Here is a 230,686-nt window from a genome sequence, read left to right on the forward strand (position 1 = left end):
TTTCCACATGAATTTTCGGGAGGGCAAAGACAAAGAATAGGAATTGCAAGAGCCCTGGCAGTGGAGCCCGACTTCATAGTCTGTGATGAGCCTATTTCTTCCCTCGATGTTTCGATTCAAGCTCAAATAATAAATTTGTTGATAAGGCTTCAAAAAGAATTTAAAATGACCTATTTATTTATTGCCCATGATTTATCTATAGTAAAATATATTTCCGATAAGGTCGGCGTTATGTATTCGGGAAAACTTGTGGAATTCGCAAAAAGTGCCGACCTATATAAAAATCCGCTTCATCCTTATTCTCAAGCCTTAATTTCTGCAATCCCAAGTACCGATATAGATTCTCCTATGTCGGCACGGCGTATTCATATCCACGGAGAAATAAGCAGTGCAATCAATCCCCCTCAAGGCTGCCGTTTTTACAAACGCTGCCCAAAGGCTTTTGAAAAGTGTAAATCGATTCCGCCGGAATTAATCGAAACGGAAGAAGGGCATTTTACTGCCTGCCATTTAATCAATCCTCTATTATAAAACCTAAATTAGTTACAACCCTACGCAAACCGAAATTTGAAATTGAAGGAACTTCAACAAAAAAGTTACTTTCTTTTTTTATTATTAAAGAGCTGGAACCTCCTCCGTCTAAATGTATAGCATCTTGGGCACCGAGTTTTTTCATAAAAAAATGAGCTTGATCATAAGTTATACCCCTGCTCTTTTTTTTATTTTCACCTTCTGCAAAAAAAAGATATAAAGTTTTTCCTCCATCTGCAAGACCAACACAGGTTCTTGAATTTTCTTTTTTACTGATATTTGTTATTATAGGCTTTCCGTCTTTTAAGATTATTCTGTTCCCGCTTACGGCATATTCAATATCAGCTTTAATGTCTTCCGTATTTTGGGACTCTATTATAAAGGCAGAATTATCATCTAAAAAGCATAGCGCCCCATATTTAGGAAAAGGCTTAGATAAATTTATTTTTTTATCGATATGAATTCCAAGCGGCTCTCCTCTTAAAGAAAATGAAAAAGATATTACATTAAAAAATGTGGCATTCAAGGCTATTACAGTATTATGCCTTCGAGCGAAACTTAAAGTTGTTTCTCTTTTTACCATACCTTTGCTGTTAAAGAGTGCAGGTTCCGTTACAACTATTTTTAATTTAGGATTAGTCAGATCTATTTTTACGGCATGTACAATGAGAGGATAGTCTTCATATTTAATATGTGAAAGAAAAATTCCTTCAGTCAACTTTTCCCAAACAAAATTTTTTTCCGAATTTTCTATAAAAGAAAATTCAGGACTGTTTTTGGGGTAAAAAGTTTGACAAGAACAAAATAAAAAAATAATAAAAATAAAATACATTAAAAATTTATTGCATTTAGAATTTGAATACATAAATATCTCCGGTAAACATCATTCTACAATTAAACTTTATAATATTCAACTCCTTTTTAAGATTGATTTTATTATTTTATTTTGATATAATAAAAAAATGAATAACGGTAATAGAATAAAACTTGTAAGAATTGCCTCCTTAATTTCTCTTATAGGAAACATAATAATATGTATCGCAAAACTTGTAATAGGAATTTATGCAAACAGTCTTTCAGTAATCGGCGACGGAATTGACTCTGCTACAGATGTTGCCATTTCTATTATGACCCTTGCAGTAAGTTTTATAATAGGAAGACCTTCGGATAAGGAACACCCATGGGGCCATCAGCGGGCAGAAACTATGGCTTCTTTAATTTTAGCCTTTATAATTATGATAGCCGGATTTCAGTTATGTATCACGGCAGGGGGAAAACTCATAAATGTTTATAAAGGAACCGTAACTATTCTGATGCCTCATATACTTGCAGTTATCGTTACGGTATCTTCAATTGCAGTAAAACTTCTTTTAGCCCTAAACCAGTATATTATAGGAAAAAAAACCGGCAGCATGATGATTCAAGCCAATGCAAAAAATATGACAAATGACGTAATCCTTTCTGCTTCGGTTTTAGCAGGTCTTGCAATTTCCCGCTTTTTTAAAGCTCCTATTTTCGATGCTGTTACAGCCCTCCTCGTAAGTCTTTGGATTATGAAATCGGGTATAGACCTTTTTATGGAACTGAATGTTGAATTAATGGACGGAAATACAAACGATATTTTATATAAACAATTATTTGAGGCTGTAAATTCCGTTGAAGGGGCTCATAATCCTCACCGCGCAAGAATAAGAAGGATGGCAAATCTTTTAGATATAGATTTGGATATTGAGGTCGATGCCGAAATGAGTATCTGCGAAGGCCACAGCATTGCGGAAAAGGTAACTTCAGCAATTAAAGAAAAAATAGAAAATGTTTATGATGTAATGGTACATATTGAACCATATGGGATTCATAACCATGAAGAGGAAGGCTTCGGTTTATCCGAAAAAGATATAAACAACTAATTAAGTTTTGCTTTCTCTTTTTTCCAAAGATCAATAAATTCCAGCATATATTGCTGAATATCGCCGAACCATTCTTTTTGAAATTTACAAGCTTCAACTCCCAAATACCGATAGTGCCAGCTCTCCCATTTATAGCCTGTAATATGCTCCATATCTTTAGGATAGGATAGGGACCAGCCGTATTTCCACGCATTTTTAAACATCCATTTTCCTTCAGCAGTATCGGCATAAGAATCATCAATACTGCCTAAATCGATTACGGTACCCAGTTGATGCTGACTTGCTCCGGGCGGTGCAGAAAAAAACTGAACATCTTTTTTACCATACACATTTACATATTTTGAAAAAAGATTTGCCTGATAGATATAAGAACGATAGCCCGAACTTATCATTATTTCTATCCCTTCTTTTTTTGCAGCTTCTGCTAATTTTTGCAAGGGACGCTCCGCAATTTTTGCAAGATAGATATCGTAGCGCTCTAAAAGATACTTTCTATCTTTTACATCATAAAGCAATATAATATTTTTAGGTTCATAGGACTTATCAAGAAAATTAAGCTTATCTACCAAAATCAATTCATCTTCTTTTTCATTTTTCAAAACAACATTTAAGTCCTTAAAAAAAATCTCACGATTATTGTTTATTTTATTAAAAATTTGCTTAGGAAATCTTTTTGAAATATACGTATATACTTTTTTATATATATCTTCATCAGAGATTTTATCATTTGGATAAATAGAAACCATAAATGCAAAAAAGAGAAACAGAGAAAAAATCTTCTTTGGAGTAAAATACATATTTTAAAACAAATTAAAACTTTTTATATCTCATCAATGGAATGGATAATATTAAACACATCGGAAAAACCTGTTGAATCCAGAGCCATTTTGACATCCTTAGCCGGATTCAATATATACATCTTGTGTCCGTTATCCTCACTATCGTTATGAGCAGACATAAGCACTCCAATTCCCGACGACGACAATGATGTTACCTTTGATAGATCCAAAATTGTATCATGATCTTTAATTGCCGAATATACTTTTTTTTCAAAATCACCGGATGTATATAAATTAACAGAGCCTTCTATAGACAATAATAAGCATCCGGATACTTCCGATTCATTAATAATTAAATTCTCCATAAAACTTCCTTATATATGTTTAAATGTCATAATAGTAATATCATCTTCAATTTCATAAGCAATATAATCCAAGAATGTTTTATATATTGCATTAGAAATCTCTTTAGCAGACTTAGTTCTATTTACTGCAATTAAACGGCTTACTCTATCATTTCCGAATTTATCGCCTTTTAAGTTCTTGGAATCCAACAAACCGTCAGTCGTAAATACTATAATATCATTACGGTTCATTGTGATTTTTCGGACCTTTAAAAAGGGGCGTATATTTTTTACGAAACCTAATACCCTTCCCTCTCCCTGTATTTCGATAACATTTTTATAAGAATCAATATACATGGACATGAGGGGAATACCGCAGTTAAGATAATATATTGTTGTGGTTTTAAAATCTATAATACCGAAAAGCCCTGCAAGGAACGTTCCCTTTGGCAAATTTTCCTTTATAAACGTATTTATTTTTATTACAAGCTCTTTAAAATCAGGTGTTTCTGAAAGGTATGTGTGAAGAACAGACTTCAAAATAACCATTGACATACTTGCACTCAAGCCTTTACCGGAAACGTCTCCTATCAAAAATAAATACCTATCTTCAGACAATCTAATAAAGTCGGTAAAATCGCCTCCCAATTGATGAGCCGAAAAAGCGACCGAATCCACATCAATAACTTTTTTTTCGACAATATCTATGTTTTTTTGAATTGAACCGATAATTTGATCGGACATTTCTATTTCTCTATCAAGAATAAGAACTATATCCTGTTTTGCAATATTTCTTAAATAGTAAACAACTAAAAAGAAGTAAGAATAAAGACTACTTAAAACATCAAAATCATATGTAGTATAAGCCTCTTTTCTTTTTTTAGAAGAAATGGAAATAACACCTATCAATTTTTGCCCCTCACGTACACAAATCAATATTTCTGCATACATCCGGTTCATAAAGCCTATCAATTCACTTCTTACATCGGAAAAAACGGGGTTTGTCAAAACTTGAGATCTCATTATAACCTGAATATTTTCATTCAATAAAAAGTTAAAAATAGGTTGAGCGGCATCAAAAGTAGAAGTTACATTCAGCGTCGAATAAACAGGTTCCAATATTTCATTTTCACCGGCAATCAAAATATTGATAGAGTCGGCATTTAGCTGATCCAATAAAATATTAGAAAAATCTTCCATAACTTTTTCACGGCCTTTCGTATAGTCAACTTGTTGCAATTTTTCTTCTATGGCCTTCGCATATTCGGAAGTATCACCCAAAAGCCATTTAAATCTTTGAGAAACGAAATTCCTAATAGCAAGGAAAATAAGAGCTCCTACGATCAACAAAACAACCTGAAGATAAAAATTACGGACATAGGTAAGAACCCATGAAGCCCAATAACCTGTTACTGCGGCAAACACTAAGATAAAAACCAAAAACCTCAATAAGGCAAGGAACAGCTGTTTTCTATCATATACCATTGAGGTTGAAAATCCGAATGAAGCAAAGAAGAGCAAAAGCAGATATCCAAAAGGTGTTATAGCTATTGCCCATGAAAAAATAGTAGAAAGATAATATACAAAGCTCCAAATAATTACGCTAAAAAGAAGGGCCAGAAAATAAATTATCATCTGCTGCCTGTAAATTATACTTTCTTCCTTAAAAACTTTATATATAGAAATCAACATCGCCAAAACAGGTACAACCAAAAGGACTATCCTTTCAAAAATATCTGAGGCAGGATTTCCCGCTATCATAACCGATGTGAATTTAAAACCTGATAGAGGATTCCAAAAGAAACCTTTTACAAAGAAAATTACAAATGCTGCAATCCCTAAATGTAAAATACCATTAAACACTGTAAAAGAAACATTCTTCTTACGCTCAAAATAAGGCATTTTAACAGTAAACTGCAAGGTAAAAAATGAAATCGAAACCATCCCTATCATGAAAATTTTAGATATAATAAAAACCACACCGGAAAAATTAAAATATAATGCTAATATTAAGGTCAAAAAAAGCAAGGTCGTTATTACCGTCATTCCGGCAACCATAAAAAGGCTTCTTGCATAAGGCTCTTCTTTAAAAATAAGACTTATAGCCAATATTGTTAAAACAACAAGAAAAAAGAATTCAAAAACAATCAGCCCCATACCTTACCCCTTAACCTTAGCACACATTATAGTAATGTCGTCTCTCATGGGCTGATTACCTGCATGAGCATAAGCCATACCGGCAACTTTTTGCACTATATCATCTGCACTATATTGAACAAAGGATTTTATAGATTCCATGTACATATCGGTCTCAGCTAATTCAACACCTTCATTATTCATAGCCTCGGGAACACCGTCAGTCATCATCAAAATAACATCACCTCGATAAAGAGGTCTTTCATGAACTTCTATTTTATCGAAGTCAATAATACCTACAATACTGCAAGTAGATTCAAGAACCTTTACCTTGTAGCCGTCCGGAGATTCAGTAAGAATCATCGGATCTTCCATCGAGGCATTAACATATTTTATAGTCATTTTTTCGGTATCAACTAAACCTAAAAATAAAACCGTATACTTATCCAAAAGGCCCATTCTTTTTATGGCGCTGTCTACCGCCAAAACAAGAGCAGGAAGGTCTTCTTTATTTTTTGCTATTTTGATTGTATTTACAACAATACCCATAACCAATGCAGCCGAAAGGCCCTTACCGGAGACATCCCCTACAACTAGGAGGGTTTTATGCTCATCGATTTTTATGGCATCGTAATAGTCTCCTGATACGTTTACAAGAGGTTTAAAATAAGCAGCCAACTCAAGCATAGGCATCTCAGGGAGCTTTTGAGGTAAGAAGGCTTTTTGTGTGTTGGCAACCATGTTCCATTCTTGGCTTAATTCCGAAAAGTATAAAAGCTGTTCAAGAGTAGTAACCCTGTTTTGATAACTCAAAAATTCCGAAAACAGTGTATTAAAAATCTCAGGTTCCACCTCGTTAAAATATCCGCAAATAATAAAAAATTGTATTTTTTCTAAGATTACAGCAGCAATACGGGCATCTTTAAGTTTGCATCCCTGCATATCTGCATTAAAAAAATAAACTCCGGGCTTGTATTCTACTGTAATTTCATGCAGAGAAGAAAAAGTTTCAGGAGAGGAAATAAATCTTGAAGAACTATTATATAATACAATATTTTCTATGGTATCTACAAGCATTACCGAACAGTCACCCGAATACTCAAGCTCATTCTGTACGGTATCTATTAAATTTTCTATAGTGTAACAAAACCGAATTTTTTTCAAAAATTCCGCAAAAACCTTAGTTTTAGGCTTATCATACGCCCTACTTTCTATTTTCTTATAAAAGCTGCGTATAAGCGAATCCGCAAAGATTGCAACAATAACAAAAACCAAGGATCCTATGATAAAACGGTGAATCTGTGTTATCTCAGGAATTATTTCCAATCGGCTCAAAGCCAGAGTCATATCATTAGCCGAATAAAATTTACCTAAAAACAAAAATCTCGGGCTGACAAATATCAAGAAGAGAGCAAAAACACTCCCCATCCCAACACTTATTAGAATATTTGAAAGTAATTTACGTAATTTTATCATTATGATTTTCTCCAGCTTAAAGGGTATTATATCATAAAATAAAATAAAAATAAAGTGTAAAGTAAAAATTTTTAAGGTAAATCTTTTAAAGGGATAAGATTAGGATTTTCATTTTCACCTTCAATCGCTGAAATTTCTTGCAAAAGTTTTTTGGAATTTGATGACAATTTTGAAGGAATTTGCACTTGAATTTGAATATAAAGATCGCCCTTTCGGCCTATTCCCGTAGGAACACCTTCGCCTCGAATCCTTAAAAGTTTTCCGTTTTGTGTTCCGGCCGGAATTTTTAGTCTCAATGTTTTTTCATCGAGAGATTTGATGTTTATTTCCCCGCCCAAGGCTGCCTGAGTCATTGATATGGGAACAGCACAGTAGAGGTCTATTCCATTACGTTCAAAATAAGGATGAGCTTGAACAAAGATAAATACAAAGAGGTCGCCGTAGTCTCCGCCGGCCTGACCGGCATTTCCTTGACTGGGAATCGTAATCCGTTTTCCGTTTTCGACACCGGCAGGAATGGTAACGATTATGCGCTGTTTCTTACGTTCTAAGCCGTTTCCTCCGCATTTTTTACATGGTTTTTCGATTATGGAGCCTTCGCCGCCGCAGGTAGGACATGGTCTCGATATGGAAAAGAAACCGGTACTTTGGCGCACCTGTCCCGTACCCTTACAATCAGGACACATCCTTTTTGAGCTTCCGCTTTCGCTGCCTGTTCCATGACATTCGGAGCATTTTTCATTGCGGGTATAACTGAGTTCGGCTTTTTTACCGTAAACGGCATCAACAAAAGAAATTTGAAGATCATAGCGCAGGTTAGAACCGCGAACAGGACCTGCATGGCGGCCGCCGAAACCTGACGAGCGGGAAGAAAACCCTCCTCCGAATAGATTTTCAAAAATATCCGAAAAGCTTCCGCCGAAAATGTCTTCAAAACCTTGGAAGGCGGAAGGATCATAGCCTCCGCCGCCCGACATTCCGTCTACACCTGCATGGCCGAATTGGTCATACATGCTGCGCTTTTTTTCGTCGATAAGAATTTCATAAGCTTCGGTTGCTTCTTTAAATTTTTCTTCAGCAGCCTTATCCCCTTGGTTTTTATCGGGATGATATTTGATTGCTAATTTTCGATATGCTTTTTTGATGTCATCGTTTGAGGCTTTTTTATCTACGCCCAAAACCTCATAATAGTCTCTTTTAGATGCCGGCACTAAAAACTCCCAGTGTAAAAATTTTGGAACCTCTAAAAACATCAGTTTCTAGAGGTTCCTGTTTATTAAGTCTTAAAATTTATTTATCATTATCATCATTTACGACTTCATAGTCAACATCATCGGCTGTGCCGGTTTTGGGACCTGAAGTACCGTAATCGGTTCCCGCTTGAGCACCCTGAGAGCTGCCTGCATTAGGATCGGCTCCTGCTTGAGCGCCCTGCTGCTTGTACATTTCTTCTGCAATCTTGTAGGCAGCCTGCTGGAGGTTTTCGGTCTTTGCCTTAATGTCAGCCGTATTATCGGAATTAAGAGCCTGTCTTAAATCGGCTATTGCAGCTTCAATTTTTTGCTTATCGGCAGCACCGATCTTATCTCCCATTTCTTTGAGAGTTTTTTCGGTTTGATAAATAAGAGAATCGGCATTATTTTTTGCTTCAACCTTTTCTTTTTCGAGCTTATCGTTTTCGGCATTGGCTTCAGCTTCTTTTACCATTCTGTCGATTTCGCTCTCGCTTAAGCCGCTCGAGCTTTCGATTCGGATATGCTGTTCTTTTCCGGTTCCGAGGTCTTTTGCCGAAACGTGAACAATACCGTTGGCGTCAATATCGAAGGTAACTTCAATCTGCGGAACTCCGCGCGGTGCGGGAGGAATACCTACGAGGTCAAAATTGCCGAGGGTTCTGTTTTGGCTGGCCATACCGCGTTCTCCCTGCAATACATGGATAGAAACGGCAGTCTGTCCGTCGGCGGCTGTCGAGAAGACCTGACTCTTCCTTGTCGGAATCGTAGTATTTCGGTTGATAAGGGGTGTAAATACGCCTCCCATCGTTTCGATACCCAAAGAAAGAGGAGTAACGTCCAAAAGAAGAACATCTTTAACATCTCCGCCCAAGATACCGCCCTGAATAGCGGCACCCATTGCTACGGCTTCATCGGGGTTTACGCTCTTAGAACCTTCTTTACCGAAAATTTCTTTTATAATCTGCAAAACTTTAGGCATTCGCGTCGAACCGCCGACCAAAAGAATATCATCGATTTTATCGGGAGTTATACCCGCATCTTTTAAGGCTTTTCGGCAAGGCTCCTTTGTTCTTTCAAAGAGGTCTTCCGTCATTTGCTCAAACTTTGCCCTGGATAAGCTCTTTTGTAAGTGCTTAGGCCCGTTTGCATCGGCTGTAATAAAGGGTAAGTTTACCTCCGTATTTGCAACCGAAGAAAGTTCAATCTTTGCCTTTTCAGCGGCTTCGCGTAAACGCTGTAAGGCCATTCTGTCTTTAGATAGGTCAATGCCCGTATCTTTTTTAAACTCGTCAACAAGCCAGTTTACTATTCTGTTATCAAAATCATCACCGCCGAGGTGGGTATCTCCGTTTGTGGATTTTACTTCAAAAACGCCGTCACCCAATTCAAGAATAGAAATATCGAAGGTTCCTCCTCCAAGGTCGTATACGGCGATTGTTTTTTCTTTTTTAGAATCCTTGTTAAAACCGAAGGCCAAGGAAGCGGCTGTCGGCTCGTTTATGATTCGCTTTACTTCCAAGCCGGCAATCTTTCCGGCATCCTTTGTTGCCTGTCTTTGCGCATCATTAAAATAAGCAGGAACTGTTATAACGGCCTCGGTTACACTTTCGCCCAGATAGTCCTCGGCTGTTTTTTTCATTTTTTGCAGAATAAAGGCGGAAATTTCCTGTGTGGAATAAAGTTTTCCGTCAATGTCGATTCGTACATCTTCTCCCTGAGGTACGATTTTGTAGGGAACGCGTTTTAATTCGTCTGTGAGCTCGCTATATCGATGCCCGATAAAGCGCTTTACCGAATAAACGGTTCTTTCAGGGTTGGTAATCATTTGGTTTTTTGCAGGCTGGCCTACAACCCTTTCATCTTTTGAGGTAAAGCCTACAATGGACGGAGTCGTTCTTCCGCCTTCAGAGTTCGGTATAACAACGGGCTCACCGCCTTCCATTACCGATACGCAAGAGTTTGTTGTTCCTAAGTCAATTCCAATAATCTTTCCCATTTTCAATATCTCCTATAAACCTAATTTTCGTTTTTTTTATCGGCGGCTTCGCTTTCTTCCGCCTTTTTTTCATCCTGCTTTTCGGCAGGCATTAGTACCATTACCTTCGAGTGACGAATCACTCTTTCTTTTAGCTTGTAGCCTTTTTGAAGTTCTTCCCCTACAACAGCCTCTTTTACATCGGGAGACTGAATCATTGAAACGGCTTCGTGAAGATTGGGGTCGAAGGCTTCTCCCTTTGCAGGATAATAGCTAAGCCCGTACTTTGAGCTCAACATAGAAACCATCTGGTTCTTTATCATCACAACGCCTTCTACAAAGGCATTGTTTGAGGCCTCTCCGCCTTGAGTTTTGCCGGCATCAATAGCTCTGTCAAAATCATCAAGCACCTGCACAAGATCCAAAAGCAGATTGCCGTTTGCATAGTCTATTGCTTCCTGCTTTTCCCTAATCATGCGTTTGCGGTAATTTTCAAAATCCGCAGCCTTTCGTAAATACTGATCCTGCCAGTCCCTGCAAATAGTTTCAAGCTCTTCTATCCGCTTTTCAGGACTTAACACATCATCATTTTTTTCAGGTTTTTCTTCACACTTGCCGCCGGTAGAACTGTTTTGCTCTGCTTTGTCTTCTTGAGGGTTTTCTTTTGAAGTTTTGCAACCGCATCCGGCTCCTTGTTCATCTTTCACAGCAGACTCATCTTTAGGCTGAAGGTCTTTTTCAAGGTCTTCCTTTTCCGCCTGTTTTTTGTCGGCCTGCTTTTCATGATTTTTGCTCATTTGAACTCCAACTATCCTATATCTTATAAGAAGATACTAATAGAAAAAAAAATGGTCAAGAGTTTTTGAAAAATCGTGGTAGAAAATTTACAAAATATTGCGGTATTGGAGGTTACCATATATAAAAAACGCCGGTTATTCCCGCATAAGAATAACCGGCATTAAAAAGTACACGGATGTACATTTTTAAGCGGATCTATGGCCGGCAAGCCAAGCGGATGCCAAGATAGTAGAGCCTGTAGATAGGCCTGAAGCTGAACTGAAAGACTACATCGCAGTAGTCCACGAAGCTGTCCCAGCCGCCGCCGCGATAAACACGGTTAGAGCCTGACGCGGCACCTGTATAGTCCGCTCCCGACGAAGCCGGCAAAGTACCATACCAATCCCAGCACCATTCAAATACATTCCCACTCATGTCATATAAGCCGTAGCCGTTAGGAGACCTTTTCTTTACCTCATGGGTTTTAGATCCGCTGTTTGAACGGTACCAAGCATAGTTTTTAAGTTCAGCCTCGGTATTTGTTCCTGCCCATTTATAATCCTTTCCTCCCTTAGCTGCCCATTCCCATTCCGCCTCCGTTGGAAGTCTAAAACCGCTTTTATTCATATCAAGCTCAGCCCCATTCCAATCTGAATTATTAGTAGTAGGAATTTGATCAAAGCTAAGATTTGCAAAATCAACGGGAGTTCCTCCAACCTTTACCGTATAGCAGGGGTCAAGCCCCAGTTTTATACTGAGTTTATTACAAAAAGCTATTGCATGATACCAGTTTACCCTTTCTACAGGCCGCTTTCCCTGTGTTTCGCCTACAGCAGGTTCTTTGCCGGAGCTTCCATCAAACCAGCTCGGGTTATTGCCCATCACCTCCTGCCACAGCTCCTGCGTTACCTCTGTCTCCCCTATAAGATAGGCACTTAAACTTATGGTATGAGGCTTATTGTAACCGTAATCATTATGTCCCAAGGGCGCATCCTTTACAGCGGCTATACCTTTCATAGTAAATCCGACTGCACCTACAGTATAAGTCTTATCAATGGGAGCAGCCTCTTGGCGTGAAACTACAATATCTTTAGTCCATGCCTCGTATTTACCCTCCACGGCAGCTATTGATAAGTTTACTGTGTTTTCGCCTACATTAAGAGTACCGTTAGTTATACTTACCGGTATTGTTTCGCCCGTTACCAATCCGTAATCAAAACTGGCAGATACATCACCGGCCGTAACCTCAGTCTTACTGTTATCGACAATTATTCGGCCCGATATTGCATTCTTACCAAAGATTGTAAGTGATTTAAGAATCAGAGGATGAGTTTTTTTCTTAAAAGTAACTTTTACCGTTGTATTTGCTGTAATTTTTACCTTTACACTTATGCTTCCATCTTCGCCGCCTGAAACTACTTGTCCGCCAGAAACCTCCCACTTGTCAACTTCATGGGTCGAAAGATTTGCTGGAGCTGCAGTAAATGTAATCTCGCTATCCTTTAAGGCCTTACCGTCTTGCAAGGCAGGATTTGCTGTAAGGCTTCCGCCTTCATGCACAAGACTTACAGTGTAGTAGACAGGCTTTTCTTTAAAAGTAACCTTTACCGTAGTATTTGCTGTAATCTTTACCTTTACGCTTGTATCTCCAGGGTTACCGCCTGAAATCTTTGTTCCGCCTGTAATCTCCCACTTATCAACTTCATGGGTCGAAGTATTTGCAGGGCTTGCTGTAAAGGTAATCTCGCTGTCCTTTAAGGCTTTGCCGTCTTGGATTGCTGGATTCGCTGTAAGGGTACCGCCTTCATGTACAAGACTTACAGTGTAGTAGACAGGCTTAGACTCTTCCTTTACTTTTTGCGGACAACCTGTAAATAAGAGGCCCGCAACAAACAACAATGCAGTAATTGATACTGCCCGATTTAAGACCTTAGTCTTAAGTTTAAAATTAGTTTTTTTCATAGCTAATTTTCTCCTTTAAATAATAAATTCTATTTTGCATTTTATAGTTGCTATAATAAAAAATATTATAACAGCTGCAAAAATAATGCCGTAAAATAATAAAAGAGTTTTTGAAAAAGTCGAACATATCCAACTATTTTTACCGCTGTTAAATACAGAAGCATTCATATCAAAATCTGTATTATCCTCTTTTCTTACTTTATTGTATAAAGCCCTATACATTCTTTCTTGACTGAGGAAAAATCCGTCCAAGGCCCAAAGTCCGATAATTAGAATAAATACAGGAAAAAAATACAAAAACCTTATTTCTTGTTTCGACAACAAGGTTATACCTGCTGTAGCAATGGCAATAGCCCATCCTTTTATCATAAATGAACACTTTGCCATACGAGTTATAACTCCCTGTATAAACTCCAAATGTTTTTCTTTAGCATTGCTCATGGGTTTTTAATAAAACCTCCTCTTTTATTTTTAACTATATCCAGTAATTTATCTAAAGCTTTTGTACCTTTAATATTTTTTCCTTTGCAAGTATCAAGCCATGTCTCTAAATCATTAAAAGTAAAATTTCGAAAATTAGAAAAATCCGTATCAAAAAACACTTGAACGCTTTCATTATATTTTTCTGTACTGTGTATAATATTACTAATGGATATTTCACTGTATATCCATGGAGACAAAGTTTGATGGTTATTGTTTATAGTAGAATTTTTACTTTTTATAAAAAACAAGGCTTTACACCTGTTAATCATTTTAAATAAAGCAACATTTAAAATAGCAGAACTTTTAATAATATTATCAGTCCAACAACTATTATCTCCTTTATCTGTCAGCAAGGATGCTAATAAATGATAATGTTCCCAAACATCAGCGTCAATAAAACATTCTAGATCAAATGTTGTTTCTATCAAATTTTTTAATGCACGAGCAATCTCTAAATCATTGTGAGAGTGTGATATAAAAATATCAGCTCTAATTTCTGGAAACCATTCTTTCTCTATATCTGCTGAACTTATTTGGAAATTTTCACCATCACCTTTTAATATTTTATTGAATTTAGCTATTAATCTGCTCATATCTTCATTCACTTTATTAGGTTCTTTGGGATCTGTATTTTTTAAAAATTTTACTAATGATAATGACTTATCCGTCATTATATCTAATAAAAATTTTTCTTTCATTCTAAACCATTCCTTTCCCTCACTTAGAGGGTTATAATTTTTGAGTTTTAAACTCAACTATAAATCCACACTTATCCCAAAGGATAAGAACTCCCGTCTTTTCAATTTATCTTGTATGTTAATCGTTCATTTCCAAATCATAGCTGTTTCCCTCCTTTTAAATGGGATAAATTTATACAAAAAACCGCAGAACCGAATAAATTCAGCCCTGCGGTTTTTAGATTGAGAAAAATAAGTATTAGCAGTTTTAATTAGAGATATTTTACTTAATAGAAAAATTGGGGGGGGGGGGGGGGGGTAAACTTAGGCTAACATTTTTCGGCATAACACCGGCACACAAAAAATTGCAATGAGAAAAATTGAATTTTAAGCCTAGATAATATTCCGCAATCATACCTACTATTATATTGCAAAATATAAAAAAATCAAGTCTTTTTGGACTTTTTTAACGGTATAGATACAAAGTGTGCAAAGGAATTTTTAAGAATCTTAATAACGCCGGTTATTCCAACATAAGAATAACCGGCATTAAAAAGTTCAAGGTTGCTTTTTGCCTGACCCATTTTGCGAATCCGGCTTTTCTAAGTAGGTCGAAACCAGACCTTAGCGTCTTTTGTGCATATTATCCCCTACAGAGATCGAATCCATCTTTAGGGTAAGCGTTTGTCCGCCGGCCGTTATTTTATAAGTTTCACCTACTTTTAAACCTTTTGAACTTACAACAATAGACTGAAAATCTTTGTCCTGATTCGTCTTTAATATAACAGCACCTGAACTATCGCTTACTATTACTTCGCCTTTTACGGTCTTTGAAAAATTTGCGATAAAGGAAGCTTGAGTCGATTTATCGGAAAAACCTTGTACCATACCTCGGCTTCCCGATGCGATAAATTCGCCGCCGCTTATTAAGGCCGTTAAATCATAATCAAGGGCTGCATCACCATCCGATACGGGGCCCAATATATTTACCTTTCCGCCTGACACATATACCGAGCCGTTTGAGTCAATCCCATCGGCTTGAGAATTTATGGTTATCTCTCCTCCCGTAATATTAACATAAGTACTTGCAGCAGATTCCGATAAAACGGGCGGGCCTTTTTTTTCGGTTTTCTTTGAAGAATTATCAGTCAAAGCAGTTCCCGACAATTTTGCCTCAATCTCTTCTTTGTCGCTGTATGAAGCATTCAGTCCGTCATCGGATGAAACCACCATAATTTTTCCGCCGTTTATATTGATTGTAAGAGCCTCCATGCCTTCATCGGCTTTTGCAATATTGATATAGCCTCCGTCGATTGTGATATCATTTATTGCATCGAGGGCTTCACTTGCAGCGTTGATGGTAAATTCTCCGTTTTTAATATAAATATTTCCCGATTCTGCATTTTCTTCGTTTTCACTATGAATGCCATCCTTACCGGCTGTCAAAGTAAATTTTCCGTCTGCAATGCTTACATTGTCGCATCCTTTAAGAGCATGTTTTGATGCGGAAACGGTGAAAGAGCCGCCTGTTACACGTAAATCTTTTTTTGAAACAATTCCGCTTCCATACTTGCTTTCAATATTCAGCTCTCCCGTTCCGTTTAGGGTCAAATCCGTTTGCGAAAAAATTGCGGCATTTGTTTTACCGGCATCCGAATCGGCGAATTTTCCGCTTACATTAAGCTTATTTTTACTTCCCTTTGCAAGGGTAATAAGAATTTTTCCGGCTTTTTTTGCATATATTACCGGCATAGAAGAATTCAAAACATCCGCATTATCAAGGATGAGGTGTACTTCATCATTATCGGGGGCATCGATAATGAACTGCCCATCCTCTAATGATCCTGAGATGATGTATTGTCCTCCCGCATTTATTGTTACCGTATTTCCGTTTACGGTCAAACCTTTAGCCGAGATACCCGATAATGCCGACAAGTTTACACGTACAACCTTAGAAGATCCGTATTCCGTTTTAAAATCTTTGTCCGAAAACAGTTTTGAAGTATCCCTCGGGACCGGAGTCTTTAGGTTCACCTCCATCCGCCCAATCGGAAATCTATCTTCCGATCGGCAGTTTAAAAGACTTAATGCCAAAAAAACCGAACATACCGTTTTTACCAATTTTTTGTTAATTTTCATGTTTCTAACCTCCGAAAATTTATTTTTCAACTTACAATTCACTTTTCAACTTACGTTGACTAGAGTTTAATTATACATAAACGCACTACAATCTCCTTTCAGGTATAACAACCGGATAGCCCGCAGCGTTAAAGATTTTAGCTTCAATATTGTAAATGCTCAAAATATTTTGAGGATTCAGTACCTCTTCGGGACTGCCTTGTGCAAAAATTTTACCTTCTTTCATCGCAAAAAGGTAGTTGCCGTAACGGGCTGCTTGATTTAAGTCGTGAAGAACTAAGACTACCGTAACACCCGTTTCCTTGTTTAGGCGGTTTACAAGCTCTAAGAATTCTATTTGATGAGCCAGATCCAAATAGGTGGTCGGCTCATCAAACAAAAGGATGTCCGGCTCTTGGGCAAGGGCCATAGCGATCCAAGCTCTTTGTCGTTCGCCGCCGGACAGTGTTTCCAAGGTTTTGTCCCGCAAGGCAAATGTATTTGTAAGCTTCATAACTTCTTCTATTATCTTTTTATCGGAAGCTTCAAAGCCCTCAAACCATTTTTTATGGGGATAACGGCCGAAGTAAACCAATTCTTCGATGCTCATATCGTCCAGAGTTTTATTTTGCTGTAATAGTATAGAAACTTTTTGGGCGAGTTTTTTGGAATCCATTTTTGAGATGTCTTTTTCTTCGATAAAGATTTTGCCGGAAACGGGTTTTATAATTCCTGCGATGCTTTTTAAAATGGTGGACTTTCCCGAAGCGTTGGGCCCGATTATCGAAACCACTTGCCCTTTTTTTACCCTTAGGTTTAAATTTTGAACAACAGGTTTGTCGCCGTAGGAAAGGCTTAAATCCTCTATCCTAAGCATGTCCATATTTTAAAACCTCTTTTTTAAATTCTTCAAATTCGTTAATGCCCTCTTCTTTTCCTCGCCCGAGAATTAAGGCTTTTATATTTAGAGCTTCACAGGCGGCGAGTTTTTCCCTTGTGCCTCCGGCATCCCCGCTGTCCTTCATCACAATATAGGAGGCTCCGTATTCTTTAAACATAGCTTCATTTAAATTTTGAGAAAAGGGGCCTGTCATGGCAATTATGTCCTGAGTTGCAACTCCTGCATTTTTACATTTTTCGATACTGTCCGCCGTAGGTAAAATTCTATATACAAAGCGGTTTGAGGAGCGGAAGGCTTCAAAGTCCGAAACGGTTTTGGAACCTGTCGTAAAAAAAACCGTAGAAGATTTTAATTCTTTTAAAAATGAGCAAAGGCCTTCCATATCCGCAAAAGTGTAAAAGCTATTTTGCTCTAAGTCCGTTGAAGATTGCGAAGTTCCGCGGGTAAAGCGTAAATATTTTATGTTCAAGTTTTGTGCGGTTTTTTTTGCGTTTTGAGAAACTATTAGGGCATAAGGATGGCTTAAATCGGCAATGAGGCTTATTTTTTCTTCAATACAAAATTGTTCCATTTGAAGAGCATCCATTCTGCCGATTTTAAGTTTATGATTTTTAAAAAAGTCCCGGCTTTCTTCCGTTGCAACGCTCATTATATAGGGCTCATTTTTTGCTTTTAAAAAATCTGCAAGGCTTCCGGCTTCGGTGGTTCCGCCTATAATCCAGATCATTTAATCTTATATCCTCGCGGAGTAATTATTTTTCCGTTTTTAATGTAGGTGTTGCTGTTGCCTATTATTATTAGGCTGAACATGTCGATTTCATCGTAATTTATTTTTTGAAGCTCGGTAACGGTAATTTTTTCGTTATTACGGCAGGCATTTTTTACTATGCCTACAGGTGTTTCGGGAGCCCTGAATTTTAAGATTATATTTACGGCTTCTTCGATATAATCGGAACGAGTTTTGGATTTTGGATTGTAGAGGGCAATTACAAAGTCGCCCTCCGCCGCTAAGCCGACTCTTTTTTTTATAACCTCGTAATCGGTGAGCCTGTCGGAAAGGCTGATAAGAGCCGTATCGTGCATTAAGGGAGCACCCAGCCTTGAAGCTGCAGCAAAGGCGGCGGAAATACCCGAAATTATTTCGACATTTAAATCGGGAGCAAGCTCCAAGATGGGGCCTGCCATTCCGTAAAGGCCGGCATCTCCGGTGCTTATAATGCTTACAGTTTTTCCTTCTTTTACCTTTGAAACTGCATACTTACATCTTTCAATTTCGCCGGTCATTCCCGTTTGAAAAATCTCTTTGCCTTCGATAAAGGGTTTTATATATTCAATGTAGCCTGAATAGCCTACGATTATTTCGGATTGCTTTAAGGCCTCGGCCGCCTGAGCCGACATATATTCCGCCCCGCCGGGGCCTATACCTACAACAAATAGTTTACTCAATTTTATTTCCTCGCTTGTAACTCATTTTATAAAAGAGTTTCGGTTTTCCAGTCTTTTATGGTACGTTCTTTTTCATCAAAGGATGAACCTATTAGCACAATCTTTTTACCGCTTGATTTAAAAGGAGCTGTATAGCCTTTTTCTTTTATCTGTGCTACCGCATCTGCCGAGCTTCCGTTTCCGTCAAGTTTAAATTCGAAGATATAAACCGTATCTTTTGTATGAACAAGACAGTCAGCTCTTCCGGTTGCACAGTGTATCTCTGTTTCAACAAATTGCCCCATCAGCTTAAAAATCAAATAAACGGCAGTCTGATAGTTTTGCTCTCTAAGCTTTAACTTTTCTTTGGGAAGATTATCGTAAGGAATACCGGCAATTATGGACTTCATTCTTTCCATAAAGCCGTCCACATTTCCTGCCTTTACATCTTCAACAAAACGCCAAACGGAAGAAGCTGTTTGATCTGTACGCAAAGATGTGTAACCCGGCAAAAGGTTTTTAAGAAAACCGTAACGGACTTCATCATTAGGAAAGCCTAATCTGTAAAGGGCCGCTTCTCTTATATATTCTTTAATTGTTAAATATCCTGCTTGAAATAAAATCGGAAGAGGATTTTTTGTGTCGGCTCGGTAATCGGCTAGACCGGCTTCATCAAGCTCAACATTTCCGTCTAGGTCGGGAATATTATAGTGAACATCTTTTAGGTAGTTTACCAAGAAGGTCGGAGTGCCCGTAGCAAACCAATAGCTGCCGGCATTGTTTGCCGAAAAAACATTTAAAACACTGAATGGGTTATAGACGCTTTCTCCTACACCGGCAAACAAGTAGCCGTCATATCGTTTCTTTAAAAGTTCTACACAAGATTCATAGTTTATCTTTTCTTTTTCTGCTAAAGCCTCAATTTCTGGCTTAAAAGTAAAGTGCAGTTCTTTTTCGGTAATACCGCAAATTGAAGAGAAAGATTCGTGTAGACTTATATCCTGCAAATTATTTAAATCGCTAAAAATACTTATCTTACTGAATTTTGTTACGCCCGTTAAAAACGAAAAGCGGATATATTGGTCGCAAGTTTTTAGAACCGAATAAAAAGATTTAAGAGTGCTGCGGAATTCTTCGTTTAGGGTTTCATTTACATACATTGTCTGTAAGAGGGGTTTATCATACTCGTCTACAAGGATAACTACCTGTTTGCCGGTCTTTTCATAAGCAGCCTTTATCAAATTTTGAAAGCGGTCGGGCAGGTCAAGTCCCGTACTTTCATATATTTTTTCATATTCCTGCAAAAAGGAATTTAGTCTATTTAAAAGACCTTCCTTTGTATCGTAAATGCCTGTGTTAAAATCCAAATAAAGGACAGGGTATTCAGTCCAAGGCTCCGAGCCTTCCGACCCGGCCCTTTCTTCTTCCGCCTTTTCAATATATAGGCCTTTAAAAAGGTCTCTCTTTCCCAAAAAATAGGCTGCAAGTGTAGAAAGGAAAAGGCTTTTTCCAAAACGGCGCGGACGGCTTAAAAAATAGGGGGACGAGGTTAAAATCAGTCTAAAAAGATGCTCCGTTTTATCAACATAAAGATATTTATCTGTTCTAAGTTTTTCAAAACTTTGAATGCCGATAGGCAGCTTTCTGTAAAGATTCATTATGAGCCTCCTTAGCCTTTGTTTTTTATAATTATATAACAAAAACCCCTTATGTACAAGCCGAGATAAAATTGCTATCTTGAAAGTATGCTATTTTGAATGTATAATATACAAGAGGGTAATTTATGGAATATGAAGGTAGAATTTGCAGGCCTCCTATGGAGCGTTCTTCTTTTATGCTTCCCGTAATAGTAGGCTGCTCATATAATAAGTGTAAGTTTTGTAATTTATTCCGCAACATAAAATATAGAGACTTATCTCTTTCAGAAATCGAAGAGGAGCTTATACGCGTAAAAAATTTAAACGGGAACCTTTCAAAAATTTTTTTAGGAGACGGAAGTGCCTTCAATTTAAAAACGGAACATCTTTTAAAAATATTGAATTTAATCCATAAGTATTTTCCCGATTGTAATTGCATAAACATGGATGCGACAATCACAGGCATTTTACAAAAAACCGATACCGAGTTGGAAACCCTATATACACAGGGCATTAGAACTCTTTATATAGGAGTAGAAAGCGGCTTGGACGATGTTCTTTTATTTATGAATAAGGATCACACAAGGGCTGAGGCCGAAAGGGCCGTATCTAAAATACAAAAGCACGGCTATTCTTTCGGAGCCCACATTATGACGGGTATCGCCGGAAAAGGCAGAAGCATTGAAAATGCAGAAGCAACGGCAGAATTTTTAAACAAGACAAAACCAATCCGCGTCATAAATTTTTCAATGTTTCTCCACAAAGAAGTTCCGCTTTATAAAGATATAAAGGCGGGAAAATATGAGGCTGCCAGCGAGATGGAAAACCTTAAAGAAGAAAAAAGATTGATCGAGCTTTTAGGTAATGAGGATAAGCCTATTTTTTATGACGGCTTCCACGATTATCTGGAGTTTAGGGTAAGAGGAACTCTTCCAAAAGACAGGGAGAAGATGCTTAAAAGTATTCAAAACAAAATCGAAAACTATAAACCTATACAAAACGATTATGCTTTTGTAAACGGAGAATGTACTCCTTCCCTCGAAAAAGCTGACGGCTCAGGCAAAATCTGGAAAACTGCCTAGACGGAACTTTTAACAAAGCTCCTAATTTCCCAATCCTTAATCCGTAACGGAGCGGAGCCATTTACCCGACCTGATACGCCAAAGCCCCAGAAGAGCCTTAAAAGGTTCTTCGCTAAAAAGGCAAATATAAATTCCCCATGCCGGAATAGAGGTGTAAACCGACAAAGAATATGCCAGAGGAATGGAAACACACCACATAACTGCCGTGTCGCAGATTATACCGAAACGGGTATCGCCTCCTGCCCTTATTATGCCCACAAGCATACACATGTTAAACGCTTTTAAGGGATAACAGCAGGCTAAAATTATAAAAAGCTTCATAACGGTCTGCAAAACAACTGTTTCTACATTGAAAAAAATAGGAGTCAAGTACGAAATAGGAATTAGCATAGCACCGACAAAAACGGCAACAAAGGGCACAAAGATTGAAACCTTTGCCGCATAAGTTTTTGCCTCATCGTAATTTCTCTCTCCGATTTTTTTTCCTATTAAGACGCTGACTCCGTTTCCGAAGCCTATAAAAATAACCCATGTCAGCATCGAAACCGTGTTTGTAATATTGTAGGCGGCATAGGCAAAGGTGCCGATTCCTGCAAATATCTTATGATGAAAGGTAATACCTAAAGACCACAAAGATTCGTTTATTAAAACCGGCATAACTATCGCAAAGTATTGTCTTATAAATTTAAAATCAAAGTCAAAATGATTTTTGAGTTTTCCGAGTATGGGATATTTCTTTTTCTTTGTTACGGAAAAAAGAATGATAAGCTCGGCGACTCTGGAAGCCACTGTTGCAATAGCTGCCCCCTTAACTCCGAGTGCGGGGAAGCCCAACAAACCGAAAATCAAAATAGCATTCAGTATAAGGTTTACAAAAAGTGAAACGAGCGTTGCACCAACCGCTACCCTTACCTTTTCTATAGAACGGAGGGTAATCATAAAAATAAAGTTTACCGCAAAGGGCAAAAAGCAAAATGCCGAAACGCTGAGGTAGTCTACCCCCTTTTCGATTACGGCCGCATCTTTTGAATAGAGGGATAAAATTTCTTTCGGAAAAATAGTGCAGGCCAGTGTAAAGAGGGTACTGAAAAAAACGGCAACGATGAGAGAAACGGAAAAGGTTTTTTGTAAACCCTTAAAATCTTTTTTGCCCCAAAATTGAGCGGTAAAGACCATGCCGCCCGACCCTATGCCGTACAAAATCAAGTTCAATAAAAAAAACAACTGATTGCCAAGTCCCACAGCTGCAAGTTCAATAGTGCCTAAACGGCCTATCATTATTGTGTCTAAAATATTTACAAAGGAGCTTATAAAATTTTGCAATATTATAGGCACGGCAATTATAAATAAGTTTTTTAAAAAAGATTTATCCGAAAATACCGATTTTAAATTTACAACCGGTTTTGAATTTACAGTCATGAGTTTCCAAGCTCCTCCCTATTAAAAATCTAAAATTTCATTTCGATGCTTTATTCCTAAAAGAGATAAATTCTTTTCAAGGCTGATACTTTTATCATAATTATCTTTTAGATCAATCAAAAATCTGTTCATCGAAAAGTGCTGATAAAGATAAATTGGCGGTTCTTTTTTATCCGCATATAAATTCTTCATCTCATTTGCATAGGCATAAAATAAGCCGCCTGGCTTAAGCTCGCTGTAGCCCACAAGCCAAATTGGGCAGCCCAGTTTTTTTTGAAGCTCAGCCGTTTTTTGGGCCGTAAAGATTTGAGACTCTTCATAGAATTTTTTAAAAGAACCGTCCGCATCTTTTTTTAAAATATAATCCAGCTGCTTTGTCTTTGCCGTATGAATGGGCGTTTTGTTTAGGATGATAACATTTTTTCTAAAATCGATTCCGAACGAGGGATTTTTTTTAAAGAAGTTATCCGCAATCTTTCCTGCAAGGCCCACAAGATATTTTTGATTTTTATGCAGCTGCTCATTTTTCCCCGGATTATCGCCTATAACGATGAGCTTAATTTCATCATTTTGGTTAATCGAATCCCAAGAGTGATTATACACAATCGGAGTTTCTACAGGATATGGAGGCGTTTTACCCGCTAAAGCCGCTTCTTCTTGAAGCACGGTCAAGCCTTCCTTAAAAAATGAAGCATTCTCTTTTTTAAAAGATTGTGCGGCACAGTTTTCTAAAGAAGGTTCCTTATATTTATATCCTAAAATATCAAGGTAATGCATACATTCGTTTTTATACTCGCTTTTAAATTTACAAAAAGCATTCCATTTATCTTTTTCCATCGGCAGGATATTCTATCAGATTATCTATATTTTTGAAAAGAGCCGTCTTATTCTTTATTCTTCCGCAACCGAAACGGTTACGCCCTCGTGTTTAAACTTATCTAAAATTATTTTGCCGCCGAGCAGGAAGGCGGAAGGGGCTGAAACATTATAAACTCCGACTGTCTTTTTTACAAACTCGGACTTTTCAAAATCGTCTTCTATTTTTTCTATTTGACTTTTAGAAAAAAAGACGGAACTTATTTTTAATTCTTTTGCAAATTCAAGCAAGCCTTTTTCGTTTTGTTTTAAGTCTATCGAAGCTATCGCTTTAACGGCTATTAAATCCTTGTTTATTGAATCGAGGGCTTTTTTTACAGCCTCGGCAACGGTTTCTTTATCTACTCCTTTTTTTAAGCCTATCCCTAAATTTAAATTTTTAGGCACCAAGTGCACGATGGGCAAAGGCCGGCTTAAAGCCGATACGGTTTCTCTTTTTTTATTTGAAACGATGATAAGACCTTCGAGTTTTTTTTCTTCGGTTAAAGCCTTTAAATGAGAATTAAAATCTTTTTCGTGTAAAATAAAAAGATGAGGATAATTTATCGGCGGAGCCTTATCTTCGGAATCAACAACCCCGACGCAAGCGTCGGGGTATGTTGTTCTCATAAGGTGGTTGCAGTCGGCTTTAATACCCTTTGTTACAACGCAGGGCGTCGGGGTATTAAACCCTCCGCACGAATAAAAGCCTATAGCTTTTCCGTCTACCATGAGGGAGGTAATTACCTTTGCATCTTCCATAGATAAAATAGCATAATTGTTTTTTTGAGCAAACAAGTCGACGGCTTCTATGTTTCGGCCGTCGGAAGCCGTTGTAATTACACTCACTGCCCCAAGAGCCTTTGCAATTCTTTCGGTGAGAGCATTGGCTCCTCCTAAATGTCCCGACAAAAGCGAAATTACAAAACGCCCCAAATCATCGATTACAAGAACCGCAGGGTCTTGGGTTTTATCCTTTATGTAATCCTTTATCATGCGGACGGCAATACCGGTAGAAGAAATAAAAATAAGGGCATCCCGATTTTTAAAATCATCGGGAATAAGGGAGCGGATTCCTCCGGCTGTTTTTGCATTATAAAAATGCTCGATTATAAAATCATCTTCCAAGCCTGATAATTTCTCGCCCAATAAATTTCCTTTTTCGGTAAAGGAATAAACTGCTATCTTTTTCATTTTTCCGCTTTTCTAAATTCGTGAGAAAATTCGGGATTGTAAAGCTGAGACCTTTTATAATCACCCGCAATAAAATTCCCTACCAAGATTTGGGCGGTTTTGTTTATACCGGCCTTCTTCACTTTTTGAGCAATATCGCCGAGGGTGCCTATTATTATTTCTTGATCTTCCCAAGTTGCCTTGTAAATTACCGCAGCAGGAGTAGCTTCATCCTTATAGCCTTTAAGAAGTTCTGCAACTACATTTTCTATATTTTGCACCGACAAAAAAATCGCCATCGAGGCTTTGTGTTCGGCAAGAGCCGCCAGCTTTTCCTCCTGAGGAACAGGGGTGCGGCCTTCCATGCGGGTTAAGATAATTGTCTGGCTTACATCGGGAAGGGTGAACTCTTTTTTGATTGCCGCCGCCGCCGCCGTACAAGAGCTCACGCCCGGGATAACCTCATAGTCGATCCTGAGTTTATCAAGCTCATCCATCTGTTCCCTGACAGCCCCATAGATTGAAGGGTCGCCGGTGTGAAGCCTCACAATCTGCGCATTGCGGTTTTCCTCCATAATCTTGATAACTTCTTCAAGAGTCATTGAAGCCGAATTATAAGTTTTACAGTTGGGCTTTGCAAACGTGAGATGCTCCGCTGAAACCAAAGAGCCTGCATAAATAATTATATCGGCTTTTTCAATCAGCTTACGCCCTTTTATCGTAATTAAATCCGGATCCCCCGGACCTGCCCCTACAAAATAAACCATACTATTCCTTTTTTGTTTTTATAAGAATTATTCTACTATTCTTTAAAGGGCTGTGTCAAGGTTATGTAATTTTTTATAAGAGAATTTCTAAAACTCGATTTTTAGAGGGCATCAACAGCACCTTCTACCCATTTCTTTAATCTGTATGCCGAATCTATAGCATATTTTGTATCATTATCGTCTACATAAACCTCTTGCGGATATCGGCTTCTAACACTATAAGGATTGAGAATTGCACATATTTTCAAAATATCAATCGGAACATCGATGCTGTTTTTTATCAATTTCGCCAGTACAAGTAAATCATGTGTCTTTTGAATTTCTTCATTTAGCCCTATAAGCAAACCTTTTAAAAATTTTTCTGAAGCTTGCTGACAATGATAACAGATAATAGTTAAAGGCCTGGGATGCATATTTTCATATAGATGTTTTGCACAAGCAAAATCCATGTTTGCAAAATCAAACCATTCTTTGACTGCTTCATCATTCATAAATAACAACTCCATCCTGTGCAACAACTCTTTCAAGTGTGGGCATTTTACTTCTTTTTTCAAATACCGCAGCAGTATTAACAACAATATCAACAGGCTTTGTATCCATATCTATCAGAGATAAATAGGCTTTCTGCGCCGAATGTAATACATTCTTAGTATCATCAGGCATTATAAGATAAAAATCGTAATCACTGTCTTCAGTAAAAGAGTCTTTAGCATATGATCCGAATAATATTATTTTTTGAGGTTTAACAGCTTCTAAAAATCTATCTCGAATTTCAAAGATTTCCTTATTTATCATAATACTTCCCCATTTAGATGATTCTAACATAATATTATAAAATTTTCAATTCATTTTCTTCTAATACCTAAAAAAACGTTAAGCTTAAAAACCCCTTACATAAATATTAAAAATCATGTATAATGAAGCATTATGGGAAAAACATTTGTTTTTGTAAACCAAAAGGGCGGGGTCGGGAAGACGACTTCCGTAATTAATTTGGGTGCTTACATTGCACTGGCAGGAAAAAAGACTCTTCTAATAGATTTTGACCCTCAAGGGAATATGTCTTCCGGCGTCGGCATTCAAAAAAAGAGGCCGACCATTTATGATGCCCTTGCCCAAAAGACCTCAATAAAAAATACCATCTACCCTACTACGGTAAAAAATTTATCGGCAATCCCTGCTTCAATAGATCTTTCAGGTGCAACTGTAGAGCTTGTAGAAGAAGCCGACAGGGAATTCTATCTTAAAAATATTATCGAAAGCATAAAAAACGAGTACGACTATATTTTAATCGACTGTCCTCCGTCTTTGGGTATCTTAACTTTAAACGGGCTCACGGCAGCCGATCAAGTGTACATACCGCTCCAATGCGAATATTTTGCCCTTGAAGGCTTAACCCTCCTTTTGCAGACAGTTCAAAGGGTACAGCAAAGTCTCAATCCTTCCCTTGAAATAGGCGGAATATTTTTTACCATGTTTGATTCAAGAACCAATCTTGCTCAAGAGGTTGTACAGCAGGTATCATCATATTTTAAAGACAAGGTTTTTTCGACTATTATTCCGCGGAATGTAAGATTATCCGAAGCCCCCTCACATGGAATTCCGATTTGCAATTATGATGCAAAATGTACGGGAGCAAGGAGTTACGAAAAACTTGCAGATGAGGTACTGAACCGTGGCTAAAAAATCGGCATTAGGAAGGGGCCTCAATGCCCTCTTGGAAGAACAACCGGCAAATCATGTAATTCAGGAATCGCTTAATATTTCCGAAGACTCAATTATCAATATTGACCCTAAACTGCTGCAACCGAATCCGTATCAGCCTCGAAAAACCTTTGATGAAGAAAAAATAAACGAGCTTGCAGAATCAATAAAAGAACACGGAATAATTCAGCCGATTGTGGCCGAAAAACATGAGGACAAGGGTTATTTTATAATAGCCGGAGAAAGGCGCACAAGAGCCGCCATCAGCTTAGGTTTGGAAACGGTTCCGGTAATCCTACGCAGCTTTGAAGAAAAAAAGAAACTGGAAGTAGCTCTTATCGAAAACATTCAGAGGGAAGACCTAAACGCAATCGATGAGGCCCTTGCCTACCAAGAAATTATGGAACTGGCAGCCATAAACCAAGAAGAACTTGCAAAGAGGGTCGGCAAAAGCAGGTCGGCAATTACAAACAGTTTAAGAATATTAAAGCTGCCGGAAGAAATGAAAGATGCTTTGCGGGTAAATAAAATAACGGCTGGTCATGCACGTTCTCTACTATCCATAGTAAATCCTGCCGATCAAAAAATTCTTTTTTCGAGAATTTTAGAATCGGAACTATCGGTACGCGAAGCCGAGTCAATGGCAGCCGATCTTAATTCTGGAATCGGACGCATAACAAAAAAACAAAAAAAAGAAACGCAATCGCTTTCTACCGATGATTTTGAATTAAGAGATATTGAACAGCAGTTTATAAACTCATTAGGGACAAAGGTTCAAATAAAGGGAAACTTAAAAAAAGGAGTTGTCGAAATATCATACTTTTCAAAAGATGATTTGGACATGCTATATAAAAAAATAAACTCGTAAAACCGAGGAACTTGGAGGATGATATGGCAAAAAAAGCAAGCGAAACAAAAACTACAAAAAAGGCTAAGACCCCGGCAAAAACCGCTGCAAAGAAAACGGCAAAGGCTCCGGCTAAAAAAACTATTTCCGCCTATAAACAATCGGCAGCCGAAAAAAAACTAGTTACCGAATTAGCGGAACTCACAAAGCAAATGGATGCTGAAGGCCTCTTGTTTTTAATAGAACAGGCTCGTGTTCACTTATATAATATGCAGGTGGAAGCTCTTGAAGAAGACCTGCAGGAAATACAAGAAAAAAGAGCAAAAACCGGCAGCGTAAAAAAAACGCAGCCTAAAAAAGATTTTAGGATTGAAAGAGCAAGCGACGGTTCCGTTTACCACATAATAAGCGGCGGAAAATGGAAGCTGATAAATGCGGATGAACTCTTCAGTATTTTAAAAATCGTAAATGCAAAACTGGATGAGAATGAAATAAGACTCAACCTTATTCACTGGTTCTTCAAAGAGAGAGGAGATTTTGTAGGCGATTTAGGACTTGCCGACACCCACGATCCCCGCTGGCTGGAACTTATAAAACTTTTAAAAACAAATTTTAAGATAAAGATATAATGAGCTCTCAATTTAAAGACCTAAAAAAAACTCTTGACAAGCTGGTAGTAAAATACGAAAAGCCGGCCTTTATACCTGCCGATCCTATAAGTATTCCGCACCGTTTTTCTAAAAAAGAGGATATAGAAATTGCAGGCTTTTTTGTTTCTATTTTTGCATGGGGAAATAGAACCGCCATCTTAAAAAGTGCGGATAAACTGATGGCTCTCTTACAAAATCAGCCTCACGCATTTTTAACTCAAAGCACATCGGCTCAACTAAAAATAATAAACACTTTTTATCACCGCACCCTAAACGGAGGAGACAGCCTCGCCATAGCAAAGGCTATAAGACGCATTTATTTATCGGGCTCAAATTTTGAAGAATTATTTAAATCTAAAAATCAAGATGAGCCTTTGATAAGCAGGATGAGCCGATTTAGAAAAGAATTTATCAAAAACATGGATCCGCATAATACAAAGCATATAGCCGATATGGAAGGCGGTTCTGCAGCAAAAAGACTGAACATGTTTTTACGCTGGATGGTAAGGTCTAAGGATAAGGGGGTCGATTTCGGTTTATGGAAAAGCGTTAAACCGTCTGAGCTCTATCTCCCTTTGGATGTTCACTGTGCCCGAAGAGGAAGAGCTCTAGGCCTTTTAACCCGCAAACAAAATGACCGCAAAGCCGTAGAAGAAATAACGGAACGCCTTAAAGAATTTTGTCCCGAAGATCCTACAAAATACGACTTTGCTCTTTTTGCCCCCGAAGTCGAAAAAGCCTTAACAGAAAGAAATTACCTCCACAGGAATTCGGGATAGTAGCCTTCTTTTACCTTATTTTCAAGCTCTTTTTTTACAATTTCTCTGTCATCGGGATAGGTCATTCCGAACCATCTTTCGGTGGTAGTATAAACCTTAACCTTACCTAAGCCCTTTTTCATCATTGCTCCTACACCTTCAGGCAAAAGACATTCGGCTTTTTCGCTTTCTGCATATTTATGGATAAAGTCTTTAAAATACTCATTCATAAAATCGAAAATTTTAGGAGAGAAGCCGAATAGGTTCATCGAGACGGTTTCCTTACCTGAAAATTCAACTTCCTTTCCCTCATGCTCGGAAACAATCTTTTCGACTGAACCTTCTTTTTTGTACGCAATATCCTTATGCTCGGTTATTCCGATAAGGTAACCGTTTCCTACTTGGCAGACCCCCCTTGAAACGGAACCGGAGCGGCTCAAGGTTTTATCCAAGATATAACCGACCATAGCGTGTTCCGTAGAATCATTTGACAGGGTTGAAAGATGGGTTGCTATCGTTTTATAAGCCGAGCGGCCGTAGTAGTCATCGGCATTTATAACCGCAAAAGGCTCATTTATCTTTAACTCCGCAGACAAAATAGCATGAGCAGTTCCCCAAGGTTTTTTCCGATTAACGGCCCTTTTTATTTGCTCATCGGTTAAAAACCCGTCCATAGATTGGAATACATAATCGGCATTGCAATTCCGTGCAATCCTATTAAAAAAGCGCTCTCTAAAATCGTTTTCAATATCTTCCCTAATTATAAAGACAACCTTTCCAAAGCCGTTATTCATCGCGTCATAAACGGCATAGTCTAATAAGGTTTCATCATGCCTTCCGACAGCAGCTATTTGTTTTACTCCTCCATATCGGCTGCCCATCCCGGCAGCTAGAACTAAAAGAGTTGGTTTCATAAATACACCTCCCATAAAAACTTTTTACAGCAAATATAAATTTGCGAAAAAAGTTAGGTTAAAATCCAACCTGTCCCATAATATCATATAATTAAAATAAATAAAAGATATTTCCAAATTTTCCCCAACAGTTGACATTACTATCAAAAAAATACTAAAATGCTTCTCATAAAATTATAAAGCGAGAAAACTATGGCTATTATAATAAAAACAACGGGGAAGGCTATCCCCAAAAAAATAATGCACAACAGCGATTTTCCCGCTTCTTTAGATACTTCGGATGAATGGATCAGAAGCCACACAGGGATAGGAAGCCGCTATATAGCTTCCCAAGAAGATACAAGTGCATCCCTCGGTGCCGAGGCCTGTAAGCAGGTCTTGGCAAATGAAAATCTAAATCCTCAGGATATAGACTTAATTATCTGTGCTACCGCCACGGCAGAATACCAAGGCTTTCCGTCGAATGCCTGTCTTATCCAAAAAGAACTGGGTGCAAAAAATGCGGCATGTTTTGACCTGTCGGCAGCGTGTTCAGGCTTTTTATACGCAATAGATACGGCAGCAGCCCTCATGGAAAGGCACGGCCGTCGTTATGCCCTTGTCTGCGGCACCGAAGTTTTAAGCAAAATAATCGATTGGCAAGACCGTTCTACCTGCGTACTATTTGGAGACGGAGCCGGGGCAGCCCTCCTTGAAAACACCTTTGATAATTCAAAGAGAGGCATAGGCTCGGTAATTTTAGGTTCTGACGGAACAGGCTATGAAGCTCTTTATATGGGAGATTATCTAAAAATGAACGGAAGAACCGTCTACAATTTTGCAGTCGGCGTTATAACCGAAACCGTAAAAAGTCTTCTTCAAAAAGAAAACATCAATATGGAAGATGTAGACTTAGTTGTATGCCACCAAGCCAACAAGCGTATTTTAGAAGCCGCCGCAAAAAGGCTTAACACCGATATGAGCAAATTCGCATGTAATATGGAAAACTATGGAAACACTTCGGCCGCCTCCATTCCGATAACCCTCGATGATTTGAGGCTTCAAGGAAAATTGACTGAAGGAACAACAATAATTACGGCAGGCTTTGGGGCCGGGCTCACTTGGGGCGGTGCCGTAATAAGGTTCTAGAATAAATATGGTAAAGAGAGGATTATGATGAACAGTATATTTTTATTTTCGGGGCAGGGAGCCCAATTTAAGGGAATGGCTCAAGATATTGTTGACGAATACGGAGCCGCAAAGGACCTAATAAAAAAAATCGGCGATATAACCGGAGAGGATATTGATGCCCTTTTACGGAACACCGAAAACGAAGAGCTTTCAAGAAGCGATAAGAGCCAGTTGGCTATAATTGCGGTTGAGACGGCTATTCTTGCCGTTTTAAAAGAAAAAGGAATCAGCCCTAAGGCTATTGCAGGTTTCAGTCTGGGCGAGTTTTCAGCTCTCTATGCTTCCGGTATTTTAAGCTTTGAAGATATGATTCGCATCGTACAAAAACGAGGGGCTATTATGCAGGCAGCCTGCGATAAGATTGCAGCAAAGGCAACAGAGGGCTCCGGTGCCCTAGGCATGTCGGCTATTTTAAAACTTGAGCCCGAAAAAGTTCTGGAGCTATTAAAGCCCTATTCCGACCCCAAAAGCGGCATAGTATTTGCTGCCAATATGAATAGTCCCGTTCAAACCGTTATTTCGGGAACGGCGGAGGGCTTAAGCCTTGCAGAAGACTTGTGCAAGGAAGCCGGAGCAAAAAGATGCGTCCGCCTTGCGGTTGCGGGCCCCTTCCACTCACCCCTAATGGAAGAAGCGGCAAAAGAATTTGAAGAAGTCTTAAAAAGTTTTGACTTTAAAGCCCCTCAAATCCCTGTATTTTCAAACGTTACGGGCAAGCAAGTAAAATCGGGAGAAGAAGCAAAAGCAAACGCAGTCCTTCACCTTACCCATCCCGTCCTATGGACGAGCGAAGAAAGGGAAATCGCTTCTTTAAGCGGAAGCTTAAAACCCTGCCGTCTCTTAGAAGTAGGCCCGGGAAACACCCTGTGCAATCTTTGGAGAGACAGCGGTTTTGCATCGGATGAACTCGCATGTTCACCGACAGGAACTTTGGAACAGCTAAATAAGATTATATAATAGGAAAGGTACAAGTATGATGTTATTAAAAGGAAAAAAGGCATTGGTAACAGGCTCTTCGAGAGGAATCGGAAAAGAGGTTGTTAGAAGATTCATTGAAGAGGGAGCCGAAGTTTGGGGCTTATGTACAAAACCTTCTGCAAGCAAGGCGGAAATGGAGGCTTTTGCAAAAGGAAAAGGAAGCGTATTTCATGAAATATACGCTGACTGCGGCAATGCGGAAGGCCTTACCGAAACAGTAAAAAAAGCCCTCGAAGAATCGGGCGGCTTTGATGTACTTGTAAATAACGCAGGTATTACAAGAGACGGCCTTTCATTTAGGATGAAGCTTTCCGACTGGGAAGACGTTTTACGCGTAAACTTAACAGGCGTTTTTGTCGCCTCGCAAATTGTTTCTTCCGATATGATTAGAAAAAGAGCCGGCTCGATTATCAATATGACAAGTATCGTAGGCCTTCACGGTCAAGGCGGACAGGTCAACTATTCCGCAAGCAAGGCTGGCCTTATAGGTTTTACAAAGAGCCTTGCAAAAGAAACGGCAGGAAGAGGAGTACGCGTAAACGCCATCGCCCCCGGCTATATCGAAACCGATATGACAGCCGCCGTAAACGAAGAAATGCGGAAGGCATGGATCGAGGGCATTCCCTTAAAAAGAGCAGGACTGCCCCTAGACATAGCAAACGCCGCAGTCTTTTTGGCTTCGGACTTATCGCTTTATATAACCGCCCAAGTCCTAGGAGTCGACGGCGGACTGGGAGCATAGGCTGTTCCAGCCATAGAGCATAGTATACACCGGACAAAGTATATAAATTTCTATGCAGAAAGACTAAAATATGCTATAATACACTAAGTTAAAAAGTCGGAGGTGTTTTGTGAAATATCTCTTTTCCGGGCATGTTTTTAAGCGTATGGCCGAGCGTGTTTTTTCACCTGATACGATAAAAAATATTATAAAAAATGGTGTTATAATAAAAGAATATCCGGATGATACTCCATATCCAAGCCGACTTATTCTTGGATATGATGGTAATAGACCAATTCATGTTGTTTCGGCTTATGATCAAAATGATGATATAGAATATATTATCACGGTTTATGAACCTAATACACAGTTATGGACTTCTGATTTCACAAAGAGGAGGGATTGATATGAAATGTCCAATTTGCAAGTTTGGAGAAATGAAAGAAGGCACTACACAAGTTGTACTTACCCGCGGCAATGCAACGGTTATTTTCCGCAGTGTTCCGGCAAAAATTTGTGATGACTGTGGAGAATATTACCTTGATGAACAGACAGCTCAAGATATTTATAATCGTGCAGATAACTGTTTTACATCAGGACAGGAAGTTGCAATTATGGAATATAAGCAGTTAATTTCTGCATAGTGTTGCTCGACTTTGATAACAGTATATGATGCAGCCAAATTCTGAAATTAAAAGGGAAAGATTCTAGAGAAACTATAAACAGCTCGGCAGAAACTCCGCCTCGCTGTTATCTTAGAGTTTTGTGCAAAGCATAAAACATCATAATTATTGGAGGTATGATATGATTGTAAAACCTATGGTTAGGAACAATATTTGTCTAAACGCTCATCCGCAAGGATGTAAAAAAGGCGTTGAGGATCAAATAGAGTACACAAAAAAGAGAATTACCGCTGAGGTAAAAGCCGGAGCAAAAGCCCCTAAAAACGTGCTGGTTCTCGGCTGCTCGAACGGTTACGGACTTGCAAGCCGAATAACGGCAGCATTCGGCTATGGGGCCGCCACTATCGGCGTTTCCTTTGAAAAGGCCGGAAGCGAAACAAAGTACGGCACACCCGGCTGGTACAACAACCTGGCCTTTGACGAGGCTGCCAAAAGGGAAGGCCTTTATTCCGTAACTATAGATGGAGACGCCTTTTCCGATGAAATCAAGGCACAAGTAATCGAAGAAGCCAAAAAGCAAGGAATTAAATTCGATCTTATAGTTTACAGCTTGGCAAGCCCTGTAAGAACCGATCCCGACACAGGCATAATGCACAAATCCGTCTTAAAACCCTTCGGCAAAACCTTTACGGGTAAGACGGTCGATCCCTTTACGGGAGAACTAAAAGAAATTTCCGCCGAACCTGCAAACGATGAAGAAGCTGCTGCTACAGTTAAGGTTATGGGAGGAGAAGACTGGGAACGCTGGATAAACCGGCTTTCAAAGGAAGGTCTTTTAGAAGAAGGCTGCATTACCCTAGCCTATTCCTATATCGGCCCGGAAGCTACACAGGCACTCTACCGAAAGGGCACCATAGGAAAGGCGAAAGAACACCTTGAAGCAACAGCCCACCGCCTAAACAAAGAAAACCCGTCAATACGGGCCTTTGTTTCGGTAAACAAGGGCTTGGTAACAAGGGCAAGTGCGGTAATCCCCGTAATTCCCCTATATCTCGCTTCCTTGTTTAAGGTTATGAAAGAAAAAGGAAACCACGAAGGCTGTATCGAGCAAATTACCCGCCTTTATGCAGAGAGACTCTACCGTAAAGACGGCACAATTCCCGTCGATGAAGAAAACAGAATCCGTATCGACGACTGGGAGCTTGAAGAAGACGTTCAAAAGGCAGTTTCAGCTTTAATGGAAAAAGTAACCGGCGAAAATGCCGAAAGCCTAACCGACCTTGCCGGCTACCGCCACGACTTTTTAGCCTCAAACGGCTTTGATGTCGAAGGCATCAACTACGATGCCGAAGTAGAAAGGTTCGACAGGATTTAATTGAGGTAATGGCAAAAAAAGCTAAAACGGATATTCGATCTTCGGCGGCGGAATATTTGACTTTTGTTGCAGCGGGCGGCAAAAGCGCTGAAAGTATCGAAATACGGTATGAAGATGAAAATATTTGGCTGACTCAAAAAATGATGGCTGTTTTGTATGATACATCGGTGTCAACGATTAACGAGCATATCAAAAATATTTTTGCAGACTATGAATTACAGGAAGAAGCAACTATTCGGAATTTCCGAATAGTTCAAACTGAAGGCGATAGAAGTATAACCCGTTCGATAAAACACTACGGATTGCAAATGATTATTGCCGTAGGCTTTAAAGTTAATTCTGAGCGGGCGGTGCAATTTAGAAAGTGGGTCAACCGTATTACAAAAGAGTACACAATCAAAGGCTGGGTCATGGATTCGGAGCGGCTGAAAAAAGGCTCTTTTCTTACGGACAAATATTTTGAAGAACAGCTGGAGCGGGTTAGAGAAATCAGGGCAAGCGAACGCAAGTTCTATCAAAAGATTACCGACCTGTATGCAACCGCTTTAGACTACGATAAAACAGCCGCTGCTACTAAAAGGTTTTATGCAACGGTACAAAACAAAATGCATTTTGCCATCCACGGACATACGGCTGCGGAGCTTATTTATGAGCGTGCCGACAGTACGCAACCGCACATGGGACTGACTACATGGCAGGATGCTCCCGAAGGCAAAATTAAAAAATCCGATGTTATTATTGCAAAAAACTATTTAAGCGAGACAGAACTTTCGCAGTTAAACCGGATGGTAACTTCATATCTCGACTTTGCAGAAAATATGGCGTTACGGAAGATTCCGCTTACCATGCAAGATTGGGAAACACGGCTTACCGGTTTTATCGAAATGTTCGAATACGGACTTTTAAAAGATGCAGGAAAGGTATCTGCAGAAATTGCAAAACTTCATGCCGAATCCGAATTTGAAAAATACCGCATCATTCAGGATAAGACCTTTGTTTCCGATTTTGACAAATACTTAGCGGAATTGGAAAATACCATTAGCGGATAATTATAAAATATGGAAGATTATAATAAAGAGTTTAAAATCGATATTCCTAAAAAGCAAAGTGCACTTAAAGCTGAAATCATCTCTTTTTTAAATAGCACCAGTGGCGAAATTTATTTAGGAGTTGATGACAGCGGAACTATACATTATGATCTTATAAACGAAAAAAAGAAAGTATGGGAAGAAATACTTTCAAATTGGATTGTAAACGCTTTTAATCCCGATGTAACAAACTTAATATATATCTATCCAAACGAAACTCCCTTTAGAATCAAAATTTTTAAGGGAAAAGAAAGACCTTATTTTTATAAAGACGGAGAAGGCTTTAATACAAAAGGTGTATATGTCAGAGTCGGCAGTACAAAAAGACTTGCAAGCTTTGATGAAATCCAAAGAATGATACGGCAGCATAATCAGCATGATTACGAGCGTTTGTTATGCCATCGGGATGATTTAACCTTTAATTATGTAGAAAATAGATTTAAAGAAAAAGGAGTTCTCTTTGACAAATATGCTCTATCTCTCATCGATAAAGATGATAAATACAACAATGCCGCATTGTTATTGAGCGACCAAAATCCCACTATCAGTAAATTTGCAGTTTTTCAAGGTACTACGGTAAATGTCTTTTTAGATAAAAAAGAATTTACAGGTTCCATCTTAAAACAATTAGATGACATTCTCTATTTTGCCAATTTATCAAACCGAAAAAAAATCACCATTACCGGAAAACCTGAACGGGATGAATATTTAGATATTCCTGAAAGAGCTCTCAGAGAAGCTATCGTAAATTGTTATTGTCATAGAGATTGGACCTTAAGCGGAGATATAAAAATAGAATTTTACGACGATAGGGTTCAAATTTTTTCTCCCGGCAGCTTGCCTGACGGATTGACATTGGAAAACATAAAAATGGGCATGGTTGCAAAAAGAAATAAAATTATCGTAGATACTCTGGATAAGGCAGATGTCATCGAAAATTATGCTTCCGGAGTACGCAGAATATTTGAAGATTATGCACATTTTAAAAAACAACCCGAATATTATATTTCCGATAACGGGGTAATAGTTACCTTATTCAATCGAAATTATGATATCCAAAATGACGGTCAAAATGACGGTCAAAATGACGGTCAAAATGACGGTCAAAATGACGGTCAAAAAATAAGCACAAAAGATAGACTGGAAAAGATAATAAAATATATAGAAAGCGATAGTGCTATAACAGCAGATAGGCTTAAAGACCTTTTAAATGTATCTAAACGGACTATAGAGAGGGATATTGAAAAACTAAGAAAAGATAACAAGATTGAATATGTCGGCAGTGCCAAGGACGGCCGGTGGATTGTAAAAACAAAGAATTAGACATTTATATATGGGGGATTTTAATAACACTTATGAAAAAATTTTTAATGATAACGATTACAGTATGTTTATTAGCAGGCGGTGTAAATGCCTTTGCCTATGGAATCAATAGCTTTACGGTTTATGATGCACAAGATAATATTGTACACAAGATAACCGCCAAGAGCGAAGTCAATGCGTTATATCTGCTTTTTCAAGAATCTTTGCAGATAGCAGCTGACGAAGCTTTGTTTACGGAATTACCTAAAGACGCACAAGTGTTATACCGTTATGTTCTTTCATATAATTACGGTGATGATGAGCAGTATTTCAGTTTTATAGTATATAAAAATTATCCTCTTTGCCGGATTCCCCAATTACAGGAAAAGGAGGATATCCCAAAAGAATTAACATGGAAACTTTTTAAATACGCATACGAAATCGCCGGCAAGCCTGCTGAGGTGAAAAAACAGCTTTCTTATTCTGCGAAAAATTCTTATATCCGCATATATGATGATAAGGGCTCTCTTTTACTATTTATTGCAGGGGAAAAAATTCTGGATATGTTCGACACATTGTTTGGAAAAGATATCGCCGAAATCGAAATCGAAGAAAGAAATTTGAAAAGCCTTTTTACCGCCGAAAGCATTCATGATGGCCGAGAAGTCATTGTGCATTATTCATTTATGGATGATGACAAAATTATGAAGCTGTATCTTTACAAAGACACAAAAGAAATGAATATAACAACCGATACCGGAGTTCTAAAAGTAAACCTTTCAGAAGAAGCGTATAGAATTTTAAGCAGCCCTAAAAGCTTTCAAAAAGAATTCGAAAAAAGAAGATGATAAAAAATGAAGTTTATGGATAGTTGGTAATGAATAATGTAATTATACAATACCAATTAAAGGACTGAACATTTATGAAAAAATTTTTAACGGTATTATTTTTAACAGGATTGTTGACAGCGGGTATCACAGCAGCGGAAAATCCTGCAAAAACCGCAGGTGCAGGAAGAGCAATACTCGGTATAAACGACAACCAAAAAAGGATAGTCGTGACGGCGGTAACGGCTGACGGTTCCGCAATACAGATTGAAGGTTGTACGGTTACGAAATTACCGAGCGGCGAAAAAACGGTGCTCACGGCAACGGGACCAAAGGTTATCCTTAAAGGCGCTATTACCGAGCTGGATTGCCGCAGTAATCAGCTTAGCACACTCGATGTTTGCAACTTAACTGTATTACAAGAACTGGACTGCGCCTTTAATCGGCTTACCTCACTCAATGTACATAGCTTAACTGCATTACACAAGCTGGACTGTGGAGGCAACCGGCTTACAGAGCTTAACGTACAGGGGTTAACAGCTTTACAAAAATTATTCTGCGATGACAATCTGCTTACCTCGCTTGATGTCAGCGGTGTAACCGCTTTGCAAAGCTTGAGCTGCGGAGAGAATCTACTGACCTCGCTCGACGTATCGGGTTTAACCGGTTTACGGGAACTGTACTGCAACCGCAATCATCTGTCTTCGCTTGATGTACAGAGTTTAACCGCTTTGCAGGATTTGTTCTGCAACGCCAATAAACTTACTTCGCTTAACGTACAAGACCTAAAAGTGTTACAGAGACTGCACTGTAACAGCAACCGGCTTACTTTACTCAATGTTCGGGATTTAAGTGCTTTACAGGAACTGGACTGCGTAGGTAATGAACTTACCTCGCTTGATGTACATGGCGTAACCGCCTTATGGGAACTGGAATGCAGCAAAAACATGCTTACTTTGCTCGATGTACAAGGATTACCGGCTTTAAAGATACTGAGCTGTACTGTCAATGAGCTTACCTCACTCAAAGTACGGGACTTACCGGCCTTGGAAAAACTGGACTGTTCCGTAAATCAACTTACCTCAATCGATATACTAGAGTTAACCGCTTTAAAGGAACTGGACTGTTCCACAAATCAACTTACCTCACTAGACGTACGGAACTTAGCAGCTTTGGAGGAATTGGATTGCAGGGACAATAAACTTACCTCGCTTGATGTGCGGGGATTGAATACATTACAGAAATTGTACTGTTCCGAAAATGAACTCACCTCACTCGAAATACAGGGCTTAAAGACTTTGCAGAAACTGAACTGTTACAAAAACAAGCTTACCTCACTCAATGTACAGGGGCTGACCGCTTTACAGTGGCTGAATTGCGGGTATAATGAACTTACAACACTTAACCTAAAAGGCTTACACGCATTGCGTGACCTGGAGTGCTTTAAGAATAATCTTCCTGAACTCGATGTACAGGACATAAACACCTTACAAAGACTGAACTGTTATCATAATAAACTTTCTACTCTTGAACTATCAACATTACATGGTTTACAGGAACTGTGCTGCTATGATAACCTTTTTAACGAAAAAAACCTTATCCGGATACTAACCGCCCTGCCCGATAGGAAACAAAAAAAAGAAGGCAGAGCTTTGATATATGGTAAAAAAAATGATCCAAGGGAAGGAACTATAACGGATTTTTCTTCTTCCGCCGAATTAAAAGCTGCTTTTGAAGCTGCAAAAGCAAAAAACTGGAGATTCTATAAACGGGATACAGTTGGAAATGAGGAAGAGGTTTAAGATGCTTAAAAATGGATTTTTATAAGGGATAGACACTCTGCCTGTATAAATGATAAAATGTCGGCCTTTACGGTTAAATAAATAAAACTTTAAGGAGATTTTATGAAAGAAGATTTTATTTTGAAAGTGATAGAAAAGTTTGAAAAAGGCGATACTGTGGTTTTGCAGATAAAGCAGGACGACTGTGAGCTTATCTTAAAAAAAGAAGGAGCCTTTCCTAAAAAGGAAGCTGTCATTCAGTCAGGTGCGTGCGGAGGAGTGCAGACCGCCTATACTATGCCATATCCGGCGATACCGGCAGGATTTCAATCCGGCCTTTCGGCGGGCATCCAGACAGCTCCGGCAGGAACAACCGGACAAGCGGCAGCGCCTCAGGCAGCAAGTCCTGCTGCAGAATCTCCTGCTCAAGCATCACCCGCAGCTTCATCGGCTCAAAACCTACTTGAAGTAAAAAGCCCCATTGTAGGAACCTTTTACAGGGCACCGTCTCCCGATTCTCCGCCCTATGTTGAAAAAGGCAGCTCGGTAAAAAAAGGACAGCCCCTTTGTGTGCTTGAGGCTATGAAGATGATGAATACCCTCGAATGTGAATATGACGGAGTTATAGAGGAAATCTTAGTTTCAAACGGAGACCTTGTAGAATTCGATCAGGTCTTGTTTAAGATAAAGGCTAAGTAGGAAGGTTCCTATGATTAAAAAAATACTTATCGCCAACAGAGGCGAGATAGCCGTGAGGGTTATCCGCTCCTGCCGCGAAATGGGAATAAAAACCGTCGCCGTTTACTCTACGGCTGACAAGGACTGCCTCCATGTGCTTTTAGCTGATGAGGCAGTCTGCATAGGCCCGCCCCCTTCGGCTAAAAGCTATCTTAACAAAGAAGCTCTTATCACGGCAGCCCTTTGCACTTCCTGTGAGGCAGTGCATCCGGGGGTAGGCTTTTTATCGGAAAATGCAGGTTTTGCCCGCGAGGTAGAAAATGCAGGGCTCTTTTGGATAGGGCCAAAACCCGACACAATCGAAATGCTCGGCGATAAGGTCCGTGCCCGCGAAACAGCCGTAAAAAGCGGACTTCCCGTAACCCCCGGCTCGGACGGAGCTATAAAAGAATTGGACGAAGCCAAAAAAACTGCCGAAAAATGCGGCTATCCCGTCATCATCAAGGCAGCCTCAGGCGGCGGCGGAAAGGGAATGCGCATCGTCTATAAAGAATCGGAATTAGCCGAAAACCTAAAAATTGTTTCCGCCGAAGCCGAAGCCAATTTTGCCGACGGCACCGTTTATATCGAAAAATATCTGGTAGACCCGCGCCATGTAGAGCTTCAAATTCTAGGCAATGGTAAAGGAGCCGTTTCCGTTTTGGGTGAAAGGGATTGCTCGGTTCAAAAAAATCATCAAAAGTTGATAGAAGAAAGTCCCTCTCCGGCCGTAAGCGAGGAAATGCGGGAAGCCATGTGTAAGGGGGCTGTCAGCCTTTTTTCTTCCCTTAAATACCGCGGGGCGGGAACAATCGAGTTCCTCGTATCAGGCAATAATTTCTACTTTATGGAAGTAAACGCCCGAATTCAGGTAGAGCATCCCGTTTCGGAGATGATTACCGGCACCGATATAATTGCAGAACAAATCCGTGTTTGTACAGGGGAAAACATGAAGTTTGCCCAAGGGATTTTGCCTACTAAAGGCTGGGCTATCGAGGCTAGAATAAACGCCCGCTCTCCCGGACTTATAAAAAATTTAAGGGTTCCCGGAGGAAACGGAGTGCGTTTTGACAGCTTTTTATATCAAGGCTATTCGGTAGTTCCGTTTTATGACTCGATGACGGCTAAACTCATCGTTCACGGGGCTGACAGGGCCAATGCCATTCAAAAGCTGCTTTGCGCTCTAGATGAGCTTAAAATTGAAGGCATTACCTGCAATATCGAAGAGCAAAAGATTATACTTAACTCAAAAAAGTTCAAATCGGGTGTTTTCGGTACGGGGCTCTATGAAGAGCTTTTTGGAAATAAGTAAGGAGAGTTGATAAACAGTTCGGCAGAAATTCAGCCTCACTGTTTATCTGACGAGTTTTGTGCTTTGCACAAAACATCGCATTATTGATTGCCGTTTCTCACAGGTGTTGCGAAACGGCGTAAAAAGTCAAATCGAAAATTGATATTTTCTCATTGACTTCTTATAGGAGACTTAAATGGATTGTCCTAGTTGTAAAGTATCATACGATGAAGAGGTTTTTACAGATAACCTGATGGTTTGTCCTCATTGCAATTGCCATTTACGCATAGAACCGAGGCAGAGGATTACCTATCTGACCGATGAAAATTCGTTTCAAGAGCTGTATCCGAACCTCAAAACATGTAACCCCATCGAAATGGAAGGTTATGAAGAAAAGATTTCGGCTGCCGAAGAAAAAGCGTCCTTAAACGAAGCCGTTATTACAGGTTCTTGTAAGATTAAAGGAAGAGATGCCCTCTTAGCCCTCATGTCCTTTCACTTTATGGGAGGTTCTATGGGCTCCGTTGTAGGCGAAAAGATTTCGCGGCTTATGCTAAAGGGAGCAACCGAAAGGATACCTGTAATTATCTATGCGACTTCAGGCGGAGCACGAATGCAGGAAGGGCTTTTTTCGCTGATGCAGATGGCCAAAACTTCGAGTGCGGCCGCCGAGTTGGATGAAAAAGGAGTTCCTCTTTTTATAATGCTTTGCGACCCGACCACGGGAGGTGTTACTGCAAGTTTTGCAATGCTAGGCGATATAACAGCTGCGGAACCGGGAGCCCTTATAGGCTTTGCAGGCCCCAGAGTTATCGAAGGCACTATCCGCCAGCAGCTGCCCGAAGGATTTCAGCGGGCGGAATTTCAGTTGGAAAAGGGCTTTGTGGACTGTATAGTGCCGCGCCAAGAGCAAAGGCAGTTTTTTGCCCGCATGATTGACGCTCACAGCCTCGGCCTTAAAGAAGCCCCTAAAAAGAAAAAGGCCTAAAGTTTTTATAGGAGAAATCTATGAGCAATAAGGATCAAACGAATCTATTAAATAACCTAAAGGATATAGCCCAAAAAGCGGGGCTTGATATAAGCGAGGAGCTTGCAAAAATAAACGCAAAACTTGAAAGCTCAACAGCTCTTTCCAAAACATGGGAAAGGGTAGAACTCGCCCGCCACAGCGACAGGCCCAGAACCTTGGACTACATCAACTTGATTTTCGATAATTTTACCGAGCTTCACGGCGATAGATTTTTCGGCGATGACCCTGCCATGATAGGCGGAATAGGCTTTATCGACGGAATGCCGGTTACGGTAATAGGTACCCAAAAGGGAAGAAACTTACGCGAAACCATCGACAGGAACGGAGGTATGGCAAACCCTGAAGGCTACCGCAAAGCCATGCGCCTTGCAAAACAGGCCGAAAAATTTAAACGGCCGATTATTACCTTTATCGACACTCAAGGGGCCTACCCCGGCCTTGGTGCTGAAGAAAGAGGAATCGGAGAAGCCATCGCCTTTAACTTGAGGGAATTCAGCCGCCTAAAAACGCCCATAATCTGCATAATCATAGGCGAAGGAGGCTCCGGCGGAGCCCTCGGCATAGGAGTCGGAGACAAAATTTACATGCTTGAAAACGCCATCTTCTCGGTTATATCCCCGGAAGGATGCGCTTCAATTCTATTGAGGGATTCAAGCAGGGCAAAAGATGCAGCCGCCATGCTTAAAATTACCAGCCAAGAAGTTCTTGATCTAAAGGTAATTAACGGCATCATCCCCGAACCCGAAAAAGGAGCTCACACCGATCCCAAAAAAACAGCCGATGCTATAAAGGAGCAAATCCTAAAGGATTTAGCCGACCTTACAAAACGCGACCCCGCCGTCTTGGTAAAATACCGAAGCAAAAAGATAAGAAGCATAGGAAAGTATTCGGAATAAACCCTATAGTTCATTTTTTTAATTTTATTAAAAAACCCGTATCGGAATCTTAGTTTCCAATACGGGTTTTATTGCAAGTAAGCCTGTTTACTTGTTAATATAAATTACTTAGCCGCATTTTCAATCATTTCAATGTTTTCATCATTTGAAATAATCTCAAGAGCCTTCATAATGTCGTTATAAAGAATACGGTCTTCGGTAACCTTGGAGATATGCTTTCGAATAAGCTTCATCATCTCTCCTGTTCCCTTGCCGTATTTTTTGATGCCGCGTAAATCGCAGGCTTGAGCAGCCGTAAGCCACTCAATAGCAAGAACATGGCGTACGTTTTTAACGATTTCGGTTATTTTTCGGGCAGCGGTTGTTCCCATACTTACGTGGTCCTCTTTGTTTCCTGATGAGGTAATGGAGTCAACGCTTGCAGGATGAGCCAATACCTTGTTTTCCGAAACAAGGGAAGCTGCCGTATATTGAGGAATCATAAAGCCTGAATTTACTCCGCCGTTTTCTATTAAGAAGGCAGGAAGGCCTCCGTTTAACTGCGGGTTTACAAGGCGTTCGATTCGGCGCTCGCTTATGTTTGCAAGCTCGCTGACGGCAATCCCCAAGAAGTCCATAGTAATCGCAATGGGCTGACCGTGGAAGTTTCCGCCTGAAATAACATCATGATTATCAGGGAAGACGAGCGGATTATCGGTTACGGCATTGATTTCTATCTCTAAAACCTTGCGCACATAGGCAATAGCATCGGCACTTGCTCCGTGAACTTGCGGAACGCACCTGAGCGTATAGGGGTCTTGAACGTCATTTTCTCTTGTATTGATAGATGAACTGCCCTTTAACATTTTGAGGATAAAGGCTGCCGTATCAATTTGACCCTTGTGCGGGCGGGATTTATGGATTCTGGGGTCGAGGGCTGCGGTAATTCCCCTAAAGGCTTCGAATACTAAGGAAGCGCCCATGTTTGCAGCCTTGAGAAGCTGTTCTGCATCGTGCAGGGCTAAGGCTCCGATACCGGACATTACGGGTGTACCGTTAATTATACCGAGTCCGTCTTTTCCCGAAAGGACAACAGGCTTTAAACCGGCTTTTGCAAGAGCTGCCTTTCCTTCCATCAGCTTGCCTTCATAATAGGCCTTTCCCTCTCCTATCATTACGAGAGCAATATGAGCGAGGTTTGCCAAGTCACCGCTTGCACCTAAGGACCCTTTTTCGGGTACATAGGGCGTTACTCCCTTGTTTAACATATCTACAAGAATATCCGGAACAGCCGGAGTTACTCCCGAAAAACCGCTCGCATGAGTGTTAAGCCTTAAAAGCATTATGGCCCTAACTATGTCTTCGGGAAAGGGATTGCCGACACCGCAGGCATGGCTCAATATTAAGTTCCTCTGCAGAGCACCGTTTTGATCCTTGGTAATGGTTACGGTGGATAATTCTCCAAAGCCGGTCGAAATGCCGTAAGTAGGTTTACCGCTTTTTACGATGTCATCTACAATTTTCTTTGAATCCTTGATTCTTTTTTTTGCATCTGCGGACAGCTTTACTTCAGCTCCGTGGCGGGCAACAGCTACAACGTCTTCTATCGTCAAACTGCTGCCGGTTACTGTTACAGGTTTTACCTTCATTTTTTGCTCCTTATATTTTTATTTTGAATAAGCTATTTCATAAGTGTAAATTCTGCAATTACAGGATGATGATCCGAAACTTCAAAATTTAAACCGGCAGTTTTTACTCCGATAATTTCAACATTGGGAGAGCATATAAACCCATCTATTATTGTCGTGTAATTTTCTCCTTTAACGTAGGGCTTTTCCAAAAGTCGGACTGTAGGCGTAGAGCTATCAAAGCCCCACTTCCATTCCTTGCCTATAAAATCTGCAGGTAAATATTCTATCCATTCAAGAAATTCATCAGATGTAGTATAAGGGATAAAACGATTTTTTTCTACACCCGGAAAAAGAGAGTTCCAATCCCCTCCGGCAATTACCCAATGTCCTTCATTATACAATTTTAAGGCAAGGTTTTGTAAAAATTCCATTTCCTGTTTTCTTAATACACCGTCTGCATCGTAAGCCGAAAGATGCAGATTGATTATATAGAGATTCTTATTCGGAACATCGGTTTTAATTTCAGAAACCAGAAGACAGCGCTTTAAGTTGACGGTTTTTAAGGGCCATGAAAAAGTTCCGGAAAGCTGAAGCCTCTCCGCTTTTTGTATTCCATATTTACTTAAAGTAAAAACACCGCTTTTTACTCTTCCCAAGGGATTTAAAACGGGAGCCGGCACAATGACGGCATCATAGTTTGCTGCAAAAACGGAATCATAATCGGCAAAAAAATCGGATAAGGTTTTTTTTTGGTTTACATAAAAGCTGCGTCTTGATTTTACATCGATTTCTTGTAAAAGATTAAAACCGCAATCTTCTTTTTTAAGTAAAGCTTTTACTTTTTCGAGGTTATCTAATACAGCCTCCTTGCTTCGGGCTGTTACGTTTTTTCCGCCGTCATAGAAAAAATCGTTTTGAGCATCAAGGCCGCAATAGCCTATGTTCCAGTTTAAGACCTTTAAAACCTCATCAGTCTGTAAAATCATTTTTTTTGCATTTACATTTATATCGGCTTTTTCGACAGCCTTAGGACGGTATTCTGCTATGGTAACAAAAAGAAAAAAAGCGGCTGTTAAAAGAAGTAAAATCGCTAAGACCGTCAAAGGAAGAAAAAGAAACAATCTTCGTGCTCTCATTTTGAGTTCCACCTTATATTAGAATTATTCTCCGCATAAAAGATTATACCGCAAAAAACCAAATTGTTCAATTACGGAAGTTAAACATTCAAAAACCTTTTCCCAAAGCAAAGCGGAACTTAAAAAATAAAATTTTTTTAAGAATAAAAACCTTGAACTATTGAGAAATATTGTGTATAATATGGGGATGACTATTTATACGGATTTACTACACTTGTTGCGGATGTTTTCTTTACGTAGAAACAATGCTCAAGTGACCTTACAACCTTTTCAAGATTATCTCCACCGCTACGCACGGCATTTTTTACAGCAAAAACAGGATTTGGCTGTTCTTCTTGAAATTTCTCTCGAAACTCTTTTAAGTGAACTAAAAAAAATACAAGATGAAGGGGATATCGAAATAACAACGGATAAGTCCAATACAACCATTATATTTGTTCCATATTTCCATGTAGACAATATATCCAGACAATATGCACATCTCGAGCAGCACCCCGACATTCCTTTTCCTCTTTTATCCGATCTACCTAGGAATTTTCCGGGAAAACTCTTAAAAACAATAAGCGTTTCAGATGATCTGGCTGAGTTAAACCCCGAATCAAGGGAAAATTCTTTTTTATATGCCTTAAACTACAATGGAGACATCCCTGCCCTCGTTTTCCCCGGCTCTTACACAACCGAAAAACTCTTAAATTTAGCCTTAGGTAAGATTAAACTTTTTCTATCAAAAGATGAAAGCAGGGATTATATGCAAAAAAGGCTCATGGTGGCTAATCCCGGTAAGGAATTTACGGTTAAAACATTTATCACAAAAATTATGGCACATAGTGTTAACAGCTTTCAAAATGTTAAAGAATCCGGCGATAACTATATATTATGGGGACAGTTATGCGCCTTCATAAAACAGGAATTTGCCAAAAAGAATGAAAAGCTGCCTGATGAGATAGCTTTATTACAGGCGGCCGGAATCTTGGAATATTTAAATAACTATTACAGAAATAAGGCTCAAAAAGACGTCCAAACGGACACTGCTTTAAAAAACCTCCTTCTAGCTTTTCAGAAGGCGCCTTATTATTTTACAATGAAGCAGATAACACAATTTACCGATTCCAGAGGGGTCCCACTGCTTGGGCAATACTCTGAGGAAACCTTACAGAATTTTATGAAGGAAAAAGCCAGCTCCTCGGAAAAGTATATAATTCCGGATATTCTTACCTTTACAAATTCTTCAAATGATAGATTCTATTTGCTTACCGAAAAGGTTGTTCCTCTTTTGATATCCCTCATTAATGAAGCAAGAAAACCGGTTAGAGAGCTATGTATAAGAAAATGGCATGAGATGTTAATGAATTTTGAGCAAGATGACTCAATGAAAAATGATACGGCTTTTAACGAATTATTAAAAGAAATAACCGCTCATTCGGCACCGAATCTATACGGACTTTTAAATGCTCCGTTTATTTTATCAATCATCGCAGATCCCCGCTTAAATGAAATTCAAGCCATGGAAATAAACAGAATTTTTCCGGCAGGTAAGCCTGCAGCATATAGCGAAATTTTAATGCTGAACCGGCATGAAATTTTAAGCGATACAAAAATACTTCTTCCATTCTGGTATACGATTCCTATAATTTCTACAATAATTGCATTTTTTAAACGAAAGAAAAAGACACCTCAGCCTGTACAGCCCGAAAAAAAAGAGACTCCTTATAAAAAGCCGAAGCTAAAATTAAAGGATGCTGCAGAAAAAATAAGCGCCGAATTTATTCCTCAAGGAATGACAATTGATCAGGCTCTAGAAAAAAACTTGGATGAGTGGAATCAAACTTTGGGGCATCCTGCAAGAGAGAATCTGACAGAGGACGTAAATGCATTAATCAGAGATTATTTAAGGGGCATAAATAGAACGCTTTCCTTTTCCAGCTTTACTGCCGACAGGGTCAGAAGTCTGGCTAAAACTCTGCTGGAGTCTTCCAGCCTTTTAAAAATAAAGGAGAGAAAGGCTTTACAGAACTATGCAGAACTTTACATCGTAAAATTGGTATCGCAGTATTCTTAATTTATGTTGAGTCTTATAACTACAACCAACACGATTTTTTTAAGCATCCTCCTTCAAGCATTTCCTTTTATGCTTTTGGGGATAGTTATATCTTCAATACTGCATGTTTTTATTTCGGGTAATTTTATCGTTAAAGTTTTTCCGAGCAGACACGGCCTTGGATTTTTAACTGCCATATTCGGCGGACTTGTTTTTCCGGTATGTGAATGTGCTTCGGTTCCCGTTCTTTCCGGGCTTGTAAAAAAAGGAGTTATCATGCCTATTGCGGTAACCTTTATGCTTGCAGCTCCTATTTTAAATCCTATTTCAATAATGGCTACCCTATATGCATTCCCTGAATCTCCGATGATTGCGGTATATAGGATAATCTTAGGTATAGTAACGGCCGCCTCAATAGGGATATTGCTTTTGTTCTATCCTAAAAACGAATATTTGAAGGAAGACATAGAGAACGATAATCATTGTTCTTGCGGTTGCAACTGCGAGGACTCCTGCAGCGCATCTCATGGTTCCGGACAAAGATCCTTTATTGAAAATATAAAGGAAATGTTCTTGCACAGCGGAACGGAATTTTTTAATGTCGGTCCTTATTTTATATTGGGAGCCTTATTTACTTCCATAATAAGAGCCGGAGTACCAAGTAATTTTTTTATGCAATTTAATGAATCCCATTCTTTGAGCGGAATCTTAATTATGATGTTTTTTGCCTTTATTTTTTCTGCATGTTCAACATCGGATGCCTTTATTGCCCGAAGCTTTTATGGAACTTTTTCACTCTTTTCAATTATGGGCTTTCTCGTATACGGCCCCATGATGGATATAAAAAATATCTTCATGCTTTTATCTATTTTTAAAAAACGGTTTGTAATAGAATTGACCATAATCATAACTATTATGAATATCATTTTTATAAGTGCAATGAGTTTTCTAATCAAGATATGAAAAAAATATTTTTAAGTGTTTTTATTGAAAAAATTATACGCTCCTTATTGTTATTGATAGGGTCTTTTATTTTTATCTATGCAGTAGTCTCACAAAAAGCGCTGCTATATGTTCATATCCGGCACATCGGTATAATTATTTTTTCGGCTATTGTATTTTTTATAATAGGGATTCTTACAATGAGGGATGCCTTTTATTTTCCATATCACACACATTCAAAAAGAAAAAACCCCTTGTACTTAATAATTTTTTTACTGCCAATTTTGTTTGCGCTCCTTATTCCCTACAAAGCTTTAACTTCGGACTCTCTTGCATTTAACGGAGATATTTTTTTATTTCAAAAGCAAAAAGAAGAGGCCGGTTATAATTTCAATTTTAGACCGAGCAGACTTTTAGAATTGGAAGACGGCTTTGTGGTTATGGATGATGAAACCTTCGGACGCTGGCTGCCTGAACTTTATCTGAATTTGGACTCATGGGTAAATAAGAAGATAAAAATCGAAGGCAGTGTTTGGAAAAATCCTGAAGTTTTAAGTGAAAACGAATTCGCTATAGGAAGAATGTTGATGGTTTGCTGTGCAGCCGATATGCAGCCGGCAGGTCTTATAGCTCAATGGTTTAAGGCCAATGAGCTAAAAGAGGACGATTGGGTACGCGTTACAGGAACAATTTCAAAAATAGAATATGAAGGCAGTTTCGAACCTCTAATCATAGTCGATAATATAGAATTTATTCCGCGTCCTGCCTTAGAATATGTCTATCCTTTTTAAAGAATTTTCCGATAATTGTTTTATTTAAATCCCTTTAGACCAGTCCGTTTCTTTATCCATTTTTATTAAAACGGATTTTGTAATTTCTGCAATAGATTCTTTTGCATTAGCCTTTCTATTTTTAAAAATACATTTATGGGCAAGAACATAGGGAGCGATTATTTCAATATCCGTATCTTCAACCCAGTTTCGCCCATTAGAAAGAGCCATAGTTTTTGCGAGATGCAAAAACTGCAAAGAAGCCCTAGGAGAAGCTCCCAATTCAATGTCGGAATGTTCTCTTGTTTTATTGCAAATATCTATTATAGCTTTTTGTAAGGCCTTGTGACAGTAAACTCTTTCTTGCTCGTCACGGGATGTAATTATATTGCCTGTAGTGATGACTGGATAAAGTTTTGAAAGTGTCGACACACCTGGGTTACCGTCAAGGATTTCAAGAGCAGACTCATCATCCGGATAACCTATAGAAATAGAGACCATAAACCTATCAAGCTGAGCCGGAGGCAATGGATAAGTTCCTAATGTTTCTACAGGGTTTTGAGTGGCAGCCGTAAAAAAAGTCTCGGGCAATTTGTAAGTTTGTTTTCCGACAGTAACCTGTTTTTCTTCCATAACCTCAAGAAGTGCGGCCTGAACTTTGGGGGGAGTTCTATTTAATTCGTCAGCCAAAAAAATGTCGCAAAAAACGGGACCCTTTATAAATTCAAAACTTTGAGTTTGTGCATTAAAAACATCAACGCCGGTAATATCATAGGGAAGTAAGTCCGGGGTACATTGAATCCTTTTAAACTCGGCAGGATCGCCGTAGTCTTTTTTTATTAATTTAGCTAGGGCTTTTACCATTGTTGTTTTTCCGACTCCGGGAACATCATCTATAAGAACATTACCTCCGGTCAAAAACGCCGCAACAAAAAGGCGAATAACCTCATCCTTTCCTTTTATTACTAAACCGATATTTCTTATAAGCTCATCTATTATATTTTTCGTATTCATATCAAACAGTATAACCGAAAATATAATTTTGTCTATATCAAAAGCCTTATAACTTGAAAGTAAAAATATCCTTTACAAAAATATTAACGGAATTTTTAAATCCGTTTTTATCTAACTTTTCAATCGGAAAATTCTTGCTGTAAAGAGTATATCCGTTTTTATCGGCTAATTTAAAAGTAAGACTTTTATTGGAATATGTCAGCTGAAGAGAAAATTTAGAATTATCGTCTTCTATAAAACGGGATGATAGTATTAATTTTTTCATTTTCTTTGCACTGATTTTTATATTTTCAATTTTGTCTATTTCTACGGTTATTTTTACAGGTAACTTTATATCATATTCCAAAAAGACGGCAGGATTTAAATCAAAAAGAGATTCCAAGTAAAGATAATAGAGCTGTGAAGAATGTTTTTTTGCAATTTTACTTCCTTGGGCATACAAGTCCGCAAGACTATGTTTTTCCCATTCCAAATCCATTTTTGAAATACCTTCATTGAGTAGTTTTAAATCGGCCTCCAGAATTGCCCGGTCGGCAAGATAGGCACCGGCACTTTGCGGAATAAACATAGTTTCTATAGATTCGGCTTTTTTAAGATATTTTAAAGCCTTTTTCCCTTTTCCTTTAAAGGCATTATAATAGTAAGTGTTTGTATAAAGATTATTTGTATTGCCGCTTAAATCTCCTGTACTGTTTTTCTTATATTCCTTTGCAACTTTTAAAGAGTATAATCTAAAAACAGCATCATAATATGTATATTTTAATTTATAATTTATTTTATTGCTGAAATTTTTTATCCAACCTAAAAAGCCTGATTTTAGTTCGGTTTTTTCAAAATTATATTTTCGTATGTATAATGATTTTTTAATTTTATACAGATTGGTTTTAAATTCGTTTACACTCAAACCGTAATTTGAAATCCATGCTTCACTGGTGTTTTGAAGCTGATTTAAAATATACTGTTCGGCCTTTTCAATATGACCCGTTTTTAAATATAAACTTATAATGTTTAAGGCTGAAAGAGGAGTATCATCATCAGCGGATGCTGAAAGATATGCAGATAGGGCCTGTGAAAAATTATTTCTTCTTTCTTCAAGTTCGCCCAATATCATATAACTCGAACTACGTTCTTTCATATTTAAAGCAGCTCTTGCATCCTCTATTGCATTATCAAATCGATAAAATTGACTCTCTAAAATAGACCTATTATAATAATAAACGGAACCCGAATATGTTCTATTAACTTGTTCAGCGCCCTTTATTGCCTTTGTATAAAACTCTTTCGATCTCTCATAATCAAACATTTCATTGTACAATGTGCCCAAAGAATTATAAACCGATAAGTCCTCGCCATAACGCTTTATATTATCCAATAAAAAGCGTATCCCTTCCTCAGGCCTATGACATTTAAAACATAGCCAGCCGTAATTTGAAGCCGCAAAGCGGTCATAAGGGATAAGACGTAAATAATTTTTAATATACATCAAGGCTTCTTCATATTTATTTAAGGAGGATGCACAACCGGAAATATAAAATAAGATACTGCTGTTTTCAGGATTAATTTCCAAACCCTTCTTTAATATTTTATATGCAGGTTTATATAATTCCTTATTATGATAAATTTCTCCCAATTTTAAAAATAAACTGTCATTTTGAGGATATTTTTTTATTCCATCCTGTAAAAGAGACAAGGCCAACTCCCAATTTTCAGCTTCCACTGCCTTTTCGGCCTCAACAACAATAGTTTCCGCACTTTCTGCAAATACAAAACACGATATAAGGCAAAAAGCCAGCAAGACAATAATCTTTTTTGTTTTGTTTTTTAAAAGATTTTTGGCAACCTCTGCATCATCTATTGTACATTCCGGTGCAAATTTTGCTTTTTGAATTAGAGTATTCATTTCTATTTTCTCTTCAGTGCTCCGTTTTCTTTTTTTAAATAACTTACCGGCTGTAAGCACAATTCTTCTGTTATTCTTAGAAAATTTTAATATAAGATGAGGCCGAGCCTTGTAAATTACAAATATTATAATCAAAAGAATAATTATAATAAATCTGAAAAAAGATATGTTATCTTTAAAAAATTGTTTTATATAAGTACCTATGTTTAAAACATCATCTTCCCTTTCGGTAATTTCCGTAATTTTTATTTCACTGCGTTTTTCAAGAATCTCACTTAAAAGAGAATTAAATTCCTCTCCTCCCGCATTCATACCAAAATTAATATTTTCTCCTTCCGCAAGCTGAGAAGTCGTAGGATCGAAACTAACCCAGCCTATGTACGGAAAAAAAACTTCAACCCATGCGTGAGCCATGTTTGCCCGAACCGGATAATAATTCATAACTTCAGATTCGGGCTGAACAAAAAATCCTACCGCCACTCGGGACGGAATTCCTATACTTCTAAGCATAAGAGCATAAGAAAAAGCAAAATAAGTACAGTATCCTTTTTTTGTTTCAGTCAAAAAATATTTTAATTGATTACCATCAGGAGCTTTCCCGGGTTTTAGAGAATACCGAAAATCCCCATCCGTAAAATAAAATTGAAGAGCTAAAATTTTATCCAAATAATCGGGAATATCGCCGGTTATATCCTCAGCTGTTTGATGCACAAGTTTAAAACTTTCATCATCAATTTTAGTATAAAAATCCAAATCTACTTTCGACATTCCCTCATCTTCATCTCCTGATGGAAATGCCTCGCCGTAAAGATCCGATGCAAAATCAAATATTGCATCGCTGAAAACCTTATATCCTCCGTTAAATTTTGAACTATCCCAAATCTCATAAGGAATTACCTGTGTCGGATAATCCATAGCTATGAAGGACGACGGTGATAGATTTACAAAAAAATACTCTTGTGCAACTTTTTCACGCATAGAAAAGGCTCTATGCAAAATATCTTTTCGACCCTTAGGCAGAGAAATAATTTGAGCTTTTTCGGATGGAGCTTTTTTTTCATAAAACCCTTTTGCAGAATCCCAGCCTGAAAGATACATCCTCCTCAACATATTGTGAGAAAAATCATTATCAAAATGAGCAACCAAAATAAGGTCATCGCTCATTTTAATTTCACTTTGCAATTTTAAATAATCGGAAAAATCAAATCTAAAAAGAGTAGGCTGCAATAAACCTCCATGATTAACCGATGAGGATTCATTGTAGGTTTTTAATACAAAGGTCATTATAAAAGTAAAGAACAATAAAAAAAACAAAAAAAATGTAAAAACCTTTTTTTCAAAATTAAAAGATAAAAAAAGACGGATTATTTCGACTGCAGAAAAGCTAAGCGAAAATAAAACCGCATATATCGGGTATTCAAAAACGGACATCGAAAAATTTCCTTGAGTCCAAAAAAGAAGAGCAAAAATACTAAAAAAAACTATAGGTTCATAACGACGGTACTTTTCATTTTTATAAAAATTAATAGTAGAAGTAGAAATAAAAACAGTTTGTAATATCAAAAAAGGGAAAATAACACCCAGCCTTAAATATAGGATATCGAAAGGTTCGGCTGAAATAATTTTAAATAAAAATAAAAGCAAAAACAAAAAAATAATCAAACTTAAGCATATCAAAATAATAGATGCCGATAGTTTTATCTGTTTTTTTTGGAACTGATAACACAAAAATATTACAATAATAGCCCAGACAGGAAGAATAAAATGGGGTAAAATTTCAAACAAGTATAATGAAGGAATAATACTTAGCATTAGCAATGAGAGTATACGTAAAAGAAAATTAAGCTTATATCGAGTAAGCATAAAATCCTCCAGTCTTCAATTCGTGTTTTAGAATCTCAATTTTTTCGTTCATTTCTTTTGACAAGCGGTTATATTTTTTTTGAGACGAAGTATAAAACAAAAAAGAATGTAAAATATTTTTAGGTTCGGTAATTATACTTTCCGGTCCGGTATAAAAAACACATTCTTTTTTATGATCTGAAAAGATTCCAAAAAGTTTATCTAAAATTTTCTTGCTTGATTGTACGGGCATAAAAAAATAGAGCAAGCAAGTTTTTTTGTTTTCCCCATCAATAAAAAAATTCCTCTTTAATTTAGGTTCAGCCTCGCTTGATTTTTTTTGAACCCTAATTTGCGGAATGGAAAAAAATCTTTTTATCGATTCTTCCACATCTCTATCATCCGAGTAAACGCTCCCCGTTTCATAAGAGTTTTTTTCGTTATCATAAAAACGAATATTAAAACTTATTCCTTTTTGATGTAAATAAAAAGCTATCGACGTACTCAAATTAATAAACTCATCGAATTTCTTTTTATAAAATTCAATATCGTTATTTACAATCGGACTTTCAACATATATTGTAAAAAAACTTCTTGGAGGAGGAACAAAATCTCCCTGTTTTATACTAAGTTCCTGAGTGTGAGCATACAGCTTCCAATTAAGTTTTCTTATATCATCACCAGGAAAATAAGGGCGGGAATCATAAAGTTCATCAGTCCGTCTCAAGTTTATAGTATGAGCTGATGTTTCATTTAAAATTTCGGGAATCGCAAAGCTTTTTATTTCTGTCAACATCGGATAAATAAAAAGTTGAGGTATGGATTTTTCTTTTTTTAACAATCGAAATGAAAAAAATCCTGCAAGATCGGAAATTTCGATATACTCTTTTTCCAAAAAAAATCTACCTCTTTCTTCTTTTGGCAGAGGAAAATGGGCCGCAAACCTTTTAAGTTTAATATTAAATTTTAAACTTCTGCTTTTTTTATTTTTTAAATCCGATAAAAACTCAAAACCGTAAAATACAATAACCCCCGGTAAAATAATCGAAAAAAGTTTTTTCCCTTTTCGGACTCTTGAGGGTAGAATGGAAATATTTTCATTTTTTAATTCTACCAATAAATCCGTTTTCTTCCATAACAAGACGGAAAGACTAATAAAAATTAAGGAAAGCACAACATAAAGGCATAAGCAAACGCCGCAAACAATTGCAAACAATTCGCCTCGAATAGCGGCTCCCGTCAACAAGAGAATTGAAAATATAATATAAATAGTTCCGGAAACCGTAAACTTAAAAACCTTCATCAACGGCATATTATCATTTTTAAAAGAAAAAATCAATAAAAAAAGCCAGGCAGCATCCTACTTTCCCACTTGATCAGCAGTATCATCGGCGTAAGAGAGCTTGACTTCCGTGTTCGGGATGGGAACGGGTATTACCTCTCCACTATGGCCACCTGGCAATAATAAACAAATTAAGGACTTAAAACTTAAAATAAGTTTTAAGTGTACTAAAAAAGAGAACGAAGAAGAAAAGTTAATTTTTTTTATTTACCAGAAAAAAGAAACAATAATATGGTCAAGCCTCACGACTTATTAGTATTGGTCGGCTGAACACATTACTGTGCTTAGACCTCCAACCTATCAACCTTGTAGTGTGCAAGGAGTCTTTAGGAGGGTTAAACCCTCAGGGATACGTAGTCTTGAGGCGGGCTTCCCACTTAGATGCCTTCAGCGGTTATCCCTTCCGAACTTAGCTACCCGGCAATTACCCTTGGCAGGATAACCGGTACACCAGAGGTTCGTCCATTTCGGTCCTCTCGTACTAAAAACAGCTCCTCTCACGTATCCAACGCCCATAGCAGATAGGGACCGAACTGTCTCGCGACGTTCTGAACCCAGCTCACGTACCGCTTTAATTGGCGAACAGCCAAACCCTTGGGACCTGCTTCAGCCCCAGGATGCGATGAGCCGACATCGAGGTGCCAAACATTCCCGTCGATGTGAACTCTTGGGGAATATCAGCCTGTTATCCCCGGAGTACCTTTTATCCGTTAAGTGACGGCGCTTCCACTCGCTACCGCCAGATCATTAAGACCTACTTTCGTATCTGCTCGAGCTGTCACTCTCGCAGTTAAGCCTCCTTGTGCCTTTACACTCGCTGCGCCGATTTCCAACCGGCGTGAGGAGACCTTCGCGCACCTCCGTTACTCTTTAGGAGGCGACCGCCCCAGTCAAACCGCCTGCCTATCACTGTCCCGCTTCCGGTTTCACGGACAGCGGTTAGAAACCTGATTTATCAAGGGTGGTATTTCACTTTTCGGCTCCACCCAACCTAACGGTCAAGCTTCATAGCCTCCCACCTATTCTACACATGATAAACCAAGTCCCAATAATAAGTTGCGGTGAAGGTTCACGGGGTCTTTCCGTCTAACTATGGGTAACCGGCTTCTTTACCGGTATATAAATTTCACCGAGTCTCGCGTTGAGACAGTGCCCAGAATCGTTACACCATTCGTGCGGGTCGGAACTTACCCGACAAGGAATTTCGCTACCTTAGGACCGTTATAGTTACGGCCGCCGTTTACCGGGGCTTCAATTCAAAGCTTCACATTGCTGTTAACCTCTCCTCTTAACCTTCCGGCACCGGGCAGGTGTCACCACCTATACGTCCCATTGCTGGTTCGCAGATGGCTGTGTTTTTGATAAACAGTCGCCTGGGCCTGCTTTCTGCCACCCCCTCATCTTTAAAAAAAAGGAGGTCACACTTTTTCCGAAGTTACGTGTGCATTTTGCCGAATTCCTTAACGCGAGTTCTCTCGAGCGCCTTAGATTTCTCATCCCATCTACCTGTGTCGGTTTACGGTACGGTCTTTTATAACCTAACCTTAGACAGTATTTCCCGGCACCTTGATTACGCCCGCTTCGCTCCACCGTAGTTTCACTCGCTGTCGCAGCTTACCTTGGACGACGGATTTACCTATCATCCTTTATAACGGCTCGCTTACTTTGACCGGCATCCGTTAGCCGGCCGGGTTTCACCTCATGCGTCCTGCCATCGAAATTATAAAAGGTATCGGAATATGAACCGATTTCCCATCGACTACGACCTTCGTCCTCGCCTTAGGGGCCGACTTACCCTGGGGAGATTACCTTTACCCAGGAAACCTTAGATTTTCGGCGGGGAGGGATCTCACCTCCCTTTTCGTTACTTATACCTGCATTCTCTCTTCCATCTCCTCCAGAATCCCTCGCGGGTATTCCTTCATCAGTTAATGGAATGCTCCCCTACCGCCTTATGCTCAAAAATGCATAAGACCCGTAGCTTCGGTATACTGCTTAGCCCCGTTACATTATCTGCGCATGGACACTCGACCAGTGAGCTGTTACGCACTCTTTAAAGGAATTGCTGCTTCTAAGCCAACCTCCTGGCTGTCTTTGTATCCACACTTCATTTCACACTCAAGCAGTATTTGGGGACCTTAGCTGACGGTCTGGGCTGTTTCCCTTTTGACTACGAACCTTAGCGCACGCAGTCTCACTCCCATACGTTGATTATCGGCATTCAGAGTTTAACTGGGTTTGGTAGGCTTTGACGCCCCCTAGTCCAACTAGTGCTTTACCTCCGATAATTTTGTATGAGGCTGTCCCTAAAGGCATTTCGGGGAGAACCAGCTATTTCCGGGTTTGATTAGCCTTTCACTCCTAGTCACAAGTCATCCATACCTTTTTTAACAGATTATAGTTCGGTCCTCCACAAGGTTTTACCCTTGCTTCAACCTGCTCATGACTAGATCACTCCGGCTTCGGGTCTACGACATGCAACTATTCGCCCTATTAAGACTCGGTTTCCCTTAGGCTCCGGAACTTCTATTCCTTAACCTCGCTGCATATCGTAACTCGCAGGCTCATTCTACAAAAGGCACGCTACCACCCTTAAAAGGGCTGTAACATCTTGTTGGTTTACGGTTTCAGGTTCTATTTCACTCCCCTTACTGGGGTTCTTTTCACCTTTCCCTCACGGTACTTGTTCACTATCGGTAGCTAAGTAGTATTTAGCCTTGGATCGTGGTCGACCCGGCTTCCGACAGGGTTTCTCGTGCCCCGCCGTACTCAGGTACTGCATCAACAAGTCCGATTTATTTCGCTTACGGGGGTTTCACCCTCTGCGCCAGGCTTTCCCAAAACCTTTCTGCTATAAATCGAATTTGTAACTTGTCGGTCCTACGCCGATGCAGCCCTTCAACTCCCTTTAAAGGGTTTAGGCTCCTCCAATTTCGCTCGCCGCTACTTTCGGAATCTCTTTTGATTTCTTTTCCTTGAGTTACTTAGATGGTTCAGTTCACTCAGTATCGCTTTACCTCTCTATTTTATTCAAGAGCGTAATGTCAGTATCACTACTAACGGGTTACCCCATTCGGCTATTTCCGTATCACAGGATGTGTGCTCCTACACGGAACTTTTCGCAGCTTACCACGGCCTTCTTCGCCTCTTAGCTCCATAGGCATTCGCCATAAACCTATTCTCGCTTGACCATATTATTGTCCCTTCTTTCTTTACACTTTTCGCTTAAAAAAGAAGTTTTGTATTTTTAGTTTTCTTTTACACTGGTATGTTTCAAACATTCCAGCGTCTTCATTCCCTTCCCTAGTTATGTCAAATATCTGTTCGCCTTTTCTTAGCGATTGGGCGAATAAAAACCTTGTCGTTAAACAAGGTTTTATGGAGATAAGGGGATTCGAACCCCTGACCTACGGCTTGCAAAGCCGCCGCTCTAGCCAGCTGAGCTATATCCCCTCAGTTGTTTTATAAAAAAAAGAGTTTCAGGAAAGAACGAAAAGGAAGTATCAATTTGTCTTGTGTACTTCAAGACTAATATACATTGTATATTTTTATAGAAGGTTAAAAAACCTTCTATACTACCCTTTCTCTTAGAAAGGAGGTGATCCAGCCGCACCTTCCGGTACGGCTACCTTGTTACGACTTCACCCTCCTTACCAAACGTACCTTCGGCACCGTCCTCCCTTACGGGTTAGACTAGCGACTTCGGGTACCCTCGACTCGGATGGTGTGACGGGCGGTGTGTACAAGGCCCAGGAACGTATTCACCGCACCGTGCTGATGTGCGATTACTAGCGATTCCAACTTCATGAAGTCGAGTTTCAGACTTCAATCCGGACTACGATTGCTTTTTTGCGTTTTGCTTGACCTCGCGGTGTCGCTTCGATTTGTAGCAACCATTGTAGCACGTGTGTAGCCCTGGACGTAAGGGCCATGATGACTTGACGTCATCCCCACCTTCCTCCGATTTGTCATCGGCAGTTCCGCCAGAGTCCTCAGCTTTACCTGTTAGTAACTGGCAGTAGGGGTTGCGCTCGTTGCGGGACTTAACCCAACACCTCACGGCACGAGCTGACGACAGCCATGCAGCACCTGTCAAGAGCCGTATTGCTACGCTGCCATATCTCTATGTCATTGCTCTTGATGTCAAACCCAGGTAAGGTTTCTCGCGTATCATCGAATTAAACCACATGCTCCACCGCTTGTGTGGGCCCCCGTCAATTCCTTTGAGTTTCACCCTTGCGGGCATACTTCCCAGGCGGTACACTTAATGCGTTTGCGTCGGCACCGAAGCTCTTGCCCCGACACCTAGTGTACATCGTTTACTGTGCGGACTACCAGGGTATCTAATCCTGTTTGCTCCCCGCACCTTCGTATATCAGCGTCAATCATCGGCCAGAAACCCGCCTTCGCCACCGGTGTTCTTCCAAATATCTACAGATTCCACCCCTACACTTGGAATTCCGGTTTCCCCTCCGTGATTCAAGTCAAGCAGTACCCAATGCAGTTTACGAGTTGAGCTCGTAGATTTCACACCAGGCTTACCTAACCGCCTACATACCCTTTACGCCCAATAATTCCGAACAACGCTCGCCCCTTACGTGTTACCGCGGCTGCTGGCACGTAATTAGCCGGGGCTTATTCGCATGACTACCGTCATCAAAGAAGCATTCCCTCTTCTTCTTATTCTTCATCTGCAAAAGAATTTTACAACCTTTCGGCCTTCTTCATTCACACGGCGTCGCTCCGTCAGACTTTCGTCCATTGCGGAAGATTCTTAGCTGCTGCCTCCCGTAGGAGTTTGGGCCGTATCTCAGTCCCAATGTGTCCGTTCACCCTCTCAGGCCGGATACCCATCGTTGCCTTGGTGGGCCTTTACCTCACCAACCAGCTAATGGGACGCGGGCCCATCCTGAAGCGGAGCCGTAGCTCCTTTCCTCATTTACCTTTATGTAAATGAGCACATTCGGTATTATCTAATATTTCTACTAGCTATCCCCATCTTCAGGGCAGGTCACCCACGCGTTACTCACCAGTCCGCCACTCTAGGGGAGAGCAAGCTCTCCCTTACCGTTCGACTTGCATGCTTAAGACGCGCCGCCAGCGTTCGTTCTGAGCCAGGATCAAACTCTCCATCATTATTATTTCAAGCCGCCCTTAAAGAGCGGTTGATTTCTAATTTTAGTTTGTCCCTTACTTATTATTGTTAAGGAATTTGGTAAAGGCTAATCAGCTTAACCCTTACCGGTTTTTGATACTTTCCTTACCAAAAGCTTTACGCTTTGGCTATTTTTGTTCTTTCCCTTCCCTCTTAATTTCAAATATCATCCGCTAAAAACTCGTAAAAGTTATGTAGCGAGCAAAAAGGAGTATACAGTATTTTCTCACTTTTTGTCAAGAGCTTTTTAAAAGTTTTTTTATTTTTTTTAACCTTTTTTGCAGCTTTTAAACTGCCAAACTTAAGAAGTCTTGCCTTCATTGAAAATGCAAGACTTGCAAAACTTTTCCGGTATTTTCTTCGCTTTTCTAGGCACACCGTCTTAGCCGACGGTGAGTGTGAATATACCCCTTTCTCAAACTTTTGTCAAGTACTTTTGGTAAGGTTTTTGCAAGTTTTCTGCCGATAAACTCTCCATTTTCCCGACCTTTTTTTGGTGTATTGCTTACCTTCCTTTGCCCTACTTAACATCCTTTTGTATTTATGATATTATGCCATTTACTTATGGAAAAGAACAATAATAAAATATCAAAAGAAGTCTTCTCGACTCTTTTGTATCTTTCCCGCCTTTCTTTAGGTGAACAGGAAGAAGCCCGCTTATCGGGACAGGTAAATAACTTGGTCGGTTATTTTGAAATCTTGGATAAATTTGCGGACAGCAGTTTGGATTCTTCGATGTATGCCAAACACAGCGAAACGGACTTACGCTCCTCCGAAGTAAAAGAAGGCCTTGCTCAAAGCGACCTTAAAAAAATGACTTCGGAATATATGGATAATTATTTTAGAGTTCCAAAAGTTTTGGGCTCAGGAGCCTAAGGAGATAAAATTTCATGATAACTGATTTGACATTTACACAGCTGCGCGACAAATTAAAAAATAAAGAACTTTCTTCCCTTCAAATTCTTAAAGCATTTAAGGATGAGTATGAAAAAGATTTAAAGCATCCCCTCCCATTGAACGGGTTTGTAGAATTTTTTGAAGATGCAGAAGAACATGCAAAAAAGGCGGATGAGCTTATAGCTCAAGGCGTTTCCTTTGATGAAAAACCTCTTTTGGGCTTGCCCATCGCAGTAAAAGACAACATCTCAATGGCAGGAAAGCTTTGTACCTGCTGCAGCCGCTCATTACAAGGCTACTATGCTCCATACAATGCAACGGTAATAGACCGCTTATTGGAAGCGGGAGCCGTTTTAATGGGAAGAATAAATATGGATGAACTCGCTATGGGTTCTTCAACCGAATTTTCATGCTACGGACCGTCAAGGAATCCCGTTGACAGGGAAAGAACTCCGGGCGGAAGCTCAGGAGGTTCGGCAGCCGTAGTTGCAGGAAATCAGGCTCCCTTTTCTTTAGGAACTGAAACGGGAGGCTCGGTTCGTCTTCCGGCTTCTTATTGCGGAATTTACGGCCTTAAACCGACATATGGTCTTTTTAGCAGATACGGGGTAGTCGCCTTCAGCTCTTCCCTCGACCAAGTAGGCCTTTTCGGAAAAGAAGCCGCCGACATAGCTCTCGGTCTCGCCGTTATGGCAGGAAAGGACGAAAAGGATGAAACTTCGGAAGAAGCCGATTTTTCTTCATTATTAAAACTATCTGCCTACTCAAAAGAAGAAATAGCCTCATTAAAGATTGCAATCCCCAAGGAATTCTTAAATACCCAAGGCTTAGATCCGGAAGTAAAACAGGTCTTTGACGAACTCTGCGCTTGGCTTACCAAAAACGGAGCAAAACTTGAAGAAGTTTCCATACCTGTTTTAGAGGCTTCCATTCCGACATATTATACACTTGCAATCTCGGAAGCAGCAAGCAATCTTTCCCGCATAGACGGAATAAGATTCGGGCTCCGCAAAGATGCAGGCAAGGGAAACGATGAGCTTTATATTCAAACAAGAAGCGAAGGCTTCGGCCCCGAAGTTAAAAGACGAATTATAACCGGCAACTATGTTCTTTCAAAAGAATTTTCAGGAGATTGTTATGAAAAAAGCTTGAATGTAAGAGCAAAAATAGCTCAGGGAGTAAATGAGGTTTTACAAAAATACGACTTTATAATCTGCCCTACGGCTCCGGCCCCGGCCTTTAAGCTTAACGAAAAAGTAGACGATCCTATCGCCATGTACCTTTCGGACCTTTTTACAACCTTTGTAAACCTTGCCCGTATTCCGTCCCTTTCGGTTCCGGCAGGAAAAACAAAGGCAGGTCTTCCGGTAGGCATTCAGTTTTGCGGAAAGAAATTTTCTGAAGACCGTATCTTAAAACTTGCAAAGGCCTGGGAGGAAGATCATGCTTAAACACGGCAATTTAGAATACGAAATAATTATAGGCTGCGAAATACACTGCCAGCTTTTAACGAAGACAAAGGCTTTTTGTTCTTGCGAAAACCGTTACGGCGGAATTCCAAACACGAGGGTCTGCCCCTGCTGTCTCGGTCTCCCCGGAGCGCTTCCCAGAGTAAGCAAGGAATATGTAGAATTCGGAATTAAGGCCGGACACGCCCTCGGCTGCAGGATAAATAATTTTTCCAAATTCGACAGAAAGCATTATTTTTATCCCGACCTTGTAAAGGGTTATCAGATAACTCAATTTTATACACCTCTATGCGAAGAAGGTGAAGTCGAGGTGAACCTTGCTTCTCAAAATGAAGAGCCGAAATTCAAAAAGATAAGAATTGAGAGAATCCATTTGGAAGAAGATGTAGGCAAAAGCCTTCACATAGAAGGCTCGCACAGTTATATTGACTTTAACCGCTCAGGCGTTCCTCTAATAGAAATTGTTTCAAAGCCGGATATGTCTACGCCCGATGAGGCTGCGAAATATATGCAGACAATCAGAGAGATTTTAAAATTTATCGGCGTTACCGACGGAAACATGGAAGAAGGAGCCCTGCGCTGCGATGCAAATGTCAATCTAAAAATCATCGACAACGGTGTAGAATTTAGAACTCCTATTTCCGAAATAAAAAATATGAACTCCTTTAAGGCTGTAAAGGATGCCTGCACCTATGAGGTTTCCCGTCAACTGGAAGAATACAACAGCAAGGACCGTATCGCTTTTAAGACGGGCTTTAAACGCACCATGGGCTGGGACGAACCTTCGGGGCAGACCGTAGTACAGCGTACAAAAACAATAGCGGAAGATTACCGCTTTATGCCCGAACCGGATTTAAGAGCCTTGGAGTTGAGCGATAAGTTTATCAAAGAGGTAAGTGATTCGGTCGGAGAATTACCGGAAGCAAAACGGCTCCGTTTTAAAAAAGAATACCACTTGTCGGAATTCGATGTTCAAACCCTGACCTCTGAAAGAGAGCTGGCGGAATGGTTTGAAGAGGCGGCAAAAAAATCTTCTTCTCCCAAAAAATGTGCCAACTGGATATTGGCGGAAGTTCTGGCTGTTTTAAACGAAACAAACTCTTCTCTTTCGGATTTAAAATTCGGACCTGAAGCTATAGCCGAGCTTGTAAATGTTATTGAAGAAGGAAAGATAACAAGCAAGCAGGCCAAAGATGTTTTTGCCGAGATGTTAGCTTGCGGTAAAAAGCCTTCTGCCATAATAGCCGAAAAAGGTATGGAACAGGTAAGCGATTCTTCCTTTATCGAAAAAATTGTAGAAGAAGTTTTTGCCGAAAACGCCGAAGCCGTTCAAGATTGGAAAAACGGAAAAACCAATGTTGCAGGCTGGCTTATGGGACAGGTTATGAAAAAATCAGGCGGCAAGGCCAACCCAAAACAAGCGGCTGACCTTGTGAATAAAAGACTGACACAGTAAACTTACAGCCATTTTTTTATTATTTCGGTAAAATCGGAAATCATTAAATTGAAATCATAATTCGGTGTTTTCTTTTTTTGTTTTTCTGAAATGGTTTTAAGAGCAAGTAAAAAATACTCTGCCAGTTTTTCTTTTTGCTGATGATGTGTTAATAAGCTGAATTCTTTTTCAAAATGAATGACTACCTCTATCTTGCCCGTATCTGCTTTAAAAGGCCCGTATTGAAATCGGGGACGCAAGTAATATCCGTTTTCGGAAATTTCTTCTTTTGTGTATAATTTCTGTAATTCTTTTGCGGCTTCTTGACTTGATAATTTGCGTCCCGATTCATCGATGACATAGTTTGTTTTACAATGAGCATTATCATAATAGCTGAAAGCACATTTCAATAAAATACAATTTACAGCTTTGCCGTATTTTTCGGGACGCATCTTTTTATTTAATTCGTCCTGAAGTTTTTCCTCAATACTTTCTATAACCGGTTTGGAATTTTCATAACAGTTGGATATTGTACGCACAATCCAAACAGGATTTTTAGGAATCCAATTGCGTTGACTTTCAATTTTTATGTCTTCTATATTTTCGGTTACGGGGTAATCCCAACACATCGGTTGCTTCTGGTCTTTGCAGTCGGGAGCGGGATAATAGGAGGTTCTGCCCTGCTCCATTGTAAAGCCCGTTTTTCTTTTTGACCATATTGCCTCGACAAAACGGAGCTCTCCGAATCTGTTGCAAAAAAAGGTACGGGGATTACCATTAAAAAACACACCTCTTGACGCTTCCAAAGGTTCATGATTTCCCCAACCGATTACGGCAAGACATTCGCAAAGCCGCACCGCCTTGTTCCACTCCGATACGCTTTTATAATCCGCATATTTTAAAAATTCCGCAAAAAGTTTTTCACGCAGTTTTTCAATGAAGTTTTGAGAATGTAAAAAATTTTCCAGTTCCGATAAGTCGTTAATTGCATAAATTTCATTCATATCCGTTTTCCGTCTAATTTCCAATATTTAATTCTTGTATCGCCGCCGCATTTTTTGCAGCGAGAATTTTTAGATGCCGAAAAACCGATTCCGCTTTGTTCCGCAAGTTTTATAATCCGCTCTCTTTCTTCAACCAAGTTCGGAATATCCGGTATGAGGCAAGCGGAAATCAATTCTTCCGTTTTGTTTTGTAAAACAGCCTCTTTTACCATTTTAGGTAAAAGAAGTGAAGCCAAATATGAATCCGTTTCTCTTTTGTGTATTTGTGAAAAACCGCAAGACTCACACTGAATGCCGGTTATGATTTTCCGTGTCCGGCTTTCTGCGAATATTTTTTCAATATTGATTTTTTTTCCTGCTTTTATTATATTTGCAATTCCGTAAGAAAGGCATTTAAGATATTCCATCAACTCATTTGCCCATGGTTCAGCCTCGTCGTTTATAGTATGATTATTTACCTTGCAAATCCAAATATCATTTATACTGCCCATTCCTCCGTAAGCCCCAAGATGATGCTCAACGCTGCCTGTGCTTAAGTATTCTTCAATATCGGTTTCAATCCATTTTCGCCAAGTACAGGACGTTTCGGTAAACAATTGTTTTAAAGCTTGCAATGCATAAATATAGTATCTATCATTTTCCAGCTTATAATCTTTTTTATTCGGTAAGCTTGACATTGTTCTTCTTTACTAACACTCCTTTTAAATCTTGGCTTTGGAAGTACCACCGCTTTTGTATACGCCAAAGTTCTTCCAAAGACGAGATGCCCATTTGTTTAACAGCAATCCCAATACAGCCATACCTTATCGAAGTTTCTGTTTTTTAAATCGTCTTTATTGATAAAAAAATGAGCTGTGCCGGTATCCCCGAACATAATCTTATCATCGCTATCGATTTGCAAAAGCGAAACATCATTTTTATGTTCTTGCCCGTAATCGCGCGGATCGGTCTGCGTAAAATATGAATAACCTCCTATCTTGTGTCCAGTGCCGTAAAATAAATCATCAAATGCTTCTTTTTGTGCAGGTTCAAGCGTATCATAAAGATCCCACGGGCTTTTTCCGTTGAACATACAGCTGCACCGGAAATCTTCGGTACCGCCGTATTCTTCCGTTTCTTTAAACTGCAAACGGTGCTCGCACCATATCGGGCAGTCTTCGTACAAATCTTCAGTTAAGAACGGAAAATCAGTTTGAGAGGGCGCGTCCGTATGCTCGTGGAAAAGTATTTTTATTTCTTCGCAATCGTACCACCCATCTGCCGAAACGAAAAACTGCAAAATACCTTTTTCCGGATAATCGGGTATATGCGGAATTTCCGAAAAATTTAATTGCGCCCATAAAATAAGCGGCTTGCCATCCTTGTCTTTCGGATAGTCCGTACCGACAGGCAAATAAGGGGTTCCCAAAAACTTGGAACTTTTTATATCCGTTGTTTCACCGTCGTTTAGGGCTGTCGCAAGAATTTCGACAGAGCGCTGCCTGTATTTTTGTAAAGCGGTTTCGTATTCTTTCAGAAAATCGGGAATTTGTTTCATGATTATACTCCTTATAGTTAATTTATCCGATTTTTCCCTCTCGTAACTGTAACGATAGAGGAGATTATTTCTTTCCTAATACATCTGTTAATTTTAACTTCCAATCTGTGTCCCATTTATTTTCGATTGCTTTTGAGTAATTCTTTATATGATAGTAATCATCAACGTTTTTATGGTAAAGAAAGCAATTATCAACACTACTAATTATCCATTTCAAAATCTCAATTTCCTTGACATTTAATTTATTGAATAAGACATAATTGATAAGTTCCTTTATTTTATCAGTATCAAAATATTGCTCTTCAAACAATTTATAACAAAAAGTATCTTCTACATCATCATCTTTATTTTTTATAATCAGACTATTGTACTCGATACCCTGTTCCATTTTTTGCTTTTTTAGTCTTTTTTTCATTTAAACTACCATTAAGATTTATTACCGCTTTTGATTTATTATTACTATCACCCCATACAATGTTGGGTTTTCTCCCGTCAATCCTATCGGGTCTTGTGATATATAAGAACCTGTACTCAGGTCATAATACCTAAACCTATTGTATACTAAATCCGTTTCATTGTCAAAGTATTGTCTTTGATAGTGGCGCCCGCTTATTATTTTAATATCTTCCCCGAAAAATCTATTTCAAATCCTTGACCGCAGGAATATGCTTTTATGGTAGTATCGGGATGCTCAAGGTCTTTTATGTAGTAATATTTACAAGGAACGATTTCTTTCCCTTCCGCAGACAAAACGCCCCATTTATTGTTGTAACGCATAAAGATAAGGTCATAGAACAAGAATCTTTTTACGGCTTCGTACTTACACGGCGCTACGAGGTTTCCTTGATCGTCCATAATGCCCCATTTGCCGTTTTCGCTTACTTCAGCTAACCCGCCCCGAAAATCTTCGGCTTTCTCATAACGGGGCAGACTTAATATCTTCCCTTTGTTGTCTATATAGCCCGTAAGCCCGTTGAGCACCACCGTATAAACCTTTTCTTTATCTTTTAAAGAATGAACGGCATCGTATTCCAGAGGCACTATTATTTCGTTTTCCCCGCTTACAACCCCTGTTTTGCTCTCTCTTTTTGCTATGTATTGATTATTTCGGCAACATGTTAAGCGATCGTATATTATAGGCACGGTGAGTTTACCTTCTTTATTAACGGCACCCCATTTATTATCTTTTTTAACTTCAGTGTAGTCCATAACAGGATAGCTGCTAAAAAACGCATTGGCATCATCATATATAAACGGTACTATCGTTTTATTATCCTTATCAACAAAGCCCCATCTGCCCTTGCTTTCTACCGCATACAAACGCGTAGGAAAATGCAATGATGAGTGAGGCCGCTTTATGCTGTCATACACAAAGGGGATAACCGTTTTTCCTTTATAGTTGAGAGCTCCCCATTTGCCGTTTTCTTTTGCCCATATAATCTTGTCAGGATAGGTAAAATAATCCATCTCATCATATTGTAACGGAGTAATCGATGTGTTTTTTTCATCAACCAATCCGTATTTATTTCCATCTTTACTGACAATAAAGATTCCCTGCAAATAGCGATAGTATACTTCTTTATAATTATGTTTCCATGTAAGATGCTCCGTCATATCAGGAGGAGTTGCACTCATAAAAGAAAAGTCCTGATACCATGGCCCCTCACTATCTTGTACAAAAATATTAAAATCTTCCGGTTCTTGTGCCGTCATACCCATACCTAATAAAAGTATTAATAATAAAATAATCCGTTTTAGATTATCTTTTATCTTCCGCTCTTTAATTGCTTCCATTCATCATACCGTTTGTTTATGCCTCTCTTTTAGCGACGCTTTTTTTATTTTTATTTAAACACACCATAGACAAAAATTCCGCCGACAACAGCAAAGAAAACGCCGCCTACAAAACCTATTATGCGGGCAACAGGACGGCCCAAATAACGGCTTATCTGTCCCATTCCCCATTTACTTTGATAGTGTGCGTCCGGCGCATACAGCCAATCCCAATCTCGCACGGCGCCTATAATGAGGCAAACTCCGAAAATAAAAATAACAACTGCTATTATTTTTTTGAAAATAGCAGGATTATTTTTTATCCATTGCTCAATACGCTCGTCCATAGTTTGTCTCCTCCTGTCCCATTTTTTTAAAGATTATTGAATAATTTCTAAACCATGTAAATATGCAAATTTGATTAAACTTGCACCGTAAAAGTCCTCAAAATGGAAATCGATGTTTTCTTTTGGAATTTCTTTTAATGAGTTATAAAACGAAATATATTTTTTCTTTAACTTATCTTCTTTGATGACTTTATTAAAATATCTTTCAGCCGGCTCTTTACCGCCAAAATAGTAGATATAGTAGAGCAAAGCATACCCTTTTAATGAGCCGTTTAAAATTCTTTCAATATTTTTATTTGTATCTTCAAAGTCTGCAAATAAAGGCATAATGTGTTTATGTAATAATCCCGTAATTTGCGTTACGGTATCTTTATAGCTTGCACCGGCCAACTGCCACCAAGCGCCCGCTTTTCTTCCGGCTAAAGAACTAAGCTCTCCGCCGTAAATAATTCCCTCACTGGTTATGCCTGCTTTTTTCATAGCCTTTGAATAAATGTTGATATGCGGGATAAACTCAACACTAGATTCACAGTTGTATCTATTGGCTTGAAAATATATTTCAAAAATAATGTCTTTGTTATTTGCAATTTTTCGTAAAGTCTTTCCTTTACCTAGCACTTTAAAGTCAGGGAAATTGCGTGCTATTTCTTGCCACGCTTTTTCGCAAAGTTCTCTTGGTTTCATAACTTCCTCCTAAAAACTCATTTCCAAAATTCTAATATTTCAAAATCTTCACATTTTAATAAATGGAAACCAAAACATTTTGACCTGCTTGGGCTGCTTCGTTATAAAAATCTTTAAGTCCGGCAAATGCACATTTAAGTTCATCTATAACTTCTTCTTTTTCATCTTCATAACCCCAGATATTCGGATACAGTTTATTTTCCTTACATTTTTGCATACTGAAGTTTTCCAAAAGAGAATCAATATCGGTTTCATTTAATTTTTTCACGATTAATGGTATGGTTTCCTTTTTTGTATATCCGATAAAATCTTCGCATCCTTCGAAAGAATCTACTCCGACAATTGCTTCACTAAGCGGGTTACCCTCTATCGGCTCTCCTGCTGAAACACCGGTAAGTACAAAATGTAAAACGTCCCACATTTTATCCATGTCGAATAAAATACAGTCTTCGGCTTCTTGCAGTTCTTCCGTAAAATCCGCAATGTCTTTTTCGGTCATAAGTTTTTTTAAGTCCCTATCACTTATGAGTTGATAGTTCGCAATCATTCCCATATCAAATTCTCCTTAGCTGTTATCCAAATTATCATTCTTGTGAATACTCTTGTCTTTTGTACTCCATTATTAAGATAATGTCAATCGAGACTACACGCCAATCCGAATGGGGCTATTTCTATATTACTATCAAATACATACCCATACAGAGTAGGATTACCACCCGCCAATATTCCGCCAAAGGCGGAGAACAGAAAGCAAAAAAACGCCTCGATTGAAGCGTTTGTGAATTATATAATTTCACCCATTTCTAAGAATATCACATTTTCATAATTTTGATTTTTACAAAACTCTTTTACTCGTTCTGTACACAATAAAAAACCAGAGTTTGTAAGGGTAAAGAAGTCAAAGTCGCCGATTACATTGGAACTGAAAAATAATCCTTTGCCTTGCTCTCTTGAAATAATGACATCGCCTCTTAAATCTGCAACTCCTATTATTTCTTCTATCCCCCGTTCACTCCTTATTATCGTACTTTGAGGAAGACAGTCGAAACTTATCGGACTAAAAAAAGCGGTTAAGGGAATAGCTTCCTTGGGTAGCCATTTTAAACGTTTGATGTTTTTTGCGTTTAACTCTTTATCTGTTTTATTGTATCTCAATTCCACACTTTTCAGCTCTTTGAAATTTTCTTTTAGCAATTTAAAAATCGAGTTCTTACAGACATTTATCGCATAGCAAAAAACAAAATCACCAATTTTATCTCCACCGCTACACCAATCGTCCCACCAAACATCCAAAACATCAACTTCTTTAATGTTTTGTTTATTACTTGGTCGAAGAATGGCAAAACTATCTTTTCCCGCATAGCTCGTTATATTATATATTTTCATTTTTTACACTTCGGTTTATATTTATCTATTCCATTGTGTGATGTAAATGTGTAGCAGATAATCCAAAAATATCAAACCACGTATTGGTATCTTTGACGTAGGCATAAAAATTACTTTCCCCACTTAACAATCTTATCGGGTCTTGACTTATGTATGCTCCTGTACTTGGGGCATAGTACCTAACCTATTGTATACTAATTCCGTCTCGGTATCAAGATATTGCCCTTGATATAGAAACGATATGAAAATCTCGTCAACTTTTCTTTTTCAATGATTGTGATACAGAGTCTATTATTTCTTTTATTCTTTGAGATGAAAGTATTCCAATACCTCTTTTCTCTATTTCTTCTAATTCTTCGATAATTGCTTTAAAAGAGTGAAGTATTTGATTCAGCTTGTTAATATCCCCAAAAATTTCAATGTAGACATAAGTTTTAGCAATTATTCTTATTTCGAAATCTATCCAATCTTCATCATTGTCTCTGCCCAAAGGCTCGCTTGCTTTTAAAAAATCGCCATAATTACTTATATCAGCCCTTAAAATCCAGCCAGGATTATCTAACATACCAATAGAAATACCCTGCTCGTGTTCCCAGTCGCCGTCAATTTGAGTTTTTGTCCAGTCTTGTAACCAATCTACTATACTGCGCATATCCTATCCTTTACAACTATTTCTATTTTTAAATCGTTCATTATTTGGAAATTCATCATCAGTAGGTTCTCAAACATCCCCATTTTTTAAATTTACGTGAAGAGTAGGGATTTTTTTTCCTTACCTAATTTATTATAGGTAGTTTACCCTGTTCCATCAACTCCACACCATCGAAACGCTTGTAATTATATACTAATTCTATTTCGGTATCAAGATATTGCCCTTAACAACACTAGTAAAATCTGAAAATTGAGATACATTTTTAAGAAATAAATCCTCATAGTGAACTTTCGTATTTTTGATGCGTATAAATCCAAAACCTGTATCATCATGAGGATAAGCAATAAATCCTAATTCATCAAACACAAAAAAACAATGTCCGTCAATTCCTTCATCCATCATCATTAATAAAGAGAACATAGATATAATATCATAATCCGTAGTTAGAAATTTTTTGAATCCTGAAGATAAACAATTATCATTATCGTAAATAGAAGCGCTAATTGTTTCTATATATCCAAAATCAATTAAATATTTTTCTATGTATTTTATGTAATTGTTTATGTTGCTGTTATTTAGATTATATTCTTTTATTTTGAAAATATTAGAAACTATGATTATATTATTTGTATGTTTTCTAAAAAAATGCATAAAATAATCGACTATTTTATTTGCGCGAAAAATAGTAAAAGGCTTATTTCTTTTGCAATATCCTTTCCAGCCTTTACTGTCGGTATAAGAATTCAAATTTACCCATTCTTGAATATTAAAATTTGAGTTATCCATTATCGTGTTCATCTATCTACTTTTATCCCATCAGTTTTTGATAATACTTCTCCAATTGTTTTATATTCCGTGCTCTTTTTAAAGAATCGGCATCATTTTTATCCGTATAGGTCAGCCATTTATTATATAAGTCATATAAAATTTTCTGTCCGGTTTCGGTTAAATCGAGATTCGTATATAAGAGTTTTATAATTCGGCCTTCTCTGTCTACAGGATTTTCCTTTATCAGCTTTTTTTCATAGGCAAAATTAAGAAATGTAAGATTTTCTTCATATAGTGTATAAATGGTTTCGGGATAGCCTCTATAACTTTGAAATATAAATCCTATATCAATGACAACTTCTTTTAGAAAATATAATTCATGATAGACATAATGTATGATTTTTTCAAGGTTCTCCTTATCTTCAAGATTTGTAACTTCAATAAATTGATAATACTTCCAATTAAATAAATTTACCGGTTTAAAACAAGGCAATATATTTTCAGTTTTTTCAAAAGTTGGTGCATAAAGGACATAAAACTTTTCCTGATACAGCACTCCGATTCGTTTCCCTGACACAAGTACAATATACTCTTCAAAAATGGCTTCCAGTGAAAAATTATTTATTCCCTTGCATTGTTTTTCCATATACTGAGCAAATTTTTTAGCGGTCATTTATTTCCTCTCTCCTAATCCGAACATAAGTAATATCCGGTTTTACTTTATCAAATTATACATGATTTTACGGTATTTTTCTATATAGTAAAAATATAAAAACAACTACTCTAATATATAGAAAAAACAGCTTTAAAATGATATAATATAAACAATATTTAATTGGTGAAGGGCTTTTACATGGCAAAAGAAACAAATACTTTAAAAAAATTTTTAGACAGCGAAATCTATTCGGAGCTGATTCGGCTTACGGACCCGGCAAGTATTGAAGAAAAAATCAAGGATATTGAAATTTCCCGATTACATGATAGATTAAAACAACGTCAATTTCTATTGGAAGGTTTTACTTGTAAATTATCTACCGAAGAAGAACTGGCCGAATGGTATTTGCATCTAATCAAAGAAAATAAAAGCGATATTGTTCTTTGGACAAAAGAATTTTGGAAGTACAGTAATGATACGCCGGATGAATATCCTGACGGCGAATTTGCTCCGGAAGAAGAACTTGATGAAGATGAAAAATCAAAACTTATTTCAGTCGGCAAATATACAAAGTCATGTTTAGCCATGTATATGCTGGAATTCGATATATTAAAAAATCATCCTGAAATTTTAGCAGATTATTATAAAAGACTGCGTATTCCGGATGCGGTCAAATATGCAAGAGAAATGAAAAAACTCTTTTCCCGAATATTCGGGGAAAGTTAAGCTTTTTTCAAGATTTGCTAATCCTTGCAAAAAGTTTTTATGGGAGGTATTAAATGGCACGATACGAACTTGGTGCAATTTACGAAATAGATGCAGGCGAAAAATCCTATTATGCCCGCCTTTTAAATTGCGATTTATACGGAGTATTCGCCCCCCTTTCCGGTGAAATATCAGAAGAAGCATTTGAGGATACACCGTACCGCCTGTATATTTCTACCGGCAGCTATGCAGTAAAACGAGGCTTTTGGAAAAAGCTTTTTCCTTCGCCCGATAAAACGGATATTGAACGCTGGAGCCGTCCTCTGCATTTAGTTGTATTTACACCTTGGGATATTGAGGGTGCACTCAACCGCCGAACTTCATTTGACAAATACGGCCATACTGAAATAGTTGATGAAAAAACATATATTCGATGCCTTAAACAGGGCTTTATTTCAATCATTCAACCTATGTACGAAAAAGTCCCGCAGTTCCTCAATAATTATTACGATGATTGGCCCGCAAGTGAAATTTACAGCGACGTTCTAACAGGAATCGGCACGTCAGAACATCAACAAAAACAAATGAGCAATTTAAAGAAAATAGGATTTGATGTTTCGAAATATTAAAATAGGAGAAATAAAATGCTTACACTGAAAGAATTGATTAAAAATCAAAAAAATTTTAATGAAAGCTTCTTTGCAGAAGTGTCGGATAAACTATGGAAAATCGGAGAAATAGAAGAAATTAAAAATCAAACCGATGAGGATTTATTTCTTTTTCATATCGCCGTTAACATCATAGGAAACTGGAAGGGGGATGGTTGGTGGGAATTTATCTGTAATTATCCGCAGCTTATCCGGTATGTCCCCGACACATTGGCAGCATTAAAATTATCCGATATGAAAACGGCCTTTGAAAACGTGATAAAATGTTTCCCTGAAAATACGGTTTTTGAATATTCCAGCACCTATGTAGATACGGTCAATTTTCTTCAAAATGTCAGATTCAAAATAAGCGATACATATTTAAATTCGATTCCCGCAGATAAGAGAAAAGAAATGTCCGAGGCTTTGCATAAAAGCATTGATGACCTTGAATCCTTGACGGATAAACGCTGGGCTTATGATGCAAAAGATGAAGGTTGGTCGGATGTAATTGATTTTATCGAAGAAAAGAAATAACGGAGGAGATGATAATGCACTATATCGGAGAATTAACAACAGACGGTTACGGAATGGCTATTATTCCTATTGATTTGCTTACGGGATATCTTGCTTCAAAAAAATGCAGGGCGAAGAAGCTTTTAAGTTATCTGCAAAAGAACTTCGATCTTTTTCTGGAGATTGTAGAAAAAGGCAAGCTTGTCCCATTTTATCGAATCAATTCTTTTGAATATCATATATTCGCCTCTATAAATGAAGAAGCTGTCATACCTAAAGGATTTAAAGAAGTATGCAGATTTGAAAAATTTTATCTTGAAGTGGGGGATTTAAATAAGATATGTTTTTCCTGCTTCGATGATTTGGACTATGATTTTGAAAATATTAAAAAAAATATTACAGAGCACACGGAATATATTAAAACCGGTCCGAAAGAAATTATGGAGCCGTATAATTACCGTTTAGGTTTTGATATACCCAAAGGAAAATATGAATTCGACCTCATAGGCTTGGAAAAAATCGAGAAAACTGAAAGAGAAAGCAAAAACTACGGCTATGCCTTTGTGTTCAAAAAGAATGAAAATGCAGTAAATAATAATGTGACAAAATGTGATAATGAAGACGATACTTATAAATTTAATGTACCGAGGGAGGAAAATATATGAATCAATTTCAGTTTAAAAGAGAGGTAATACTATGAAAGAAAAAAAATCAAATGTAGATGACAAGATTCTCAAACAGGATATGAGTCAAACTGCCGACCGTCCGGGTATGGTTTTTATGATTCATCTACTTATGGAAGAAAAATGTGAAATGCCCGAAAAAGAGCATATACATAAAATTATGTGTGAACATTTAGGCGAAACGGATTGCTTTTGTTATGACGGTAATATGGCAGGTTTTGCTCCTAAAAAATATTCCGCGCACTATGAAAAAGAAAAACTAAATGTGCCTCCGCAGCTCATTATTATGAACTGTTCTGAAATTGAAAAACCGATTATGGATAATGTTTCAGCAACACAATTATGGAATTGCCCGAACGGCGGCGAAATTCTGGAAACTTGTAAATATCAAGTAATGGCAACGGATATGTTGGCCGCCGGTTTAAATTATAAAGAAAGAGCGGAAATGCTGGTAAATTATGTTGAAGCATTAGTAAACATATATCCGGCTTGCAAGGCAGTAGTTTTTGAAACATCTAAAAAAATGCTGACCAGAGAAGATATTCTAAACTGTACTTTGCCCAAAGAAATGCGCTTCCTCCATTATGCAGTCAACATCCGTTTTTTTAATATTCAAGGGACAAACGATATGCTGGTCGATTCGCTCGGTATGAGTACCTTATTTCTGCCTGATGTTCAATATCATTTTCACGGCTTGAACCCGAATGACGTTGTAAACCACGCATATAATGTTTTATCCTACATTTATGATAATAATAATCCGATAGAAGACGGAAATACAATAGCGGGTCTTACGGACGGCAATATGGATTCAGATATCAAATGGAAGGTGCAATACGAAGATTCTCTCATACAGCCGATAAGAGAAGTCATAGACATTAATATGGGCGAATACGCTTCGGGAAACAGATAAACAAGGATTTAATTATGATAACGATCGGAAACATCGGAAGATTTGAATCTATACCGCAAATTTTAAACGATGTACTAAATGAAAATATTTCTGCATTGGAAGAACATCTATTAAACGGGTGGAAGCTTAATAAAGCAATCAAAGTTGGCAAATACACCGAGCTCTCTCCTTTGGATTTTGCATTGATAATGGAAAAGTTTCAATCTATAAAATGGCTGACGGAAAAAGGAGCAAACCTTAATGCAAAGGAGCATCCAAGTTTTCTTCTAGCAGTGAGATATTGTAATGAAGAGGTAATAAGGTTTCTTGTTTCCCATGGTGCAAAGATAGATGTAGTAAACAATGTAGGTTCGGAAGCATTTTTAGAAGCATACTATGGCAAACGCTTTGACAATTTTTCGATTATACAAGAACTTGGACATACCGCAGCTAAATACGGCGGACAGCTCTTGCGTCACGCGGTTTCTGACCGTAATTATAAAATTCTGGAATTTCTAATTGAACACGGAGCAGATATTAATTACAATAAGTCCGACATGGTATATTCCAATCAACCGACTCCGTTGTGTGTAGCAGCAAGATATGTTGATTTGGAAATGTGTAAATTTTTAGTGAAGCATGGAGCGGATGTTACGATTGCCGAAAAAGACGGAATGCGTCCATATAGCATAGCCTTGGAAAAAGGCGATGAGGAAATGGCAGAATATTTTAAATCATTAGAGCCTTCCGAGTTTCATCAAACACAAAATAAATTGGATGAATTAAAACCGTATAAATTGCCAAAGAAAATAATTGAATTTTTAACCGGTGAAAACCTACACTTCGATTTAGCGGATTCCGACTTTGGATATATTGACTTCTTCAAACTGATTGATACTATTCCGTTTAAATTCGGCCGACAAAAATTATTAAGACTTTCCCGCTCTCTCGGAGATTACAGTCATATTTATATTGTATGGAATCCGAAAACAAAAAAGATTGCAAGCTATGATATGGAGCATGAAGAGCTCATCGATTTGGCAGCCTTTGATGATTTTATAGAAAATATGACAAAGTATATGAACCGGATTTTTGAATAATGACCGATAATGAGATTGATAAAAATATATCTGAAAAGGAGAATATAAGGAGACTATGGACAAAAGAATAATTGATAGAATCACTAAACTGGGCGGCAAATCGGCCTTTGAAAGCGAGAACTTGCTACGAAATATGGAAAGCATTAGCCTATCTAAGAGTTATCTTATGCAGGACTTTAGCGATTACTTAGAAGATGATTTACTCGATAGAATAAAGGCAGAAGGGATATTACCTGAATCGGAAATCCCATATCCAAGGGTACAATACAAAACTGAGAAATTTACTCCTTTCACAAAAGGAACAGCCGACTATGATGAATACTCCGGGTTTATACATAAAGAATATGTAAGCTCAGTCATTCCTTGTAATGATTTAGAGTTTTTAATTATTGGCGAATCCAACTCTTATCCCAATTATTACTTTATATGTCTAAGCGATAAAGATATTAGCAATCCCAAAGTATACACTACAGATCACGAAGTATTCTTTAGAGAGATTGAAGAATTGGGGCGTTTCTCTGATTTTCTTGATTTATTCGTATCTGAAGATGAGTATAAAGTAGAAATCAACAAGCTGAGAGAATAGAAAGGCTATAAGAACAATTATGTGCAAACATTGAGATGATATAGATATAGCTTAAAAAACTAGCACAAAATTAAATAATACGGTATAATAATTTACAGGATTGCTGTATGAATGAAAAACAATTTTCTACCCCTTACGGAGTAATTCATTATTGGAAAAATTCTTTTGATACCGGAAAAAAAACACTTGTATTTTTACCGGGATTAACTGCAACGCATATTCTATTTGATAAGCAAATTGACTTTTTTCAAGATAAATACAATGTATTAATTTGGGATGCGTCGGGACATGGAAATTCAAAACCATTTGAATTGAAATTCTCAATGGAAGATAAAGCTCGATATCTGCACGGTATTTTGGAAACGGAGAATATAATTAAACCAATATTGATTGGGCAGTCGATGGGAGGCTATGTATCTCAGATGTTTATGGAATTATATCCCGGAGAGACAAGAGGTTTTATTTCCATTGATTCATGCAGTCTTAAGCGAGAAACAGTTACATGGTTTGATATCGGGATAATGCGGCATGTAGAGCCGATTTATCGTATGTACAAATGGGATAAGTTAATAAAAGCCGGAACCAATGGTTGTGCAGAAAGCGAGTACGGCCGAGCTCTTATGAAGGAAATGATGATGACCTTCGATAAAGATTGGTATTGTAAAGTCGCGGGGCATGGCTTCAAGATTTTAGCAGATGCTTTAAATTCAAAACGCAGATATGATATAGATTGCCCTGCAATTCTTCTTTGCGGAACTAAAGACAAGGCAGGTTCTGCTAAACGATATGATAAGAAGTGGGCAAAATTGACCGGCTTACCTCTTATATGGATAGAAGGGGCCGGACATAATTCAAATACGGATAAACCGGAAGAAGTTAATCAAATTATAGAAAATTTTGTTGACGGTTTGCAATAGACTAGAATAATTTAAGTCAAGCAAATTAAACTTATTGAGGTACAAATGGCATCAAGTAAAGAATATTTGGATTTTATTTTGGATCAGTTATCCGAATTGGAAGACATAAGCTATAGAGCGATGATGGGAGAATATATTTTATACTACAAAGGTAAGATTGTCGGCGGTATTTATGATGACAGATTACTTGTTAAACCTGTAAAATCGGCGATAGCCTATATGCCGAATGCCGGCTATGAGCTGCCGTATGACGGTGCAAAAGAAATGCTCTTAGTTGATGATGTAGACAGCAAAGATTTTTTAACAGGTTTATTCAAAGCTATGTTTGATGAACTGCCTGCCCCAAAACCTAAAAGGAGACGATAGATTGGGGAGATTAATTTTTATTTTGCTGCTTTCCGTTTCAGGACTTATTTTTTTAGCGGTTATCTTCGGAATGTATATTTATATGAAACGAACCGTATCGGGCGGAAAATCACTGATGGAAGAACCTGTAAACAAACAGACAGATACTACAAAAATGAGGTTCAGCGAGTTTTTGGTATATGCATCTGTCATACTTGGGGCTGTATTATTTGCCTTACAGGTGATAAAAAAGGGAGGCTCAGGATTTTCTAATTTGGCAACAGCTATCCTCCTGCCTCCGGTTATGGCCCTTTTTAATGCACGAAAGCGTACCGGAAGAAGTATTTTTATATTTATGGCTGTCGCAATATTTTCACTTTATATGTTTTTGGTATATATCATAATCAGCGTTCCGGTAAGGGCTCCGGTTTTTACGATTAACAACACAAAGATTAAGATGGCTCATACAACTGTTGCCAATATAGTTGCAGACGGATTCGACATATATGTAAAACAGGATAATCCTTCCGGCAGAGATTATAAAAAACTACTTTCTTGTGGTGTTTTTAAAAAATATCCTGTCGATGGAAGTATTCTCGTTGAAAAGGGATTCCGAAGAAATAATACTGCTATACCTTATGCTAATTATCTTCTTGTAAAAAACGGCTTTGTAATTGGGAGCATCGGTCTTTACGGTCATAAAAAGAATGATACGGTATTGGAGGACTGTAAAATCATTCATTTAAAACTTGATGAATACTGCATTTCCGATGCAAGAGCAAATTCAATTCGTTATTGTCTTGATGATGTTGAGCTGCTCGTTCCATTGCAACAAGAAACATTGCAAAAAACATTCGATAAAAAACTGTGGTTAGTACCGCCAAGAAATACGAGAGACATAACTCAGCTGCACTACGGCATTAAATGGTCAACCGGAAGCGATCATCTCTTTTGGAATGAATACTTTGCTTATATTCATTTTAATGAAAACAATGATATGACCGGATTTGAGATTTCAACCGAAATAGCACGTGATTGGAATGAATGAAAAGTGTGAAGGACTACTCTTCATTATAATGAAGGATGTACATCCGGCATAGATTATGATCTTTGTCTGCCGGTTTATATAAGACAGTTTATATGCCTTTTGAATTGATAGTGAAATAATTTAATATTTTTTACTACTGTCGTAATCGCAAGAGCCGTCGGCATGGCGGGGCCAGGTGATTTTAGATTCATCGTATTTTCCCGTTTTTAAGAATTTTTCAAATTCCCTTTTTGTTTGTTCATCAGTTCGTATAAAAGTTTGTATAAGTGTTTTATTATCGGGTAAATAAAACGAAAAATAATCACCGTCAACTTTTAGATAAAAAATAAAATTTTCACCCTCATTCGGTAATTCATTATTTCTAATTCCGGTTTTCTGATTATGATCAGAATAATAATAGTGCCCAACTATTAATTTATATGTATCGTTATTTTTTTGTATATTAGTAATTTCTCCATCAAAAATTGTAAAATAATTATTAAAAGAAAATTGAATATTTGTTATATATGTATTATTCTGATAGAAAGTACAACATTCTTTCCAATCTCTATAGTCATCATCATTTTTTTCTTTTTCAACAGTTGTACTATAACAATCGTATATTATATTTATATTTCTCTTTTTTAATCCTTGAAAATAATCATCTATAAAATAAACATTTCCGGGTTTCGTTAGTATATCCGCATCAAAAATATCATCTGTTATTTCAGGAATTAAATCATTAGCTCTAATCTTTAATCCTTCATATTCATTTATCAATTCCGCATAATAATCATATTCATTTTTTCCATTATTAAGATATTCAAATAAATATTGTGATATTTGTATTTTTTTATTTTTTTCTATCGTTTCGATAATACTAAAACTATGATCATAAATATTAGTACTTTTTGATGTCTTTACTATTTGTTGCGAAAAACACTCCAGAAGAATAAATGATACATACAAAATACATAAATTTTTTTTCATTTTAATTACCTCCGCCATAGGATCCCAATTTATCAATATGATTAAATGGGTTATAATTGAGTATTTACCAGAGTCTTATTGTTGATTCCATAAGCATTGCATAATAAAAAAAATAGAAAAAGCCTAATTATTTTTCTTTTCATATAAAATCTCCTGTTGTTTTAATAATGTTCCGGCGACAGTATTTATGCAAATTCAATATCGCTCACAAGCCGCGCCGTATTTTTTTTCTTACGGTATGATAAGCGATTCGAAAGATGCAAAAATTACAACCTGCATGCCAAACGTAATCCGAGACTACCTGCATGAAAATCGGGAGTATAAAATAGCCTGATCGGCAGCGCTGCGTTATATATATCGATATCTATACCGCCGCCCCGAAAGACACGGCAGGAGTCGGGAATATCGTCAATGTCAACGATACCTGCTTCTACAAGCGAGTCAGGCAAAAAATCTTTGAAGCGGTCCCAGCACCATTCCCACACGTTGCCGCTCATATCATAGAGCCCGTATCCGTTCGGTTTCAGTTTTTTTACTTCATGGGTTCGGTTTTCACTATTCCCATCATGCCACATATATCGATCGACTTCTTCTTCGTCATCGGAGCCTGCCCATCGGCTTTCAACGCCGCCTTTTGCTGCCCATTCCCATTCGGCCTCCGACGGCAAGCGGAATCCGTTTTTGCTTATATCCACGGTTACGGCATCCCATGCCTTTATAATTCGATCCTTTTGAGGCATATATTCATCCTCAGAAGGAATTTTATCAAACGGAAGTGAGGCAAAGTCTATCGGTTTTCCTTTAACCGTTACCGTATAACAGGGTTCAAGGCCGAGCTTCAAACTGAGCTTGTTGCAAAAGGCGATTGCCTGATACCAGTTTATCATTTCTACCGGCCGTTTTTTTTGTTCTTCGCCGCCGGCAGGTTTTGTTTCTTCGTCATTACCGTTAAAACCACTCGGGTTATTGCCCATCACCGCCTGCCACAACTCCTGCGTTACCTCCGTTTCGCCGATCCGGTAGGTCGGTAAGCTGACCGTATGTGCAGGGTTTACGTCGTATTCTCCATATCCGAGGGTACCGTCCGTTACGGCGGGAATGGCGATCATCGTAAACGATACGCCGTTTACCGTATACGTCTTACCGGCAAGCGGTATGTCTGCATTTTCGGCATTTACACCGGCGCTGCCGCCTGTCATTGCAATAAGTGCCGCTCCTAAAAATAATGTTTTATTCAATTTTCTTTCCTCTGAACATATCTATAATTTATATTTCGGTTTTATAATACTGCTTTACCACAGTCTCCTTTCCCAAAATTACCTTCAACATTTTTGTAGAATATTCTGCATTTTTCTTTTGTAAAAGCTTGGATAATTCCGTCGGTTGCCCATAAAAGAGGATGTTGAAAATTCCTTTCTCCAAATTCAATATCACTTCGATAAAATGTATTTGAATTTAATTTTTTCTCATCTTCAACTGTCATTCGGTACGGCCATGGATGGTGATGCCCGAAACTTCTTTTGCAAACACTGCAACTTCCATTATCCAAGATGCCGTAAGAAACTTTACCCTGATATTCGATACGCACCGACTTTGACCGTACAATATCAAAGTGCATTGTATACAAAAATTTGCAAACATAGTATCCATACGATTTTTCAAACGGAACAAATTCAATTCCTTGCATATTATATGTATGATATATATCATAAAACCGCTGACTTGCGATAGATACACCATCTAAAGTACCAAAGAAAAATTTCTTTTTTCGTATTTTAACTATCTTTGCCGCTTGTAAAATTGCTTCATCACGGTTTAATACCATCTTACATGCTTCACAATAGTCTATTTTTATTTTATCGCCCATGTCTAAATACAGATTCCGTTCGTCACTGTCGCCATATATGCTGCAATAGTTTATTATCAACGTTTTCCTCCATAAGTTTTTTAGCTTAATTCATATAAATACTCGCTTTTCTATCTTTTTATATCATAACTTTAACGCTGCGATAAGTTCTTCTGCATCCGTATCTCCTGTTTCGACAAAACCGAATGAGCTATATAGTTTACGTGCAACTTGATTTTCAGGTTCATAAGACAACCAACAATATTCAGCTTTTCCGCAAGGAAAAGTTTTAACAAAATCTAGAGCCAATTTAACTGCTTCTTTTCCAAATCCATTGTTTTGATACGCTTTATCAATCATCAGCCGCCAAAGATTATAATTTCCTTTTGCTATTTCAGGTGCATCGATCCAATAGTCATGAACATCAAAACCGATCATCAAAAATCCGACCGGTGTTGCATTGTCATATATCCCGAATGGAAATGCATAACCATTTGCGGTGATTGTAATGTAGGCTTCAATGATGCTTATATCGTTGGCAGCAACAAAGCTTTTCTGTGTTTCCGATACCCGCAGTTTCAGAATATCCCAAATGTTTTTCCCGTTTACTTTTTCCAAATGAAGCATAATATATCCTTTTTGACTTAAATTTATTCTGCAATATTAATTCCTTTCTCGATAAGTTTTTTCTTTGTTTTTTCGGAAATATAAATAACTGTGCCGTCAATAAGTTTTAAGTTTGGAAACTGTGCCAACTCCTCATCGGAAATAGATTTAATATCAAATAGATCATCCTCACCGTCCCATTGCGGAATAAGCTGCATATTAATTTCATTTCCGCCATCAAGAAACAGCTGTGTTACCTTTGGGGCCAATTCAGCCGGAATTTCCAATTGCTGAAACCAGCTTTTTACTTCAGGTATCATTTTATCGTAGTAATCATCGGGATCTATTTCTTTTTTTGCATAATCATTGCAAAAATCATATACATCAAATTTCGGTTTAAGCAGTTCTTGTTTGTACATCAGCTCTTGGATAACAGCAAGTTTAAAATTGAAGTTTGTAAATGTCAGTACTTTACCTTCTGCCTTTGGCTGTTTCCATTTACCGCTTGACACCCTCGGCGGTTTATACCAAAAACTTATATCCCGTATAGGTTCAGGTTCGGCTCGCACCAAATCAGCTATCTCATCGGTTTTTGTTTTTTTCAAACGCTCCTGAAAAGATATTGCAGCCAGAACCGAGTTTAATTTACTCGACAATGAGCAATTTATTTCCCAATTTTCCACTTTCATTTCTAAAAATATATAAGCATCTCTCAATGTTTTTTGAGGTATAGCTTCCAAAATAGTTTTACCGTTTATCGTAAAAATGCCGGGAAACACCTGTTTGGGATTTACATCGAAAAACGAAAATTTTACTTTTTTCTCCCATTCCTTATCTTCACATATTCTTATGTCTAGTTCGCTGATACGTCCTTTGGAAACAAAACTCTTTATTCCTATATTATCCCAGATATATATTTCCTCTAAATCATCTTTACTTATTGTTCCATCAGGCGGCTTACGCAATACTTTTCTATATTCACCGAATTTCTCCGCAAGAATATCTATTGATAGGTTTTCAATAAACTCATCATTAATATGCAAACCGTTTTTAGTTAAATTGATATGAAGTTTCTGTTGCGGCATGGCCGGTTGTTTATCCTGTTTGTTCGATTCCTTGCTTTTTATAATACTCATTTTATATCTCCTTACCATATAATATTTCTTTAATAGCTCTTATGTCAAGTTTATACCATGTTTTATTAACATACATAAGTGCATCCCATAATTGGATTTTTACTTCACTGTCATCACTATATCGTATTACTATTCTTAACTGCGGTGCAGTCATCTTAAACATCTTTCCGTCATTACTTTCATCATCATATTTTGCAGTATTTAAAATATCCGTTATTGCTTTTATATCATCATGCTTAATTGTTCGTAAGGCTGTATCCGTATTATCGGAAAACTGCATTGACACAATACCGTCAGGGTTTATAATACATTGTTTTGAAATAGTCATAACTCGATCCTCTTCATCGGCAGATAGTGTAAAAGAAGTTAATATAAATATACAAAATGCAATTACTTGTTTCATTTTTCCCTTTATTACAGAGTGTTCACAATTTCAATCGTATTCTCAGATTGAAGCAGGCTGAACAGTTGTTTATAAGCACTTATGATTTTTTCTCTATTTTCTTTATCTGACAAACCTAAAATATAGCAATCGCTATTTGTGTCGATAAGATATAATACCTTGTCACTCATCGAAGCAAGCCTACGGAAAACTTCTGGCGGTTCAAATTCCGTATCTTTATCCAAGTGGAGCATATTCGCTTTTATCTTTTTTGCTAATAGATTGTAACCGTATACAATATCTCCCACATCCGCCTTCCAATCGAACATTGCCAAATAGTTCAAATCTATAAAATCGTTTATCAAAGAGACACAAATATTTTCTTGCTCCAATGCTGTATGGTATATTTTCTTGGCTTTTTGCGGAGATATGCCGAGTAATTTACAAAGCGATAAAAAAGTTTGTTCCGTATCGGCAGGTAAGCTTTTGTTCCGGCAAGCAAGTTTTTCTTTTTTCTCCCAAATACGTCTGTCTTCTTCTTCAAGCATTTTTATTTGCAGTTGTTCGTATTGCGTTAAAACCGTTTTTATATTCTCAATGATTTTTTTATCAAAAATAGGCTTGTTCTTTCCTATAAAATTGAACCACTCTTGTCCCTCATCGCCTGTGATGTCATAATCATAAGAAACAATTTCACAACGATCTCCGATTCTCACAACGGCAAAGATTTCATCTTCACAATAATCAACCATACAGATACTTTCGGGTATAAATGCTCTATGGCCGCCATTTTCGTAAAAGCGATTGGTGTATTTTGAGCTTTTGAGTGAAATACAATCAAAAATATTTTGTGCTTTAATTTGTGTCTCTATCATTTCTTGAGCCTGACTCGAAAACTTTGCGTTGTTTTCCAATATCTGCCGAAAGAGTTGTATATCAAATGCCGACCCGCCTATGAGTTTTTCGTCTTTGTAGTACACCCATGACACAGTTCGGCCGATATTTTTTCCGTTCATATTCCATTCCTTTTTTTATTCGTGCGGAGGGTTTAATACCCCGACGCTTGCGTCGGGGTTGTTGATTTATGAATTCACATTGCATAATGCTATTTCTTTTAGTCCTCTATCGTAAAACGAGGTAAGGCATATTTCGCCTGAGATGTTTTCGAGCCTGTGTTTGGACATTCCTCTTGGAAAGGTAATATCGGAATATTCACGTGTGTTGAGTGAAAAAACTTTTTGCTTGCCTTTCCAATCATCGGTTTTAAAAAGAGGAGTCATTATCACATATTGAGAATCAGTAAAGCATCCGTTGATGCCGCCTTTTTTACCGTCTTTTTTTAAGTCATCTGATTCGATAAGTTTTTTGATTACTTTCCCATCTTCGGAAATACTTGCAAGAGCATAATAATTCATTCCCCATTTATTAACCGATGTTTGGCTGTCGCCCGGAATAAAGGCATAGATTTCTTTATCCGATATTTTAATGCTGTCTATTTTAGGAGCGTCTACGCATCTGTCATCTTGATGTGTAAATGCTTTTTTATCTATTGTAGAAAAACATTTCCATTCGGCAGATTTTGTAGCAGCATCAAATTCCAAAAGAGCAAAATATCTTGCGTCCCCGCAATAAACTTCATTTTCAAAGCAAACGGGAATCGTTTGGCTGTCGGATATATTTTGAAAACACCTCTGTTGAGCTTTTTCCGGTACAATGCTTCCTCTTAGCCGTGAATTATTTTTTATCGGAATTATTTCCGGAGAGGAATGAATGCCGGAGTAATACCGCACTTCTTTTGCCGAAATGATGAGTCCGAAACTTATACCATATCGAAAAAGCACAGGATAATCTCTGCCTGATGTTTCCGCATATTCAATCGGAATCTTTTTTATGCCATCGACAGAAAGCACAAGGAGGTAAAATTTACCCCAATCGCTCTTCTCGCCTGTAGTCAGAATTATAGCAGTTCCATCCGGCAACAAAACAGAGCCATGCACAAACGAAAGCTCACTATCCAATTCCCATTTTTTCAATAAACTTAATTTTAGGTTATTCATATTTTATCTCCTTATTTGTTTCAATATACTTAATCCTATTTGTTTCAATATACTTAATCCTTTCAGCCGATATTCTTCACCAATTAATCCTCATTTTTTCATATCCTATTGTATCATTTTTCCTTATCCTTTTTAAGGGGGAAAGATGAAAAGCTGACAGTAGAAAAAATACCTTAAAAAGAGTATAATGGTATCAAATATGTAATGAAATGAGAATTGTGAACGGAGAGATGATAAATGGCAATAGACGGTGTAAAAATTATAGACAGTGATGACGGGTATGACATTTACAATACCATAGTCGAACGATATAAAGACGGCGAAAATATCGACACAATAATTGAAGACGTTTTAAATGACGAGGAAAACTTCTGCATAGATCCATTTTACACGGAAATTTACTGGACTGCATTTGCCTATTCTTTATGGAAGGTAGGGCATTTACCGGAAGAGATAAAGAATAAAGCGTTAGAAATAATTGCAAAAGGTGCTGATGATTTCTGGCTTGAAATTGACGGCAAAGCTCTGAAGCAAAGGCAGAAAGAGCTTGATAAACTGGCTGTTCAGTTACAAAGTGAAAATCCTAAACCGATTAAAGTACCGAAGGCAAAAATTAAACGGGACCCGTATTTTAAAGTAGGAGAAGTGCTTGCAGTTAAATTTGAAAATGAGTACGGCGCAGTTTTTGTTTCAGATGTTGATCAGAGCCCAAGAAAAATAGAATATCATTTGGCTTGCACGCGCTTGTTACAAAAAGATAAACCGACTATGGATGATTTTTTGAACAGCGAAATTGCTTGTAAAAAGCAAAACACAAAATATGCTCTGGATACGGATTGCTGGTTTAATCACAAAGACTTAGGACTTCTATTAGATAAACTTGAAAAGATAGGCGAAGTCGTTTTCGAGGATTATGCTCTGTGGTCATTGTCGCCTGCTCATACGCTGGAAAATATATATGAAGAAATTACCGCCGATAAGGAAGTCTGGCATCTTCGCTTTATGGAAACGTATCATTTGATAAAAGAAATTAAGTAACAGGAACCTGATGTTCATCCGACTGAATATTTCCGTCAAAAAGTTTTATACATCGATCCGTACTTGCTCCGATTCCCGGGTCGTGAGTAACAATAACAATTGTCGTTCCGCTTTCATTTATTTTTTTAAAGAGGCTAAGAACCTGTGCTCCTGTTTTACTGTCCAAAGCACCGGTCGGTTCATCGGCCAAGATAATGTGCGGTTTTGTTACCATCGCACGAGCAATGGCAACACGCTGCTTTTGGCCGCCGGAAAGTTCGTTAGGCCCGTGGGAAAGTCTATCGCCCATATCTACAAGCTCCAAAGCTTCTTTTGCAAGTACAATGCGTTTTGTTCTTTCCACACCCTGATAGCGTAACGGAAGCATAACGTTTTCTAGAACCGTCATATTTGGAAGCAAATGATACTGCTGAAACACAAAGCCGATCGTTTTATTACGCAGCATGGCAAGTTCTTTTTCCGTCATCTTTGCCGTTTCTTTTCCGCCGATTTCCAATATACCGCTTGTCGGCCGGTCAAGACAGCCTATCATATTCATGCAGGTAGACTTTCCCGAACCTGACGGCCCCATTATCGAAACAAATTCTCCCTGATCTATACTGAAGCTTATGCCTCGCAGGGCATGTACGACGCTTTCACCCATTTCATATAATTTTGTAACGTTTTCCATACGGATAATAGTTTCGCCCATTTTTACATCTCCTTTTATTTAACTCTTACTTAAAAATCGCACAGCAGATTTGCGAGCCTTTTCTATTTTTACCGAATCTTTATTTTCAACAGCTATAGACGATATCCATTTTTTACCGAATAAACTCTGCGCCGACTCTATCATTACGCCGCATGCAAAAAGGTCTTTTTCTGCAGCGATTGCTTGTCTAAAAACATCTTTTACTTTCGGAAGTATTGTTTGACTATGCAGTCTGTTACAGGATAATTGCCATAGCCCCGAAGCCGACCATGCGCGGCAAAGACTATCCTCGTCGTGAAGCATTCTATCATTAAAAATACCGATCTCTTGCGCTGTCCCAATCCACCCGACAGCTATCAGCACTTTGCGCCTCAGAACACAGTCCTTCGTATTTATATGCGAGACAAGTATCGGCACAAGACGATTGCATGCAGCCGTATAAAAATCTCGATGTTTCGACCTCACAAGAATTTCGGCAATGAGATAGGCGGTGAACACCCGTATTTTTTCAGTTGAAGCTTTGTTTATAGCCGCAAAAAGAAAATCAATCCCCACTAAATCGTGTTTATCGAAACTGTTATCCAAATGCAACGGATCATCTCGCTCCCAGTCTTCGCAAATCAATTCGTAATGATAAGCGAGCTCATTGCTTCCGCCTAAATCGGCTATAAAACCGATACATTCGCTAAGAGGAAAACCGGTTCTTTGTAACTCGGCATACTTTTTTTGTAAATCTTCTTTTGTAAGATTTTGACGGCGTAACCGTTCCGCTTCAAGTTCTTGTAAAATTTTTTCCGTTGAATTCGGCATTAGTCTATTCCTTTTTTAAAACCATGAAGAAAGTATTTTTGCTCTTACCGCAAATTCCGTATCTCTTAATTTAACAAATTCTTCCCGATATATTTTTAATACCTCAAAAGAATAATGATAAAAACTGTAAAAAAGATCATCAGGAAAAACATTTTCATCTTCATATCGAAGGCAATCATCATCTTCATTATAAACTTCAGACCATAGATATTCTTCCTTTAACATATCTTCAAAAAAAGGTAAGGGAGCCGCATGCTCCAATTCATCTCCTTCACAAAAACTCTCAGCTATTACGGCAAAAACTTCCAGTAGTTCTTCTACAATGTAGTGCGCATTCTTATTTGTACCGCTCTGAGTTAAAGCTTGCATAAAAATTCTTGTAAGAAATATAAGAGCAAACGGAGTTGCATACCACAAAGTACTTTGATGTTCAATATTTATTGCTATTTCATACAATGCATTTTCTATTTTATCCGTATCCTGCATCTTTTCCAATATTTCAAAATATTGAGGAAATAATGTTGCTCTTCCATAAGTTGTAGGAAGCCGATGCCAAGGTACATCTTCTATTTTTAAATTATGAATATAAGAATTGTTTTTCATACAATATCACTCCCTGTGTATTTATGATATTATGTTTTTTGCATAATTCAATAGTTACTTCAAATTTATTTAATTTTTAGTTTTATCTTTTGCCACGCCGTCTATAAGGCGTGAAAAATCTATTGCGTTTTTTGAATTAATTACGGGTTTTCCGGTTTCTTTTTCTATTTCTTTTCGTGTATTTCCTGCGATGCTTCCGCCGCGCCGTGCCGTTTTTTTATTTTCTTCAAGCCCCTTAGGATTAGTAGTATTGGTTAATTCAGTAACGGTAGCCTCTGCAAGCATATTAAGAACAAGCTCAAGTGTCGACATATTGTCTCTTAGGCTTTCTTTTTTGAGGTTCTTAAAATCCTTATATTGTCTAACGGTCATACCGCTCCATGCTTTAGATATTTCGTTTGTCAAAATAGCATATTCCCTGCCTTCTTTTACGCCATGGTCTTGCCATGTATCGGTAAGTTCCTTTCTTACCTGAATAGCTTGCAGGCGCTGATTTATCCATTCCCTAGTATAGCCTTTTTTAAGATAGGTTTCTAAAGCTCTATCAATTGTCAATTCCGGATCTATGATTTCATCAACTCTTTCTTTCCCTACCTCGGCGAGCCACATCTTAAAGGGTTCCGCCTTAGGTGACGGAATAGATTGGATAATTCTAAATATGCCTTGCATATCGGCTGTATCGGTTTTATACATTTTCCCATCTTTGGGAGATTTCATTTTCAGTTGGTTACAGATTGTAACCAACTCATTTCCTTCATCTTTCAACCTTTTTTTTAAAACCTTCCAATAATTATTGGGATTAGGACTATCCGTTAAGGCTCCCACAACATCCACAACACTAAAATACCACTCTTCTTTTTCGTTATCCCAAACGGAGCGTATTTTATTATCTTCAAATAACTTTACTTCGTTATCCACGATATCGTCCTCCTTAGCATCCGCCGCTTTTACAGCTTATATTTTTCAATCAGCTCCATCAGCACAGACGCGGTATCAATTTCTTGTGAAAGTAAATCGTCAAACTCTTCTTCAAGCTCATCTTGTCTGTCACAAATCCATGATAAAAATTCTTTTGATTTTTCATAGTTTTGATGAATAAAATAATATTCACCTAAAATATATTTTGCAGATGTAACACTTGCAAGATCATCATCGAGTTCGATTACTTTATTTAAAGTCTCCAATGCTTCATCATATAATTTTTTATTTAATTGAAGCATACCCTTTTTTAGATATAATTCTCCATTCATCTTTTTACCCCTATAAAAACTTTTTGCAAGGATTATTAAATCCTGAAAAAAGTTTTTTCAAATGTGTGCTGGAAAGCACACATATATAATAATACGATGTTTGCCTGAAAGGCAAACTCGAAGATAAACAGTGAGGCTGAATTTCTGCCGAACTGTTTATCGCACCTCCTTATATTTATTCTATCATTTTTCAACCGCTTTTGTAAGTGCTGTAATTATATTGTCCAGTGTTTCAGATACGGAATTAAAGCCGGCTTTTTTTGCAGCCTTAGGAGTTTTTTCCAATGAAAATGATACGGCTTCTTTTAAAGCTTCTGCATCTTTTAGTGAAATAAGATTTTCCTTCGCCACAGCATTCCCAAAAGAGTCTGTAATAATTTTATCATCATTCAAAAGTGAATAACAATTGCGAATCATTATGCCGATATGAGAAAGTGTTATATAATCCCGTTTTTTCTGCATAAGCTCTATGATTACAGGCCAAACTTCGGAAGTTTTCTTTAAATACCAAAGCAGGCTTGCTGCAGCTTGCCGTACAGAGGCATCCTGATGCACTAAAAACAATTTTCCGAGCTCACAAGCCTTTATTTTGAATTCTGTGTTTTCTTTTTTTGAGATAAAGTTTTGAGAATCTTTTACCAAATAAGCTAAATCAATATAACGCTCACAATATGTTTTAATCAAAAATAAATATTCCCATAACAGTTTCGGATCTTTTTCTGATTTTACTATTTTAAAAAGCTTTGTGTAATTCTTAGTTTCAGAAAACCAATCCCTTATCGGATAAGTATTTTTTGTACCCGTTTCCAAACAAGAGGCTTGTCTTAAAAACTTTATCCCTTTTGTTTTCATGCTAATATCGCTGCTTTGCGCTTGCAGCAATGCTTCATCTAATGCTTCTTTTGAATACTTTGCCATATTCTTAACTAATTCCTCTTAAACTTTTAAGAACAATTTCTTTAAACAGCTCGCCATCAAAATTATATCCGGCTGCTTTAAGTTTTTCTTCAATAATTCCGCCTAACTGTATCAACGAGTTTTCCATGAATAGAATAAACTTTCTATCCACTGGAAGAACAGGTTCTAACGACCAATAGTTTTTATCGATACAAAACTCTGTCGTATATTCTGTCTTTGCACGGAAATATCGGGTTGCAGTAATACCCGTTTTATCGCAATAAGAAGAAACATCTCCGCTGATATATACGTTGATTTTTATTCTATCTAGCCCTTCAAAAAATATTTTTTTAAAATGCTCTTTCAAGGAGTTTCTCATTTTTATTATCAATGAATGAACAATTTTCCACCATCAACCTCAACCGTAATTTCACCGCCGATTACCGTACTCAAAATAACTTCCATATTGCTGTCTCCTCATATTTATTCTATCATCTTTTAGCAATTTTGTAAGTGTACTATTCTTTTATATTGTTACCTTCATTGCAAGATTATCAAAAACGCTGTCAAAAAAATAAAGAGAAAAAATAACAATAATGGGAATGATGATAAGTTCAATGTAGTATAGTTTAGCCGAAACTGTATTTTGTTGAAAAATTTTTATTTTTCTTGTGAGCTGACTAATAGCTAAAAAAATGCTTGTTATTATAAACGATACTAAAAATCTATAGCCCTCGATAACAATATCAAAAGAAAATTTGAGAGTTCCGGTAAAAACTCCTGTCTTTGGGAAATAGTACCCGATGATATACACCGCAATATTCAGTATGATGTAGTTCAAAAAAGTTTTAAGATATTTATTTTCAATTTTCGAAAACAAATCTGGAAGCCCGCCCCAAAGAGGAGCCGAATCATTATATCTTCTTTGTTTTATCAGTGTGAAAAATCTTGTGATTAACACTATATCGGCTGTAAAAATTAAAAGAGTAAAAATTACCATTACTGTTGTAGTTACAATTTTATTCATGTTAATTTCTAAAGATATGCGGAAAATTTACTGTGAACACTTCCTGTTCTTTGGGAGAAAGATTCTCGAAATCTTTATTTATCCTTGCGAATATCTTTTTTGCAAGTTCATTTTCCGATGCAAATCTCGCAAGATACTCAACTATTAAAGAACCCGCTTCCGGTTTGTTTTTCGAACTTTTGATTGTCTTAACCCCATACTCAGCTGCATAAGGAACAGCTTTACCGTCTGGTTTGTGATTGAAGGCAACAACGGCATACCATTTTGCTTTGAAATCCTTATTTAACAAGAGGCTCGCCAAATATTCATTTTCAGAACCATCGGCTAAGTAAGCAATCGTTAAAACGCTTGCACCCTGCACATCTAAATTTTTATAAGTGCTAACTTCTTTTAAATATTGAATTGCTTTCTGCGTTCCTAGCATACGCAGAGCTAAAACAGCCCAATAGATTTCGTATTTATTACGCTTCATTTTAAGGCACTTAATCATTGTCTCTTCGGTGAAAGGTATTTTTTCATTATGAAAATATTCCGAAATTGCCCCCGTGTCATCTGTGTCATCTAATGTCCAATTTGGAAAAAGCGTTGTCTTCATTTATTTTTTCCCCCTTCAGTCATTATTTTATGCAGCTCTTTTATGTCTCTCATATTTTTAAAACTGTCAACTAAGGCTATATTGCCTATTAATTTTATAATATTTTATCATTTTTTTAATTATATCACAGTTTCCGTTCTTTGATAAGTCTATCCAAATATAATTTATCTACGCTGATCCATTCAATGCTTTCTTTCCCATTCTTATAATTGCGATATTCGAATATCATTTCATCTCTTGTTTGAAATAATGCATTCACAGCCCAATTTTTTTCTAAATCATCTATTTTACAATCAATAATAAGCTCATCAATTAATTCAAGTGCGGATAAATCAAATACATAGCACTTCCCTTCAGTGGTACAAAATATTCCGAACCTATCATTGATTTTCTGTACATTGGATAATGAATCTTCTTTAAATAAAGAATATGTCTTTTCAGCAATCGGTGTAAAATCCGAGGAAGAAATTTTAAAAAAAAACGAACTGTAAAAATCAGCAAGCAAAGCATATTTATCGAAGCTAAACATATAAGATAAATTTTTAGGAAACTTATATATTATTTTCAGCTCATTATTGTTTAATTCTATGCAATAATCTTGGGAGCCGTCCTGTCCTGCTGTAAAAGATACTATTATACGATTTTCTTCATTTAAACTTGTAAAAGCTATATCTGAATCGCTCAATTCATCTTCCATTTTTATAGAAGCAATTTTGTTTGCAGCTTTATCAAATGCTATTATGTTTACACAATTTTCGTCCAGTCGTTTTGACGCCCAAATAATCTTATTTGCATGAGGAGATTGATAGATAATGTCAGCTTCCCAGTTTATCATTTTTTCAATCTCGGCACTTAGTTTTCTGTTGATGTCCTCTAAAAAACAAGGATTGCTTTTAGTATAATATTTAACATAAATCACAGTTTATTCTTTCCTTAAAAATAATGTTTTAATTTTTTATCGGGGTTGTTGATTTGAAAAACATGAAAAAGTATTAGGCAATGCATTTTCATAGACAAAACGACTCAAATCATTTTCAATAAATAAGTTAAATGATTTATTTATAATATGTATTTGATTTTTCCCTATATCATGAAAATATACAGAAGTTTCATATGGTCTGATATATAACTCATCCCCATCACTATTCAACCACAATTCCCCAATTTTAATATATTCCTCCCGTAATTCTAACATATCAAAATCAATAAGAATACCTTCCATTTTTAATTGCGAAATACAATAAAAAAATGTAATAACATCACTATGTAATAATTTATAAAAGAATGATGAGGTTAATTTCTCTTCGGTTAAATTATTTTCCACAACATCATCTTTCAGTAAGTGTTTTTTTATTACGGCAAACAAGTTAGGGTAACTTTGCTTCAATTTGGTAAATTTCAAGTCAAAATCAATAATATCAACTTTGTCATAGTTCAAGGAGATAGCATCTATTTGCTTTCTCCATCCTTCCATATAATTGACTTGTGAATTTTCGTTATAAAATTGATTTATAGATTTTAAGTATTCACGAGCCGCATTTTGCGATATTAGTGCGGCACCCATTAAACCTTGTGACATCTTAGGTTTTATCTTTAAATACCACCGTGGCGACAAAAATTGTTTTGCAGATTTTTCATTTTGTTTCCACCAATCAATCCATTCTTCGGGTAGGAATACTCCTTCAGATAAATGTTTTAGTCCGTTTATTATATTATTCGTTTCCATAATGACTTCTACCGTCAGATTTTCACTTATAAAATCTCCAAGGTATCAATACAATTTTGGATATTTCAAAAGAGGTTTGTCTTGATTTATTTTATTTCTACATTTTTTATCAAGGTTTGTTTATTATAATCTTTTCCCGAGATTTTTTCTGTAATTTCGCCTATTGTAATATTGTCATCTACTTTTATTTCGCATGTAAATAAGACGGTATTTTCCCATTTTATATTTGCTTCAATAAATATTTTATAGATGCCTTTTTCTACCGGTTCCCCGTTTTCATTTTTGATATCCCATTGCAATTGAATCTTTCCGGATTTAGGAGTCGCACTGCTTATTCCATCTATGTCGGCATCTTTTACGGCTTTTCTCCATGAAGGCAAACTTTCAGGTCTTTTTTTCCAACCTTTTCCTGCTGTAAAATCGGTAACAAATAAATTTTTTACGAGCATTCCGTTTTCGTTTTCGACCCATACGGCAAATTGATTACTCGCAAGCCTTAATTTTTTGCTAAAATCAAAACTTATGCTTATGGTATTTTTCTGGATATTCAGTTCCCCTGCAGATATATTTACAGAAAAGGCTGTAAATATAATTAAAATAGTCAATATTATTTTTCTCATGTTACACCTACCTTATTCCATTTTGTTTATTATACATCAATAAGCGGAATTTTGCAAGCCTAGTAATTAAACATATTAACTTTCCCAATCAATGGATATGATTTTTGCATCTTCACCGAATTTTACGCAGAGTATTTCATCGCTTTCATCAGGCGCAATCATAAAATCCATTGTGATGTGCGGCTTTTCACTGTCAATCCATAAGCCTACATTCGTTATCTCCATTTTACTTACAAACTCGGTAATATCACTCGGTAAATCTTCCAGTCCGCATTCTTCAATATGAAAGTCGATATAGTAACTGTCATCGTTTAAATATGCTATAAGTGCTTTTCTTGCTTCTTTTATTTTATCGTCTATATTCGCAAGAAACTGTGCATAAAGGTCGAGTATGCCGGTAGACAGTTCTACATTTTTGTCGAGCCAAAGCCATGTGTCTATCCCCTGAATCTCTTTTTCCCAAATTACTTCCACATCGTCTGTTGCCGCAAGATTCAACTGACCGAAATATTGATGTTCCATTTTTTTCATAGTTTCACCTCCAATAAAAACTTCTTATAGGTATATCAAAAGATTAGACTTTTGTCTATGGACACAGGTACTGATAAATATTATACTATTCAATGACTACATGGAGGTTTATACGATGCTGCCGGAAAAAGAATGGATTGAAAAATATGAAAAAGTGAAGGAGCTGCTTGTATCTCCTGTGCATTACGGTAACTTATTTTCTCAAGATGAAGTACAGGGGAAAAAGTTATTTATATTGCCGATGGGAACCGTGCATTTTCCTACGGGAAATATTTTGGTGCGTGATCCGCTTGTCTACCTTAACAAAAGCGAGGAGCCGTATCTGCAAAAAGTACCTACAGGAATTTTTCCATTAGAAACTTTAGTTGCCGAAATAGAAGAAGACCATTACCGATATGTTGCAACACGGGTAAGGTTCTCCGATGAAAAGGCTGCCGTGTATCGTGAAGCCTTGATTGGTAATGAAGATTTGGATGACGTCAATGAAGAAAGTTTTTTCGGGTTTAATGTCGATGCAGGACTTGCAACGGTTGTCGATGTAAAAGCACGGGATGCCTATTGCGATTTTGAAAGCCGTTGGGTAAATGAAAACCCCGGCAAAAATATATACGACGATTATTTTGCAAAAGAATTCGAAAAGAGTTATGCTGCAAATCCACGCTTTCAACGCGATGGCGGGGACTGGATTAACTACCCCTTAGAAGGAACGGACTTGACCGTTCCCATGATACAAAGCGGTTTCGGTGACGGACAATATCCGGTATATTTCGGCTACGATAAAAACGATGCCATCTGTGAGCTTGTCATCGAATATATTTTCGTCGGATAAAAATAGCGATGCAGTAAAAAGGATTATGTATCCATCGAAATATCGAACCAATCGCTTTCTTCGGAAATAAGCCATTCAAGTCCGCGCCTTCGTTCCATTAAAACATCGGGATTTAAGTCTTTGATTTCCGTTTCGGGGCAGAGCCGCTTTTCTTCCGTTGCCCAGTGGTAACGGTAGTGAAGATCGAGCATATCCAGTATTTCTTCTATTCCGCGGAACCTGCACTGTGCTTTAAACGCAGTTTTCCCATCGGCATCGCCGACCAGTTTTATCGCTCGTTCCACATCACAGATGTCATTCGGATACGAAATATCTTCGACCAAGCCCAAAGCCCACAGAAGCGACCAATAAGCTTCATAAGTCCAGCATACATCGATGACATCCTGTTCGCTGTATGTTCCGTCAAAAAGCCGTTTTTCTTTTTCCAAAAGGCAACCCGATACTTCATATTTTTCAAGCAAACTTAAAAAAAGCTCCTTCGATTCTTCATACCCTTGCTCATTATGAATATCTTCAGCCAACTGAATCGACAAAAGACAAGCGATGGCTCTGTCACAGATTTCCTCAGAGCTTTTAAGCTTCGCCTCTTTTGATGATTCCCGCAAGGGCAGTTCTTCCATACAGGCAATTCCCATCCCCTTTATTTTTGCATTCGATTTTTCACGCCGATCTTCAGGTTTTATGTACATAATAATTCTCCTATAAAAACTTTTTGCAGCAAATATCAATTTGCGAAAAAAGTTTTTTCAAGTGTGTGCCGAAAAGCACACACATATAATAATGCGATGTTTTGTGCAAAGCACAAAACTCGCCAGATAAACAGTGAGGCTGAATTTCTGCCGAACTGTTTATCATATCTCCTTTATTTACCGGTACTATTATATCAAAAAATAAGATTGTTGATAACCCGTAGAAAAAACACCATTGAAAATGGTATAATATCAGCAAACATTTAGAGAGATTTCATAGAATAAAGGAGATGCAAAATGAAGATATTACAGACAGAGATTGGCAAAGCATATGCGAATGTAGTCGGAAAAACGAAAGAAGGTACGCCTGTATATTCTATATTGAGTGTGCCTTATGCACGAGCAGAAAGATTTGAATATGCTAAAATTCTTGATAAACAAGACTATTCACCGGATATGATAATTAATCGTAAAGAAACAGTATGTTTTCCACAAAGGAAATATCCTCTGTTTTTTAATATTTTTATGAAGCACCATATGTTACGACCGGAATTTCAACCGTTAAAAGATACTCAAACGGAAAATGCATTTGTAGTAAATATATGGGCACCCGAGAATTTTACGGAAAGAAAACCGGTAGTTGTATTTTTACATGGCGGAGGCGAAGGGTCGGGAACAGTTCCAATATACACAATGGAACATATTGCCGAACAAGGTGTTGTAGCAGTTACAATTACTTATCGAATAGGAAATTTCGGATATATGCCTGTTTTCGATAAGGGAGAAATAAAAGCTTCTCTTGCTTATCTTGATCAGCAAACAGCTTTAAATTGGATTTATAATACTATAAGTTCTTTCGGCGGGGATAATACAAATATTACGCTTATGGGGCATTGCGGCGGTGCGGTTGCAGCGCTGTATCATTATTTAAATCCTGTAAGTAATAAACTGTTTCATAAATTAATCCTATGTGCAGGGAATGTCCCGATATTGTCGGAATTTGATTTTGCAAAAAACGAATATGCAAAAATGCTGTCAAAAAATCATCTTAAAGGACTTGAAGAACTAAAAAAACTGTCAACCAAAAAATTGATGAAACTAAAAGGAGGACAGAATGATATTGTTGACGGTATATTCTTTGCAGAGCACCCAATGAAATTATTAGAGCGTGGAGAATTCCCTTGTATGCCAGTTTTGATAGGATCTAACAAAGATGAATTTTCTATGATTGAATTACCTATGTTTTATAAGGCTCTCGGAATTACAAAGAAAAAGAAAAATTTAAAAGATGTTCTTTTAAAAAAATACGGTGAGTTTGCAGAAACGCTCGAATCCGAATTTAAATCGGAAGCAAATGGAATTGTAGATTTACAGATTCAAATAATGGAATTGCTGATCTTTCATTCAAGCGCATTGTTTCTTATGGAAACGTTAAGCAAAAAATGCCCTGTATACGGCTATAGAATGAACTATATCCCTCATTTGTATAACGGACTGCGAGGTTCGTATCATGGGGCGGAGCTGGCATTTTTCTTTGGAACCATAGATAAAATGAATATACCCATTACCGATGAAAATAGAAAAGCAGTTATTTCAATTCAGAAGGACTGGATAGAATTCATAAGGACGGGAAAAATGAAAGACCGGACTCTTTTTAATGAAACAGGAAAAATTACGGAATATGATAAAGATATTAGAACTATACCGTTTCCGCATGCACATCTTATTCATCACATTCAAAATAGCGGCATTGCCGATAAGCTACGAAAAGAATATATCCGCAACCGTAGATAATCAATATACTCCGGTGCAGAGCATAAACGAGGAACATCAGTGGTTAAATCCTCCGAGCAAATAAAATTGGGAACAAAAAAGTTAGGAGAAAGTTATGCAGCTAATCGATAAAATTAAAGAAATTGAAAAGTATATATGTGAGCATTTTGAAGAATGGGATTTGGATGATCCTGTCGAAGAAGGATATCTGGACGACTATCAGGAAATTTCCGGAGCTTCAGAGGAAGAGATATCGGCCTTTGAGAAGAAGTTCGGTATAACTTTGCCGGAAGACTTCAAAGAACTTTACCGATATAAAAATGGAAGTAAATATTTAAGCATTTTTCCCTGCGTTATAGATGAAATAGAAATGCCGTTTAATCTGATGAGCTTACAGACTGTAACAAAAACAAAAGAACATTTTCAAAATAGAGATGCGCTCTTATCGGAATTTACGGATTATTTTACAAACGAAGATATTGAAAATATGAAGGACAGCAGGATTAAACCCTATCTCTTTAATAAAAAATGGATTCCCTTTGCAGAGTACTGTGACAGCTGCTTTTTGATGTTGGATTTTGATCCGGATACAACGGGAAAAGAAGGTCAGATTATCTGCTATATCCATGATCCTGATAAAGTGGTTTATGCAGCACCGAGTATTACGGAATTGGTTGATGGGATAATTGCAGAAATTGATTAAACTTATTTTCAAAAATTAGGTTGTTCTCTCAGTGCATTATTTTCACAAAAGAGATACAACAAAGAAATACGGAAGAGAAACGATATGAAGTATATGGATTGGGATAATATGCATACAAGATTGGAGGCGCTATATATTTTGGATAATGCTTTGACGGACCCGTCGGAAGACGACTTGCGATTGGTAAGAAAGAAGAAACTCGACTCGAATCTCAAATATGTTATTGATAACGGAGCAGGAGATTCGTTATCTGTAATCTTTACGGAAACAGTGGTGTTGGTAAAAGGCTTTGCACATGAAAACAGTCTGAACCAATTTGCTGCCGACGAATGGAATCAAAGTATTATAGACAAGATGTACGAAGGGCTTGACGAGAAATTGATAAATCTTTTTTCAGTAGACGAAAGGGCGGAAACAACATTTTTCATTTGGTATGATGGGGCAGTTCATCAAAATCAAACAGATGAACATGATGGAGGTTACTGGCTATTGGGATATGCTTTCGATAAGTATGAAAGATTTCGAGAATTTGTTACAGAATATTACTCTATGAAATTCGATGATAATTTGTTGAGAAAACTATATACGGATTCCGTTTTATCAGATTTTGAATTATCGGAATTGATTGCAGGATGAATAGATGTATTTTACGAATCGTTCAGAGAGATGAGAGGAGAAGCTGAAAATGTATCTATGAACTATACGTGCAAAAACGAACCGACGCCGTAGGGCGATTATGGTGAGCTTTTAAAAGATGCATTGTAAATAGTCGGAGCAATTGGAGGTTGCGAAGGATATATGAGCGTAGCAATGAATTTTTGGATAGCCATACCGGTAGATGATTTCTTTCGGTATAGCAATGACATAATGAAAAAATACGGCGTATCCGCTTATGTGGAAGTAATTGACAATAAGTCCGGAAATCGGAACGTGTATACTTATCGGGAAGACAGGCCTAATGTATTTACCGAATATTTCTTTGAAGAAAGTTATCATTCTTTTTATTTTTCATGTTATCCGTTTGATGATGAAAAAAGTTCTATTCCGTTTGGCGCCTTTTATACACCTGAAATAGCTCCTTTTACAATCGAAGGCAACGGCGGATATGAAACGGAGAGTACACGAGAACAAATATATTTAAGACAAATTGATAAGCGGCCTGATAAAAACATCAAAAAATTTTATTCGGCTTTACAGCAGAAATTAAAAACTCTGCCGGGTATACAAAACGGCTGTGTAATGGGAAAATACGAATATAAAAACCGCTATTTTTTGCCGTCATCAAAGATAATTATTCCCAATAATCCGCATAATAAAAACATAAAAGGAACGTGGGAGGACTATTATCTTAATTATCAGTATAATAAATGAAACAGAAACGACGGATGATATTGTGAAATGGTTACAAGGAATTTTCAAATAAATCAGCATTGAATGACATATACTATTAGTGAAAGGGAGATAACAAATGCTAAAGATCGGAAAAAATTATACGTTTGAAGATGACTGGAACGGAAGACAGAGCTGTCTGATGTATTTTAAAGAAGATGGATCTGCATCATGGTCAGTGCGGATATGCTGAACCCTATGAACAGGAAAAATTTGAAATCGACAGTTGGATACCTGTTATTGAATCGGTTAAGGACTGGGAAAAATTCGGATTATAAGGAAGCAGTACAGAGAGCGAAAAAATGGATAATATTAATTTATTACACCTAAAACAAAGGCTTGATTCGATAGACTGGAGCGGTAATTTTGAACAAGCGGACAAAGAACATTATGAGACTCTGGACAGTCTGTGTGAATACATCGAGGTAGAACTTGGCAGAAATCCAAAATCCGAAACGATAGATAATGCTCTATTACTCCTTGCAGAAAACATAGGCTGTGCCGAAGATTTTACAAGATACGAAGAAAACTTTGTAAACAAGCTTGCAGACAAGGGGCTGCTGACCAAAGAACGGACTAAATTATTTTACAATAATACAAGCAGAAGACAAGGATAGAACTTTATTGTAGGAGAGAAAATTATGCAGGTAAAATTAGATAAAATTTCAGAGTGGACGACGACAGGATTCGAGCTAAGCAACGGCGCCTATCAATATGCTCCCATCAATGCAAAAAATCATTTTGCACGAGGAAAAGACGAATTCGTTATCTGGGGCAGCGGCGATGACGGCACGAGCTACGGTATCGTTTGGATAAAGGCGGGGCAATGGTCATTCATTCCGTCTCCCGCACAAAAGAAAAGCTGGAATAAGCCCGTTTTGTTAGATACAGGTTCCGACATTTTAATTATTAGCGGAGAAGACAAAAAAGCCTGGTGGGTGTCGTCTCCCGAGCAGAAGCCGTGCGAAGTAGTAAGTGAAAACCTGTGTGCCGCAGAGAATATCACGGAGATTTCCACACTTGGCGAAAAGGGGGTTTATCCGATTATTTGCCGTGTCGACGGAGAAGTCTTTGCCGCAAATAGTTTTACCTTCTTACACTATGACAATGAGACGCATACGCTTCACTGGGAGAAGCAGCTCACCCCTGTGTTTACAAATGAAAAAGTCCGAAGCAATTTTATGCAATCCTTGGGACGGGCAGAGGGTATCCATCACAAAATGGATTTTAGTTACTCCTATCCCCAGATAGGCAGCCTTATGATAAAAGATAATTCGATTTATGCCTTCGTGGAAGCGGATACGGTAAATCCTTGCCGCTTATCACAATTTAAGTATTATTGGTATTTCGAACTCACCCAAGACGGTATCTACAAGAGGAAAATATGGGGAAAGGAAAAATTGGAAAAGCTTGCACAAAAGCATGGCGTGAGAGGAAAATTCAGCGCCCAAAAAGAATATCTGATTCTATCCCCGATTTTCAAGACCGATGAATGGAAAGGAAACCAAAAACTGTTGAGATTGTCTGACCTGGAGCTTCTCGATATTACATTCCCAAGGGGATATTCCAAATTCAGGATTATGGATATTTGGGATAATCACGTATTTATCAGCGACGAGGTAGACCATATCGCCCTTTGCAGAATGGTGGAGTAGACGATTCACGAGAGGAGGTAATGACAATGAACGAGGAAATTTTAAATACGGTTTATAGTGCATCTCTGGAATTTGGAGAAAATTTCCACAAACCGATAATTGACATTGTTGCAGAACTTTATCCGTATATTCCCGATGACGAGAAAACCGCTATTGCCGATTATATCGGACAAACGAGAGACGCCATCGAGCAGTATTTTTATGACAAATACGATTACAAAAACGAAACAGCGAATAAAGAGTTACAACATCAAGGCAAGCAGTGGATCGAAAAGAAATATTGTTGGATGAATAGTGAAAACGTCAATCGTGCGGCAGCTCAAGGAATGTATTATGCTTGGCACGGCTGATGACTATGACTATAATACAGCAAAAATAAGAAACACAAGAATATAGTATTATACAAAATAATGGATATTATAACTCAAGAACGGAGGTTGATATTATTATGGGAATTCTAAATAACATATTTGGCAAGAAAAATGAAAAAACAGAAAACAAAGGACAACTTATCCTGTCTATGCCGATGTTCAAAGGCGATAGAGGGTATTCTCTGGATAAGGTCATACAGGATTTAAAATCATATTGGGGACTTAAGGTCGATGAGATAGAGGGAGACGATAATACCGCCACATTTAAAATCGACGAGGAACTTGCGGCTCTTGCATTGATACCTGCACCGATACCTGCTGAGGAATTCGAATCCATATACAACTATTCTTACCTTTGGAAAGATGCCGAAAAAGAGATACAAGAGCATACCCAACATGCAATCGTATCGCTTTTGGGTAGCAATACACCGGCAGTCGAGAGATACTCTCTACTGTCCAAAGTGAATGCTTCTATTCTGAGGACTTGTGAAACTGCAATAGGGATATATCAAGGCGCCTCGACGCTGCTGCTTCCAAAGAATCTTTATATAGATTTTGCAGACCTCTTGTTGGATGATATGCTGCCAATTCAGCTTTGGGTGTATATAGGTATTATCAACAGCGATGAGAAAAGCAGCGTTTATACTTATGGAATGAAAGAGTTCGGTAAATCTGAGATAGAAATAATAGATGCAAAAATGAAGGGCAGCGAACTATACGATTTTCTACTACCTGTCCTTGACTATGTTTTACGGCAGGATGTAACACTGCAACACGGAGAAACCATAGGATTTACCGAAGAACAGAAAATCAAAATCACAGAGTCGAAAGCGGTTTATTTGGACGGTAACTCGTTGAAATTAGAATTATAAATCGTATCAAAGAGGCATACTAAGGGAATGACAGCGAATTATCAGTATACAAACGATGTAACAGGCAAAAGAATGGATTGAAGTACTATGAAAAAAAATCAAATGGAGACGACAAGATTCTCAAACAGGATATGAGTCAAACTGCCGACCGTCCGGGCATGGTTTTTATGATTCATTTACTTATGGAAGAAAAATGCGGAATGCCCGAACGGCAGCGAAATTCTGGAAACTTGTAAATATCAAGCGATGACAGAGAAGATTCATTTTACATTTATGAACACGAACCGATGGTTTCATACAAATTAAAAATTCTTGAAATAAGGAATAGCAAGATTCATATCCAATGCAGCGGAATATTAATAGTGGACGGATATGCTGAACTCTATGAACAGGAAAAATTCGGATTATAGAAAAAAGATTTTATGGAGAAGAATTAAAATGGATAAACTACAATATATCAGAGAAAATGAACAGTTAAATATTCTGCTTATGAATGAATGTGATATTTATTTTTATAAGGAAACAGGAGATACTCAGTTTTTGGAAAATAATGAAGAATACTCTCTTGGATGTAAGTCATTTGCACAAGATGGCAGCGGAGGAGAATATGTTTTTCTTGAAGACGGAAGTATAGGCTTTATCGGAAGTGAAGGTGAAGTTGGGCGAGCGGCAGAAAGCTTAGATGAGTTATTGACATTTTTAATCCATACCGGCTGTATTTCTGATTTTAGTTGTAAACATATTTATAAAAATAAAGAGCTATTAAAAACTTATTGTAATGGATATATATCAAAAATAAGGGAGAGATATAAGGCTCAAAATAAGGATTGGGACAAGGTGCGAAGCGATATTGCAAACAGTCTGTCGCTTGTTTTTTCTCCTGATAAATTAGAGAATGTTACAATGAAATTTTATAAAGCAGCAACAAGAGAACCGATATTTTCCTGTAAGTATCTTGACGGTAAAGAAGAGTATATTTGTGATTCTATACTTTCGGATATTGTAGGAGTATGGACAATGGAGCTTGTGGGGATGAGCAGAGAAGAGATTGAAAATTACAATCAACAACCCCGATGCAAGCGTCGGGGTAAGGCAATAAACGATTAACAGACAAACTATTAGATATGTAAGAATTTTGGAGGAACTATGAACGAGATTGAGAAATATAGGATATTGAGTGCTGGAAAAGCTTTTGGTCACCGTGCCCAAATTGCTTTGGTGTTGCTTGATAGCAGCACAGCCTATGAAGAACTTAAAGAGGAAGCGGCACAAACTTCAGTTGCCGGAAGTTACGGTTGTACCGGAGGTTTTCCATCCGAAATACTTGAAAGAATAATAACAGAATTGATATGCCGCGATACACGTAATAGTTGGTATCTGCCAGACAATGTAAAATTTTGGGACAGGCGTTTCGGCAGTCTGTTTGAGACCAAGTTTTTTTGCTATGATGATGATGTAGAAACTTGGAGTAAGATACTTTACAAATTCTTTGTAAAACTCAAGTGGATGCCGAAAAGAGAAGATTATACTTCAACAAAAAGCTATAATAATGTTTGGGGATATTTTGCAGAACTTTTAGCGGTTGTAAAACAAAATAATCATCCCGAATTTGATAAGTATTATGAAATTGCAATCAAAAACGGAATGGATGCAGTGATTTTGGAAAGAAAATTAAAAGAGCTGTCTGAAATAAAACAGTCCTTTATCGGAGTTTAAATCAAGTAGTGAACTGACTGTTATGTGAATATGGGAGAATAATTATGAATTACTATAACTGGAATGCAAAATGGGCAGTAAATTCTATTACAGAGTTAAAAGATTATACAGGAGAAGAAATTTTAAAATTATATTGCTACGGATTATCTGAAGAAAAATATCCCTTAAAAAAAGACAGAGACAACATTTTAAAAAGCTGGATAGATTATTTTAATAATACAAAAACAAACATTAAGAAGCTTTTAGTAACAGGTATTGTAAATCAGAAGTTATTGGAAGCGATATGTAATCAAACATCACTTGAAGAACTCGTTATATTTCAGGGCAATTTCTCGGACATACAGTGTATTGCAAAATTAAAAAACTTAAAGGCTCTTTCAATATATGCTTCATCAAGAGTAAAAAGTTTGCAGCCCATAGGCGAAATACAAAATTTAGAAGTGCTTATATTATCTAACTTCACCGGCGTAACGGATTATTCGCCGTTGGGCAAATTAAAAAATCTTAAACAACTGGGAATTCATAGTTCTATGGAAAATATAATTAAAGTAGATTCTTTTGCTTTTTTAAAAAGTTTGAAGAATATTAAAAATCTTCATACAACAGGATTTAGGCTATTGAACGGAGATTATTCGCCCGTTTTAGAACTTGAAAAATTAGAATTTCTATCTGTTAATATGCCTGCTTATGACTACAAAATATGGAATGATAGGTTTGCAGAAAAGTTTAAAAATATTCCACAAAATGACCATGTTCGTTAGTTCATACTGTAATAAAATTTTATTTATAAGATATATTAAGGAGTGATAAATTGAGCACTTATGCAATGAAAGAAAAAACTTTGGTTACTCTTAAAGATGAAATATCTTTGGAATATCCGTTTTCTGATGACATGCCTATGGTTTACTTAGGCGAGATAGCTAATATGCCGGAACATGGAATTTTTATAGGTCAATCCGGAAGATGTTATTTTGGGTATCATATTTCAAATTTTAGAGAATTAAGCGAAGAAGAAGTATAAATATGTAATGACAATATATTGACATCGCACGAAATAATGAATATACTTAAGAATGGGGTGATATTATGGCAACAACAAATTTGAATATCAGAACAGATAAAGAAATGAAGGAGCGAGCAGAAGCTATTTTTTTTGAGTTAGGGCTTAATATGACAACGGCTATCAATATATTTTTAAGAACAACTATTAGAGAAAATGGAATCCCGTTTGCTTTGAAATTAGATATTCCCAATGCAATTACAGCGTCGGCAATAGAAGAAGGTAGAAAAATTGCTTATGATGATACCGTAAAAAAATATTCAAATATAGACGATTTGCGGAAAGCACTGGAAATATGAAATACGAAATAAAATTTACAAACCAATTTAAGAAAGATATTAAACTTGCAAAAAAACAGAATAAAAACTTAGATAAGTTATTGAAAGTTATTGATTTACTTTCAAATGGAGAAAAACTTGAAGCTAAGTATAGAGATCATGATTTATCAGGAAACTATAAGGGAGCAAGAGAATGTCACATAGAACCGGATTGGCTTTTAGTATATGAAATTAGAAATGATGTACTCGTACTTATGCTTTATAGACTTGGCTCACATTCAGAGCTTTTTAAAAAATAAGACAGAAAATATTTGGAGAAGTTTACAATGAATAATCAGATGGATTTTGATGAGTGTGTAAATGATGCTGAGAATGGATGAATATAAGGATGATTTAAGTTTTTTGAATAGTATGAAAGAGTATAAACTTAGAGGTTATAACCGGATTAAAAGATTTATTATTGACATGATTATATTTTTGCTAAGAGATGCAATACCGATATGTGGAGCGGTTATGGCAATGTCGGCAGTTATCGGAACTGTGAGTTGGTTAGTTGTAGATAATATGATATTATTGCTATTTTTGGCTGTAATTGCATTATTTATTTTAATGTCTGTTCAATATTTGATTTCTAAAATAATTAGTGTACAGGCTGAAAAATTATATGGAAGACAAGAGTTGTATTTGATTAATAATAGCTTGTATTTTACTAAAGATGTAAGAATCCGTTTTAACCGTAAAATCAGTTGTATTAAATTTCTTGAAATCTATCAGGTAAAGAAAACAAAGTTTTATTGGGAGCTTGATTGCAGTTGCAATAAAAATGAAAAATACTGTAATGCAAGAGAAGATATTGAGCTTGCTTTGGAAAAATTGAGGCAGGATAAAGAAAAATTAATGACAGTAAAAGAAATACTATTAATCAAAAGGCAATATGATAACCAAACCGAGAAAGTTATAGAAGATGTGTTTAATAACCACAAATCAAAATTATAAATATTTTAAAATTATTTGGGATTGATTGGAGGACTTAATGGAATTAATTGAATACATGCGGCTAAGAAATAAAATGACACAAAAAGAATGGGAAGACTCTTTTGAGAAAAAGGAAAAAGAGATTATTGTTCTAAGACACGAAGGCGGCGGCGGAAGTTTGAGAAACGGTTTTTGGGACTGGGCTGCTTATTTCTTAGCTTATGTGGACTGTGAAACAGGTGAACTGCATAAAGAAGAAGGGCGTATAGTATTTCCTGTCACAGATAAAGAAAATTTGCCATATCAATTTGAAGACGAAACCATTTACAAATTAAAGGTGCGTGCAAAGCTTCCTGAGGAAGTTCCAAACGGTGTACTACCGACAAAAAAACATTTTTTAGTTGTGGAAGTTCTTGAAAAAAATGCGGCTTGTAAGGAATTGGAAGAAATACTTGCAGAGTATAGAAAACCTATAATTTTACAAGATGATATATTAGGTGAACTGATTTATGATAAACAAATTAAAAGTTTTCAAGGAAGTATTATTTGGCAGGATAGAAAAATAAATATTATATTAGATGTAGATAAGGATAATAAATCAGGAATAACAAAGGCTAAAAAAGCTCTGAAAACAATGGTCTCAGAACAGGCAAAATGGGATGCAGACCTGCGTAGTTTTGCTGCAAAAAAGCTTACTAAACTCGCCTGCGAATGGGCAGAATCTGATGATGAAACTTCTGAAATTACAGAAGAAAGTTTTGTAAAAAGAATTAGCCTCAGTTCAATTTGTATGACATCAGGCGGTTCATTTTCTGCCTATTTTGATGATGACGACCTTTTCTTCGGGCATTGTATAACAGTATGCGGAAGCTTAAAGAAGGGGATTGTGTCAGCCGATATGGAAGGGTAAGAAAATATAAGGAGAAGAACAATGGCAAAAAAAAGAGTGACCCTACCTAAAAATTTTGATGAACTGATTACAGCAGGAGATGTTGAAGCTCTTAAAGCCGTCTATGATAAATGTGAGCTTACCGCTCATGACGGCAGATACAGCTTAAATACGGCGCTTCATTATGGCGGTGTTCCTGATGAACTTGTGATCTGGCTCGTTGAACAGGGCTTAGATGTAAATACACTCGATTATTATGGGCGTACGCCATTATATAAACATGCCACTCTGGGCAGAGATACTGTAAAACTGCTGTATGAATTAGGAGGAGATATACAAAAACCTGATACATATGGAAGTACACCTCTGCATACGGCAGCGGGGTTTTTCCGCCCTAAGATAGTGAGTTTTTTGATTGAAAAAGGTGCAGATGTTAATGCAAAAGATGATATGGGACGAACTCCGCTAGCCGAAGCCCTTGCTACTTGCAGGAATATTAATATTGCACAGGCGGCAGAAATTGCAGAAATGTTAATAAAGGCAGGTGCTAAGGTAACGACTGAAATGGCTGAAAGAGTCGAAATAATCGGTAAGGATTTTGAATTTCACAGAGAAAACTTTAATAAAGACTCTCTGGCTGAAACAGAAGAGGGGCTTAAAAAACTCTATACACTGTTTGATGTAAAGCCTGCTCCAAAACGCAAGACACATGACGGCGTTTCTCCCATTATTGTAAAGACGGGTTCTTGGAGGGAACAATACGATGAACTTTGGGAGATGCTGATTCCTTCAAGCGGAGCTGCAAAAACAGTACAGGGCGAAGTTATCCGTATAACAGGCAGGGTGCAGGATGAGCTATATAGAAACGGCGGAGTAAACTGGGATAAAGATTATAGAAATATGCTTAATTCTCTGCCAAATCATTTTGCTTCAGGCACACCGCTTTCTGAGGAAGAACTGAAAGAGACCAAAGAGCTTATTTCAAATATCCGTGCAAACGGTGAGGATGAAGAAGTTATAACAGAGCGTTTGCGTGAACTTTCGGTTCTCTGGGTATTGTTAAATCCTACTCCTATTCTTTTAGGAAAAACAAATTATAACAGATGATTGAGAATATAAACTTATAAAAATAGTTCTTTGAGGCGGCAAAATGAGAGGGAAACCTCATACAAGTATTTTTTGTTCTCTTATAAATAAGCAATAGGAAAAGATGGAATAAGCCGTATTATCTTATTGAAAAACAAGAGAAAGAAAACAACTTTGATGCGAACATAAAAGGAGAATGTATATGAATATTTTTAAACCAATAGTCATTTTATTATGTATTGTGTGCAGTGTAATTTTTTTAAATGCCTGTTCTCATATTAAAGAAGATAGTGAAATGATAATCAAATATTTGGATAATAGATTTGGTAAGGATGCATATACCATTAAGAAAGATAAATATTATCGCCGCTGGCTTGTGACATTAAATGAATATCCCGATCTCATCATTTTTTATACTGTTTCCCGTGATCCTCTTTCCATGACATCACCATCTATAAAAACGAATTTTGATGAGATTTTCGGCGAGTATATCATTGAGGAATACAAAAAAAATTATGAACTTGGTAATGATGAGATTTTTTGGGAAATCCCTATAAATTTTATATACTATACGAAAGTACATTCACTTGAAGAATTGAAAGTTCCTTATGATAGAGCGATGGAATTTATTGCATTCGTTTCTGAAAAACATCCGATGCTTATTGATGAGAGATTACTAAACATACGAATGGATATTGACGGCATCAAACTGAAAGGTGCAGCTGATGATGATAGCATGATATATCAAGATATTTCTGAAGTAAAAAAAAATGGGCTTAACATAAAATCCTATGAAGATATTTGTAAAGAATTGAAACCGCAATTAAAAACGCATTCGGATAATCCGAATGGATTTACATTTCATGCAGATATTGGAAAGTCTTTTATTTTAGGCAGTGATACATTTGAAGATTGTTTCTTTAAAAATCTTATTGTAAAGCAAGGAACGATTGAAGAATTAAAAAACATCATTTTGCAACCGTGGGAAATAAGTAAGGCTTATGTTTTTAAAAGTGATAATCAATATGAGTTTACAAATATAACTTTACAAGCTAAAAACTTATCGGATTCACCATGTTCTTTGCTTGAGGCAACGATTGTCAAAGCAATTATAGATGATGCAAAAGAAATATATATTGAGCCGGTATGGATTGATCTTGTTTTTGATAAGCGCAGAGAATGGAAAGAACCTTATGAAATATTGGGAATTTCTCCTCCAAAAACAGAGCAAGAAAATATAGAAGGTGTGCAATATAAAAATATTAAGATTTTATTTGAAATGAATCAATATTACAAAGAAGTTAAAAGGATTACATTAACCTTTCTATAAGTAAGCAAAACTAAATAAGCAGCACTTGTTAAGGAATGTATTAGAATTGTAAACGGAGAGATGATAAATGGCAATAGACGGTGTAAAAATTATAGACAGTGACGATGGGTGTGATAATGATTACTGAATGGATAGAAAGAATAAAACGAAAACACAATTGTAAAGCACATTTTGAAAGTGATAGTTTTCAAATGAAAGACTGTATCGTAGTTCCGGTCCATCTGATTCCGGAGGAGATTTATGATAATCAAGAGTTTGATTTCTATGTCAAAACAAAATATGATGTTTACCTGCTCCGTATTATAAATAATGAAACTAAGAGCGGGATTATTTATCCGGCAAAACTTAATGGTATTATATATATTATAAGCAATTTACCTATTAGCAAAAACAATATAACCGAATCTATTCAAAAAACTCTAAATCGATTAAAGGAATATGGTTTTCCAAATTTAAAAAACTCAAAATGCAACATCGCATTTCAAATAGAGTGATAAATTGAGTGCTTACATAATTAAAGAAAAAACTTTGGGTACTCTTAAAGATGAAATGCTTAGGGCAATTAGGAAATCTGACAGCAGAAAAGCATCTTAAACATGATATAATTCTCAATATAAAATAATTATGAGAAGAAGATATCTTTACTAAAATTTTTTATTCTGTTACTCTGAAGAAAGGAGGCGATAATTTGTATCATTCAAGATGGAAAAACAATCATTATTCAGCGGGGTTTTCTTATGGAAGCCGCTTGTATAAAAATAATGTAAAAATTGATTTTGCAAAGTTTTTAACTGATGAGAAAATGAAATATGGCAAAGAAGTTTTTAGTATTTATCATGAATATTATTCTGAAATCATAGAAGAAATTCAAGGTTTTGCAGATGGACAGAACTATGATTTTGATAAAGTATTTTCTTTTCTTGTAGGAATGTATGTATTTACTTATGATACACATTGTTCTATGATTGCATTTTCAAATAGTAATGGAATATATTTTGCCAGAAACAGTGATTTTATGATTGAAGTTAAAAAATTGTCTGACAGTGCTTATTACAAACTTAATAAGGGATATTCCTTTATTGGAAATACGACAGCAATGATCGAAATGGAGGATGGAATAAATGAAAAGGGATTAGCTTGCGGACTTACCTTTGTATATCCTACGGTAAAAGATGTAGGATTCAATGCGGGGTTTCTAGTAAGGTATATTTTGGAAAAATGTGAAACAATAGAAGAAGTAAAAAGCTTTTTAAAGAAAATTCCGATAGGATCTTCACAAAATATCATTGCAATAGATAGGTATGGGACAGTTCTATCTGCTGAACTGAATGCAAGATGTCAGGATATAAAAATAGGAAACAGGGCTCTTAAAACAAATCATTTTGTATCAAATAAATTAAAATCCTACAAATATGATGGAAAAGACGATATTTATTCTCATAAAAGATATAAAACTTTAGAAAGCCAAAAATTTGATGAATACACAATAGATAATGTATTTGCTTTAATGAGAGGAGAACGAGGTTTTTTATGTCAATATAATAGAAAAAATGGATTTGATACAATATGGTCATCTGTATACGATATAAAAAATAAGGTGATTTATAGATGTGAGGGGAATCCAGATAGAAAAAAATATCAGATAGATAAGAGGATGAGTAATTTGTAAACATATGAAAATGGAATTACTCAGGATTTTGGAGTATGGGATTCTCCGGATGAATTGTTGAAACATCATCATCAGGAAGTGTCAGGAATAAAAGCCTTTGCTTACAAACATTTAGGAAGGCATTTGATGAACTGCAATGTAAAGAAAATAAGAGCGGGAGCTACTCTCTGACGTTTGATTTGACTTAATAAATAGAATGGAATATGATATAATTTTATTCAAATCAATTTGAATAAAATTAATTTGAATTAAACTATTAATGAGGATATACATATGTTCATTGGAAGAGAAAAAGAATTATCATATCTAAATGAATTTTATCAAAAACCCGGAGTCGGAATGACTGTTATATACGGGCGCAGACGTATCGGTAAATCTACCCTTATTTCGGAATTTGTGAAAGATAAAAGGGTAATTTTTTATACAGCAACCAAAGTGGGCAAAGAAAGAAATCTGGAGTTATTCTCAAAACAGGTAACGGATGTATTTTTAGCCGGTATTGAAGATAGAAGCTTTCGTACAATCAGGTTACATGATTCTTTGCAGGATGAAAAGACAGTATTAGTATCACTTGACGAGATGTATCAATAGTCAGTGCTTGTACGAAATAAAGCGTTAGAGATAATTGAAACAGGAGTTGTAAATTATGAGAAGAATAACATTTCAATGCAATAAATATTCACCCGGTGTATTGTATATTATGGTGTTATTCGGAGTAACTCTTGGGCTTTTGACTTTTTATGCATTTCTTGTATTTTCCGGTATTGAAAAAGGACCGGAACATGGACCGGTATATTTCAGAGAACATCCCATGCATGCTGTTTATTTGATATTCGGTTTAATTCCTATTGCTATGTCGCTGCCGGCATGGATTGCCGCAAAATGTTGGAGCAGCAAGGAGGAAGAAGCACAGCTTGAACTATATGAAGATCATGCCGTTTTATATTGGAAAAATAAAGAATTACACATCAAAAAGGAAATGTTAAATATTAAGATTCCCAAACCGCAGCCTTATTGGTATAAAACTTACATATTAAAAATACCAAGACACAGAATAGTTTTGGTCGGCTCCGTAAAAGAAACAAAAGAAAAGAGAAGAAGGCAGCTTTCTTTGGATATTGCGATAGAGGAGCTGTCAGCTTACAAAAAAATGAAAAGCCGTGTACATAATGTAGACAGAATGCAGAAATATTAACTCTTTTAAAATACACCCTATCGGGTATATAATTGCTTTTGATTAAATAATTATACCTTTTAGGGTGTATTTTAGTGCTAATTGCTTGACATTATACCCTAAAGGGTGTATATTACTCTTATAATAACTTCAAAAGAGGCAATATGAATAGGATAGCGGAATTCATTAAGGCCAGCAGAAAATCTGCCGGTTTGACGCAGGAAGATTTTGCGATTAGAGCCGGTCTTGGACTTCGCTTTGTCCGTGAATTGGAGCAAGGAAAAGAAACCGTACGCATGGATAAAGTGAATGTTGCACTGGCGATGTTCGGGATGGAGGCCGTCCCTGGCAAAAAGGAATAAATATAAATGAAAAACATATTCAGAACTGCGGATGTCTATGTATATAATAACTTTGCCGGAAAACTGAGCGAGACTGATGAAGGATATTCTTTTTCTTACGATAAAACCTATATAGCAAGAGCAGATAATCATCCGGTTTCATTGACACTTCCGATACGTGAAGAACCTTATAAATCAAAAACATTATTTTCTTTTTTTGACGGGCTGATTCCTGAAGGCTGGCTTCTTGATATTGTAAGCCGTAATTGGAAGATAGATCCTAAGGACAGATTTGCATTGCTTTTAGTTGCTTGTAAAGACCCTATCGGAAATGTCAGTATCAGAGAGGAAAAGATATGAACTGTCTGTGTTGCGGAAAGCCGATAAAAGACAATAGCGGAAATAGCGGCTGGCATAAAACATGTATAAAAAAATTTTTCACAACAGCCGTTATTCCGGAAATTGAAATAACAGACTCAGTGCTGGAAGAATTTGCAAAAGAGAGCACCAATAAAGGCTATACTATTCCGGGTGTTCAGAAAAAACTTTCATTACATCTTTCAAAGGATGTTTATCCCAGATTGACTGTTGTGAATTACCCGACGGGATATATTTTAAAACCTCAAGTAAAAGAATTTCGTGCATTACCTGAGGCTGAACATCTTGTTATGTCTATGGCAGATAAAGCTAAGATTAGAACAGTTCCTCACGCTCTTGTAAAAAGCAAAGACTCTTATGCGTATATTACAAAAAGAATCGATCGTGTTTTTTCAAAAGATTCTAATGTAAAGCTGATTGCTATGGAAGATTTTTGTCAGCTTGATTTAAGATTGACTCAAGATAAATATAAAGGATCTGACGAACGGTGCGGAAATATAATTAAAAAGTATTCCTCCCGTTCAGGTTTTGATATGACCGAACTATTTTATCGGCTGGTATTTTCGTTTATTGTTGGAAATTCCGATATGCATTTAAAGAATTTTTCCTTGATTGAATCGGAATCGGGCTCAGGAGAATATCATCTTTCCCCTGCATATGATTTGCTTCCGGTAAATATAATTATGCCTGAAGACAAAGAAGAATTTGCTCTGCCGATAAATGGGAAAAAAAGAAATATTCATCGTAAAGATTTTCTTATCTTTGCAGCCGGTTGTGGAATAGCAAAACTTGCAGCGGAGAAAATGATCGAACAATTAATATCTATGGTGCCTATATTCATTGAAATGTGCTGTAATTCTCTAATGCCTCAAGATATGAAAGAAGCCTTTATAGAATTAGTCGATAAAAGAGTATCAGCTCTGAGGATATATTAAGAGTTTACAAACATTGCTTTTCACTATGCTGTTTAATATGTTCATATCGGTTTTATGTTATATTTTTATGGTATATAATATACTTTATTATCGGAATTCCGGAATGAAACCGTCATAGCTATCCTCGTAATTATCGAATCATTTATAACCTACTGCTAGAAAAACACCATTAAAAATGATACAATCCTCAATACAAAATAACTTTGAGAAAAAATATGGAAAAACAAGCGCTTTTAAATCAATGGCTGCATGAGCAAGAAATAGCTCATATTAAAGGTTGGGATTTCTCTCACATTAGAGGAAGGTATAAAGAAGAGGACGATCTTCCATGGGATTTTGGAAAAATCATAAAATCTTATCTGAGTGATACCGATTATTTATTGGATATGGAAACAGGCGGCGGAGAATTTCTTTTATCTTTTATGGCCAATGCTAAACACACTGCTGCAATTGAAGGCTATGAACCAAACATCAAAATATGTGAAGAAAGGCTTCTTCCTTTAGGGATAAATTTTAAAGCATGTGACGGCGGAGATATCCTTCCTTTTGAAGATAATTACTTTGACATTATTACTAACAGACACGGTAAATACAATGTAAATGAAATTAAAAGAACTCTTAAAAAAGGAGGAGTATTTCTTACACAGCAAGTAGGTGCTGAAAATGACAGAGACCTGGTAGAGCTTTTAATTGGCAATATTGACATTCCGTTTCCGGAAGCTTATTTGAATATTGCAAGACAGGAATTTGCAGATAACGGATTTGATATTATAGAAGAAGCTGAAGTCTATAGGCCGATAGAGTTTTATGACGTAGGTGCACTTGTCTGGTTTGCGAAAATCATTGATTGGGAATTTCCCGGTTTTGAAGTGGAGAAATATCAGAAGAACCTTTTTAAAGCGCAGGAAATTCTTGAGAAAGAAGGTGTAATTAAGGGAAGGATTCATAGATATTATTTTGCGGCAGCTGCATTATAATAACGGCGCCTTTTCTTTCTCCGCTTTCGGCAGAGACTGAACCGCCTAGCACTTGCATAATACTTTTAACGATAGAAAGCCCCAATTCTGTGTGCAAAACCGGATTGAATCTTTTAATAAATTGTATTATCTTTAAATATAAAGTTCTCTTTTTGTTAGGTTGCTTAGTTTATTCGTACGGAGAGTTTAATACCCGCCGTTTTTTGGCAACGCTCTGCGTCAGGGTTGTTGATTAAAGAGCTTAAAATGAAAAAAAATGTTTACCGGCAAAAAACTTTATCTTGTTTTTTATTTTATTTTTTGATAGAATAAGGACAATAAAATATTTGGAGCTATTTAAATGACAGACAATGTGGAAAAAATACTTAACCGTTTCTTTTTTAAAAATGTAAACGGTATTTGGACAGGAAATATAGGCAATAATAAATTTCTTATTAGGCAAGATAAATCAACCAATCAAGAACTTGTTCTTAAAACCTCTTGTGCCGTAAGCGGATCAAAGGGAGACCTATTCGCTTTTTTAGATGAGCAAAAAAAGATGGGAAAAATAAAAACCTTTAATATGGATGAAGATTTGTTATCCTTGACCTATACTTGCAATAACAACGATTCAGAGTTTGAATTTTTCTTAAAAGATCTTTCCGATATTTTAACAAAGTTAGAATCACACGATGTTTGCTTTTCATGTAATAAAATACGGGAAACAAATGCTTATAAAATCAAAAACGTTCCAACATTTTTATGCTCAGAATGTGTAGATAATTTTAAAACTAAGATGGAAAAAGTAAACAATGAACCGAATAATTATTTGACCGGAGCCTTGTGCTGTATTATAGGAGCCTTAATCGGCTCTTTAGCTTGGATCTTAATAGGCTATTTCGGTTTTTATGCATCCATTGCAGGATATTTTATAGCCTACTCTGCATTTTACGGTTATAATTTTGGAAAAGGAAAGGCAACCAAAACAGGTGCTATAATAAATATCATTGCGATAGTTTTTGCTCTGCTTTTTGCCGAATACATAGGTTTATTTTTAGCCGTCCAAAAAGAGGTCAGCTTAGATTTTGTATCCTTTGTAAAATTCTCTCCGGTATTTTTTGCCGATCCGGTCTTTATAAAATCCATCCTTCCCAGCTTAGGTCTCGGCTTTTTGTTTGCCGGCTTAGGTTCTTATAGAATCATCAAGGATATGTTTACAAAGGCAAATGAACTTTCAGACATCTCTATAGAAAGAATTTGATAAGTTTACAAGAGTATCACATTGAATAAAACCGCTTCGCTTAATAAACCGATTTGTACAATCTTGTCAATATGTTTTCAAGCTTTTTGCCGTAATTCGGGTCTGCAGCCCAAGTTCCGGCAAGCCCGTAAATTGTAGGAACCTTCCCCTTAGGATTAACATATTTGTATCGCGGATCAGCCTGAGGGCGGACAAGGGGCTTAGCCGTAGCATAGGCCTTTAAGTGCTGAACATGGGCCAAAACTCCCGTCTTCTCACTTGGAAAACTTTCTCCTTTTTTCCCGTCCCCGATTGAACCAAGTCCGCAAAAATTATTCATCTCCTCGCTTACCAGACCTCCGAAACGCAAAAACCCCGTTTCCAAACACATTTGCGAAAAAGCAATATCCGAATTTATTCCTTCCGTCTCAGCTTCTTCTATATAAAATTGAGCCAGCCGTTTTACCTTCGCCCTATCAGCCTTGGGATTTTGGCTCATAAAAAAAACGGTTAAATCCTCAGCCGAGCATCTGCCTCGGCTTTCTATTAAATGAGGAGGCCGTACAAAAAAACTCAAACAAGAAAAAAATAAAAACGATAAACCAAAAATAAAGATATAAAAAATCCGCTTTCTCATAGCTATAGTTTCGGAGAAAATACATCGTACTTGAATTTTCTATTGACCAAGTTTCTTTTTAATGATATTATACCACCCCTGTAAAAGTTTTTATGGAAGAAAAAAATGATTAAGGTTCAAAATATTTGCAAAACATACAAGGTCGCAAAAAGAAATAAGGGCTTAAAAGAAGCAGCAAAGGCTCTTTTTAAGAGGGACTATGAATATGTAAAAGCTTTAAATGATATTTCTTTTACGATTAACGAAGGAGAAACCGTAGGTTACATCGGACCGAACGGAGCCGGAAAGAGTTCTACCATAAAGGTGCTATGCGGAATCCTTACTCCCGATTCGGGAACTTGCGAAATTGCAGGCCTTGTTCCATGGAAAAAGCGAGTGGAATATGTAAAAAACATCGGTGTAGTTTTCGGGCAAAGAACTCAGCTGTGGTGGGATATTCCCGTTATAGATTCCTTTGAGCTTTTAAAGGATATTTATTCTGTGCCTCAAAATCTTTTTCAAAACAATTTGGAAGAGCTGATCAATCTTTTAGAATTAAAAGAAATTGTCAAAACACCAGCCCGTCAGCTTTCTTTAGGCCAAAGGATGAAGTGCGAAATTGCAGCCTCTCTTTTACATAGTCCCAAAATTCTTTTTTTGGATGAGCCTACAATCGGGCTTGATGCTCTTTCAAAATTGACGGTAAGAAAATTTATTTCGGAACTGAACAAAAAAAATAAAACGACTATTATTTTAACAACCCACGACATGCAGGATATCGAAGCAATTACCGAGCGTATTATTTTAATAGACAAAGGACGGATTCTTTTAGACGGCACATTAAAGGACATTAAAAAGGATTCCTTATCTTTGGATGAAAGCCTTGCCGAATTTTATAAAAAAAATTGTTAAAGGGCTGTACGGCTTATGAAAAAATATCTTTCTTTTTTTAAAATACGCTTTATCGCAAACTTACAATACAGGGTAGCAGCTCTTGCCGGTATCTCAACTCAATTTGCATGGGGAACTTTAAATATCATTTTATTTAAGGCCTTTTATGAATCCTCGCCGGAAAATTTTCCTATGGGCTTTTCTGCTTTTGTTTCCTATATTTGGATGCAACAGGCTTTCTTAGCGTTTTTTGCAATGTGGACATTTGAAAGTGATATAACCGATTCGATTGTTTCGGGCTCCATCGCATATCAAATGTCTAAACCGATAAACATATACAATCTTTGGTTTACCCGCTCGGTTGCATTAAGACTTGCAAGAGGTCTTTTAAGATGTTTTCCGGTTTTAATAATTGCCTCAATTTTACCTCAGCCTTACCGTTTGATAATGCCCGATCTTCTTACTTTTTTTATATTTATAACTTCTATGATATTGGGACTTTGCACGGCAGCAGCCTTTACCTGCCTGATATACGTGCTTTGTTTTTTTACTGTTTCTCCCAAAGGGCTTCAAATAGTATTTTTCTCGGCCTCCGAGATGCTCATGGGACAGATAATCCCTATTCCTTTTTTCCCTGAAACAATAAAAAAGATTTTAGAATTTTCTCCTTTTACGGGAATTCAAAATATTCCTTTAAGAATTTTTTCTTACGATATTTTACCTGCCGATGCAGGCAAAAAAATACTCTTACAAGTCTTCTGGCTCCTCGTTTTATTTTTATCGGGAAAATTTATTGCAAAGGCTGCAGAAAAAAAGCTGATAGTGCAAGGAGGCTAAATTAAAATTTAGGATAATTATGAAAGGCGTAAAACTTTATTTTAAATATCTGGGAATTCTTTTAAAAAGCACAATGCAATACAAGGCTTCATTTTTTTTATCCTGCTTGGGGCAATTCCTTTTAACATGTAACAGCGCGGCAGCTCTTTATTTTTTATTTGCACGCTTTCAGTCCATAAAAGGTTTTTCCTTTGCCGAAGTTGTTTTTTGCTATTCAATAATGCAGTTAAGTTTTGCCATTACCGAAAGCTATGCAAGAGGCTTTGATTCATTTTCTGCATTGATTATAACCGGAGACTTTGACAGAATTCTTTTGCGTCCCCGAAATCTACCCCTTCAAGTACTGGGAAGTAAATTTGAATTTTCAAGGATAGGAAGATTGCTCATAGCCGTCGTTTTATTTTTTTACGGCATAAGATTCGGAAATATCGATTGGTCTTTTTTAAAGGTGTTTACAATTATATCAATGCTCTTAGGAGGCATAGCGGTATTCTCCGGGCTCTTTTTAATCTATGCAGCTATTTCTTTTTTTACCATACAAAGTCTTGAGTTTATGAATATCTTTACCGATGGGGCTAGAGAATTTGCCTCATACCCTGTTTCAATATACGGAAATAAAATTTTACGCTTTTGCACATTTATAATTCCTTATGCCCTTTTTCAATATTATCCGCTTTTGTTCTTATTCGATAAATGCAAAAATCCTACCCTCGCCTTTTTACCTCTTCTTTCATTTTTGTTTTTGATTCCTGCTTATCTTTTTTGGCGGTTCGGAGTTTCAAAATATAAGTCTACAGGCTCGTAAAAACACATCAACATTAAATCTCTATTTTATAAATTTACTCTATTATAATATTTTTCATTTATTTATTACATAAACATCTAGTAAAAATACAAAAATTAGTGTACAATCGCGTCTGCCAAATCTTAATGTACATTCAATAAAAATCAATTATAAATAGTTTTTAAAATAACATTTGAAAGGAACTCTAAATATGGTAGGTGAAAAAAATTATCGGAAGGAGGGAAGACGGTTTTCTATTTTAAGAAAATTGGTTTTCTTTTTTGGTATGTTAATCCTGATAGGAGGATTTACAATGGGAGCCTCTGCTTTATTTGTAGCAAAAAAGGCCTTATTGGGAAAAATTGAAGAAGCTCTACTAATGAAGGCAGAGGATACGGCCGAAATTGTCGACAGCAGGGCGAATTCCATGTTATATTTTTTGGAAGGCCTTGCGCGTATTCCGGCACTGCGCGATTCCAAACTCACTTTTTTTGAAAAAGTAAAGGCATTACAAAAAGATGCAGAGCGGAATAAAACGATAGAATACTTTGGAGTTTCCGATAAAAACGGTATAAGATATTCTTCTGACGGAACTTCCATTTTTGTCGGTGATAGGGACTGGTATAAGGAGGCTATTAAAGGCAGAAATTTTATTTCTGAGCCTCTTATAAGCCGTACAACTGGTGAACTTCAAATTATATTTTCCGTACCTATTTATGATGATGAACACAATATTTTAGGCGTGTTTAGTGCCGTTGTTAACGGCTTAGATCTTAACAATCTAATCGACGACATCGTAATAGGAGAAACGGGCGGCTGCTATATTATCGATGCTTCAGGAACAACGATTGCCGACAAGGACATAGAACTGGTTAAAAACCAAGAGAACAGCATTAAAAAAGCTGTATCCGACCCTGAACTTAAAAGCATTGCCGATTTTGAACAAAAAGTCTTAGCATCTTCTGAAGCCGGTTTAGCTAGATTTGTATATGAAGGACAAAAAGAAATTGCCGCTTATTCTCCTATGAAAACTAAAAACTGGAAAGTAATAATCAGTGCTCCTGTTCATGAACTTACCGGCAGTCTAAGGCCTTTAAAAATCACAATCAGAATTATAGGCATTACCATATTGATTATATCTATTATACTTACAGCTATTATCGCCCTTACAATAGTAAAGCCCATTACATCAACAGTTCAGGCTCTTAAAAATATTGCAGATGGGGATGGAGATTTAAGGGTACGCTTACCTATCAAACGAAATGATGAAATAACCGATTTATCAAAATACTTTAACAAAACAATTGAAAAAATCGGGAACTCAATCAAAACGGTAGGTTCCGAAAGTCAGGAGATGGAACATATAGGAAATGAGCTTGCAAGTAATATGACGGAAACGGCAAGTGCTATCCATCAAATAAGCACAAACATAGAAGGAGTAAAACAACAAGCTCTTACACAGGCAGCGAGCGTTACCGAGACCTCAGCGACTATCGAACAGATTATTAAAACTATCGCACAATTAAACGGCATGATAGAATCTCAAGCTGCCAGTGTAGCCGAATCTTCATCGGCAATAGAGCAAATGGTAGGAAACATAAGCTCCATAACCCAGACCCTTGCAAGAACAGATGATGCAATCAAAAATCTTGCCGGAGCTACAGCTGAAGGAAAAGAAACTCTTTCATTATCAAATACCGTAACTCAAAAAATTTCGGAGGAATCCGGCGGCCTTTTAGAAGCTTCAAGCGTTATCCAACATATAGCAAGTCAAACAAACCTTCTTGCTATGAATGCAGCGATTGAAGCAGCTCATGCCGGAGAAGCCGGAAAAGGCTTTGCCGTTGTTGCCGACGAAATTCGAAAACTTGCAGAAGAATCAAGCTCACAAGGAAAAACAATAACTTCAACCTTAAAGGTTTTAAGCAAAGAAATTGAAAACCTTTCATCTTCTTCAAAATTGGCTGAAGAAAAATTTGACAGCATCTTTGCCTTATCGGAGCAAGTAAAAAAGATGAGTGAGACTCTTATGCTTGCAATGAAAGAGCAAGAAAACGGAGGCCGTGAAGTCTTGACGGCAATTCATAATATCAATTTAATAACTTCTCAGGTAAATGACGGCTCAGCCGAAATGCTCGAGGGAGGAAAAAACATTGCCGTTGAAATGCAAAAACTTGATGACCTTACAAGAGTTATCACTGCAAGCATGAATGAAATGGCAGCAGGTGCACTCCAAATAAATGAAGCTACTCAAGAAGTCAATATTATTTCGCAAAAAAATAAAGAAAATATCGGCAATCTCGTAAACGAGGTTGAAAGATTTAAAGTCTAAACATTTTTAATACCCCGACGCTCTGCGCCGGGGTTGTTGATTCCTCTTTTTTTATTCTCCCCTCTTCTCCTTAAAATATTTTAAAAGTTTTAAGTGTAAATTATTTCTTCTTTGCCTCATATTCGGGAAGGCCGATAAAATATGCCCCTTGTTTTTTTCGGCAATAAGTTTAAGTTGTTCCTGTACTTTTTCATAAGCGGAATATCCGTCTTGTTTTAGTTTTTCACGCAGAAGATTAAAACTTTCTGCAATATTGCTTTCACTTATTTTTTCATGTATATCAAGCGATTCAAGATGTGTATAAAAATTCTCTGTCAAATTTTTAATATGTAAGAGCGCATCATGGAGACCGATCAGAGCCTTAAGCGTAAAAATAAAATCACCAATAAAAATAAAAAGCAAGGCTTTTGAAATAATCAGAATAAATAAATCCGGTATTTGATTTACATATTTTGAAATAAAAGGATTTACTATATACATTAAAGCAAGCCCCAATATTCCAAAAAGCGTCGAATTAAGGGCACAAACCCTTCCGTTAATATTCAGTTTGTGTTTTGAATAATCCCACCAAAGGGTATCAAATAAATATTCCAAAATAAAACTTGCAGCATATTCAAGAGAACTTGTTAAAAGCACGGCGGCAAAGAACAAAACTATAGGATAAGGGATTAAATTTTTTAGCGAAAAAATTAAAATCAAAGCCCCAAAACCGTATATGGGACATACAGGTCCGTAAAGCATTCCTCGGTTTAATACAAACTTCCTTTGTAAAAGCGAGCAATAGACTACTTCACAAAACCATCCGATAAAACTGTAAATAGTAAAATATAAAATCAAATAATCCAATGCCATATTAGTATTTTACTATAAATAAAAAAAAATAACTATTAAAATTTGAAAATATGTTGACAAATGATATTATATATAGTACCATATAAACATGGCTAGTGTTGAAAAAATAATTGAAAAAATGAAAAATCAACCAAATGGTATAAGAATTCAAGAGGCTGACAAAGTTCTTGAGTATATAGGCTATAGGTTTGACCGTCAAAAAGGTTCTCATCGGCACTATATAAATGCTCAAGGGGATGTTATAACCGTGAAATCTGAAAACCCATTAAAAGCATGCTATGTAAAAGATATTTTAAAAAGAATGTAGGAGGTACTTATGCAAATAAAGGATTATTTAAATTTACCGTATTCAATTATCACAAAAAAAATACACGATGAGAGCGGCGTATATTATTATGCACAAGTTAAAGAGCTTGATGGTTGTCAAAGTTCAGGTGAAACATTAGAAGAAGTGTATACAAATATATATGAAGCAATGGAAGGCTGGATAGAAGCAAAACTTGAAAACGGTTTCACAATACCTATGCCTCAAGACGAAAATAATTATAGCGGAAAGTTTCTTTTAAGACTTCCTAAATCTTTACACAAAGAACTAGCTTTAAATGCAGAACATGAAGGCGTTTCCTTAAACCAATACGTTCTTTATAGACTTTCTTAAAATTTAAGGGAATGACCGGCATCATTTGCCTTCTACTCTTAAAATTAAGTTATCCTGTTTTAAGGCCTTACGCAATGAAGGTGTTCCGCCTGTAGATACTGAAATTTTAAGCACACTTTCTATTTTTATGTTTTTAAAAATTTCCAATTCTTTTTTGTTTGCGGGGAAACAAAATTCCTTTCCGTTTATTTCCAAAACCTCATCTTGGGATAAGGGCTTTTTTCTGGCGAGGCTGATTGTCCAGAAATTTGTTTTGTGTAAGTCTTTTGAAGTTTTTAGATTAAGTTCAAGCTCCGTACAAATAAAATGAGAAGAGTAATAATCTTTTCCCGTAAAGCGGTAAAGTTTTTTTGTAAATGGAATTTCGTTTTTTTCTCCGCTTAGTTCTAAAATACTATCTTGAGGAAGATCTAAATTTAATTTTTTACAAAGTTTTTTTGCACACCCTTGAGAAGGCGCTTTTGATTTAAAAAAGCTGCCTAGTTTCTTTAAGACTTCAGCTTCAAATGCGACCACGGAGCCGTCACCCTTAGGACCGATATTCAAAAGGTAATTACCTCCCATGGCTCTTACCCTTATAAGGCTTTCTATAAGCTCTTGGGCTTTTTTATTTTTATTGCCCCGTCTTTGCCATGAACGGTAGCCCCATGTTTCATGGTAAATTGAAGCAGGGGTTTGCCAAGGAACATTTAAACTTTTATCAGGAAATTTATTATCCCCCATTGTACAAAAATCCCCGCAGTCATTCCATATGCGGCCGTTTATCATCATGCCAGGTTGAAGCTTTTGAGCAAGGGCTCTTACTTCTTCACTTTGCTTTTTTGTCGGGTAGCCCATATCCATCCAAAGCTCGCAAAGCGGACCGTAATTTGTAAACAATTCTTTCAGCTGTTCAATATTAACTTTTTGATGCTTGGGCGGAATTTTATCGCTGTTATGATCGCTTATAGGAAGAGCATATTCGCAGTTCCAATCTATCCAAGAAAAATAAAGCCCGAACTTTAAACCGTTTTTTTTACATGCTTGAGAAAGCTCTGCAATAAGGTCCCTTTTTGCAGGAGCCTTCACCGAATTATAATCTGTAGTCTTTGTGTCAAAAAGACAAAAGCCGTCATGGTGCTTTGCCGTGATAATAATGTATTTCATTCCTGCGGCTTTTGCAAGAGCACATATTTTTTCTGCATCGAAATTCTTACAGGTAAATTTATTTTGTAAGGCCTTATATTCTTCTTTAGGAATTTTACCGTGACTTAAAATCTGTTCACTGTAACCGCGCTTTACCGATTCACCCTTCCAAACGCCTCCGCATAAAGAATAAAGCCCATAATGAATAAACATTCCAAAACCTAATTTTTGCCACTGTGTAATTTTATCCGGTTTCATAATATTGAGTATATAGGATAGAATAAGAGATTTCAAGTGAGCAAAAATAGACTTAAAACAACAAAAATTTAACATCCGCGTAACATCCGTTACCGACTTCTATTCATAAAATGCTTATAATTTACTCAAACCTTTGAAAAATAGGAGAATACTATGGACACTATGTTTTGTTTTCAATGTCAGGAGACATTTAAAAATTCAGGCTGCGTAAGGGTCGGAGTATGCGGGAAAAACCCCTTAGTTGCAGGATTACAGGACTTTCTCATCTGGGGAACAAAAAAGCTTTCCGAGGTGACAAGTTATATGAGGGAAAACGGGATTAAGGTTGAAAAAGAAATTAACCACATCGTAAGCACAAACCTTTTTGTTACAATAACCAATGCAAATTTTGATGAAAAAGCAATTAACAACAGAATAAATATTACTCTTAAAGCAATCCATGATTTGCATAGTTCTTTAAATCGCCCCCTTGATCCGGAGATTGAAGTGTATATTGATTCGGATATACCGAAAAGACTGGGCAAGGCCATTACAATAGGCGTTTTGCAGACAAAAGATCCCGATAAGCGCTCCTTAAAAGAACTTATTATCTATGGTCTAAAGGGGCTATGTGCCTATGTAAAACATGCTAACGCCTTAGGCTATGAAGATGAAGAAGTTGATGCCTTTATTCAAAAAACGCTTTCAATGCTCATAGATGAAAAATTGAGTGTTGATGAACTTATTTCTCTTACCTTAAAGACAGGAGAAGCCGGAGTTAAGGGAATGGCTCTGCTGGATAGCGCCAACACAGGCAGCTACGGTAACCCCGAAATAACCGAAGTTTCGATAGGTGTAAGAAATAATCCGGGCATCCTTGTATCTGGGCATGATCTAAAAGATATCGAAATGCTTCTTGAGCAAACTGAGGGTACAGGCGTTGATGTTTATACTCACTCCGAAATGCTCCCTGCAAATTATTATCCGAAACTAAAAAAATATAAGCATCTTGCAGGTAATTACGGTAATTCGTGGGCCAAACAGGTTTCCGAATTTGAAAGTTTTAACGGCCCAATCCTTATGACAACCAACTGTATAATTCCTTCAAAGGCTTCCTACGTATCAAGAATGTACACGACAAACGCAGCAGGACATCCCGGCTGTGTTCATATCGAAGCCGATGAAAACGGACATAAGGACTTTTCCGAAATTATAAAAAAAGCAAAGTCATGTCCTCCCCCAAAAGAAATTGAAAGCGGAAAGATTATAGGCGGCTTCGCTCACGCCCAAGTTTTTGCTCTTGCCGACAAAATTGTCGAAAGCGTAAAAAACGGAGATATTAGAAAATTCATAGTAATGGGCGGCTGCGACGGCAGACACACAACAAGATCTTATTATACGGGTTTTGCGGAAGCTCTTCCAAAAAATACCGTCATCCTGACGGCAGGCTGTGCAAAATACAGGTATAATAAACTAAATCTTGGAGATATAAACGGAATTCCAAGGGTATTGGATGCAGGACAATGCAATGATTCTTATTCCCTTGCCCTTATAGCTCTTAAATTGAAGGAAATATTTAACCTAAGCGATATTAATGATTTACCTATAATTTTTAATATAGCATGGTACGAACAAAAAGCCGTTATAGTACTCTTGGCCCTATTGTTCTTAGGCGTAAAAAACATACACCTTGGGCCTACTATTCCCGGCTTCCTTTCACCCAACGTAAAGGATGTTTTAATAAGCAAATTCGGATTATCGGGAATCTCTTCAATAGAAGATGATATAAAACATTTTTTCGGTTAGAAACATAACCGGGAGGACAGGCTAAGGGCTTTTATTGATAAGCCCTTAGCTAAAGTCTTCGAGTTTATCAAGGTTGACAATGATGGTATCTTTTTCGATTTTTAAAAGCCCATCTTTTTGCATGCTCATAAGCTCGCGGGATAAAGATGGCCGAGGAACCGCTAAGTATTCGGCCATAGCCTCCCTGTTTAGGTTTAGCTCAACCTTTGAACTTCCTTCAGCCTGCTGCAATAAATAGAGGGCTATTTTTTGACGAAGACTGAATGAAGAAAAGATAAGAAGCTTTTGGTTTAAAAAATAAGCCTTATGAGCTAAAATATTTAATAGGTTCTTTAGAACCTTAAAATGAGTTTCGGAGTACGCTCCGGCACCAAAGACCCCTTCTATGGGGAGACAAAGAATTTCGGCATCGCTAATTACACGGCATGAGTAATCGTAGATAGCCGAATCCAAAAGAGCATATACTTCGGCAAAAACCGTACCGGGGTTTTCAAAGCGGTTTACAATAAGCCGCTTTCCATCGGCAGTGTTTTTTTCGATTTGAACGATACCCGATTTTAAAACAAAGAAAAAAGCGGGAGTATCGCCCTCAAAAAAGATAAAGGCATCTTTTTTATAGTTGAGGGTTTTAGCCTTGGTATTTTTTAAATATTTTTCCGCTTCTTGAGCGGGTATATTTTTAAAAATAGGATTCATACTTTTAATTTCGGGTTATTTTGATTTTAACTTGATTATAGATCGGAGGATTATAATGAATAAATATTTTAATATGGATGAAAGTGTTTTTGATATTACCGAACGCTTTCCTGAAACGATAAGATACTTGGCAGAAAAAGGTTTTACCCCTCTTACCAATCCCCTTATGCGCAAAATAATGGGGAAAAAGATTAGTCTTGAAAAAGCCCTTTTAACGAAGAGTCTTGATATCGGCTTGTGCGAAAAAGAGCTTATTGAAGTTATCGAACAAAATAAAAATATCGGTTTTGCCGAAATAGATTTAAGCTTAGAAAAGAAAGACGCACAAAACACCGGTTATGATGACGGCAAAAAAAATATAAGGATTGAGGGAGTTCTTCCATGTCCTATAAGAATCCCCCTGCTTGAAGCCTTTAAAGAATTTCATTCCAAGTATATTGAAGAAAATAAAAATGAGCTTGAAAAACAAAACTATAAAATCAGCTATGATCTTCGTTCCGCAAACCTCGGAATCGACTGGATAATAAAAGAAGCTCAAACAGGAAAAAAGGAAAACCTCCCCGATATTCTCCTTTCTGCAGGGTTTGAGCTTTTTTTCGACAAAAAACTAATGGGCTCCTTTATCGAGAACAAAGATTTTCACTGTTCAATCGAAAAAATGAATAAGGACTTTTGCAACGATTATATCGACCTTAGAGACGGCAAAAAAAACTATGCAATTATCGGAGTAGTTCCCGCAGTAATGATTGTAAACACCGAACTGTTAAGAGGAAGAAAAATGCCCGAAACTTGGGCAGACCTCCTCTTACCCGAATTTGAAAATTCTGCGGCAATTCCATTTAGCGATTTGGACTTGTTTAATTCGGTAATCCTAAATATTTACAGCCGTTTCGGAGATGAAGGTATAAAAAAATTGGGCAGGGCTTGCCGCACCTCTCTTCATCCGGCACAAATGGTAAAGGGAAAAGCGTCTCTGGTTTTAAAAAATCCTAAATCCGTTGTAAATGAACCTCCTGCCGTAAACATAAGCCCCTACTTTTTTTCAAAGATGATAAAAGAAGATTCGGCATTAAAAACGGTTTGGCCCAAAGACGGGGCTATAGCGGCTCCGATTTTTATGCTTGTAAAAAAAGAAAATGAGGCTTTGACAAAGGCCTTTGCGGATTTCTTCCTTTCAGAAAAAACCGGAAGGGTGTTTTCCGAAAGCGGTTTTTTTCCGTCAACGAATCCCGATGTAGATAACCGTTTAGGAGAGGATAAAAAATTTTCTTGGGTAGGTTGGGACTTTATTTATCAAAACGATATAGGTTCTCTTTTGGAAAAAATCAAAACCGATTTTGAAACAGCTGCCGGAAAAATTTAAGGTCTGTGTAACATCTGTTACAGACTTCGTCACATAGATTTGTTATATTATATTTATGAACTTAATAATATTTTCAGGCCCGCCATCGTCGGGCAAAACAAGCGTAATCTTAAAAACAATAGATGCCTTAAAAAAACAAAATATAAAAACGGGGGCAGTAAAATTCGACTGCCTTTATACTGATGATGACCTTCTATATCAAAAGGCCGGAGTTCCCGTCCAAAAAGGAATCTCCGGCTCCCTATGTCCCGACCACTTCTTTGTGTCAAACATAGAGGAGGCCGTGCAATGGGGAATCAAGGAAGGGCTTGACCTTTTGGTAAGCGAGTCCGCAGGGCTTTGTAACCGCTGTTCCCCCTATATAAAAAATATTTTAGGTATCTGTGTAATCGATAACCTGTCGGGGATAAATACGCCAAAAAAAATAGGCCCTCTTTTAAAGTCAGCCGACATCGTAGTTATCACAAAGGGAGACATCGTTTCTCAAGCTGAACGCGAAGTTTTTGCGGCAAGGGTAAATGCCGTAAATCCTAGGGCGGTCATCATGCATGTAAACGGTCTTACGGGCCAAGGAGCCTTTGAGCTCAGCACCCTTTTAACGGATAAGGCCGAAGATATTTCTACGGTACAAGGAATGGAACTCCGCTTTCCCATGCCTGCCGCCCTTTGCTCTTATTGTTTGGGTGAAACAAGAATAGGAGAAAACTTCCAGATGGGAAATATCCGCAAGATGAAAATTGCCGAAGAACAGGGGAGAAAAAATGAACAATGAATTTTATTTAAATGATGAAAATACAGAAGTTAAAAAACTTTCTGAAAAATCGATTCAAGATATTTTAAGCGAATACCCTTTTATCGAAGATTTCATCAAGGAAAACCGCTTGATTGAAATAGGTATTTTAAAAAACAAGGAGCAGACTCTAAAAGATTTTTTACAATCGCTTTCCGATGAAGTTTGTGAAGAAGAAGCAATAAACAGAGAAGAACTTTACTCTGCATTTTTTGAATACATAATTCAAATGAAGTCTTTCCTTAATTTGGAAAATGCAAACGAGGTTCACAACCTCACAATTCTTCCCGGAACAAACAAGTCAGGCGAAACCGAAAACTTTGATGAGCTTACCCTTTATACCTCTCAAATTATTTCGATTGTAGGCCCGACAGGGTCCGGAAAATCAAGGCTCCTTGCCGATATCGAGTGGACTGCTCAAAAGGATACTCCTACAAACCGCAGCATTTTAATTAACGGTAAAACACCCGATAAGACAATCCGTTTTTCGGTAAACAATAAACTTGTGGCTCAGCTCTCTCAAAATATGAACTTTGTAATGGATTTATCCGTCAAAGAATTTATCGAGCTCCATGCGGAAAGCCGTCTTATCCAAAACAAGGAAGATGCGGTAAAAAATATCATAGAGGCGGCAAACAATCTTGCGGGAGAAAAATTTAATTTGGATACGCCGATAACGGCCTTGAGCGGAGGACAGTCGAGAGCTCTTATGATTGCAGATACGGCTATACTAAGCTCCTCTCCCATCGTTCTCATAGACGAAATAGAAAATGCAGGTATTGACCGCAAAAAAGCCTTGGAACTCTTGGTTTCAAAGGAAAAAATTGTTTTAATGGCCACACATGATCCGGCTCTGGCCCTCTATGCGGATAAGCGGATAGTTATCAAAAACGGAGGAATAGCATCCGTTATAGAAACTTCAAAAAAAGAAAAAGAAATCCTTGCCGAGCTTGAAATTATGGATGCAAAAATTCAAAATATGAGAACAAGGTTAAGGGCAGGAGAAGAGCTCTAGGATGGAATTTTCTGAATTCGAAATTAAGAAGCTGTAACTTAGGGTCAGGTATAGCCATGCATCCTGAGCCTTTCAGAAAAAGCTAACAGCTGACCTTCAAATAAATCGACAATGGATTTAACGGCTGTTTGTTGGTAAGCAAGGTTTGGGTCGAAATGGAGGATCATTATAATATCTTACCTTCAATTTCATCAATTTTTTGTTTATATTTGGCAATATCTCTTCTAATCTTTTTACAGAAATCATGATCAAAGGTAATTCCATCTGTTTTATATTCAAAAAATTCTCGTCCTGTTTTCTCATCTTTTTTAAGAATAGCATGAGCAAATTTATTACGAATCGTTATTATCTCGTCTTTATATTGTTTGCTAAAATCATCAATATGGCTGTACTTTAATATTTCTCCTAATACAATTCGTTTATAGTCTGCACTATATAAAAATGGATCCTTACAAATATGTGAAAATTTCTTTTTATTAATTAAATCCATTTTATTACTAAATTGCTCTCTCAATTTGTTTAAAATTAGTTCTTCAATTTTCGTGCATTGTTCTGTATGCCTATCACTATTCATATAGGCTTGAATAATGGAGTCTATTTGGGCATCCAAAGAACTTGTTTCATGCATAATCATACCACGCATAGCAATGATATGTTGAAATTTCTTAATTGTAAATCCTATTAACCGCAAGGTTTCATCTGTAACAGATCTGTGATGGGGTTTGCCACTAATAGTTGATGTTTGTAAAAATGATATCCTGTCTATTCTATCTGGAGTTTTCCATTCTTTTTGAGCTGTATAAAATAGAATTTCTGTAAAAATATTTTTATTTCTAATATCGGTAATAAGATCTGCCCCATTTTTTCCGTCTTCAATATTATAATCCATAAGAATTAAATCATATTTATCAGATAAGTATTGCAGAAATTCATTTACTTTAGATACAGTTCTGATATATGGAATGAAACCTTCACCTTCGAGGTATTTATTTATTTCATCAATAAAACCATCTTCTTGAAATTCATCTATTGCATCATCAAGCCATAATATATTATACGTTATTTTCATATAACTATCCTAAATGTAACATTATGATTATTATTTGTTGATATATCAATTTTTCCATGAAGTCTTTCAACAATAGATTTTATATTAAACAAGCCTATTCCAGAGCCATCTGTAGTTGTGAATCCCAATTCAAATATTCTTGGAATGTTAGTCTCAGGAATCATCTTACCATCATTTTGAATTAGGAGTTCTATTTTATTTTCATATTTTTTTATCGTAAATTTTATATTTTTTGCTTCTGCTTTTTCTGCATTCTGAATAAAATTATCAATTAATGTTGTTATTTCAAGAGGTCGAAAAGACATGATATATATTTCAATTTCTTTGTTAATACAAATATTTAACTTAGTTGATAAAGTAGGTTCTTCTGGAAGATAAATTTCTTGAATATACTCTTGAATAAACTGTATAATATTTCTAGTTATTTCACTGGCTTTTAGATCAAAATTGGCATTTGTAACAAATTTAGATAATGATTCTATTTTCCCTGACTCTAATGAAATTATAGAAATATATTTTCGTATTTTGTCGTCGATTTTTATTTTATTTTCTGCAATATAAGATAACAAATGCTTTATGTTTGTTCTTATTCTACCTGAAGAATGATTAATTTGATGCTGAAGTCCAAGTATCTGTTCTTTTTCTCGACCTATGATAGAACGTTGAAATATTCCTTGTTTTCTTTCCTTTTCTAACTCTTTTTCTGTTACGTTTTTCTCTTCTTCAAGTTTTTTTCTTTTTTTTTCTTCTTCTTCTTTTTGATATTCAGCCTCTTTGCGTTTAATCTCTTCTTCTCGTCGCTTAAGCTCTATTTCTTTTGCCTGCATTTCTGCTATCATCTTTGCATGCTTTGCTTCTTCTTCTCGTTTTTCTGCCTGTATTTTTGCAGCTTCAGCTTTTTTTACTTTTTCTTCTGCTAAAATCCTTCTTTGTTCTTCTTCGTATGCTTTATATTCAGCAGTCTCTTTATCTTTTTGTAATTCTGAAATACGTCTTTTTGCATCTTCTATAGAAATAAGTAAATCGGCATTATCTGTGTCTTCTGCGATCTTTTCAAGGTCATTTATAAATTGAGGTTTGATTGAGCTAATACTATCATGGCTAGATACAATATTTGCGAGCTCTGCATTGTAATATAGAATTTCTATGTTTTTATCTTTCGTAAGGGTCTTTATCAGTTGAACAAAATCAATTTTACTTCCAATATTTGATGTCAATATATAGTCAGGCTGCTCTTTATCTTTATCTATTTCTAACAATTCCTTACGTTTTTGTAATGCTTCTACTTCTGTTGCAAAATAGTCTCTACGCAAAAAAGCTTCCCCCCATAAAACACCCGCAACGTATCGTTCTAAACGACGATGAGTAATTTCAAATAACTTAAAAAGTTGATTCGATGTTTCCGTCTCTATTACACCCCCGTCTCGACTGGAAACTTCTTTTAATTCATCAATTTCATTAGTTAGGACGTCAACCCTACCGAATAAATCTCGAGTTCCTAGAAAACGGCTATGTCCTTGTTGGGCTCTGTAATCTAATCCCCAACTATCATCTCCAGTGTTTCCAAACGGCATAATTCTAAAATTATTACGAAATAAAAAGACTGAACCATAATTAACAGGTTCGACTCCCATTAGTTTTGTGAAATTCATTTTTGCTGATCTATTTAAAAAATACAAATCTATTTTAACTTCACTTAGTTTATTATAATTTTTATTATTTTCTTGAATTTTATACATATCTACACCGCGATCAGAAAGAGCTGTATATATTTTGTTATTATGTAATTGTACACTTATTTGTGTTGTTTTTAAATTTAGGATTGTTGATATACTATTTTTTATTATACCATTGACAATATCTCTTTCAAAACCGCCTTTTTCTCTCATAGCTTGATCATTTTCTTTTTCTCTGTCGCAGATAATTTCAATTGAAAAATCATTTTTTTCTGAAAATGGATTGATAAGTTTCTCTAATGAACGTTTAAGATCTTGTAACCGTTTTCTATTCCATGGAATTTTTTCATCGTTTAAATCGGTAATTTCAAGGATTGTTCCATTCTTTGCATTCAAAGGAAATGCTATTTTTTGATTCAATTTTGCATATTTTACATTTATATGGACAAATTCCTTTTTTTGGTCAGCCTCAAAATCATTCCAATTTATTACTATTTGCTCTGCGGTTGATGATTTAGAAGTTTTAGTTATAAGTGTTAAATACTTCCCCAATCTATCACAGGAGAACCTTCCTATGCCTTTGGCACCGGCATAGTATCGTTTAATTTTATCTCTATATGATTTTTGTTTATTTATATTTTGATCCTCTGTTCCATCTTTTTTGGCAGAATAACCAAGGAATAACCATTTATTTTTTAAATCATCAAAAGTCATTCCTTTCCCATTATCTGCTATAATAATTTTATCGTCAGAGAATGTTATTTCAACCTTAGTTGCATAGGCATCATAAGAATTCTTCACTAATTCGAAAACGGCAGTATAATCATTCGTAATTAAATCTTTACCAACAAGATTTTTCAAAGCTGAGCTTATTTTAAATTGCATCTCTTCCATACTTCCAGCATATCCTTTAATACTAAACCTGCTAATTCTGCAAATAGAGGTGGAATTGCGTTACCAATCTGCGAATATCGAGGAACTTCTATTTTACGCATACTACCTCCTGTGGTATATTTTTCTTTAATTTCATACCAGTCAGGAAAAGATTGAATACGTGCACATTCACGTACTGTCATAATTCTTGGTTCACTATAGTGCAAATAATCATCGGGATGACTGGTGATGGTGGGCGAAGCAGAATTAGGATCTAAAATGGTTAAACTTCTCTGTTTTATATTTAATTTTGACTTTATAATTTCATCAACCCGTTTACCTCGATGCTGATTGCTGTTTAAGAGTTTTTTAAAGCATTCCTCTTTTAACAGAGAGTGCTTTGCGAAACTATGACTATCCGGAATATTATGTTCTTGTGCATAATTTCCACGTAGTAATTTTTGATATCCTGATTCAACCTTACCGTATTTTCCTGACATAAATCCCTTTCTATCAGGTGTAGGTATTTGTCCATTTGAACGTAATAAATCTGAAATAGCTTCTTTTACTGTAATATTGGCTGGAATACCTTTTTTTAATAAAAACTCAGATTTTTTTGATTCCAGTAATTCCTTAAAATTACTTTGCGTATTTTTTATAGCTTTACTACCGATTAATATAAATCTATTCCTTCTCTGTGGTATACCATATTCAGAGAAATCTATAATATATGCTTCTATCTTGTAATTTAAATCAATAAGAGCATCAATAACTTTTTTTGAATACGGTATAGAAGCCTCATCTATTTTTTTTTCAAAGGCATAAGTAAAGCCTTTTACATTCTCAAAAAGAATCATCTTCGGCTCAATTAACTTAATAAATTCAATATATGAGAATACCAAATTATTTCTTACATCTTCTTTGACCCTCTTACCAGCAGTAGAAAAACCTTGACATGGTGGTCCTCCTACAACTAGATCAATTTTACCTCTAAACTCATTCAATTGATTCTTATAATTTTTTAATATTTCATTTATATCATGAGGAGTTTGTGGTAGCCATTTAGGCCAATTAAAATGTTGTTTATTTTGTATTAAGTTAGCTTTTAATGTTTCAAAAGCAAACTTATTTTTCTCAATAGCAAAAACACCTTGCCATCCAGATAGATACAATCCAAGAGATAGACCACCGCAACCTGCAAATAAATCAATAACAGTATAGTGTTTATTCTTTTTCATAATCCCTGAACCATCCTAAACGCCATATCAGCATCGCATATTTGCAGCAAGCTTTTTGTCGGATACAGACGAATCATACTTTATTTACCCCACAGTACATACTATAGTAACATGAATCTAGTATAAAATTCAAGGGATCGCATTGCCTCAAGTTAAATCTAACCGAAAAAAAAGCTGTTCATCACGTAAAAATCTAACCTAAAATAGAAGCCCTAAGGAAGGGCAAAATGGGGTTAGATATGAAAATGAAAAAGAAGCTGACCGAGGAAACGGCTAAACGGTACTGCACTGCAGGAAAGAAACAAAAGACGAAAATCCTCGATGAGTTTGTTGCAACTATCAAGTACAACCGAAAATATGCAATTCATATTCTGAAAAATAGTGCATACGTAAAAGTAACACACTTTAACAACGCTGCCAAAAAAAGTGTGCAGATCATTAAAAAGACACGAAAAAAGCGAAACTATGAAAAATACTACGGTCAAGACGTACAAGAGCAAGTCATCCGGCTGTGGATTTTTTCGATGTACTTGTGTTCAAAACGGCTCGTGCCGTTTATACGTGATAATATCGATTACTTTGCTCAAAAGTTCGGCTATTCTGAACAACTTAAAGCAAAACTCGCTCGCATATCAAGTGCAACGGTCGGTAGGATTCTCAAGCCTGAAATTCCAAAATATTCTATCCGAGGTATTTCAACAACACGGCCTGCAAAGAATCTTAATAAGCTCATTCCAATCCGCACCTTTTTCGACTGGGATGAACGCAAACCGGGCTTTTTTGAGGTTGACACTGTCGCAAACTGTGGTATAAGTACTAAAGGACAGTATATTTGCACACTTACCCTCACTGATGTTCATTCAGGATGGACGGAAAATAGAGCCCTTTTAAACAAAGCTCACCGATGGGTAAAAGAAGCGATAGAGGATGTGAAAATAAACTTACCGTTTCAGATGAAAGGTATTGATAGCGACAACGGAAGCGAGTTTAAGAATATACAGCTTTTGCAATGGTGTAACACGAATAATGTTATCTTCACTCGAAGCCGATCGTGTAAAAAAAATGATAATTGTTTTGTGGAACAGAAAAATGACAGTGTAGTAAGACGCATTGTCGGTTACTACCGATTTGAGGGAGAGAAGGCACGAAGCGTTATGGCTGACCTTTATGAGCAATATAACATGCTTGTAAACTTCTTTTTTCCTTCAATGAAGATTATTTCAAAGCATAGGGTAGACGCAAAGGTCATAAAGAAATATGATGAAGCTAAGACACCGTATCGTAGGCTTATGGAAAGCTCTGATATAAGCGATGCTGAAAAAGATGAGCTGCGGCGTAGGAAGGACAGTTTAGACTTACAACAGCTGATTGATAAAACGCAAGAGCTGCAGAGCAAACTTATTTCAATGACTCACAGGTGGTCTACATGGCTACGGTTAGATTTTTACTTGAGTAACGCAAATCATTTCGGTTAGATTTTTACGTGAGTAAATACGGGGATGTTCACACCGAAATTACTTTTTTACGCATTACACCACTCGAGTTATAATATTCTATTTATTTTTGTACATCATAGGCCGATACATAATTTGTACACAATATGCCCGATATATCAGCTGCCGTTTTATCATATTTAGAAACACTTTCCCGCAAAGACCTTGTCGGGTTGATACATTCCTTTGCCGTGAGACATGAAGATATTCGGCTTGTCCTTGAAGAAAAAAGCGGCACGGAAAATGTAAAAGATCAAGACAATACCGTCTCTGCATACAGCCCACGAATGCCGCAAAAGGTGCTTACGGCGAAAGCGGATATACTCCCGTTGCCGCACAGTCTTGTCAATCGGAACAGTACGGCACAGGAAAAAATAAATTTGTATACATCGTTATTTATCGGCCGACAAGATGTATTTGCCCTGAGATGGTACAATGCAAAATCAAACAAAAGCGGTTATTCTCCGGTTTGCGAAAACAAATGGAAAACAGGAAAATGCGATATGAAAAAATATGCCTGTGCATCCTGCCCGTTTAAGCTTCCCGTGCCGCTTTCCGACCGATACATTTTTAATCACCTAGCTGGAAAAGATATCGCCTGCCGCGATGCTATCGGTTTATACCCGCTTATGGAAGGAGACGTATGCCGATTTCTCGCCTTTGACTTTGATTCACACACGGGAAGTTCCGATGCATGGAAAAAAGATGCTACCTCTGTCCGTAAAACGTGCGCGGCGTTTTCTATTCCCGTTTCGGTTGAAATATCACGTTCGGGAAAAGGAGCTCATTTTTGGATTTTTTTTGGTGAAAGCATTAGTGCAAAGCGGGCTCGCAACTTAGGCGTGTTGATTTTACAGGCTGCGATGAATGAGCAGCATTCTCTGTCGTTTGAATCACTCGACCGTATGTTCCCTAATCAGGATTCAATACCAAAAGGCGGCTACGGCAATTTAATAGCTTTGCCGCTGCAAGGACAAGCAGTAAAAAATAAATGTTCCGTTTTCGTAGATGAAGATTTTATTCCGTTCGACGATCAGTGGAACTATTTAAGTTCCATTAAAAAATTATCGGCAAAGATCTAGACATATGCTGCAGCGAAATTACAAAAGTAGTGCATGGCTTTTTGCCGAATGATTGTGATACCGAAAACGTGTTGAAATCCGGCGCTGCATATAAAGATTTCGGATCGCCGCAAAATATCCGGCTTACACAAAAGGATTTTTCTTCGGCTGTACATATTACGCTTTCAAATCAAATAGAAATTACAAAAACCGGAATCTCGGAGCGGGCTCTGGGAATTTTTCGGAGGACGGCGGTTTTCTTAAATCCTGAGTATTTTAGAAACCTTCAAATGCGGCTCCCGCTGTATAACATCCCGCGTTACATCGATTGTTCCGGCGAGAGTGAAAACGCTTTGCTCTTGCCGCGCGGCAATATCGTACAGATTCAAAAATTATTAAACGATTGCAATGCACCTTACGAAATCAATGACAAACGGGAACAGGGGATTAGCATTAAAGTCGATTTTAGTGAGAAACTGTATGCGGAGCAAAAGGATGCTTTGCAAGCGATGCTCGAATCGGACATCGGTATTTTATCCGCCGGAACTGGTTTCGGAAAAACGGTAACTGCTGCCGCACTCATTGCGGAAAGGAAAACGAATACGATCATTCTTGTGCAAACGCACACACTTTTGGAGCAGTGGAAAAAAGCCATCAAGCGGTTTTTAAATTGCGAAGCGGGAACGATCGCTGCAGGAAAAGATACGTCGACAGGAATTATCGACATCGCAATTATTAAATCACTGACGGAGAAGAAATCGGATTCGGTAAAACCGCGCCGCCATATTTATGGTATGCTTATCGTCGATGAATGCCACCACGTTTCAGCCTTCGGAACGGAAAATCTTGTAAAAAGTTTTCGTGCAAAATACGTATACGGGCTGACTGCAACACCGGTGCGTCGCGATGGTAGGCAAAAAATTATCTTTATGCAATGCGGGCAGATTCTTTATGCGACTACTACGAAACAGATGAATCGCGTGCAAAACTTTGAGCATTATTTTGTTCCACGTTTTACGAATTTTCATATCTCCGCGGAAAATATAGAGACTTCAAAATCGGTAATAAAAAATTATTATTCTGAAATGATACAATCCGAGCCGCGGAATTTATTAATCGTTTCCGATGTAAAAGCCGCCGTAAAAGCAGGACGAACACCGCTTGCTCTTTCTGACAGGATTGAACATTTAAAATTGTTAAAAGAAAAACTGAAGGACGCAGCTCGCAATGTCATCGTGATTACCGGAAAAGGAACGCAAAAGCAAAAAAAAGAACAGTTGGAAATACTCAACAAAGTTCCCGCATCCGAGTCGCTTATCGTACTCGCGACGGGAAAGTATGCCGGAGAAGGTTTTGACAATCCTAGGCTCGACACGCTTATGCTTGCAATGCCGTTCAGCTGGAAGGGAACGCTTGCACAATATTGCGGCCGCTTGCACAGAAATTTTGCAGGAAAAGAAGAAGTTCTGATTTTCGACTATGTCGATTTTCGTCTTTCGGTTTTCGACAGAATGTACCGGAATCGGCTTAAAGGCTATAAACAGCTCGGCTATACAATAAAGCCGGTTTCCGATTCGGAAAAAAAAGAAAAATCGCCGTCAAAGCTGTATTCCGCCGGCGGCTATAAAACCGATTTTATTCAAGACTGCATGAATGCAAAAAAATCAATTGTCGTTTGTTCGCCGTATCTTTCCAAAACGGAAGTGCAAAAATTTGTACCACTCGTGCCGAAAATTATTTCAACCGGATGTAGAATTTTTATTACGACAAAGCTGCATAAAGATGAAGGACGGCAAAAAAAACAACAGCAGTATATTGATATGCTCGAAGCGGCCGGGGCTGCGGTTTCGGCAAAAGAAAATATCACACAAAGGTTAGCCGTTTTTGATGAAAAAATTTTATGGTACGGCAGTATTAATTTTCTCGGATATTTGGAAGCTGATGACTGCAGCATCCGTATCTGTAATTTGGAAATCGCGTCAGCTGTCGAAGTCGAAATGGAAATGTTATAACTAATTTGCTTAACTATTGGATAGGACAGATTGAGAAACTGTAGATTAGGGGGTACAAGCGAACCGGCGGAGAGCTTCAAGGCTAAAAACCCTTGTTATTCTCTCAAGACTTCACCCTTTTTTAGAAAAATTAAAAGAAAAGCACATTGATCCGAAACGGAAGATTTTCACTCGGGAACCTTCGGCTTTATCATTTCTCTTCCAGCGTTCTTCGCCGCCCCACTGGATCTTGTTTCTTTCAAAATATAAGACCATCCATTCAATAATATATCACATAAAATTTTAAAAAGTCTACAAAAAGTTTAAACTTTTTGCGGCGGGAGGGTATTTAATAACTTCAAAATCGCAGCTAAAATTGCTCTTTATGCGTTTTTTAATTTTTCCCAAAGTTCTGAAATTTTTTCGATGATTATTTTTTTTTCTACCTTGCCAGAAATATAGGCATCGGAAAGTTTTTTTAGCTCAGGTAAATCTTCTTTAAAGATTTCAAACTTTGACAGAGGCAGGGCCTTTGCATCATACTCAATGCAAAGGCTTCCTGTCCTCTCATTCCTTTCAATTTTGCTGACCGCCTTATGAGAAGAGGCGGCCTTTTCAAAAGCTTCAAAAATATCCTTATCTTTTATCATCTCGCCCCTGAGCCTTATATGCCCGGGAAAAAAACTTGAAACAGTCATTACTTCCTCCGATTAAATAGATTCGGCAAAGGACGATTCATAGCTTCTCATTGCAGACATACCTATGGCAACCGTCGAACCGTTATGGACTAAGGCCGCTGTAGCCGGAGGAATTGAGCCCGCAAGTTCCCCTGCAATAAGGGCTGAGTTAATGCCGATAATCGCTTTATTGTTTACATTGATTCTTTTGATCAAGCCCGTTGCTATACGCCTTAAAATGGGTAAGGCCCTTAGGCCGTCATCCGGCAAAAGAATGTCGGCGGTTTCTCCTGCTATCGAAGAAGCCTGCCCCATTGCAATTCCTACATCCGCTTCCGACAGGGCAGGAGAATCATTTATCCCATCGCCTATCATAACGATTTTTTTACCCTCCGCTTTTAACTCTTTAATAAAATCGGCCTTTGTATCGGGAAGAGCTTGAGCATGATAACGGTCGATACCCGTCTTTTCGGCTATACTGCGTGCGGTTTGGGGGCCGTCCCCTGTCAGCATAATTATGTTTTTTATTCCCAGTTTGTGAAGTTCTGAAACAACTTCTTTTGCCTCGGGGCGAACAGGATCTTCTATCGCAATGATACCGGCAAGTTCTTTTCCTATCGATAAGTATAACTGGGAACAGCCGCTCTTCGACAAATCTTCAATAGCTTTTTCGGCTTCTTCCGTTTTTGGAATACCCTCATCATCGAATATAAAATGAGCGCTTCCTATACGCAGCTCCTCTCCTTTTAAGGTAGATTTAAGGCCATGGGCTAAAATATAGGAAACCTTCGTATGTTCTTCTCTGTGTTTAATTCCCCTGTTTTCGGCTTCCCGTACAACGGCCCTTGCAAGCGAATGGGGAAAATGCTCTTCAAGACAGGCCGCTATTTTTAATACGGCTTTTTCCGGCCTGCCGCCGAAGGTAATTATCTTTTTAACCGAGGGCTGGGATTCCGTAAGAGTTCCCGTCTTATCGAATACGATTGTATCGGCTCGGGCAAAGTCTTCTAAAAACTTTCCGCCCTTTACGGTAATACCGTGCTCTGCACAGTTTTTCATAGCTGAAAGCACGCAGACAGGAGCAGATAACTTCATCGCACAAGAATAGTCAACAAGAAGAGTCGAGGCAGCCTTTGCAAAGTTACCTGTAAAGGCGTAGGTCAAGCCTGCAAGTAAAAAGTTATAAAAGACAAGTTTATCCGCAGTTCTTTCGGATTTGATTTGTGAAGCCGCCTTTAACGATTGAGAGCGGTCAATCATATCGGCTATTTTGCTCACTCTGGTTTCCCGTCCGCAAGCCTTTACGCATACATGGATTTCCCCCTCTTCAACGACGGTAGAAGCAAAAACAGTATCTCCCGAAACCTTGTGCACGGGAAGGCCTTCTCCCGTCATTGAAGCCTGATTAACAGAAGCCTCGCCCGATACGACTGTTCCATCTGCAGGAATAACCGACCCTATCCTAAGAATAACCGTATCTCCGGCTTGAAGAAGATTGGCGGAAATTTCAGTTTCATTTCCGTCTTTTAGAACATGAACAGTTTCTTTTGTATTCAAAAAACTGCGGGTTAAATTTTCATAGGACTTCCGGCGGGTATACTCTTCCAAGATTTCACCCATTTCAAGCATCATCGCGATGGTTCCGGCTGTGTTTAGGTCTCCCGTCGCATAAGAAAGCGAAAGAGCCGTTGCATCTAAGGTTTCGGCACAAAAAGGCCTGCCCCCTTTCAAGGCTCTCATTCCGCCTTTTACACGGGGCATAATTGAAAAGAGAGCCAATATCCTGCGGACAGGAATAGGTAAGAGTCTGCGGATAAAAAACTCCGCAAGCAGCATCCCCAGAGAAACCGTTAAACTTTCGCTCACTATAGGTTCCTCTACATTTTCTAACAGTTCTTCGTTTTCAAAGTAAGAAGAATTTAGAGCTTTTATATAAGAAAGAGCTTCGTCTTCGCTTATCCCCGAATATTCAATTAAGATGCTTCCTGAAACAGGATTTACACTTATCGATCTTATGCCTTCTTGCAAAGACACAAGAGTCTCTACAAGAACGGCTTGTTTGCGGCTTAAACCTCTCCGGCTATATCTTAAACGCAAACGCCCAGGGAGGCGGTGAGCAATATAAAAATTCATAAAGATTTTATTGGTAAGAGATCAAATTATTTTGCTTCTGCGGCTTCTTTATTATATGCCGCTTCTGCCATTATATCTTGAGCGTCTTCTTTTACGGTTTCAACAAAGGCTGCAGCTTCGTCTTTTAATTTTAGGCCGGCCCCAACTACCTTGGCACAAGCCTTTTTAAAATTAGCATTTCTGGCTAAAAGAACTGCGGCTCCGCCTGCAACAACACCGAGTGCAAATGCTCCCCATCTGGTCATATATACCTCCAATAATCCTATCTTTGTAGGGCGTATTTTATCATTTTTTTATTATAGTTACAAGCAGTATCAATTTTTTAAAAAGCTTGACATTCCTCCAATACTTGTATAAATTATGCTTTTAAGGAATTATTGAAATGAAAAATAGCATATCAGTTTTTTTACTTGTTGTTGCAGCCCTTGTTTTACTGGCAGGCTGCCCGCAAAAAATAAACAATAAAAAAATACCGGCCTTTACTGTAACGTTTGATGTACAAGGACGCGGAAAAACACCGGCGGCTTTAACCATACCAAAAGACAGCTTATTGACTGCCGCTCAAACCCCACCCCTCGAATTTTCGGGCTGGGAATTCGGCGGATGGTATAAAGAGGCGGCAGACACTACTCCGTGGAACAATGCTTCCGACACGGTTACCGAAAACACGACGCTGTATGCCAAATGGACAAAACTCACCGTCCCTGCCGTACAGGATTTATGGCAAAGTAAAACAGCCCCCTACTTTAACGACTATTACCGCATACCCGCCCTTGCGATAACAAACGACGGAACCCTGCTTGCCGTAACCGATTTACGCTACACTGAAAACACCGATTTGGGTTTCAATCACGGTATTGATTTATTGATTAAACGCTCGGAAGATAACGGCAAAACATGGTCGGCCGATACCAATATCACAAATATACCGGCCGGTGATAAGAACGGCTACGGAGATACTGCCATCGTGGCCGACCGCGAATCGAATGATGTGCTCATATTGTGTGTGCACGGAACAAAAAAATATCAAAATGGTAACTATTCAACGACAGATCCAAATGCATACCTGCATGTTATTCAATTTGTATCCCGCGACGGGGGCAAAACCTTTCCCGATTCGGGGAAAAAAGATATTTCCAATACGATTTTCGGGTTTAATTCCTCGTGGAAAAGTTTGTTTTTCGGTTCGGGTAGAATTATGCAGTCGCGCTACATTAAAACCGGCAGTCATTACCGCATTTACTCGGCTCTGTTAAGCCGGGGTTACGGCAATGCCGTCGTATATTCCGATGACTTCGGTTCTACATGGAAGGTGTTGGGAGATGCAGCTTCTTCTCCTATCTTCGGTGGAGATGAAGCAAAGGTAGAAGAACTGCCGGACGGCAGCGTTCTCCTTTCCAGCCGGAACACAAACGCAGGCGGAAGATTGATAAATATTTTTACGTATAGCAATCCCGATACGGGTGCGGGAAGTTGGAGCTCAAAACAATTTGTGAATCTCGGAAGTGGAAGCGGTACAAACGGGGAAATTCTTATCTTAAAGGCTCGTAAAACCGATACAAAAGACCCGGTTTATCTTGCCTTCCAATCACTTCCCGACGGTCCGGGACGTTCAAAGGTTACCATTCATTGGCGGGAATTGACGAACACCGCGATAAGCATAAACGATTTTATTTCGGCTTCCGCATGGAACAGCCACAGCTACTTGGTGCAAACCGGAGACAGCGCCTATTCGACTATGGATGTACAACGTGACGGCGGTATCGGCTTTTTATACGAAAGAAATACACGCGGGCTTGAGTACGACATAGCCTACAAAAACCTGCCTATCGATGTCATCACAAACGGCGCTTATGAGGCTATTTTCCTCGGTACGGGTTCAAAGCAGTGTCCCTACACCGATTTGGAAGGCAAGCCCGTTGATCCAAGCGTAAAAGAATATTACAAAAACGAAAAACTGCACTGGAAAGAGTAACTGCCTGATTGTTATAAGGGGGCTGTGCCCCCGCTGAAGGATGTACGCCGCACATGATGTGCGGTGGTTATCTAGTATGAGCACTTTGAACTTACCGAATTTCTCGACTAAATTTTGATAATATTACCGTCTATTCACTCTCTTTTTCAAAAAGTTTAGGAGCCTTCTCCTCAGCGATTATCGCATCGAATTCTTCGTTTTCTATGGTTTCCTTTTCTAAAAGGGTTGTTGCTATCTTTTCCAAAAGATGCTTTTTTTCGTTCAGCATTTTTATAACACCCTCATATCGGGTATTGATTATCTTTGCGATTTCTTCGTCGATGTATTGCTGGGTTGTTTCGGCATATTCACGCACCAACCTAGGTTCATTATCGCCAAGATATCCGGCACCCCGTTTACTCAAGGCGACGTTTTTAAATTTAGAGCTCATACCGTAATCGGTTATAAGGCTTCGGGCAATATCGGTGGCACGGGTTAAATCGTTTGCAGCTCCGGTAGAAACCATATTGAATTTTACTTGTTCGGCGGCACGGCCTCCTAAAAGAACATCTATTTCGGCCAAAAGCTGTTTTTCGGTAACGATATGTTTATCGTCTTCGGGAATATGGAAGGTATAGCCCAAAGTCGAGGTTCCGCGGGGAACTATGGTTACCTTATGGACCTTATCGGCTCCATCGGTAAAGCTGCCTACGATGGCATGACCTGTTTCATGATAGGCTATTACTTTTCTTTCTTCTTCGCGGATTACGCGGGATTTTTTCTGTAAGCCTATCATTGCCTTTTCAACGGCTTCATCCAAGTCAGTCATAATGACGGTCTTTCTTTTACTTCTGACAGCCAAAAGAGCGGCCTCATTTATAATATTTGCAAGGTCGGCACCTGAACAGCCGGCTGTAATGCGGGCTATCGAAGCCAAATCGGCCGAAGCATCGAGTTTTACATTTTCTGCATGAAGCTTGAGAATCTGCTCTCTTCCCTTTACATCGGGGCGGTCAACCACAACCTGTCTGTCAAAGCGGCCGGGTCTTAGCAAGGCCGGATCCAAAACATCGGGGCGGTTGGTGGCAGCCAAAAGAATCAAGCCCGTCTTATTGTCAAAGCCGTCCATTTCAACCAAAAGCTGGTTCAAAGTTTGTTCCCGCTCATCATTTGAGCTGTAAGAATTATGACGCGATTTTCCGATAGCATCCAATTCGTCTATAAAGATAATACAGGGAGCTTTTTCACGGGCCTGCCTGAATAGGTCACGCACACGGGAAGCTCCTACGCCGACAAACATTTCAACAAAGTCCGAGCCGCTTATTCTAAAGAAGGGAACCCCTGCTTCACCTGCAACGGCTCGCGCAAGAAGGGTTTTTCCCGTTCCGGGAGGGCCTACCAAAAGAACACCTCGCGGAATCTTTCCGCCTATTTCGGTATATTTTTGAGGATATTTTAAGAAGTCTACAACTTCCATTAATTCTTCTTTAGCTTCATCGACGCCTGCGACGTCCTTAAAGCGGGTTTCAACCTTTCCCTCGTCTATTGCAGCACTTCTAGCCTGCCCGGGAGAAAAAATACTTCCGCCCAAACCGCCCATCCCCTTGGTCATCCGTCTCATGATGGCACGCCAAACAAGGAATATCAAAAGGAAGGGGAGAACCCACTGTAAAAGAAGCTCAACAATATAGCTTCTTTCCTTAGGCTTTACATGATAAACCACATGATGGTCATCTAAAAGCTGTAAAAACTCCGAGGTGTATATCCCGACTGTTACATATTCATTAGTATTTTTTTGTACCGACAAAAATGAAAATAAGGAGGTATTTGAAGAATCATCATCCTGTATGCTGGTATAACCGGTAAAATAAACAGGGCCGAGAACAACCTTTTTTATCTGTCCCGTTGTAATTCTATCCTTAAATTCCGAAAAAGGAATCAGGGCGGAACTATTGAGCACCATTAACTGATTGATTAAGATAAAAATAATAACTACAAGCGGTGCTAAAAGCCATAAAGAAAAAAACGGCTTCTTGGGTGATTTTTTATCGTCTCCATCGGAATCCGGCCCGAAATTAAAAAAGTTAAAGGGATCGTTTTGGTTTTTATCGTCATTATCTTTACTCATACATTCTCCAATAATATCTCTAATTTATTTTACTATAATACATAAAAAATAAGAAAAAGTCGATAGGAAGGCAAATTTATATTTTAATTAAGGAAAACGTTTTTATAGAAAAATTCCCCCTTCATAATTATTGTACGAAAAGTTTGCAATAAATAGCAAAATTCTATTGATTTCAAACTCAATTAGAGAATTGACCTTTCTTCTGTTTTAATCTCGACTTAAAGAATAAAATAGAAACTTTTTAATAATGCCGGATTCCAAAGGGCGGCAAGCCCTTTGGCAGCGCGAGTACAACCAGCGTAGCTTCGAGGTAAAAGAGAGGGGGTTATAGGGGGAGAGAAAACCCTGCTCTGACTTGAAAAGCCCGTAAGGGAACGGGGTGTTCTCTCCCCCTAAACCATTGTATTGACAAAAAGATAAGACGGCTATATAATTAACAAATTTTGTCGAGGGAGCCCCATTATGAAAAAAAAAGAAAAAAAACGCATATTTTCCATAAATAACTTTTATAAACATCCCGTATCAATGCTTATAACAATTCTTGCAATAACCTTGTTTTTCGCTCTTCAAATAATAAGATTAAATTTTGATAATAACAACTTCCGTTTTATTCCTAAAAATGATCCTTCCAGAATCAGTGCAAAAAAAATTGCCGACATTTTCGGGGAAGATGTGCCGATTTTGATAGGTATAGAACGCCGTTTTTCTACCATCATAGACAAAGAATTTTTAGATGCAGTGAGACAACTGGATGAAAAGCTAAAAGAAATCGAATTGGTAAAAAACACGACTTTGATAACAAATACAACTCATATAGACATAGGCGAAAAGGGAATTGTAAGCGAGCCCATTATTCCGCCGGACTTTTCGGGCACTGAAGAAGAAATTAAGGCTGTTAAACATAAGCTTCGCAACTGGGATATGTATGAACGGAGCCTTGTTTCCGAAGATTTACATGCAACCCAAATCTTTGTTTTTCTTAATGTAACGAATGAAGAAAGCGGTTCTCCCGAAACCATTGCGGCCTGCCGTAAAATTATGAAACTGACAGAATCTTGGAATTTTCCCGATTCTAAAATTTACCTGACGGGAACACCCATTTTTAACGAGATAGTAAATGAAGCAACTGCCCATGACTTAAGCTTTTTAGTTCCTCTGGTTATCATTGTCGTTTTAGGCGTCTTATTTCTTTCTTTTAAAAGGTTTACCGGTGTATTTTTACCTCTTTTGACGGTTATATGCTCCGTAATCTGGTCACTTGGAGCAATGGCTCTTTTTAACGTTCCCTTGTCGATTCTTTCTACAATTTTACCGATTATTTTAATTGCAGTCGGTTCGGCATACGGCATCCATGTTATAAACCATTATTATGACGAGGTCGTACAAGATGATTCCATCTCAAAGGAAGAACATAAAGAACAGGTTGTTAAGGCCCTAAGCGAGGTTATAAGGCCGGTTTTTTTGGCCGCCCTCACAACCTTCGCAGGCTTTGTTTCCTTTTGTTTTACCTCCGTCGTCCCCATCTTCGAATTCGGTATCTTTTCGAGCTTTGGCGTTGCTTCAGCATTTTTAATATCCATAACCTTAATTCCCGGCATATTGATATTAAGAGGGCCCAAAAAACCGTCAATGCGTTGGGCATCAAAAAAAGATAACACCAGCCGTTTGGATCGCGGCATTGCAAGTACCTTTGTAATCATTGCAGAACATTCCCGCTCGGTAATTCTTTTTGTCGGCCTCATAGTAGTTTTTTCCATATTAGGAGTAAAAAAACTCGTTATCGATAATGTTTTAATGGAATACTTTGATAAAGATGTCGCAGTAATTCAATCCGATAGTTTTATGCGTAAACACTTCGGCGGTTCAAAAGTGCTTGAAATGGTAATTAAGGCTAAAGACGGTTCCGATATTTTACGTCCGGATATTTTAAAAGCTATCGATGATCTTTCTTCTTTTTTGGAAGAAGAAATCGAAGATGTAGGCAAGGTTACCTCCATTGTTCCCCTAATTAAGCGTTTAAATCAGGTGTATAATGCCGATGAATCCCCTGAAGAAATTTCTAAAGGAAGTCAAGGAGCCGGCGAAGATATAAATGAAACAGAACCTTCAGACGATTTCGGAGACTTCGGAAATTTTGAAGAAGAATCCGATGACGCCGATATTCAACTTGCAAAAAACACGTCTAAACCTAAAAAGCAATACAGCCAAGAAGAAATTATGGCTATACTGAACGAAGCTGCGGAAGAAAGGGCCAAAAAAAATCTTCCTGCAGAAAAACTCGTTTACGAATTCGGGAAAAAGGTAAACTACAAAGGACTTGCCTACTATGAAATTCCAACCGATCCTAAAAAATACGGCAGAAATTCTCAAGAAGAACTTTCGGCCATAATGCAAAACTATCTTATCCTTTTAGGAAAAAACACTGAAGGCTTTTTAGATAATAATACAAATCCCAAAACATTAAAAGTGAATATTCAGCTCCGAACCGTCGGACAGCAGGATACCGACAAGGTTCTGGAAGAAATTAACGAATTTGTACGCCTTAAATTCCCCAAGGATGTAATAGCTGAAACAGGCGGCTTTGTACTGGTCGAAAAGACCTTAAACAAGCTCGTAGTAGAATCCCAATTGATTTCGGTTGGTGTTTCTCTTCTTATAGTATTTTTGATTCTTTCAATATATTATAGGTCAGCCTTTGCAGGCCTTTTTGGAATTATTCCGCTCGCCCTCTCTATCTTGATTAACTTCGGTATCATGGGCAGATTAGGTATAAAACTAAACATAGGAACTGCAATGGTTGCAAGCTTTGCAATAGGAATAGGAGTTGATTATACAATTCACCTTTTGGCAGCCTATCATAAATGCTTTTTAAAAACACAGGGCAGCGGCCAATTTTTGTATCTAACCTTCTTGGGCTCGGGAAAAGCAATCTTATTCAATGCCGTATCCGTAGGAGCAGGTTTTGCAGTTTTAATGCTCTCAAAATTTAATATGCTTTCAGAGCTGGGCTTTTTAATTGCCCTGATAATGATAACCAGCTCCCTCGGCAGCTTGACTATTCTTCCGGTTTTATTAAATTTAATGAAACCAAAGTTTATAAGAAAACTTTTACCTGTAGATATAAAGGAAATCAAAAACGAACATCCTTTTAATGAAGTAAAAGATACGGAGGAAGTATGAAAAAAATTACTTTAAGTTTAATTTTTGCTATCGGATTTTGCAGTTTAATCTTTGCCCAAAGTGCAGAAGAAATTGTAGCTAAAACAAAGACAAAAAACACGGCATCTTCACTTGGCTCGGAATCAAGTTTGGATATGCAGTCAGGCGGAAAAACCCTTTCAACATTAGAGATTAGACAATATTCTTCTTTAGACAAAAACGGTTTACAGAGAATGTTTGTCGAAATAAAGAATCCCCCGTCTTATAAGGGCTCAAGATTTTTAATGATTGAAAAAGCCGACGGCTCCACGGACCAGAAAATGTATTTGGCCCAAACAAAAAAGGTGCAAAAAATATCGGCTCAAGGAAGTGCCGATGAGTCATTTATGGGTTCGGACTTTTCAAATAACGATATTTCGTTTATGGAAAGGGACACAAAGCTCGATAATTTTAAAATCTTAGGTGAAGAAGAATATGAAGGAAAATCCGTCTATCTTATAGAGTCTACCCCTAAGGATAAAAATTATACATATTCAAAAACCATAATGCGGATCACAAAGGATAAAAATCTTTTACTCAAGGCCGAATTTTATCAAGGTTCTCAGCTCGTAAAGATTCTTGAGCTTTACGATTATAAGGAAGTAAACGGAATAATGACAGCCCATAAAACAAAACTGTCCACCGTCAAAACAAATACTTCAACCATAATCACAATAAAAAAAATAGAATACGGTATGAAGATTCCCGAGTATGTTTTTACACAAAAATACTTGGAAACAGGCAAAAAATAAATTATTTAGAAATTAAGGGAGACCTTAAACTAAAATTTAGTTAAGGTCTCCTATAAGGTATTTTACAAAATGAAAAAGTTTTTTTTTACGTTAGTTTTTATCCTTTCTATAAGTTCCTTGATTTTTAGCGAAGATAACAACTTAGGAGATTTCGGTTTTGATAATGAGGAAAGCGGAACCGAATCAAGTGTATTCAGTATAGATTTCGGCGGTGCTTTTTATGCGGGCACAGAGGTCTTCTTTGGTGCTCTTAAAAAGCCTGAAAACTTTAAACCGCCCTTCCCTCTTTGGGGCAGCCTCCATTTAGAAGCAAAGTCGCCCCTTGCCGAAGCCTATGCCTCGGTAAACTTAAACGCCAAAACTCTTGCGATCGGAATGGGTGAAACAGCCGAATTCTTTCCCAATCCTCTTTTTCCTGCATGGATTGACGAAGCCTATGTACAAGCCCTCACCGGCCCTGTAGTTTTCGGCGGAGGAATCAAAAAAATAAACTGGGGAAGAGCTAATTTTTTAAGTGTTTTGGATATTGTAAACCCCAAGGACTACAGCAAGCCCTACGAATTCTATCCCGAAAAAATTAAAAAAGCTTCTCCGATTTTTTTTCTTTCGGCCTATCTGCCAAAAGAAATGAAGCTTGAGCTTGTATATCTTCCGGTTTTTGAAGCCGATGAATTTGCTCTCGACGGGCGATGGGGAAAAAACACCTTTGCAAACATTACGCAAGCTCTGCCCTCTTCTGCCAATAAGGCCTTAGTTGAAGCAAAGAAAAAACTTTTTTTAAAAGGCCAAAAGACAAACACCTTTGACTATGCCCAAGGAGGCTTGCGTTATAGCCTGACAATAGACGGTAAACACGACCTGGGCTTTCAGTATTTTACGGGCTTTTTACATGAGCCTAATTTTCAATCGAGCCATAAGCCTTCCGCCCCCACCGAAGCGGAATTCAAACAGGTCTTTGAAAATGCTCAGCTTATATACAACCGCTATCATCAAATCGGTGCCGATTATGAAGCGATGTTCGGACAGTTTACAGTACAGGCCGAATTTGCTGCAAACATAAGCGCTGACTTAAAAGGAAACAATCCCGATATATACAACCCAAACCTTGCATGGAATTTGGGCTTTTTATACGCTCTTCCTAAAAATATAAACTTGAGACTTCAAGCTGCCGAAACCGTAAGGCTTTTAAATTCGGGAATAAATCAAGATAAACTCAACCTCGACACGGAAAAAGGAAACCCTATAACAGATACCCGCCTCCTTTTCTCCATCTCTCAAACCTTGGTACGAGGCTCCCTTGAATGGAAGCTCAATGCTCTTGTAGGAATAGAAGATGCGGATTTTATGATAAACCCCGAACTTTTATGGCTGATAGGCACAATCGACTTCGACCTAGGTCTCGGCTTTTTCGGCGGCAAAAAAAGCGGTAAATTAGGCCGGCACCAAAACAATCATTTTATAAAAATGAGCATCGGGTATGAGTTTTAGAAAATTTTATAAATTGTAGTATTTTATCTGGAAATATGTTAAAATGATTTTATGGGAGGTGTGATAAACAGTTCGGCAGAAATTCTGCCTCGCTGTTTGTCTTCGAGTTTTGTGCTTTGCACAAAACATCGTGTTATTATGGGAGTAAACTATGCCATATATCGCTTTGGAAAAAAAGATAAATAACTTAACTTTAGAACAGCAACAGTCTGTTTATGATTATGTAAATTTCCTTTTATATCAAAATACAGCTGCAAAAAATCAAAAAAATATACGCAGAAAACCCGGAGGCCTTGAAGGTAAATTCTATATGGCGGAAGATTTTGATAAAACTCCGGAATGTTTTAAGGACTATGTTTGATGTACCTGCTGGATACGCATACATTGCTATGGTTTTTAAGAGATTCTCCACAACTATCAAAAAAAGCTTTAGAGATAATTACTACAGAAAATAAAGTTTATGTCAGTATTGCCTCATTATGGGAAATAGCAATAAAAAAAAGTATAGGTAAACTTGAATTTGAACACTCTATAGAAAAAATCGCTGAATTATGCCATGAGAAGGATATTTTAATATTACAAATTCAACCCAAATACTTTGATAAAATAATAAAGCTGCCAAATATTCATAACGATCCTTTTGATCGTTTGATCATTTCTCAGGCAATAATTGAAAATTTGGTAATTATTACAAAAGATACAATCATTCCTAAATATAGTGTAAAAACTATTTGGTAGCTAAAAATATCCAATAGCTTGCTTCGCCTTGCTTTATTCTATTATTTTTTGTATATTTTGTGAAGTATTTATTAAGATAATGGGAGGTCATTATGTTGGTTAAAGAAGAAGTCGAAAAAGGCATAGCCTTGATAAGGCCGTATTTGCAGGCTGACGGAGGCGATATAGAGCTTGATTCGGTTGATGAAGCCGGAAAAGTTTATGTTAAATTAAAGGGAGCCTGCGGCTCATGTCCTATGGCTATCTACACTCTTAAAATGGGTGTTGAAGAACAGCTTAAGGACATGTTCCCAGAAGTTACCGAGGTAGTCGCAGTTTAAAATTTTAGAGCGGTTAAGCTATTATTGCCTCTAAGGCAATTTCCATCATGGTTTTAAAGGTAGTTTGCCGCTCTTCGGCACTAGTCTGCTCGTGAGTGACTACATTATCCGAAATAGTTAAAACAGCTAAGGCTTGACGCTTATACTTTGCAGCCAGAGTATAAAGCTCTGCAGCTTCCATCTCTACGGCTAAAACCCCGTAAGCAGCCCACATCTTCCATGTTTCAAGGTCATCATAAAAAACATCAGAGCTGGCAATCGAGCCTACTAAGGGTTTAATTCCCATTTTTTGAGCATGATCATAGGCATTTTTCAGCAAGCTCCAATCGGCGGTAGGAGCATAATGACAACCCCTAAAACGGTGCGTGTTAATACCCGAATCGGTAGAGGCCGACATAGCTAAAACTACATCCCGCAAGCCCATATCCTTTTGCAAGGCTCCGGCCGTTCCGATACGGATAGCCCTTTGTACGCCATACTCGTTAAACAGCTCATTTGCATAGATCGAAAAAGAAGGCTGCCCCATTCCAGTTCCCTGAACCGAAACCCTTACACCCTTGTAGGTTCCCGTAAAGCCCAACATACCTCTAACCTTGTTATAACATTGGGGATTTTCCAAAAAATTGTTTGCAACAAATTCCGCCCGTAAAGGATCCCCCGGTAAAAGAATTTTATCGGCAATTTCCCCTTTCTTTGCAGCTATATGAACACTCATCTTTACCTCCAATATATCTACGATAATATAAGTATACCCTATTCAAAACTAAAGTGCAAGACAAAAATCTTATTATGTAAAAACCTCGGTAAAATATGGCAGAAAACCGTATAATATGTAAAAAAATGCAATTTTTTTCATTAAAACTATTGACATTTATTTTAAAATTAAGTATATTATCTTCACACACAGAAGATACACACTATTATTCTATTCACAAGCAGCCCTTTCTCCTCCTTTTCGGGCTGCTTTCTTTTTATAAAAACGAATATTCCTAAGCTCAAAAGTTAAAGATAAAAATATTGACAAAAAAAAATCTTTTAGGTATACTTTTACCGTAAGTCGGAGAAACAAGGAGGGCATATGCAAAAAATTAAAGCTTTTTTTCATCAACAAAATCTAAGACGAAGAGCGGCAAGATTGGCAGGACGAATCGAAATTGTTCTATCTTTTGCAATGCTTATTGGAATTTTAATTCTTTCAATTGAAATCTTCTTTGACTTAAAAGAGATGATTTTCGCATTTATTTACGACAAAAAAGTTCCTTCATTCTCCGAATTCTTATCATTGATATTTTCTCTTGTAATAGGTCTTGAATTTGTAAACATGCTTATAAAACACACACCGGGAAGTGCTCTTGAGGTTGTGCTTTATACTATTGCAAGAAAGATTATTGCCGATCACGGAAGTATGCTTGATGCACTTTTAGGCGTTGTAGCCATTGCAGCCTTATTTGCCGTAAAAAAATACCTAAACGAAGGCGGAGAGTACGGAGCCGGAAATGAATGTGATTATATCGTAAACGGCGGAACAAGTATCCATGAGATAAATCACAGGCTGGATTCGGATTTTGATGAGGCATACGGAAACACGGTTGCCGGCTATTTATTTAACTATCTTAAACAACAGGGCCGCTCACCTCACCTCGGTTTGGAAGCCGACATAGGAGAATATAAATTCATAATCCACGAAATGGATAATGACCTGATAAGGTATATTAAAATTCTTCCTATAAATGAACATAAAAATTAAGTTTTGATTGAGTCCGGCTATTTATGAGAGCAGACCTCCATCAAACAGGGTAAGCCTTCAAGCTAATTATTCGGGTTCAAATAAATTACTTCGGATTCATGCAAGTGAGGAAATGAGACCTGTTTACGGTCGTTCGTATGACCATTGAACAATATGGTGATACTGTCATTGGATGTAATAAATACAACATGAGATTCTTTTATAAGACATATAAAACCGCCCTCACTTGCAGCAGAATAATTTGTTGAATAAAATATTTTTTTTTGCTGCATATAGTCGGTTATTCCGCTGCTGGTATATCGGGGACTTCCTGTCCTGATCCAAATCATACTTTCAGGATACCAAGCAGCTGTCGGCGAAATTCCGCCTGCATAGATACACTGAGAAACATAGTTTGCACAATCATTATCATATGTCTTGTATTCGGGATTCCAAACCGAAATATCACTCGACATATTTAAGGGATTAGATGTGTATTTATTTGCATAGATGACGGCAGCTGCATTATTGTAATCAATCTTTTTTGAATTTGTATTAACGTGATATTTTATAAAATCAAAACCGTTTTGCATAAGAACCTCAGGCTCCGGAGGTTTTAAAGAAAAAGCATCTATTTTTGTATGATAGGTTGCTATTTCAATTTTTATATTTTCAAAATTATCTTTTTCGGTAAATGTGATCTTAAAAATATTGTTTTCAATTTGAGTTTTACCTATATACTTTTTTAATTCCGTAGTTCTTTTGTTGTATTGATTCAAAGCTTTTTTATTATCTTTAAAATATTCAACAGCCTTTTTCATTCCGGCAACAAAGGGAAGCTGATAAACCGAATTAAACTTCAACTTTTTTTCTATCGAAACAAAATAAAATCTTTCATTTGAACCATAGACCTCATCATCAGGCATATAATCGTAAACGGAAACGTCCGAAATATCATAATATTCCGAGTATAAACTATCGGCATATTTTTTAAAAAAAATCTCTTCTTTTGAATTTTCCTGTTTAGGTTTTGACTTTATGCTTACATCATGTTTACTTGAACCTGATTTTCCTTCTTTAAATTCTTTTATTATAGGATACAGTTTAAAAATTACAACTATCCAAAGTAAAATTATAAAGAGAACAAAAATAAGTTTCGCTTTTTTTACTTTTTTTTCCATGAAAGAAAACTAAATTACTCTTCTTCTTTTTTATCAAGTACCTGAAATGTTTTCATAGAGGCATCGAGCATTTCTACAATTTCAGATTCAATATCATGGGATAGGGTAGCCGCACATACATAAAGAATGCTGTTGTGCTTAAACAAATAAAAATAATGTTTTGCAATGCCTTTCCCTTCAGGCAGTTCTATAATTATTTTTCGGGATTCCAAATTATAATTATTTTCAAATTTTTCTTGCGTTATTACTGTATAAGCGGAGGCTGGGTCATCGGACTCTTTTTGACCGGATAAATACTCACTGACTACTTCCTCCATTGAACCGGAAACTTCTTCGGAAACAAAAATCATATTTTGATTTTGCCCCTTTACCGAATCGCCGTATATTATCTTATATTTCAGCCCGGGATAAGTCATTGTTTCCCAACCGTCAGGCATTTCAAAGGTAAAATCCTTAAAGTCATCCATATAATAATCTTGAGATGACAGATAAGAAATCAGTATAAAAATAAAAAAAAGTATCGATAATTTTTTTTTCATAAAACGGCTCCTAATATAAAACCCACCTTAAAAACTATACAAAAGATGAGGAAAAATGTCAAGGTTTATCTTTAACCGTTTAAATAACATGGTTAAAAAATACAGCCCGGTTTTAAAATGATACCCTACTTTAACTTATCCCTGCTTTGCGGTATAATTGCACCCGTTCTAAACATTTATGGAGGTTTTTATGGATATTTTAGATAAACTGAGGGGCGGCGTCATTATGGACGTAACCAACCCAGAACAGGCCAAGATTGCAGAAAATGCAGGAGCCGTTGCAGTCATGGCCCTCGAAAGAATTCCGGCCGATATAAGAGCAGCAGGCGGGGTCTCAAGAATGAGCGATCCTAAGATGATTAAAGAAATCATAAAGGCCGTAAAAATTCCCGTTATGGCAAAGGTCAGAATCGGCCACTTTGTAGAAGCTTCAATTTTGGAAGCCATCGGTATCGATTTTATTGATGAGTCCGAAGTTCTGTCTCCTGCAGACGAGGTTTACCATGTAGATAAAAACAAATTCAAGGTGCCCTTTGTCTGCGGCGCCCGAAATTTGGGAGAGGCATTAAGAAGGATTCAAGAAGGCGCAAAGATGATCCGCACAAAGGGTGAGGCCGGGACCGGAGACGTTATTCAGGCTGTAAAACACATGCGCCAAATCCAAAGCGAAATGAGGCAGCTGACATGCCTTCGCGAAGATGAGCTCTATGTCGCTGCAAAGAATTTCCAAGTACCTTATGCCCTTGTAGAATATGTGCATAAGCACGGGAAGCTCCCCGTTCCGAACTTTTCGGCAGGAGGAGTTGCAACCCCCGCAGATGCAGCCTTGATGGTTCACCTCGGTGCTGACGGCGTTTTTGTTGGAAGCGGTATTTTTAAATCGGGCGATCCTGCAAAAAGAGCTGCCGCCATCGTAAAGGCCGTAAAGAATTACGATAATCCTGCAATCTTAGCAGAGGTTTCAGAAAACCTCGGCCCGGCCATGGTAGGAATCAACGAAGAAGAAATAAAAGTTATAATGAGCGAAAGAGGCGTGTAAGCCGCTTTTCTCAATCTTAAACAAAAAAGAAGGTGTTTTAACGAGCTTCTAGACTCATTAAAACACCTCTTTTTGTTTTATATCTATTTTTATAAAATGCGGACTCCTGCAGCACTTTTAAATTCAAAAAATTCGGGACTGCCTCCGGTTTTTTCAAAATACCTTTTATGTACCTCAAGATAAAATTCGTCAAGAGCATCTTTTTTTACCAAGGCCAAAATATAGCAGCCTTCCGTATTCCCGACTAACTTTGCTCCTCGGCATCCTCTTTGAATAATGGCAGTTTCAAAAAGAATATTTTGTTCGGTACTCATAAGCTCAAAATCATCTCTCATCGAAATATGGGATTCACAAAGGAGTTTCCCCAAAAGATCCATGTCTCCCTTCTCTAAAGCTATTACCGCCTTAGAGGTTCTTGCGTTTTCGGTAATACAGTGTTTTACCCTCCGCATAATTGTTTTATCCAAAAAACTAGGTTGATAGTACGTATAATCAGCCTCGGTTATTTCGCAAAGATGATCCAAGTCTAATTTGTTTTGTAAAATACGCAAGCCCTCTTCACACTCCATGTAGCGGATATTGGAAGATGCCCTATAAGCTTCACTATTTGAGCGGGTACCTATTATGACTATTCCATATTCTCTTAAATTTAAGGGCAGGCTTAAAAAAGAAAGATCCCTAGAGTCAAACAAATTAAGAGCATCTTGTTTTGCCGAAAAAGAAGATATTTGATTTGACAGCCCTCTCTTTGTGTTTAAGATTTCATGTTCGGCTTCCAGACAGAGCGAGGCTATAGTTTTAAAGCTTTCTTTAAGTTTAAATATAGATAAAAGCCCGGTACAAAAGCCCGCTTCAAAGGCCGGTAATGATGTCTGTCCTGTTTTAAAGCGTAACTTATCGAAGACCATTATATCAAACCCGCTTAAAGGATTTTCAAAATGCTTATTAATTTTTTGTGCCGTTAAAAGAATAATATTGAATATGGAGCTTGCAAAACCTTCTTTCCTGCTGTCCGGATTTTGATTTTTTCCGGCTTGTCCGCTTATAAGACCTTCAAATTTTTTATTTAAAACCAAATCCGTCAAAGAAATTTTATCCGAGTTATTTTTTTTAATAAAAAAATAAATAGATTTATCGCAGCATAAATTTAAAACATTTCCGCCGTTATAATCCAACTCTTCGCCCATGAGGGTCAAACTAAGAGGAGAGGCTATTAAAATTCCTTCTTCCGGCGAAGCGCCATAAACCCCCTCAAAAAGCTTTTTAAGTTCAAGTTTTAATTCGGCTTCGTCCATGTTTTCCAAATTTTTTATATCCGCATTAAAGTTCATACAACACCTCTATTCATTATCGGCAGGCAGCTCATTAAAACAAAAGCCATTGTCTTTTTTTAAAAAAAATATTATTCTCATATCCATGGCAAACCCCAAACTTTTTAGAACAATCGACAGGGCTGTTTTTGATTATAAGATGATAGAAGAAGGAGACCGAATTTTACTTGCTGCTTCAGGCGGAAAAGATTCTACGGCATTAGCCGAGTATTTTTCGATGCGCTTAAAACGCCCCTCGCCTAGATTTGAAGTTCATGCTATGCACATAGCAACCGATGTAGCACCGCCCCTTTCTCCTGATTTAATAAAAATGTTTGCAAACTGGAATATCCCGCTCACAATAAAAACCGTTTCCGTCTTGGGAAGGTTAAAACCTAATGAAAAGATGAATTGCTGGTGGTGCTCAACTCAAAGGCGAACCGAGCTAAATAAGTTTGCCATGGAAGAAGGCTTTAATAAGATAGCCTTGGGTCATCACTTGGATGATATTTTGGAAACCCTTTTGATGAACTCTTTAGAAAAGGGCATCTTGTCTACAATGCCCCCCGTCTTAAAATTCGAAAAATATCCCGTTACTATGATAAGGCCGCTCTGCCTTGCAGACCTCCCTATGATTATCCGCCATTCGGAGCAGGCCGGCTATATATGCTCGACCTGCACCTGCAACTTTCAAGAAAACTCCGCCCGCAAAACAGCCCGCTCAAGACTCGACCGCTTGACAGGCGGCTCCTACAAGCTCAAGATAAACCTTTTTAATTCTCTAAAGAATATCTTGCCTGAATATCTGCCGTGAGCCTTACCTTATATCTTCCCTTAATAGAGGCATGCTCATACAGCGGGGGCCGCCGCGGCCGCGGGAAAGTTCACCGCAGGGCATTTCGAGGACTTTTAAGCCCTTCTTGTTTAAGATTTCGTTTGTAACATCGTTTCTTTCATAAACGACTATTGTGCCCGGGCTTATGCAGAGAGTATTGGAACCGTCATTCCACTGTTCGCGCTCGGCTGCAATCTTGTCCCCTCCGGCACATTGGATGAGCTCAACCTTTCCGGCTCCCGTATATTTTTCAAGAACTTTTTCCAAGGTAGAATCAATCTGCTTTACATTGAGTTCTCCCTTTTTTGTTCCTCTTGTAATTTCAAAGACTCTTAAAGGTCCTAGAATTCCGGGGTGAATGGTAAACTTGTCAAAGTCTATTTGAGTAAAGACCGTGTCCAAGTGCATAAAGGCCCTGATTGCAGGGATTTGAAAGGCAAGGACGGTTTTTATAGGAGATGTTTCATTATCAAAGATATTGTTTGCTATAGAATCGATAGCGTTGGCAGATGTCCTCTGCGAAAGTCCTATCGCCAAAACATCTTTACCGATATTTAAGATATCTCCGCCTTCAATGCTGGGAGCATCATAGCGGTTGTAGAATCTATTTACCTTTCCGGCATATTCGGGATGATGCTCAAAGATATACTCCCCGTAAATAGTTTCACGGCATCTTGTTACCGAGTACATTTTATTTAAGCTGACTCCGTTTCCTATACATGCAAAGGGGTCGCGGGTAAAGTAGAGGTTGGGCATGGGATTTATAAGCATAGAGCCCGAATCCAAAACGTAGTGCGAAAGCGAATGTGTATTCTTAAAGGGTATCTCGTTTGCGTTTACGCCTTCCATTGTTTTTAGGATAAGCTCTTTCGGATCCTTGATTGCATTAAGAAAATCATAGATCATTTTTTGATAATATTCGGAATAGATATCAGCTTCGTTAATATACTGCTTTATAAATTTTTCGCGGATTTCCGCACTTTGAGAAACAGCCTCAGCCGCCAAGTCTTCAAGATATACAACATCCACTCCGTTTTTTGATAGAATATCGGCAAAAGCATCGTGTTCTTTTTGGGCCATTTTTAAAAACGGAATATCGTCAAACAATAGTTCATCGAGTTTATCCGGGGTAAGATTTAAAAGTTCCTTTCCGGGGCGGTGCAGGAGCACCTTTTTTAGTTTTCCTATTTCGTTTGTAACATTTATGACAGCCATGTAATTCTCCTAAAGTTTAATAATCCGAATGATTGTACAGGATAAAGATAAAGAATTCAATAGGGGAAATTCAAATACCTAAGGTCGAATTGTCATGCGTACTTTACACTTAAGCCTTTGTCAATTTCGAGACTTTATGCTATAATATTAAACATAAAAAAGGGAGAAACCTATGAATTATTTTTACCTATTATTTTTACTTCTTGTATTTCCCTTAGTTTTGCTGCTAAGGGCTCTCACATTTAAACCTAAAAAACCGAATAAACTTATCGTAGAAGATATCGATATGGACTTTGAGAAAGCTATAAGCCGGTTTGCAGGGATGATAAAGATTCCTACGGTATCTCACGCCGATGTCAGTCTTGAAGACCCGTCAGTTTTTAAGAAATTCCAAGACTATTTAAACGATGCCTACCCTCTTGTTACAAAAACCTGCCCGCGCCGAATCTTAGGACCTAAAGGACTCCTTTATCATTGGAAGGGCAAGAGCTCCGAAAAGGCTTCGGTTTTTATGGCCCATTATGATGTAGTCCCCGTAAATCGGGAGGGCTGGAGCCGAGATCCCTTCGGGGCTGAAATTATAGATAATGTACTCTGGGGACGCGGTACCTTGGATACTAAGTGTACCCTTTGCGGTGTAATGGAAGCTGCCGAGTATCTTCTTTCAAAAGGTTTTGTACCCGAACACGATATCTATCTTTCTTTTTCAGGGGATGAAGAACCGCACGGCCCAAGCTGCCCTGCAATAGTCGAAGAGCTTAAAAAAGAAAATATAAATGTGGAGTTTGTTCTTGATGAGGGAGGGGCCGTAGTTGAAGGCATTTTCCCCGGCATCAAAGAAAGGTTTGCCGTAATAGGTATAGGAGAAAAGGGACAGATGGATGTGGAGCTTTCGATGGAAAGTAAGGGCGGACACGCTTCAACTCCTCCTAAGCACACGATTGTAGGTAAATTAGCTCAAGCTGTATGCAATATCGAAAACAACCCCCTCCCCATGCATGTAACACCTCCGGTTTCGGCTATGTTCGATGTGCTCGGCCGTCATGCAGGCCTTGGAATGAGATTAGTCTTTGCAAACCTAAAAGTTTTTTATCCTCTATTTAACATGCTTACCAAAAAAACAGGAGGAGAATTAAACGCCATGCTCCGCACCACAACAGCCGTAACAAAGATGGCCGGCTCCGATGCCTTTAATGTTATCCCGCCTAAAGCCAGCATAGGTATCAATATCCGCTATTTAGCCGAAGACGGAAGAGAGAACATTATTTCTCATTTTAAAAGAGTGATAAAAAACGAAGCTGTAAAAATCGAGGTAAAATATGATGAAGAACCCAGCCGTTATTCAAAAATAGATAGCCCCGAATTCGAGCTTTTAAGCGATGCAATCAGACAAACTTGGGAAAAGACATTAGTAACTCCCTATCTGATGATGGCCTGTTCGGATTCCCGCCATTACTCAAAAATATCGGATAAGGTCTATAGGTTTTCTGCGATGCACTTAACAAAAGAAGAAAGAGGCTTAATTCACGGCAATGACGAAAGAATACGCTTGGACGAGTTTAAAAGAACTCTCGCATTTTTTGTACGAATAATGAATAAATTTTAACTTGACTGTAGACAAAAATAGTAGTATCTTTAATATATTATACATATATAAGGCGGTAAATATTATGAACGAAAAAATTACAAAGGCTTTAAACGAGCAGATTAACAAGGAAATGGAATCGGCTTATTTATATTTAGGAATGGCTGTACATTTTGAAGCTGAGGCTCTTACAGGTTTTGCCCATTGGATGCAGGAGCAAGCTAAGGAAGAAATGGAACATGCTCTTAAGATATACAGATACTTGTTTGAGATAGGAGCAAAGCCTGTTTTGGGAGCCATCGGTGCCCAAAGTACCGAATACGGAAAACCGATAGATGTTATCAAAAAGGTTTTAGAACACGAAAAATTTGTAACCGCTTCTATCACAAGCCTTTACGAGTTGGCTCTAGCCGAAAAAGATTATAAAACTCAAAGCTTCTTAACTTGGTTTATCAATGAACAGGTTGAAGAAGAAGCCAATGTTACGGCTATCTTGGATAAGTTTAAATACATCGATAACAATACAGGTCTTATGATTTTGGATAAGGAACTAGGCAAAAGAGCTTAAATTTAAAGACGTAAAAAAAACGGCCCTTGGAGGCCGTTTTTTTTCTAACAATTTACTTGCCGGTAACTATTGCTATACCGCTGCTTGCACCTATCCTTGAACAGCCCAAACCGATATAGGTTTCCGCGTCTTCACGAGTGCGCACCCCGCCTGAAGCTTTTATCTTCGTATCTTTTTTTAAGTATTTTTTAAATAGTTTTATATCTTCAACCGAAGCCCCACGGGAGCCGTAGCCTGTCGAGGTCTTTATAAAATCCGCCCCGGCCTTTTCGATAATTGCACAAATATCCGCAATATTTTTTTCTTCAAGATAACAGGTTTCGACAATTACTTTAAGAAGAACATTCTTTTCATGGCAGGCCTTTGTTATGGCACTCACTTCATTTTGAGTATATTCCAAATCTCCTTCTAAAAGTTTCCCTACATTTATAACCATGTCTATCTCTTCAGCACCGGCTCCAATTGCCTTTTTAGCCTCTTCTACTTTTACCTCCGTTGAAGATGCCCCGAAGGGAAAAGAAATAACGCTGCACACCTTTACATCGGAACCTTTCAGCTCCTTTCTCACCAATGAAACATTGCAAGGATTTACACAAACGGAAGCAAAATGATACTCTTTTGCTTCATTACAAATTTTGATTATATCCTTTTCGGAAGCTGTCGGTTTAAGAAGGGTGTGATCTATATATTTATTTAATTCCATATTTAAACTCCTCATTTAAAAATAATATATATTTTGTCTTTTGTCCAGCTATGAACGCCTTATTCGATTTGTTCTATCAGGCTATTGATCTTTCCTATACAGGCAGAAGCAAATCCCTTATCAGGCAACTGAGATGCAATTATTCTAAGATAGCCCAAAACATCCTTTAAAGTTTTATCCGTAGAAGTTTTAGGGTCTATTGTTTTTTTCAAAGCACCTTTTACATTTAAGAGAATCATCCTGCGTTTTAACCCGACCTCTCCGGACAATTTATTTATAACATATTCCATTTGAATACGCTCATTACTTATAAGAAAATCTTTTAATTCGATAGAAGGAAGATTATCCATCAAGTCACGCAAATAGACAAAGAGATTAACTATTTCATAACCCTCGATAATATCCAACTCTTCTTCAAATTGAGGTGATTCTTTTAAGCTGTGAGGCAGAAGTGAAAGATACGGTTTATCGGAAAGTTTATTTACAATTTCATCAACAGAATCGGAAGTATCCAAATCATCATCAAAGGAAGAAGGAATAAGGGAGTCGGGAGCCGTACCCGCAGGGTCTAAAAAATCCTCATCATCAGAGCTTAAATTTGTTTCTTTGGACAAAGGCACATTTGAGCTGGCAGGCAGATCATCAATTAACTCATTTTCATTATTTAATTCATCTTCATTACTTAAAGAATCTTCAGCACTTAGATCCATCTCATCAAGACTTGGCCTATCCGAATCTTGAGGCGTTTTTTTATCTGCCGGTCTTTCAGGCAGAGGGCTAGAGGCGTCTCTTGATTCCGGTACTGCTTCCAATTCCGGTTCCATTTCAATTCCTTCATCTTCCGAACCAAAGCTGTCAGCTGTGTCAGGCTTTGCTGCCGAAAAGGGCATATCGGCTGTGTCGGACTTTCCGGATTTTGCGGCAGAGCTAAGATCTTGGGGATAATCCGATTCCGGTATACTTGATTGCTGCTGCGGCTGAGCTTGATAAGAAGCCGGTTCATTTGGAGGTGCTTGATACGGCGGAGATTGAAGAGGAGCCGATTCACTTGAAGGAGATTGATATGGCTTAGATTGGGAAGGAGCAAAGTCCTTTGTAGGTGTTGTTTCTTTTGCAGGAGCATCTCCTTTTGATGAAGTATCTTGAAGTTGTAGCTCTTCTTCAGGTATATCATTCTTTCGATTCCTATTGGGCCCCGGCTTGCCCAGCTCAAGAGGATCATACTCGGCCCCTATGTCCGGACTATCGTCAATGGGTGCATCAACATAGACCAAATTATCTAAAGAATCTTCATCTTCTCCTCGATCAAAAACTTCATCATCAGCCAATTCCATTAAATCATCAAAAGGCATCTCTAAATCAGGCATATCTTCAAAGCTTTCGCTAAGAGTTATTTCATCATCATCTTCAAAATTTACCGCTCCCAAATCTTCTAAATCCGGTTCAGGGCTTATATCAAGTTCTTCTTGAGGAGGGCGCAGCTTATCAAGATTTTTATTCAGAATACCGTCATCGCCGTAAGACTTAACGGCATCTTCATATAACTGAACGGACTTGGACAAGCTGCCTATATCGTCATTTTCTATTTTATCGGTTTGAATATCAACGATTTTATTTGCAAGACGAACAGCTTCAACAGTATTGCCTTCATTTTTGTTCAGCTCTAAAATTGCCGCAAGAGCTTCGGTATTATTTGCATCATTTTTTATTATTTTATTATATTCATGCTTGGCTAAATCATATCTTTTCATTTGTTCATAAGCCTTTCCTAATTTTAACCTTGCAGGAATTTCTTGAGGTTTTTCATTTAGATATTTGATGAGTTCATTTGCCGCTTCTTTATATTTATCGTTATGAAAATACAAATCAGCCAATTCGGCCCTCATATTTATTTCACTCGGAGATAACTGAAGTAAGTGTTCAAAAATAAGCTCTGCTTTTTTTGTATCCCCTAATACCGAATAAAGCTTACCCTGCATTTTAAGAACATCTTTATCGCCCTTAATTTCTTTACTTAAATGATTTAAGATTTCTTTAGCCTTTGCATAATCTTCAAGCATCAAGCAAACTTCTGCCGTGCTCAATAGTAGTTCTTTATTATTAGGATATTTCTCTTTATTATTTATCAAAATATTATAAGCATCAAAATATCTTTTTTGTGCTTTAAGCATATTGGCATATCCGAGTACTGCAGGCAAAAAGTTTCCATTTATAGAAACGGCTTTTTTATAAAAATCTTCGGCATCTTTATCTTCATGAATTTTTTCATAAAGCTTAGCTAATTTTGTAAAATTTTCTTCCGATTGACCTGTTGACCCTATAATCATTTTATAGGTTTCAATCGCCTTTCCGAGTTCTTCCATTTCTACATAACAATCGGCAATAGCCGCAAGAGCCTCATACCAATTAGGTTTTGTTTTCATGGCAGTTTGATATGAATTAATCGCCTCTTTATAATGCTTTTCTTCTTTATACAACTCTGCAAGATTAAAATTCAAAAAAGGATGATTGGGATCTACTTTTAAGCCTATCTTATAAGTTTCAAGAGCTTTAGAGTAATCTTTGCATAAAAAATATACACTTCCTAAATGGTTATATGCAAGGGCATCATCCGGTTTTATATCCAATACATCGGTAAAACATTGTATTGCATGTTTGTAATCGCCGTTTTGTTTATATGTATTGCCTAGATTATAAAGAGTTGTTTCATTTTTGCTGTCTATAGCCTTTGCCTTTTCCAAGATAACTATCGACTCATTAAACATGTTAAGACGGCGATAGATAACGCCCATATTGTTTAGAATATCTGAATTATTGGGATTAAGAGAATTTAGTTCTTTGTATATTTCCAAGCCCTTTTTCATATCGCCGGATCGGATATAGAGTTTTCCCAAAAGATTTTTTAATTGATAATACTCATCAGGTGTATTTTTTTGTTTTTTTAATTGATTTAATAAAATTTTTTCTGCAAAAGCATAGTCACGAGATAAAATAGCTGCATTAGCCTGCTCAATTATAATGTTCAAATTACTCGACATTCTTTCCTTCCTTTTTACTTTGCAGAGGCCGAGCCCACACCTCTTTTGATGTATCACCGGCATGTTCTCCATTCTCTTCATCATAAGCGGCTATTGCAAAAAAGTATATTTTGCCGTTTTTTAAATTTTCTATTTTATAACTTATCACATTTCCTACATCAATCGGAGAACCTTCAACGAAATATTCACCTTTTTTATTTCCAAAATAAATAAGATAACCCTTTACATCAGTATCTATAGAAGGAGACCAAAATAATTCAACCGATGAATCTCCTGCCCTTGCAATAAGCTTTGAAGGAGGAAGAGGAAGATTATCTTTTTCATACTCCAAAGAAAATGAATGAATAAGGGGAGATTTAAGCCCTTCCGCATCCGGATAAATATTACAGGCAATCTGAAAAAAACGGCCCGAAATATTTTTTATCTCTTCATTCGGTCTGATACTCTTCCATTCAGGATAGGTTCCGTTCCAATTAAAAGGACTATCGGCGGCTCTGATAAAAAATTCCGCATCGGTTTGTTCAGGTTTATCATATAAGGCTTTTAAGACACGAGGCTGCGATTTATTTCCTCCGGTGTCGATTATATTTGTTTCTATACGGCCTCCGTCTTGAGGGTACTTTTCAAACAAGGAAGATATTTCCCAAGGCATTCCGAATTGGGAAAAAAAGTTTGTTACTTTTAGTTCATCGATTAAACCGGAATAGTTTAAGCCTATAAGTACGTCCGATGAAGTACCCAGTGCAGAATACAACACCTGATTGCTCTCTCTTCCCGTCTCGGTCATATAAACAATGGCTTCGGACTTACCGTTCATCCTATATTCCAAAAGACCGGTAGTTTCATCATAAGTAATAAGATGATGACTCCAAATTTCGGGGATTATGTTTGACTTTCCTGAAAGTCTGACATCCAGTCCCTTATTGTTTTTGTCCTGCCAAATATTTAAAAAAGACCATTCGAGCTTATTGTTAAAAATACTTGCCGCAATATTTTGATACATTGTTTTTCTGCCCTCGACCAAGGAAGTCCACCAGCGTAAAATCGTACTTCCGCTTTCCGTTGTCTGAGGACATAACCAGAATTCTATTGTAAAAGATTTTAGAATTTTAGCGCCTGCAAAAAAAGAAGTCTTTGATGGTTTTAATGTCAAACTTTCATTATTGGAATTATAATGAAAAAGAGCCGCACCTTCTCCGATTTTTGCCTTTTCAGCACCAAGATGGATAATCGATGAATTAGCTACAGTATAATTTCCGGTTTCTTCAATCGTATCCTTAAAATCGAAGCTAAGGTACATATCCGTAGTTTCGGTAATATTATGAGAAGCGGATGTCAATCCCAAAGACTGAAAGCCGAATTTCCCGTTTCTTTGTTCTATATTGCGGGAATAAAAAAGATTATTCCAACCCAATTTTCCGCCGAAATTCAGTACCGCATCTTCAGAAAAAGCGGAAATTAAGAGAAGATTAAAAAATATAAGGCTCACAACAGAGCTTTTTCGTAAATTCAGTTTAAATTTATACATAATCTGCATTTATTATCGGCAAAAAAGCCCTGTAGGTCAATAAAATAACCGCGTTTTTATAGATTTAGAATATTTTTCGGCAATAATTGAATCAACAAACCTCCGCACGAATAAAAAACCGGCCTAAATTAAGCTTTAACTGCCTAATTATCCGGCCGGTTTGGTTTAAAACTAAAAAGACAAAATCTTTTCTAAATTGAAATGTTTAGTTAGCTTTTTTCTGTGTAAGTTTCATTATAACGTAAAAAACGGCTCCGACTACAAGACCGCCTAAACCGAATAAAATCTTGTCCCAGCTTGAATTATATAAAAGCCAAAGGCTTATTCCTACCGCCAAAAAAGAAACAACATAAACACCGGGAATTCTAAAAGAGCCTTTCATACCGCGTTTTCTGAATACTAAGATTGCAAGACAGGTCGGTATATATTGAGCAAAGCGGGAAACAACCGAAATTGCGGCAAGTTTTGAAAAACTGCCCGTTAAGCAAACCAAGGCTGTCAAGGCGGTTGTTAAAATAACCGAAATGTAGGGAACATCTTTTTTATTTCTTTTAGTTACAAACTTGGGTAAAAAACCGTCATCGGCAAGAGCTACGGCACTTCGAGGAGCTAAGAAAGAAGAAGCAACATTTATTCCGCCTATTGAAACCAAGGTTCCGGTTGTAACAATAGCTTTTGCAACGGGGCCTAAAAACTTAGCGGCAGCATCTGCAACAGGAGCCTCACTTGCTGTAAGTCCATCACCCAAAATACCTATGGCAACTACTTGAATAAGTATATAAAAAACGGAAACACCGCTGATTACCAAAACAATAGCAAGAGGAACATTTTTTTCGGGCTTATCCATATCTTCAGCGGCAACGGCAATAGATTCAAACCCCGTAAAGGCATAAAAGATTAAAAGAGCGGCAGCCCCAAAAGACGTTGTAGTTAAGGCACCTACCGACTGCATAGGTTGAAAATTATCACCTTTGATAAAAAAGATACCTAAAAGAATAAAGAAGATAAGGGGCACCAATTTTCCGATTGTAATAACATTGTTTACGATTTTTGAAATTCGTACTCCAGCAATGTTCATCAATCCTAAAAATAAAAGAATAGCTACGGCTATAACGCTTCGCCAAAAAGGTGTTGCTGCTAAAGGAAATACACTTCCTAAAGCTGTGGGAAAACCTACAGCCATTGCAGCCCAAGCAATAACCATTATGGCCCATTTCATAAAGCCTACTTCAAAGCCGACGAATTCGCCGAAGGCTTCTTTTGCATAAACATAAGGGCCGCCGTTCTTTTTAAACAAGCCTCCTGCTTCAGCAAAACAAAGTGCAATCAAAATAACCAAAACGGCATCGAATAAAATAACTCCGATACTCGATACCCCGACCAATTTGGCGGCCTTTCCCGGAAGCAAAAATATTCCGGTACCGACAATGGCATTTACTCCAAGAAGGCAAATACTTAAAAGCCCTAATTTACCTTTATTTTCCATTTTCAACTCCTTATACTGAAATATGATAGATAGATTAAACAGCCGGAATCAGCTAACAACGATTTATAAATTCTTTAAACAGATCCAATGACGCCTTATGTACGGCCGCCGTCATTTCGGGATGAAACTGAACACCCATTATAAAACCTTCTCCCGTATACTCGATAGCTTCAACTATGCCATCAGGAGCATAGGCCGTAATCTTAAAATCCTTTGCAAGGTCTTTTACAGCCATGTGATGATAAGAATTAACCATATCTTCCTTGCCGAAAACTTTTTGCATAATTGAAGCAGCTTCGGTCTTGATAGAATGAGTGCGTTCCTGCGGGCGGGCTTTTTGAACATGCTGTATTTGAATATCTCTTTTTATGAGTGAAAGATCTTGATAAAGTGAGCCGCCGAAGGCAACATTTAAAATCTGCATTCCCCTGCATATCCCCAAAACAGGCTTTTTTAAAGCCTTAGCAGCTTTGATAAGGCTCAGTTCGTAAACATCCCTCTTAGGAAGAATTTCTCCAAGACAGGAAAGCGGCTCCTCATTAAAAAAATGAGGCTCGACATCATACCCGCCCATAATGATAATGCCTGAAAGATTTTCAAGCTGTCTTTGAATAGCATCTTCGTCATCAATTATAGGGAGCATAAGGGGAACTCCTCCCGCAGCCAGCACCGAATTCACATAGTCGGCATTGGTGTACATTCTTTCATAACCTGCAAAAAGACTTTGTGAGGTTTCATAGAGGCAGCTGCCTGTAATTCCTATAAGCGGTTTTTTCATAATAAACTCCTGTAATAGTTTTTAAAGGATTAAAAAATCCTGTTGTATTTGTATTACTTCCACTTTAAAAGCTTTTTTATTTTTTTCCCGTATCGGTCCTTTAAAGAAGAATAGATATAATTTTCGCCTATCTTTGCAGCAATTGCAATTTTCATGATAGATTTTTTAAGATATTTTATTTTTGCGGCCCTGTAGATAAATAAGATCAGGTTGATTACGGCAATTATTGCACCTACAATAATAATTATAAACGAGTCATCTGCACCAATAACATTAGTGGATACTAGACAGCAACTTAAAATAACCGCTGCGACAATAGGAAGAATAATCCATACAAGAAAATGGAAGCAGCCTGCTTTTTTTAGCATTTTATTTAATGATTTCATATCTTCTATATTATATTGAAACAGCAGGTCTATAATCAATTTAACGCCGTAAGCGTCTTCTTTTGTTTCGGCAAAAAAGTCTGTATTTTCTTGCTGACCGGAATTACTTCTAAAATCTTCTTGTATGTTATCTTCATATTTTGTTTTTATTATATAGGGTTCAGCCAGCTGTAGATATTTTTTTAACCGATTAATAATTTCTTCTCCGGCATAGGCAAAGTAATTCTTGTTGCAATAGGCATAGAATTCTCTTATAAATTTATTTACATCCATGTTTTTATTACTTGCCGACATTTCGAACATTCTATACAAAAGTTCACTGTATATTTTTTCATTTACATGTTTAAATCCGGATAAATCCAAAAAAATTGCTTTTTTGTAAAAACCGTAGAAAGTTTTTTCCGAATTTTTGATTTTCTTCAATATTTGAGTATCAAGTTCAATGATGTATTTAACAGGATCATATTTATCCAATATATCCTGCTTTAAACCTACATTATTTGCAAGCTCAATTTCATACTCTATATGATTATCAATAGATTGCAGCACTTGAACCAATTTAGCAGTATATGAATTTAAAACCTTTTCAGAATAATTTTTGTTTATACCTGAAAACTTTTCTTTAATATTAGTAAAAAAATTCCACATATCATTCCTCGTTTCCATATCGGCCGATTAAATCACTTTATTTTAACCAGATTGAGTATAACACAAAATTATATCTTATTCAATGGAGGCTGTAAAAGGCTCATTGAGTAAAATTTCATTATATTTTAATTAAATATAATGTTGACACAAGAAAAATAGCATGATATAAATATAGTTATATGAACAGCTCGGTGAACTGCTTGTTTGAAATATAGACATTTTAGGAGAAAAACAAACTATTGCCGGAAGAGGGAAAAATGAAAAAGAATTGTGTATCAATCTTATTGATTGGATTTTTGTGTATGAATTTATTTTCACAAAGTTATGACGAGCGAAGAATCTTTTTTGGTGAAAACTATCAGGCAATTCAAAAAATCTCAAAAGAAAGGGAATCTATAATAAAAGATTCCTATTCGGAGGTGCTTGCTTTTGCAAATAAATTTCATATTTTTTCAGACGCTTCTTTGGTAGAACATGGTATTTATAAGGAAGTCCATAATTCATTTGTTTTTTATAGGTTTTTATTTACCGATAATCACTCGTATGGAACTTTTGTTTTTAACTATTTGCAGATTTTTTGTCTTGCATACAAAAACAAACTTTATGTCCTGGGTTCTTCTTATTTACATGAAGCACATTTGATAGAGGAAACGATTCACGTTGCTGAAGAAAATATATATTCAAATTATTCTGTCATTCAAGAGGATGACGATTTTGAAATTATAATACATAAAACAAAAGACAAAACCGAGTCCTATGATGATGGGGAAAGCGATTCCGAATCAACTGTTGAAGTGTCGGGAGATGGAAAAGCATATTTTTATAAATTGTCGGATATTCTTAAAACAATAGAAAAAAACTATAGTAAGGCAGGTAGTATAGTGCAAGTAGAATTGAAAGACTATAAATCTGTAAGTTGTGGAAGAACATTGATTGATGAAAAATGTCCGTTTATGTATACAATTCAAAATGCGTTCGATAAAAATCCTGAAACAGCTTATGTAGAAAATACCGAAGATAATGAAATTACTATTTCAATATTTAGTGATAAAAAAATAAAACGAGTCGGCATAATAAATGGGTTTGTAAAAAGTCCTAATTTATATGAAAGTAATAACCGTATAAGAGAAATGTATATTAATGATAAGATTTTTGAGTTAAAAGATGTGCATTCAAAAGACTTCGTATTTTTTGGTATTCCGCTTTCTTCCGACATCTATATTCAAACTGTAGAATTATATAAAGGAAACCGTTATTCCGATACTTGTATTGCAGAAATACAAATTAAATAGTAAGCGACCTTCAAAGCTGGGATGCGAGGCTTTATAAAAAGATATGAATTGTTTTAAGACTATTATCGAATTACAAGATATTCTCTTCCCAAAATTTTATACAGCAATGGATTCTGAAAATAATGAATATATTTTTTTAAAAACTCAAGATTCAATGATAAATTCATTGGATAAAGTATCCGATAAAACACAATTAGAGGCATATGAAAATCATATTCATATTTGCGGTAAAGTTAAAAAACGAGCTCAACATATAGCCATAACTTCTGCAAAATTAATTACGAAAAATTTAATTGAAAATTTAAAAACAAGTTTTCCAAATAAAAATTTTTATGTCTATTTGGATTGTGATTTTAACGACCACATTATAGTAAGATTTCATCAATTATGGGAAAATGAAGAACCGTATTATGATGTAAAAGATTTTCCAAATATCGAGGTATTTAAAATTTAAGAATCCCTCCTGGTAATCGCTTAGAAAAACTTGTTGGGAATTTAGACGGACTAATTTAAATAAAAGCCTACATCCATCTTTGTATCATATCAAGAACTTGCTTTTTTGCTTTTTCCTTTTCTTCTTCCTTATCGGAAAAAAGAACAGCCGGATTTATATTCAGAGCATGACAAATTTTTAAAAGAGTATCAAGGCTGGGAGTCCTTTTACCCGTTTCAATATAATTTATCATATTTTGGGAAATATCCGCCCGCAAAGCCAATTCCAACTGGGATAAACCTGCTTTTTCTCTTTCTTTACGAAGTCTATTGATAACAAGATTTTGTTGTTCTCTTAGAAACACACTCATTCATAATATTTTAACTAAATATAGTATTGACACAATGAAATATAGTATGATATTATCATAAATATAGTTAGATTGACTTGTTTGAAAACAGGTGTACAGAACCAATTTAACATTTTCAACAAAAAAATAATTGCAATGTAAAAAGGTATTGCAAAAAGGAAGGTTTAGACTATGAAAAAAATGATTATTGTTTTTTTCTGTATGTTGTTTATTTCTGTAAATAGTTTTGCAGAATTCGTAATCAGCCCTACATTAGGAGCTTCGAATGTATTCTCTACAGATGTATTCCCTCCAACCGTATACATAGGAGGTCTCTCACATAAAGAGAAGAGCTCACTGTCATGGACGCCAATGAATTTCGGAATATTACTCGGCACAGTAAAGGAAAAAGGTTTCACCTTTTTGTTTTCAGTTGATGCTTTGTTTATCGGGAATGTTAATGCAAATTACAAAGAATTTGTAAGGGATACGGAGGTCTTGAACTTCAAAGCCAAAGCTAAAATCGGCGGAGGTGCTGTTGCACAAGGAAATTTTTTATTTGGATACACATATAAGGGTGTTCCCAATTTATATTTAACTTTTGCTTCCGGATTAACTCTTGGCGGTGGAGTAAATACGATAAAAGAAATATCGGCATCAGGTATTACAGTACCAAATATTAATGTTTCCTTAAAAACGGCTAATTTTGGAATTCCATTATATTTTAGCGCAAGTTATTATTTCACTGATAAAATTGGCATAAATGTCAGTTTTTTGAATAGTTTTTGCAGCGGATGGCAGTGGTATAACGATAAGTCGCCTTTACCATATTTAGGTACGGGTTACGGCCCCGAAACGCCTGCATTTGTTAATGTTTTTACATTTAAGATAGGTCCTACATTTAAACTTTAACATCAAGCGTCTGCATACACAAAAGTTCTGTAATGTATGCAGACGCTTGTCAATATTATGGTGTCGATATAATTATGGTGTCGATATAATAGATGTTTATGATTTTGCTTTGCCGGACGTATTTTAATTTATACAGGTATACAAAACCAATCCGACAGTTTTTCGCATCTCAAAAATCCTCTGCCTTCTTTGCGTCCCCTGCGGTTAAATACCGAACCCCAGCTGTTCGCAATGTCAGGTTGAAGCGGGTGTTAGACCTTAATTTTTTTATTATCGCTTATAAATTCTTCAGGTGTTTGTACTATTATTTCCCTTTCTTTATAATCTTTTATATTTCGTGTTAATAATATTTTTTTTCCAAATAACTCATATAACTTATATTTTCTAAATCCTGCTCTTTTATAATGCCGCTCAATTCTTTGACAAGCGGAGATATTTCTCCTATCCTTTGAGTTATACCCATTGAATTATTAAAAAGATCTTCAACAAATTTTGACATACTTTTTTTATTTTTGACCGCATAATGTCTCATCGATTCAGCAATATTTTTATCTATTTTTAAAATCAATTCAGTTTTCATTTAGTCACCTCTCTGATATTATATCATAAAATCTATAAATGATATAGTGATAACATCATTATTTTTACTTCTGAGCGATAATAAGTCTAACATAGGTTCGCAACCGATATACGGACAAACCTCGTTGCGGTTAAATACCGAACCCCAGCTGTCCCTGCCGGCAACTTTCCCCTTTAATTGATTTTTTCCCGTCTTTGTGATAAACTTTCAAGCGGTTAAAGGATTGAAGATTTAATGAAAGAAAAAAAAGAAATTTTTACGCTTTTACATCAAGATGCGACTTCTCCTGCAAGGACGGGAGTTTTGGAGCTGCCTCACGGAAAGGTGTTTACTCCGGCCTTTATGCCTGTGGGAACGGCGGCTACCGTAAAGGCGATGACAAAGGATGACTTAGACGAAATAGGTTTTGAAATTATTTTGGCCAATACATACCATCTTTTTTTGCGGCCGGGAATTGAAGTTATAAAAGCCGCAGGAGGCTTACACGGCTTTTCAGGCTGGAAAAAAAACTTTTTAACCGATTCAGGGGGCTTTCAAGTTTTTTCGCTTTCACAATTAAGAAAAATTACCGAAGAGGGTGTAAAATTTCAAAGCCACATAGACGGAAGCCGTCAATTTTTAAGCCCTGAAATTGCGGTAGAATTGCAGACGGGTTTTAACAGCGACATTCAAATGCAGCTGGACATCTGCTCTTCTTTTGGGATAAGCAAAACCCAAACCCTTGCCGACCTTAAAATAACTATGAACTGGCTTGACAGGGCATTTGCAGCTTGGCACAATACCCCCGATGAATATGACGGAGCCCTCTTTCCTATCGTGCAAGGCGGTTTTTTTGAAGACCTAAGACTTCAAAGCCTTGAAGCTATCTTAAAGCATGAGCCTAGGGGAATTGCCATAGGCGGCCTTTCCATAGGAGAACCTAAAGACCTCTATCAAGAATATTTGAGTTTTACTGCAAAGCACATCCCGAAAAATAAGCCCCTCTATGTAATGGGAATAGGAACCCCCGACTACATCCTCGAAGCCGTAAAAAACGGAGTCGATATTTTTGATTGTGTACTGCCTTCCCGAAATGCCCGGAATGGAAATCTTTTTACCCATGAAGGAGCTATTTCAATTAAGCGGAAAGAATACGAGTTCGACTTTAACCCGATCGATTCTCAATGCAAGTGCAAGGTTTGCCGACAATATACAAGGGCCTATTTGCGACATTTATTTAGAACAAAAGAAATTTTATACTCAATGCTTGCAACTTATCATAACTTGGCTTTTTTATATAGTATGGTACAAGATATAAGAGAGGCCATTCAAAACGATTCTTTTAACGATTATTATAAAAACTTTTTAAAGAAATATGAAAATCGTTTAGACTGAGTATTGTGTAAGTCTTAAAACCTTTACTGTTTTGCAAGGCAAAAACTTGTATCACGGAGGATAATTTATGAAAACCCTAAGAAAAGAATTAAACTTTTTTTTAAAAATCGGCGTACTGAGCCTCTTATTTATTTTAAGCTTAGCAGTTCAACTTGGAGCCCAAGAAACCGCCCAGCCTCCTTCAGAAAATCAGGCAGCTCAAGCTGATGAAAAAAAGAAAAAAGAAGTTTCGGAATTTGAAGAAAAAAGAGACACAATTCTTTACGGCATCGGCGACGATATCTTGGAGCTTATAAAAAGACTAAAAGCCGATGAAGATGACCGCTTTGATACCGATTTGCAGAAAATATTTGCCGAAACCAAGATTCCTGCAATCAGAGAAGCCTTATTTGCTTACTTTGCCGAAAAAAAGAATGATTGCTTAAAGGCCGATGCCCTCATGCTCTTGGAAAATAAAGATGACGCCCCCCAAGAAACTGTCCGTTCAGCGATCTCCTACATACGGGACCTTGAGATATATGAAGGTATAGATTTTTTAAGGCAAATCTTAAAAGATGAAGAAAGCGAGTACAGGGACCTTTGTATTTCGGCAATAGGAAAGATAGGAAAACCGGAAGATGCCGTTTTTCTTACAGAGCTTTTTGACTCCGAGGCCTCAGATGACGAAAAAAAATCACTGATAATAAAACAAAACATAATGTTTGCATTGGAAGATTTACATACTCCTGAAATCAGTGATTTTTTAATTAGAGTCGCTGAAGATTCCGATGAAAATTCTATCATAAGAGGCAGTGCTGCTTCAGCTCTTGGAAAAATAGGCAGCGAAGATGCTGTTCCGGTTTTGTCGGAACTTTTTGAAGATAAGGATCCGGTTTTAAGAACAGCTGCGATAAAAGGAATTGCAGGCTTTAAGGATGCTAAAGCTAAAAATATTTTAATGCAAGCCTTTAAGGATTCCTATTATAAAGTAAGACTGCAAGCCGTTCAGTCTGCAAAAGAAGAAAAAGCAGAAGATGCCGTTCCGTTTATTTTATACCGTGCAAAAAAAGATCCTGAAAATGTTGTAAAACTGGCCGCCATTGAAGCCCTCTCACATTTTAACAATGCGGAAGCAAACGAATGGCTCATAGATTCTTTTAATGAAGAAAGGACAGGCTTATCTATCCGCTTAAAAATCGCCGAAAGCCTTTTAAAGAATAATTTTAATGTAATTTTCGATGATGTAAAGAAGGCTGCGTTAAAAGCTATTTCGGACAAGAAGCAAAATAAATTTTCCGCAGAACTGGGCAAGGTTATTTCAAAAGTTGAAAACAGAGGAACGGCTCCGATAGCCGAGGCCTATCTAAACCATAAGGATGCCATTTTCAAAAGTATAGGGCTTGATATGTTCAAACGGAATAGATATCCCGAGCTGGTGTCTCTTGTTTCTTTAATTGCAGAAGATGAAAAAAACGGAGCTTTAAGCCGAAGGGCTAAAGACCTATTACAATCCGGTAATACAAACGGCTCTCAAAACAATCAAACGGGCACTAAATAAAAATGGCAAACCGCTCTTGGTCTTCCGAAGCCCTTGTTCTTTCATTGAAGACATTCGGGGAGGGGCACAGAAACGCCCTCCTCCTCTTACCCGATACGGAACACTCCTGCAAGCTGGTAGATGCAGCCGTCTTCGGCGGACCTAAAAGCAAACTGCGAAGCATGGTAATTCCTTATCACACAGGAGAGGTTTGGATTTATTCCAACCCCATAAAAAATTCAAACAAGATAAGCGACTTTAAGGTAAGCGACTACCGCATAGGCCTAAGCGATAACCTGACCCGTATTTGGTGTGCCGCCTTTGCCGCCGAATTAGCCGTAAAGCTTAAAGGAAACATCGATTGGCAAATCATAAATTCCTTTTTAACGGGAATTGCCGTTTCTTCCGAAAACGAATGTAGAAAAGCCCTGCTCCGTTTTTTGTGGCGGGTAATCTCTTTATCGGGTCTTGCCCCGGATATGGAACATTGCTGCCGCTGCGGAATAAGGGTTTCAAGTAAAATGCCGGAAACGGATTACCTTAATAAAAGCGTTTCGGCCTTTTCTTATGTTGAAAAAAACTTTTTTTTCGTTCCGCATGAGGATTCTTGCGTTTGCAGTTCCTGCCTTGATAAACACGAACCGGCCTTTCCCCTTTCAGGCGAAAGCCTTTTATACCTCTTTGCAGTTCAAAATCTTATCCCTAAAATTTCAAGAGAATTAAACCTCTCGGATCAAGCCTATGCCGAGTTAAAAGATTTTTTATTCTATCTTATAAGGCTCGCCGCAGGTTCAAATTTTAAAACCCTCGAATCCTGTAATTTTTTGTTGTAATTCAGGCAATTTTAAACTCATTTTGCAAACGCAAATCAAACGAAAGAAAAATACGTTTCAAACGTAAATGAAACGTAAAAAAATACGTTGCATTTACGTTTGTTATATGGTATAATAATTAAAGGTACACTAAACAAAATTAGGGGTATTAACGATGAAAGAAAATAGATTTACGGAATTTAAAGAAGACCTTAGTTCCGGCTTTTTAAAAACGGTTTCGGCTTTTGCCAACTTCGGTACCGGAAAAATATTGTTTGGAATTAAAGACGACGGTTCTATAAAAGGAATTCAAAACCCTGATAAGATGTGTTTGGATATTGAAAATAAAATCAATGACAGTATTCAGCCAAAGCCTGACTTTTCTTTTTCCATTAACCGCAAAACCGGTGTAATCACATTAGAAGTAAAAGACGGAGCATTTAAACCCTATTTATATAAGGGAAAAGCATACAGGCGAAGCGATACGGCTACCGTAGAAGTAGATCAAATTGAATTAAAACGGCTGATTTTAATGGGAGACAACATGTCCTTTGAGGAACTGCCGTCCCCTACACAAAATTTGACCTTTGAGTCCTTTTTTCGGATTATTCAACAAAAATTAAAACTGGAAAGCTTAAGTACCGATGTCCTAAAAACTCTCGGCTTTTATACGAAAAAAGGAGAGTTTAATCATGCTGCTGCATTATTTGCAGATAAAAATAACTTCTCCGGTATTGATATGGTTCGGTTCGGAACCTCAATCAGCGAAATTTTAGATAGAGATATTTTGACAAATAAATCAATCTTAGAGGAATATAATCAGGCAATTTTATTTTTTGAAAAATATTATCAATATGAAAAAATTGAAGGAATGGAGCGGATTCTAATTGAACGCATACCGATAGAAGCTTTCCGAGAAACTCTTGCTAATGCAATCGTTCATAGGGTTTGGGATATTCCGGCGCATATTCGTATTGCTATGTACCCCGATAGAATAGAAATTTACTCCCCCGGTGGATTACCCTCAGGTATCAGCAAGGAAGAATATTTGAAGGGCTATATCTCCAGATTGCGGAACCCGATTATCGCCAATGTTTTTTTTAGATTACAGCTAATAGAAATGTTTGGAACAGGTATCAAGCGTATCATGGACTGCTATGAAGAATATGAGGTAAAGCCGATTTTTGATATTTCAGAAAACAATATTGGTGTAACTCTTCCCGTTGTCGACCGAAAAAAAGAAGTAAATTCGGATGAAATGATTATTCTGGAAATTTTGTCAAAAGGAATACGATTATCCAGCAGTGAACTGGTTTTAAAAAGCGGCTTTGGAAAGAATAAGGTTGTAAGACTTATCGGTTCTTTGCTTGAAAAAAACTATGTTCAAAAAGAAGGAAGTGGCAGAGGCATAAAATATTATGTATAATTTCTTTTTAAAAAATTACTATTTCTTTCATCTATCTCGTACAATAATATTGAGAGGTGAAAATGAAAAATCAAAATTTAAAAGAAAACGATGAGCTGTACCGATGGGATGATACGCCGGATGACCTTTATTGTCCTTTTGTCTGCGAGACCGACAACCCCGAATACAGTTTGGAAAAAACCGAAGATGCCGTTGCTGTTTGTGCAAAAAACGTTTTCGGTATTCCGTCGCTCTATCCGTGGCAGAGGCTTGCAATTGCCAATATCTTAGATGCGGTTCATGCAGTGGAAGCCCGCATTGAAGCCGAACAAACCGAACTTAAAAATAAAGATGAGGAAGATTCGGACAAAGATGCAAAAACAAAATTGCTTCAAAAAATTAACTCAAACACCGAAGAAGAAAAAATAACTTCACTTTATGATGAGGACGGAATTATGCGGGGCAGGCAAATTATTCTCCTTCCCACAGGAGCCGGAAAATCTTTGTGCTTTCAAGTTCCGGCCCTTCTGCTGGACGGGCCTACAGTAATCATCTATCCACTTCTAGCCCTTATGAGCGATCAGTTTAGGCGAATGGCGGAGGGAGGTCTTGAGCCTGTCATCTTTAAGGGAGGGCAAACTAAAGAAGAAAGAGAGTCCCAGCTTGCACGCATGGAAGGGAGCGACGGCAAGCCTCCTGCAAAGCTCATAATTGCAAATCCCGAAGTTCTTTCAGGCGGAACTCTTATAGATAGGATTGCTGCATGCAATGTGGTTCACTTGGCAATAGACGAAGCACACTGCGTTACCGAATGGGGAGACAGTTTTAGGCCGGCCTATCTTGAGCTTACAAACATAATCAAAAAGCTTCATCCATTCGCCGTTTCAGCTTTCACGGCAACGGCGAGTCCTCCGGTTTTACAGCGTATAGCCGAAATTCTTTTTGAGGGCAGGGCTCATTTGGTTCGAGGCGAATCGGATAGAACAAATATAATTTATTTTGTAAAGCATTGCAGGGTAAAAAATCCAGCTCTTCTGGAAGAAGTTCAAAAAAGAAAAAGACCTATGGTTATTTTTTGTTCCAGCCGAAAGGGAACGGAACAGACAGCTTCATTTTTGCGTCTCCGCTTAAATGACGAAAATATAAGATTTTATCATGCAGGCCTCGAAAGAGAAGAAAAAGCCGAAACAGAAAAATGGTTCCATGAACATAAAAGCGGTATACTGATATGTACATGTGCTTGGGGAATGGGTGTCGATAAGAAGGATGTTAAAACTGTAATTCACATGGATCCTTCTCCTACTGCCGAAGCCTATATTCAAGAAGCCGGAAGGGGCGGGCGTGACGGGAGCATTGCCGAAGCAGTTCTGCTATGGTCGCCTGCCGATAAAAAAAGGATAGAGCTTTTGCCCGAAAAACAGCGTCTTAGGGCCGGTGTTCTTAAAGACTTTGCCGAAAGCGGAAAGTGCCGCAGGGCGGTTCTATTAAAGGCCCTCGGTGAAACAAGGGCAGAAGCTTCCAATCCTGATGAAGAAGTAATAGCCTGTTCGGGCTGCGATATTTGTAATAAAACGGCGGTTCAATATCCCGAGGACGAAAAGCTTTTCATAAAACTTATAAAAGCAAATAAAAGAATTTTTACTCAAAATGAAGCAATCGATTTTTTTTCTTCAAAGAAAACATTTTGGGAAGCAGGGGACGTAAAGCGTCTAAGTGCTGAGCTGCTTGAAGAGGGGCTTATCAAAAAACTGAAAACCCCTCTTTGGAAGGATAAGCTTAGTGTTTAGATTAAGTTTAAAATTTGATAAGTTTAAAAACTTTCTTCTAAACGGGCAAAGTAAGCTTTAGGATGAGCACAGGCAGGACATTTTTCGGGAGCGTTTTTGCTAACCACGATAAAGCCGCAGTTTAAGCACTTCCATGTTGTCGGACTTTCTTGTACCCACATAGAATTCTCTTCGAGCCTTTTGATAAAGGCCTCATACCTTTCTGCATGGTATTTTTCGGCAACAGCGATGCTCTCCATAACGGCAGCGATTAAAGGAAAACCTTCTTCCCTTGCAGTTTTAGCAAACTCCGGATACATGTGCTGCCATTCATGATTTTCGCCGGCGGCAGCCTGCCTTAGATTTTCTAAAGTTGTACCTACCACACCTGCAGGAGCCGTAGCCGAAACGGTAACCTCTCCGCCTTCTAAAAAGTTAAAGAGGCGTTTTGCATGTTCCCTTTCCTGCTCTGCCGTTTCAATAAAAATCCTTGCGATTTGCACAAAGCCCTCTTTTTCGGCTGTGCTTGCCCAAAATGTGTACTTATTACGAGCCTGAGACTCTCCGATAAAAGCCGAAAGGATATTCTGTTCGGTCTTTGTTCCTTTTAATGATTGCATACTCTTCTCCTATTAGTATAAAATTGACTAATGTTCTTAAAAAGGGGCACAGAGTAAAAACTCATTTTTTAAAAACAAAAGCCTATATTTTAGTATAACTCTATTTTTAAAAGAGTAAAAGAGGGCAAGAAAAATAATTGACAACACAAACTTTGTCTATTATAATATTCTTAAAAGGAGGCTTAAAAGATGAAATCTAAAAATAACTTTTTTATCACAATCATATTTTTATTAATCTTAATCTACGGCTGTAAAACAACAAATAGCGATACAACCGATACAAGTAAAAAACAAAGCTACAGTCAAGCCGAGTATTTTAACATTGCAGGGAACACTGCAAAAGAAAAAAAAGATATACCGAGAGCCATAGCTTATTATACAAATTCCATTAAAGCAAATCCTGCTTATGCCGAAGCCTATCTAAACCGAGGAGAGATGTATTATGACGTAAATGAACACGAAAAAGCTCTAGCCGATTTTGATAAGGTAATTGAGCTTCGTCCGAAAGAAGATAAAGCTTATTATTTTAAAGGCCTATTGCTTAATGATGACGGCAACTATAATAAAGCTATTGAAAACTTAAATACTGCGATAAACTTAAATGATAAGGCTTATGAATATTACGAAGCCAGAAGCACTGCTTATGAACAAATCAATGAATATGAAAAAGCTTTTGAGGATATAAATACCGCAATTAAATTAAATCAGAAATCTGCAAAACTATACAATTTACGAGGGAGATTGCATGAACATTTTGAAAGAACTGATGATGCAATAAACGACTTTAAAATCGCTACTAAATTGGATCCTAATGATATATGGCCATACAATGGGCTCCTTTTTATATATATAGAAACAAAGAAACATAATGAAGCATTTGAAATTGTCAATAAGATGATAAAAATGAAGCCTTCATGGATAGGTATATTATATGGAATACGAGGCCTCTTATTTTCATTTCGAGGCCAGTATAAAGAAGCTGTAGAAGACTGTAATACCGGGATAAGAATGTATCCCCAAAATGCCTCTCTATACAATATTCGAGGAAAAATTTATTTTGATCTCAAAGAATATAAAAAGGCAATAGAAGACTTTGATATGGCTATTAAATTTGCTTTAGAAAGCCAAAATACAGAAAAACAAGATGCCATCGAATACAAAAAACAAGCATACGAAGCTCTAGCTGAAATGGGAGAAAAATAATTATTAATAATTTAAAACTTCAATTATATAATCAAGCCTGGCTTTTAGACTATTTAATTGTGAAAGCTGATAATCAAGATTTTGAATTTTAAAATCGATCTCGGTTATATAGCCTTGTTTTAGTAAAACTTCTGAAGAAGCTAAACGATTTTGTATATTCTCTCTATTCTTTTCTGCTAAAATACAAACCTCGTTTAAAATATTTAAATTTATTTCATGAACTTCTTTTTTATTTTGATAGTTCATACTAAGAGCTTCAATTTCCAGTTTATTTAAATTAAGCAGTTCTTTAGTAGTCTTATCTATATCATAGACTTCATCAAGTGGAGACAGCGGAATATTTATTCCAACAGCAAAATTAAAAAGCCAGCTTTTCTCGGCCTTCCAGTAATTTTGAATAGTATCTTTAAATTTCACACCGCCTTTTGATTTAGAAGCCGGATCAAGTGTAAATGAAAATATAAACGACGGAAGCCGATTAAGCTGTTCTTTCAATGTATAATATTGATTTACTTTCAATTGCTTTTTTTTAAGTAAAAATTCGGTATCGGTATTTATATACTCATGAGAAATATAGCTTTCAAGTTTTTTTATCCAAGATTCAATATTACTAGGCATTGCATCTGCACTCATCCCTGTCAAATTTAAAGTATGAAGCATTTGAAGGTATCTTTTTTTTGAATTTAACCAATTTAATTGATTATTATATCTTTTTGTATTTCTTTCCGAAAGTTCAAGCGTAGAAAGTTTTCCTTGCTTCCATAAAGCTTCATCATTTAGGCCCAGTTGTAAATCTATTTGTGACTTTTCTTCTTCAATTGCTATAGTCTTTTTTTGAAGCCAATAAGAAACAGCAACATATATTGCCTCTGCGATTATTTTTTCTCTTATTCGTTGTAATTCCAAATCGACAAAACTAATACTATCTTCACCCAAATAAAACTCATGCTCTGAATAGGGTTTTAAAATAGCCGGAGCAAAAAAATAAAGCGGCATTGAAAATTGAGTCTTGGAAGAAGAGCTGTATTCATTTTTTGCACCTTTTATTTTACTTAAAGCAAATGTATTATCAATATTAAAAGTTAATCCCATTCCCATAGGCAGGGTTTGTTTTAAATTGAGACCTGTTGTAAAGGCATGTATTTGGTCATGAGTCTTAATCTCCACATTGCTAATATAGTTTAACTTTAAAGATAATTTAGGAATCCATCTATATTGTATTTTTTGTGCTGCCGTTTTTTTTATATTATATTTACTAAGAGCTTTTTGATATTCATTACTGTTTGTTAAAACCCCGGCAATAAATTCTTCATATTCAATTGCATATAATGAAGATAATATACAGCATATAAATATATAAAAAAGTTTTTTTACCATACAAGATCCATCGTTTTTAAAAAATGCCATAAGATACTTTGCTCTCTTAAAATAATGCGGGCATCAATTTCAAAACCGGGTTTTACAAAGTATTCTTTTTTCTCTTTATCAAGTAATACATTCTTATCGAGAGTTCCTGTAACGGCAAAATAGACCGAACCATCACGGGCTACAAATGAATCCGGTTCTATATTAACCACTTCCCCTGTTCCGCCGCCGAATTCATGATATGGGAATGCGGTAAATCGGTATTTTATTTTCATTTTTTCCGTTATTTTACCTGCATCTTTTGCAGGAACACGGATTTCGATTTTATAGTTATCTGTTCCATCCGGAACAATATTAAGAATCGATTGTCCTGCATTAATATAATCGCCTTTATTTAAGGAAGAAATTTCTTGTACATAACCTGATATGGGTGATCTAATGCAAGTGTTTTTTAAAGAAAGATTCGCATCTTTTAATTGGCTGTATATTTTTTCTTTCTCTATTAAAAAGTTGTCCAGTTCAGAAAGAAGAGAATTGATAAATTTATTTTTGTAAGTAGTCAAATCCAGCTCTGCCATATCTGCTTTGTATTTTAACTCTCTTAACTGCGCCTGTTGAATTGCTGTTGCAGGTAATTCAAGTGCTTCAAGCCATAATTTTTTCACCATATTATAACGTTTTGTCAAAATTTCTTTTTCATTTACATAAACTCTAAAGCGTGCATAGGTTGAACTGTCTGTCTTAGAAATTAGATTTTTATCGGCATGATAACTTTTAATTAAATCTTTGAGTCCTTCAATTTTTTTATTTATTTCATCATAATAGGCTTGAAGAGCTTCTTTTCTTGCCGAATAAATACTGTCATCAATTTTTACAAGTTCTGCACCCTTTTCTATTTTTTGTCCTGTCAAATAATTTATTTGTACAATCTCACCTGCAATTATATTTTTTACTAATGATATATTTTGTACAGGCCTTACCTGTCCCTTTGCATATACTACTTCTTCCATTTTTCCAAATATGCAGTATAAAAAAGCAAACAGCATTAAACTGCCGATTATGTAAATAAAAACAGTTAAAACTACAGGCGGTTTTTGTAAAAATATTTCGTGTTTATAACGTAAATCTTTAAGATGTATAAGGCGTATAGGTTTCATAGTTAAGAATAAAAGTTAAACACCTGTATTTTGAGCATTCCAAAGATCGGTATATATTCCGTTTTTTAAAATAAGCTCTTTATGTGTTCCTTCTTCTTTTATTTTACCTCCATCAAAAACAAAAATTTTATCGCAATTTATAATTGTCGAAAGCCTGTGAGCAACAATAATTGTAGTTTTATTTTCAATTATTTCTTCAATTGTGTTCATTATAGCTTTTTCGGTAATAGCATCTAAACTTGCAGTCGCCTCATCAAGTATCAGTATTTTAGGTTCTCTAAGTAAAATACGGGCCAAAGCTATACGCTGCCGTTCTCCGCCCGAAAGAGTTGCCCCTCGCTCTCCTATAATTGTTTCGTAACGATCGGGCAGCTTATTGATAAAAGCATCGGAGCGGGAAACTTTTGCAGCATAATACAAAGCATTTTCCGGTAAAAAACCGTTTCCCCATAAAATATTTTCTCTAATTGAACCTGAAAATAATAGAACTTCTTGAGGTACATAACCTATAAGTTTACGATACGATTCGGTTTCCAAATCTTTTATATTTAAACCGTCAATAAGGATTTCCCCGCTTTGAAAATTATAAAATTTCATAAGCAGTTTTACAAGTGTTGTTTTGCCTGAACCGGAGGCTCCTACAAAAGCAATTTTCATTCCGGGTTTTATATTTAAATTAATATTTTCTAATGTATTACCATGTAAACCGTAGGCAAAACAAAGGTCTTTAATGTCGATAGAACCTTCTATATTTTCTATTTTAGTTTTTCCCGAATAGGTTGTTTTTTCGATAGGCATATCAAGTATTTCGGAAAGACGGTTTGCTGCAACAAAGGCTTCCTGTAAAGTGGGTTGTAAGGTTAATAAACGCCCTAAGGGGCCTAAAAAATATCCCGATAAAATAGAAAATGCTATCAACTGCCCGAGGCTCATAGTTCCGGTTAATATTTTAAAACTGCCTACCCAATAAACGCCTAAAGTTCCAAGCTGTGAGAGAGTCATTTGCACGGCATTTTCTATATTTGCAAGCGTACCTATTTCAATCCCCTTATTTACGGAATCTACCATTTTTACCTCGGTTCGCTCAAATGCAAGATCTTCACTTGAAAGAGCCTTTACCGTTCCTATTCCGTTTATGGACTCTACCATGCCTGAATATTTTTCGGCATCTATTACGGCCTTTTCTTTTATCATTCTTCTATATGGCTGCACAAAAAAACATATTACAACGGCAGAAATAATAACCGGAATAACGGCAATCAGCATGAGTATTCCGCCCGATGCACATAAAAAAGCTCCGCCTACAACCAGCATTAGGGAGTCCAAGATAATATTCATTCCTGTAGAAGACAGAACCTGTCTTATAGTATTTACATCATGAATACGGGAAAGGACCTCTCCTGTTTTACGTGTAGTAAAAAAATCCATTGGAAGATGAAGAACATGGTCAAAGTATTCAAAACTTAAAGCAGCTTCCATCTTACTGCTCATATGAAGCATAAGTTGATTACGCGAAATATTTAACAGCGTTTGAAAAATAATTACAACAAGGTATCCTAAAGAAACCAAGTTAAGCGTTATTTTTGTACCTGAATATAAAACTTCATCAACCAAAAACCGAAAATAAAAAGCGACAATTATACCTAAAAAACTTAAGAGTATACTTGCCGTAAGAACTTCGCCTACTATTTTTTTATGGGGCTTTAAAAGATAAAAAAAGCGGGTTAAAATACTGCCTGAATCTTTATTTAACTTAAATTTTTCTTGAGGAGTTAAAACAAAAAAGACACCGCTCCACTCTTTTTTAAATTCGTTTATAGGTATTTTCAAAAGCCCTGAAGCGGGGTCGCCTATAATTACGTTATCTTTTTTAATTTTAAAAATTACAACATAATGTTCTGAATCATTTCTTTTTAAATGAGTAATTATGGGGAAGACGATATCCTCGGAAAATTCTTTTTCGGGACTTAAAGCTCCCTGACATGAAAATCCTAATTCTTCTGCACCGCGGACAATTCCGTATCCTGATGTACCTGTTTTATCTGTACCTGCTATTTTACGTATATAGGAAATAGGTATTCTTTTCCCGTAATATTTGCAAAGAGTTGCAAGACAGGCAGGACCGCAGTCTTGACTGTCTTGCTGCAAGACCACGGTTAAATTGGATTTTTTATTAAACACGGCTCCCTACGCCCCAAACTGTTCTGTCTTTATTGCAGTATCATTTACAGGGAATCCTGCAACATTTAAACTTGTTATAGGCTGTAAGGCGGACAACTCGTTACTTATGATTGTAGAATTAAATGCACTAGATTCTTGTGCACTAAAAGGTTTTGTGCCGTATAACGAGCCTAAATAATATTCATTGTTTGTATCGATGCTTAGAGGTATCATATCGCCAGGTTTTGGAATTTTTGGAGGCTTAGGTTTACTTCCTCCTCCGCCTCCGTTTCCGGGAGAGGGGTCTTCATTAGGAGGAGCAGGGTTTTCGCCGTCACCATCTGTAGGAGGTGTTTGATTTCCATCGCCGGTATTTTCAGGCGGAGTAGTTATTGTTTCTTCACCATTATCGTCATGATCATCTATAGACTCATCAGTATTTTCATCAGAATCGTTAGAATCTCTGCCAGAATCGGAATTATCGGAAGCTTCTTTTTTCTTCCGCTCTTCTTTCTCCCGTTCCAGCCTTTCTTTTTCAGCCTTTTCTCTTGCCGCTTTTTCTTCTGCTATTCGTTTTGCCTCGGCTTCGGCTATTGCTTTTTCTTGTGCTGCTCTTTCCGCTTTTTTCTGTTCAATATAATCACCGGCTGTTATTCTTCCTAAAAGAACATCATCTACATTTTTATCTCCTTTTCTTATTATTGATAATAAAGTCATGTTATTATTTTTTAGTTCTTTAGCTCTTTTATCAATAGAATCTAAATTGTCAACTATATATTTGGCCGTATTTGTAACCATTTTAATAGAAAAAGGAAAGCCAACATCTTTTGTTCTAAATTCAGAAAACATAACAGAATTTTTTAGTTCTTCAAGTCTTTCTTCTTTTAATTTTCCAAGATATTCATTTTCTTCTGCTTTTCTTTTTCCATAATTTATATAATTATTTTCATCATAAGTAGGATCATGTATTGAAATAGATTGTTTTTTAGTTAGGTCATTATAAGCAAGTCCGTATCTCTCAAAGCCTTCATTTGCTCTAAATGTTTGATTGCGATCATAGTAATATTTAACAGTCCCGTCTTCAAATCCATTTTGAAAGCTTTTACTTACGGTACTAAGTTCATTCTCTCTGCCTACATTTGAGATTCGTGGGCCTTTATCCTCTTCATCTTTCCGGAAATAAGGGCGTACAGTCGAAATATGTCCGCTATATCTATTTCCTTTTTTATCAGTTTTTGTATTTTCCCACATAACAACTACCGTATATCCTTGATTTGCCAAATCTTGCGCCTGTTCAGCAGTAATTTCCTGTATAGGACAATCGGCTTTACCCTCAGCGTATAACTCGTTATACTTTTTTGTATAAGCTTCATTATAATTTTTAACCGAGTTCGGCCCTATATAGTCAAACCCTGCCTCTATATTTGTTAGTCCAACCTCCTTTATCTTAGCGTTAACCCATTCTTTTGCATATTTATCTATATAATTTTCAACATTTTTGCAGGCTGTATTTGCATTAACCCAATATCCGGCGCCTCTTTGCCCTTCTTTTCCTTTATATCCTTTCGGTTTTCCATAAAATGCTTCCATATGGACACCGGTAGCTTCCATTACGTCATAACTTGATTGGTTACACCAAGTTACATCTTCTGCTGCGCCTTCATAGTCAAAGTTTCCTTTTGCATAAGGACGATAAATTGCCGCTTCACGCACAACATCCTGTGCATATTTTAAATTAGTTCTTCTTACAATTTCACCCACAGAATTATATTTTTCTTTATCCGTTCCGCCTCTTACCAGTAATAACTCTTCACGCCCCAACTCCAGGCCCAAAACCTTCTTCATCTCCAGCCCCCTCATATTTTTCATATTTATATTCGCGTTTTAAAAGAATGTATTCTTTTAATTGCTCATTCCATTGATAATCATCTATCCATTCACCGCTCCTCGACTTATCTTTTATTATAATCATTTTTTTATACCAATCAATACCTACTATATCGTAACGATTATCATATACATAACCGGAAACAAAAGATCCATCATTATATTCAATAATTAATAGTCCTCCGCCGTATATATCAAATAAAGCAGCAAGATATATTTCATTTATTCCGTTTTGATTAAAGTCGGCTATCCACCCTTGTGAAAATTTAAAGCCGAAATCTTTCACTTCAAAAAGTTTATCATACCTAAGCCCCGGATAAAAAAAACCGCCGGAATTACTAATATAGTAGTCATTAATTATTTTATCTTCAGAAACTACAAAACATCGCACTCTTTCTATAAACTGATCATCTATTTCCGGATCAGGGTCATCTTCATAAAACATAACAAAATATTCATCATATCCTGAGTTTGTAAAATTCCCCTTTACATAATCAAGTATTCGCATATCATACTGTTTATATCCCTTAGTTTTTATCCCTGTATCCCAATCTGTATGGACAACCTCTTTAAATAAAGGATATTGTGTATTTTCGTAATCTTCAAACAGTTTTATCATTTCATCTTTTTTTTCATCGTTTTCCATACCATATAAAGAGCCGTGCACTTGGTTTTCTATAAGTTCGTCATTTATTTTTACCATATTAGTCTCACTTAAAAGGTCATAAGAGAGAGGAAGATACATCTGTTCAATGTTATACCACTTATAGGTAACCTGATAATCAAGAATTCCTCCGTTTTGGGTAGGAGCTTTATATTTACAATAGCAAAATTCACCATCTTTTTTTACCTCATAAAAATGAATAAAGTCAAGATTATCTGCATGACTATAAAGTGCCGGAGCCTTTTGCTGTGCCAGATTATCAATACTCATAAATACCGGACATTTATATCTTAGGATGTCTTCTTTCTTATCCAGTTCGGCTCCAAGTTGTTTAAGTTTTTCTTCGTATTCTTTACTTTTTTTGTATTTTTCTTCCGCTTCAAGTTGTTCAGCTGTCTTTTTGGGTGCACTATATTCGGGCTTTGATAAAAATTCATTTTCTTTCGGTTCAATTTTTGTAGATGTTTCAACTTTTGCTTCGACAGGTTTCTGTTCTTTAACTTCTTTTGTACAAGAAAATAAAAGAACTGCTAATATTAAGATAAAAATAAGTTTTAATTTGTCTTTTTTCACTATAACCCCCATTTCATACTTTCCCTCCATAATTAATAATAATAATATACAGTTTCATCTGACATTTCAAACATAAAATCTTTTCCACTCATTAATCGAACATGATATTTATATCTACCCATTTTAGTACCATACCATGTAGGTGATCCAAAACCTTCAAAAACTTTATATTTTCTTTGAAAACAATGCATTAATATGTATGTATCTTCATCAGTAGGATAAACCCTTAAATATATAACTTTGCCATTATAATCCCAGACAGTAACCTTTTCATCCGTACTTTCAACACCGTCTAGTCTATACTTGAACTCGGCATCCAAAACGTCATCAAACAGATATGACTTTGGTTCAAAAAATACCTTTTTATAAATGATACCATGGCTGTCAAGTTTTGTTTTTACCGTTTCCATATCATCTTTTATGTGGAGTCCATAAAAATATAAATCTCCAAGTTCCAATATATCATCGGATTTTCGATCGGCTTCTTCAAAATAAGTTTTATACCCGTCTCTGGTCATTATAATGGTTGTCGCCTCTGTCGGATAGTATACCTCGCTTCGATAAATAACATTATTTTCCTTTGTGTATGAATCATAATCCGGCGTTTCATAATATGTATAGCCTTTCCCGCTTGACTTTTTTAAATCGAGAGCATCAAAGGCAACTCTTTTTGAATCGGGAAGATAAAATTTATAAAATCCTATATCGTAAGCAAAAAACTTGATAAATCTTATTATTTTGTCATCTTTAAAGATTATATAAAAATCATTACTTGCATCTTCTTCTAAAGTCTTATCATCAGGAATGTAAGCCTTACAGCCCATCTCTTGTAAGCTTTTAGGCATCATTGCTGTAGGATATAAACCGTTAACTCCGAACTCTTTTAATTTGGCTAATGCCTGTTCATAGGTATCGTTTATATTTAAGTTATAAAATAATAAACTCCCCTTTGCCATATAGTGCTTTTCATCGGAAAGATATCTAAGCCCCTCTTTTTCGGCTTTTTTAGCGGGTGTTTCGTTTATAACTTCTTTTGTTTCCGCTTTTTCTTCTTTTGCCTGAGTTTCTTGAGGCGGAAGCTCTGTTTTCACAGATGTTTCAACTTTTCCTTCAACAGGTTTCTGTTCTTTAACCTCTTTAGAACACGAGAATAAAAGAACCGCTAATATTAAGATAAAAATAAGTTTTAATTTGTCTTTTTTCACTATAACCTCCATACCTTAAGATTTTAACATCTATATATAGAAGTTGTCAAGTGTTTTAGATTTAAATTCTTTTTCAGATAACCTCTTTTTACTTTTAGTTATATTCATCTCAAACTTCCTCCATAATTAAATATGCCTGCATTTACAAGATTTAATGAAAATAAATAATCTTTTTCATTTCTATCACTGTCGTAACCTTCAAGCCGCCTTAAAATAAATATATAAGGGCCCATCATAGTGCCGCAACAATAATAAAAAGGATCGTCGGCACTGATGAGAGGATATTTTCTTTTAAAATACTGCATTAAAATATATGAATCTTCTTCGTCTGTATGTACATCCAATAAAACTATCTTGTTTCCGCAACAGGCAACCCAATCAGATTTTTTTTTGGTTTTAAGTGCATAAATAAAATCATCAAGATTTACAGAAGTCGAATGATAAGAAAAGAAGTCGTCTTCATAATCTACATTGAGTTTATTCATTTTTTGTTTGACTATTTCAATATTATCTTTGATATTAAGTCCATAAAAATATAAATCACCGAATTCAAAAATCTCATCTGCAATTTTATCTGCTTTTTCAAAATAAGATTCATACCCAAGTCTTGTCATAATTACTGTAGTTACAGCTGTAGGTGAGTAATGCTGATTATGATAAATAACACATCCCATTTCCTTTTTATAATAATCATAGCCGCTTGAATCTGTTTTCATATCATCAACTATGGTTAATTTATTAGAAGTGCCGGCATTATAAAATTTCTCAAACGCCGTATGTTCCGCTTGATATTTTATAAATCTTATTATTTTATTATCTTTGAAAATTATATAAAAATCATTACTTAAGTCTCTTTTATAAGATGAATCATCGGGTATATATGCTTTACAACCAAGTTCTTGCAATTTTTTGGGCATAATTATTGAGGCAGGATAGAATCCGTCTACGCCAAACTTCCGTAGTTTTGATACAACTTCGTCATAAGTGTCATTTATATTTAAATTATAAAAGAGCAAACTTCCTTCCTTGTAATAATGTTCATCATTTGAACGATATGGAGTGCTCCTCGACATAAATCCGCTGCTTGGTCCGCCGTTAAGATTTCTTAAAAGATAAGTCTTACTTTCTTCTGCTAATTTTTCTGTCAAATTTTTAGTTTTTAAATCGGCTTCTTCTTTTGCCTGACTTTCTTTAGATGGAGACTCTGTTTTTGCAGATGATTCACTTTTTACTTCATTCTGTTGAACTGTTTCTACTTTTACCTCTACAGGCTTTTTTTCTTCCGCGGGTTCTTTAACCTCTTTAGAACACGAAAATAAAAGAACCTCTAACATTAAGATAAAAATAAGTTTTAATTTGTTACTTTGCATTAAGGCATTCTCCATAGCTCATATGTTTTTTTCAAGAGCACGTATTCCTGTAAATCTTCATCCCAAGAAAATACTGAATCAAATTTATCTGCATCTTTATAGTTATTTGATTTCATATAAATTCTTTTTTGTTCCCAATCTACAGAACTCAGATTATAACTATCCGGGCAAACATAATTAGTTTTAAAACCATCTTTATCAAATTCCACAAATAATAAACAATTATGCTCTTTATATTTATTATTCTCATCATAATAACCATACTCACAGAAAAAATATATCTCATTTATTCCGTTTTGGTTAAAGTCGGCAACTCGGCAGCAAGAGCGGGGATGATGTGAGTCAATATCAAATCCGAAATTCTTTGCCTTAAAATCAGGAGAAAAATAAATGTCTTTAACAGGTAAAATATATTCTTTAACTATCTTATACTTAGGTACTATAAATATTTTTACTGCACTTATAAACGTGCTAAAAGTCGTACTGTCTCCATCTTCAATATGGAATAGAACCAAATACTCGTCGCTGCCGGAATCAGTAAAGTTACCTTCTGCACAAAATAAGATGGTAGACCACAGATCATCATTTTCTAAGGGGTGATTTTCAGCCTCATATTCTACAAAATAATCGGCTATACCTTTGTAACCATAAAGGTTTGTTAGTTTTCCATTGACTTGTTTTTCTATTATTTCTTTATCTATCTTACCGATATTAACTTGACTTATAAGTTCAATTTTTGAAACATAATAAGCATCATCTGTTTGACTTTCTTTATAAGTTATTTTATACTCAAGTCTTTTTTTATCGTTTTTCTTATAGTATATCTCTCCTTCCTTTTTCTCCGCATCGAATGTTATATTAATAATCTCATTTTTATCAAAAAATCTATCCACTGTTTTCATGTTAGAAAATATATTATCAGTGCTATAAGGCCAAATTGATTCGCTTTTATTATATATCTCTTCTATAAGTTTATCAATTTTTTCTTGATGAATTTTAATTTTGCTTTGTTTTTCTTCTTCGATAATTTGCTCAGGTATTTTCTCAGGCTTAGGCAGTTCAGCTTTTATCTCAGCTATATTTTCTCGATTGCATGAGAATAAAAAAAATCCGAAAATTAGTATAAAGATTAATTTGTTTGTTTTCAATTTTGTCCTCCGGTTAGTAAATTCAAATTATAATAATATGCAAATAAATTTTCCATTAGTATCTTTTATATTCATATACCCTTTTAAAAAGAACATATTCTTTTAACTCTTCACTCCAAACAAATGTGTCTATCTTCTCTTGCCATCCGTTAAAGCCTTTAACGGCACTCAATACAGCATTCACTGTTATCATTTTTGTATTCCAATCAATAGAGGCTATATCATAGGTATCAATAGATATATAATTAGTTATAAATTCATTTCCATTAAATTCTACAACTAATACATTGCCCGGTTCTATATTAAATAAAACAGAAAAATATATTTCATTTATTCCGTTTTGATTAAAATCGGCAATCCTTCCTTGTGAAAATTGAAAACCAAAATTATCAAATTTTTTAAGATCGAGATGTGTGTAATCACCCCAAAAAAAAGCTCCGCGAGGAAAAGTTATGTAATAGTCATTAATTATCTTACCTTCAGAAACTATAAAACATCTCACTCTTTCTATAAATTGATCATATATTTCCGGATCAGGGTCATCTTCATAAAACATAACAAAATATTCATCATATCCTGAGTTTGTAAAGTTCCCCTTTACATAATCAAGGATTTTCATATCATACTGTTTATATCCCTTAGTTTTGACTCCCGTGTCCCAATCCGTATGGACAACCTCTTTAAATAAAGGATATTGTGTGTTTTCGTAATCTTCAAACAGTTTTATCATTTCATCTTTTTTTTCATCAGTTTTTAAATCGTATATTTCCTCATGTAATTGTTGTTCTATTATTTTTTTGTCTATATTACCTATATCTATAGAACTCATAAGCTCAATTCCTGAAACAGCATAATACTTCCTGAACTTCGGTTTTTTAATTTGTAAATTATAATCCAGTATTCTGCCGTTTTGAGTTTTTACCTTCTGTTTGCAGTGATAACTATCTCCTTCTTTTATTACTTCTTCAAAATTTGTATAATTATAAACCTTTTTTTTATGATCATACAAGCCTGTTATAGCCCTTTTCTGTTCAAGATCAGCATCTGTTGCAGCTACAGGAATTTGTGCTATAATAACATCCTCTTTTCTATAAAGCTCTCTTTCAAGCTGTTTAAGTTTCTCTTCGTATGTTTTACTTTTTTTGTATTTTTCTTCTAATTCCTTAATTTGTTCAGGACTCTTCACGTGCGTGTTATATTCGGGCTTTGATAAAAATTCATTTTCTTTCGGTTCAATTTTTGCAGATGATTCAACTTTTGTCTCCTCAGGCTTCTGTTCTTTAATTTCTTTAGAACACGAAAATAAAAAAGCTGCTAATATTAAGATAAAAATAAGTTTTAATTTGTTTTTTTTCATTATAACATCCTTACTTATATTGTTTATTTGATAAAAGAACATAACAATGCTCTTTTTCACACCACTGATATTCTGCAAAATATTTAGGTCTGGTATCTTTAGAATCCAATACCAGTGACCGAAATGGATTAGTTTCAACTACTATTTTAGATTGTTCCCAGTCAACCGATTTAAGAATATCTCCTCGATTAGTGATAGGTATTTCAACAAATCTATTATCAATAAATTCTATTGAGAAAAAACTTGAACCGAATACCTCTTTGCGGTGAACAAATATCTCGTTTATTCCGTTTTGATTAAAATCGGCAATCCACCCAAAAGAAAATTGCTCGCCCAAATCTATTTTTGTTTTATCTCTCGGTACAACATGCCCCCAATGCCCCGGGAGTTTATACATTTTAATTACTTTATCGTTTTCCATGATAAAACACTCGACATATTTTATATAGCTATACTCCAAAAGAAATATCCCATCTTCCAACTCAGATTTAGTAAAAGGAGCCGTAAACAAAACTATATATTCATCTTTTCCTGAATTACTAAAATTACCCTTTACATAATCCAACACCTTATACGGTTTGTCACCCGTTTTATGCCGGTATTCCTTGGTATATTTATTTATATATTTTTCAAATATTTTAATATTTTTATTTTTGTTTGGGTTTTTTGCAGCTTCCGTTATTTTTCCATGTACTCTTTTTGCTTCCGGTACATGCCGGTATGCTATTATTGGTTTATCTCTTAGTTCATAATTTGTATAAGCAAAATTTTTCGGATATGGATAAAAAGTATAAACAGCATCATATATTAATTCTTTTCCACTTGGAAGGTTTAATGTCTGTTTACAATAAATATTTTTATTATCCGAATCAACTTTGACTATCTCTGTATTTTTTTGTCTGTTTAGATAGTCAATACCGCTTTTTTCAAACTCTTCATACGAATTTCCATGAACATCGTACATATCTATTTCTAACTGGATTTTATGTAGACTCCAGGCATGTCTTTTTTTGCTTTCCAGTAATTGTATAAGCTCTGTTTTAGGAGTGTTTTCGTCGGTTAATACAATTGGAGGTTCTTCTTCAGTAACGTCATTTGTAACTACAGAGTTCCGCTCTTCTGCCGATTCTTTTATTTCTTTTGTACACGAAAATAAAAGAGTGCTGGCTAAGATTATTAAAGATATTTTTAGTTTCACAATAATTGCCCCTAATATTTTATATTTACCCAATCATCTTTAGTCCAATCCCATGACATCTTATATGACCTATTCGGAGATATATTACATGACTGAAGCCAATAGTTATCATCATCTTCATTCCATTGAAAGATTTCTTTATACCATAGTATACCATAGGTGTCGTCTCTCAATTCTATACTGTAATAGTTACCGTTAAAAGTTTTTTTATGCCAATCTACATTGTTAAATTCATCTCCTAAAATTTCTATACACTTAAATTCAAAGTCTTTATCGATAAATTCGGCCATAGTAATACGTACAGTACCCTTCCATGGAAAATATATATATATTTCATTTATTCCGTTTTGATTAAGGTCGGCTACCCACCCTTGAAAAAATTGTTTACCGAAATTAGTTATATAAGGCATTTGTCTCGGATTCAACGAACCATATAGGCTTGAACTTTTTTCATAAGCAGGTAAAAAAATACTGCCTCTAAAATAAATATCATATACTTTTTTAAATGTACTACCTTCAACAATAAAACAAGCTATATCGCATATATTATTTTTCCATGTTATATCAGATAGTTTTCCATCCTTACTATAAAAATTAGGATGATGCTCTCCGGCTTCTTCCATCTCTTTTCTAGAATCATCGGTAAAAAAAACTATATATTCATCATATCCCGAATTTGTAAAATTTCCTCTTATATAGTCCAACACATAATATGTATAATGATATTTATCATTTTTATCAAGTTTTGTCATATATGATTCAAACATAGGTATTAAGCTTTCTTTATCGGGATCTTCTTTTGATTCTATTACAATCCCGTGTACTTGTTCTTTTATTATTTTTTCATCAATTACCCCTATGTTTAACTCTTGCTCAAGTTCGTATTTTGTATTTATGAATTTTTTTGCTATTTTATCCCACTCATATTTTATACTATAAAAAAAATCCTTGCCGTTTTTAGCCGTTCTTTTTTGCCTGCATTCTATTTCTTTTTCTCTTTCGAATTTTATAACCTCAACATCGGTATAATAAATCCTGTTATCTTTTCCTATATTCGTCCCTGTATACAATGCTTGAATGTATACCAAATCATAATCATTTAATACAAAAGGAGTGCTTAAAAACTCATCTTCTTTTCCCTTCCCTGATACTCCTGATATTTTATTACTTTCTATCATTTTAGAAAATTTTTCTATTCGCATTTCTCTGCCGCTTTTTGTATCAGAAGCTTTACACGAAAATAAAAAAGCCGCTAATATTAAGATAAAAATAAGTTTTAATTTATTGTTTTGCATTATAATCTCCATGTTTAGGGTTTAATAATTTATTTTGTATCGGCCTTCCAAATGCCCAGCCACTCGCCTTCAGGTTTTTGGGAAATAAGGGTTTTACATTTTTCTGCATAGTGCTTTGAAGGAGGATCGGCTTCTTCCGTTTGAGCAAAAATATTTAAGGCTTCTTTAAAGTTTCCGGCATAGAATTCTTTTAAACCTCTACTAAAGGAATCGAGCAAGGCTTTTTTTTCGTTATAAGTTTTTTTGTCCATGACTTCATAAACAACTACGGGTTCGGATTTTCCCACAACTGCGGCGCGGGCAAGCTCTCTAAATTTTAGAACTGTGCCGCTTTCTTCAGCTTGTTTTTTTGCGGCCTCAGCGCACATTGTGTAAGAACCGAATTGCTTATTTAAGCCTTCCAGGCGGGCGGCCAAGTTTACCGAATCACCCAACATTGTATAATCGAAGCGGCTTACCGAGCCCATATTGCCGACGATGGCAAAGCCTGTATTCAGCCCTATTCTCATTTTAAAGGGCTTGCCTTGAGCCCGGTTTTCAAAATCGGCACGCCTTTCTTCAAGTTTTTTTTGACAAGCCCAAGCCGCTTCTAAGGCAGAACGGGCATGATGTTCCACTCGTGCAGGAGCATTCCAAAAAGCGATTATAGCATCACCTTCATACTTGTCGATTGTACCGCCCGAATCCAAGATAATTTTACTCATATCCGAAAGATAATCGTTTAAAAGCTCGGTAAGGGCCTCAGGGGTTAAACTCTCCGAGATTGAAGTAAAACCTTGCAAGTCCGAAAAGAAAATCGATATTTCTTTACGCTCCCCGCCGAGCTTTAATTGGGATGGGTCGGCAATCAACTGTTCAATAACGGCAGGGCTTAAATACTGCTTAAAGGCATTTTTTAAATAACGTCTTTGTTTTCCTTCAACCATGTAACTGACTGCGAGGGAGGCAACAAAAGATAAGACCATTCCGGCAAGCACCGAAGCCGCGGGTATCGCAATTCCTAAACGGAATAGATAATATGCGATAAAAAGATAGAGGGCAACAAAAACCAAAAAGCTCACAGTATTTACAATTATCGAAGCAGTTCTGGATTTTATTTTTTCCGAAAAAATTTCAGGCAAGCCTGCAAGAATAATACAAATTAAAATAATTAAAGCATTAATCAAAAAGCCTGTTTCTACAATCCTATTATCCGAAAGAATATTATCTAAAAGAGTTATATGAATGCCGACTCCCGGGTATGAAGCGGAAACGGGGGTTTGACAAATATCAAAAAGGCCGGGAGCATAGAGCCCGAAAAAAACATACATGTCTTCAAAATCTTCAGGCCGGAGTTCGCTTTCCCTACCCGCCCTTATGTCGGCTTGTGCCTTTAAAATATCGCCTGCACTGTAAGGCAAATAATCATCAATACTTTTTGTAAAGCGGAGATTAAGCTCCTCAGGCAAGGCCTCATCTTCATTCCCACCCACAAAATAAGAAGCAACTCCCAGAGTAGGAATCTTATAATTTTTCCACGAATAAAAAAGACGGGCACGTCTGATAGTTCCGTCAGAATCGGAAAGGCTGTTTACATTCCCTATAAGTCCGGCAGACGAAGCAATTTCTTCTATAGGAAAAATACCGGGTAATTCCTTAGCAGGGCCTAATCCATTTTTACTTAACTGTTCAGGCTTAGGCGCACTGTCAGGCCAGCTTTGTGTATTCCCTTGAACCCTGTCAAAAAAAACGGTTTGAATAACTATGCCGCTTTCCTTTGACGCATCAGCAAATTTTTTATCGTCCGCATTCCCATAGGAAGAAGGCTCCGTAAAAAGCATATCAAAGGCAACCGACTTTGCTCCGCCGCCTGAAAAAAAATCGACTATCTCGGCATAGGCTTCACGAGGCCAAGGCCACGTCCACCCCCTTTCGGAAGCTGCATAGTTTAAGCTTTTTTGATCTACCAAAACTAAAACAATCTCATCGGAGGGAGAAAAATAAGAAGCCGTCCTATTCATTCTGTCATCATAAAAAAAATATTCCGCCTGCTTAAAAACTCCCAAATAAATAAAAAAAAGCACAATGAAAAAAACCGGGATGGAAATAAAAAACAGCCTTCGTATTTTCTTCATAATTTTTTCCTTATTTCAGTTTGTTCTTTTGATAGCGGTTAAGCCTCGCTGGACGGTTATAGTCACCTGCAAGCTTTTTCGATTCCTTTTCTACGGATTTTATACGGGAAACGGCTGATGGGTGAGTTTTGCCGAAGCCTCTACTGTCATGTTTCTGTTTTTCATTCATAATTTTAAGCATCTCGGTCATAGCCTTGGGATCATATCCCGCCTTTGCCATCAGCTTGACGGCAAAACGGTCTGCATCATATTCTTGGCTTTTAGAATAACCTGAATTTACCAAGGTTGTTACGATTTCTTTTGATGCATCTTCTAAAAATTTAAGCTCTGTTTTTTTATCGGAGCCTACAGCCATTGTTGCCGAACTTTCTACAGCGGCAGCCGTTATTCTATTAGCCTTAATGGCTCCTATACCGTGCTTTAGTTGAATGTGCCCAAGCTCATGGGCTATGACACCGGCAAGAGCATCTTCGGAATCCGCACAAGACAATAGCCCCTTGGTAACCAGCACATGACCGCCGGGTGTTGCAAAGGCATTTATTTCGTCCGTATCCAATATCGCAACATGATAGCCGTTATAGGATTCAGGTACGTCGGAATTCAAAACCAAGGTCATACAGATCAAGTTAAGATAGTTTTCCAATGGCTTGTTCCTGTAGAGTTTATAATTGCTTAAAATAATGGCAGCCACTTCCCTGCCTATATAATACTCTTCCTCATTTTCAATAGGCTTCGAGGCTTCAACAATAGGGGCTGCAGCATCAATAGCATTTTTTGTAAAAGCAAGAGGATCATCTAAACTTCCCAATAGGGCACAAGATAGAACAACTACCGGTATTAAACTTATAATTACAAATAATCCGAATTTTTTCTTCATTATTCACCGTCCTTTAATAAGCCTTCTTTAATAAAAAAGCTCAAATCCGCCGGGTTTACCTTTATGCCTTCAACGCTGTCAACTGCCGCATAATTTTTTTTACCTGAGGACGAAAACTCTGAACCAGAACCTTCAGTTAGTCCCTTTCCTGCAAGTGACAACTCCTTTGCTTCTGCAGAAGTTTTTTTATCAAAAGAGCCGACTATTTTTTTCTTTGTAAGATTTGCCTTCGGAAGCCAGCCTACAATGTTCGGGTTTGAAACGGGAGAAACCTTCATCCATTTTCCTTTTTCTTCTAAAAGATATACCTGATCCCCGTACCTTACCCTCACAAGGTCTTTAGCAAAAAAACCTGAATCGGATTTTATCCAAGTCTCTTTTATATTCACATACATTTTTTTAGAGGATTTTTCCGCCGTCAGTATTCCCAAAACAACAAAAAACATAAGTAAACACAATATCTTAGATTTTTTCATAAAAACCTCCTTCTTAATGTGAAAATTGTATCACAAAAAAAGCCGCTTGTCCAGTTTTTATTATCGGCAGTTTTTAGTGAAATTCATTTCCGTGGGACATTTCTATGGTGTATTGACAAATCAAATTCCTGCCTGTTGCAAGATTTTTTGAATTTTGATATAATAACCTGTTAAGGTTATCATTGATTTGAAGACTTGTCTAACATCTTAAATCATTATTTTTTTATAGATTATAAACCTTAAGGAGTATGATTATGCACAAAATACTTGAAAAACGGCAATATTCGCCTGAGGTTTTTTATTTGCGCGTTGAAGCACCGGAAATCGCAAAAAACAGGCATCCGGGACAGTTTGTAATCGTTCAAATAGATACCAACTTCGGTGAAAGAGTTCCTCTCACAATTGCCGATGCAAATGCCGAAGAAGGCTGGATCGCCCTCGTTATTCAGGCCGTAGGAGCCACAACCATCAAACTTTGCAATAAAAACGTAGGTGATTCTATCGCTGCAATTTTAGGCCCTCTTGGACGCCCCTCCCACATCACAAAGTGTGGAACCGTTGCCTGTGTCTGCGGAGGTATTGGTGTTGCCCCAATGTATCCTATAGCTCAAGCCTTTAAAAAGGCAGGTAACAAGCTCATAGTTATCATCGGAGCAAGAAACAAGGATCTAATCGTTTTTGAAGATGAAATGAAAGCTATCGCCGATGAGCTCATCATTACAACCGATGACGGTTCTTATGGAAGAAAAGCTCTTGTAACCGTACCTTTAAAAGAACTCTGTGAAAGTCAAACTCCTCCCGATGAAGTTTTTGCAATAGGCCCGCCCATAATGATGAAATTCTGTGCCGAAACCACCCGTCCATTCGGAATAAAAACAACGGTTTCACTTAACACGATTATGATTGACGGTACGGGAATGTGCGGCGGCTGCCGTGTAACCGTAGACAATCAAATCAAGTTCGTATGTGTTGACGGCCCCGAATTCGACGCCCACAAGGTTGACTTCGATAATATGATGATGAGAATGAAGGCCTTCCGCGGACGCGAAGATCAGGATAGGCATAAGTGCAAGTCCGGTATTTTTAATTAAGGAGCGGAAAAATATGGAAAATATAAATAAAGAATGTCATAAACATGTAACCCATGAAGAGCTTTCAGATCGGGCCAAACAGCTTTGGGCCGATTTAAAGGGCAAAACCTTAACCCCTAAAGAAAGGGCTCAGATTCCTATTCAGGAAATGCCGACCCTCGATCCCCATAAAAGAGCCTCATTGATGAATGAGGTTGCCATGGGCTACACCGATGAACAGGCCCGCATTGAGGCGGAAAGATGCTTAAACTGCAAAAACAAGCCCTGCGTTAAAGGCTGCCCCGTAGGTATACCGATTCCCGAATTTATTGCCGAAATCCAAAAAGGCGATTATAAAAAGGCTGTCGATATTATAAAAACAACAAACCTCTTACCTGCAATTTGCGGACGCGTTTGTCCTCAAGAAAAGCAGTGCCAAGCTTTTTGTACTGTAGGTAAGATGCTCAAATCCACGGAACAGGCTGTAGCCATCGGCCGTCTTGAACGCTTTGTCGCCGACTGGGAAAGAAACAATAATAAGATTACCATTCCGCCCGTTGCTCCCGAAACCGGAAAAAAAGTTGCTATCATCGGTTCAGGCCCTGCCGGTTTGACCGTTGCAGCAGATGTCCGCAGGGAAGGCCACTCGGTAACCGTCTTTGAAGCCTTCCACAAAACAGGCGGCGTTATGGTTTACGGAATCCCCGAATTCCGCTTGCCGAAAGAAATCGTTGCAAAGGAAGTCGAAAACCTCGAAAAGATGGGCGTTGAATTCAAAACCAACTTCTTGGTAGGAAGAACCGAAACCCTTGAGCAGCTTTTAAAAGAAGACGGATATGATGCCGCCTTTATCGGAACCGGTGCCGGTCTTCCCAAATTTATGGGAATTGAAGGCGAAAACCTAATCGGTGTTTTTAGTGCAAACGAATACCTGACACGGGCCAACCTTATGAAAGCCTATGATGCAGAACACTCCGATACTCCTCTTTATGAGGCTGAAACCTTGGCCGTAATCGGAGGCGGAAACGTTGCTATGGATGCTGCAAGAATGGGCTACCGCCTTGGCTGTAAGAAGGTTTACTGTATCTACCGACGAACCCGTGCAGAAATGCCGGCCCGAATCGAAGAAGTTGCCCACGCCGAGGAAGAAGGCGTAGAGTTCTGCTTCCTTCAAAACCCCACAAGAATAATCGGAGATAAAGAAGGAAAGGTTTGTGCAATAGAAGTTTTAGACTATGAATTGGGCGAACCCGATGAATCCGGCAGAAGAAAGCCTGTAGCAAAGCCCGGGACCGAGCATCAAATAAAGGTAGATGCCGTAATTGTTGCCCTCGGAAACGACTCAAACCCCCTTATGGCTCAAACAAGTCACGGCTTGGAAGTTACCAAAAAAGGAAATATCGTTGTTGACGAAAACCAAAAAACCTCAATCGAGGGAGTTTGGGCAGGCGGCGACATTGTTTTAGGTGCTGCTACCGTAATTCTTGCAATGGGTGAAGGCCGAAAAGCCGCAGCCGCAATTAACGAATATTTAAAGACAAAATAAGTCTTTTACTTTAAACCGATAATTAAAAAGCTGTCCAAGTTCAAATGCTTGGGCAGCTTTTTTGTTTTATGATTTTTCTATAAATTTTCCTTCTTACAGATTTTTAATAGCTTAAAGTTCTTCCGTCTTCCATTCGCCGATAGTCCTTTCCTCCTCATTAAAACTCGAACCTATCAGAATTATCTTTTTGCTGCTTGTCTTAAATTGAGCGGCATAGCCATTTTCTTTTATTTGGACTATTGCATCTTCTGCCGTACCTGCACTCATCAACTTAAACTCAAAGATGTATATGGAATCTTTAGTGTGCACTATACAATCGGCTCTGCCTTTTAAACAGTGTATTTCCGTTTGCACAAATTGCCCCATAAGTTTAAAGATTAGGTAAACGGCAGTCTGGTAGTTTTGCTCCCTCAATTTAAGTTTATCTTTTGGAAGATTATTGTAAGGCACACCGGCTATTATAGCCTGCATCCTATCCATAAAATCATCCACATTCCCGGCCCGGATATCCTCTACAAACTTCCATATTGAAACTCCGGTTTCATCGGGTCTAAGCGAAGAATAGGCAGGTACAAGATTTTCTAAAAAGCTATAACGTACCTCATCATTCGGAAAGCCTAAGCGATACATATTAACTTCTTCTATGTATTCTTTTATCGTTAAATAACCCGATTGAAAAAGTATAGGTATGGGGTCTTTTGCATCGGCTCTATATTCATTCAGCATGGACTCATCAAGCTCTACCTTTCCATCTAAGTCTGGAATATTATAATGAGCATCTTTTAGATAATTTACCAAAAAGGTTGGTGTGCCTGTTGCAAACCAATAGTTTTTTAATTCACCGGAGTTGAAAGTATTTAATATGCTAAATGGGTTATAGACAGATTCTCCTAAAACACTGAACTTATAGCCGTCGTACCGCTTTTTTAATTCTTCAAGCATTTTATCATAGCTGTTTTTGGTGTTCTTCGCCAGTCTTTCTATTTCAGGCTTAAAGGTTTTTTCTATCTCGGCTTGAGTCAATCCGCATATTTCAGCATAGTCATTGAGCATACTTATATCTTGCAGATTATTTAAGTCGCTAGAGATACTTACCTTACTGAACTTTGTAACTCCCGTCAAAAAAGCAAAGCGGATATATTGGTCGCAAGTTTTTATTACAGAATAAAAGGCTTTAAGAGTATTGCGGTATTCTTCATTTAGAGCCTCGTTTACACCCATTGTTTGTAAAAAAGGCTTATCATATTCGTCCACAAGAATAACCGCCTGCTTGCCGGTTTTATTGTAGGCGGTTTCTATGAGTGACTGAAAACGTTTTCCGAAAGAATCGCCTTCGTTTTTTAGCCTGTAGATTTTTTCTTCTTTTTTTAAAAAGTAGTCTAAACTTTCAGCAAGAGCACCATCCAAGTCATATCGACCCACATTAAAATCCAAGTAGAAAACAGGATACTCACCCCATGCTTCGTTTTTTTCGATTTCGGCCCGCTTTTCTTCAGCCTTTTCGATGTACAAGCCCTTAAAAAGCTCTTTTTGCCCTAAAAAATAGGCCTTGAGAGTCGAGAGAAAAAGACTTTTTCCAAAGCGGCGGGGACGGCTTAAAAAGTATACCTTCCCTAAGTTGGCCAGCTTAAAAGCATATAGAGTTTTATCTACATATAAAAAGTTTTTTCTGCGTAAATCTTCAAAACTTTGAATACCTATCGGTATCTTGCGCGAAAAATCAAAATCCATTTTAAGCCTCCTAAAACCGATTATAGCATAAGATGCATGATTATTCAATGTTTTGAGAATAGCAGCAGAGTCTATTAGACACAAAAAAACCCGCCTTGCGGCGGGTTTTAAACTATACTAGGTATAGATTAGTAGATAACTTTAACACCGATTACAAAAGTACCATTGTGTGCATCAAAAGCAGGAGCGCTAATCATACCTTCAGTACCTTCATATTTATTCCAGGAAAGTTTACCCTGTGACCAGTAGGTGTCAATTTCAATTTTCTCTGCAGGAGAGAATGTAGCACCAACCTTATAGGCAACACCGAAGAACTTATCGGTTTTGCTAGCATCTATAGATTTTCTGTTGGTTTCACCCCAGAAGTTAGCATAGGGCTTTACCCACATTGAATCTGTAAGAGCATACTTGTAGTTTACCCAAGCACTTATACCCATAGGTAATGTAGATTTATCACCGGTGGGAATTGCGCTTAAGAGATGGTTAAGTCTGAAGTCTACGCCAAATGCCAAACCTTCAACAAAATTCGTATCTCCTGAAGCTGCTGATTTAAAGGCAATCATTGCTGCCATATCACCAATAGCCTTATTGTTCTTGTCTTTTCCGGCATAAGCAGACAAATCATTACCGAAATAGGCACCAAGAGCTACCCACTTATAAGAAGCATCAAAGCGAAGATCAAAAGCTACCTTTGAATCCGTGCCTACATTTGTTAAAGCATCCATGGCTAAGGTTAGAGCAAGACCGTCAACAGGCTTTGATCCGAGTTTGAATCCCATACCTAAATACGGCTTATCCGGATTTGATCCTGCTGCAACATCTTCATGAACACCGGCCTTTCCAAAGTCCTTAACGTTATCAAAAGTTGCATTGATACCGAAATCAAGCGTAACCCACTTATCGTAACCTAAGCTTAAATCAAGCCCGAAAGCATATTTGTTTGCTGCGGGACCGGTTGCAGCAGACGCTGTCTTTACCAAATATTTTCCGCCTTCACCAGCACCTACGGTAGGAAGACCTGTGGCAGGGTCAACAGCACCTGTGAAAGTAGTACTTGCGAGAGCATACACAGGTTTACCTTCTTCATTGTAACCATTTTGTTTATGATATGTAGCACCGGCAATTAGTTTGTCGCCATCTTTTAAGGTTACAACCTTAAACTTATCTTGGGATGCTGTTCCCTTAGCGTCCCATGAACCGTTTGATCCGAATTTTAAGCCGGCATCAAATTTAAGCCCTGTTCCTGCAAGGTCATCGCTTGCATAACCGAGTTTTGTACCAAAACCAGTGATATCGCCTGAGGTTTCAGGGCCCCATGCTACACCATTGTCGCGGATAGGTGACCAAATCTGGGCATAGTTTGTAGAGAAGTCAGGTCGTCCGTAAACATTCATGTAACCGCCGAAGAAATGAATAGATGCAGACATATCGCTTAATGTTTTTCTCCAGAGTTTAAACTCGGCATCCGAATCCCAAGCAAAATGGGGTGATGCACTATTTGACAACTGGTCATAGAATCTGTAAGCTAAGTTTACACCAAGATCAAAGTTCATGCGAACGTCACCTTCGGTCTTTGAGTTTAAAGTACCCATGTAAAGAGGGATTACGACCTTTGCATCCAAAAGATTCTTAAAACCATGTTGAGCCTTTGCATTCCTTCCTGCGCCAAAGTCAATTCCCCAGTTCACAGAAGCCTTTGCTGTAACTTGAGGTGTAAGTTGAGCAAAAGCAACTCCGCCCACGAGCACCAAAATCATCAAAATCGCCAGAATTTTTTTCATAAAAAATTCCTCCTTGTTATTTGTTTGCCATTATTGTAACACAGCCAAAATCACTTGTCAAGCAAAAATACAAAAAAGTTACACAAAATTCGCATTTTTTTTATAATTTTTCTAATTTCTTTGCCTTTTTTCGGCATATTAACAACAAAAACAATGAATAATTTATTTATCCACCTAATTAATTATAACTTTTCGATTTCTTCTTGAGTTAAACCTGTCATAAGGCAAATTTCAGAAATAGGATATTGATGAGAAATCATAAGCTTTGCCGTTTCAAGTGCTTTTTGATAGGCCCCGTCGGAGAAACCTTGCTGGAGACCTTTTTCAATACCTCGTTGATAACCTTCACTTATGCATGATGCCCTATCGTGTTCATATTTCATGCGGGACTCATAAAGCCATTTATCTCTAGGGCTCATTTCCATTATTGTAATAGCCTCATTTGCCTTTTTCATCATCGGCGATTCTTGTTCTAACATCTCCCTCACCTCCCAATCAATTAGGGGAGGAAAGACAACCCGACAGAACAGGTTTTCTTTCCTCCCCTATAACCCCTCCTATCTTTTCCGTCTGCCAAAGGGAGCTCCCTTTGGAAACCCCTTCTTAACTTTTGATATATTAAAGCGTATTACCATTATTATAATAGCATTCGACTAAAGATTTTACAATAGTCTTGACCTTGTTTTATGTTTTCTATACATTCCAGTAAATCCTGTAGTACGTCCTTGTTTTCCTCAGTGCCGAAGACTCTTTTAAAAGCATAGTCGTTGCGTAAAGTTATTTTAAACAATTTTTCCATAAATTAAGCCTCGTTAATAATTTTTTTTAAAGGAAGAAAAATTCCCCCCTTTTCATAATTATTGTATGCAAAGTTTGCAATAAATGGTAAAATTTCTATTGCTTTTAAACTCAATTAAAGAATTGACTAAAACTCTGGTAACAATGCGGGTTCTTAGGGCAGAGCCCTAAGCGGTTCTTTTGAAGATGGGTGGGGTTATAGGGGAGGGAAGAAACTTTTATCCGAAAAAGTGTCTTCCCTCCCCTAAAGCATTGTATTGACAAAAAGCATTTAGTGTGTAAACTATTATCTATGATGATAAAGGACCTAGATAAATTCCTTAACCGGATAAAAAAAATTTATGTTCACCCCGATACGGTAAAAATAGCTTCTCTTATAATTCTTGCAGGACTTATGGTTTTGCCGTTCAGTATGACTAAAATGGACTTGTTTAATACCTCGCAGAAAGCGGTAAATCTTTACCCTATGACGGTATTATTTTCGAACCTTATACAAAGCGGTTTAAACTTTTTTTATGTAAGCAGCTTATTGCTGTTTTTATTGCCTATAGCATTTATAATCATCTTTGTATCTATTTTTCAAACAAGAATATCCTCAAAAATTGTTTATTTTTCGGCTTTAGTGCCTATAAGCCTTTATCTTTCAGCCTCGATTTCCGGCATGAATTTATTTGCAAACACTCCCAGATGGTTCTATTCTCTGAGTCCCCTTACATATTTTGCTTTTTTTATAGCCCTTATCTTTCATGCTTTCTTGATAGCACACGGCATAATTTCCATAAAAAGGCAAAACGAATCATATGTTGAATATAAACGCCTGCTAAAAGAAGAGGAAAGCAAGGAAGAACTGTTAAACAAACGAATAGCCGACAAATTAAAAAAACAAAAAGAAAAATCACTAAAAAATAATCCCGAACCCATACAAGAAGAAGCTTTTTCTATAGATAAGCTATTAAAACAATACATAACCCGTTTTAAAAACAGAAAAAAAAGGTCGCATATAAAAATAAAAATTACAATAGTTATTATTTTTACCATATTAGTGATTCTTTCAACCTTTATTTACACGGATTTGAGAAACTATAACATGCTTCTCACCCAAAATGTCAACACGACAGGAAAAAGCCAAGCCGAGCAGGTCGCAGCCATATACAGCTTTTCGGACGGTCTTCACGCTAAAATCAACGCCTTCATCGAAGGAATAAGAAAAACCAATCTATCTTCGCCCTTCCCCTTTCAAAGGGTTGATATAATAACCACAAGCAATAAACAGCCTGTTTTTCTTGAAGAAATTGATGAATCTACCGAACTGCCTTTTTTTGACGTATTTTCTTATACTACAGCCGCAGGGCAGGTACGTCTTATCTCTGATGAAGAAAAGAACATAAGTCCTGAGGAAGCAGCCCTTTATATAAAACATTTCAACAATGAAGCCACAGTCAGCACTCCTATTTACAGGGAGGATAATGGAACCTGCCTTTATATCTATCCCGTAACCTTTACCCGCAAGGAGGGCCAAAGACTTGTAGGCTTTTCCGTTGTTACATATCTTAAAGAAATTCTAGACCGCCCTTATTTTCAAGCAAAGGTATTTGTGTTTTCAATTTCGGCTGTATTTTTCTATGCTTCTATAATCATCGTTCTTTTTTTGGCGGACTTTATTGCAAATCCGATTATTTTCTTATGTGGAAATATACGAAAAACTGCAAATATTTTACGCGGAATGATTTCGAGCAATGCTGCAGTTGAAGCCGACCGGCTTATTTTTGAAGAAAACATCAAAACCCATGACGAAATAAAAACTCTTTCAATAGAGTTAAAAAATATTATCTCACTTATTCGCGGAATTTTACCCTATGTATCTTTTCATACTATTCAAAATGCAGAAAAAAATCTTTCAAGTAAAAGCGCCACAAGAGACCTCTGTTTCTTGTTTACCGATATAAGAGGTTTTACAAGCATGTGTGAAAATATGCAGCCTCGTGAGGTCATCAATATTTTAAACCGATATCTCGATATCGAAACAAAGATAATCTTCGAAAACGGTGGAGATGTAGATAAGTACGTCGGCGATGAAATTATGGCCTTTTTCTCAGGACCTAAAAAAGAAATCAATGCATGTAAGGCCGCTATGGAAATACGCAAGGCAATGAGGAGAGAACAGAAGGCAGCTTTAAAAGAAGGCTCTGCCTTGGTTTCAGTAGGAATCGGTATTAATTCGGGGCCCGTAGTATTCGGCCCCGTCGGCTCAAAAACACGCAAAGATTTTACATCCATAGGAGACACGGTAAATCTTGCAGCCCGTCTTGAAGGTGCAAACAAAGAATACGGCTCAAAGTCGATTATATCGGAAGAGGTTTATAAAAATTTAAGCAAAGATTTTATTTGCAGAGAACTCGATTTTATTGCAGTTAAGGGAAAAACGGAAGCTGTACGTATTTACGAAATCCTTCAGCCTACCGAGAAACTTACAACCGAAAAACTTTATGATATAAAAAAATTATTTGAAACGGGACTTTCTTACTATAGAAAAAGAAAATGGAAGCACGCCGAAAAGTATTTTTCTGAATGTGCAGAAAAGTATAATGATGCACCCTCTAAAGTCTTTTTAAGAAGAGTTACCCACTATCAAGTTTCTCCGCCGAAGCCAAAATGGAGCGGCGTTTTTGTAATGAACGTAAAATAAAATCGGCTCAGTTTACACCGAAAAGGAGTCTTCATGGAATTTAAACAACTTGAGATATTTATCAAACTTGTAGAAAATTTAAGCTTTTCCACTACTGCAAGCGAGTTGAACATATCGCAGCCCACAGTCAGCCTTACCTTAAAGCAGCTTGAAGAAGAGCTCGATACTCCCCTCTTTTTGCGTTCTACCCGAGAACTAAAATTAACCGAGGCAGGAAATAAACTTTACAACGAAGCAAAGAACATTCTCGCCGAAAGGGACAAAATAATAGAAAAATTTATCCATCCTGAAAGGAAGGTTATAACCATAGGAGCATCCACCATTCCGGCAGGGTACCTTCTTCCTTCAATAGTGAGAGAGTTTAAAAAAAAGCATCCCGACATTTATATAAAGGTTGAAGAAAAAAACAGCCTTGAAACAATAAAAAAGGTTTCACTGAATACCGTCGATATAGGCATCGTCGGAATGAAGATAGAAGATGAAAACTGCGAGTTTCTTCCAATTTATAAAGATGAATTCGTATTTATAAGTGCGAATAATTCCTATTACCAAAAGCTGAAAAAATCAAATCCCAACTTAAAGCGTATTGCCGAAGAACCCTTTATTATCCGTGAAGCAGGCTCGGCAGTTAAGCAAAATATGGAGCTGATTTTAAAATCGCAAAAGATAGATTTAGATTCGATAAATATAAGCGCCTCGATAAACGACACTGAGGTCATCAAGCAATTGACTGCAGAAGGACTGGGTACATCTTTTATATCGAGAATAGCAGTTGAAGACATGGTAAAAAATAAAAAGTTGATAGCCTTTGAGCTGGGTGATGTTCCCCACCAATACCGCAATATCTATCTGGTATGGAATAAAAAAATAAACTACGCAAGCCATATCAAAGATTTTTTAAACTGCACGGAATGTTTTAAGGTAAAAACAACGATTGAAGAAAAAACTACTTGACAGTGAAAGGGCTGTCTAAAAGCGATAGCAACTCAATTTTTTAGACGGCCCTTTCAGATATTTTTACTTATACGTTTTTTAAATATTCGGCAACGAGCAAACCGCATTCCAACTGTATGGATACCAGCTTTTTAATGGGGACAACACTATACTTAATATTGGCTTCCAATTCGTCGCTTAATACCTGGAGTTTCTTTTCCGCTGCGTTAAATTCATTAGATAAAGCTTTTTCTTTTTCTTTATTTTCCTCCTTTGCTTTTCTCATTTTAAAAAGCTCTGTTTCATTGGCTCTTGTTAAAAGGCCGAAAGACAGCATCTTATAAAATTTTTTAATCCATTCATTGTCAAATTTTTCTGCAACCGTAGCATTCTTTTTACTATAATTTTCATCTTCGTAAGTCATCTTAACGGCAGCTTCATAATCATCCTTTCTTCCTGTAAAAGCATCCAAGGCAAGTAAAAACGGATTATTTTTTGCCATATACTTCCTTGTCTTTTTTAAAGAATCCAAAATGAACGCTTCGCTTTTTCTGTTTTCTTCTAAAGATTTTCTCACTATCTCACCTCGGTTTTCTCCGCTGTCCGATAGGTCAATAATCTTTTCGCTATAAAAATACGGAAGTTCAGTCAACATTGTAAAAGATTTATACTTTTCCCCGGCATAGTCTGCGCTGCATGTCCCGACACCGATTGCTTTCGGAATATCTTTTACACCGTATTTTTCCAAGTAATCGTAATTATCGCGAATACCGAGTTCTTTATAAATTGCAGGGGCAAAGGCCTTGCAGTATGGAGCCTCAGGTTCCCCCAAATTCAGCGGTACATTTTGTTTTTTTGCCGCTTCTTTTAAGCCGGCATATACTTTCGGAATATCGCGCGATAAATACCAGTAGACCCCGCCAAATCCTGCGTTATGAAGCGAATAAATGAATCGAGGTTTAATTTTATCGATTAGATGCATCATTGCAACAGTTTCAGGAATGGAATCGGTAAATTTCAATTCCTTGTACTCTATCGGGAATGTCCAATCCACTTGTTGATGACCTGCAGGCCTAAAAAAATTTCTTGCGTAGTTATAAAGCGTAAACGGCCCCTTAAACCAGCCCTCGTTCAGTCTGGTCCCGTCGGAATCCCAAGCTTTTACAATATACCACGTGTAATTCAGTTCATCCCGCAATTTGTTATTTTCAGCCAATTCTTTTGTAAAATAATCCAACATCATAGTACCGATAGGTTCATTCGGATGAGGGAGGCCGAAAACAAGAGCATTTTGCCTTCCTTTTCCTATTTTTAAACCTATGATCTTATCACCGTCTCTAGTCGTCCCGAATTCGAACTCTTCCACTATATCAGGATATTTTTTTGCAAGGGCTTTACTTGCCGAATTCATTTCATCGACGGTCATAAACTCTTTATAATCGGGTACCCGGTTGATAACATCTTCAAATATTTTATTCACTTGATTACCCTTCCCTGTTATTTCACTTTTTCAGTAAATGTATATTCTTGCCAACCCCATTTTCCTGTTCCGTCTATAGGTAAATTTTTAAAATTTACTGAATTTGCATCGTAGGATGCAAACCCTACTATAGGAATAAAAGGTAAATCTTCGGCTAAAATTTTTTGGGCTTCTTTATAAATTGCAGCTCGTTCTTCTTTATTACCTACAGTCAAACCTTTTTTACATAGCTCATCAAACTTTATATTGGAATACCCGCTCCAATTATTTGATTCATCAGTACCATATCTGGAATAAAGAGCTGCCGGATCAGGCCCCATAAAGCCGCCTTGTAGTTCCAGTATAAAATCTCTATTTGCCCCTACTTTATCCGACCATGCATTATATTCAGATACGTTTACCTTTAATTCAATACCGGCTTTTGCAAGTGTTGCCTGCATTAATTTTGCAGCATCGGGATATCCGCCTCCCTCAAAAACTTCTATTTGCAAACCGCGTACAAAAAATCCGTCTTTATCAGCCTTGTATCCGGCATCCTGTAAAATTTTTCTTGCGGCATCAATGTTAAATTGAGGAGATACATTTTCCGTATTGCTTACCCATTTTATAAATTGAGGATACATAGCATATTCAGGCTTTTGTACTCCGTCGAAAATTTTATCGGAAATTTCTTTTTTATTTATTGCACTTGCAATCGCCCTTCTTAAATTTACATCCTTAACTTTTTCATTCCTCATATTAAAGATAATTCTCATCGGCGACGGATATTCATTGAATACCAGTCTAAGCTGAGGATTTGCTAAAAGTTCTCTATTATTTGCTGCCGGTATATTTTCCAATACATCTATTTCGCCGTTTACAAGAGCTTGTACTGCTGTAGCACTATCGGGAATTATTGTAAAAATTACATTGTCTATTTTCGGGGCTCCCATAAAATAGTTTTTATTTGCTTCAAGTGTAACCGATTCCCCTTGTTTAAATTTTAAGAGTTTAAAGGGCCCCGAACCTATCGGCTTTTCTTTGGCTGCAATATTATCTTCCCATTCCTGTCCGTTATCAAAAATATGCTTCGGAAGAACAAATGACGCATACCAACCGAGATTTGCCACAAGCGATACATCAGGAACTTTTAATTTAAACACAACTGTCTTACTGTCTTTTACAACTATTTCGTCAATAATTTGAAGCCGTGAATATAACAAGTATGTATTTTTCTTTGCAATATAATCAAATGTGTATTTTACATCATCGGCCGTTACAGGTTTTCCGTCATGCCATTCAGCCGTATGAAGATAAAACGTTATCTCTTTTCCGTCGGGTGAAATATCCCACGATTCGGCCAAATCGGGTATAATATTTTTTGATGCGTCCAATTTGACCAACCGATTGAATATATTTTGGAAAATCGGATACCCGTTGTCATCGGGCAAGCTGTCCGGATTCCAACTCATCGGATCGCCGCCGGCTCCTACAATGAGGGTAGTTTTTTCCGTTGTTTTTCCACCGGTTCCCATTTCTGCCTCATCCTTACTGCATGAAATTACCAATACAGTAACCGTCAAGACCGCTGCCATAAGCAGCATTGCAATTCTTTTTTTCATTTTCTTCTCTCCTATTGTTTATAATTTATGACAAGCAGCAATGTGCCCTTCATACAATTTTTTAGTATCCGGATAAGAACCGAAACATTCATCCGTCGCCATAAAACACCTCGGTGCAAAATAACACATATCTTTCGGATCAATCGGAGTTGGCGGCTCTCCTTGTATAAAAATTTTTTCGGTTTTTTCCGTAGGGTCGGATGAACCGCAGTTTGATATTAAAACTTTTGTATACGGATGTTTGGGATTTTTGATTATATCATCAGCATCTCCATATTCTACAATTCGCCCTAAGTACATAACAGCAATTTTATCCGAAATATACCGAGTTAAACTTATATCATGGCTGATAAAGACAATAGTTGCATTATATTGCTTTTTTAAATTAAGAAGCATATTTATAATATCTGCCCTAACCGATACATCCAGCATTGAAACGGGTTCATCGGCAATTATAAATTGCGGTTTTAATAGCATTGCGCGTATAATCGAAATTCTTTGTAATTGGCCGCCAGATAATTGATGCGGATATCGTTTTAAAAAATCGGCAGCAGGATGTAAGCCTCCGTTTTCCAATTCCGTTATGAGAATCTTTTTTCTTTCAGCATCATTTTCTGCAATATTGTGTATTTTTAACGGACGCAACAATATTTCTTCTATGGTATTTTTCGGTGTAAAGGAATCATACGGGTTTTGAAATATAATTTGCACTAATCTTCTAAAACCTTTAGAGTCGTTTTTCATTATCTGCTTTGTTGAAAGTCCGTCTATATATACATCACCGTCCGTCGGCTCTTCCAAGCGGCTTAATATTCTTCCTAATGTAGATTTTCCGCAGCCGCTTTCGCCGATTAAACCCAGAATTTCTCCTTGTTTTAATTCCAAGTTGATATTATCAAGAGCTTTAACAAATGAACGGCTTTTTGTAAATAATGATTTTCCTTTTTTTACCGGATAAAATTTTTTTATATTTTGAATACTGATAAATTCTTTCATTTTGCCGCCTCCTCATAAAGATGACAATACACATCCCCGTCTTTAAATTCGGTTTTCTGAGGTTTATGGGATTTGCATATATCCATTGCATTCTTACAACGCGGAGCAAAAATGCATCCTTTGTATTGCTGCGATAAATCGGGAATAAACCCTTCTATGGATTTAAGCGGTTTTTTTTCTCCGTACAAGGAGGGAAAGGATTCTATAAGCGCTTTGGTATAAGGATGTTTCGGATATTTTAAAACGGTTTCCGTAGCTCCTATTTCCATTAATTCTCCTGCATACATAATTCCTACTTTATTACATGATTGCGAAACAACACTTATATCATGAGTAATCATAATACGAGTCATATTCATTTCGGCTTCGAGCTTAACTATTTCATCCAATATTTGTCCCTGTGTAACCGTGTCCAGAGCCGTCGTAGCTTCATCTAAAATTAAGAGCTTAGGCGAAAACAATAGACTGATTGCAATCGATATGCGCTGCAGCATTCCGCCGCTTAGCTCATGAGGATATAAATTATAAACACGGCTGGAAAGATTAACCAGTGAAAATAAATATAATGCCCTCTCTTTAATTTTCTGGGACGGAGTGTCTGGATAATGTACGCGGTAAATGTCTTCTATTTGTACGCTGATTCTATGTACAGGACTTAATGCATTCATTGATTTTTGAAACACAACAGAGATTTCTTTCCATCGCAGTTCGTTATATTGCCGGTCGGTTAATTCCAATAAATTTTTTTTATCGAATTCGACGCATCCTGTAATAGCTGTACTGCGGGCGGGCAATAACTTTAAAAGCCCCATAGCTAATGTGGATTTTCCGGAACCGGATTCACCTACAATTCCCAGCGAATCTCCTTGATTCAGCATAAACGAAATATCTTTTACCGCATACACGCTTTTATGTTTGTTTCTATATGTGATGTTTATTTTTTCTACATTTAAAACGGTTTCCATGTTTACCTGCCTCCGCTTGATATGTTTTTCGGGTTTAGGATGTGATTTAATCCGTCACCTAAAAGATAAAATGTAGTTACCGTTACTACGATCCCTATCCCTGCAAATGTCGATATCCACCATGCGGTTGTGATATATGGCTTTCCCTGATATATCATTTGTCCCCACGAGATAATATTCGGATCTCCCAATCCTAGAAAAGAAAGGCCCGCTTCCGTTAAAATAGCATTGGACATTCCTACCGTAGTATTTGCAATCACAGGAAAAATGCCGTTAGGAATAATATATTTAAATAAAATTTGTCTGTTGTTTTCTCCGAGAGCTTTTGCTGACTTAACATATGTGCGTTCCCGTATTGAAAGGGCTTGAGCCCGCATTAGTTTTGCATTACTCGGCCATGTTGTTATTCCGATAACTACCATGACATTATAAATGCTGCTCCCGAAAAGAGCTATAATCAATAGAATCAAAAAGAAGGTGGGGAGCATCATAAAAATATTTATACATTCGGATATTATTTGATCTACCTTGCCTCCAAAAAATCCTGCTATCCCTCCGATTATTACACCTAGGATTCCCGATATTAAGGCTGAAATGATAGCAACTTTTAATGATGTCGCTGTGCCGTAAATAATCATACTGAAAACGTCTTGTCCCATATGGTTGGTTCCTAAAATATGTCCGTTTTTTCCTAAGCCGGATAGAATATCATTCCCGTATTCATAGGGATTAAAATTTGCAATTTGAGGAGCAAACGATATGATTATCAGCAATATTAAAAGACAGATAAGTCCCAGCCTCATTTGCTTGTCAGAATAAGCAGCTTTACAAAGTTCCCGTATTTTTTCGATTTTCATAATTCATCTCCTTAGTATCTGATTCTGGGATCTACTATTGCATACACAATATCTACAACCATCATCATAACAGCAATTGCAATACTCATAATGAGATAAATACCCATTAAAACGGGATAATCTCTTTGATTAATGGCATTTAATACAAGCCTTCCCGTTCCCGGCCATGCAAAAACAATTTCGATAAGAGCTACACCTGTAATTAAATATGCCAACGATATGCCGAAAACGGTAATTGTAGGTAAAATCGCATTTTTAAAAATATATTTTCTAAAAATCTTTTTTTCATTCATACCCGCAGCTCTTAATGTCATAATAAAATCTTCATTTGTTACCTGTAGAACCGAAGACTTCGCAATTCGAAAATACAACGGAAGCTCTATCAAGACTAAAGTTGTTATAGGTAAAATTAGGTGGATAATTACATCTTTTATATATTTAATTCCGGTATATCCTGCTCTGGGATCGGTCATTCCGAATGTCGGCAGCCATTTCAATTTTGTAGAAAATAAAATAATCAGCATTAATGCCAGCCAAAAAGACGGTAAAGCGTTTAAAACATAGTTTATACCAGATAAGCTTACATCAATAAAACCTCCTTCTTTCCGAGCAGCGACTATTCCCATAGCTGTACCAAGAAGAAGCGATATAACTGCAGCTGTAAGTACAAGAAGGATTGTAGGCCCTATTTTCTCTAAAATCATTTTTGAAACGGGTTTATTGTATATAATTGAAATTCCTAAATCTCCTGTTGAAATGTTTTTTAAATATCGGAAATATTGCTCATATAGGGGCTTGTTTAAGCCATATTTTTCTTCAAGAGCTTTAGTTTGTTCAATATTATCGGTTTCTTTTCCCATCATAGTCTTAATGGGATTGCCGGGGGCAATATTAATAATTATAAAATTAATGGTAAAAACGACAATAATCGTTATAAAAGCTGAAAAACTCCTTTTCAAAATATACTTTTTCATTAAGCCACCTACTCATAAAAAAATCTTAAAACAATCACATTCCTATAATGCATAGTGAACATGTTCACTTTAAGAAAAGTATAACACGGTTTTAAATGGCTGTCAACAAAAAAAATAAAAATATTGCTTTTTTTCCTAAATTATTATACAATGTTAGCTAATGTCAAACGTATATCAAATTATTGGAGAATCCCAGAAAAAATGCCTAAATCCACTTTTTTAAAATTATCCGATGAACGGAAAGAAAAATTACGTAAAACTATATATAATATGTTTATAAAAAAAGATTATGAATCTATTTCGATAAGAGATTTAGTAAAAGAGATGGACATATCAATAGGGAGTTTTTATAAATATTTTGATGATAAGGCGGAAATGTACCTATTTTTCTTCTCTGAGATAGAAAAAAAAATTTTTGAAGAGGAAAAAAGGCGGAATGCGTCTTTTTTTTATCCGGCGAAACTGCTTGATCTGCATGAAATTTTGACGCAGGAAGAGATAGATTTCAGTACTTCATGGTTGAATGTTCCCGAAGACGTACTGTACAAATTTTATTTTAGAGGGCATGCAAAGCAGCTTTACCGCTCAATTCTTGATGAGCTTACCGAAATGCAGCAAAAGGCGCAGCTTAATCCGAATATTAAGGCAAATATAGCTTACCACATAATAATTACCTCAATGTTCAGTTTTATGTTATACATAAAAGAGAATAAAATCACGGATAAGGAAGATTTCTTTAGTAGAAAAACAACTTATTATCAAACGGTAATTTTACCGGGTATATTATCCGAAAAATACTATAAGCAAAAATATTCTAAAAATGCAATAAAAAGTGAGATTATATTATAAAAATATCTCAAACTACCGTAATGAGTTTTTAAACGAAACTGCTCAAACATAACAATAAAATTTTATATATTTACCTCAACCACTTGTAATTTTTTTTAATAAATATTAATATATTATAATAAATATAGAGTTACTCAATCTAAATCATTTTGGAGTATGATTATGAACAATTTGCCTAAGGGCTTTGACAGCTTGGCTGAAGCTCAGCAGAAAAAAATCTATAATCCTATATAAAGACTAAATAGTCAATAGATATATTAGGAATTTTATTAATTTATTAAAATTTATATTGACTCTTTTGCAATATCATAGTATCTTGAAATATCTAATTATAATTTTGGAGGGCAAAATGAAAAAAATTATTTTTGCTGCACTATTTTTATTGCTTGCAAGTACCCTTGTGTTTGCAGCCGGTTCTTCCGAAAAAGAATCAAAGGAACTTTCGGGAAAAACATTGAACGTGGTTGCAACAAGTGCTTACAAGGAACTCTTTGATGCATTTACTGCAAAAACAAACGTAAAAGTTGAATTTCTTTCGATGTCGAGCGGAGAAGTTTTAGCAAGAACAAGGGCAGAAGGAAAGTCCATGGCCGATGTTTGGTTCGGAGGCGGACTTGATGCCTTTATGGCAGTAAAGACCGACGGACTTTTGGAAAACTATGTTTCTCCCAACTCAAAAGATATCCCGGCTCGATATAAGGACCCTGACGGAGCTTGGATTGCAAAAGGAATTACCGTTGTAGGCTTTATCGGAAATAAGGATGTCTTAGCCGAGAAAAAACTTCCCATGCCCAAAACATGGGCAGAGCTTGCCGATCCCAAATATAAGGGAGAAGTTATTATGAGTGACCCTGCAATTTCGGGTACAAGCTATGGAGCAGTAAAAGGTTTACTCGATCTTTTCGGCGAAGAAAAAGGCTGGGCTTATTGGGAAAAGTTAAACGCAAATATTCCTTTTTTGGGAAAGAGAGGAAAGGATCCGCAAGAAAAAACAGCCCAAGGCGAATTTGCAGTGGGCATTATTCCTGCCGACGGAAAGGCTTTTAAAATTGCCGACGATAAAAACTTAACTGTAGTATATCCCGAAGACGGAATTCCGTGGGTACCGGAAGGAACTGCAATCTTTAAATCATGTCCGAATCTCGATGCGGCAAAGGCTTTTATCGACTTTATGCTTACAAAAGAAGCTCAGGAAATTATCGCAAGGCTTGACGGAAAAGATTCAGCTCAAATTGTAAAGCCAGGCATTAAGGGGCTTTCATTAGGCTTGCCGAAAGATAAACTTATAAAGGAAGATTTAAGCAGCTTTGGAAAAGACAGACAAAGAATCTTAGATAAATTTGCTTCGTTAAGATCGAAAAACTAAAACAAAGGCTAATCACCGGTTTAATATAAAAATCGGTGATTAGTTTTTTTATAAAATACCTTTCTTCGATGCATTTATCTTGATTTTAGATTTTTTTATAATTTTTTTCAAGCTATAGCCGTATCTTTACTTATTTTTCTAAGCCGTTTTAATTCTTTTTTTATTTCTTTTGCGCAAGGATGATTATTTCCTTTGATATTTAAAACTATAAAATGCTCTTTTAATAACTGCTTTTCAATCCCTGTCAATTCAGAGTTTGCATCACTAGATTTTATCGGATTATCATTAAAAAAATATTCCACTTCCAATTTATCAATAAAATTATCCGTAGCTTCTTTATCATACTGATTATGAGCAACTATACTGGCTATACTTTGTCTAAGGGTAGATAATATTCTATATTTTACTCTGTTAGCAGTATGTTTATCATTGACATGCCAATTCAATCTGTCTACAACAGGTTCGTTTACGGCAATACCGACATATATGCAAAACATTCCCGACTTTGTTTCAATTGAGGATTTTACATCATCAAATTTGACATTAAGTTCTGTTAAGATAACATCTAATTCAGTTCGTTTTGCCCACCATTTATAATATCCCGGTACTTTTTTTATCTTTTGTAAATTTTCTTTATTTCTTAATTCTATCGCTTTTACTATCATGAGGCTTTCCATTCCTATATTCGTTTTTTTTATCCAAATCAATACAATTACTATTTTTATAACTAAAAACAACACAGTTTAAATGAGGTATTAAATACTCATAGTATGATTTACCTCCAAAAATATAGAATATATCGTTTTTTAACTCATACTTTGATTTTAATTTATTCAACACATCTTCCGCCCATTTCTTTTTATATTCTGCCGATTGTTTTCCCAAATAAAGATTATAATATGAAATATATTCATCTTTATCTAATAGTCCGTATTTTCCTGATAGAATATACCATTCTTCACATTTGTACTTTTTTAATCCCTCTTCTTTTGAAAGAATAAAAGTGTGCCCCTTATATATATCTTTCGCCAAATATTTTTCGGCAGGGCTGTCTTTTCCTAATTTAGTACTGCTGCAAGCAATTAACCCAATTATTTTACCCATAATTTATCTCCTTTCATACCAATAGCAGGTATCTTTTTTTAAAGTCTTTCCATCCTTGTGATATTCAAGTTTATGAACATAAACATTGGTAGAATCTTTTTCCCTTTTATTCACATGAGTAAGTGTATTCCCATATTTATCGTACTCATACCAAGATTCATTATTCTCACTGTCTTTACTATATGAAATTTTTCGCAATTCAATATTATATTCAAACCAAATTTCATATCCATCGGAATGTTTTTCATGTATCAGATTATTGTTACTATCATACTCATTCCAAATTTCATGATTTTTTTTATCTTTTTCATATACTATATTACCGTTGCTGTCATACTGATACCAGTACTCGTATCCGCCGGAAAACTTATGATAGATCATTCTTCCTTTGCTGTCATACTCGCACCACGTTTCATTGCCGTCAGAGTCTTTGGTATGTATTTCTTTATTATTACTGTTATACTCATACCAAACTTCTTTACCTTCGGAATCTTTAGAATAAATTTTATTGCCTTTTTTATCGTAGCGATACCATATTTTACTTTTATACAAATCACCATTCTGTTTAGGTTTAATATATATTGTATTTATCAACTTTCCTTTTGAATCATACTCGTAGATAAATTCATACTGACTGTAATCTACGTATACTTTAGTATGCAGTAAATTTCCTTTACTGTCATATTCATCAATAGATACGAGCTCTACCCATTTACCGATTTCTTCTCCATTAATTTTTATCTCAAGATATACTTTCTCACCGGCAAATAAGGATGCCGTTACAATACTATAGAGAAAAATAAATATTGCAAAAGATAAAAATTTTCGTATATTAATTTTGACAATCATAATTACCCCTCCTATAATTGGACCCCGAATAGCTCATTTTTACTACCGCATTTTGGACAGACTCTATCAGAAACTTCTATATTTTCACCGCAAGAAGAGCATGATACCATTGGAGTTTCATCTTTATTTATTTTTATATTATTGCTTCTCTCCGTATTATTGATTCTTTCTACCAGAGTAAGAGATTCGGTTTTCCCGTTTGCGGGTAAATTTTCGCATAATATGTCATATATTTTAAACACTATCACAAAAAAAGGTATTATTGCAGCTTCTATTAAAAAGGCAATCACAATAAATTTAAGGGCACCTAAAAAACTATATAAAAACTCGTCATTGCCGATGATTTTATTTGCATAGTCATAACCGCGTGTACCTCCTATAATACCCGCTATTATCAAAAAAGCCCATGCAAAAATTTCCATCAAATATTTATAACATTTTACAAGCAGTTTTGTAAGCATCATATTTCTCCTTCTATTCAAATTTCATCGGAAAAAATCCTTTCGGTTTTAATCCGTGTTTTATCCACATTTTCCTTGATGACAATTGACAGTCTAATAAGGCATTTACTATATTGTCTTCCGTATCCGTATTTATCGGTTTTGCACTAGCACCGATTTCAAATACGGTAGATAAAAATCTGTCATCGGCAAACCTTAATAAAAACACCCCGTTAGAAAAATAAAACCATATATCATAGCCTGTAAAATTCGGTTTAGAGAGTTTCATTATCCGCAGCTCCCATTTGTTTTGCTGTTTATATGATTCATCATATATCATCCATTCATACGCACAATGCGATAAATTTTTAAGATAACCATTCATTTTTTCTTTCATTAACGCAATGATTTTAGCTTCCGTAATTTTATTATCATTCCGTGTAGAAAATATTTGCTCATACTTAGTTTTATCTTGAGTATAAGAAAAGTCATCCTCTTCCCACCAATTTTGTTCGGCAAAAAGAGAAATGCTAAATAGAATTAAGAACATCACATATGTAATTCTTTTTAAATTCATATAAGGCCTCCAAATATTATAGTTTTTTTGTATAAATTCCGCCCCAGAAATGGCATCCATAATTAACCTCATCCATTATAATTACAAAAAGATGTAAGTATTCATCCTCCTGTTTTATAACTACTACATACATTTCGCCTTCTTCGTAATCATATTCATTTAAAGCTGACCAAAGTAAAAAGCTTTCTTGTTTGGAAAGCTTTCCCCTATTGTACCGTATAAAGGCATTTTGTTCTTTATAATATTCTTCATTACGCTTAGCTAATTTTTCTACTACATCAAGCGGTGGCATATAAGCCATATAACTGGCAATTGCATAACCGCTATAGCCTCTATCTTTAAAGGAGTAAAACTTTAACTCTTCCGCTTCCAATCCCCATACAAATAACAGCATCAAAATA

At 37.0% G+C, this 230,686-nt stretch carries 220 protein-coding genes, 1 tRNA gene, 3 rRNA genes and 5 pseudogenes (2 of these 229 only partly in view); 106 read left to right on the plus strand and 123 right to left on the minus strand.

Annotated elements, in window-relative coordinates:
- Positions 1–531: the 3' portion of an ABC transporter ATP-binding protein gene (locus tag HYB91_RS09710; protein WP_002669881.1), read on the plus strand. The gene continues 438 nt to the left of window position 1, outside the view; 531 of the gene's 969 nt are visible here — the last part of the coding sequence; the start codon falls outside the window, past its left edge; the stop codon is at positions 529–531.
- On the opposite strand, the gene HYB91_RS09715 is transcribed toward HYB91_RS09710, so the two are convergent.
- Positions 515–1,396: a phosphodiester glycosidase family protein gene (locus HYB91_RS09715; RefSeq protein WP_002677010.1), complete on the minus strand. Its 882-nt coding sequence runs from the start codon at positions 1,394–1,396 to the stop codon at positions 515–517. The two genes, HYB91_RS09710 and HYB91_RS09715, sit on opposite strands and share 17 nt — an antisense overlap.
- 97 nt (positions 1,397–1,493) lie before the next feature.
- Between HYB91_RS09715 and HYB91_RS09720 the strand changes: the two genes are divergently transcribed.
- Complete coding sequence (locus tag HYB91_RS09720; RefSeq protein WP_002677008.1) at positions 1,494–2,438, plus strand: cation diffusion facilitator family transporter; 945 nt, start codon at positions 1,494–1,496, stop codon at positions 2,436–2,438.
- Here HYB91_RS09720 and HYB91_RS09725 read toward each other — a convergent pair.
- The 15 genes from HYB91_RS09725 to HYB91_RS09795 all read right to left on the minus strand — a co-directional run bounded on the left by HYB91_RS09725 (position 2,435) and on the right by HYB91_RS09795 (position 20,384).
- Complete coding sequence (locus HYB91_RS09725) at positions 2,435–3,235, minus strand: M15 family metallopeptidase (protein WP_002677007.1); 801 nt, start codon at positions 3,233–3,235, stop codon at positions 2,435–2,437. The two genes, HYB91_RS09720 and HYB91_RS09725, sit on opposite strands and share 4 nt — an antisense overlap.
- 23 nt (positions 3,236–3,258) lie before the next feature.
- The gene (locus HYB91_RS09730; RefSeq protein WP_002669876.1) at positions 3,259–3,582 is read right to left on the minus strand and encodes an STAS domain-containing protein; all 324 of its coding nucleotides are present in this window, start codon (positions 3,580–3,582) and stop codon (positions 3,259–3,261) included.
- A gap of 9 nt (positions 3,583–3,591) precedes the next feature.
- Positions 3,592–5,718, minus strand: coding sequence for a PP2C family protein-serine/threonine phosphatase (locus tag HYB91_RS09735; RefSeq protein WP_253719493.1), 2,127 nt, complete (start codon positions 5,716–5,718; stop codon positions 3,592–3,594).
- A 3-nt stretch (positions 5,719–5,721) separates the two neighbouring features.
- Positions 5,722–7,173, minus strand: a complete 1,452-nt coding sequence (locus tag HYB91_RS09740; RefSeq protein ID WP_002677005.1) for a PP2C family protein-serine/threonine phosphatase — start codon at positions 7,171–7,173, stop codon at positions 5,722–5,724.
- 71 nt (positions 7,174–7,244) lie between these two features.
- Positions 7,245–8,426, minus strand: a complete 1,182-nt coding sequence (dnaJ, locus tag HYB91_RS09745; protein ID WP_002669873.1) for a molecular chaperone DnaJ — start codon at positions 8,424–8,426, stop codon at positions 7,245–7,247.
- Between the two features lie 37 nt (positions 8,427–8,463).
- A complete protein-coding gene (dnaK, locus tag HYB91_RS09750) occupies positions 8,464–10,404 on the minus strand; it encodes a molecular chaperone DnaK (RefSeq protein WP_002669872.1) in 1,941 nt (646 codons plus the stop codon).
- Between the two features lie 20 nt (positions 10,405–10,424).
- Positions 10,425–11,180 (minus strand): nucleotide exchange factor GrpE, encoded by a 756-nt coding sequence (locus HYB91_RS09755; protein ID WP_002677004.1) that lies wholly within the window; start codon positions 11,178–11,180, stop codon positions 10,425–10,427.
- Positions 11,181–11,376: 196 nt separating this feature from the next.
- Positions 11,377–13,122, minus strand: a complete 1,746-nt coding sequence (locus tag HYB91_RS09760; RefSeq protein WP_002677003.1) for a formylglycine-generating enzyme family protein — start codon at positions 13,120–13,122, stop codon at positions 11,377–11,379.
- Between the two features lie 15 nt (positions 13,123–13,137).
- Entirely contained in the window at positions 13,138–13,563 is a 426-nt protein-coding gene (locus HYB91_RS09765; protein WP_002677002.1) for a hypothetical protein, read from the minus strand.
- Complete coding sequence (locus HYB91_RS09770) at positions 13,560–14,303, minus strand: hypothetical protein (protein ID WP_002677001.1); 744 nt, start codon at positions 14,301–14,303, stop codon at positions 13,560–13,562. Before HYB91_RS09770 ends, HYB91_RS09765 begins: the two co-directional genes overlap by 4 nt.
- A gap of 603 nt (positions 14,304–14,906) precedes the next feature.
- The gene (locus HYB91_RS09775) at positions 14,907–16,421 is read right to left on the minus strand and encodes a carbohydrate-binding domain-containing protein (RefSeq protein WP_002676996.1); all 1,515 of its coding nucleotides are present in this window, start codon (positions 16,419–16,421) and stop codon (positions 14,907–14,909) included.
- 85 nt (positions 16,422–16,506) lie between these two features.
- A complete protein-coding gene (locus HYB91_RS09780) occupies positions 16,507–17,283 on the minus strand; it encodes an ABC transporter ATP-binding protein (protein ID WP_002676995.1) in 777 nt (258 codons plus the stop codon).
- Complete coding sequence (gene cobK / locus HYB91_RS09785; RefSeq protein WP_002676991.1) at positions 17,270–18,028, minus strand: precorrin-6A reductase; 759 nt, start codon at positions 18,026–18,028, stop codon at positions 17,270–17,272. Before cobK ends, HYB91_RS09780 begins: the two co-directional genes overlap by 14 nt.
- Positions 18,025–18,747, minus strand: a complete 723-nt coding sequence (gene cobJ / locus HYB91_RS09790) for a precorrin-3B C(17)-methyltransferase (RefSeq protein ID WP_253719494.1) — start codon at positions 18,745–18,747, stop codon at positions 18,025–18,027. Before cobJ ends, cobK begins: the two co-directional genes overlap by 4 nt.
- 26 nt (positions 18,748–18,773) lie before the next feature.
- Positions 18,774–20,384 (minus strand): ATP-binding protein, encoded by a 1,611-nt coding sequence (locus HYB91_RS09795; RefSeq protein WP_002676987.1) that lies wholly within the window; start codon positions 20,382–20,384, stop codon positions 18,774–18,776.
- Positions 20,385–20,509: 125 nt separating this feature from the next.
- On the opposite strand from HYB91_RS09795, the gene HYB91_RS09800 reads away from it, so the two are divergent.
- Positions 20,510–21,445, plus strand: coding sequence for a radical SAM protein (locus HYB91_RS09800; protein ID WP_002676986.1), 936 nt, complete (start codon positions 20,510–20,512; stop codon positions 21,443–21,445).
- Positions 21,446–21,481: 36 nt separating this feature from the next.
- Here HYB91_RS09800 and HYB91_RS09805 read toward each other — a convergent pair whose 3' ends face one another.
- From HYB91_RS09805 to HYB91_RS09830, 6 genes are all read right to left on the minus strand, one after another.
- On the minus strand, positions 21,482–22,864 hold the full coding sequence (locus tag HYB91_RS09805; RefSeq protein WP_002676985.1) for an MATE family efflux transporter: 1,383 nt from the start codon (positions 22,862–22,864) through the stop codon (positions 21,482–21,484).
- A gap of 21 nt (positions 22,865–22,885) precedes the next feature.
- Positions 22,886–23,701, minus strand: a complete 816-nt coding sequence (locus tag HYB91_RS09810; protein WP_002669863.1) for a hypothetical protein — start codon at positions 23,699–23,701, stop codon at positions 22,886–22,888.
- A 54-nt stretch (positions 23,702–23,755) separates the two neighbouring features.
- Entirely contained in the window at positions 23,756–24,913 is a 1,158-nt protein-coding gene (cbiG, locus tag HYB91_RS09815; RefSeq protein ID WP_002676983.1) for a cobalt-precorrin 5A hydrolase, read from the minus strand.
- Positions 24,910–25,659 (minus strand): precorrin-4 C(11)-methyltransferase, encoded by a 750-nt coding sequence (cobM, locus tag HYB91_RS09820; RefSeq protein WP_002676978.1) that lies wholly within the window; start codon positions 25,657–25,659, stop codon positions 24,910–24,912. The genes cbiG and cobM overlap by 4 nt, the downstream gene beginning before the upstream one ends.
- Before the next feature lie 101 nt (positions 25,660–25,760).
- Positions 25,761–26,150 (minus strand): HEPN domain-containing protein, encoded by a 390-nt coding sequence (locus tag HYB91_RS09825; RefSeq protein ID WP_002669859.1) that lies wholly within the window; start codon positions 26,148–26,150, stop codon positions 25,761–25,763.
- The gene (locus HYB91_RS09830; protein WP_038133843.1) at positions 26,143–26,454 is read right to left on the minus strand and encodes a nucleotidyltransferase family protein; all 312 of its coding nucleotides are present in this window, start codon (positions 26,452–26,454) and stop codon (positions 26,143–26,145) included. Before HYB91_RS09830 ends, HYB91_RS09825 begins: the two co-directional genes overlap by 8 nt.
- A gap of 132 nt (positions 26,455–26,586) precedes the next feature.
- Here HYB91_RS09830 and HYB91_RS09835 point away from each other — a divergent pair, with 132 nt between their 5' ends.
- The 4 genes from HYB91_RS09835 to HYB91_RS09850 are packed head-to-tail and all read left to right on the plus strand — an operon-like array spanning position 26,587 to position 29,639.
- A complete protein-coding gene (locus HYB91_RS09835; protein WP_002676976.1) occupies positions 26,587–27,342 on the plus strand; it encodes a ParA family protein in 756 nt (251 codons plus the stop codon).
- Entirely contained in the window at positions 27,335–28,231 is an 897-nt protein-coding gene (locus HYB91_RS09840) for a ParB/RepB/Spo0J family partition protein (protein WP_002676975.1), read from the plus strand. Before HYB91_RS09835 ends, HYB91_RS09840 begins: the two co-directional genes overlap by 8 nt.
- Before the next feature lie 23 nt (positions 28,232–28,254).
- Entirely contained in the window at positions 28,255–28,839 is a 585-nt protein-coding gene (locus tag HYB91_RS09845) for a hypothetical protein (protein ID WP_002676974.1), read from the plus strand.
- On the plus strand, positions 28,839–29,639 hold the full coding sequence (locus tag HYB91_RS09850; protein ID WP_002676973.1) for a TIGR02757 family protein: 801 nt from the start codon (positions 28,839–28,841) through the stop codon (positions 29,637–29,639). The genes HYB91_RS09845 and HYB91_RS09850 overlap by 1 nt, the downstream gene beginning before the upstream one ends.
- Here the strand turns inward: HYB91_RS09850 and HYB91_RS09855 are convergent.
- A complete protein-coding gene (locus tag HYB91_RS09855) occupies positions 29,615–30,532 on the minus strand; it encodes a nucleotidyltransferase family protein (protein ID WP_002676972.1) in 918 nt (305 codons plus the stop codon). The two genes, HYB91_RS09850 and HYB91_RS09855, sit on opposite strands and share 25 nt — an antisense overlap.
- A gap of 192 nt (positions 30,533–30,724) precedes the next feature.
- On the opposite strand from HYB91_RS09855, the gene HYB91_RS09860 reads away from it, so the two are divergent.
- From HYB91_RS09860 to HYB91_RS09925, 14 genes are all read left to right on the plus strand, one after another.
- Entirely contained in the window at positions 30,725–31,660 is a 936-nt protein-coding gene (locus HYB91_RS09860) for a beta-ketoacyl-ACP synthase III (protein WP_002669852.1), read from the plus strand.
- A gap of 27 nt (positions 31,661–31,687) precedes the next feature.
- Entirely contained in the window at positions 31,688–32,659 is a 972-nt protein-coding gene (locus tag HYB91_RS09865) for an ACP S-malonyltransferase (protein ID WP_002676971.1), read from the plus strand.
- Between the two features lie 19 nt (positions 32,660–32,678).
- Positions 32,679–33,422, plus strand: coding sequence for a 3-oxoacyl-ACP reductase FabG (gene fabG / locus HYB91_RS09870; RefSeq protein WP_044910011.1), 744 nt, complete (start codon positions 32,679–32,681; stop codon positions 33,420–33,422).
- A gap of 109 nt (positions 33,423–33,531) precedes the next feature.
- Positions 33,532–33,807, plus strand: coding sequence for a DUF4258 domain-containing protein (locus tag HYB91_RS09875; RefSeq protein ID WP_002676967.1), 276 nt, complete (start codon positions 33,532–33,534; stop codon positions 33,805–33,807).
- Between the two features lies 1 nt (position 33,808).
- On the plus strand, positions 33,809–34,045 hold the full coding sequence (locus tag HYB91_RS09880; protein WP_002676965.1) for a type II toxin-antitoxin system MqsA family antitoxin: 237 nt from the start codon (positions 33,809–33,811) through the stop codon (positions 34,043–34,045).
- A gap of 160 nt (positions 34,046–34,205) precedes the next feature.
- Positions 34,206–35,399, plus strand: coding sequence for an enoyl-ACP reductase FabV (gene fabV, locus HYB91_RS09885; RefSeq protein WP_002676964.1), 1,194 nt, complete (start codon positions 34,206–34,208; stop codon positions 35,397–35,399).
- Positions 35,400–35,407: 8 nt separating this feature from the next.
- On the plus strand, positions 35,408–36,448 hold the full coding sequence (locus HYB91_RS09890) for a virulence RhuM family protein (RefSeq protein WP_002676963.1): 1,041 nt from the start codon (positions 35,408–35,410) through the stop codon (positions 36,446–36,448).
- 9 nt (positions 36,449–36,457) lie between these two features.
- Positions 36,458–37,810, plus strand: a complete 1,353-nt coding sequence (locus HYB91_RS09895; protein ID WP_002676962.1) for an ATP-binding protein — start codon at positions 36,458–36,460, stop codon at positions 37,808–37,810.
- Positions 37,786–38,637 (plus strand): hypothetical protein, encoded by an 852-nt coding sequence (locus HYB91_RS09900; protein WP_002676961.1) that lies wholly within the window; start codon positions 37,786–37,788, stop codon positions 38,635–38,637. The genes HYB91_RS09895 and HYB91_RS09900 overlap by 25 nt, the downstream gene beginning before the upstream one ends.
- Before the next feature lie 74 nt (positions 38,638–38,711).
- Positions 38,712–40,418 carry a leucine-rich repeat domain-containing protein gene (locus tag HYB91_RS09905; protein WP_002676960.1) on the plus strand — a complete coding sequence of 569 codons (1,707 nt, stop codon included), beginning with the start codon at positions 38,712–38,714 and terminating at the stop codon, positions 40,416–40,418.
- A 102-nt stretch (positions 40,419–40,520) separates the two neighbouring features.
- A complete protein-coding gene (gene accB / locus HYB91_RS09910) occupies positions 40,521–41,096 on the plus strand; it encodes an acetyl-CoA carboxylase biotin carboxyl carrier protein (protein ID WP_002676959.1) in 576 nt (191 codons plus the stop codon).
- A 10-nt stretch (positions 41,097–41,106) separates the two neighbouring features.
- Positions 41,107–42,426: an acetyl-CoA carboxylase biotin carboxylase subunit gene (locus tag HYB91_RS09915; RefSeq protein ID WP_253719495.1), complete on the plus strand. Its 1,320-nt coding sequence runs from the start codon at positions 41,107–41,109 to the stop codon at positions 42,424–42,426.
- A 175-nt stretch (positions 42,427–42,601) separates the two neighbouring features.
- Positions 42,602–43,393 (plus strand): acetyl-CoA carboxylase, carboxyltransferase subunit beta, encoded by a 792-nt coding sequence (gene accD / locus HYB91_RS09920; protein WP_002669844.1) that lies wholly within the window; start codon positions 42,602–42,604, stop codon positions 43,391–43,393.
- A gap of 20 nt (positions 43,394–43,413) precedes the next feature.
- Positions 43,414–44,331 (plus strand): acetyl-CoA carboxylase carboxyltransferase subunit alpha, encoded by a 918-nt coding sequence (locus tag HYB91_RS09925; RefSeq protein WP_002676956.1) that lies wholly within the window; start codon positions 43,414–43,416, stop codon positions 44,329–44,331.
- A gap of 104 nt (positions 44,332–44,435) precedes the next feature.
- On the opposite strand, the gene hutH is transcribed toward HYB91_RS09925, so the two are convergent.
- Positions 44,436–45,959, minus strand: coding sequence for a histidine ammonia-lyase (hutH, locus tag HYB91_RS09930; protein WP_002676955.1), 1,524 nt, complete (start codon positions 45,957–45,959; stop codon positions 44,436–44,438).
- Positions 45,960–45,991: 32 nt separating this feature from the next.
- Positions 45,992–47,077, minus strand: coding sequence for an endonuclease/exonuclease/phosphatase family protein (locus HYB91_RS09935; RefSeq protein WP_002676953.1), 1,086 nt, complete (start codon positions 47,075–47,077; stop codon positions 45,992–45,994).
- A 181-nt stretch (positions 47,078–47,258) separates the two neighbouring features.
- Between HYB91_RS09935 and HYB91_RS09940 the strand changes: the two genes are divergently transcribed.
- The 3 genes from HYB91_RS09940 to HYB91_RS09950 are packed head-to-tail and all read left to right on the plus strand — an operon-like array spanning position 47,259 to position 50,848.
- A complete protein-coding gene (locus tag HYB91_RS09940) occupies positions 47,259–49,136 on the plus strand; it encodes a hypothetical protein (protein WP_371922096.1) in 1,878 nt (625 codons plus the stop codon).
- A gap of 3 nt (positions 49,137–49,139) precedes the next feature.
- Complete coding sequence (locus tag HYB91_RS09945) at positions 49,140–50,078, plus strand: permease (protein ID WP_010698648.1); 939 nt, start codon at positions 49,140–49,142, stop codon at positions 50,076–50,078.
- Positions 50,075–50,848, plus strand: coding sequence for a TIGR03943 family putative permease subunit (locus tag HYB91_RS09950; RefSeq protein ID WP_002685361.1), 774 nt, complete (start codon positions 50,075–50,077; stop codon positions 50,846–50,848). Before HYB91_RS09945 ends, HYB91_RS09950 begins: the two co-directional genes overlap by 4 nt.
- A gap of 24 nt (positions 50,849–50,872) precedes the next feature.
- Here the strand turns inward: HYB91_RS09950 and HYB91_RS09955 are convergent, their stop codons facing one another.
- The 7 genes from HYB91_RS09955 to HYB91_RS09985 all read right to left on the minus strand — a co-directional run bounded on the left by HYB91_RS09955 (position 50,873) and on the right by HYB91_RS09985 (position 62,061).
- The gene (locus HYB91_RS09955) at positions 50,873–51,841 is read right to left on the minus strand and encodes an AAA family ATPase (RefSeq protein WP_002676949.1); all 969 of its coding nucleotides are present in this window, start codon (positions 51,839–51,841) and stop codon (positions 50,873–50,875) included.
- 46 nt (positions 51,842–51,887) lie between these two features.
- Positions 51,888–55,604, minus strand: a complete 3,717-nt coding sequence (locus HYB91_RS09960) for a transglutaminase domain-containing protein (protein ID WP_002676948.1) — start codon at positions 55,602–55,604, stop codon at positions 51,888–51,890.
- A complete protein-coding gene (locus tag HYB91_RS09965; protein WP_002676947.1) occupies positions 55,588–56,886 on the minus strand; it encodes a DUF58 domain-containing protein in 1,299 nt (432 codons plus the stop codon). Before HYB91_RS09965 ends, HYB91_RS09960 begins: the two co-directional genes overlap by 17 nt.
- 44 nt (positions 56,887–56,930) lie before the next feature.
- Positions 56,931–57,042: ribosomal RNA gene (rrf, locus tag HYB91_RS09970) — 5S ribosomal RNA — on the minus strand.
- 114 nt (positions 57,043–57,156) lie between these two features.
- Positions 57,157–60,116, minus strand: a 23S ribosomal RNA gene (locus HYB91_RS09975).
- A gap of 188 nt (positions 60,117–60,304) precedes the next feature.
- Positions 60,305–60,378 (minus strand) — tRNA-Ala (locus HYB91_RS09980).
- A gap of 138 nt (positions 60,379–60,516) precedes the next feature.
- A 16S ribosomal RNA gene (locus tag HYB91_RS09985) occupies positions 60,517–62,061 on the minus strand.
- Together the 16S, 23S and 5S rRNA genes with 1 tRNA gene alongside form the textbook arrangement of a ribosomal RNA operon.
- 583 nt (positions 62,062–62,644) lie before the next feature.
- On the opposite strand from HYB91_RS09985, the gene gatC reads away from it, so the two are divergent.
- Genes gatC through gatB form a run of 3 tightly spaced genes read left to right on the plus strand, consistent with a single transcriptional unit; the run spans position 62,645 to position 65,902 of the window.
- Positions 62,645–62,956, plus strand: coding sequence for an Asp-tRNA(Asn)/Glu-tRNA(Gln) amidotransferase subunit GatC (gene gatC, locus HYB91_RS09990; protein WP_002665812.1), 312 nt, complete (start codon positions 62,645–62,647; stop codon positions 62,954–62,956).
- 14 nt (positions 62,957–62,970) lie between these two features.
- Positions 62,971–64,428: an Asp-tRNA(Asn)/Glu-tRNA(Gln) amidotransferase subunit GatA gene (gatA, locus tag HYB91_RS09995; RefSeq protein WP_002665813.1), complete on the plus strand. Its 1,458-nt coding sequence runs from the start codon at positions 62,971–62,973 to the stop codon at positions 64,426–64,428.
- Positions 64,421–65,902, plus strand: a complete 1,482-nt coding sequence (gatB, locus tag HYB91_RS10000; RefSeq protein ID WP_002676946.1) for an Asp-tRNA(Asn)/Glu-tRNA(Gln) amidotransferase subunit GatB — start codon at positions 64,421–64,423, stop codon at positions 65,900–65,902. The genes gatA and gatB overlap by 8 nt, the downstream gene beginning before the upstream one ends.
- 2 nt (positions 65,903–65,904) lie before the next feature.
- On the opposite strand, the gene HYB91_RS10005 is transcribed toward gatB, so the two are convergent.
- The 14 genes and pseudogenes from HYB91_RS10005 to HYB91_RS10060 form a co-directional block, all read right to left on the minus strand.
- Positions 65,905–66,885, minus strand: coding sequence for a hypothetical protein (locus HYB91_RS10005; protein WP_002676945.1), 981 nt, complete (start codon positions 66,883–66,885; stop codon positions 65,905–65,907).
- Positions 66,882–67,562 (minus strand): DUF6966 domain-containing protein, encoded by a 681-nt coding sequence (locus HYB91_RS10010; protein ID WP_002676944.1) that lies wholly within the window; start codon positions 67,560–67,562, stop codon positions 66,882–66,884. The genes HYB91_RS10005 and HYB91_RS10010 overlap by 4 nt, the downstream gene beginning before the upstream one ends.
- A 98-nt stretch (positions 67,563–67,660) precedes the next feature.
- The gene (locus tag HYB91_RS10015; RefSeq protein ID WP_002676943.1) at positions 67,661–68,422 is read right to left on the minus strand and encodes a YwqG family protein; all 762 of its coding nucleotides are present in this window, start codon (positions 68,420–68,422) and stop codon (positions 67,661–67,663) included.
- A gap of 64 nt (positions 68,423–68,486) precedes the next feature.
- A complete protein-coding gene (locus HYB91_RS10020; RefSeq protein ID WP_002676942.1) occupies positions 68,487–68,837 on the minus strand; it encodes a hypothetical protein in 351 nt (116 codons plus the stop codon).
- Positions 68,838–68,858: 21 nt separating this feature from the next.
- Entirely contained in the window at positions 68,859–69,044 is a 186-nt protein-coding gene (locus HYB91_RS13020; RefSeq protein WP_080612285.1) for an RHS repeat-associated core domain-containing protein, read from the minus strand.
- Positions 69,035–70,216 (minus strand): WG repeat-containing protein, encoded by a 1,182-nt coding sequence (locus HYB91_RS10025; protein WP_002676941.1) that lies wholly within the window; start codon positions 70,214–70,216, stop codon positions 69,035–69,037. The genes HYB91_RS13020 and HYB91_RS10025 overlap by 10 nt, the downstream gene beginning before the upstream one ends.
- Positions 70,217–70,266: 50 nt before the next feature.
- Positions 70,267–70,542, minus strand: a complete 276-nt coding sequence (locus HYB91_RS10030) for an Imm17 family immunity protein (protein WP_002676940.1) — start codon at positions 70,540–70,542, stop codon at positions 70,267–70,269.
- A 33-nt stretch (positions 70,543–70,575) separates the two neighbouring features.
- Positions 70,576–71,226 carry a DUF4304 domain-containing protein gene (locus HYB91_RS10035; RefSeq protein WP_002676939.1) on the minus strand — a complete coding sequence of 217 codons (651 nt, stop codon included), beginning with the start codon at positions 71,224–71,226 and terminating at the stop codon, positions 70,576–70,578.
- 55 nt (positions 71,227–71,281) lie between these two features.
- Entirely contained in the window at positions 71,282–71,779 is a 498-nt protein-coding gene (locus HYB91_RS10040) for a YfbM family protein (RefSeq protein ID WP_002676938.1), read from the minus strand.
- A gap of 230 nt (positions 71,780–72,009) precedes the next feature.
- Positions 72,010–72,612, minus strand: coding sequence for a hypothetical protein (locus tag HYB91_RS10045; RefSeq protein ID WP_002676937.1), 603 nt, complete (start codon positions 72,610–72,612; stop codon positions 72,010–72,012).
- Between the two features lie 25 nt (positions 72,613–72,637).
- Positions 72,638–72,781 (minus strand): annotated as a pseudogene (locus tag HYB91_RS13025) (hypothetical protein); the annotation flags it as partial.
- A gap of 84 nt (positions 72,782–72,865) precedes the next feature.
- Positions 72,866–73,264: an immunity 53 family protein gene (locus tag HYB91_RS10050; RefSeq protein WP_002672474.1), complete on the minus strand. Its 399-nt coding sequence runs from the start codon at positions 73,262–73,264 to the stop codon at positions 72,866–72,868.
- 198 nt (positions 73,265–73,462) lie between these two features.
- Positions 73,463–74,062 carry a hypothetical protein gene (locus HYB91_RS10055; RefSeq protein ID WP_002676936.1) on the minus strand — a complete coding sequence of 200 codons (600 nt, stop codon included), beginning with the start codon at positions 74,060–74,062 and terminating at the stop codon, positions 73,463–73,465.
- Between the two features lie 10 nt (positions 74,063–74,072).
- On the minus strand, positions 74,073–74,705 hold the full coding sequence (locus tag HYB91_RS10060; RefSeq protein WP_002676935.1) for a hypothetical protein: 633 nt from the start codon (positions 74,703–74,705) through the stop codon (positions 74,073–74,075).
- A 180-nt stretch (positions 74,706–74,885) separates the two neighbouring features.
- Between HYB91_RS10060 and HYB91_RS10065 the strand changes: the two genes are divergently transcribed.
- The 10 genes from HYB91_RS10065 to HYB91_RS10110 all read left to right on the plus strand — a co-directional run bounded on the left by HYB91_RS10065 (position 74,886) and on the right by HYB91_RS10110 (position 82,126).
- Positions 74,886–75,413: a hypothetical protein gene (locus HYB91_RS10065; RefSeq protein ID WP_002676934.1), complete on the plus strand. Its 528-nt coding sequence runs from the start codon at positions 74,886–74,888 to the stop codon at positions 75,411–75,413.
- Between the two features lie 53 nt (positions 75,414–75,466).
- Positions 75,467–76,021, plus strand: a complete 555-nt coding sequence (locus HYB91_RS10070) for a hypothetical protein (RefSeq protein ID WP_002672481.1) — start codon at positions 75,467–75,469, stop codon at positions 76,019–76,021.
- A gap of 15 nt (positions 76,022–76,036) precedes the next feature.
- Positions 76,037–76,576, plus strand: coding sequence for a hypothetical protein (locus HYB91_RS10075; protein ID WP_002676933.1), 540 nt, complete (start codon positions 76,037–76,039; stop codon positions 76,574–76,576).
- A gap of 14 nt (positions 76,577–76,590) precedes the next feature.
- Positions 76,591–77,220 carry a hypothetical protein gene (locus tag HYB91_RS10080; protein ID WP_002676932.1) on the plus strand — a complete coding sequence of 210 codons (630 nt, stop codon included), beginning with the start codon at positions 76,591–76,593 and terminating at the stop codon, positions 77,218–77,220.
- 31 nt (positions 77,221–77,251) lie between these two features.
- Positions 77,252–78,151, plus strand: coding sequence for a DUF4261 domain-containing protein (locus HYB91_RS10085; RefSeq protein WP_002676931.1), 900 nt, complete (start codon positions 77,252–77,254; stop codon positions 78,149–78,151).
- A 14-nt stretch (positions 78,152–78,165) separates the two neighbouring features.
- A complete protein-coding gene (locus HYB91_RS10090) occupies positions 78,166–79,230 on the plus strand; it encodes an ankyrin repeat domain-containing protein (RefSeq protein WP_002676930.1) in 1,065 nt (354 codons plus the stop codon).
- A 55-nt stretch (positions 79,231–79,285) separates the two neighbouring features.
- On the plus strand, positions 79,286–79,816 hold the full coding sequence (locus HYB91_RS10095; protein WP_002676929.1) for a hypothetical protein: 531 nt from the start codon (positions 79,286–79,288) through the stop codon (positions 79,814–79,816).
- Between the two features lie 107 nt (positions 79,817–79,923).
- The gene (locus HYB91_RS10100; RefSeq protein ID WP_002676928.1) at positions 79,924–80,733 is read left to right on the plus strand and encodes an alpha/beta fold hydrolase; all 810 of its coding nucleotides are present in this window, start codon (positions 79,924–79,926) and stop codon (positions 80,731–80,733) included.
- Between the two features lie 45 nt (positions 80,734–80,778).
- Positions 80,779–81,099 (plus strand): TfoX/Sxy family protein, encoded by a 321-nt coding sequence (locus HYB91_RS10105; protein WP_002676927.1) that lies wholly within the window; start codon positions 80,779–80,781, stop codon positions 81,097–81,099.
- Complete coding sequence (locus tag HYB91_RS10110) at positions 81,062–82,126, plus strand: hypothetical protein (RefSeq protein ID WP_002676926.1); 1,065 nt, start codon at positions 81,062–81,064, stop codon at positions 82,124–82,126. The genes HYB91_RS10105 and HYB91_RS10110 overlap by 38 nt, the downstream gene beginning before the upstream one ends.
- A 120-nt stretch (positions 82,127–82,246) precedes the next feature.
- Here HYB91_RS10110 and HYB91_RS10115 read toward each other — a convergent pair whose 3' ends face one another.
- The 8 genes from HYB91_RS10115 to HYB91_RS10150 form a co-directional block, all read right to left on the minus strand.
- Complete coding sequence (locus HYB91_RS10115) at positions 82,247–83,095, minus strand: hypothetical protein (protein WP_002676925.1); 849 nt, start codon at positions 83,093–83,095, stop codon at positions 82,247–82,249.
- 266 nt (positions 83,096–83,361) lie between these two features.
- The gene (locus HYB91_RS10120; RefSeq protein WP_253719497.1) at positions 83,362–84,333 is read right to left on the minus strand and encodes a formylglycine-generating enzyme family protein; all 972 of its coding nucleotides are present in this window, start codon (positions 84,331–84,333) and stop codon (positions 83,362–83,364) included.
- Positions 84,334–84,374: 41 nt separating this feature from the next.
- Positions 84,375–85,022 carry a hypothetical protein gene (locus HYB91_RS10125; RefSeq protein WP_002676922.1) on the minus strand — a complete coding sequence of 216 codons (648 nt, stop codon included), beginning with the start codon at positions 85,020–85,022 and terminating at the stop codon, positions 84,375–84,377.
- A 63-nt stretch (positions 85,023–85,085) separates the two neighbouring features.
- Positions 85,086–85,568, minus strand: a complete 483-nt coding sequence (locus HYB91_RS10130; RefSeq protein ID WP_002676916.1) for a GNAT family N-acetyltransferase — start codon at positions 85,566–85,568, stop codon at positions 85,086–85,088.
- 23 nt (positions 85,569–85,591) lie between these two features.
- Positions 85,592–86,683 (minus strand): DUF6892 domain-containing protein, encoded by a 1,092-nt coding sequence (locus HYB91_RS10135; protein ID WP_002676914.1) that lies wholly within the window; start codon positions 86,681–86,683, stop codon positions 85,592–85,594.
- Position 86,684: 1 nt separating this feature from the next.
- Positions 86,685–87,086 carry a hypothetical protein gene (locus HYB91_RS10140; protein ID WP_002676913.1) on the minus strand — a complete coding sequence of 134 codons (402 nt, stop codon included), beginning with the start codon at positions 87,084–87,086 and terminating at the stop codon, positions 86,685–86,687.
- Positions 87,087–87,097: 11 nt separating this feature from the next.
- Entirely contained in the window at positions 87,098–88,081 is a 984-nt protein-coding gene (locus tag HYB91_RS10145; protein WP_002676911.1) for a DUF6630 family protein, read from the minus strand.
- Between the two features lie 66 nt (positions 88,082–88,147).
- Positions 88,148–89,122, minus strand: coding sequence for a hypothetical protein (locus HYB91_RS10150; RefSeq protein ID WP_002676910.1), 975 nt, complete (start codon positions 89,120–89,122; stop codon positions 88,148–88,150).
- Between the two features lie 237 nt (positions 89,123–89,359).
- Here HYB91_RS10150 and HYB91_RS10155 point away from each other — a divergent pair, with 237 nt between their 5' ends.
- Positions 89,360–90,160 carry a hypothetical protein gene (locus HYB91_RS10155; RefSeq protein ID WP_002676908.1) on the plus strand — a complete coding sequence of 267 codons (801 nt, stop codon included), beginning with the start codon at positions 89,360–89,362 and terminating at the stop codon, positions 90,158–90,160.
- On the opposite strand, the gene HYB91_RS10160 is transcribed toward HYB91_RS10155, so the two are convergent.
- From HYB91_RS10160 to HYB91_RS10225, 13 genes and pseudogenes are all read right to left on the minus strand, one after another.
- Positions 90,153–90,851 carry an ABC transporter ATP-binding protein gene (locus HYB91_RS10160; protein ID WP_002676907.1) on the minus strand — a complete coding sequence of 233 codons (699 nt, stop codon included), beginning with the start codon at positions 90,849–90,851 and terminating at the stop codon, positions 90,153–90,155. The two genes, HYB91_RS10155 and HYB91_RS10160, sit on opposite strands and share 8 nt — an antisense overlap.
- Before the next feature lie 18 nt (positions 90,852–90,869).
- Positions 90,870–91,661, minus strand: coding sequence for a HEAT repeat domain-containing protein (locus tag HYB91_RS10165; protein ID WP_002676906.1), 792 nt, complete (start codon positions 91,659–91,661; stop codon positions 90,870–90,872).
- Positions 91,662–91,676: 15 nt separating this feature from the next.
- Positions 91,677–92,264 (minus strand): hypothetical protein, encoded by a 588-nt coding sequence (locus tag HYB91_RS10170; RefSeq protein WP_002676905.1) that lies wholly within the window; start codon positions 92,262–92,264, stop codon positions 91,677–91,679.
- A gap of 69 nt (positions 92,265–92,333) precedes the next feature.
- Entirely contained in the window at positions 92,334–93,182 is an 849-nt protein-coding gene (locus HYB91_RS10175) for a BRO-N domain-containing protein (protein ID WP_002676904.1), read from the minus strand.
- A gap of 29 nt (positions 93,183–93,211) precedes the next feature.
- A complete protein-coding gene (locus tag HYB91_RS10180; RefSeq protein ID WP_002676903.1) occupies positions 93,212–93,514 on the minus strand; it encodes a tetratricopeptide repeat protein in 303 nt (100 codons plus the stop codon).
- A 183-nt stretch (positions 93,515–93,697) separates the two neighbouring features.
- The gene (locus HYB91_RS10185; RefSeq protein WP_002676902.1) at positions 93,698–94,432 is read right to left on the minus strand and encodes a hypothetical protein; all 735 of its coding nucleotides are present in this window, start codon (positions 94,430–94,432) and stop codon (positions 93,698–93,700) included.
- Between the two features lie 4 nt (positions 94,433–94,436).
- Positions 94,437–94,876 (minus strand): annotated as a pseudogene (locus tag HYB91_RS10190) (Imm12 family immunity protein).
- A 61-nt stretch (positions 94,877–94,937) separates the two neighbouring features.
- Positions 94,938–95,438, minus strand: a complete 501-nt coding sequence (locus HYB91_RS10200) for a hypothetical protein (protein WP_002676900.1) — start codon at positions 95,436–95,438, stop codon at positions 94,938–94,940.
- Between the two features lies 1 nt (position 95,439).
- The gene (locus tag HYB91_RS10205; RefSeq protein WP_002676898.1) at positions 95,440–96,033 is read right to left on the minus strand and encodes a HEAT repeat domain-containing protein; all 594 of its coding nucleotides are present in this window, start codon (positions 96,031–96,033) and stop codon (positions 95,440–95,442) included.
- 124 nt (positions 96,034–96,157) lie between these two features.
- Positions 96,158–96,952 (minus strand): hypothetical protein, encoded by a 795-nt coding sequence (locus HYB91_RS10210; RefSeq protein WP_002676894.1) that lies wholly within the window; start codon positions 96,950–96,952, stop codon positions 96,158–96,160.
- Positions 96,953–96,988: 36 nt separating this feature from the next.
- On the minus strand, positions 96,989–97,759 hold the full coding sequence (locus HYB91_RS10215) for a hypothetical protein (protein ID WP_002676892.1): 771 nt from the start codon (positions 97,757–97,759) through the stop codon (positions 96,989–96,991).
- A gap of 86 nt (positions 97,760–97,845) precedes the next feature.
- On the minus strand, positions 97,846–98,379 hold the full coding sequence (locus HYB91_RS10220; RefSeq protein ID WP_002676890.1) for a DUF2271 domain-containing protein: 534 nt from the start codon (positions 98,377–98,379) through the stop codon (positions 97,846–97,848).
- 75 nt (positions 98,380–98,454) lie between these two features.
- A complete protein-coding gene (locus HYB91_RS10225) occupies positions 98,455–98,910 on the minus strand; it encodes a DUF2004 domain-containing protein (protein ID WP_002676888.1) in 456 nt (151 codons plus the stop codon).
- 115 nt (positions 98,911–99,025) lie between these two features.
- Here HYB91_RS10225 and HYB91_RS10230 point away from each other — a divergent pair, with 115 nt between their 5' ends.
- Positions 99,026–99,739, plus strand: coding sequence for a DUF4241 domain-containing protein (locus HYB91_RS10230; protein WP_002676887.1), 714 nt, complete (start codon positions 99,026–99,028; stop codon positions 99,737–99,739).
- 23 nt (positions 99,740–99,762) lie between these two features.
- Here the strand turns inward: HYB91_RS10230 and HYB91_RS10235 are convergent, their stop codons facing one another.
- A complete protein-coding gene (locus HYB91_RS10235; protein ID WP_002676886.1) occupies positions 99,763–100,428 on the minus strand; it encodes a DUF4272 domain-containing protein in 666 nt (221 codons plus the stop codon).
- Between the two features lie 297 nt (positions 100,429–100,725).
- Between HYB91_RS10235 and HYB91_RS10240 the strand changes: the two genes are divergently transcribed.
- The 27 genes from HYB91_RS10240 to HYB91_RS10370 all read left to right on the plus strand — a co-directional run bounded on the left by HYB91_RS10240 (position 100,726) and on the right by HYB91_RS10370 (position 119,999).
- Positions 100,726–102,222, plus strand: coding sequence for a carboxylesterase family protein (locus HYB91_RS10240; RefSeq protein ID WP_002676885.1), 1,497 nt, complete (start codon positions 100,726–100,728; stop codon positions 102,220–102,222).
- A gap of 94 nt (positions 102,223–102,316) precedes the next feature.
- Positions 102,317–102,904 carry an SMI1/KNR4 family protein gene (locus HYB91_RS10245; protein ID WP_002676884.1) on the plus strand — a complete coding sequence of 196 codons (588 nt, stop codon included), beginning with the start codon at positions 102,317–102,319 and terminating at the stop codon, positions 102,902–102,904.
- 84 nt (positions 102,905–102,988) lie between these two features.
- Positions 102,989–103,540: a hypothetical protein gene (locus HYB91_RS10250; RefSeq protein WP_002676879.1), complete on the plus strand. Its 552-nt coding sequence runs from the start codon at positions 102,989–102,991 to the stop codon at positions 103,538–103,540.
- 162 nt (positions 103,541–103,702) lie between these two features.
- Complete coding sequence (locus HYB91_RS10255; RefSeq protein ID WP_245522440.1) at positions 103,703–104,275, plus strand: hypothetical protein; 573 nt, start codon at positions 103,703–103,705, stop codon at positions 104,273–104,275.
- A gap of 320 nt (positions 104,276–104,595) precedes the next feature.
- The gene (locus HYB91_RS10260) at positions 104,596–104,910 is read left to right on the plus strand and encodes a hypothetical protein (protein WP_002665898.1); all 315 of its coding nucleotides are present in this window, start codon (positions 104,596–104,598) and stop codon (positions 104,908–104,910) included.
- A gap of 24 nt (positions 104,911–104,934) precedes the next feature.
- Complete coding sequence (locus HYB91_RS10265) at positions 104,935–105,948, plus strand: hypothetical protein (protein WP_002676875.1); 1,014 nt, start codon at positions 104,935–104,937, stop codon at positions 105,946–105,948.
- A 26-nt stretch (positions 105,949–105,974) separates the two neighbouring features.
- Entirely contained in the window at positions 105,975–106,298 is a 324-nt protein-coding gene (locus HYB91_RS10270; protein WP_002676874.1) for a hypothetical protein, read from the plus strand.
- A 98-nt stretch (positions 106,299–106,396) separates the two neighbouring features.
- A complete protein-coding gene (locus HYB91_RS10275) occupies positions 106,397–107,191 on the plus strand; it encodes a DUF4261 domain-containing protein (RefSeq protein WP_002676872.1) in 795 nt (264 codons plus the stop codon).
- Positions 107,192–107,268: 77 nt separating this feature from the next.
- On the plus strand, positions 107,269–107,427 hold the full coding sequence (locus HYB91_RS10280) for a hypothetical protein (protein ID WP_010956759.1): 159 nt from the start codon (positions 107,269–107,271) through the stop codon (positions 107,425–107,427).
- A gap of 202 nt (positions 107,428–107,629) precedes the next feature.
- Positions 107,630–108,298, plus strand: coding sequence for a hypothetical protein (locus tag HYB91_RS10285; protein WP_002676867.1), 669 nt, complete (start codon positions 107,630–107,632; stop codon positions 108,296–108,298).
- A 39-nt stretch (positions 108,299–108,337) separates the two neighbouring features.
- A complete protein-coding gene (locus HYB91_RS10290) occupies positions 108,338–108,907 on the plus strand; it encodes a hypothetical protein (protein WP_002676866.1) in 570 nt (189 codons plus the stop codon).
- Between the two features lie 44 nt (positions 108,908–108,951).
- A complete protein-coding gene (locus tag HYB91_RS10295; protein ID WP_002676864.1) occupies positions 108,952–109,668 on the plus strand; it encodes a leucine-rich repeat domain-containing protein in 717 nt (238 codons plus the stop codon).
- Between the two features lie 65 nt (positions 109,669–109,733).
- Positions 109,734–109,928, plus strand: coding sequence for a hypothetical protein (locus HYB91_RS10300; RefSeq protein WP_002676863.1), 195 nt, complete (start codon positions 109,734–109,736; stop codon positions 109,926–109,928).
- A gap of 65 nt (positions 109,929–109,993) precedes the next feature.
- On the plus strand, positions 109,994–110,266 hold the full coding sequence (locus HYB91_RS10305; protein ID WP_002665927.1) for a type II toxin-antitoxin system RelB/DinJ family antitoxin: 273 nt from the start codon (positions 109,994–109,996) through the stop codon (positions 110,264–110,266).
- Positions 110,263–110,544 carry a type II toxin-antitoxin system YafQ family toxin gene (locus tag HYB91_RS10310; RefSeq protein WP_002676862.1) on the plus strand — a complete coding sequence of 94 codons (282 nt, stop codon included), beginning with the start codon at positions 110,263–110,265 and terminating at the stop codon, positions 110,542–110,544. The genes HYB91_RS10305 and HYB91_RS10310 overlap by 4 nt, the downstream gene beginning before the upstream one ends.
- Before the next feature lie 61 nt (positions 110,545–110,605).
- Positions 110,606–111,241 (plus strand): hypothetical protein, encoded by a 636-nt coding sequence (locus tag HYB91_RS10315; protein WP_002676860.1) that lies wholly within the window; start codon positions 110,606–110,608, stop codon positions 111,239–111,241.
- A gap of 37 nt (positions 111,242–111,278) precedes the next feature.
- Positions 111,279–112,130, plus strand: coding sequence for a DUF2262 domain-containing protein (locus tag HYB91_RS10320; RefSeq protein WP_002676859.1), 852 nt, complete (start codon positions 111,279–111,281; stop codon positions 112,128–112,130).
- A gap of 21 nt (positions 112,131–112,151) precedes the next feature.
- Positions 112,152–113,216 (plus strand): ankyrin repeat domain-containing protein, encoded by a 1,065-nt coding sequence (locus HYB91_RS10325; protein WP_002676858.1) that lies wholly within the window; start codon positions 112,152–112,154, stop codon positions 113,214–113,216.
- 181 nt (positions 113,217–113,397) lie between these two features.
- Positions 113,398–114,525 (plus strand): hypothetical protein, encoded by a 1,128-nt coding sequence (locus tag HYB91_RS10330; protein ID WP_002672589.1) that lies wholly within the window; start codon positions 113,398–113,400, stop codon positions 114,523–114,525.
- 104 nt (positions 114,526–114,629) lie between these two features.
- Complete coding sequence (locus HYB91_RS10335) at positions 114,630–115,019, plus strand: hypothetical protein (RefSeq protein WP_002676857.1); 390 nt, start codon at positions 114,630–114,632, stop codon at positions 115,017–115,019.
- Between the two features lie 194 nt (positions 115,020–115,213).
- The gene (locus tag HYB91_RS10340; RefSeq protein WP_002676856.1) at positions 115,214–116,194 is read left to right on the plus strand and encodes a C45 family autoproteolytic acyltransferase/hydrolase; all 981 of its coding nucleotides are present in this window, start codon (positions 115,214–115,216) and stop codon (positions 116,192–116,194) included.
- A gap of 273 nt (positions 116,195–116,467) precedes the next feature.
- Complete coding sequence (locus HYB91_RS10345) at positions 116,468–116,785, plus strand: AAA family ATPase (protein ID WP_002676855.1); 318 nt, start codon at positions 116,468–116,470, stop codon at positions 116,783–116,785.
- A gap of 55 nt (positions 116,786–116,840) precedes the next feature.
- A complete protein-coding gene (locus HYB91_RS10350; RefSeq protein ID WP_002676854.1) occupies positions 116,841–117,389 on the plus strand; it encodes a hypothetical protein in 549 nt (182 codons plus the stop codon).
- A gap of 143 nt (positions 117,390–117,532) precedes the next feature.
- Positions 117,533–117,730, plus strand: coding sequence for a type II toxin-antitoxin system Y4mF family antitoxin (locus tag HYB91_RS10355; protein ID WP_002665938.1), 198 nt, complete (start codon positions 117,533–117,535; stop codon positions 117,728–117,730).
- A gap of 6 nt (positions 117,731–117,736) precedes the next feature.
- The gene (locus HYB91_RS10360) at positions 117,737–118,069 is read left to right on the plus strand and encodes a HipA N-terminal domain-containing protein (RefSeq protein WP_002676850.1); all 333 of its coding nucleotides are present in this window, start codon (positions 117,737–117,739) and stop codon (positions 118,067–118,069) included.
- Positions 118,066–119,022, plus strand: a complete 957-nt coding sequence (locus HYB91_RS10365; RefSeq protein ID WP_002676849.1) for a HipA domain-containing protein — start codon at positions 118,066–118,068, stop codon at positions 119,020–119,022. Before HYB91_RS10360 ends, HYB91_RS10365 begins: the two co-directional genes overlap by 4 nt.
- A 215-nt stretch (positions 119,023–119,237) precedes the next feature.
- Positions 119,238–119,999, plus strand: coding sequence for a class I SAM-dependent methyltransferase (locus tag HYB91_RS10370; protein ID WP_002676848.1), 762 nt, complete (start codon positions 119,238–119,240; stop codon positions 119,997–119,999).
- Here the strand turns inward: HYB91_RS10370 and HYB91_RS10375 are convergent.
- Positions 119,953–120,084 (minus strand): annotated as a pseudogene (locus HYB91_RS10375) (hybrid sensor histidine kinase/response regulator); the annotation flags it as partial. The gene HYB91_RS10370 and the pseudogene HYB91_RS10375 overlap by 47 nt on opposite strands.
- 255 nt (positions 120,085–120,339) lie before the next feature.
- Here HYB91_RS10375 and HYB91_RS10380 point away from each other — a divergent pair.
- Positions 120,340–121,239, plus strand: coding sequence for a hypothetical protein (locus HYB91_RS10380; RefSeq protein WP_002676847.1), 900 nt, complete (start codon positions 120,340–120,342; stop codon positions 121,237–121,239).
- 40 nt (positions 121,240–121,279) lie between these two features.
- Here the strand turns inward: HYB91_RS10380 and HYB91_RS10385 are convergent, their stop codons facing one another.
- A complete protein-coding gene (locus HYB91_RS10385) occupies positions 121,280–121,855 on the minus strand; it encodes a glucosaminidase domain-containing protein (RefSeq protein ID WP_002676846.1) in 576 nt (191 codons plus the stop codon).
- Between the two features lie 105 nt (positions 121,856–121,960).
- On the opposite strand from HYB91_RS10385, the gene HYB91_RS10390 reads away from it, so the two are divergent.
- From HYB91_RS10390 to HYB91_RS10405, 4 genes are all read left to right on the plus strand, one after another.
- Positions 121,961–122,746 (plus strand): ABC transporter ATP-binding protein, encoded by a 786-nt coding sequence (locus HYB91_RS10390; protein ID WP_002676845.1) that lies wholly within the window; start codon positions 121,961–121,963, stop codon positions 122,744–122,746.
- Positions 122,747–122,761: 15 nt separating this feature from the next.
- Positions 122,762–123,562: an ABC transporter permease gene (locus HYB91_RS10395; protein WP_002676843.1), complete on the plus strand. Its 801-nt coding sequence runs from the start codon at positions 122,762–122,764 to the stop codon at positions 123,560–123,562.
- 19 nt (positions 123,563–123,581) lie between these two features.
- On the plus strand, positions 123,582–124,367 hold the full coding sequence (locus HYB91_RS10400) for an ABC transporter permease (protein ID WP_002676842.1): 786 nt from the start codon (positions 123,582–123,584) through the stop codon (positions 124,365–124,367).
- 190 nt (positions 124,368–124,557) lie between these two features.
- Positions 124,558–126,678, plus strand: a complete 2,121-nt coding sequence (locus HYB91_RS10405; RefSeq protein WP_002676840.1) for a methyl-accepting chemotaxis protein — start codon at positions 124,558–124,560, stop codon at positions 126,676–126,678.
- Between the two features lie 51 nt (positions 126,679–126,729).
- Here HYB91_RS10405 and HYB91_RS10410 read toward each other — a convergent pair whose 3' ends face one another.
- The gene (locus tag HYB91_RS10410) at positions 126,730–127,530 is read right to left on the minus strand and encodes a putative ABC transporter permease (protein WP_002676839.1); all 801 of its coding nucleotides are present in this window, start codon (positions 127,528–127,530) and stop codon (positions 126,730–126,732) included.
- A gap of 88 nt (positions 127,531–127,618) precedes the next feature.
- On the opposite strand from HYB91_RS10410, the gene HYB91_RS10415 reads away from it, so the two are divergent.
- Positions 127,619–127,837 (plus strand): type II toxin-antitoxin system HicA family toxin, encoded by a 219-nt coding sequence (locus tag HYB91_RS10415; protein ID WP_002687133.1) that lies wholly within the window; start codon positions 127,619–127,621, stop codon positions 127,835–127,837.
- 9 nt (positions 127,838–127,846) lie between these two features.
- Complete coding sequence (locus HYB91_RS10420) at positions 127,847–128,188, plus strand: type II toxin-antitoxin system HicB family antitoxin (protein WP_002665986.1); 342 nt, start codon at positions 127,847–127,849, stop codon at positions 128,186–128,188.
- Positions 128,189–128,209: 21 nt separating this feature from the next.
- Here the strand turns inward: HYB91_RS10420 and HYB91_RS10425 are convergent, their stop codons facing one another.
- Positions 128,210–129,646, minus strand: a complete 1,437-nt coding sequence (locus HYB91_RS10425; RefSeq protein ID WP_253719498.1) for an alpha-L-fucosidase — start codon at positions 129,644–129,646, stop codon at positions 128,210–128,212.
- Between the two features lie 78 nt (positions 129,647–129,724).
- On the opposite strand from HYB91_RS10425, the gene hcp reads away from it, so the two are divergent.
- A complete protein-coding gene (gene hcp / locus HYB91_RS10430; RefSeq protein WP_002672620.1) occupies positions 129,725–131,356 on the plus strand; it encodes a hydroxylamine reductase in 1,632 nt (543 codons plus the stop codon).
- A gap of 45 nt (positions 131,357–131,401) precedes the next feature.
- Here the strand turns inward: hcp and HYB91_RS10435 are convergent, their stop codons facing one another.
- Positions 131,402–132,052, minus strand: a complete 651-nt coding sequence (locus tag HYB91_RS10435; protein WP_002665989.1) for a Crp/Fnr family transcriptional regulator — start codon at positions 132,050–132,052, stop codon at positions 131,402–131,404.
- Between the two features lie 55 nt (positions 132,053–132,107).
- On the opposite strand from HYB91_RS10435, the gene HYB91_RS10440 reads away from it, so the two are divergent.
- The 3 genes from HYB91_RS10440 to HYB91_RS10450 are packed head-to-tail and all read left to right on the plus strand — an operon-like array spanning position 132,108 to position 135,220.
- On the plus strand, positions 132,108–133,415 hold the full coding sequence (locus HYB91_RS10440) for an ABC transporter substrate-binding protein (RefSeq protein WP_253719499.1): 1,308 nt from the start codon (positions 132,108–132,110) through the stop codon (positions 133,413–133,415).
- A gap of 55 nt (positions 133,416–133,470) precedes the next feature.
- On the plus strand, positions 133,471–134,187 hold the full coding sequence (locus HYB91_RS10445; RefSeq protein ID WP_002672626.1) for a GTP-binding protein: 717 nt from the start codon (positions 133,471–133,473) through the stop codon (positions 134,185–134,187).
- Positions 134,177–135,220 (plus strand): ATP-binding cassette domain-containing protein, encoded by a 1,044-nt coding sequence (locus HYB91_RS10450; protein ID WP_002676835.1) that lies wholly within the window; start codon positions 134,177–134,179, stop codon positions 135,218–135,220. The genes HYB91_RS10445 and HYB91_RS10450 overlap by 11 nt, the downstream gene beginning before the upstream one ends.
- Positions 135,221–135,386: 166 nt before the next feature.
- Here the strand turns inward: HYB91_RS10450 and HYB91_RS10455 are convergent, their stop codons facing one another.
- Genes HYB91_RS10455 through HYB91_RS10465 form a run of 3 tightly spaced genes read right to left on the minus strand, consistent with a single transcriptional unit; the run spans position 135,387 to position 140,076 of the window.
- Complete coding sequence (locus HYB91_RS10455; protein ID WP_002676833.1) at positions 135,387–136,289, minus strand: response regulator; 903 nt, start codon at positions 136,287–136,289, stop codon at positions 135,387–135,389.
- Entirely contained in the window at positions 136,286–138,859 is a 2,574-nt protein-coding gene (locus tag HYB91_RS10460) for a sensor histidine kinase (protein ID WP_002676831.1), read from the minus strand. The genes HYB91_RS10455 and HYB91_RS10460 overlap by 4 nt, the downstream gene beginning before the upstream one ends.
- Positions 138,835–140,076: a DNA cytosine methyltransferase gene (locus HYB91_RS10465; RefSeq protein WP_002676829.1), complete on the minus strand. Its 1,242-nt coding sequence runs from the start codon at positions 140,074–140,076 to the stop codon at positions 138,835–138,837. Before HYB91_RS10465 ends, HYB91_RS10460 begins: the two co-directional genes overlap by 25 nt.
- A 227-nt stretch (positions 140,077–140,303) precedes the next feature.
- Here HYB91_RS10465 and HYB91_RS10470 point away from each other — a divergent pair, with 227 nt between their 5' ends.
- Complete coding sequence (locus HYB91_RS10470; RefSeq protein WP_002676828.1) at positions 140,304–141,551, plus strand: integrase catalytic domain-containing protein; 1,248 nt, start codon at positions 140,304–140,306, stop codon at positions 141,549–141,551.
- A 125-nt stretch (positions 141,552–141,676) separates the two neighbouring features.
- Positions 141,677–144,642 (plus strand): annotated as a pseudogene (locus tag HYB91_RS10480) (DEAD/DEAH box helicase family protein).
- 362 nt (positions 144,643–145,004) lie between these two features.
- On the opposite strand, the gene HYB91_RS10485 reads toward HYB91_RS10480, so the two are convergent.
- Genes HYB91_RS10485 through HYB91_RS10495 form a run of 3 tightly spaced genes read right to left on the minus strand, consistent with a single transcriptional unit; the run spans position 145,005 to position 147,676 of the window.
- Positions 145,005–145,319 carry a hypothetical protein gene (locus tag HYB91_RS10485; protein ID WP_002672629.1) on the minus strand — a complete coding sequence of 105 codons (315 nt, stop codon included), beginning with the start codon at positions 145,317–145,319 and terminating at the stop codon, positions 145,005–145,007.
- Positions 145,320–145,331: 12 nt separating this feature from the next.
- Positions 145,332–147,431, minus strand: a complete 2,100-nt coding sequence (locus tag HYB91_RS10490) for a heavy metal translocating P-type ATPase (RefSeq protein ID WP_253719500.1) — start codon at positions 147,429–147,431, stop codon at positions 145,332–145,334.
- Positions 147,432–147,457: 26 nt separating this feature from the next.
- Entirely contained in the window at positions 147,458–147,676 is a 219-nt protein-coding gene (locus HYB91_RS10495) for a DUF6110 family protein (protein WP_002676824.1), read from the minus strand.
- A gap of 137 nt (positions 147,677–147,813) precedes the next feature.
- Between HYB91_RS10495 and HYB91_RS10500 the strand changes: the two genes are divergently transcribed.
- On the plus strand, positions 147,814–149,406 hold the full coding sequence (locus HYB91_RS10500; protein ID WP_002676823.1) for a neuraminidase: 1,593 nt from the start codon (positions 147,814–147,816) through the stop codon (positions 149,404–149,406).
- Between the two features lie 130 nt (positions 149,407–149,536).
- Here HYB91_RS10500 and ftsH read toward each other — a convergent pair whose 3' ends face one another.
- Positions 149,537–151,513, minus strand: coding sequence for an ATP-dependent zinc metalloprotease FtsH (gene ftsH, locus HYB91_RS10505; protein ID WP_002666001.1), 1,977 nt, complete (start codon positions 151,511–151,513; stop codon positions 149,537–149,539).
- A 462-nt stretch (positions 151,514–151,975) separates the two neighbouring features.
- Between ftsH and HYB91_RS10510 the strand changes: the two genes are divergently transcribed.
- From HYB91_RS10510 to HYB91_RS10535, 6 genes are all read left to right on the plus strand, one after another.
- Positions 151,976–154,693, plus strand: a complete 2,718-nt coding sequence (locus tag HYB91_RS10510; RefSeq protein ID WP_002676820.1) for an efflux RND transporter permease subunit — start codon at positions 151,976–151,978, stop codon at positions 154,691–154,693.
- Positions 154,690–155,463 (plus strand): outer membrane lipoprotein-sorting protein, encoded by a 774-nt coding sequence (locus tag HYB91_RS10515; RefSeq protein WP_253719501.1) that lies wholly within the window; start codon positions 154,690–154,692, stop codon positions 155,461–155,463. Before HYB91_RS10510 ends, HYB91_RS10515 begins: the two co-directional genes overlap by 4 nt.
- Positions 155,464–155,532: 69 nt before the next feature.
- Positions 155,533–156,951, plus strand: a complete 1,419-nt coding sequence (locus tag HYB91_RS10520) for a hypothetical protein (RefSeq protein WP_253719502.1) — start codon at positions 155,533–155,535, stop codon at positions 156,949–156,951.
- Positions 156,952–157,102: 151 nt separating this feature from the next.
- A complete protein-coding gene (locus HYB91_RS10525; RefSeq protein WP_002672644.1) occupies positions 157,103–157,312 on the plus strand; it encodes a DUF2281 domain-containing protein in 210 nt (69 codons plus the stop codon).
- Positions 157,312–157,689 (plus strand): type II toxin-antitoxin system VapC family toxin, encoded by a 378-nt coding sequence (locus HYB91_RS10530; protein WP_002666023.1) that lies wholly within the window; start codon positions 157,312–157,314, stop codon positions 157,687–157,689. Before HYB91_RS10525 ends, HYB91_RS10530 begins: the two co-directional genes overlap by 1 nt.
- Positions 157,690–157,781: 92 nt before the next feature.
- On the plus strand, positions 157,782–158,009 hold the full coding sequence (locus tag HYB91_RS10535; protein WP_002666025.1) for a NifU family protein: 228 nt from the start codon (positions 157,782–157,784) through the stop codon (positions 158,007–158,009).
- A 13-nt stretch (positions 158,010–158,022) separates the two neighbouring features.
- Here HYB91_RS10535 and deoD read toward each other — a convergent pair whose 3' ends face one another.
- Entirely contained in the window at positions 158,023–158,724 is a 702-nt protein-coding gene (gene deoD / locus HYB91_RS10540) for a purine-nucleoside phosphorylase (protein WP_253719503.1), read from the minus strand.
- Between the two features lie 363 nt (positions 158,725–159,087).
- Between deoD and HYB91_RS10545 the strand changes: the two genes are divergently transcribed.
- Positions 159,088–159,756: an HlyC/CorC family transporter associated domain-containing protein gene (locus HYB91_RS10545; RefSeq protein ID WP_002676815.1), complete on the plus strand. Its 669-nt coding sequence runs from the start codon at positions 159,088–159,090 to the stop codon at positions 159,754–159,756.
- Between the two features lie 62 nt (positions 159,757–159,818).
- Here the strand turns inward: HYB91_RS10545 and HYB91_RS10550 are convergent, their stop codons facing one another.
- Both HYB91_RS10550 and HYB91_RS10555 read right to left on the minus strand, forming a co-directional pair.
- Positions 159,819–160,916 (minus strand): amidase domain-containing protein, encoded by a 1,098-nt coding sequence (locus HYB91_RS10550; RefSeq protein WP_253688714.1) that lies wholly within the window; start codon positions 160,914–160,916, stop codon positions 159,819–159,821.
- A gap of 14 nt (positions 160,917–160,930) precedes the next feature.
- On the minus strand, positions 160,931–161,455 hold the full coding sequence (locus HYB91_RS10555; protein ID WP_253719504.1) for a PsbP-related protein: 525 nt from the start codon (positions 161,453–161,455) through the stop codon (positions 160,931–160,933).
- Between the two features lie 190 nt (positions 161,456–161,645).
- On the opposite strand from HYB91_RS10555, the gene pdxS reads away from it, so the two are divergent.
- Positions 161,646–162,494 carry a pyridoxal 5'-phosphate synthase lyase subunit PdxS gene (gene pdxS / locus HYB91_RS10560; RefSeq protein WP_002666038.1) on the plus strand — a complete coding sequence of 283 codons (849 nt, stop codon included), beginning with the start codon at positions 161,646–161,648 and terminating at the stop codon, positions 162,492–162,494.
- An 89-nt stretch (positions 162,495–162,583) separates the two neighbouring features.
- On the opposite strand, the gene HYB91_RS10565 is transcribed toward pdxS, so the two are convergent.
- Positions 162,584–163,825, minus strand: coding sequence for a galactokinase (locus HYB91_RS10565; protein ID WP_253719505.1), 1,242 nt, complete (start codon positions 163,823–163,825; stop codon positions 162,584–162,586).
- A gap of 85 nt (positions 163,826–163,910) precedes the next feature.
- Here HYB91_RS10565 and HYB91_RS10570 point away from each other — a divergent pair, with 85 nt between their 5' ends.
- Entirely contained in the window at positions 163,911–164,618 is a 708-nt protein-coding gene (locus tag HYB91_RS10570) for a tRNA 2-thiocytidine biosynthesis TtcA family protein (RefSeq protein ID WP_002676811.1), read from the plus strand.
- 3 nt (positions 164,619–164,621) lie between these two features.
- Here the strand turns inward: HYB91_RS10570 and arcA are convergent, their stop codons facing one another.
- Positions 164,622–165,854 (minus strand): arginine deiminase, encoded by a 1,233-nt coding sequence (gene arcA / locus HYB91_RS10575; protein WP_002676810.1) that lies wholly within the window; start codon positions 165,852–165,854, stop codon positions 164,622–164,624.
- Between the two features lie 172 nt (positions 165,855–166,026).
- On the opposite strand from arcA, the gene HYB91_RS10580 reads away from it, so the two are divergent.
- Complete coding sequence (locus HYB91_RS10580) at positions 166,027–167,460, plus strand: M20 family peptidase (RefSeq protein ID WP_002676808.1); 1,434 nt, start codon at positions 166,027–166,029, stop codon at positions 167,458–167,460.
- Between the two features lie 64 nt (positions 167,461–167,524).
- Positions 167,525–168,007 (plus strand): ferritin, encoded by a 483-nt coding sequence (locus tag HYB91_RS10585; protein ID WP_002666049.1) that lies wholly within the window; start codon positions 167,525–167,527, stop codon positions 168,005–168,007.
- Between the two features lie 52 nt (positions 168,008–168,059).
- Here the strand turns inward: HYB91_RS10585 and deoC are convergent, their stop codons facing one another.
- From deoC to HYB91_RS10615, 6 genes are all read right to left on the minus strand, one after another.
- A complete protein-coding gene (gene deoC, locus HYB91_RS10590; RefSeq protein ID WP_002666051.1) occupies positions 168,060–168,710 on the minus strand; it encodes a deoxyribose-phosphate aldolase in 651 nt (216 codons plus the stop codon).
- A gap of 59 nt (positions 168,711–168,769) precedes the next feature.
- Positions 168,770–171,748 (minus strand): tetratricopeptide repeat protein, encoded by a 2,979-nt coding sequence (locus HYB91_RS10595; protein WP_002676807.1) that lies wholly within the window; start codon positions 171,746–171,748, stop codon positions 168,770–168,772.
- Entirely contained in the window at positions 171,738–173,285 is a 1,548-nt protein-coding gene (locus HYB91_RS10600) for a fibronectin type III domain-containing protein (RefSeq protein ID WP_002676805.1), read from the minus strand. The genes HYB91_RS10595 and HYB91_RS10600 overlap by 11 nt, the downstream gene beginning before the upstream one ends.
- Before the next feature lie 196 nt (positions 173,286–173,481).
- A complete protein-coding gene (locus HYB91_RS10605; protein ID WP_002676804.1) occupies positions 173,482–174,762 on the minus strand; it encodes an APC family permease in 1,281 nt (426 codons plus the stop codon).
- 52 nt (positions 174,763–174,814) lie between these two features.
- Positions 174,815–175,540 carry a gamma-glutamyl-gamma-aminobutyrate hydrolase family protein gene (locus tag HYB91_RS10610; protein ID WP_002676802.1) on the minus strand — a complete coding sequence of 242 codons (726 nt, stop codon included), beginning with the start codon at positions 175,538–175,540 and terminating at the stop codon, positions 174,815–174,817.
- Between the two features lie 53 nt (positions 175,541–175,593).
- Positions 175,594–176,574: a hypothetical protein gene (locus HYB91_RS10615; RefSeq protein ID WP_002676800.1), complete on the minus strand. Its 981-nt coding sequence runs from the start codon at positions 176,572–176,574 to the stop codon at positions 175,594–175,596.
- Positions 176,575–176,831: 257 nt separating this feature from the next.
- Between HYB91_RS10615 and HYB91_RS10620 the strand changes: the two genes are divergently transcribed.
- Both HYB91_RS10620 and HYB91_RS10625 read left to right on the plus strand, forming a co-directional pair.
- Positions 176,832–177,866, plus strand: a complete 1,035-nt coding sequence (locus HYB91_RS10620) for an NADase-type glycan-binding domain-containing protein (RefSeq protein WP_002676799.1) — start codon at positions 176,832–176,834, stop codon at positions 177,864–177,866.
- A gap of 43 nt (positions 177,867–177,909) precedes the next feature.
- A complete protein-coding gene (locus HYB91_RS10625; RefSeq protein WP_002676798.1) occupies positions 177,910–178,320 on the plus strand; it encodes a hypothetical protein in 411 nt (136 codons plus the stop codon).
- A 67-nt stretch (positions 178,321–178,387) separates the two neighbouring features.
- On the opposite strand, the gene HYB91_RS10630 is transcribed toward HYB91_RS10625, so the two are convergent.
- Positions 178,388–178,669, minus strand: coding sequence for a helix-turn-helix domain-containing protein (locus tag HYB91_RS10630; protein ID WP_002676795.1), 282 nt, complete (start codon positions 178,667–178,669; stop codon positions 178,388–178,390).
- Between the two features lie 171 nt (positions 178,670–178,840).
- Here HYB91_RS10630 and HYB91_RS10635 point away from each other — a divergent pair, with 171 nt between their 5' ends.
- Positions 178,841–179,560, plus strand: a complete 720-nt coding sequence (locus HYB91_RS10635; protein WP_002676794.1) for a DUF2715 domain-containing protein — start codon at positions 178,841–178,843, stop codon at positions 179,558–179,560.
- Between the two features lie 340 nt (positions 179,561–179,900).
- On the opposite strand, the gene HYB91_RS10640 is transcribed toward HYB91_RS10635, so the two are convergent.
- Positions 179,901–180,140 (minus strand): DUF6364 family protein, encoded by a 240-nt coding sequence (locus tag HYB91_RS10640; RefSeq protein ID WP_002676793.1) that lies wholly within the window; start codon positions 180,138–180,140, stop codon positions 179,901–179,903.
- 234 nt (positions 180,141–180,374) lie between these two features.
- Here HYB91_RS10640 and tgt point away from each other — a divergent pair, with 234 nt between their 5' ends.
- From tgt to HYB91_RS10665, 5 genes are all read left to right on the plus strand, one after another.
- Entirely contained in the window at positions 180,375–181,514 is a 1,140-nt protein-coding gene (gene tgt / locus HYB91_RS10645; RefSeq protein WP_002676791.1) for a tRNA guanosine(34) transglycosylase Tgt, read from the plus strand.
- A 67-nt stretch (positions 181,515–181,581) separates the two neighbouring features.
- Entirely contained in the window at positions 181,582–183,051 is a 1,470-nt protein-coding gene (locus HYB91_RS10650) for a HEAT repeat domain-containing protein (RefSeq protein WP_002676790.1), read from the plus strand.
- Positions 183,052–183,053: 2 nt separating this feature from the next.
- Positions 183,054–183,863 carry a DNA repair protein RecO gene (locus HYB91_RS10655; RefSeq protein ID WP_002676788.1) on the plus strand — a complete coding sequence of 270 codons (810 nt, stop codon included), beginning with the start codon at positions 183,054–183,056 and terminating at the stop codon, positions 183,861–183,863.
- Positions 183,864–184,017: 154 nt separating this feature from the next.
- Positions 184,018–185,268, plus strand: a complete 1,251-nt coding sequence (locus HYB91_RS10660; RefSeq protein WP_002676787.1) for an ATP-binding protein — start codon at positions 184,018–184,020, stop codon at positions 185,266–185,268.
- A gap of 62 nt (positions 185,269–185,330) precedes the next feature.
- Entirely contained in the window at positions 185,331–187,034 is a 1,704-nt protein-coding gene (locus tag HYB91_RS10665; protein ID WP_002676785.1) for a RecQ family ATP-dependent DNA helicase, read from the plus strand.
- A gap of 23 nt (positions 187,035–187,057) precedes the next feature.
- On the opposite strand, the gene rbr is transcribed toward HYB91_RS10665, so the two are convergent.
- Complete coding sequence (gene rbr / locus HYB91_RS10670; RefSeq protein ID WP_002672707.1) at positions 187,058–187,633, minus strand: rubrerythrin; 576 nt, start codon at positions 187,631–187,633, stop codon at positions 187,058–187,060.
- 189 nt (positions 187,634–187,822) lie between these two features.
- On the opposite strand from rbr, the gene HYB91_RS10675 reads away from it, so the two are divergent.
- Positions 187,823–188,836: a tetratricopeptide repeat protein gene (locus HYB91_RS10675; RefSeq protein ID WP_002676784.1), complete on the plus strand. Its 1,014-nt coding sequence runs from the start codon at positions 187,823–187,825 to the stop codon at positions 188,834–188,836.
- 3 nt (positions 188,837–188,839) lie between these two features.
- On the opposite strand, the gene HYB91_RS10680 is transcribed toward HYB91_RS10675, so the two are convergent.
- The 14 genes from HYB91_RS10680 to HYB91_RS10745 all read right to left on the minus strand — a co-directional run bounded on the left by HYB91_RS10680 (position 188,840) and on the right by HYB91_RS10745 (position 207,682).
- Entirely contained in the window at positions 188,840–190,243 is a 1,404-nt protein-coding gene (locus tag HYB91_RS10680) for a hypothetical protein (protein ID WP_002694074.1), read from the minus strand.
- Entirely contained in the window at positions 190,207–191,358 is a 1,152-nt protein-coding gene (locus tag HYB91_RS10685) for a beta-barrel domain-containing protein (protein WP_002676781.1), read from the minus strand. The genes HYB91_RS10680 and HYB91_RS10685 overlap by 37 nt, the downstream gene beginning before the upstream one ends.
- Positions 191,359–191,373: 15 nt before the next feature.
- Positions 191,374–193,539: a peptidase domain-containing ABC transporter gene (locus HYB91_RS10690; RefSeq protein ID WP_002676780.1), complete on the minus strand. Its 2,166-nt coding sequence runs from the start codon at positions 193,537–193,539 to the stop codon at positions 191,374–191,376.
- Between the two features lie 6 nt (positions 193,540–193,545).
- Complete coding sequence (locus tag HYB91_RS10695) at positions 193,546–195,363, minus strand: hypothetical protein (protein ID WP_002676779.1); 1,818 nt, start codon at positions 195,361–195,363, stop codon at positions 193,546–193,548.
- Positions 195,329–196,642: a clustered-type lipoprotein gene (locus tag HYB91_RS10700; RefSeq protein ID WP_080612276.1), complete on the minus strand. Its 1,314-nt coding sequence runs from the start codon at positions 196,640–196,642 to the stop codon at positions 195,329–195,331. The genes HYB91_RS10695 and HYB91_RS10700 overlap by 35 nt, the downstream gene beginning before the upstream one ends.
- 32 nt (positions 196,643–196,674) lie before the next feature.
- Entirely contained in the window at positions 196,675–197,847 is a 1,173-nt protein-coding gene (locus HYB91_RS10705) for a hypothetical protein (RefSeq protein WP_253719506.1), read from the minus strand.
- Positions 197,848–197,951: 104 nt separating this feature from the next.
- Positions 197,952–199,217 (minus strand): hypothetical protein, encoded by a 1,266-nt coding sequence (locus HYB91_RS10710; protein WP_253719507.1) that lies wholly within the window; start codon positions 199,215–199,217, stop codon positions 197,952–197,954.
- Positions 199,217–200,365, minus strand: a complete 1,149-nt coding sequence (locus HYB91_RS10715; protein WP_253719508.1) for a hypothetical protein — start codon at positions 200,363–200,365, stop codon at positions 199,217–199,219. Before HYB91_RS10715 ends, HYB91_RS10710 begins: the two co-directional genes overlap by 1 nt.
- Before the next feature lie 55 nt (positions 200,366–200,420).
- Positions 200,421–201,722 (minus strand): clustered-type lipoprotein, encoded by a 1,302-nt coding sequence (locus HYB91_RS10720; RefSeq protein ID WP_253719509.1) that lies wholly within the window; start codon positions 201,720–201,722, stop codon positions 200,421–200,423.
- A gap of 10 nt (positions 201,723–201,732) precedes the next feature.
- Positions 201,733–202,920 (minus strand): clustered-type lipoprotein, encoded by a 1,188-nt coding sequence (locus tag HYB91_RS10725; protein ID WP_371922097.1) that lies wholly within the window; start codon positions 202,918–202,920, stop codon positions 201,733–201,735.
- Between the two features lie 11 nt (positions 202,921–202,931).
- A complete protein-coding gene (locus tag HYB91_RS10730; protein WP_253719511.1) occupies positions 202,932–204,215 on the minus strand; it encodes a clustered-type lipoprotein in 1,284 nt (427 codons plus the stop codon).
- A 29-nt stretch (positions 204,216–204,244) separates the two neighbouring features.
- Entirely contained in the window at positions 204,245–206,329 is a 2,085-nt protein-coding gene (locus HYB91_RS10735) for a CHASE2 domain-containing protein (protein WP_253719512.1), read from the minus strand.
- A 10-nt stretch (positions 206,330–206,339) separates the two neighbouring features.
- Complete coding sequence (locus HYB91_RS10740) at positions 206,340–207,206, minus strand: M48 family metalloprotease (RefSeq protein ID WP_253719513.1); 867 nt, start codon at positions 207,204–207,206, stop codon at positions 206,340–206,342.
- Positions 207,206–207,682 carry a hypothetical protein gene (locus tag HYB91_RS10745; RefSeq protein ID WP_002676764.1) on the minus strand — a complete coding sequence of 159 codons (477 nt, stop codon included), beginning with the start codon at positions 207,680–207,682 and terminating at the stop codon, positions 207,206–207,208. Before HYB91_RS10745 ends, HYB91_RS10740 begins: the two co-directional genes overlap by 1 nt.
- A 254-nt stretch (positions 207,683–207,936) precedes the next feature.
- On the opposite strand from HYB91_RS10745, the gene HYB91_RS10750 reads away from it, so the two are divergent.
- Together HYB91_RS10750 and gltA are read left to right on the plus strand one after the other, a co-directional pair.
- Positions 207,937–208,773: a sulfide/dihydroorotate dehydrogenase-like FAD/NAD-binding protein gene (locus tag HYB91_RS10750; RefSeq protein ID WP_002676763.1), complete on the plus strand. Its 837-nt coding sequence runs from the start codon at positions 207,937–207,939 to the stop codon at positions 208,771–208,773.
- 13 nt (positions 208,774–208,786) lie between these two features.
- Positions 208,787–210,298 (plus strand): NADPH-dependent glutamate synthase, encoded by a 1,512-nt coding sequence (gene gltA / locus HYB91_RS10755; RefSeq protein ID WP_002666101.1) that lies wholly within the window; start codon positions 208,787–208,789, stop codon positions 210,296–210,298.
- A gap of 111 nt (positions 210,299–210,409) precedes the next feature.
- Here the strand turns inward: gltA and HYB91_RS10760 are convergent, their stop codons facing one another.
- The 3 genes and pseudogenes from HYB91_RS10760 to HYB91_RS13030 form a co-directional block, all read right to left on the minus strand.
- Positions 210,410–212,029: an ATP-binding protein gene (locus HYB91_RS10760; protein WP_253719514.1), complete on the minus strand. Its 1,620-nt coding sequence runs from the start codon at positions 212,027–212,029 to the stop codon at positions 210,410–210,412.
- Positions 212,030–212,157: 128 nt separating this feature from the next.
- On the minus strand, positions 212,158–213,810 hold the full coding sequence (locus HYB91_RS10765; RefSeq protein ID WP_256489020.1) for a major outer sheath protein Msp: 1,653 nt from the start codon (positions 213,808–213,810) through the stop codon (positions 212,158–212,160).
- A 182-nt stretch (positions 213,811–213,992) separates the two neighbouring features.
- Positions 213,993–214,609: pseudogene (locus tag HYB91_RS13030) on the minus strand (PD-(D/E)XK nuclease family transposase).
- A 291-nt stretch (positions 214,610–214,900) separates the two neighbouring features.
- On the opposite strand from HYB91_RS13030, the gene HYB91_RS10780 reads away from it, so the two are divergent.
- Complete coding sequence (locus tag HYB91_RS10780) at positions 214,901–217,294, plus strand: adenylate/guanylate cyclase domain-containing protein (protein WP_002676758.1); 2,394 nt, start codon at positions 214,901–214,903, stop codon at positions 217,292–217,294.
- A 33-nt stretch (positions 217,295–217,327) separates the two neighbouring features.
- Entirely contained in the window at positions 217,328–218,248 is a 921-nt protein-coding gene (locus HYB91_RS10785; RefSeq protein WP_002676757.1) for a selenium metabolism-associated LysR family transcriptional regulator, read from the plus strand.
- Positions 218,249–218,315: 67 nt separating this feature from the next.
- Here HYB91_RS10785 and HYB91_RS10790 read toward each other — a convergent pair whose 3' ends face one another.
- Genes HYB91_RS10790 through HYB91_RS10815 form a run of 6 tightly spaced genes read right to left on the minus strand, consistent with a single transcriptional unit; the run spans position 218,316 to position 225,100 of the window.
- Positions 218,316–219,707 carry a M14 family zinc carboxypeptidase gene (locus HYB91_RS10790; RefSeq protein WP_002676756.1) on the minus strand — a complete coding sequence of 464 codons (1,392 nt, stop codon included), beginning with the start codon at positions 219,705–219,707 and terminating at the stop codon, positions 218,316–218,318.
- 17 nt (positions 219,708–219,724) lie between these two features.
- Positions 219,725–221,308 carry an ABC transporter substrate-binding protein gene (locus tag HYB91_RS10795; protein WP_002676755.1) on the minus strand — a complete coding sequence of 528 codons (1,584 nt, stop codon included), beginning with the start codon at positions 221,306–221,308 and terminating at the stop codon, positions 219,725–219,727.
- 18 nt (positions 221,309–221,326) lie between these two features.
- The gene (locus HYB91_RS10800) at positions 221,327–222,304 is read right to left on the minus strand and encodes an oligopeptide/dipeptide ABC transporter ATP-binding protein (protein WP_002676754.1); all 978 of its coding nucleotides are present in this window, start codon (positions 222,302–222,304) and stop codon (positions 221,327–221,329) included.
- The gene (locus tag HYB91_RS10805; RefSeq protein ID WP_002676752.1) at positions 222,301–223,269 is read right to left on the minus strand and encodes an ABC transporter ATP-binding protein; all 969 of its coding nucleotides are present in this window, start codon (positions 223,267–223,269) and stop codon (positions 222,301–222,303) included. The genes HYB91_RS10800 and HYB91_RS10805 overlap by 4 nt, the downstream gene beginning before the upstream one ends.
- 2 nt (positions 223,270–223,271) lie before the next feature.
- On the minus strand, positions 223,272–224,126 hold the full coding sequence (locus HYB91_RS10810) for an ABC transporter permease (protein WP_002676751.1): 855 nt from the start codon (positions 224,124–224,126) through the stop codon (positions 223,272–223,274).
- Positions 224,127–224,137: 11 nt separating this feature from the next.
- Positions 224,138–225,100: an ABC transporter permease gene (locus HYB91_RS10815; RefSeq protein ID WP_002676750.1), complete on the minus strand. Its 963-nt coding sequence runs from the start codon at positions 225,098–225,100 to the stop codon at positions 224,138–224,140.
- A gap of 201 nt (positions 225,101–225,301) precedes the next feature.
- On the opposite strand from HYB91_RS10815, the gene HYB91_RS10820 reads away from it, so the two are divergent.
- Positions 225,302–225,949 carry a TetR/AcrR family transcriptional regulator gene (locus HYB91_RS10820; RefSeq protein ID WP_002676749.1) on the plus strand — a complete coding sequence of 216 codons (648 nt, stop codon included), beginning with the start codon at positions 225,302–225,304 and terminating at the stop codon, positions 225,947–225,949.
- Between the two features lie 349 nt (positions 225,950–226,298).
- Entirely contained in the window at positions 226,299–227,315 is a 1,017-nt protein-coding gene (locus HYB91_RS10825; RefSeq protein ID WP_002676748.1) for an ABC transporter substrate-binding protein, read from the plus strand.
- Positions 227,316–227,422: 107 nt separating this feature from the next.
- On the opposite strand, the gene HYB91_RS10830 is transcribed toward HYB91_RS10825, so the two are convergent.
- The 6 genes in view from HYB91_RS10830 to HYB91_RS10855 are tightly spaced (at most 16 nt apart) and all read right to left on the minus strand, a layout consistent with a single transcriptional unit that may run on beyond the window.
- Positions 227,423–227,980, minus strand: coding sequence for a GIY-YIG nuclease family protein (locus HYB91_RS10830; RefSeq protein ID WP_002676747.1), 558 nt, complete (start codon positions 227,978–227,980; stop codon positions 227,423–227,425).
- A complete protein-coding gene (locus HYB91_RS10835; RefSeq protein WP_002676746.1) occupies positions 227,949–228,419 on the minus strand; it encodes a DUF6884 domain-containing protein in 471 nt (156 codons plus the stop codon). The genes HYB91_RS10830 and HYB91_RS10835 overlap by 32 nt, the downstream gene beginning before the upstream one ends.
- Before the next feature lie 3 nt (positions 228,420–228,422).
- On the minus strand, positions 228,423–229,268 hold the full coding sequence (locus HYB91_RS10840) for a hypothetical protein (protein WP_002676745.1): 846 nt from the start codon (positions 229,266–229,268) through the stop codon (positions 228,423–228,425).
- Between the two features lie 11 nt (positions 229,269–229,279).
- Complete coding sequence (locus HYB91_RS10845; protein WP_252508179.1) at positions 229,280–229,732, minus strand: zinc ribbon domain-containing protein; 453 nt, start codon at positions 229,730–229,732, stop codon at positions 229,280–229,282.
- A gap of 10 nt (positions 229,733–229,742) precedes the next feature.
- The gene (locus HYB91_RS10850) at positions 229,743–230,285 is read right to left on the minus strand and encodes a hypothetical protein (RefSeq protein ID WP_044909788.1); all 543 of its coding nucleotides are present in this window, start codon (positions 230,283–230,285) and stop codon (positions 229,743–229,745) included.
- Between the two features lie 16 nt (positions 230,286–230,301).
- Positions 230,302–230,686, minus strand: partial view of a hypothetical protein gene (locus HYB91_RS10855; protein WP_002676742.1) — the 3' portion only. The gene runs 23 nt beyond the window's last position; only the last 385 of its 408 coding nucleotides appear in the window; its start codon lies beyond the right edge, outside the window — the gene reads right to left on this strand; its stop codon occupies positions 230,302–230,304.

This window comes from Treponema sp. B152 (genome assembly GCF_024181665.1).
In the GTDB taxonomy this organism is placed as follows: Bacteria; Spirochaetota; Spirochaetia; order Treponematales; family Treponemataceae; genus Treponema_B; species Treponema_B denticola.

Coding starts and splice junctions, on each gene's coding strand:
- HYB91_RS09715 (WP_002677010.1), bottom strand. CDS start 1,396: ATGTATTCAAATTCTAAATGCAATAAATTTTTAATGTATTTTATTTTT.
- HYB91_RS09720 (WP_002677008.1), top strand. CDS start 1,494: ATGAATAACGGTAATAGAATAAAACTTGTAAGAATTGCCTCCTTAATT.
- HYB91_RS09725 (WP_002677007.1), bottom strand. CDS start 3,235: ATGTATTTTACTCCAAAGAAGATTTTTTCTCTGTTTCTCTTTTTTGCA.
- HYB91_RS09730 (WP_002669876.1), bottom strand. CDS start 3,582: ATGGAGAATTTAATTATTAATGAATCGGAAGTATCCGGATGCTTATTA.
- HYB91_RS09735 (WP_253719493.1), bottom strand. CDS start 5,718: ATGGGGCTGATTGTTTTTGAATTCTTTTTTCTTGTTGTTTTAACAATA.
- HYB91_RS09740 (WP_002677005.1), bottom strand. CDS start 7,173: ATGATAAAATTACGTAAATTACTTTCAAATATTCTAATAAGTGTTGGG.
- dnaJ (WP_002669873.1), bottom strand. CDS start 8,426: ATGTTTTTAGAGGTTCCAAAATTTTTACACTGGGAGTTTTTAGTGCCG.
- dnaK (WP_002669872.1), bottom strand. CDS start 10,404: ATGGGAAAGATTATTGGAATTGACTTAGGAACAACAAACTCTTGCGTA.
- HYB91_RS09755 (WP_002677004.1), bottom strand. CDS start 11,180: ATGAGCAAAAATCATGAAAAGCAGGCCGACAAAAAACAGGCGGAAAAG.
- HYB91_RS09760 (WP_002677003.1), bottom strand. CDS start 13,122: ATGAAAAAAACTAATTTTAAACTTAAGACTAAGGTCTTAAATCGGGCA.
- HYB91_RS09765 (WP_002677002.1), bottom strand. CDS start 13,563: ATGAGCAATGCTAAAGAAAAACATTTGGAGTTTATACAGGGAGTTATA.
- HYB91_RS09770 (WP_002677001.1), bottom strand. CDS start 14,303: ATGAAAGAAAAATTTTTATTAGATATAATGACGGATAAGTCATTATCA.
- HYB91_RS09775 (WP_002676996.1), bottom strand. CDS start 16,421: ATGAAAATTAACAAAAAATTGGTAAAAACGGTATGTTCGGTTTTTTTG.
- HYB91_RS09780 (WP_002676995.1), bottom strand. CDS start 17,283: ATGGACATGCTTAGGATAGAGGATTTAAGCCTTTCCTACGGCGACAAA.
- cobK (WP_002676991.1), bottom strand. CDS start 18,028: ATGATCTGGATTATAGGCGGAACCACCGAAGCCGGAAGCCTTGCAGAT.
- HYB91_RS09795 (WP_002676987.1), bottom strand. CDS start 20,384: ATGAATCTTTACAGAAAGCTGCCTATCGGCATTCAAAGTTTTGAAAAA.
- HYB91_RS09800 (WP_002676986.1), top strand. CDS start 20,510: ATGGAATATGAAGGTAGAATTTGCAGGCCTCCTATGGAGCGTTCTTCT.
- HYB91_RS09805 (WP_002676985.1), bottom strand. CDS start 22,864: ATGACTGTAAATTCAAAACCGGTTGTAAATTTAAAATCGGTATTTTCG.
- HYB91_RS09810 (WP_002669863.1), bottom strand. CDS start 23,701: ATGGAAAAAGATAAATGGAATGCTTTTTGTAAATTTAAAAGCGAGTAT.
- cbiG (WP_002676983.1), bottom strand. CDS start 24,913: ATGAAAAAGATAGCAGTTTATTCCTTTACCGAAAAAGGAAATTTATTG.
- cobM (WP_002676978.1), bottom strand. CDS start 25,659: ATGGTTTATTTTGTAGGGGCAGGTCCGGGGGATCCGGATTTAATTACG.
- HYB91_RS09825 (WP_002669859.1), bottom strand. CDS start 26,150: ATGAATGATGAAGCAGTCAAAGAATGGTTTGATTTTGCAAACATGGAT.
- HYB91_RS09830 (WP_038133843.1), bottom strand. CDS start 26,454: ATGATAAATAAGGAAATCTTTGAAATTCGAGATAGATTTTTAGAAGCT.
- HYB91_RS09835 (WP_002676976.1), top strand. CDS start 26,587: ATGGGAAAAACATTTGTTTTTGTAAACCAAAAGGGCGGGGTCGGGAAG.
- HYB91_RS09845 (WP_002676974.1), top strand. CDS start 28,255: ATGGCAAAAAAAGCAAGCGAAACAAAAACTACAAAAAAGGCTAAGACC.
- HYB91_RS09850 (WP_002676973.1), top strand. CDS start 28,839: ATGAGCTCTCAATTTAAAGACCTAAAAAAAACTCTTGACAAGCTGGTA.
- HYB91_RS09855 (WP_002676972.1), bottom strand. CDS start 30,532: ATGAAACCAACTCTTTTAGTTCTAGCTGCCGGGATGGGCAGCCGATAT.
- HYB91_RS09860 (WP_002669852.1), top strand. CDS start 30,725: ATGGCTATTATAATAAAAACAACGGGGAAGGCTATCCCCAAAAAAATA.
- HYB91_RS09865 (WP_002676971.1), top strand. CDS start 31,688: ATGAACAGTATATTTTTATTTTCGGGGCAGGGAGCCCAATTTAAGGGA.
- fabG (WP_044910011.1), top strand. CDS start 32,679: ATGTTATTAAAAGGAAAAAAGGCATTGGTAACAGGCTCTTCGAGAGGA.
- HYB91_RS09880 (WP_002676965.1), top strand. CDS start 33,809: ATGAAATGTCCAATTTGCAAGTTTGGAGAAATGAAAGAAGGCACTACA.
- fabV (WP_002676964.1), top strand. CDS start 34,206: ATGATTGTAAAACCTATGGTTAGGAACAATATTTGTCTAAACGCTCAT.
- HYB91_RS09890 (WP_002676963.1), top strand. CDS start 35,408: ATGGCAAAAAAAGCTAAAACGGATATTCGATCTTCGGCGGCGGAATAT.
- HYB91_RS09895 (WP_002676962.1), top strand. CDS start 36,458: ATGGAAGATTATAATAAAGAGTTTAAAATCGATATTCCTAAAAAGCAA.
- HYB91_RS09905 (WP_002676960.1), top strand. CDS start 38,712: ATGAAAAAATTTTTAACGGTATTATTTTTAACAGGATTGTTGACAGCG.
- accB (WP_002676959.1), top strand. CDS start 40,521: ATGAAAGAAGATTTTATTTTGAAAGTGATAGAAAAGTTTGAAAAAGGC.
- HYB91_RS09915 (WP_253719495.1), top strand. CDS start 41,107: ATGATTAAAAAAATACTTATCGCCAACAGAGGCGAGATAGCCGTGAGG.
- accD (WP_002669844.1), top strand. CDS start 42,602: ATGGATTGTCCTAGTTGTAAAGTATCATACGATGAAGAGGTTTTTACA.
- HYB91_RS09925 (WP_002676956.1), top strand. CDS start 43,414: ATGAGCAATAAGGATCAAACGAATCTATTAAATAACCTAAAGGATATA.
- hutH (WP_002676955.1), bottom strand. CDS start 45,959: ATGAAGGTAAAACCTGTAACAGTAACCGGCAGCAGTTTGACGATAGAA.
- HYB91_RS09935 (WP_002676953.1), bottom strand. CDS start 47,077: ATGAGAGCACGAAGATTGTTTCTTTTTCTTCCTTTGACGGTCTTAGCG.
- HYB91_RS09940 (WP_371922096.1), top strand. CDS start 47,259: ATGGGGATGACTATTTATACGGATTTACTACACTTGTTGCGGATGTTT.
- HYB91_RS09945 (WP_010698648.1), top strand. CDS start 49,140: ATGTTGAGTCTTATAACTACAACCAACACGATTTTTTTAAGCATCCTC.
- HYB91_RS09950 (WP_002685361.1), top strand. CDS start 50,075: ATGAAAAAAATATTTTTAAGTGTTTTTATTGAAAAAATTATACGCTCC.
- HYB91_RS09955 (WP_002676949.1), bottom strand. CDS start 51,841: ATGAATACGAAAAATATAATAGATGAGCTTATAAGAAATATCGGTTTA.
- HYB91_RS09960 (WP_002676948.1), bottom strand. CDS start 55,604: ATGCTTACTCGATATAAGCTTAATTTTCTTTTACGTATACTCTCATTG.
- HYB91_RS09965 (WP_002676947.1), bottom strand. CDS start 56,886: ATGAAGGTTTTTAAGTTTACGGTTTCCGGAACTATTTATATTATATTT.
- gatC (WP_002665812.1), top strand. CDS start 62,645: ATGGAAAAGAACAATAATAAAATATCAAAAGAAGTCTTCTCGACTCTT.
- gatA (WP_002665813.1), top strand. CDS start 62,971: ATGATAACTGATTTGACATTTACACAGCTGCGCGACAAATTAAAAAAT.
- gatB (WP_002676946.1), top strand. CDS start 64,421: ATGCTTAAACACGGCAATTTAGAATACGAAATAATTATAGGCTGCGAA.
- HYB91_RS10005 (WP_002676945.1), bottom strand. CDS start 66,885: ATGAATGAAATTTATGCAATTAACGACTTATCGGAACTGGAAAATTTT.
- HYB91_RS10010 (WP_002676944.1), bottom strand. CDS start 67,562: ATGTCAAGCTTACCGAATAAAAAAGATTATAAGCTGGAAAATGATAGA.
- HYB91_RS10015 (WP_002676943.1), bottom strand. CDS start 68,422: ATGAAACAAATTCCCGATTTTCTGAAAGAATACGAAACCGCTTTACAA.
- HYB91_RS10020 (WP_002676942.1), bottom strand. CDS start 68,837: ATGAAAAAAAGACTAAAAAAGCAAAAAATGGAACAGGGTATCGAGTAC.
- HYB91_RS10025 (WP_002676941.1), bottom strand. CDS start 70,216: ATGGAAGCAATTAAAGAGCGGAAGATAAAAGATAATCTAAAACGGATT.
- HYB91_RS10030 (WP_002676940.1), bottom strand. CDS start 70,542: ATGGACGAGCGTATTGAGCAATGGATAAAAAATAATCCTGCTATTTTC.
- HYB91_RS10035 (WP_002676939.1), bottom strand. CDS start 71,226: ATGAAACCAAGAGAACTTTGCGAAAAAGCGTGGCAAGAAATAGCACGC.
- HYB91_RS10040 (WP_002676938.1), bottom strand. CDS start 71,779: ATGGGAATGATTGCGAACTATCAACTCATAAGTGATAGGGACTTAAAA.
- HYB91_RS10045 (WP_002676937.1), bottom strand. CDS start 72,612: ATGAAAATATATAATATAACGAGCTATGCGGGAAAAGATAGTTTTGCC.
- HYB91_RS10050 (WP_002672474.1), bottom strand. CDS start 73,264: ATGCGCAGTATAGTAGATTGGTTACAAGACTGGACAAAAACTCAAATT.
- HYB91_RS10055 (WP_002676936.1), bottom strand. CDS start 74,062: ATGAACACGATAATGGATAACTCAAATTTTAATATTCAAGAATGGGTA.
- HYB91_RS10060 (WP_002676935.1), bottom strand. CDS start 74,705: ATGACCGCTAAAAAATTTGCTCAGTATATGGAAAAACAATGCAAGGGA.
- HYB91_RS10065 (WP_002676934.1), top strand. CDS start 74,886: ATGGCAAAAGAAACAAATACTTTAAAAAAATTTTTAGACAGCGAAATC.
- HYB91_RS10070 (WP_002672481.1), top strand. CDS start 75,467: ATGGCACGATACGAACTTGGTGCAATTTACGAAATAGATGCAGGCGAA.
- HYB91_RS10075 (WP_002676933.1), top strand. CDS start 76,037: ATGCTTACACTGAAAGAATTGATTAAAAATCAAAAAAATTTTAATGAA.
- HYB91_RS10080 (WP_002676932.1), top strand. CDS start 76,591: ATGCACTATATCGGAGAATTAACAACAGACGGTTACGGAATGGCTATT.
- HYB91_RS10085 (WP_002676931.1), top strand. CDS start 77,252: ATGAAAGAAAAAAAATCAAATGTAGATGACAAGATTCTCAAACAGGAT.
- HYB91_RS10090 (WP_002676930.1), top strand. CDS start 78,166: ATGATAACGATCGGAAACATCGGAAGATTTGAATCTATACCGCAAATT.
- HYB91_RS10095 (WP_002676929.1), top strand. CDS start 79,286: ATGGACAAAAGAATAATTGATAGAATCACTAAACTGGGCGGCAAATCG.
- HYB91_RS10100 (WP_002676928.1), top strand. CDS start 79,924: ATGAATGAAAAACAATTTTCTACCCCTTACGGAGTAATTCATTATTGG.
- HYB91_RS10105 (WP_002676927.1), top strand. CDS start 80,779: ATGGCATCAAGTAAAGAATATTTGGATTTTATTTTGGATCAGTTATCC.
- HYB91_RS10110 (WP_002676926.1), top strand. CDS start 81,062: ATGAACTGCCTGCCCCAAAACCTAAAAGGAGACGATAGATTGGGGAGA.
- HYB91_RS10115 (WP_002676925.1), bottom strand. CDS start 83,095: ATGAAAAAAAATTTATGTATTTTGTATGTATCATTTATTCTTCTGGAG.
- HYB91_RS10130 (WP_002676916.1), bottom strand. CDS start 85,568: ATGCTTCATTTGGAAAAAGTAAACGGGAAAAACATTTGGGATATTCTG.
- HYB91_RS10135 (WP_002676914.1), bottom strand. CDS start 86,683: ATGAGTATTATAAAAAGCAAGGAATCGAACAAACAGGATAAACAACCG.
- HYB91_RS10140 (WP_002676913.1), bottom strand. CDS start 87,086: ATGAAACAAGTAATTGCATTTTGTATATTTATATTAACTTCTTTTACA.
- HYB91_RS10145 (WP_002676911.1), bottom strand. CDS start 88,081: ATGAACGGAAAAAATATCGGCCGAACTGTGTCATGGGTGTACTACAAA.
- HYB91_RS10150 (WP_002676910.1), bottom strand. CDS start 89,122: ATGAATAACCTAAAATTAAGTTTATTGAAAAAATGGGAATTGGATAGT.
- HYB91_RS10155 (WP_002676908.1), top strand. CDS start 89,360: ATGGCAATAGACGGTGTAAAAATTATAGACAGTGATGACGGGTATGAC.
- HYB91_RS10160 (WP_002676907.1), bottom strand. CDS start 90,851: ATGGGCGAAACTATTATCCGTATGGAAAACGTTACAAAATTATATGAA.
- HYB91_RS10165 (WP_002676906.1), bottom strand. CDS start 91,661: ATGCCGAATTCAACGGAAAAAATTTTACAAGAACTTGAAGCGGAACGG.
- HYB91_RS10170 (WP_002676905.1), bottom strand. CDS start 92,264: ATGAAAAACAATTCTTATATTCATAATTTAAAAATAGAAGATGTACCT.
- HYB91_RS10180 (WP_002676903.1), bottom strand. CDS start 93,514: ATGAATGGAGAATTATATCTAAAAAAGGGTATGCTTCAATTAAATAAA.
- HYB91_RS10185 (WP_002676902.1), bottom strand. CDS start 94,432: ATGGCAAAGTATTCAAAAGAAGCATTAGATGAAGCATTGCTGCAAGCG.
- HYB91_RS10200 (WP_002676900.1), bottom strand. CDS start 95,438: ATGAATAAAATTGTAACTACAACAGTAATGGTAATTTTTACTCTTTTA.
- HYB91_RS10205 (WP_002676898.1), bottom strand. CDS start 96,033: ATGAAGACAACGCTTTTTCCAAATTGGACATTAGATGACACAGATGAC.
- HYB91_RS10215 (WP_002676892.1), bottom strand. CDS start 97,759: ATGGAAACGAATAATATAATAAACGGACTAAAACATTTATCTGAAGGA.
- HYB91_RS10220 (WP_002676890.1), bottom strand. CDS start 98,379: ATGAGAAAAATAATATTGACTATTTTAATTATATTTACAGCCTTTTCT.
- HYB91_RS10225 (WP_002676888.1), bottom strand. CDS start 98,910: ATGAAAAAAATGGAACATCAATATTTCGGTCAGTTGAATCTTGCGGCA.
- HYB91_RS10230 (WP_002676887.1), top strand. CDS start 99,026: ATGCTGCCGGAAAAAGAATGGATTGAAAAATATGAAAAAGTGAAGGAG.
- HYB91_RS10235 (WP_002676886.1), bottom strand. CDS start 100,428: ATGTACATAAAACCTGAAGATCGGCGTGAAAAATCGAATGCAAAAATA.
- HYB91_RS10240 (WP_002676885.1), top strand. CDS start 100,726: ATGAAGATATTACAGACAGAGATTGGCAAAGCATATGCGAATGTAGTC.
- HYB91_RS10245 (WP_002676884.1), top strand. CDS start 102,317: ATGCAGCTAATCGATAAAATTAAAGAAATTGAAAAGTATATATGTGAG.
- HYB91_RS10250 (WP_002676879.1), top strand. CDS start 102,989: ATGAAGTATATGGATTGGGATAATATGCATACAAGATTGGAGGCGCTA.
- HYB91_RS10255 (WP_245522440.1), top strand. CDS start 103,703: ATGAGCGTAGCAATGAATTTTTGGATAGCCATACCGGTAGATGATTTC.
- HYB91_RS10260 (WP_002665898.1), top strand. CDS start 104,596: ATGGATAATATTAATTTATTACACCTAAAACAAAGGCTTGATTCGATA.
- HYB91_RS10265 (WP_002676875.1), top strand. CDS start 104,935: ATGCAGGTAAAATTAGATAAAATTTCAGAGTGGACGACGACAGGATTC.
- HYB91_RS10270 (WP_002676874.1), top strand. CDS start 105,975: ATGAACGAGGAAATTTTAAATACGGTTTATAGTGCATCTCTGGAATTT.
- HYB91_RS10275 (WP_002676872.1), top strand. CDS start 106,397: ATGGGAATTCTAAATAACATATTTGGCAAGAAAAATGAAAAAACAGAA.
- HYB91_RS10285 (WP_002676867.1), top strand. CDS start 107,630: ATGGATAAACTACAATATATCAGAGAAAATGAACAGTTAAATATTCTG.
- HYB91_RS10290 (WP_002676866.1), top strand. CDS start 108,338: ATGAACGAGATTGAGAAATATAGGATATTGAGTGCTGGAAAAGCTTTT.
- HYB91_RS10295 (WP_002676864.1), top strand. CDS start 108,952: ATGAATTACTATAACTGGAATGCAAAATGGGCAGTAAATTCTATTACA.
- HYB91_RS10300 (WP_002676863.1), top strand. CDS start 109,734: ATGAAAGAAAAAACTTTGGTTACTCTTAAAGATGAAATATCTTTGGAA.
- HYB91_RS10305 (WP_002665927.1), top strand. CDS start 109,994: ATGGCAACAACAAATTTGAATATCAGAACAGATAAAGAAATGAAGGAG.
- HYB91_RS10310 (WP_002676862.1), top strand. CDS start 110,263: ATGAAATACGAAATAAAATTTACAAACCAATTTAAGAAAGATATTAAA.
- HYB91_RS10315 (WP_002676860.1), top strand. CDS start 110,606: ATGATGCTGAGAATGGATGAATATAAGGATGATTTAAGTTTTTTGAAT.
- HYB91_RS10320 (WP_002676859.1), top strand. CDS start 111,279: ATGGAATTAATTGAATACATGCGGCTAAGAAATAAAATGACACAAAAA.
- HYB91_RS10325 (WP_002676858.1), top strand. CDS start 112,152: ATGGCAAAAAAAAGAGTGACCCTACCTAAAAATTTTGATGAACTGATT.
- HYB91_RS10330 (WP_002672589.1), top strand. CDS start 113,398: ATGAATATTTTTAAACCAATAGTCATTTTATTATGTATTGTGTGCAGT.
- HYB91_RS10335 (WP_002676857.1), top strand. CDS start 114,630: ATGGGTGTGATAATGATTACTGAATGGATAGAAAGAATAAAACGAAAA.
- HYB91_RS10345 (WP_002676855.1), top strand. CDS start 116,468: ATGTTCATTGGAAGAGAAAAAGAATTATCATATCTAAATGAATTTTAT.
- HYB91_RS10350 (WP_002676854.1), top strand. CDS start 116,841: ATGAGAAGAATAACATTTCAATGCAATAAATATTCACCCGGTGTATTG.
- HYB91_RS10355 (WP_002665938.1), top strand. CDS start 117,533: ATGAATAGGATAGCGGAATTCATTAAGGCCAGCAGAAAATCTGCCGGT.
- HYB91_RS10360 (WP_002676850.1), top strand. CDS start 117,737: ATGAAAAACATATTCAGAACTGCGGATGTCTATGTATATAATAACTTT.
- HYB91_RS10365 (WP_002676849.1), top strand. CDS start 118,066: ATGAACTGTCTGTGTTGCGGAAAGCCGATAAAAGACAATAGCGGAAAT.
- HYB91_RS10370 (WP_002676848.1), top strand. CDS start 119,238: ATGGAAAAACAAGCGCTTTTAAATCAATGGCTGCATGAGCAAGAAATA.
- HYB91_RS10380 (WP_002676847.1), top strand. CDS start 120,340: ATGACAGACAATGTGGAAAAAATACTTAACCGTTTCTTTTTTAAAAAT.
- HYB91_RS10385 (WP_002676846.1), bottom strand. CDS start 121,855: ATGAGAAAGCGGATTTTTTATATCTTTATTTTTGGTTTATCGTTTTTA.
- HYB91_RS10390 (WP_002676845.1), top strand. CDS start 121,961: ATGATTAAGGTTCAAAATATTTGCAAAACATACAAGGTCGCAAAAAGA.
- HYB91_RS10395 (WP_002676843.1), top strand. CDS start 122,762: ATGAAAAAATATCTTTCTTTTTTTAAAATACGCTTTATCGCAAACTTA.
- HYB91_RS10400 (WP_002676842.1), top strand. CDS start 123,582: ATGAAAGGCGTAAAACTTTATTTTAAATATCTGGGAATTCTTTTAAAA.
- HYB91_RS10405 (WP_002676840.1), top strand. CDS start 124,558: ATGGTAGGTGAAAAAAATTATCGGAAGGAGGGAAGACGGTTTTCTATT.
- HYB91_RS10410 (WP_002676839.1), bottom strand. CDS start 127,530: ATGGCATTGGATTATTTGATTTTATATTTTACTATTTACAGTTTTATC.
- HYB91_RS10415 (WP_002687133.1), top strand. CDS start 127,619: ATGGCTAGTGTTGAAAAAATAATTGAAAAAATGAAAAATCAACCAAAT.
- HYB91_RS10420 (WP_002665986.1), top strand. CDS start 127,847: ATGCAAATAAAGGATTATTTAAATTTACCGTATTCAATTATCACAAAA.
- HYB91_RS10425 (WP_253719498.1), bottom strand. CDS start 129,646: ATGTTAAATTTTTGTTGTTTTAAGTCTATTTTTGCTCACTTGAAATCT.
- hcp (WP_002672620.1), top strand. CDS start 129,725: ATGGACACTATGTTTTGTTTTCAATGTCAGGAGACATTTAAAAATTCA.
- HYB91_RS10435 (WP_002665989.1), bottom strand. CDS start 132,052: ATGAATCCTATTTTTAAAAATATACCCGCTCAAGAAGCGGAAAAATAT.
- HYB91_RS10440 (WP_253719499.1), top strand. CDS start 132,108: ATGAATAAATATTTTAATATGGATGAAAGTGTTTTTGATATTACCGAA.
- HYB91_RS10445 (WP_002672626.1), top strand. CDS start 133,471: ATGAACTTAATAATATTTTCAGGCCCGCCATCGTCGGGCAAAACAAGC.
- HYB91_RS10450 (WP_002676835.1), top strand. CDS start 134,177: ATGAACAATGAATTTTATTTAAATGATGAAAATACAGAAGTTAAAAAA.
- HYB91_RS10455 (WP_002676833.1), bottom strand. CDS start 136,289: ATGAAAATAACGTATAATATATTATGGCTTGATGATGCAATAGATGAA.
- HYB91_RS10460 (WP_002676831.1), bottom strand. CDS start 138,859: ATGGAAGAGATGCAATTTAAAATAAGCTCAGCTTTGAAAAATCTTGTT.
- HYB91_RS10465 (WP_002676829.1), bottom strand. CDS start 140,076: ATGAAAAAGAATAAACACTATACTGTTATTGATTTATTTGCAGGTTGC.
- HYB91_RS10470 (WP_002676828.1), top strand. CDS start 140,304: ATGGGGTTAGATATGAAAATGAAAAAGAAGCTGACCGAGGAAACGGCT.
- HYB91_RS10485 (WP_002672629.1), bottom strand. CDS start 145,319: ATGACTGTTTCAAGTTTTTTTCCCGGGCATATAAGGCTCAGGGGCGAG.
- HYB91_RS10490 (WP_253719500.1), bottom strand. CDS start 147,431: ATGAATTTTTATATTGCTCACCGCCTCCCTGGGCGTTTGCGTTTAAGA.
- HYB91_RS10495 (WP_002676824.1), bottom strand. CDS start 147,676: ATGACCAGATGGGGAGCATTTGCACTCGGTGTTGTTGCAGGCGGAGCC.
- HYB91_RS10500 (WP_002676823.1), top strand. CDS start 147,814: ATGAAAAATAGCATATCAGTTTTTTTACTTGTTGTTGCAGCCCTTGTT.
- ftsH (WP_002666001.1), bottom strand. CDS start 151,513: ATGAGTAAAGATAATGACGATAAAAACCAAAACGATCCCTTTAACTTT.
- HYB91_RS10510 (WP_002676820.1), top strand. CDS start 151,976: ATGAAAAAAAAAGAAAAAAAACGCATATTTTCCATAAATAACTTTTAT.
- HYB91_RS10515 (WP_253719501.1), top strand. CDS start 154,690: ATGAAAAAAATTACTTTAAGTTTAATTTTTGCTATCGGATTTTGCAGT.
- HYB91_RS10520 (WP_253719502.1), top strand. CDS start 155,533: ATGAAAAAGTTTTTTTTTACGTTAGTTTTTATCCTTTCTATAAGTTCC.
- HYB91_RS10525 (WP_002672644.1), top strand. CDS start 157,103: ATGCCATATATCGCTTTGGAAAAAAAGATAAATAACTTAACTTTAGAA.
- HYB91_RS10530 (WP_002666023.1), top strand. CDS start 157,312: ATGTACCTGCTGGATACGCATACATTGCTATGGTTTTTAAGAGATTCT.
- HYB91_RS10535 (WP_002666025.1), top strand. CDS start 157,782: ATGTTGGTTAAAGAAGAAGTCGAAAAAGGCATAGCCTTGATAAGGCCG.
- deoD (WP_253719503.1), bottom strand. CDS start 158,724: ATGAGTGTTCATATAGCTGCAAAGAAAGGGGAAATTGCCGATAAAATT.
- HYB91_RS10545 (WP_002676815.1), top strand. CDS start 159,088: ATGCAAAAAATTAAAGCTTTTTTTCATCAACAAAATCTAAGACGAAGA.
- HYB91_RS10550 (WP_253688714.1), bottom strand. CDS start 160,916: ATGGAAAAAAAAGTAAAAAAAGCGAAACTTATTTTTGTTCTCTTTATA.
- HYB91_RS10555 (WP_253719504.1), bottom strand. CDS start 161,455: ATGAAAAAAAAATTATCGATACTTTTTTTTATTTTTATACTGATTTCT.
- pdxS (WP_002666038.1), top strand. CDS start 161,646: ATGGATATTTTAGATAAACTGAGGGGCGGCGTCATTATGGACGTAACC.
- HYB91_RS10565 (WP_253719505.1), bottom strand. CDS start 163,825: ATGAACTTTAATGCGGATATAAAAAATTTGGAAAACATGGACGAAGCC.
- HYB91_RS10570 (WP_002676811.1), top strand. CDS start 163,911: ATGGCAAACCCCAAACTTTTTAGAACAATCGACAGGGCTGTTTTTGAT.
- arcA (WP_002676810.1), bottom strand. CDS start 165,854: ATGGCTGTCATAAATGTTACAAACGAAATAGGAAAACTAAAAAAGGTG.
- HYB91_RS10580 (WP_002676808.1), top strand. CDS start 166,027: ATGAATTATTTTTACCTATTATTTTTACTTCTTGTATTTCCCTTAGTT.
- HYB91_RS10585 (WP_002666049.1), top strand. CDS start 167,525: ATGAACGAAAAAATTACAAAGGCTTTAAACGAGCAGATTAACAAGGAA.
- deoC (WP_002666051.1), bottom strand. CDS start 168,710: ATGGAATTAAATAAATATATAGATCACACCCTTCTTAAACCGACAGCT.
- HYB91_RS10595 (WP_002676807.1), bottom strand. CDS start 171,748: ATGTCGAGTAATTTGAACATTATAATTGAGCAGGCTAATGCAGCTATT.
- HYB91_RS10600 (WP_002676805.1), bottom strand. CDS start 173,285: ATGCAGATTATGTATAAATTTAAACTGAATTTACGAAAAAGCTCTGTT.
- HYB91_RS10605 (WP_002676804.1), bottom strand. CDS start 174,762: ATGGAAAATAAAGGTAAATTAGGGCTTTTAAGTATTTGCCTTCTTGGA.
- HYB91_RS10610 (WP_002676802.1), bottom strand. CDS start 175,540: ATGAAAAAACCGCTTATAGGAATTACAGGCAGCTGCCTCTATGAAACC.
- HYB91_RS10615 (WP_002676800.1), bottom strand. CDS start 176,574: ATGTGGAATTTTTTTACTAATATTAAAGAAAAGTTTTCAGGTATAAAC.
- HYB91_RS10620 (WP_002676799.1), top strand. CDS start 176,832: ATGAAAAAGAATTGTGTATCAATCTTATTGATTGGATTTTTGTGTATG.
- HYB91_RS10625 (WP_002676798.1), top strand. CDS start 177,910: ATGAATTGTTTTAAGACTATTATCGAATTACAAGATATTCTCTTCCCA.
- HYB91_RS10630 (WP_002676795.1), bottom strand. CDS start 178,669: ATGAGTGTGTTTCTAAGAGAACAACAAAATCTTGTTATCAATAGACTT.
- HYB91_RS10635 (WP_002676794.1), top strand. CDS start 178,841: ATGAAAAAAATGATTATTGTTTTTTTCTGTATGTTGTTTATTTCTGTA.
- HYB91_RS10640 (WP_002676793.1), bottom strand. CDS start 180,140: ATGAAAACTGAATTGATTTTAAAAATAGATAAAAATATTGCTGAATCG.
- tgt (WP_002676791.1), top strand. CDS start 180,375: ATGAAAGAAAAAAAAGAAATTTTTACGCTTTTACATCAAGATGCGACT.
- HYB91_RS10650 (WP_002676790.1), top strand. CDS start 181,582: ATGAAAACCCTAAGAAAAGAATTAAACTTTTTTTTAAAAATCGGCGTA.
- HYB91_RS10655 (WP_002676788.1), top strand. CDS start 183,054: ATGGCAAACCGCTCTTGGTCTTCCGAAGCCCTTGTTCTTTCATTGAAG.
- HYB91_RS10660 (WP_002676787.1), top strand. CDS start 184,018: ATGAAAGAAAATAGATTTACGGAATTTAAAGAAGACCTTAGTTCCGGC.
- HYB91_RS10665 (WP_002676785.1), top strand. CDS start 185,331: ATGAAAAATCAAAATTTAAAAGAAAACGATGAGCTGTACCGATGGGAT.
- rbr (WP_002672707.1), bottom strand. CDS start 187,633: ATGCAATCATTAAAAGGAACAAAGACCGAACAGAATATCCTTTCGGCT.
- HYB91_RS10675 (WP_002676784.1), top strand. CDS start 187,823: ATGAAATCTAAAAATAACTTTTTTATCACAATCATATTTTTATTAATC.
- HYB91_RS10680 (WP_002694074.1), bottom strand. CDS start 190,243: ATGGCATTTTTTAAAAACGATGGATCTTGTATGGTAAAAAAACTTTTT.
- HYB91_RS10685 (WP_002676781.1), bottom strand. CDS start 191,358: ATGAAACCTATACGCCTTATACATCTTAAAGATTTACGTTATAAACAC.
- HYB91_RS10695 (WP_002676779.1), bottom strand. CDS start 195,363: ATGAAGAAGGTTTTGGGCCTGGAGTTGGGGCGTGAAGAGTTATTACTG.
- HYB91_RS10710 (WP_253719507.1), bottom strand. CDS start 199,217: ATGCAAAGTAACAAATTAAAACTTATTTTTATCTTAATGTTAGAGGTT.
- HYB91_RS10720 (WP_253719509.1), bottom strand. CDS start 201,722: ATGAAAAAAAACAAATTAAAACTTATTTTTATCTTAATATTAGCAGCT.
- HYB91_RS10730 (WP_253719511.1), bottom strand. CDS start 204,215: ATGCAAAACAATAAATTAAAACTTATTTTTATCTTAATATTAGCGGCT.
- HYB91_RS10735 (WP_253719512.1), bottom strand. CDS start 206,329: ATGAAGAAAATACGAAGGCTGTTTTTTATTTCCATCCCGGTTTTTTTC.
- HYB91_RS10740 (WP_253719513.1), bottom strand. CDS start 207,206: ATGAAGAAAAAATTCGGATTATTTGTAATTATAAGTTTAATACCGGTA.
- HYB91_RS10745 (WP_002676764.1), bottom strand. CDS start 207,682: ATGAAAAAATCTAAGATATTGTGTTTACTTATGTTTTTTGTTGTTTTG.
- HYB91_RS10750 (WP_002676763.1), top strand. CDS start 207,937: ATGCACAAAATACTTGAAAAACGGCAATATTCGCCTGAGGTTTTTTAT.
- gltA (WP_002666101.1), top strand. CDS start 208,787: ATGGAAAATATAAATAAAGAATGTCATAAACATGTAACCCATGAAGAG.
- HYB91_RS10760 (WP_253719514.1), bottom strand. CDS start 212,029: ATGGATTTTGATTTTTCGCGCAAGATACCGATAGGTATTCAAAGTTTT.
- HYB91_RS10765 (WP_256489020.1), bottom strand. CDS start 213,810: ATGAAAAAAATTCTGGCGATTTTGATGATTTTGGTGCTCGTGGGCGGA.
- HYB91_RS10780 (WP_002676758.1), top strand. CDS start 214,901: ATGATGATAAAGGACCTAGATAAATTCCTTAACCGGATAAAAAAAATT.
- HYB91_RS10785 (WP_002676757.1), top strand. CDS start 217,328: ATGGAATTTAAACAACTTGAGATATTTATCAAACTTGTAGAAAATTTA.
- HYB91_RS10795 (WP_002676755.1), bottom strand. CDS start 221,308: ATGAAAAAAAGAATTGCAATGCTGCTTATGGCAGCGGTCTTGACGGTT.
- HYB91_RS10800 (WP_002676754.1), bottom strand. CDS start 222,304: ATGAAAGAATTTATCAGTATTCAAAATATAAAAAAATTTTATCCGGTA.
- HYB91_RS10805 (WP_002676752.1), bottom strand. CDS start 223,269: ATGGAAACCGTTTTAAATGTAGAAAAAATAAACATCACATATAGAAAC.
- HYB91_RS10810 (WP_002676751.1), bottom strand. CDS start 224,126: ATGAAAATCGAAAAAATACGGGAACTTTGTAAAGCTGCTTATTCTGAC.
- HYB91_RS10815 (WP_002676750.1), bottom strand. CDS start 225,100: ATGAAAAAGTATATTTTGAAAAGGAGTTTTTCAGCTTTTATAACGATT.
- HYB91_RS10820 (WP_002676749.1), top strand. CDS start 225,302: ATGCCTAAATCCACTTTTTTAAAATTATCCGATGAACGGAAAGAAAAA.
- HYB91_RS10825 (WP_002676748.1), top strand. CDS start 226,299: ATGAAAAAAATTATTTTTGCTGCACTATTTTTATTGCTTGCAAGTACC.
- HYB91_RS10830 (WP_002676747.1), bottom strand. CDS start 227,980: ATGATAGTAAAAGCGATAGAATTAAGAAATAAAGAAAATTTACAAAAG.
- HYB91_RS10835 (WP_002676746.1), bottom strand. CDS start 228,419: ATGGGTAAAATAATTGGGTTAATTGCTTGCAGCAGTACTAAATTAGGA.
- HYB91_RS10840 (WP_002676745.1), bottom strand. CDS start 229,268: ATGATTGTCAAAATTAATATACGAAAATTTTTATCTTTTGCAATATTT.
- HYB91_RS10845 (WP_252508179.1), bottom strand. CDS start 229,732: ATGATGCTTACAAAACTGCTTGTAAAATGTTATAAATATTTGATGGAA.
- HYB91_RS10850 (WP_044909788.1), bottom strand. CDS start 230,285: ATGAATTTAAAAAGAATTACATATGTGATGTTCTTAATTCTATTTAGC.